Annotated in this window: 223 protein-coding genes, 1 tRNA gene and 10 pseudogenes (2 of these 234 cut by a window edge); 147 read left to right on the plus strand and 87 right to left on the minus strand. The window is 62.3% G+C overall.

What is annotated here, in order from left to right; all coding sequences use genetic code 11:
* The 3 genes from ABD884_RS01425 to ABD884_RS01435 all read left to right on the plus strand — a co-directional run.
* Nucleotides 1-606 carry the 3' portion of an aspartate/glutamate racemase family protein gene (locus ABD884_RS01425; protein WP_345034584.1) on the plus strand. The gene continues 153 nt to the left of window position 1, outside the view, so the window shows 606 of its 759 coding nt (coding positions 154-759); the start codon falls outside the window, past its left edge; the stop codon is at nt 604-606.
* A 21-nt stretch (nt 607-627) separates the two neighbouring features.
* Nucleotides 628-1,392, plus strand: coding sequence for an SDR family oxidoreductase (locus ABD884_RS01430; protein ID WP_345034593.1), 765 nt, complete (start codon nt 628-630; stop codon nt 1,390-1,392).
* A gap of 362 nt (nt 1,393-1,754) precedes the next feature.
* Nucleotides 1,755-3,248: a cation:dicarboxylate symporter family transporter gene (locus tag ABD884_RS01435; RefSeq protein WP_345034600.1), complete on the plus strand. Its 1,494-nt coding sequence runs from the start codon at nt 1,755-1,757 to the stop codon at nt 3,246-3,248.
* Nucleotides 3,249-3,309: 61 nt separating this feature from the next.
* Here ABD884_RS01435 and ABD884_RS01440 read toward each other — a convergent pair whose 3' ends face one another.
* The 3 genes from ABD884_RS01440 to ABD884_RS01450 are packed head-to-tail and all read right to left on the minus strand — an operon-like array spanning nt 3,310 to nt 6,342.
* Nucleotides 3,310-3,696 carry a sterol carrier family protein gene (locus tag ABD884_RS01440; RefSeq protein WP_345034606.1) on the minus strand — a complete coding sequence of 129 codons (387 nt, stop codon included), beginning with the start codon at nt 3,694-3,696 and terminating at the stop codon, nt 3,310-3,312.
* Nucleotides 3,697-3,711: 15 nt separating this feature from the next.
* On the minus strand, nt 3,712-4,728 hold the full coding sequence (locus ABD884_RS01445) for an asparaginase (RefSeq protein ID WP_345034610.1): 1,017 nt from the start codon (nt 4,726-4,728) through the stop codon (nt 3,712-3,714).
* 36 nt (nt 4,729-4,764) lie between these two features.
* On the minus strand, nt 4,765-6,342 hold the full coding sequence (locus tag ABD884_RS01450; protein ID WP_345054361.1) for a molybdopterin-dependent oxidoreductase: 1,578 nt from the start codon (nt 6,340-6,342) through the stop codon (nt 4,765-4,767).
* 435 nt (nt 6,343-6,777) lie between these two features.
* Between ABD884_RS01450 and purD the strand changes: the two genes are divergently transcribed.
* Nucleotides 6,778-8,088, plus strand: a complete 1,311-nt coding sequence (gene purD / locus ABD884_RS01455) for a phosphoribosylamine--glycine ligase (RefSeq protein ID WP_345054366.1) — start codon at nt 6,778-6,780, stop codon at nt 8,086-8,088.
* 3 nt (nt 8,089-8,091) lie between these two features.
* The gene (locus ABD884_RS01460) at nt 8,092-9,027 is read left to right on the plus strand and encodes a phosphoribosylaminoimidazolesuccinocarboxamide synthase (RefSeq protein ID WP_345034616.1); all 936 of its coding nucleotides are present in this window, start codon (nt 8,092-8,094) and stop codon (nt 9,025-9,027) included.
* An 86-nt stretch (nt 9,028-9,113) separates the two neighbouring features.
* Here the strand turns inward: ABD884_RS01460 and ABD884_RS01465 are convergent, their stop codons facing one another.
* Nucleotides 9,114-10,400 carry a helix-turn-helix domain-containing protein gene (locus tag ABD884_RS01465; protein WP_345034621.1) on the minus strand — a complete coding sequence of 429 codons (1,287 nt, stop codon included), beginning with the start codon at nt 10,398-10,400 and terminating at the stop codon, nt 9,114-9,116.
* Nucleotides 10,401-10,538: 138 nt separating this feature from the next.
* Here ABD884_RS01465 and ABD884_RS01470 point away from each other — a divergent pair, with 138 nt between their 5' ends.
* The gene (locus ABD884_RS01470) at nt 10,539-10,799 is read left to right on the plus strand and encodes a hypothetical protein (protein WP_345034623.1); all 261 of its coding nucleotides are present in this window, start codon (nt 10,539-10,541) and stop codon (nt 10,797-10,799) included.
* 292 nt (nt 10,800-11,091) lie between these two features.
* Here ABD884_RS01470 and ABD884_RS01475 read toward each other — a convergent pair.
* From ABD884_RS01475 to ABD884_RS01495, 5 genes are all read right to left on the minus strand, one after another.
* Nucleotides 11,092-11,168 (minus strand) — tRNA-Pro (locus ABD884_RS01475).
* 85 nt (nt 11,169-11,253) lie between these two features.
* Nucleotides 11,254-13,071, minus strand: a complete 1,818-nt coding sequence (locus ABD884_RS01480; RefSeq protein ID WP_345034627.1) for an ABC transporter ATP-binding protein — start codon at nt 13,069-13,071, stop codon at nt 11,254-11,256.
* Entirely contained in the window at nt 13,068-14,897 is a 1,830-nt protein-coding gene (locus ABD884_RS01485; RefSeq protein ID WP_345034633.1) for an ABC transporter ATP-binding protein, read from the minus strand. Before ABD884_RS01485 ends, ABD884_RS01480 begins: the two co-directional genes overlap by 4 nt.
* A gap of 379 nt (nt 14,898-15,276) precedes the next feature.
* Nucleotides 15,277-16,239 carry a metallophosphoesterase gene (locus tag ABD884_RS01490; protein WP_345034637.1) on the minus strand — a complete coding sequence of 321 codons (963 nt, stop codon included), beginning with the start codon at nt 16,237-16,239 and terminating at the stop codon, nt 15,277-15,279.
* Nucleotides 16,232-18,571: a transglycosylase domain-containing protein gene (locus ABD884_RS01495; RefSeq protein WP_345034646.1), complete on the minus strand. Its 2,340-nt coding sequence runs from the start codon at nt 18,569-18,571 to the stop codon at nt 16,232-16,234. The genes ABD884_RS01490 and ABD884_RS01495 overlap by 8 nt, the downstream gene beginning before the upstream one ends.
* On the opposite strand from ABD884_RS01495, the gene sp36 reads away from it, so the two are divergent.
* The 3 genes from sp36 to ABD884_RS01510 are packed head-to-tail and all read left to right on the plus strand — an operon-like array spanning nt 18,570 to nt 20,193.
* Complete coding sequence (gene sp36, locus ABD884_RS01500) at nt 18,570-18,725, plus strand: Sp36 family protein (RefSeq protein WP_009359196.1); 156 nt, start codon at nt 18,570-18,572, stop codon at nt 18,723-18,725. The genes ABD884_RS01495 and sp36 overlap by 2 nt on opposite strands.
* Nucleotides 18,726-18,727: 2 nt before the next feature.
* Entirely contained in the window at nt 18,728-19,264 is a 537-nt protein-coding gene (locus ABD884_RS01505; RefSeq protein ID WP_345034654.1) for a RidA family protein, read from the plus strand.
* Nucleotides 19,265-19,281: 17 nt separating this feature from the next.
* Nucleotides 19,282-20,193 carry an NUDIX hydrolase gene (locus tag ABD884_RS01510; RefSeq protein WP_345034656.1) on the plus strand — a complete coding sequence of 304 codons (912 nt, stop codon included), beginning with the start codon at nt 19,282-19,284 and terminating at the stop codon, nt 20,191-20,193.
* A gap of 86 nt (nt 20,194-20,279) precedes the next feature.
* On the opposite strand, the gene ABD884_RS01515 is transcribed toward ABD884_RS01510, so the two are convergent.
* Nucleotides 20,280-20,957 (minus strand): Crp/Fnr family transcriptional regulator, encoded by a 678-nt coding sequence (locus tag ABD884_RS01515; protein ID WP_011775987.1) that lies wholly within the window; start codon nt 20,955-20,957, stop codon nt 20,280-20,282.
* A 247-nt stretch (nt 20,958-21,204) separates the two neighbouring features.
* Here ABD884_RS01515 and ABD884_RS01520 point away from each other — a divergent pair, with 247 nt between their 5' ends.
* Nucleotides 21,205-22,389, plus strand: coding sequence for a MarP family serine protease (locus tag ABD884_RS01520; protein ID WP_345034668.1), 1,185 nt, complete (start codon nt 21,205-21,207; stop codon nt 22,387-22,389).
* 119 nt (nt 22,390-22,508) lie between these two features.
* On the opposite strand, the gene aroQ is transcribed toward ABD884_RS01520, so the two are convergent.
* The 3 genes from aroQ to ABD884_RS01535 all read right to left on the minus strand — a co-directional run bounded on the left by aroQ (nt 22,509) and on the right by ABD884_RS01535 (nt 26,046).
* Nucleotides 22,509-22,973 carry a type II 3-dehydroquinate dehydratase gene (gene aroQ, locus ABD884_RS01525; RefSeq protein ID WP_345034674.1) on the minus strand — a complete coding sequence of 155 codons (465 nt, stop codon included), beginning with the start codon at nt 22,971-22,973 and terminating at the stop codon, nt 22,509-22,511.
* A 151-nt stretch (nt 22,974-23,124) separates the two neighbouring features.
* Nucleotides 23,125-23,904: a DeoR/GlpR family DNA-binding transcription regulator gene (locus tag ABD884_RS01530; protein ID WP_345034679.1), complete on the minus strand. Its 780-nt coding sequence runs from the start codon at nt 23,902-23,904 to the stop codon at nt 23,125-23,127.
* 30 nt (nt 23,905-23,934) lie between these two features.
* Nucleotides 23,935-26,046: a beta-galactosidase gene (locus tag ABD884_RS01535; RefSeq protein ID WP_345034684.1), complete on the minus strand. Its 2,112-nt coding sequence runs from the start codon at nt 26,044-26,046 to the stop codon at nt 23,935-23,937.
* 171 nt (nt 26,047-26,217) lie between these two features.
* On the opposite strand from ABD884_RS01535, the gene ABD884_RS01540 reads away from it, so the two are divergent.
* The 10 genes and pseudogenes from ABD884_RS01540 to mpaP all read left to right on the plus strand — a co-directional run bounded on the left by ABD884_RS01540 (nt 26,218) and on the right by mpaP (nt 34,663).
* Nucleotides 26,218-26,550, plus strand: coding sequence for a hypothetical protein (locus ABD884_RS01540; RefSeq protein WP_345034688.1), 333 nt, complete (start codon nt 26,218-26,220; stop codon nt 26,548-26,550).
* A 452-nt stretch (nt 26,551-27,002) separates the two neighbouring features.
* Nucleotides 27,003-28,238: an integrase catalytic domain-containing protein gene (locus tag ABD884_RS01545; RefSeq protein ID WP_345034695.1), complete on the plus strand. Its 1,236-nt coding sequence runs from the start codon at nt 27,003-27,005 to the stop codon at nt 28,236-28,238.
* A 21-nt stretch (nt 28,239-28,259) separates the two neighbouring features.
* A pseudogene (gene mpaB, locus ABD884_RS01550) lies at nt 28,260-29,000 on the plus strand (daptide biosynthesis RiPP recognition protein); the annotation flags it as partial.
* Nucleotides 29,000-29,821 (plus strand): daptide-type RiPP biosynthesis methyltransferase, encoded by an 822-nt coding sequence (gene mpaM / locus ABD884_RS01555; protein ID WP_345034703.1) that lies wholly within the window; start codon nt 29,000-29,002, stop codon nt 29,819-29,821. The pseudogene mpaB and the gene mpaM, both read left to right, overlap by 1 nt.
* Complete coding sequence (gene mpaD, locus ABD884_RS01560; RefSeq protein ID WP_345034708.1) at nt 29,775-31,076, plus strand: daptide-type RiPP biosynthesis aminotransferase; 1,302 nt, start codon at nt 29,775-29,777, stop codon at nt 31,074-31,076. The genes mpaM and mpaD overlap by 47 nt, the downstream gene beginning before the upstream one ends.
* Nucleotides 31,069-32,271: a daptide-type RiPP biosynthesis dehydogenase gene (mpaC, locus tag ABD884_RS01565; protein ID WP_345034713.1), complete on the plus strand. Its 1,203-nt coding sequence runs from the start codon at nt 31,069-31,071 to the stop codon at nt 32,269-32,271. The genes mpaD and mpaC overlap by 8 nt, the downstream gene beginning before the upstream one ends.
* A 55-nt stretch (nt 32,272-32,326) precedes the next feature.
* The gene (locus ABD884_RS01570; RefSeq protein ID WP_345034717.1) at nt 32,327-32,467 is read left to right on the plus strand and encodes a hypothetical protein; all 141 of its coding nucleotides are present in this window, start codon (nt 32,327-32,329) and stop codon (nt 32,465-32,467) included.
* Between the two features lie 7 nt (nt 32,468-32,474).
* Nucleotides 32,475-32,690: a hypothetical protein gene (locus ABD884_RS01575; RefSeq protein ID WP_345034719.1), complete on the plus strand. Its 216-nt coding sequence runs from the start codon at nt 32,475-32,477 to the stop codon at nt 32,688-32,690.
* Nucleotides 32,691-32,806: 116 nt separating this feature from the next.
* Nucleotides 32,807-32,974 (plus strand): hypothetical protein, encoded by a 168-nt coding sequence (locus ABD884_RS01580; RefSeq protein WP_345034723.1) that lies wholly within the window; start codon nt 32,807-32,809, stop codon nt 32,972-32,974.
* A gap of 24 nt (nt 32,975-32,998) precedes the next feature.
* Nucleotides 32,999-34,663 carry a daptide biosynthesis intramembrane metalloprotease gene (gene mpaP, locus ABD884_RS01585; RefSeq protein ID WP_345034730.1) on the plus strand — a complete coding sequence of 555 codons (1,665 nt, stop codon included), beginning with the start codon at nt 32,999-33,001 and terminating at the stop codon, nt 34,661-34,663.
* A 204-nt stretch (nt 34,664-34,867) separates the two neighbouring features.
* Here the strand turns inward: mpaP and acs are convergent, their stop codons facing one another.
* Nucleotides 34,868-36,913, minus strand: a complete 2,046-nt coding sequence (gene acs / locus ABD884_RS01590) for an acetate--CoA ligase (RefSeq protein ID WP_345054369.1) — start codon at nt 36,911-36,913, stop codon at nt 34,868-34,870.
* Between the two features lie 423 nt (nt 36,914-37,336).
* Between acs and ABD884_RS01595 the strand changes: the two genes are divergently transcribed.
* The 3 genes from ABD884_RS01595 to ABD884_RS01605 are packed head-to-tail and all read left to right on the plus strand — an operon-like array spanning nt 37,337 to nt 39,971.
* The gene (locus ABD884_RS01595) at nt 37,337-38,491 is read left to right on the plus strand and encodes a hypothetical protein (protein WP_345034733.1); all 1,155 of its coding nucleotides are present in this window, start codon (nt 37,337-37,339) and stop codon (nt 38,489-38,491) included.
* An 11-nt stretch (nt 38,492-38,502) separates the two neighbouring features.
* Nucleotides 38,503-39,294: an endonuclease III gene (nth, locus tag ABD884_RS01600; RefSeq protein ID WP_345034739.1), complete on the plus strand. Its 792-nt coding sequence runs from the start codon at nt 38,503-38,505 to the stop codon at nt 39,292-39,294.
* A complete protein-coding gene (locus ABD884_RS01605) occupies nt 39,291-39,971 on the plus strand; it encodes an NUDIX hydrolase (protein WP_345034748.1) in 681 nt (226 codons plus the stop codon). Before nth ends, ABD884_RS01605 begins: the two co-directional genes overlap by 4 nt.
* Nucleotides 39,972-39,988: 17 nt before the next feature.
* On the opposite strand, the gene ABD884_RS01610 is transcribed toward ABD884_RS01605, so the two are convergent.
* The 3 genes from ABD884_RS01610 to ABD884_RS01620 all read right to left on the minus strand — a co-directional run bounded on the left by ABD884_RS01610 (nt 39,989) and on the right by ABD884_RS01620 (nt 42,998).
* Nucleotides 39,989-40,189 (minus strand): YegP family protein, encoded by a 201-nt coding sequence (locus tag ABD884_RS01610; RefSeq protein ID WP_345034751.1) that lies wholly within the window; start codon nt 40,187-40,189, stop codon nt 39,989-39,991.
* Between the two features lie 209 nt (nt 40,190-40,398).
* The gene (locus tag ABD884_RS01615) at nt 40,399-41,262 is read right to left on the minus strand and encodes a CHAD domain-containing protein (RefSeq protein ID WP_345034757.1); all 864 of its coding nucleotides are present in this window, start codon (nt 41,260-41,262) and stop codon (nt 40,399-40,401) included.
* Nucleotides 41,263-41,306: 44 nt separating this feature from the next.
* Nucleotides 41,307-42,998, minus strand: coding sequence for a bifunctional 3'-5' exonuclease/DNA polymerase (locus tag ABD884_RS01620; protein ID WP_345054373.1), 1,692 nt, complete (start codon nt 42,996-42,998; stop codon nt 41,307-41,309).
* A 172-nt stretch (nt 42,999-43,170) separates the two neighbouring features.
* Here ABD884_RS01620 and ssd point away from each other — a divergent pair, with 172 nt between their 5' ends.
* From ssd to ABD884_RS01655, 7 genes are all read left to right on the plus strand, one after another.
* Nucleotides 43,171-44,484 (plus strand): septum site-determining protein Ssd, encoded by a 1,314-nt coding sequence (gene ssd / locus ABD884_RS01625; RefSeq protein ID WP_345034762.1) that lies wholly within the window; start codon nt 43,171-43,173, stop codon nt 44,482-44,484.
* Entirely contained in the window at nt 44,481-45,752 is a 1,272-nt protein-coding gene (locus ABD884_RS01630) for a TadA family conjugal transfer-associated ATPase (protein WP_345034770.1), read from the plus strand. Before ssd ends, ABD884_RS01630 begins: the two co-directional genes overlap by 4 nt.
* Nucleotides 45,749-46,531: a type II secretion system F family protein gene (locus ABD884_RS01635; RefSeq protein ID WP_345034774.1), complete on the plus strand. Its 783-nt coding sequence runs from the start codon at nt 45,749-45,751 to the stop codon at nt 46,529-46,531. The genes ABD884_RS01630 and ABD884_RS01635 overlap by 4 nt, the downstream gene beginning before the upstream one ends.
* Nucleotides 46,531-47,163 (plus strand): type II secretion system F family protein, encoded by a 633-nt coding sequence (locus ABD884_RS01640; RefSeq protein ID WP_345034783.1) that lies wholly within the window; start codon nt 46,531-46,533, stop codon nt 47,161-47,163. The genes ABD884_RS01635 and ABD884_RS01640 overlap by 1 nt, the downstream gene beginning before the upstream one ends.
* A 169-nt stretch (nt 47,164-47,332) precedes the next feature.
* A complete protein-coding gene (locus ABD884_RS01645; RefSeq protein WP_345034786.1) occupies nt 47,333-47,677 on the plus strand; it encodes a DUF4244 domain-containing protein in 345 nt (114 codons plus the stop codon).
* Nucleotides 47,674-48,264, plus strand: coding sequence for a TadE family type IV pilus minor pilin (locus ABD884_RS01650; protein WP_345034793.1), 591 nt, complete (start codon nt 47,674-47,676; stop codon nt 48,262-48,264). Before ABD884_RS01645 ends, ABD884_RS01650 begins: the two co-directional genes overlap by 4 nt.
* Nucleotides 48,261-48,638, plus strand: a complete 378-nt coding sequence (locus ABD884_RS01655) for an Rv3654c family TadE-like protein (RefSeq protein ID WP_345034799.1) — start codon at nt 48,261-48,263, stop codon at nt 48,636-48,638. The genes ABD884_RS01650 and ABD884_RS01655 overlap by 4 nt, the downstream gene beginning before the upstream one ends.
* Nucleotides 48,639-48,684: 46 nt before the next feature.
* Here the strand turns inward: ABD884_RS01655 and ABD884_RS01660 are convergent, their stop codons facing one another.
* Together ABD884_RS01660 and ABD884_RS01665 are read right to left on the minus strand one after the other, a co-directional pair.
* Nucleotides 48,685-51,009, minus strand: a complete 2,325-nt coding sequence (locus ABD884_RS01660; RefSeq protein WP_376954674.1) for a DEAD/DEAH box helicase — start codon at nt 51,007-51,009, stop codon at nt 48,685-48,687.
* 111 nt (nt 51,010-51,120) lie between these two features.
* Entirely contained in the window at nt 51,121-51,816 is a 696-nt protein-coding gene (locus tag ABD884_RS01665) for a GNAT family N-acetyltransferase (protein WP_345034809.1), read from the minus strand.
* Between the two features lie 126 nt (nt 51,817-51,942).
* On the opposite strand from ABD884_RS01665, the gene trhO reads away from it, so the two are divergent.
* Nucleotides 51,943-52,836: an oxygen-dependent tRNA uridine(34) hydroxylase TrhO gene (gene trhO, locus ABD884_RS01670; protein ID WP_345034812.1), complete on the plus strand. Its 894-nt coding sequence runs from the start codon at nt 51,943-51,945 to the stop codon at nt 52,834-52,836.
* An 82-nt stretch (nt 52,837-52,918) separates the two neighbouring features.
* Here trhO and ABD884_RS01675 read toward each other — a convergent pair whose 3' ends face one another.
* Entirely contained in the window at nt 52,919-53,356 is a 438-nt protein-coding gene (locus ABD884_RS01675; RefSeq protein ID WP_345034815.1) for a hypothetical protein, read from the minus strand.
* Between the two features lie 66 nt (nt 53,357-53,422).
* On the opposite strand from ABD884_RS01675, the gene ABD884_RS01680 reads away from it, so the two are divergent.
* The 6 genes from ABD884_RS01680 to ABD884_RS01705 all read left to right on the plus strand — a co-directional run bounded on the left by ABD884_RS01680 (nt 53,423) and on the right by ABD884_RS01705 (nt 61,323).
* Nucleotides 53,423-55,114, plus strand: coding sequence for a DUF7059 domain-containing protein (locus ABD884_RS01680; RefSeq protein ID WP_345034819.1), 1,692 nt, complete (start codon nt 53,423-53,425; stop codon nt 55,112-55,114).
* Between the two features lie 49 nt (nt 55,115-55,163).
* On the plus strand, nt 55,164-55,805 hold the full coding sequence (locus ABD884_RS01685) for an ArsR/SmtB family transcription factor (protein ID WP_345034824.1): 642 nt from the start codon (nt 55,164-55,166) through the stop codon (nt 55,803-55,805).
* A 231-nt stretch (nt 55,806-56,036) separates the two neighbouring features.
* Complete coding sequence (topA, locus tag ABD884_RS01690; RefSeq protein ID WP_345034829.1) at nt 56,037-58,748, plus strand: type I DNA topoisomerase; 2,712 nt, start codon at nt 56,037-56,039, stop codon at nt 58,746-58,748.
* 152 nt (nt 58,749-58,900) lie between these two features.
* Nucleotides 58,901-59,353, plus strand: a complete 453-nt coding sequence (locus tag ABD884_RS01695) for an SseB family protein (protein ID WP_345034834.1) — start codon at nt 58,901-58,903, stop codon at nt 59,351-59,353.
* A gap of 67 nt (nt 59,354-59,420) precedes the next feature.
* Nucleotides 59,421-60,485: a Ppx/GppA phosphatase family protein gene (locus ABD884_RS01700; protein WP_028265365.1), complete on the plus strand. Its 1,065-nt coding sequence runs from the start codon at nt 59,421-59,423 to the stop codon at nt 60,483-60,485.
* A 1-nt stretch (nt 60,486) separates the two neighbouring features.
* Nucleotides 60,487-61,323 carry a sugar phosphate isomerase/epimerase family protein gene (locus ABD884_RS01705; RefSeq protein WP_345034843.1) on the plus strand — a complete coding sequence of 279 codons (837 nt, stop codon included), beginning with the start codon at nt 60,487-60,489 and terminating at the stop codon, nt 61,321-61,323.
* Between the two features lie 449 nt (nt 61,324-61,772).
* On the opposite strand, the gene ABD884_RS01710 is transcribed toward ABD884_RS01705, so the two are convergent.
* A complete protein-coding gene (locus ABD884_RS01710; RefSeq protein WP_345034847.1) occupies nt 61,773-61,901 on the minus strand; it encodes a hypothetical protein in 129 nt (42 codons plus the stop codon).
* Here ABD884_RS01710 and proC point away from each other — a divergent pair.
* Together proC and ABD884_RS01720 are read left to right on the plus strand one after the other, a co-directional pair.
* A complete protein-coding gene (gene proC / locus ABD884_RS01715; protein WP_345034855.1) occupies nt 61,900-62,730 on the plus strand; it encodes a pyrroline-5-carboxylate reductase in 831 nt (276 codons plus the stop codon). The two genes, ABD884_RS01710 and proC, sit on opposite strands and share 2 nt — an antisense overlap.
* Before the next feature lie 139 nt (nt 62,731-62,869).
* Nucleotides 62,870-63,448 (plus strand): hypothetical protein, encoded by a 579-nt coding sequence (locus ABD884_RS01720; protein ID WP_345034858.1) that lies wholly within the window; start codon nt 62,870-62,872, stop codon nt 63,446-63,448.
* 50 nt (nt 63,449-63,498) lie between these two features.
* Here ABD884_RS01720 and ABD884_RS01725 read toward each other — a convergent pair whose 3' ends face one another.
* A complete protein-coding gene (locus ABD884_RS01725) occupies nt 63,499-64,137 on the minus strand; it encodes a potassium channel family protein (protein ID WP_028265361.1) in 639 nt (212 codons plus the stop codon).
* Nucleotides 64,138-64,177: 40 nt separating this feature from the next.
* Nucleotides 64,178-65,611, minus strand: coding sequence for a TrkH family potassium uptake protein (locus ABD884_RS01730; protein ID WP_345034873.1), 1,434 nt, complete (start codon nt 65,609-65,611; stop codon nt 64,178-64,180).
* Between the two features lie 112 nt (nt 65,612-65,723).
* Between ABD884_RS01730 and ABD884_RS01735 the strand changes: the two genes are divergently transcribed.
* Nucleotides 65,724-66,935 carry an acetoin utilization protein AcuC gene (locus ABD884_RS01735; RefSeq protein WP_345034876.1) on the plus strand — a complete coding sequence of 404 codons (1,212 nt, stop codon included), beginning with the start codon at nt 65,724-65,726 and terminating at the stop codon, nt 66,933-66,935.
* A gap of 96 nt (nt 66,936-67,031) precedes the next feature.
* Nucleotides 67,032-67,622 carry an ArsR/SmtB family transcription factor gene (locus ABD884_RS01740; protein ID WP_345034883.1) on the plus strand — a complete coding sequence of 197 codons (591 nt, stop codon included), beginning with the start codon at nt 67,032-67,034 and terminating at the stop codon, nt 67,620-67,622.
* Between the two features lie 84 nt (nt 67,623-67,706).
* On the opposite strand, the gene ABD884_RS01745 is transcribed toward ABD884_RS01740, so the two are convergent.
* Nucleotides 67,707-69,005: an alpha-hydroxy acid oxidase gene (locus ABD884_RS01745; protein WP_345034889.1), complete on the minus strand. Its 1,299-nt coding sequence runs from the start codon at nt 69,003-69,005 to the stop codon at nt 67,707-67,709.
* A gap of 80 nt (nt 69,006-69,085) precedes the next feature.
* Between ABD884_RS01745 and ABD884_RS01750 the strand changes: the two genes are divergently transcribed.
* The gene (locus ABD884_RS01750; protein ID WP_345034893.1) at nt 69,086-69,790 is read left to right on the plus strand and encodes a FadR/GntR family transcriptional regulator; all 705 of its coding nucleotides are present in this window, start codon (nt 69,086-69,088) and stop codon (nt 69,788-69,790) included.
* On the opposite strand, the gene ABD884_RS01755 is transcribed toward ABD884_RS01750, so the two are convergent.
* Nucleotides 69,780-70,793 carry a LacI family DNA-binding transcriptional regulator gene (locus tag ABD884_RS01755; protein ID WP_345034902.1) on the minus strand — a complete coding sequence of 338 codons (1,014 nt, stop codon included), beginning with the start codon at nt 70,791-70,793 and terminating at the stop codon, nt 69,780-69,782. The genes ABD884_RS01750 and ABD884_RS01755 overlap by 11 nt on opposite strands.
* Before the next feature lie 318 nt (nt 70,794-71,111).
* Here ABD884_RS01755 and ABD884_RS01760 point away from each other — a divergent pair, with 318 nt between their 5' ends.
* The 3 genes from ABD884_RS01760 (at nt 71,112) to ABD884_RS01770 (ending at nt 72,911) form a co-directional block, all read left to right on the plus strand.
* On the plus strand, nt 71,112-72,269 hold the full coding sequence (locus ABD884_RS01760) for a 3-deoxy-7-phosphoheptulonate synthase (RefSeq protein ID WP_345034906.1): 1,158 nt from the start codon (nt 71,112-71,114) through the stop codon (nt 72,267-72,269).
* Between the two features lie 158 nt (nt 72,270-72,427).
* Nucleotides 72,428-72,640 carry a helix-turn-helix domain-containing protein gene (locus ABD884_RS01765; RefSeq protein ID WP_028265353.1) on the plus strand — a complete coding sequence of 71 codons (213 nt, stop codon included), beginning with the start codon at nt 72,428-72,430 and terminating at the stop codon, nt 72,638-72,640.
* Nucleotides 72,641-72,812: 172 nt separating this feature from the next.
* Complete coding sequence (locus ABD884_RS01770) at nt 72,813-72,911, plus strand: 30S ribosomal protein bS22 (RefSeq protein ID WP_003792170.1); 99 nt, start codon at nt 72,813-72,815, stop codon at nt 72,909-72,911.
* A 239-nt stretch (nt 72,912-73,150) separates the two neighbouring features.
* On the opposite strand, the gene ABD884_RS01775 is transcribed toward ABD884_RS01770, so the two are convergent.
* A complete protein-coding gene (locus tag ABD884_RS01775; protein WP_345034916.1) occupies nt 73,151-73,969 on the minus strand; it encodes an HAD family hydrolase in 819 nt (272 codons plus the stop codon).
* Between the two features lie 105 nt (nt 73,970-74,074).
* Between ABD884_RS01775 and ABD884_RS01780 the strand changes: the two genes are divergently transcribed.
* Together ABD884_RS01780 and ABD884_RS01785 are read left to right on the plus strand one after the other, a co-directional pair.
* On the plus strand, nt 74,075-74,329 hold the full coding sequence (locus ABD884_RS01780; RefSeq protein ID WP_028265351.1) for a glutaredoxin family protein: 255 nt from the start codon (nt 74,075-74,077) through the stop codon (nt 74,327-74,329).
* A 51-nt stretch (nt 74,330-74,380) separates the two neighbouring features.
* Nucleotides 74,381-75,103, plus strand: coding sequence for a redox-sensing transcriptional repressor Rex (locus tag ABD884_RS01785; RefSeq protein ID WP_035741354.1), 723 nt, complete (start codon nt 74,381-74,383; stop codon nt 75,101-75,103).
* A 74-nt stretch (nt 75,104-75,177) separates the two neighbouring features.
* Here ABD884_RS01785 and ABD884_RS01790 read toward each other — a convergent pair whose 3' ends face one another.
* The 3 genes from ABD884_RS01790 to ABD884_RS01800 all read right to left on the minus strand — a co-directional run bounded on the left by ABD884_RS01790 (nt 75,178) and on the right by ABD884_RS01800 (nt 77,551).
* Nucleotides 75,178-75,900 carry a hypothetical protein gene (locus tag ABD884_RS01790; protein ID WP_345034926.1) on the minus strand — a complete coding sequence of 241 codons (723 nt, stop codon included), beginning with the start codon at nt 75,898-75,900 and terminating at the stop codon, nt 75,178-75,180.
* Nucleotides 75,901-76,132: 232 nt separating this feature from the next.
* The gene (locus ABD884_RS01795) at nt 76,133-76,819 is read right to left on the minus strand and encodes a hypothetical protein (protein WP_345034928.1); all 687 of its coding nucleotides are present in this window, start codon (nt 76,817-76,819) and stop codon (nt 76,133-76,135) included.
* 183 nt (nt 76,820-77,002) lie between these two features.
* The gene (locus ABD884_RS01800) at nt 77,003-77,551 is read right to left on the minus strand and encodes a YceI family protein (RefSeq protein WP_345034935.1); all 549 of its coding nucleotides are present in this window, start codon (nt 77,549-77,551) and stop codon (nt 77,003-77,005) included.
* A gap of 202 nt (nt 77,552-77,753) precedes the next feature.
* On the opposite strand from ABD884_RS01800, the gene ABD884_RS01805 reads away from it, so the two are divergent.
* Genes ABD884_RS01805 through ccsB form a run of 5 tightly spaced genes read left to right on the plus strand, consistent with a single transcriptional unit; the run spans nt 77,754 to nt 82,561 of the window.
* Nucleotides 77,754-78,419 (plus strand): histidine phosphatase family protein, encoded by a 666-nt coding sequence (locus tag ABD884_RS01805; protein ID WP_345034940.1) that lies wholly within the window; start codon nt 77,754-77,756, stop codon nt 78,417-78,419.
* 2 nt (nt 78,420-78,421) lie between these two features.
* Entirely contained in the window at nt 78,422-79,042 is a 621-nt protein-coding gene (locus tag ABD884_RS01810; RefSeq protein ID WP_345054378.1) for a TlpA family protein disulfide reductase, read from the plus strand.
* A gap of 14 nt (nt 79,043-79,056) precedes the next feature.
* Entirely contained in the window at nt 79,057-79,812 is a 756-nt protein-coding gene (locus tag ABD884_RS01815; RefSeq protein WP_345034943.1) for a cytochrome c biogenesis CcdA family protein, read from the plus strand.
* Nucleotides 79,812-81,497 (plus strand): cytochrome c biogenesis protein ResB, encoded by a 1,686-nt coding sequence (gene resB, locus ABD884_RS01820; protein ID WP_028265343.1) that lies wholly within the window; start codon nt 79,812-79,814, stop codon nt 81,495-81,497. The genes ABD884_RS01815 and resB overlap by 1 nt, the downstream gene beginning before the upstream one ends.
* Nucleotides 81,497-82,561, plus strand: coding sequence for a c-type cytochrome biogenesis protein CcsB (ccsB, locus tag ABD884_RS01825; RefSeq protein WP_028265342.1), 1,065 nt, complete (start codon nt 81,497-81,499; stop codon nt 82,559-82,561). The genes resB and ccsB overlap by 1 nt, the downstream gene beginning before the upstream one ends.
* Nucleotides 82,562-82,678: 117 nt before the next feature.
* Here the strand turns inward: ccsB and ABD884_RS01830 are convergent, their stop codons facing one another.
* Entirely contained in the window at nt 82,679-83,056 is a 378-nt protein-coding gene (locus ABD884_RS01830) for a PLD nuclease N-terminal domain-containing protein (RefSeq protein WP_028265341.1), read from the minus strand.
* An 81-nt stretch (nt 83,057-83,137) separates the two neighbouring features.
* Between ABD884_RS01830 and ABD884_RS01835 the strand changes: the two genes are divergently transcribed.
* The gene (locus ABD884_RS01835) at nt 83,138-83,446 is read left to right on the plus strand and encodes a DUF4229 domain-containing protein (RefSeq protein ID WP_345034956.1); all 309 of its coding nucleotides are present in this window, start codon (nt 83,138-83,140) and stop codon (nt 83,444-83,446) included.
* A 91-nt stretch (nt 83,447-83,537) separates the two neighbouring features.
* On the opposite strand, the gene ABD884_RS01840 is transcribed toward ABD884_RS01835, so the two are convergent.
* The 5 genes and pseudogenes from ABD884_RS01840 to ABD884_RS01860 all read right to left on the minus strand — a co-directional run bounded on the left by ABD884_RS01840 (nt 83,538) and on the right by ABD884_RS01860 (nt 87,817).
* A complete protein-coding gene (locus tag ABD884_RS01840; RefSeq protein ID WP_345034962.1) occupies nt 83,538-84,419 on the minus strand; it encodes a 1,4-dihydroxy-2-naphthoate polyprenyltransferase in 882 nt (293 codons plus the stop codon).
* Between the two features lie 61 nt (nt 84,420-84,480).
* On the minus strand, nt 84,481-85,614 hold the full coding sequence (locus ABD884_RS01845; protein ID WP_345034968.1) for an AMP-binding protein: 1,134 nt from the start codon (nt 85,612-85,614) through the stop codon (nt 84,481-84,483).
* 9 nt (nt 85,615-85,623) lie between these two features.
* Nucleotides 85,624-86,577, minus strand: coding sequence for a 1,4-dihydroxy-2-naphthoyl-CoA synthase (locus ABD884_RS01850; protein WP_345034972.1), 954 nt, complete (start codon nt 86,575-86,577; stop codon nt 85,624-85,626).
* A 21-nt stretch (nt 86,578-86,598) separates the two neighbouring features.
* A pseudogene (locus tag ABD884_RS01855) lies at nt 86,599-87,025 on the minus strand (VOC family protein).
* A gap of 63 nt (nt 87,026-87,088) precedes the next feature.
* A complete protein-coding gene (locus ABD884_RS01860) occupies nt 87,089-87,817 on the minus strand; it encodes a CPBP family intramembrane glutamic endopeptidase (protein WP_345054381.1) in 729 nt (242 codons plus the stop codon).
* 202 nt (nt 87,818-88,019) lie between these two features.
* On the opposite strand from ABD884_RS01860, the gene ABD884_RS01865 reads away from it, so the two are divergent.
* Nucleotides 88,020-89,498 carry an amino acid permease gene (locus ABD884_RS01865; RefSeq protein ID WP_345034978.1) on the plus strand — a complete coding sequence of 493 codons (1,479 nt, stop codon included), beginning with the start codon at nt 88,020-88,022 and terminating at the stop codon, nt 89,496-89,498.
* Here the strand turns inward: ABD884_RS01865 and ABD884_RS01870 are convergent.
* Nucleotides 89,491-90,222, minus strand: a complete 732-nt coding sequence (locus ABD884_RS01870; protein WP_345034980.1) for a dienelactone hydrolase family protein — start codon at nt 90,220-90,222, stop codon at nt 89,491-89,493. The two genes, ABD884_RS01865 and ABD884_RS01870, sit on opposite strands and share 8 nt — an antisense overlap.
* A 185-nt stretch (nt 90,223-90,407) precedes the next feature.
* On the opposite strand from ABD884_RS01870, the gene ABD884_RS01875 reads away from it, so the two are divergent.
* From ABD884_RS01875 to ABD884_RS01890, 4 genes are all read left to right on the plus strand, one after another.
* A complete protein-coding gene (locus ABD884_RS01875) occupies nt 90,408-91,064 on the plus strand; it encodes a pentapeptide repeat-containing protein (protein ID WP_345034984.1) in 657 nt (218 codons plus the stop codon).
* Between the two features lie 148 nt (nt 91,065-91,212).
* Complete coding sequence (locus tag ABD884_RS01880) at nt 91,213-92,442, plus strand: thiolase family protein (RefSeq protein WP_345034990.1); 1,230 nt, start codon at nt 91,213-91,215, stop codon at nt 92,440-92,442.
* Nucleotides 92,442-93,233, plus strand: coding sequence for an enoyl-CoA hydratase/isomerase family protein (locus ABD884_RS01885; protein WP_345034994.1), 792 nt, complete (start codon nt 92,442-92,444; stop codon nt 93,231-93,233). The genes ABD884_RS01880 and ABD884_RS01885 overlap by 1 nt, the downstream gene beginning before the upstream one ends.
* On the plus strand, nt 93,230-94,093 hold the full coding sequence (locus ABD884_RS01890; protein ID WP_345034998.1) for a 3-hydroxyacyl-CoA dehydrogenase family protein: 864 nt from the start codon (nt 93,230-93,232) through the stop codon (nt 94,091-94,093). The genes ABD884_RS01885 and ABD884_RS01890 overlap by 4 nt, the downstream gene beginning before the upstream one ends.
* Nucleotides 94,094-94,175: 82 nt before the next feature.
* Here the strand turns inward: ABD884_RS01890 and ABD884_RS01895 are convergent, their stop codons facing one another.
* On the minus strand, nt 94,176-95,129 hold the full coding sequence (locus ABD884_RS01895) for an endonuclease domain-containing protein (RefSeq protein WP_345035001.1): 954 nt from the start codon (nt 95,127-95,129) through the stop codon (nt 94,176-94,178).
* Nucleotides 95,130-95,275: 146 nt separating this feature from the next.
* Between ABD884_RS01895 and ABD884_RS01900 the strand changes: the two genes are divergently transcribed.
* From ABD884_RS01900 to paaZ, 4 genes are all read left to right on the plus strand, one after another.
* Nucleotides 95,276-95,875, plus strand: a complete 600-nt coding sequence (locus ABD884_RS01900; protein ID WP_345035007.1) for a GNAT family N-acetyltransferase — start codon at nt 95,276-95,278, stop codon at nt 95,873-95,875.
* Nucleotides 95,876-96,036: 161 nt separating this feature from the next.
* Nucleotides 96,037-96,672, plus strand: coding sequence for a LysE family translocator (locus ABD884_RS01905; protein WP_345035010.1), 636 nt, complete (start codon nt 96,037-96,039; stop codon nt 96,670-96,672).
* Nucleotides 96,673-96,742: 70 nt separating this feature from the next.
* On the plus strand, nt 96,743-97,468 hold the full coding sequence (locus ABD884_RS01910) for a tyrosine-protein phosphatase (RefSeq protein WP_345035015.1): 726 nt from the start codon (nt 96,743-96,745) through the stop codon (nt 97,466-97,468).
* Between the two features lie 194 nt (nt 97,469-97,662).
* Nucleotides 97,663-99,765: a phenylacetic acid degradation bifunctional protein PaaZ gene (gene paaZ / locus ABD884_RS01915; protein WP_345035020.1), complete on the plus strand. Its 2,103-nt coding sequence runs from the start codon at nt 97,663-97,665 to the stop codon at nt 99,763-99,765.
* An 89-nt stretch (nt 99,766-99,854) separates the two neighbouring features.
* Here the strand turns inward: paaZ and ABD884_RS01920 are convergent, their stop codons facing one another.
* The gene (locus tag ABD884_RS01920) at nt 99,855-100,175 is read right to left on the minus strand and encodes a GYD domain-containing protein (protein ID WP_028265323.1); all 321 of its coding nucleotides are present in this window, start codon (nt 100,173-100,175) and stop codon (nt 99,855-99,857) included.
* A gap of 207 nt (nt 100,176-100,382) precedes the next feature.
* Between ABD884_RS01920 and ABD884_RS01925 the strand changes: the two genes are divergently transcribed.
* A complete protein-coding gene (locus tag ABD884_RS01925) occupies nt 100,383-100,790 on the plus strand; it encodes a VOC family protein (protein WP_345035027.1) in 408 nt (135 codons plus the stop codon).
* 119 nt (nt 100,791-100,909) lie between these two features.
* Here ABD884_RS01925 and ABD884_RS01930 read toward each other — a convergent pair whose 3' ends face one another.
* From ABD884_RS01930 to ABD884_RS01940, 3 genes are read right to left on the minus strand one after another with little or no spacing between them, the layout of a single operon-like run.
* On the minus strand, nt 100,910-101,512 hold the full coding sequence (locus tag ABD884_RS01930) for a TetR/AcrR family transcriptional regulator (RefSeq protein WP_028265321.1): 603 nt from the start codon (nt 101,510-101,512) through the stop codon (nt 100,910-100,912).
* A 53-nt stretch (nt 101,513-101,565) separates the two neighbouring features.
* Nucleotides 101,566-102,918, minus strand: coding sequence for a phenylacetate--CoA ligase PaaK (gene paaK, locus ABD884_RS01935; protein ID WP_345035038.1), 1,353 nt, complete (start codon nt 102,916-102,918; stop codon nt 101,566-101,568).
* 7 nt (nt 102,919-102,925) lie between these two features.
* A complete protein-coding gene (locus ABD884_RS01940; RefSeq protein ID WP_345035045.1) occupies nt 102,926-103,444 on the minus strand; it encodes a hotdog fold thioesterase in 519 nt (172 codons plus the stop codon).
* A gap of 139 nt (nt 103,445-103,583) precedes the next feature.
* Here ABD884_RS01940 and ABD884_RS01945 point away from each other — a divergent pair, with 139 nt between their 5' ends.
* From ABD884_RS01945 to ABD884_RS01955, 3 genes are all read left to right on the plus strand, one after another.
* The gene (locus ABD884_RS01945; protein ID WP_345035048.1) at nt 103,584-104,159 is read left to right on the plus strand and encodes a GNAT family N-acetyltransferase; all 576 of its coding nucleotides are present in this window, start codon (nt 103,584-103,586) and stop codon (nt 104,157-104,159) included.
* Between the two features lie 79 nt (nt 104,160-104,238).
* A complete protein-coding gene (locus ABD884_RS01950; protein WP_345035052.1) occupies nt 104,239-105,090 on the plus strand; it encodes a response regulator transcription factor in 852 nt (283 codons plus the stop codon).
* Nucleotides 105,091-105,173: 83 nt separating this feature from the next.
* A complete protein-coding gene (locus ABD884_RS01955) occupies nt 105,174-105,359 on the plus strand; it encodes a hypothetical protein (protein WP_345035056.1) in 186 nt (61 codons plus the stop codon).
* Between the two features lie 114 nt (nt 105,360-105,473).
* Here the strand turns inward: ABD884_RS01955 and ABD884_RS01960 are convergent, their stop codons facing one another.
* From ABD884_RS01960 to ABD884_RS01975, 4 genes are all read right to left on the minus strand, one after another.
* A complete protein-coding gene (locus ABD884_RS01960; RefSeq protein WP_345035060.1) occupies nt 105,474-107,111 on the minus strand; it encodes an ATP-binding protein in 1,638 nt (545 codons plus the stop codon).
* A gap of 53 nt (nt 107,112-107,164) precedes the next feature.
* Nucleotides 107,165-109,399 carry a S9 family peptidase gene (locus ABD884_RS01965; RefSeq protein WP_345035064.1) on the minus strand — a complete coding sequence of 745 codons (2,235 nt, stop codon included), beginning with the start codon at nt 109,397-109,399 and terminating at the stop codon, nt 107,165-107,167.
* Between the two features lie 70 nt (nt 109,400-109,469).
* On the minus strand, nt 109,470-110,498 hold the full coding sequence (locus ABD884_RS01970; protein WP_345035070.1) for an LCP family protein: 1,029 nt from the start codon (nt 110,496-110,498) through the stop codon (nt 109,470-109,472).
* 220 nt (nt 110,499-110,718) lie between these two features.
* Entirely contained in the window at nt 110,719-111,825 is a 1,107-nt protein-coding gene (locus ABD884_RS01975; RefSeq protein ID WP_345035075.1) for an IS110 family RNA-guided transposase, read from the minus strand.
* Between ABD884_RS01975 and ABD884_RS01980 the strand changes: the two genes are divergently transcribed.
* Genes ABD884_RS01980 through katG form a run of 4 tightly spaced genes read left to right on the plus strand, consistent with a single transcriptional unit; the run spans nt 111,816 to nt 115,311 of the window.
* Complete coding sequence (locus ABD884_RS01980) at nt 111,816-112,052, plus strand: hypothetical protein (protein WP_345035077.1); 237 nt, start codon at nt 111,816-111,818, stop codon at nt 112,050-112,052. The two genes, ABD884_RS01975 and ABD884_RS01980, sit on opposite strands and share 10 nt — an antisense overlap.
* Nucleotides 112,040-112,570, plus strand: coding sequence for a hypothetical protein (locus ABD884_RS01985; RefSeq protein WP_345035079.1), 531 nt, complete (start codon nt 112,040-112,042; stop codon nt 112,568-112,570). The genes ABD884_RS01980 and ABD884_RS01985 overlap by 13 nt, the downstream gene beginning before the upstream one ends.
* Before the next feature lie 56 nt (nt 112,571-112,626).
* On the plus strand, nt 112,627-113,118 hold the full coding sequence (locus tag ABD884_RS01990; protein ID WP_345035085.1) for a Fur family transcriptional regulator: 492 nt from the start codon (nt 112,627-112,629) through the stop codon (nt 113,116-113,118).
* A gap of 15 nt (nt 113,119-113,133) precedes the next feature.
* Nucleotides 113,134-115,311, plus strand: a complete 2,178-nt coding sequence (gene katG, locus ABD884_RS01995) for a catalase/peroxidase HPI (protein WP_345035092.1) — start codon at nt 113,134-113,136, stop codon at nt 115,309-115,311.
* Nucleotides 115,312-115,759: 448 nt separating this feature from the next.
* Here the strand turns inward: katG and ABD884_RS02000 are convergent, their stop codons facing one another.
* The gene (locus tag ABD884_RS02000) at nt 115,760-116,428 is read right to left on the minus strand and encodes a DUF5996 family protein (protein ID WP_345035095.1); all 669 of its coding nucleotides are present in this window, start codon (nt 116,426-116,428) and stop codon (nt 115,760-115,762) included.
* Nucleotides 116,425-116,676: a DUF5996 family protein gene (locus tag ABD884_RS02005; RefSeq protein WP_345035103.1), complete on the minus strand. Its 252-nt coding sequence runs from the start codon at nt 116,674-116,676 to the stop codon at nt 116,425-116,427. The genes ABD884_RS02000 and ABD884_RS02005 overlap by 4 nt, the downstream gene beginning before the upstream one ends.
* A gap of 159 nt (nt 116,677-116,835) precedes the next feature.
* Between ABD884_RS02005 and ABD884_RS02010 the strand changes: the two genes are divergently transcribed.
* From ABD884_RS02010 to ABD884_RS02030, 5 genes are all read left to right on the plus strand, one after another.
* Complete coding sequence (locus ABD884_RS02010) at nt 116,836-117,183, plus strand: UBP-type zinc finger domain-containing protein (protein ID WP_345035106.1); 348 nt, start codon at nt 116,836-116,838, stop codon at nt 117,181-117,183.
* A 132-nt stretch (nt 117,184-117,315) separates the two neighbouring features.
* Nucleotides 117,316-118,674 carry a dihydroorotase gene (locus ABD884_RS02015; RefSeq protein WP_345035117.1) on the plus strand — a complete coding sequence of 453 codons (1,359 nt, stop codon included), beginning with the start codon at nt 117,316-117,318 and terminating at the stop codon, nt 118,672-118,674.
* Between the two features lie 33 nt (nt 118,675-118,707).
* Nucleotides 118,708-119,475, plus strand: coding sequence for an IclR family transcriptional regulator (locus ABD884_RS02020; protein ID WP_345035124.1), 768 nt, complete (start codon nt 118,708-118,710; stop codon nt 119,473-119,475).
* A 54-nt stretch (nt 119,476-119,529) separates the two neighbouring features.
* Nucleotides 119,530-120,786, plus strand: a complete 1,257-nt coding sequence (locus tag ABD884_RS02025; RefSeq protein WP_345035129.1) for an N-carbamyl-l-glutamate amidohydrolase ErtE — start codon at nt 119,530-119,532, stop codon at nt 120,784-120,786.
* Nucleotides 120,787-120,864: 78 nt separating this feature from the next.
* Nucleotides 120,865-122,211 (plus strand): MFS transporter, encoded by a 1,347-nt coding sequence (locus tag ABD884_RS02030; protein ID WP_345035134.1) that lies wholly within the window; start codon nt 120,865-120,867, stop codon nt 122,209-122,211.
* Nucleotides 122,212-122,641: 430 nt separating this feature from the next.
* Here the strand turns inward: ABD884_RS02030 and ABD884_RS02035 are convergent, their stop codons facing one another.
* Nucleotides 122,642-122,827: a hypothetical protein gene (locus ABD884_RS02035; protein ID WP_345035136.1), complete on the minus strand. Its 186-nt coding sequence runs from the start codon at nt 122,825-122,827 to the stop codon at nt 122,642-122,644.
* A 12-nt stretch (nt 122,828-122,839) separates the two neighbouring features.
* Here ABD884_RS02035 and ABD884_RS02040 point away from each other — a divergent pair, with 12 nt between their 5' ends.
* The 6 genes from ABD884_RS02040 to ABD884_RS02065 all read left to right on the plus strand — a co-directional run bounded on the left by ABD884_RS02040 (nt 122,840) and on the right by ABD884_RS02065 (nt 128,599).
* Nucleotides 122,840-123,052: a hypothetical protein gene (locus tag ABD884_RS02040; RefSeq protein WP_345035139.1), complete on the plus strand. Its 213-nt coding sequence runs from the start codon at nt 122,840-122,842 to the stop codon at nt 123,050-123,052.
* A gap of 220 nt (nt 123,053-123,272) precedes the next feature.
* Nucleotides 123,273-123,893, plus strand: coding sequence for a signal peptidase I (locus tag ABD884_RS02045; RefSeq protein ID WP_345035143.1), 621 nt, complete (start codon nt 123,273-123,275; stop codon nt 123,891-123,893).
* A 37-nt stretch (nt 123,894-123,930) separates the two neighbouring features.
* Nucleotides 123,931-124,605: a TasA family protein gene (locus ABD884_RS02050; protein WP_345035151.1), complete on the plus strand. Its 675-nt coding sequence runs from the start codon at nt 123,931-123,933 to the stop codon at nt 124,603-124,605.
* Nucleotides 124,606-124,617: 12 nt separating this feature from the next.
* Complete coding sequence (locus tag ABD884_RS02055; protein ID WP_345035155.1) at nt 124,618-125,220, plus strand: hypothetical protein; 603 nt, start codon at nt 124,618-124,620, stop codon at nt 125,218-125,220.
* 58 nt (nt 125,221-125,278) lie between these two features.
* On the plus strand, nt 125,279-125,683 hold the full coding sequence (locus ABD884_RS02060) for an Hpt domain-containing protein (RefSeq protein ID WP_345035161.1): 405 nt from the start codon (nt 125,279-125,281) through the stop codon (nt 125,681-125,683).
* Nucleotides 125,684-125,887: 204 nt separating this feature from the next.
* Entirely contained in the window at nt 125,888-128,599 is a 2,712-nt protein-coding gene (locus tag ABD884_RS02065) for a PEP/pyruvate-binding domain-containing protein (protein WP_345035166.1), read from the plus strand.
* A 152-nt stretch (nt 128,600-128,751) separates the two neighbouring features.
* Here the strand turns inward: ABD884_RS02065 and ABD884_RS02070 are convergent, their stop codons facing one another.
* Nucleotides 128,752-128,967 (minus strand): hypothetical protein, encoded by a 216-nt coding sequence (locus tag ABD884_RS02070; RefSeq protein ID WP_345035169.1) that lies wholly within the window; start codon nt 128,965-128,967, stop codon nt 128,752-128,754.
* 619 nt (nt 128,968-129,586) lie between these two features.
* On the opposite strand from ABD884_RS02070, the gene ABD884_RS02075 reads away from it, so the two are divergent.
* From ABD884_RS02075 to ABD884_RS02115, 9 genes are all read left to right on the plus strand, one after another.
* Complete coding sequence (locus tag ABD884_RS02075; protein WP_345035171.1) at nt 129,587-129,814, plus strand: Flp family type IVb pilin; 228 nt, start codon at nt 129,587-129,589, stop codon at nt 129,812-129,814.
* Between the two features lie 121 nt (nt 129,815-129,935).
* A complete protein-coding gene (locus tag ABD884_RS02080) occupies nt 129,936-130,310 on the plus strand; it encodes a TadE/TadG family type IV pilus assembly protein (RefSeq protein ID WP_345035174.1) in 375 nt (124 codons plus the stop codon).
* The gene (locus ABD884_RS02085; protein ID WP_345035177.1) at nt 130,298-131,326 is read left to right on the plus strand and encodes a pilus assembly protein TadG-related protein; all 1,029 of its coding nucleotides are present in this window, start codon (nt 130,298-130,300) and stop codon (nt 131,324-131,326) included. The genes ABD884_RS02080 and ABD884_RS02085 overlap by 13 nt, the downstream gene beginning before the upstream one ends.
* Before the next feature lie 18 nt (nt 131,327-131,344).
* Nucleotides 131,345-132,115: a Flp pilus assembly protein CpaB gene (gene cpaB / locus ABD884_RS02090; protein ID WP_345035183.1), complete on the plus strand. Its 771-nt coding sequence runs from the start codon at nt 131,345-131,347 to the stop codon at nt 132,113-132,115.
* Nucleotides 132,115-133,308, plus strand: a complete 1,194-nt coding sequence (locus ABD884_RS02095; RefSeq protein ID WP_345035188.1) for a CpaE/TadZ family protein — start codon at nt 132,115-132,117, stop codon at nt 133,306-133,308. The genes cpaB and ABD884_RS02095 overlap by 1 nt, the downstream gene beginning before the upstream one ends.
* Complete coding sequence (locus tag ABD884_RS02100) at nt 133,309-134,844, plus strand: TadA family conjugal transfer-associated ATPase (protein WP_345035192.1); 1,536 nt, start codon at nt 133,309-133,311, stop codon at nt 134,842-134,844.
* A gap of 7 nt (nt 134,845-134,851) precedes the next feature.
* Nucleotides 134,852-135,784 carry a type II secretion system F family protein gene (locus ABD884_RS02105; protein WP_028265300.1) on the plus strand — a complete coding sequence of 311 codons (933 nt, stop codon included), beginning with the start codon at nt 134,852-134,854 and terminating at the stop codon, nt 135,782-135,784.
* A gap of 6 nt (nt 135,785-135,790) precedes the next feature.
* Entirely contained in the window at nt 135,791-136,675 is an 885-nt protein-coding gene (locus ABD884_RS02110; RefSeq protein ID WP_345035200.1) for a type II secretion system F family protein, read from the plus strand.
* A gap of 126 nt (nt 136,676-136,801) precedes the next feature.
* Entirely contained in the window at nt 136,802-137,257 is a 456-nt protein-coding gene (locus tag ABD884_RS02115; protein ID WP_345035209.1) for an Hpt domain-containing protein, read from the plus strand.
* 23 nt (nt 137,258-137,280) lie between these two features.
* On the opposite strand, the gene ABD884_RS02120 is transcribed toward ABD884_RS02115, so the two are convergent.
* The gene (locus ABD884_RS02120) at nt 137,281-138,099 is read right to left on the minus strand and encodes a response regulator transcription factor (protein WP_345054386.1); all 819 of its coding nucleotides are present in this window, start codon (nt 138,097-138,099) and stop codon (nt 137,281-137,283) included.
* A gap of 218 nt (nt 138,100-138,317) precedes the next feature.
* On the opposite strand from ABD884_RS02120, the gene ABD884_RS02125 reads away from it, so the two are divergent.
* The 8 genes from ABD884_RS02125 (at nt 138,318) to ABD884_RS02160 (ending at nt 145,977) form a co-directional block, all read left to right on the plus strand.
* Nucleotides 138,318-140,003: a sensor histidine kinase gene (locus ABD884_RS02125; protein WP_345035213.1), complete on the plus strand. Its 1,686-nt coding sequence runs from the start codon at nt 138,318-138,320 to the stop codon at nt 140,001-140,003.
* Between the two features lie 242 nt (nt 140,004-140,245).
* Nucleotides 140,246-140,644 carry a hypothetical protein gene (locus ABD884_RS02130; protein WP_345035217.1) on the plus strand — a complete coding sequence of 133 codons (399 nt, stop codon included), beginning with the start codon at nt 140,246-140,248 and terminating at the stop codon, nt 140,642-140,644.
* Between the two features lie 464 nt (nt 140,645-141,108).
* Nucleotides 141,109-142,113 (plus strand): 1,2-phenylacetyl-CoA epoxidase subunit PaaA, encoded by a 1,005-nt coding sequence (paaA, locus tag ABD884_RS02135; protein WP_028265292.1) that lies wholly within the window; start codon nt 141,109-141,111, stop codon nt 142,111-142,113.
* On the plus strand, nt 142,110-142,415 hold the full coding sequence (gene paaB, locus ABD884_RS02140) for a 1,2-phenylacetyl-CoA epoxidase subunit PaaB (RefSeq protein WP_028265291.1): 306 nt from the start codon (nt 142,110-142,112) through the stop codon (nt 142,413-142,415). Before paaA ends, paaB begins: the two co-directional genes overlap by 4 nt.
* A 74-nt stretch (nt 142,416-142,489) precedes the next feature.
* Entirely contained in the window at nt 142,490-143,386 is an 897-nt protein-coding gene (paaC, locus tag ABD884_RS02145) for a 1,2-phenylacetyl-CoA epoxidase subunit PaaC (protein WP_345054399.1), read from the plus strand.
* An 11-nt stretch (nt 143,387-143,397) separates the two neighbouring features.
* Entirely contained in the window at nt 143,398-143,940 is a 543-nt protein-coding gene (gene paaD / locus ABD884_RS02150) for a 1,2-phenylacetyl-CoA epoxidase subunit PaaD (protein ID WP_345035233.1), read from the plus strand.
* Nucleotides 143,941-143,950: 10 nt separating this feature from the next.
* Nucleotides 143,951-145,186: a 1,2-phenylacetyl-CoA epoxidase subunit PaaE gene (gene paaE / locus ABD884_RS02155; RefSeq protein ID WP_345035239.1), complete on the plus strand. Its 1,236-nt coding sequence runs from the start codon at nt 143,951-143,953 to the stop codon at nt 145,184-145,186.
* Between the two features lie 11 nt (nt 145,187-145,197).
* Nucleotides 145,198-145,977, plus strand: a complete 780-nt coding sequence (locus ABD884_RS02160) for an enoyl-CoA hydratase/isomerase family protein (RefSeq protein WP_345035242.1) — start codon at nt 145,198-145,200, stop codon at nt 145,975-145,977.
* 81 nt (nt 145,978-146,058) lie between these two features.
* Here the strand turns inward: ABD884_RS02160 and gcvH are convergent.
* Both gcvH and ABD884_RS02170 read right to left on the minus strand, forming a co-directional pair.
* Nucleotides 146,059-146,367: pseudogene (gene gcvH / locus ABD884_RS02165) on the minus strand (glycine cleavage system protein GcvH); the annotation flags it as partial.
* 159 nt (nt 146,368-146,526) lie between these two features.
* Nucleotides 146,527-146,791, minus strand: a pseudogene (locus tag ABD884_RS02170) (glycine cleavage T C-terminal barrel domain-containing protein); the annotation flags it as partial.
* Nucleotides 146,792-147,657: 866 nt separating this feature from the next.
* On the opposite strand from ABD884_RS02170, the gene ABD884_RS02175 reads away from it, so the two are divergent.
* The 3 genes and pseudogenes from ABD884_RS02175 to ABD884_RS02185 all read left to right on the plus strand — a co-directional run bounded on the left by ABD884_RS02175 (nt 147,658) and on the right by ABD884_RS02185 (nt 150,871).
* Entirely contained in the window at nt 147,658-149,034 is a 1,377-nt protein-coding gene (locus ABD884_RS02175) for an ABC transporter substrate-binding protein (RefSeq protein WP_345035250.1), read from the plus strand.
* Between the two features lie 17 nt (nt 149,035-149,051).
* Nucleotides 149,052-149,995, plus strand: a pseudogene (locus ABD884_RS02180) (ABC transporter permease).
* A gap of 3 nt (nt 149,996-149,998) precedes the next feature.
* The gene (locus ABD884_RS02185) at nt 149,999-150,871 is read left to right on the plus strand and encodes an ABC transporter permease (RefSeq protein ID WP_345035259.1); all 873 of its coding nucleotides are present in this window, start codon (nt 149,999-150,001) and stop codon (nt 150,869-150,871) included.
* 31 nt (nt 150,872-150,902) lie between these two features.
* On the opposite strand, the gene ABD884_RS02190 is transcribed toward ABD884_RS02185, so the two are convergent.
* Entirely contained in the window at nt 150,903-151,031 is a 129-nt protein-coding gene (locus tag ABD884_RS02190) for a hypothetical protein (RefSeq protein ID WP_345055324.1), read from the minus strand.
* Here ABD884_RS02190 and ABD884_RS02195 point away from each other — a divergent pair.
* From ABD884_RS02195 to ABD884_RS02215, 6 genes and pseudogenes are all read left to right on the plus strand, one after another.
* Nucleotides 150,985-151,872, plus strand: coding sequence for an ABC transporter ATP-binding protein (locus tag ABD884_RS02195; RefSeq protein ID WP_345054404.1), 888 nt, complete (start codon nt 150,985-150,987; stop codon nt 151,870-151,872). The two genes, ABD884_RS02190 and ABD884_RS02195, sit on opposite strands and share 47 nt — an antisense overlap.
* Nucleotides 151,873-151,894: 22 nt before the next feature.
* Nucleotides 151,895-152,361 (plus strand): annotated as a pseudogene (locus ABD884_RS26130) (ATP-binding cassette domain-containing protein); the annotation flags it as partial.
* Complete coding sequence (locus ABD884_RS26135) at nt 152,362-152,703, plus strand: ABC transporter ATP-binding protein (RefSeq protein ID WP_425548310.1); 342 nt, start codon at nt 152,362-152,364, stop codon at nt 152,701-152,703.
* 101 nt (nt 152,704-152,804) lie between these two features.
* Nucleotides 152,805-153,236, plus strand: a complete 432-nt coding sequence (locus tag ABD884_RS02205; RefSeq protein WP_345035264.1) for a VOC family protein — start codon at nt 152,805-152,807, stop codon at nt 153,234-153,236.
* A complete protein-coding gene (locus ABD884_RS02210; protein ID WP_345035266.1) occupies nt 153,175-154,188 on the plus strand; it encodes a 2-oxo-4-hydroxy-4-carboxy-5-ureidoimidazoline decarboxylase in 1,014 nt (337 codons plus the stop codon). Before ABD884_RS02205 ends, ABD884_RS02210 begins: the two co-directional genes overlap by 62 nt.
* A gap of 146 nt (nt 154,189-154,334) precedes the next feature.
* Nucleotides 154,335-154,457: a hypothetical protein gene (locus tag ABD884_RS02215; protein ID WP_345035269.1), complete on the plus strand. Its 123-nt coding sequence runs from the start codon at nt 154,335-154,337 to the stop codon at nt 154,455-154,457.
* 6 nt (nt 154,458-154,463) lie between these two features.
* Here ABD884_RS02215 and ABD884_RS02220 read toward each other — a convergent pair whose 3' ends face one another.
* Nucleotides 154,464-155,498 (minus strand): sugar-binding transcriptional regulator, encoded by a 1,035-nt coding sequence (locus tag ABD884_RS02220; RefSeq protein ID WP_345035272.1) that lies wholly within the window; start codon nt 155,496-155,498, stop codon nt 154,464-154,466.
* A gap of 332 nt (nt 155,499-155,830) precedes the next feature.
* Between ABD884_RS02220 and ABD884_RS02225 the strand changes: the two genes are divergently transcribed.
* The 10 genes from ABD884_RS02225 (at nt 155,831) to ABD884_RS02270 (ending at nt 163,876) form a co-directional block, all read left to right on the plus strand.
* Nucleotides 155,831-156,793 carry an L-ribulose-5-phosphate 3-epimerase gene (locus ABD884_RS02225; RefSeq protein ID WP_345035279.1) on the plus strand — a complete coding sequence of 321 codons (963 nt, stop codon included), beginning with the start codon at nt 155,831-155,833 and terminating at the stop codon, nt 156,791-156,793.
* 71 nt (nt 156,794-156,864) lie between these two features.
* Nucleotides 156,865-157,800 (plus strand): phosphotriesterase family protein, encoded by a 936-nt coding sequence (locus ABD884_RS02230; RefSeq protein ID WP_345035282.1) that lies wholly within the window; start codon nt 156,865-156,867, stop codon nt 157,798-157,800.
* Nucleotides 157,800-158,465: an orotidine 5'-phosphate decarboxylase / HUMPS family protein gene (locus ABD884_RS02235; protein WP_345054411.1), complete on the plus strand. Its 666-nt coding sequence runs from the start codon at nt 157,800-157,802 to the stop codon at nt 158,463-158,465. The genes ABD884_RS02230 and ABD884_RS02235 overlap by 1 nt, the downstream gene beginning before the upstream one ends.
* Nucleotides 158,462-159,421: a sugar kinase gene (locus ABD884_RS02240; protein ID WP_345035285.1), complete on the plus strand. Its 960-nt coding sequence runs from the start codon at nt 158,462-158,464 to the stop codon at nt 159,419-159,421. Before ABD884_RS02235 ends, ABD884_RS02240 begins: the two co-directional genes overlap by 4 nt.
* 42 nt (nt 159,422-159,463) lie before the next feature.
* Entirely contained in the window at nt 159,464-160,408 is a 945-nt protein-coding gene (locus ABD884_RS02245; RefSeq protein WP_345035288.1) for a transketolase, read from the plus strand.
* The gene (locus tag ABD884_RS02250; RefSeq protein ID WP_345035293.1) at nt 160,405-161,400 is read left to right on the plus strand and encodes a transketolase family protein; all 996 of its coding nucleotides are present in this window, start codon (nt 160,405-160,407) and stop codon (nt 161,398-161,400) included. The genes ABD884_RS02245 and ABD884_RS02250 overlap by 4 nt, the downstream gene beginning before the upstream one ends.
* Before the next feature lie 9 nt (nt 161,401-161,409).
* Nucleotides 161,410-162,072, plus strand: coding sequence for an L-ribulose-5-phosphate 4-epimerase (locus ABD884_RS02255; RefSeq protein WP_345035297.1), 663 nt, complete (start codon nt 161,410-161,412; stop codon nt 162,070-162,072).
* Entirely contained in the window at nt 162,069-162,950 is an 882-nt protein-coding gene (locus ABD884_RS02260) for an L-ribulose-5-phosphate 3-epimerase (RefSeq protein ID WP_345035307.1), read from the plus strand. Before ABD884_RS02255 ends, ABD884_RS02260 begins: the two co-directional genes overlap by 4 nt.
* A gap of 221 nt (nt 162,951-163,171) precedes the next feature.
* Nucleotides 163,172-163,402, plus strand: a complete 231-nt coding sequence (locus ABD884_RS02265; protein ID WP_345035311.1) for a hypothetical protein — start codon at nt 163,172-163,174, stop codon at nt 163,400-163,402.
* Nucleotides 163,403-163,501: 99 nt separating this feature from the next.
* The gene (locus ABD884_RS02270; protein ID WP_345035314.1) at nt 163,502-163,876 is read left to right on the plus strand and encodes a hypothetical protein; all 375 of its coding nucleotides are present in this window, start codon (nt 163,502-163,504) and stop codon (nt 163,874-163,876) included.
* Between the two features lie 212 nt (nt 163,877-164,088).
* Here the strand turns inward: ABD884_RS02270 and ABD884_RS02275 are convergent, their stop codons facing one another.
* The 4 genes from ABD884_RS02275 to ABD884_RS02290 all read right to left on the minus strand — a co-directional run bounded on the left by ABD884_RS02275 (nt 164,089) and on the right by ABD884_RS02290 (nt 166,717).
* Nucleotides 164,089-164,427, minus strand: a complete 339-nt coding sequence (locus tag ABD884_RS02275) for a YciI family protein (protein WP_345035319.1) — start codon at nt 164,425-164,427, stop codon at nt 164,089-164,091.
* Nucleotides 164,393-165,718 (minus strand): RNA polymerase sigma factor, encoded by a 1,326-nt coding sequence (locus ABD884_RS02280; protein ID WP_345035325.1) that lies wholly within the window; start codon nt 165,716-165,718, stop codon nt 164,393-164,395. Before ABD884_RS02280 ends, ABD884_RS02275 begins: the two co-directional genes overlap by 35 nt.
* 42 nt (nt 165,719-165,760) lie before the next feature.
* Nucleotides 165,761-166,096, minus strand: coding sequence for a YciI family protein (locus ABD884_RS02285; RefSeq protein WP_345035330.1), 336 nt, complete (start codon nt 166,094-166,096; stop codon nt 165,761-165,763).
* Between the two features lie 105 nt (nt 166,097-166,201).
* Entirely contained in the window at nt 166,202-166,717 is a 516-nt protein-coding gene (locus tag ABD884_RS02290; protein ID WP_345035334.1) for a DUF2127 domain-containing protein, read from the minus strand.
* 131 nt (nt 166,718-166,848) lie between these two features.
* Here ABD884_RS02290 and ABD884_RS02295 point away from each other — a divergent pair, with 131 nt between their 5' ends.
* From ABD884_RS02295 to galU, 3 genes are all read left to right on the plus strand, one after another.
* Entirely contained in the window at nt 166,849-167,505 is a 657-nt protein-coding gene (locus tag ABD884_RS02295; protein WP_345035337.1) for a hypothetical protein, read from the plus strand.
* A 25-nt stretch (nt 167,506-167,530) separates the two neighbouring features.
* Complete coding sequence (locus tag ABD884_RS02300; protein WP_345035339.1) at nt 167,531-168,007, plus strand: carboxymuconolactone decarboxylase family protein; 477 nt, start codon at nt 167,531-167,533, stop codon at nt 168,005-168,007.
* A gap of 77 nt (nt 168,008-168,084) precedes the next feature.
* A complete protein-coding gene (galU, locus tag ABD884_RS02305) occupies nt 168,085-168,975 on the plus strand; it encodes a UTP--glucose-1-phosphate uridylyltransferase GalU (RefSeq protein WP_345035344.1) in 891 nt (296 codons plus the stop codon).
* Nucleotides 168,976-168,996: 21 nt separating this feature from the next.
* On the opposite strand, the gene ABD884_RS02310 is transcribed toward galU, so the two are convergent.
* The 10 genes from ABD884_RS02310 to ABD884_RS02355 all read right to left on the minus strand — a co-directional run bounded on the left by ABD884_RS02310 (nt 168,997) and on the right by ABD884_RS02355 (nt 179,562).
* Nucleotides 168,997-169,599 (minus strand): arsenate reductase/protein-tyrosine-phosphatase family protein, encoded by a 603-nt coding sequence (locus ABD884_RS02310; protein WP_345054414.1) that lies wholly within the window; start codon nt 169,597-169,599, stop codon nt 168,997-168,999.
* A 69-nt stretch (nt 169,600-169,668) separates the two neighbouring features.
* Nucleotides 169,669-169,992: a VanZ family protein gene (locus ABD884_RS02315; RefSeq protein WP_345035348.1), complete on the minus strand. Its 324-nt coding sequence runs from the start codon at nt 169,990-169,992 to the stop codon at nt 169,669-169,671.
* Nucleotides 169,993-170,341: 349 nt separating this feature from the next.
* Nucleotides 170,342-170,953, minus strand: a complete 612-nt coding sequence (locus ABD884_RS02320; protein WP_345035360.1) for an LPXTG cell wall anchor domain-containing protein — start codon at nt 170,951-170,953, stop codon at nt 170,342-170,344.
* A 184-nt stretch (nt 170,954-171,137) separates the two neighbouring features.
* Complete coding sequence (locus ABD884_RS02325) at nt 171,138-173,024, minus strand: DUF4012 domain-containing protein (RefSeq protein ID WP_345035363.1); 1,887 nt, start codon at nt 173,022-173,024, stop codon at nt 171,138-171,140.
* 2 nt (nt 173,025-173,026) lie between these two features.
* On the minus strand, nt 173,027-174,340 hold the full coding sequence (locus ABD884_RS02330; RefSeq protein WP_345035366.1) for a UDP-glucose dehydrogenase family protein: 1,314 nt from the start codon (nt 174,338-174,340) through the stop codon (nt 173,027-173,029).
* Nucleotides 174,341-174,384: 44 nt separating this feature from the next.
* Nucleotides 174,385-175,773 (minus strand): sugar transferase, encoded by a 1,389-nt coding sequence (locus tag ABD884_RS02335; RefSeq protein ID WP_345035370.1) that lies wholly within the window; start codon nt 175,771-175,773, stop codon nt 174,385-174,387.
* 86 nt (nt 175,774-175,859) lie between these two features.
* Nucleotides 175,860-176,834 (minus strand): GDP-L-fucose synthase family protein, encoded by a 975-nt coding sequence (locus tag ABD884_RS02340; protein WP_345035374.1) that lies wholly within the window; start codon nt 176,832-176,834, stop codon nt 175,860-175,862.
* The gene (gene gmd / locus ABD884_RS02345; RefSeq protein WP_028265274.1) at nt 176,834-177,862 is read right to left on the minus strand and encodes a GDP-mannose 4,6-dehydratase; all 1,029 of its coding nucleotides are present in this window, start codon (nt 177,860-177,862) and stop codon (nt 176,834-176,836) included. Before gmd ends, ABD884_RS02340 begins: the two co-directional genes overlap by 1 nt.
* Nucleotides 177,863-177,900: 38 nt before the next feature.
* The gene (locus tag ABD884_RS02350) at nt 177,901-179,172 is read right to left on the minus strand and encodes a glycosyltransferase (RefSeq protein WP_345035378.1); all 1,272 of its coding nucleotides are present in this window, start codon (nt 179,170-179,172) and stop codon (nt 177,901-177,903) included.
* A gap of 129 nt (nt 179,173-179,301) precedes the next feature.
* A complete protein-coding gene (locus ABD884_RS02355) occupies nt 179,302-179,562 on the minus strand; it encodes a hypothetical protein (RefSeq protein ID WP_345035382.1) in 261 nt (86 codons plus the stop codon).
* Between the two features lie 709 nt (nt 179,563-180,271).
* Between ABD884_RS02355 and ABD884_RS02360 the strand changes: the two genes are divergently transcribed.
* The 11 genes and pseudogenes from ABD884_RS02360 (at nt 180,272) to ABD884_RS02405 (ending at nt 189,405) form a co-directional block, all read left to right on the plus strand.
* Nucleotides 180,272-181,150, plus strand: coding sequence for a hypothetical protein (locus ABD884_RS02360; protein ID WP_345035385.1), 879 nt, complete (start codon nt 180,272-180,274; stop codon nt 181,148-181,150).
* A gap of 113 nt (nt 181,151-181,263) precedes the next feature.
* Entirely contained in the window at nt 181,264-182,448 is a 1,185-nt protein-coding gene (locus ABD884_RS02365; RefSeq protein ID WP_345035389.1) for a hypothetical protein, read from the plus strand.
* A gap of 228 nt (nt 182,449-182,676) precedes the next feature.
* Nucleotides 182,677-183,621, plus strand: a complete 945-nt coding sequence (locus tag ABD884_RS02370; RefSeq protein ID WP_376954590.1) for a glycosyltransferase family 4 protein — start codon at nt 182,677-182,679, stop codon at nt 183,619-183,621.
* A 62-nt stretch (nt 183,622-183,683) separates the two neighbouring features.
* Nucleotides 183,684-184,847, plus strand: coding sequence for a glycosyltransferase (locus tag ABD884_RS02375; protein ID WP_345035399.1), 1,164 nt, complete (start codon nt 183,684-183,686; stop codon nt 184,845-184,847).
* A gap of 300 nt (nt 184,848-185,147) precedes the next feature.
* Nucleotides 185,148-185,378, plus strand: a pseudogene (locus tag ABD884_RS26140) (glycosyltransferase); the annotation flags it as partial.
* Entirely contained in the window at nt 185,370-185,981 is a 612-nt protein-coding gene (locus ABD884_RS02380) for a glycosyltransferase family 4 protein (protein WP_425548307.1), read from the plus strand. The pseudogene ABD884_RS26140 and the gene ABD884_RS02380, both read left to right, overlap by 9 nt.
* Nucleotides 185,982-186,112: 131 nt before the next feature.
* A complete protein-coding gene (locus ABD884_RS02385; protein ID WP_345035407.1) occupies nt 186,113-187,117 on the plus strand; it encodes a glycosyltransferase family 4 protein in 1,005 nt (334 codons plus the stop codon).
* A gap of 293 nt (nt 187,118-187,410) precedes the next feature.
* The gene (locus tag ABD884_RS02390; protein WP_345035412.1) at nt 187,411-187,539 is read left to right on the plus strand and encodes a hypothetical protein; all 129 of its coding nucleotides are present in this window, start codon (nt 187,411-187,413) and stop codon (nt 187,537-187,539) included.
* A complete protein-coding gene (locus tag ABD884_RS02395; RefSeq protein ID WP_345035416.1) occupies nt 187,536-187,658 on the plus strand; it encodes a hypothetical protein in 123 nt (40 codons plus the stop codon). The genes ABD884_RS02390 and ABD884_RS02395 overlap by 4 nt, the downstream gene beginning before the upstream one ends.
* On the plus strand, nt 187,642-189,000 hold the full coding sequence (locus ABD884_RS02400) for an IS110 family RNA-guided transposase (protein ID WP_345035422.1): 1,359 nt from the start codon (nt 187,642-187,644) through the stop codon (nt 188,998-189,000). The genes ABD884_RS02395 and ABD884_RS02400 overlap by 17 nt, the downstream gene beginning before the upstream one ends.
* 264 nt (nt 189,001-189,264) lie before the next feature.
* Complete coding sequence (locus tag ABD884_RS02405) at nt 189,265-189,405, plus strand: hypothetical protein (protein ID WP_345035427.1); 141 nt, start codon at nt 189,265-189,267, stop codon at nt 189,403-189,405.
* On the opposite strand, the gene ABD884_RS02410 is transcribed toward ABD884_RS02405, so the two are convergent.
* Both ABD884_RS02410 and ABD884_RS02415 read right to left on the minus strand, forming a co-directional pair.
* Nucleotides 189,406-190,395, minus strand: coding sequence for a tyrosine-type recombinase/integrase (locus ABD884_RS02410; protein ID WP_345035434.1), 990 nt, complete (start codon nt 190,393-190,395; stop codon nt 189,406-189,408).
* A gap of 6 nt (nt 190,396-190,401) precedes the next feature.
* Entirely contained in the window at nt 190,402-190,905 is a 504-nt protein-coding gene (locus ABD884_RS02415) for a tyrosine-type recombinase/integrase (protein ID WP_345035438.1), read from the minus strand.
* A 58-nt stretch (nt 190,906-190,963) separates the two neighbouring features.
* Between ABD884_RS02415 and istA the strand changes: the two are divergent.
* Nucleotides 190,964-191,722 (plus strand): annotated as a pseudogene (istA, locus tag ABD884_RS02420) (IS21 family transposase); the annotation flags it as partial.
* Nucleotides 191,723-191,803: 81 nt separating this feature from the next.
* On the opposite strand, the gene ABD884_RS02425 reads toward istA, so the two are convergent.
* The 3 genes from ABD884_RS02425 to ABD884_RS02435 are packed head-to-tail and all read right to left on the minus strand — an operon-like array spanning nt 191,804 to nt 194,944.
* Nucleotides 191,804-192,823 (minus strand): tyrosine-type recombinase/integrase, encoded by a 1,020-nt coding sequence (locus ABD884_RS02425; protein WP_345035442.1) that lies wholly within the window; start codon nt 192,821-192,823, stop codon nt 191,804-191,806.
* Nucleotides 192,810-193,784, minus strand: coding sequence for a tyrosine-type recombinase/integrase (locus ABD884_RS02430; RefSeq protein WP_345035449.1), 975 nt, complete (start codon nt 193,782-193,784; stop codon nt 192,810-192,812). The genes ABD884_RS02425 and ABD884_RS02430 overlap by 14 nt, the downstream gene beginning before the upstream one ends.
* Nucleotides 193,781-194,944, minus strand: coding sequence for a tyrosine-type recombinase/integrase (locus tag ABD884_RS02435; protein WP_345035454.1), 1,164 nt, complete (start codon nt 194,942-194,944; stop codon nt 193,781-193,783). The genes ABD884_RS02430 and ABD884_RS02435 overlap by 4 nt, the downstream gene beginning before the upstream one ends.
* Before the next feature lie 182 nt (nt 194,945-195,126).
* Here ABD884_RS02435 and ABD884_RS02440 point away from each other — a divergent pair, with 182 nt between their 5' ends.
* A complete protein-coding gene (locus tag ABD884_RS02440; RefSeq protein WP_345035458.1) occupies nt 195,127-195,960 on the plus strand; it encodes a Mu transposase domain-containing protein in 834 nt (277 codons plus the stop codon).
* Nucleotides 195,920-196,666 carry an ATP-binding protein gene (locus tag ABD884_RS02445; RefSeq protein WP_345035464.1) on the plus strand — a complete coding sequence of 249 codons (747 nt, stop codon included), beginning with the start codon at nt 195,920-195,922 and terminating at the stop codon, nt 196,664-196,666. The genes ABD884_RS02440 and ABD884_RS02445 overlap by 41 nt, the downstream gene beginning before the upstream one ends.
* Before the next feature lie 110 nt (nt 196,667-196,776).
* Here the strand turns inward: ABD884_RS02445 and ABD884_RS02450 are convergent, their stop codons facing one another.
* From ABD884_RS02450 to ABD884_RS02475, 6 genes and pseudogenes are all read right to left on the minus strand, one after another.
* A complete protein-coding gene (locus ABD884_RS02450; RefSeq protein ID WP_345035470.1) occupies nt 196,777-197,337 on the minus strand; it encodes a tyrosine-type recombinase/integrase in 561 nt (186 codons plus the stop codon).
* Complete coding sequence (locus tag ABD884_RS02455) at nt 197,334-198,656, minus strand: tyrosine-type recombinase/integrase (protein WP_345035476.1); 1,323 nt, start codon at nt 198,654-198,656, stop codon at nt 197,334-197,336. Before ABD884_RS02455 ends, ABD884_RS02450 begins: the two co-directional genes overlap by 4 nt.
* A gap of 155 nt (nt 198,657-198,811) precedes the next feature.
* A pseudogene (locus ABD884_RS02460) lies at nt 198,812-199,451 on the minus strand (ISL3 family transposase); the annotation flags it as partial.
* A gap of 50 nt (nt 199,452-199,501) precedes the next feature.
* A complete protein-coding gene (locus tag ABD884_RS02465) occupies nt 199,502-200,605 on the minus strand; it encodes a tyrosine-protein kinase domain-containing protein (RefSeq protein WP_345054435.1) in 1,104 nt (367 codons plus the stop codon).
* Between the two features lie 99 nt (nt 200,606-200,704).
* Nucleotides 200,705-200,956: pseudogene (locus ABD884_RS02470) on the minus strand (YveK family protein); the annotation flags it as partial.
* Between the two features lie 422 nt (nt 200,957-201,378).
* On the minus strand, nt 201,379-201,843 hold the full coding sequence (locus tag ABD884_RS02475; RefSeq protein WP_028265262.1) for an Lrp/AsnC family transcriptional regulator: 465 nt from the start codon (nt 201,841-201,843) through the stop codon (nt 201,379-201,381).
* A gap of 171 nt (nt 201,844-202,014) precedes the next feature.
* Between ABD884_RS02475 and ABD884_RS02480 the strand changes: the two genes are divergently transcribed.
* From ABD884_RS02480 to ABD884_RS02490, 3 genes are read left to right on the plus strand one after another with little or no spacing between them, the layout of a single operon-like run.
* Entirely contained in the window at nt 202,015-203,247 is a 1,233-nt protein-coding gene (locus tag ABD884_RS02480; RefSeq protein WP_345035485.1) for a thiamine pyrophosphate-dependent dehydrogenase E1 component subunit alpha, read from the plus strand.
* Nucleotides 203,244-204,383: an alpha-ketoacid dehydrogenase subunit beta gene (locus tag ABD884_RS02485; RefSeq protein WP_345035490.1), complete on the plus strand. Its 1,140-nt coding sequence runs from the start codon at nt 203,244-203,246 to the stop codon at nt 204,381-204,383. Before ABD884_RS02480 ends, ABD884_RS02485 begins: the two co-directional genes overlap by 4 nt.
* A gap of 2 nt (nt 204,384-204,385) precedes the next feature.
* Nucleotides 204,386-205,849, plus strand: coding sequence for a dihydrolipoamide acetyltransferase family protein (locus ABD884_RS02490; protein ID WP_345035496.1), 1,464 nt, complete (start codon nt 204,386-204,388; stop codon nt 205,847-205,849).
* Nucleotides 205,850-205,883: 34 nt separating this feature from the next.
* Here ABD884_RS02490 and ABD884_RS02495 read toward each other — a convergent pair whose 3' ends face one another.
* From ABD884_RS02495 to ABD884_RS02510, 4 genes are all read right to left on the minus strand, one after another.
* Nucleotides 205,884-207,671, minus strand: a complete 1,788-nt coding sequence (locus ABD884_RS02495; protein WP_345035499.1) for a sensor histidine kinase — start codon at nt 207,669-207,671, stop codon at nt 205,884-205,886.
* On the minus strand, nt 207,668-208,327 hold the full coding sequence (locus tag ABD884_RS02500; protein ID WP_345035504.1) for a response regulator: 660 nt from the start codon (nt 208,325-208,327) through the stop codon (nt 207,668-207,670). Before ABD884_RS02500 ends, ABD884_RS02495 begins: the two co-directional genes overlap by 4 nt.
* Before the next feature lie 125 nt (nt 208,328-208,452).
* A complete protein-coding gene (locus ABD884_RS02505) occupies nt 208,453-208,596 on the minus strand; it encodes a hypothetical protein (protein ID WP_345035508.1) in 144 nt (47 codons plus the stop codon).
* Nucleotides 208,597-208,703: 107 nt separating this feature from the next.
* Nucleotides 208,704-209,309 (minus strand): YdcF family protein, encoded by a 606-nt coding sequence (locus ABD884_RS02510; RefSeq protein ID WP_345035513.1) that lies wholly within the window; start codon nt 209,307-209,309, stop codon nt 208,704-208,706.
* Nucleotides 209,310-209,856: 547 nt separating this feature from the next.
* Between ABD884_RS02510 and ABD884_RS02515 the strand changes: the two genes are divergently transcribed.
* Nucleotides 209,857-210,882, plus strand: coding sequence for a YdcF family protein (locus tag ABD884_RS02515; protein ID WP_345035518.1), 1,026 nt, complete (start codon nt 209,857-209,859; stop codon nt 210,880-210,882).
* A gap of 16 nt (nt 210,883-210,898) precedes the next feature.
* On the opposite strand, the gene ABD884_RS02520 is transcribed toward ABD884_RS02515, so the two are convergent.
* Together ABD884_RS02520 and ABD884_RS02525 are read right to left on the minus strand one after the other, a co-directional pair.
* Nucleotides 210,899-212,407: an FAD-dependent oxidoreductase gene (locus ABD884_RS02520; RefSeq protein ID WP_345035521.1), complete on the minus strand. Its 1,509-nt coding sequence runs from the start codon at nt 212,405-212,407 to the stop codon at nt 210,899-210,901.
* A 146-nt stretch (nt 212,408-212,553) separates the two neighbouring features.
* Complete coding sequence (locus ABD884_RS02525) at nt 212,554-213,561, minus strand: EAL domain-containing protein (RefSeq protein ID WP_345035529.1); 1,008 nt, start codon at nt 213,559-213,561, stop codon at nt 212,554-212,556.
* Nucleotides 213,562-213,786: 225 nt separating this feature from the next.
* Here ABD884_RS02525 and ABD884_RS02530 point away from each other — a divergent pair, with 225 nt between their 5' ends.
* The gene (locus ABD884_RS02530) at nt 213,787-214,602 is read left to right on the plus strand and encodes an MBL fold metallo-hydrolase (RefSeq protein ID WP_345054442.1); all 816 of its coding nucleotides are present in this window, start codon (nt 213,787-213,789) and stop codon (nt 214,600-214,602) included.
* On the opposite strand, the gene ABD884_RS02535 is transcribed toward ABD884_RS02530, so the two are convergent.
* Nucleotides 214,599-215,219, minus strand: coding sequence for a cation efflux transmembrane domain-containing protein (locus tag ABD884_RS02535; RefSeq protein WP_345035537.1), 621 nt, complete (start codon nt 215,217-215,219; stop codon nt 214,599-214,601). The two genes, ABD884_RS02530 and ABD884_RS02535, sit on opposite strands and share 4 nt — an antisense overlap.
* A gap of 93 nt (nt 215,220-215,312) precedes the next feature.
* Here ABD884_RS02535 and ABD884_RS02540 point away from each other — a divergent pair, with 93 nt between their 5' ends.
* Nucleotides 215,313-215,459 carry a hypothetical protein gene (locus tag ABD884_RS02540; protein ID WP_345035540.1) on the plus strand — a complete coding sequence of 49 codons (147 nt, stop codon included), beginning with the start codon at nt 215,313-215,315 and terminating at the stop codon, nt 215,457-215,459.
* A 77-nt stretch (nt 215,460-215,536) separates the two neighbouring features.
* On the opposite strand, the gene ABD884_RS02545 is transcribed toward ABD884_RS02540, so the two are convergent.
* Entirely contained in the window at nt 215,537-217,099 is a 1,563-nt protein-coding gene (locus ABD884_RS02545) for a chitinase (RefSeq protein WP_345035551.1), read from the minus strand.
* A gap of 218 nt (nt 217,100-217,317) precedes the next feature.
* Between ABD884_RS02545 and ABD884_RS02550 the strand changes: the two genes are divergently transcribed.
* The 7 genes from ABD884_RS02550 to ABD884_RS02580 all read left to right on the plus strand — a co-directional run.
* Nucleotides 217,318-219,726 (plus strand): glycosyltransferase family 2 protein, encoded by a 2,409-nt coding sequence (locus ABD884_RS02550; protein WP_376954568.1) that lies wholly within the window; start codon nt 217,318-217,320, stop codon nt 219,724-219,726.
* A 333-nt stretch (nt 219,727-220,059) separates the two neighbouring features.
* The gene (locus ABD884_RS02555) at nt 220,060-221,568 is read left to right on the plus strand and encodes an SDR family oxidoreductase (protein ID WP_345035555.1); all 1,509 of its coding nucleotides are present in this window, start codon (nt 220,060-220,062) and stop codon (nt 221,566-221,568) included.
* Nucleotides 221,569-221,823: 255 nt separating this feature from the next.
* Nucleotides 221,824-223,047: a MinD/ParA family ATP-binding protein gene (locus ABD884_RS02560; RefSeq protein WP_345035563.1), complete on the plus strand. Its 1,224-nt coding sequence runs from the start codon at nt 221,824-221,826 to the stop codon at nt 223,045-223,047.
* A 296-nt stretch (nt 223,048-223,343) separates the two neighbouring features.
* Nucleotides 223,344-224,195 carry a glycoside hydrolase family 25 domain-containing protein gene (locus tag ABD884_RS02565; protein ID WP_345035567.1) on the plus strand — a complete coding sequence of 284 codons (852 nt, stop codon included), beginning with the start codon at nt 223,344-223,346 and terminating at the stop codon, nt 224,193-224,195.
* Nucleotides 224,196-224,300: 105 nt separating this feature from the next.
* Entirely contained in the window at nt 224,301-225,308 is a 1,008-nt protein-coding gene (locus tag ABD884_RS02570) for a hypothetical protein (protein WP_345035570.1), read from the plus strand.
* Between the two features lie 106 nt (nt 225,309-225,414).
* Entirely contained in the window at nt 225,415-226,635 is a 1,221-nt protein-coding gene (locus tag ABD884_RS02575) for an MFS transporter (RefSeq protein WP_345035574.1), read from the plus strand.
* A gap of 130 nt (nt 226,636-226,765) precedes the next feature.
* Nucleotides 226,766-227,081, plus strand: partial view of an acyltransferase family protein gene (locus ABD884_RS02580; RefSeq protein WP_345035577.1) — the beginning only. Its footprint extends 956 nt past the window's final position; 316 of the gene's 1,272 nt are visible here — the first part of the coding sequence; its start codon is at nt 226,766-226,768; the stop codon falls past the right edge of the window.

Below are 227,081 nucleotides of genomic sequence, written 5' to 3' on the forward strand. Positions count from 1 at the left end.
CTCGCTGCCATCGCCGTGATGGACCGCGTGGTCAACTACCCCGAACCGTTCGACGCCGTCATCCAGGCCGGCTACGGAGAGCACGGCCGCGAAGGACTCCAGGAGCTCCTCGACGTTCCAGTGGTCGACATCACCGAGGCGGCGGCCAGCACCGCGATGTTCCTCGGCCACAAATACTCCGTCGTCACCACGCTGGACCGGGCGGTTCCGCTCATCGAGGACCGTCTCAAGCTCGCCGGGCTGGATGCCCGCTGCGCATCCGTCCGTGCGAGCGGCATGGCCGTCCTGGAACTCGAGGAATACCCGGACCGCGCAGTCGAAGCCATTGTGGAACAGGCCGAACGCGCCGTGCGTGACGACAAGGCAGAGGTCATCGTCCTCGGCTGCGGCGGCATGGCGGGCCTTGACGAGCAGATCCGCCAACGCTGCGGAGTGCCGGTGGTGGATGGAGTGGCCGCCTCGGTGACTATCGCCGAGTCGCTCGTCCGTCTGGGGCTGTCCACGTCCAAGGTCCGAACGTATGCCACGCCGCGCCCCAAGACCGTCATAGGCTGGCCACTGACCGTCACAACCACGACGACGGCGGATGCTCCCGCCGCGCACTAGCTCAACAAACAGGAGAACCGCGTGAGCGAAACCATCCCCACCCGGCCCCGCGTCGCCGTCGTCACCGGAGCCGGCTCCGGGATCGGGCGGGCAGTCGCCCGGCTTTTATTGGCCGAAGGCTACAGGGTTGCCCTCGCCGGACGGCGGGAAGCGCAGCTTCTCGAGACGGCCGAAGGCCACACCGAGGCGCTCGTGGTGCCATGCGACGTAACAGTGCCCGACGACGTCGCGCGCCTTTTCGCCGCCACCCGCCAACGCTGGGGGAGGGTCGACGTCCTGTTCAACAACGCGGGCATCTTCGGCCCTTCCGGGGCAGTGGACGAGATCAGCGTGGACGAATGGAATACCACGTTGGCCGTGAATGTCACCGGCTCCATGCTGTGCGCGGCCGAGGCAGTCCGGATCATGAAGTCGCAGGAACCGCAAGGTGGCCGCATCATCAACAACGGCTCCATCGCGGCACATTCTCCGCGGCCATTGTCCGTGGCGTATACCGTGAGCAAACACGCCATGAGCGGCCTGACCAAGAGCATTGAGCTGGACGGGCGTCCATATGGCATCAGCTGCGGGCAGATCGATATCGGCAACACCCGCACCGAAATCATGGACACCATCGGCGTGGGTTCGGGGGCGCTCCAGGCCGACGGCAGCAGGCGCGTGGAGCCGATGTTCCCTGTGGAGGACGCGGCCCGCGCGGTGCTGATGATGGCAAACATGCCGGCGTCGGCCAACGTTGGATCCGTAGTGGTGACCGCCGCCGGGATGCCGTTCGTGGGCCGCGGTTAGCTCGCTGGGGCTTGAAGCGCGGCGTCATGAAGCCCGGCGTCATGAAGCCCGGCGTCTTGAAGCCCAGCGTCACGCGAGGCAGGTTTTTAGCGCCTTCGGGATGGCTGTGGGCTGGAAATACGCGGGCGCGGCCGCGTCCGCCTGCCAATAACCTGCTCGGTGTGACGCATCTCTTCGCGTTTCCCCCCGGATACCCCCTCAGTCCTAACTGTGGGGGTATTTCGCGTCTCCAGGGAGGAGCGTCAGACCGATTAATTCCATAATATGAAAATTAGATTCCCTCTTGTGGAACGGTGTGAGCGGGATTACATTGAATTCATCCCCGAAATCGGGGGGTTTTCCAAACTGATTGGTTCAGATCAATGAAGTTTCCAGACTCTGCGGCGCTGAAGGCGAGTTCGGCTCCGCGGAAGAAGAAGCCACTGTACAAGTCGCTCTTCTTCCAAATTCTGATCGCCGTCGTCGCAGGTGTGCTCATCGGCCATTTCTGGCCGAACATCGGGTCCACCCTCCGGCCACTGGGCGATGGTTTCATTCAACTCATCAAGATGATCATCGCTCCGCTGATCTTTCTCGTGATCGTCACTGGAATCTCGGCAGTGGGCGACGTCAAGGCGGTCGGAAGGGTCGGAGTCAAAGCCCTCCTGTACTTCACCGGCGCCACGCTTTTTGCCCTGGTCTTCGGTCTGATCGTGGGAAACCTCGTTCAGCCCGGTGCCGGACTGCACATTGATCCGAGTACCCTGTCGCAGGATGCGCTGAAGGCCCAGACCGGCAATGCGGCGCCGCCCAAGGATGCCGCGTCCTTCATCCTGGACGTGATCCCCACCAGCGTCATTGGGGCTTTCGCGAACAATAGCCTGCTCCAGGTCCTCTTTTTCTCGGTCTTCTTCGGCGCGGCAATCGTCGTTATCGGACGCGAGCGCTGCCTCCCCGTCATCAGCCTCATGGAAACCGTCCTGGAACTGATCTTCAAGATCATGTCCTGGATCATGAAGGTGGCCCCCCTCGGCGCTTTCGGTGCCATGGCGTACATCATCGGCCAGTACGGACTCGACACGCTTGGCACGTACGCGCTGCTGATCGCCTCCTGTTATGGAGCGGCCATCGTGTTCATCGCCTTGCTGTTCCTCGTCGCCTGGAGCTTCGCGAGGGTGCCGCTGTGGCAATTCTTGAAATACACCCGGGAAGAGTTCCTCCTGGCACTCGGCACGGCGTCCACGGAGTCCGTGCTCCCGCGCATCATGACCAAGCTGACCAACGCAGGCTGCTCGCGGGCCACCACCGGCTTGGTGGTCCCCACGGGCTACTCGTTCAACCTCGACGGCGCCGCGATCTACCTTTCGATCTCCCTGCTGTTTCTGGCCCAAGCCTTCGGCCACCACCTCGATCTCGGCCAGCAGCTGGCAGCCCTGGGTGTCCTGCTGCTGACGTCCAAGGGCATGGCAGGCGTACCGGGATCGTCGTTCCTGGCGCTTTCCGCCACGGCAGCGGCCCTCGGCATCTTCCCGGTTGCCGGCGTCGCCCTGCTCCTGGGCGCCGACCGCCTCATGGACTCCATGCGCGTCGTCGTGAACCTCATGGGTAACTGCGTAGCCACATTTGTGGTGGCGAAATGGGAGGGGCAGTTCGACCGCGACGTCATGGTCCGCGCCTTCCGCGGCGAAATCACCAACGAGGATTCCGCCATCATGCTCGGAGCCGAGGCCGTTTTTGAGGAACAGGAAATCGAGCGCCTCAGCGAAGGACGCGAGCCTTCGCCGAAGTTCCGGGGCGGCCCCAGCTCGGATGAGATCCCGCAATTCGAAATGATCAAACCGGGCCAGCACCAGAGCCCTACCGTCAGTCCAGACTAGGCCCCAGGCTCCAGTTGAGCGCCCCACGAGACCGTCGCAGGGCGCTCAACCGCGAAAAGGCTCACGGAAGCGGGAGCAGCTCCGACAAATCCGCGCGCAGACCCGAAGCGGCTACCCGGCCGGCGTCGACGGCGGCGGACCACGCCAAGCGTCCGGTCACCAATTCGAGCCAGGTGGCGGCGTCGCATTCAATGACATTAGGTGGGGTACCGCGCGTATGCCGGGGGCCCTCCACGCACTGGGTGACTCCGAACGGGGGCACCCGGACCTCAACCGAGTTCCCGGGGGCACGGGCGGTGAGTTCCTCCAGCGAGTAGCGGACCGCAGTCGCCAGCACCGTGCGCGACGGCGGTGTCCCGGGTGCTGTTTCTTGCCCGACGGCGGCCTGCCATGCCGCCAGTGCCGCTCGACCCTCCGCAAGGTCGATCCGGCGTCGTGCGATTGCCATCTTCCGGGCCTCCAATCAGTCCAGCAGCGCCGAGACCGCGTGGCCCAGACGGATCCGGCCGACCGAGTGGCCACCGCCGAGGACGGGCTCCACGACCTTTTCGAGCACGCTCGAGACACCGGGAATATCCACGGCGCCAGCAACAGCGAGAAGCGTCAGCCCAACAAGGGTGGCTGCGCGGGGGTTCCCATCGAGGATTTTCACTGCAACGGAGGCACCAGTGGGCGTCGACATCACCAGGACTCCTTCCGCCCCGCCTTTGGCAAGCACGTCGAGTTCGTCCATGACGATCGTGTTCGCCTCGCCTCGGCCCTGTACTGCCCACGGGTAGTCCAACATGGACGTGGCGATGGTTGCTGCACGGGCATTGGAGCTCTGATCCTGTGGGGCCTGTGCGAGGCGCGAATACGCCCGAGCCAAGCCGGTGAGGGAAAGTGCGGCCACCGGCGCCCCGCAGCCATCGATGCCCAAGTGTGCAATCTTCTCGCCGCTGTATTCCTCGATCACGGACCGCACACGCTGCTGCAAGGGGTGGTTGGGTTCGAGGTAACTGTGTGTGTCCCAGCCGTTCTCGGTGCAGGCCCAGAGGAACGCTGCGTGCTTGCCTGAACAATTGAAGGCCAGCTTGGACTTACCGTGCTCGGAACGGATCAGCCAATTGCGGGCGACTTCGTCCTGCGGCCACGCCGAAGGGCATTGCAGCTGTTCTTCCCGGACACCGGCGGCTTTGAGCATGCCTTCCACCACGTCCATGTGGTCCAGCGAGCCCACATGGCTGGCGCAGGCCAAAGCCACCTGGGCGCCGCGCAGTGGCACGCCCGCCTGCATCGACGCGAGGGCCTGGAAAGGCTTGAGCGCGGAGCGGGCGTAGATGGGGGTGGTGATGTCGCCGAGCTGTGTCACTACGGAGCCGTCACCCGAAAGGACGACGGCGGAACCGATGTGGCGTGATTCGATGAAGCCGCTGCGTTCAATCACTGCCAGTTCGACGGCGGAATCAACACTGAAGGTTTCATGCGAGCTCAAGGGCATGAGGCAAGTCTAGGGTGCAGGAACTGTCTTCCCGAGTTACTCCACGGTCACCATAACGGACTGCCACCCGGAGGCGCCGTCCGGTACAGGGTCCGCACGCGTTTCGGTCTGCAGTTCGCCCGTTCCGTCGGTGGCCCGGACCTTGATGTAGTGAGGCCCAGGTGTGGCGTCCCAAGTGTAGGACCACTGCCGCCACGTGACCACGGATGCCTCGGCCGCAAGGGTGGCTTCGGTCCATACGCCGTTGTCTATCTGGACTTCGACCTTGGTGATGCCGCGCGTCTGGGCCCAGGCGGTGCCACCCAATGCGACCTTGCCAGCGGGCACCTTGGCGAAGGACTTTGGCACTTCGAGGCGGGCCATGGTCTTGATGGGACCGCGCTCTGACCATCCGCGGTTGGTCCAATAGCCTTTGTTGTCTGCGAATCGGGTGACTTCCAGGTCCACCACCCACTTGGTCGCGGAGACGAAGCCATAGAGCCCGGGAACCACCATGCGAACGGGGTAGCCGTGTTCCAGCGGCAACGGCTCGCCGTTCATGCCGATTGCGAGGATGGCGTCCCTGCCGTCCTGGAGCACTTCCAGCGGAGTGGAAGCGCTGAAGCCATCGACCGAGGTGGAGAGGACCATGTCCGCTCCGGCTTGGGGGCGGGCCCGTTTGAGTAGCTCGCGGATGGGCATGCCCAGCCATTTGGCGTTCCCGGCCAGGTTCCCGCCCACGGGATTGGACACACAGGCGAGCGACACGTATGTCTCGATCAATTCGGCGTCGAGCAGGTCCTGGAACGTCAACCGGACCTCCTGCTCCACCAGCCCGTGGACCCGCAGCTCCCAGTCCTGGGCGCTGATCTCAGGAACGCTGAGCGCAGTGTCGATCCGGTAGAAGTCCTTCGATGGGGTGAGCCACGGGGTGACTCCCGGCGTCGGGGACTGGACATCCGCCGGGACGGGAGCCGCCGCCCGGGCCGGAGTCGGGAGCTTCAGCGAATCCCGGGCCTGGGCCACATTGCTGCGGGCGGCGCTCAGGAACCGCCCTCCGCCAGCTGCGATGGCCGCGGCCACAGCCGTGATGCCAGTAGCGGCGAAGAAAGTTCGGCGCGTGGTAGTGGGGCGTTCGATGCCTTTGGCCGCGGTGTCGGCGGGGGCGTCGGGGAAGGCATGCAGCCGCCACAATCGGGTCACCAGGAGACGGAGGACAAAGAGTCCGGCCAGCGTGCCGATCACGCTCGGTATGGCATCCACCGGTTTCACACTGGCTCGGGTCACCACGGCTGCCACGATCACCGCTCCCATAGCCAGAACGCCCACCACACCCAACCCCCAATTGCGGAAGGCCACGACGCCTAGAACGCAGGCCAACACGAAAATAGTCAGGCCCATGCCGACAAACAGGGCGGCCTTGTCATTGGTGCCGAACGTGGTCACGGCGAAGTCCTTCATCCACGGCGGTGTGAAGTCGATGAACGTGGACCCCAGCGCAATCACGGGAGTAGCCCGGGCCGTGAAGAAGGCGCCGATCAGTTCCGCAACGGCAAGTACGACGCCGGCAGCGACCACCCCGGCCAAGGCAGCCAACGCGGTGGGTCCCCTGAGCGAGTTCCTGAGCTTCTTCATGCAGGTTGTTCGTAGCGGGAGCATTCCGGGATGGGTGTTGACATGCGCTGCTTTGGTGCTGGTTTGTGGACATGCGCTGTGCTGGTGCTGGGATTTGGACATGCGCTGCGTTGGTGGTCAGGAATGGGCATGTTGCTGGAATGTCCATTGCTTGTGGCCAAGGGTGGGCATGTCCCTTCGTGGAGCGCGGGGCAGGGGTGGACATGTGCTGCGTTGGTGGTCAGGAATGGGCATGTTGCTGGAATGTCCATTGCTTGTGGCCAAGGGTGGGCATGTCCCTTCGTGGAGCGCGGGGCAGGGGTGGACATGTGCTGCGTTGGTGGTCAGGAATGGGCATGTTGCTGGAATGTCCATCGCTTGTGGCCAAGGGTGAGCATGTCCAGCGGGGGAAACAGCTTAGGAGTCCGGCGCCCGCACAAAGTACCCTTGAGGACTGTGAAGGTACTCGTCATTGGCCCCGGGGGCCGCGAACACGCCATTGTCCGCTCATTGCTCAAAGATCCCAATGTTTCCGAGGTCCACGCGGCCCCGGGAAATGCGGGTATCGCCAAGCTGGTCCCCACGTACGCGATCGACGGCAACGATCCCGCCGCCGTCGCCGCGCTTGCGACGAAACTTGCCGTTGACCTGGTTGTCGTTGGCCCCGAAGCCCCGCTCGCGGCAGGCGTTTCAGACGCTGTCCGCGACGCAGGCATTCCGGTCTTTGGCCCCAGCAAGGCCGCTGCCCAGCTCGAAGCCTCCAAAGCGTTCGCCAAGGAAGTCATGGCAGAGGCAGGTGTTCCTACCGCTATGGCCCGCGTGGCAACAAACGCCGCAGAGGCCGCCGACGCGCTGGACACCTTCGGCGCTCCGCATGTGGTCAAGGATGACGGTTTGGCAGCTGGCAAGGGCGTCGTGGTCACCAATGACCGCGAGGAAGCGCTCGCCCACGCCCAGAGCTGTTTCGACGCTGGTGGAACCGTGGTGATCGAGGAGTTCCTGGACGGACCTGAGGTCTCCCTGTTCGTGCTGTGCGACGGCCGGACCACGGTGCCGTTGTCCCCGGCACAGGACTTCAAACGAATTTTCGACAATGATGAGGGGCCCAACACCGGCGGCATGGGTGCCTATACTCCTCTCGACTGGGCGCCTGCAGGCCTTGTCCAGGAAGTCATCGACCGCGTGGCACAGCCCACCGTAGACGAGATGGCAAGCCGAGGCACGCCGTTTGTCGGGGTCCTCTACTGCGGCCTTGCGCTGACATCGCGCGGCACCCGCGTCATCGAGTTCAACGTCCGTTTCGGCGATCCCGAAACCCAGGCGGTCCTTGCCCGGCTCAAGACTCCGCTCGGCGCCCTGCTGCTGGCAGCCGCCAAGGGCGAACTGGACCGGGCCGAAGAGCTGCGCTGGTCCAGGGAGTCGGCAGTCGCCGTCGTCGTTGCCGCCGAAAACTATCCGGACACGCCCCGCACGGGGGATCGTATTCGCGGTCTTAATAAAGTGGACGCGCTCGAAGGCGTCCATGTCATCCACGCAGGCACCAAACGGGACGAAGAGGGCTGGGTTGTTTCCGCCGGCGGGCGGGTGCTGGCCGTTGTGGCGCTGGGCACTGACCTAGTGGAGGCCCGGGAGCGGGCTTACGACGGCGTGGAGCTGGTCCAGCTCGACGGCGGACAGTTCCGTACCGATATCGCCGGCAAGGCGGCTCGCGGCGAAATCCACGTGGTCTCTCCTGCCACCGGCTCCATTCCGAATGTAAAGGCCTGAACCATGCCGGACAACAACGCCAACGGACTACAGACTGAGACCCCCGACCTCCCGGGGTGGAAGCACGTCTACTCCGGCAAAGTCCGGGACCTCTACGTTCCGGCAGATGATCTCGGCGGGGCCGAATCAGGCCAGGACCGCATCTTGGTGGTGGCCAGCGACCGTATCAGTGCCTACGACCACGTCTTGACCAGCGAGATCCCGGACAAGGGCCGTGTCCTCACGCAGCTGAGCTTGTGGTGGTTCGAGCAGCTTGGCGTGGAGCACCACGTTCTGGCGTCCACGGCGGCCGAGGGAGTGCCCGCGGAAGTCGAGGGACGCGCGATGATCTGCAAGCGACTGGAGATGTTCCCCGTGGAGTGCATCGCACGCGGATACCTGACGGGTTCGGGCCTGGTGGAGTACCGCCACTCGGGGACCGTCTGCGACATCCCCCTACCGGAGGGCCTGGTTGACGGCTCGCGCCTTAAGCACGCCATCTTCACCCCTTCTGCCAAGGCTGAAGTCGGCGAACACGACGAGAACATCACTTATGACGACGTCGTAGCGATGGTCGGCGACGATATCGCCGCACGCTTGAGCGAGCTCACGTTAAAGATCTATACCCGCGCTGAAGAGATCGCCCGCGGTCGTGGCATCATCCTGGCCGACACCAAGGTGGAGTTCGGCATCGACGTCACCACTGGTGTCATCACCTTGGGCGATGAGGTCCTGACGCCGGACTCCTCCCGGTTCTGGGACGCTTCCACCTACGAGCCGGGCAAGGCACAGCCGTCGTACGACAAGCAGTTCGTGCGTGACTGGCTGACCTCGGCGGAGTCTGGCTGGGACCGCGCGAGTGACGTCCCACCGCCCGCGCTGCCGGCCGACGTCGTCGAGAAGACGCGCGCCCGCTACGTGGAAGCGTACGAAAAGCTGACCGGCAGGACCTTCGCCTAACTCGCAGTTGTTGTCGTTTAGTCGATGCTAAACGACAACAACTGCGAGTCAGTTGGGTTCGCTCAGGCAGCTCTAAGCCGCGTTGCTCAACTTGCGCGGGACGAATGAGCGCTTCCACCATGGCTTGCGGCCGCCCGACGTTCCGCCAGCCGGATTTCCAGCACCGAGTCCAAGGCCTGCTGAACCCGGTCTGCCGCGCCTGCAGCAGTGAAATCACGCTGCGCTTCTTCGAGATGGACCAAGGCTTCCGTGTTTTCACCGGCCGCCTTGAGTGCCTTGCCGAGAAGGAAAGTGACTTCGCCCGCGGTATGCCGGGCCAGGACATCGCGGTCTGCGTGGATTTCGCGCAACTTGGTGATCGCGGCAGGGATGTCGCCGGTCAGGTAGAGCCAGCGGGCTCGGATGAACGCGACTTCCAACTGGTCCGTCTTGTTTCCGCCCACAATAGATAGGGCGAGTTCAGCCCGTTCGATGGCGGAGAGTGTTTCTGGTTCCACAATGCCGGAGGAGAGCCGAACAGCCGCCGATGCTTTGTTGAAGCGCGCCCATAGGTCTATGTCATTGGCGGGGGAGAGCAGCTTGGCGGCTCGCTCGTGGTGCTTGATGCCTTCCACATAGTCGTGCCGCATGAAAGCTACGTTTCCGACCACCCAGGCAACCTCGCCCGCGAGCTGCGACATCGAGTGGTCGTCCATCTGGCTATTCATGGCCTGGCAATACCCCCAGGCTTCGTCCAACCTGCCGCTCTCGGCCAGGGCTCCGATCAACGCACGGTGCGCGCCGATGATCAACGTTGAGCCCTTCGGCAGTTGCGCGGAAAGCCTCACGGCTTCCATGGCGTGCTCGACGGCGGTGGCCAGCTGACCTTGTCCGTGGCAGACAGCGGCAAGCATCTGCCGGGCGCGGACCCCCAGACCTGCAGACTCCGTGGCCATGGGATGTTCCAGTAGATGCTGGATGATCTGTTGGCATTCCTTCAGCTGCCCCTGTTTCATGAGGCACTCGGCTTGCATGTAGGTCATGTTCCACCAGGCGCTGGTGTTTCTTGCCTCAAGCGCGATTTGCGCGGCAGCCGCTGCGTGGCTTGCGGCAAGCGGGTAGTCCCTCAGGTCCCAGGCTTGCCGTGCATATAGCCCGGCAAGCACGTACTCGGCGTCACTGACGGATACCGGCTGGCTCCAGGCTTCCAGGGCTTTCGGCGCGAGCTCCAGGCGCCGCGCGAGTTCTTCAATGACCTCGGCTGTAGGCTCCCGGCGTCCGGTTTCAAGAAGCGAAATGTAGCTGGGTGAGTAAAGATCCCTACCTAATTCAGCCTGGGTCAGCCCGCGTTCGAGCCGTTCGGCACGGAGCTTTTCTCCGAATCCGTTCCCCACAGGTTCCTCCTAGAGGCTTGTCTTTGCACTGTCTTTTCGCCTAAGCCTTGACAGTCGCTGTGGAAAACATTTTACAATGAATGTCAACAGGGACCGCGTAATTTCCGTAACGAATCCGACTCGCATTGAGGAAAAATTATGTTGAAGAAGATTGCTGCAGCAGTGGCCTTGGCCGGCGCTCTTGCATTCTCCGCCGCGGCGCCAGCCGTGGTTTCCGCAGCCCCTGTGGCAGACACCGTCAACACGGTGCTCAGCATTGGTAACTGGCCCGATCCGATGAGGCTCACGCAGGCGATCGGCAACTGGCCGGATCCCATGCTTGTTTCGCAGGCAATTGGCAACTGGCCTGACCCCATGAGCGTCGCGCAGGCGATCGGCAATTGGCCAGACCCAGTGTAAGTGAGACCCGAGAGTGGCGTCCGGGGACCCGGGTAGCCACCTAATTATTCAAATGAAGTGAAGAATCCCCGAGGCGTCCGAAATCGACACTCCGGGGATTTCTTTTGCGCTCTGATCCACCGGCCCGTGGTATAGCCCGAACCATTGCAGGGGGTTGTTAACAACACTTGTCTCTAAACCTCGGGCGGGTGGGAAAACCGGTCGCGGGAATGTTCTTTGAGATTTCTGGGCTGGCCAAAAAACTCGTTAAATAAAGTTAGAAGGCCTTCCGAGTGGAAGCCCTTCTAACAATTGGTCGGGATGACAGGATTTGAACCTGCGACCTCTTCGTCCCGAACGAAGCGCGCTACCAAGCTGCGCTACATCCCGATCCGCTGCGAAAGCAACTGTTCAAGAATAGCCGATCCCTCCCCGGATGCGAAATCGAACGGAACCCCCCAACGGAACACCACGCTCAGACCAGCGAGTCCTTCCAGGCACCGTGCAAACGGGCGAAGCGCCCTCCGCCGCCGATGAGCTCGGCAGGCGAGCCGTCTTCCACGATGCGTCCCTCGTGTACCACGAGCACCCGGTCAGCTGTCTCTACCGTCGAGAGCCGGTGGGCGATAATGATGGCCGTGCGCTCGGAATCCGTGCCAGACAACAGCTTGCTGAGCCCAGCCTGAACCAGCCGCTCGGAAGGAATGTCAAGGGATGATGTGGCTTCGTCCAGGATGAGCACTGCCGGGGCGGCAATGAATGCCCGGGCGAAGCCGATCAACTGCCGTTGTCCGGCGGAGACGCGCCCGCCCCGCTTGTTAACGTCCGTGTCGTAGCCGTCAGGCAACCCGGAGATGAAGTCATGTGCCCCTACCGCCCGGGCAGCTTCTTCAATCTCCGCGCGGGTAGCTTCGGGCCGTCCCAGGGCGATGTTGTCCGCCACCGAGCCGCTAAAGAGGAAGGCTTCCTGGGTGACCATGACGACGGCGCGGCGCAGGTCCGCCGTCGAGAGCTCCCGGAGGTCGACCCCGTCGAGGGTCAAAGACCCTGCGGTGACGTCGTAGAAGCGGGCGATCAGCTTGGCGAAGGTCGATTTGCCAGCGCCGGTCTGTCCGACGAGCGCTATGGTCTGCCCGGCGGGAATGTGCAGATTCAGCTCGGGGACCACTACCTTGCCGTTGCCGTAGCCGAACTCCACGCCGCGGAAGTCGATTTCGCCGCGGGCATGAGGCAGGGGGACCGGGTTCTTGGGAGGCCGGACGGTGGGAACTTCTTCGAGCAGGCCGGACACCTTCTCCAGCGCGGCTTGGGCGCTCTGGAAGGAGTTGTAGAACATGGCCATCTGGTCCACAGGCTGGAAGAAGCGTTTGGTGGAAAGGATCAGCGCCAAGAGCACGCCTACTGCCAGGTCTCCGGAGAGCACCCGGAAGCCGCCGAACAGCAGGACCACGGCCACGCACACATTGCCGACCAGGACCAGGCCCGGTTGGAAGATGCCGTTCAAGTTGATGGAGCGAACCGTGACTTTGCGGTAGTCCTCGGACAGTTCGGCGTAGCGTCTGGCGTTCTCCGGTTCCTTCCGGAATGCCTTGATGGCCCGGATACCGGTCATGGTCTCCACGAAGTGCACAATCAGTCGGGCGGAAACCACACGGGACTCGCGGAAAGCGATCTGTGAATGCTTCTGGTACCAGCGGGCCAGAAAGTATGCGGGTACGCCCGTGGCGAGCATGATGAGTCCGCTGCGCCAGTCGAGGGCAAAGACGGTACATGCCGTGAAGAGCATGAACAGGATCCCCGAGGCCAAGGAACTGACGCCGGAATCGAGGAGTTCGCGCAACGCTTCGAGGTCCGAGGTCTGGCGGGCGATGATCCGGCCTGAAGTGTACTTCTCGTGGAACTCCAGGCTGAGCCGCTGGGTGTGTCGGAAGACCCTTAGCCGCAGGTCAAGCAGCATCGATTGGCTCAGCCTCGCCGTCGAGGTGACGTAGAGGGCCGTCAACACCGCCGTTGCGATGGCTGCCGCCAGATACAGGGCGCCGGCCAGGACCAGCGGCACGTTGTTTCCTGCGAGCAGCGATGGCAGGGCGTGGTCGATGCCGAAAGCAATGATCGCCGGCCCGGCCACCCGAGTGGCCTGCGAGAGCACCACCATCCCCAGCGTGAGCCAGAACCGCAACCGTACCGGGCGGATGAGCGATCCCAGCAAGGCAACCGACCGCCGTCGTACTGCTTTGCTGTCGCTACGGCTCAGGTGGGCGTTGTCTTCATTGGCGGTTCCGAACGTGCTCATCGGCGGCCTTCCCCGGCTTGGTTCATGTGCTGTTCCGCATCGAGCTCGTGCTCGAGTTCGTCGAGTTCGAGGTCGAGATCCTTCGGACCCGCATCGAGGCTCGCGATCACGTAGCGGTAGTGCGCGTTGTTGGCCAAGAGCTCCGTATGGGTCCCGACGGCGGTGATGCTTCCTTTTTCGAGCAGCGCCACCCTGTCGGCCAGGGCAACAGTCGAGGGCCGGTGCGCCACGATCAGCGTGGTGGTGTCCCGGAGGACCTCGCGGAGACGGGCCTCGACGAGTTCTTCTGTGTTCACGTCCAGGGCCGAGAGCGGATCATCCAGCACGAGGACCTTGGGCTTGGCTGCGATGGCGCGGGCGAGGGCGATCCGCTGCCGCTGGCCTCCGGAAAGGCTGAGACCTTCTTCTCCGATAAGGGTCTCGACGCCGTCGGGCAGCGAATACGCGAAGTGCGCCTGCGCGACGTCGAGCGCTTCTTCGAGTGCCTCCTCGGAAGTATCGGGCGCGCCAAGCAGCACGTTGTCCCGGACCGAGCTCGAGAACAGAGTGGTGTCCTCGAAGGCGACGGCGACCACCGTCCGCAGCTGCTCTACGCTGAAATCCCGAATATCAACGCCGTCGATGCTCACGGATCCTTCGCTCACGTCATAGAGCCGGGGGACCAGCTGGAGGAGGGCGCTCTTTCCGCTGCCGGTAATGCCCACGAGGGCCATGGTTTCGCCCGGCCGGATGTCCAAGGTGATGTCGTGCAGGAGCCGGGCGCCGTCGTCGAAACCGAAAGCGGCGCCTTTGAAGCTCAAGGCCCCACGCAGTTTCTTGGGTGTTCTGGGGTTCGCCGGGCTGGTGATCGTGTTGGGCGTGTCCATGACCTCGAAGTGGCGGTCGAGGGCCGTCTTGGCGGTCAAAGCCATGGCAAGGAGCGTCCCCGAGAATTCCACCGGTGCGGCCACCACCGCCGCGGTGCCAAAGAACGCAACCAGGGAACCAATGCTGAGTTCGCCTGCGGAGACAAGCAGGACGCCCGCTACGAGCCCGACGCCGAGTGCCAGCTCGGGCAGGAGGGTCACCACGAGCGTGAAGGTGGCTTGGTGCTTGGCCTTGGCGATCTCGGTCTGCCTCAGCTCTTCGGCCTGCTCGTTGAAGTTCTCCAGTGCCTCGCGACTGCGACCGAACGCCTTCAGCACGCGGATGCCGTGAACGGACTCCTCAACAGTGGTGGCGAGGTCGCCGGCCTGGTCCTGGCTGAGGCGGGTGACCAAGCTGAAGCGGCGGCGGAAGCGGAACGAATAGACCATGATGGGCACAGCGGCGGCCAGGAAGATCAAAGCCAGTTGCCAGCTCATCGCGAACATCACGACGACGCCAATCACCACGGTCAGCGTGGTCACCACCAGCATGATCGCGCCGAACGCCATCCAACGCCGCAGGAAGTTCAAGTCGGTCATCGCGCGCGACAGCAATTGCCCTGAGCCCCAACGGTCGTGGAAGGAAACTGTGAGGTCCTGCAGGTGGCCGTAGAGGGACACCCGCATCCTGGATTCCACGGTGGTTGCGGGATTGATGACGAACTGGCGCCGCAGAGCCACTAGCCCGGCTTCTGCGATACCGAGTGCCAGAACCACCGCGGCGGCAATCCAGACAGCGTTGCTGGGGCCGCCCGGGTGGAGGGAGCCGTTGATCAGGACCCGCAGCACTTGCGGGATGGCAAGCGCCATGATGCTGGCCAGCAATGCGCTGAGCAGCCCCATGAAAAGCCGGGGGAGGATCGGTTTCACATGCGGATAGAGACGTTTGATGGAGGTGAAAAATGAAGTCTGTTTGGCCATGCCCGCTTCTCAACAGCTGTGCTCCGGTGCTCTGCGCCTTCCCGGCACGACACTCGGAGGTAGTTTCCTGTAGCAACTACCCTATGCCATCGCGTCACGGGATTGACAGCACCATTGCGCTACGTGATGCGAGGTATTGGCGCTGGGGGAAGGGGAGTCGTGGGTGAGGTACCAGAAGTGATGGGGACCTCGTTTCCTGCTGGACGTGGTTCGCCGCGGCCCTCTTCCCCTGATGGACATGCTCAACCCTGGCAGCTAAGGATGGACATATTGCTGTTATGTCCATCCTTGGTGTTGGACGAGGGGCATGCTCAGCGGGGTGGGTTTGTTATGTCCATCCTTGGTTTGACAGGATGGGCATGCTCAGTGGTGGTGCGGGCTACTGACGCGCCGTCAGCGTCAGCAGAACCGCTTCAGGCTTACACGCGATCCGGACTGGGGCGAAGCGTGAGGTGCCGATGCCGCCGGAGACGTTGACCGGCGTCGTGCGTCCGTTGTTTTCCCAATCGTGCAGTCCCTTGGCGCGCCAGGTGGGCAGGTCGCAATTGGCCACCAGAGCGCCGTAGCCGGGGATGCAGATCTGGCCGCCGTGGGTATGTCCGGCCAGGATCAGGTCCGCGGAGTCGTTCGTGAAATGGTCCAAGACCCGTTGGTAGGGGGCATGGATCACCGCTACGCGTAGATGAGGACGGGAGTCCTGTCCGGCGGTGCCGCGGGGCCAGCCAACGTAACGCTCCCGATTCAGATGCGGGTCATCCACCCCGGAGAAGTCGAAGCGGATCCCGTTGATGGGCAGGGACTGGTGCCTGTTGGTGAGGTCAATCCAGCCGGACATCCCGAAACCTGAACGGAGGCGCGGCCAATCGAGCTCATGGGGATTGTTCTTGACCCGCGATGGGCCGCGGAGATAGGCGGCGGGGTTCTTGAACCGCGGGGCGTAGTAGTCATTGGAGCCCGGGACGAAGACGCCCGGGAACTTCAACAGAGGCCGCAGCGCATCAAGCAGAGGAACCACAGCATGGGGGTGGCTGAGATTGTCACCCGTGTTCACCACAAGGTCGGGTTGGAGCGCCGCAAGCGAACGCAGCCACTCCGCTTTCTTTCGTTGGCTAGGGACGAAATGGATGTCGCTCAAGTGCAGCACCCGGAGGGGAGCCGAGCCTTCGGGCAGGATGGGGACGGTTTCTTCGCGGAGCACGAACTGGTTCTTTTCCCAGAGGCCGTACGCGAAGCCCGCGACGCCGGCGGTTGCGCCCGCACCCGCAGCGACGGCAAAGCCGCGTCCGATGCTTCGGACGCGGCCTGCGAGCGATTCAATGGTGGGCTTGGAGCCGTTAGCCATTTTTGTTTCCGTTGCCATTTCCATTGCCGTTCCCGTTACCGTTGCTGCTGGGCTGGGTGTTCGGCTGCGTGTTCTGGGAATTGTTGTTGTTCGGAGTTGACGTCCGATAGCCCGGCAGATCGAGCAGGTTCGACGGCGGGGCCGGGAACGGGTTCGTGCCGTAAGCAGGGGCAATCTGGGACATGTAGTTGGAGAACTGCGGCCCGGCGATCATGTAGCCGTCGATGCCCGGATAGAACTTGCCGTTGACGGTGATATTACGACCAAAACGGGTTTGGCCGCCCAAGGGATCGCCGAACCAGCTTGCAGTTGCAAGGCCCGAAGTGTAGCCAACAACCCACGTGGAGCCGTTGCTGTCATTGGTTCCGGTCTTTGCGGCGATGGGGAAAGTGGTCTTCGTGGAGATCCGAGGACGGATGAGGGAACCGGAACCCTGGTTGAGAACCTCTTGCATCGCGTAGACGACACCGTGGGCAACTTCCGGCGTCACGGCGTCACGGCAATTGGGGGACTGGGCAGGCAGCTTGGCACCCGTCTGGTCCGTCACGGAAGTAATGGCGATCGGCTCGCAGTACTTGCCGTTGTTGGAGAATGTGGCCATGGCACTCGCCATGGTCAAAGGGGCGGTCTGGGTCGAACCGAGCAGGTTACCCAGTGTCGTCATGGAAACCTTCGGATTGGGATCCGTGATCGCCCCGGACTGGTCGCGGGCGGGGGTTCCGCCGTGAATGCCGACGGCGTCGACGATCTTCTGAATGCCGCAGAGGTCGAGTTGAGCTGCCGAGGCAAATGTTGCCGTGTTGATGGAGTTCATCAGGCCATACAGGACCGTCATGGGGTGGTAGTAGCCCGCTTCCGAGTTCTGGAGGTCAAAGCTCCCGGGCACCGAACCGTCATAGAAGCCGTTAGTGGGGGTAGGACACGTGTTCCGCCAAGGGAAGCCTGGTCTGTAGGTCCGGACGGCGGCGTTGATGGTGGTGTTCATCGACTTGCCTTCATTGAGCCATTCGGCAAACGTGAAGGGCTTCATGGTGGAGCCGGGCTGGAACCCACCCAAACCGTTAAGGTCGTTGCCCTGTGCGTCGACCACATCCACGTTGAAGTTCTGTGTTTGATCGAACTTCCCCGCCGCGGGTAGCCACACCGTGTTCTGGGCCATGGAAACGATCTTTCCATTGCCCGGTTGAACCGAGACGATAGTGGACCCCCACTTGTCCGGGTTGTCGCCGGTGGTGGCATCGACCTGGGCTTGGGCAACGCTTTGGGCCTTCGCATCAAGCGTGGTCTGAATGGTGAGGCCGCCGCGGGAGATGCGGTTGACGCGCTCGTCCTGGGTGGCGCCATAGGCAGGGTTGTTGTAGAGCAAATGCAAAACGTAGTCACAGAAATACGGTGCCGTAGCCGCGTACGCACAACCTTGGCGGGGCTTCGTGACCTTGGTGGTGACCGGCGTCGCGATGGCGGCGTCGTAATCCGCCTTCTTGATCTTGCCCTGGTCCAGCATGAGGCCGAGCACCAGGTCGCGGCGCTGCTTGGCGTGGTCCGGGTTCGCAATGGGGTCGTAGTACGAGGGGCTGTTGACGACGCCCGCCAGCAAGGCGGCCTGCGGCAAGGTGAGATCCTTGGCGCTGACGCTGAAGAAGAGCTTCGAGGCGGCCTCGATGCCGTAGGCATCCTTGTTGAAGAAGACGATGTTGAGGTAGCCCTCAAGGATCTGCTGCTTGGAGAACTTTTTCTCCAAGGCGATGGCCAGCTTCATTTCCCGGAGCTTGTCTCCGACGCCCTTGTTGACGCCGTTGAGCTTCACGTCAGCGGCTTTGTCCTGGGACACGAGAGACTCATTGATGACGTTGTTGACGTACTGCTGGGTGATGGTGGAAGCACCCTGTTTCTGGCCGCGCGCGGTGCTGACGATGGCACGCATGATGCCCGTGGCGTCGATGCCGCCGTGCTCATAAAAGCGGCTATCCTCGACTGCGACCACCGCGTCCTTGATGAACGGGCTCATCTGGTCGAGCGTGACCCGCGTGCGGTTCTCGGAGTAGATGGAGGCTATCTGGCTGCCGTCCGCGGCCAGGATAGTAGTCGCCTGGCTGGGCGGGTTCACCTGAAGCTCCGCCGGAAGCGTGTCGAAGAACTGGATGGATCCACTCGCCGCACTGCCCGAAACGGCGGCCGCCGGGACGAGCAAGCCCGCCACCAGGACGCCACAAATAGCGCTCACACCGAGGAATCCGAGGATCTTTCCAAGAGTGGTGGCAGTGTCGAATAGAGGGTTCCTACGAGTCACCATGTTCTCCACTTTACCGGCAAGGGCTAGTCTTTCTTTCATGACCAAATGGGAGTACGCGACGATTCCGCTCATCATTCACGCCACAAAGCAGATTCTGGACCAGTGGGGAGAGGACGGCTGGGAGCTTGTCCAAGTTGTCCCCGGACCCGATGGAAACGGACTTGTTGCATACTTGAAGAGGGAGAAGCAGTAACCATGACAACCCCCGCAGAAGCCACTGTTGGCGCGGATTCCGCAGCTCCGGCATCCGCCGTCGAGCAGCGCCTTGCCGAACTCGGTTTGACCCTGCCGGCCGTTGCCGCTCCGGTGGCCGCGTACGTTCCGGCCGTCGTCTCAGGCAACCACGTATACACCTCGGGCCAGCTGCCCTTTATTAACGGCAAACTAGAAGCTACGGGCAAGGTTTCCAGCGGCGAAGAGGGCCTGTCCGACGAGCCGACAGTATCTCCGGAAGACGCCCAGATGTATGCGGCCGTCTGCGCTGTCAACGCGTTGGCAGCCGTCAAGAGCGTCATTGGCGACCTCGACCGCATCACACGCATCGTCAAGGTCGTGGGCTTCGTGGCCTCGGATACCTCCTTCACCGGCCAGCCCGGCGTGATCAATGGCGCGTCCGAGCTTCTTGGGCGTGTCTTCGGCGACAAAGGGCAGCACGCGCGTTCCGCCGTCGGAGTTGCAGTCCTTCCGCTCGACTCTCCCGTTGAGGTCGAGCTGATCGCTGAATTCAGCTAAGGAACCGGTTCATTCAATTGCCACAGCTAGCCCGACGCCTGTTTGCTTTACCCCCCGAACTCGAAGGGGCGGCACGGAACTGGCTTGAGCTCGGCGAACGGACTCCCCGCGCCGCGCGTCTTGCATCATCTGTTGTTTTGCTCCGCGATTCGCCTACCGGCCTGGAAACGTGGATGGGTTACCGTCCCGGTTCCTCGCCGTTGGGGGTCGTTGCGTTTCCCGGCGGATCGCTGCAACCCACCGACGACGACGCCCTCGGCTGGCTTGGCCCCTCGCCTCAGCATTGGGCTGAGGCGCTAGGGACCGCCGACGTCGGACTTGCCCGCCGCCATGTGGTGGGCGCGATCCGCGAACTGTTCGAGGAAACCGGTGTGTTGCTGGCCGGCCCTGACCTGTCCTCTACAGTGGAGGCAACGTCCACCCCGGAGTGGATGAAAGCCCGCGAGGCCGTAGCCGCCCAGGACAAGTCGTTCACCGATGTCCTGGCCAAGCGTGGCTTATCGCTGCGGACGGACCTGCTCAAGCCGCTCGTCAACTGGCTCAGCCCGGACTTTGCACACCGGCGCTTCAACACCCGCTACTTCGCGGCTACCCTTCCGGTTAACCAGCAGCCCTCCCTGCTGGCGAGCAAGGGTGTCTGGGGCCGTTGGGTGTGCGTTTCCAAGCTCATGGCCGAGCGCGGGACAACCGCTCTCGGCGACGAGATCGGCCAAGAAAACACAGTTGGACTGTCGCTAGGCCAATTGCTGGTGCCGGGCTCGGAGATCATTCTCGAGAAGATGGCCGCTGCCCAAGGCTGTATTGCTTACCTCAGCTACAAACGAAAGCCGCACATGTACAAGCCGCGGCTCGTCGACGAGGACGGCACGCTCATGCTCGAAGTTGAAGCCGCCCGGACGGTTTCAGGAGAGCCGCAGCGGGAACGCTAACTACACTCAAATCCACTGATGATAGAAAAAATGCCTGGCGACACCTGAATTCCGGTGTCGCCAGGCATTTTGCGTCTCGCGGGAAACTAGCGGGAGCGCTGGCGGAGGCGCTGCATGTCCAGGATGACAACTGCGCGGGCCTCCAAGCGGAGCCAGCCACGCTGGACGAACTCGGCGAGGGCCTTGTTGACCGTCTCGCGGGAGGCGCCGACCAGCTGGGCCAGTTCTTCCTGAGTGAGTTCGTGGGCCACCAGGACGCCATCGGTCGCAGGCCGGCCGAAGCGGTCCGCCAAGTCCAGCAGCGCCTTGGCGACACGACCCGGGACGTCCGAGAAAACGAGGTCGGACAAGGAATCGTTGGTACGGCGCAAGCGGCGGGCAAGTGCCTGCAGCAACTGCGCAGATACCTCCGGACGGGTACGCAGCAAGGCGTTGAGGCTTTCGTTCTTCAAGCCTGCCAAACGGGTCTCCGAAACGGCTGTGGCGGTTGCGGTACGCGGGCTGGGGTCGAACAGGGCCATTTCGCCGAAGAGCTCGCCCGGGCCGAGGATGGCCAACAGGGATTCGCGGCCATCCGGAGAAGTGCGGCCGAGCTTAACCTTGCCAGACACGATGAAGTAGAGCTGGTCACCCTGATCGCCTTCGCGGAAAACAGACGCTCCGCGTGAAAGGTCCACCTCTGTGAGTTCGTCCGTCAGCAGACGGAAAGCGTCGTCGTCAAGGGTCGCGAAGAGGGGCGCGCGGCGCAGTACCTCGATGTCCATGAAATCTCCTGAGTAAAAGTTCGGCTGTGGCGCTTCAGCCATTGTTTCAGAATTTTCTCGGCTCTGTGACGTACTTGGCAGCCGAAACGCCCGAAATCACGCGGAAGAGGCCCGAAACTGCGGCCTAACCGGCCGGGAATGCTCCGCTGGGCGGCGGCTTCGGGATGCGGTTGGCATCTTGCTTCTGAGGGGAGGCTGTCAGTCTGTGCATCTACAATTGGGGCTTACCCGGCGGTGAGGAGTTTTGGTGTTCGGTTTGACCATATTGGATTTGGCGTTGATTCTGATGCTTCTTTCCTACCTGATCTACGGACTGCGCAACGGCTTCCTCGTGACGCTGGGTGGAATCACAGGCTTCGCTGCAGGGGCCGTAGCTGCCTTCATCGCGGTCCCGCTCGTCGGCGACTGGGTGAAGGACAGCGGTTGGAGATTGACGGCCATCATAGGCTCCGCCGTGCTTCTCATCGTCTTGGGACACGGACTCGGCACCTGGATTGGCCAAAAGGTCCGCAGGGCCGTGCGGATCCAGCCATTGAACGCCTTGGACCGCTTGTTGGGCGGTTTCGTCAGCTTCGTTGTGGCGGCACTCGTCATGTCCATGTTGGCTTTCAGTATCAGTTCCTTGGGCGTGCCGTTCGTCTCACAGCAACTGGCCGATTCCAAGGTAATCCGCTTCATCGACACCATGACACCCACACCGGTCAAAGCAAGCGTGGCGCAATTGCGTTCCACCGTCATGGGCAACGGCATTCCGCACCTCATCGAAGGGATCGGCCCCGTGGCTCCGGTGCAGATCCCGAACACCAGCACAGACACCCCGGCGCTCAACAATGCCGCCCATTCCGTGCTGAAGATCGCCGGCACGGCCTACCAATGCGGCCAGAACCAGACGGGTTCCGGCTTCGTGGTCTCTCCTGGCCGCGTGGTGACAAACGCTCACGTGGTGGCCGGCGTGTCCCAGCCTGTTGTCGAAATTCCCGACGGCGGCGCATTGCCGGGCCGAGTTGTCTACTTTGACAGCCAACGTGACCTCGCCGTCGTCGCTGTCGACGATCTCCCGACGGCGCCGCTGCCGTTGAGCGCCGATCTTCCAGATGGTTCGCCCGCGGCCTTCGCCGGCTACCCGCACGGTGGCCCTTTCCAGTCCAAACCGGCTGCGGTGGAGGGCATCTCGACCCTGTTGGTTCCGGACATCTACGGCAACAACCCGTCCCCGGAACAGGTCTACAAGCTTGCCGGCGACGTTCAACCGGGTAACTCGGGCGGCCCGCTCCTGACCACCCAGGGCCAGGTTGCTGGCGTTGTCTTCGCTAAGACCACATCGGATGTGGCAGTCGGCTATGCCCTGACCATGGAGGAGCTATCACCCGTTGCGGCGCAGGCGTCATCCCTGAACATGGCAGTGTCCTCGGGCCAGTGCACCAAGAAGTAACCCCGCCCACCTAGGGACATGCTCAGCGCTTGATCTGAGCACTGGACATATTGCGTTTATGTCCAGTGCAGGGTGTGAAGGCTGGGCATGTCCCCCCCGGGAAGAGAGGGACGAGGCTTCTAGACTGCGGTGGCGAGGTAGTCGATGGCCAGCTTGTAGCCCTGCACTCCTGCTCCGACGATCACTGCGGAGCACACCGGGGAAAGATAGGAGTGGTGCCGGAATTCCTCGCGCTGGTGCACATTGGTGATGTGGACCTCGACGGCGGGAAGCTGGACCGCTGCGAGGGCGTCCCGGAGTGCCAAGGACGTGTGAGTATATGCGCCCGCGTTGATGACGATCCCGGCGGCGGTTCCGCGCGCGCCGTGGATCGCGTCAATGAGATCGCCCTCGTGGTTGGACTGGACGCAGTCCACGGTGAAGCCGTTGGCCTCGGCGGCTGCCATGGCGAGCTGTTCGACGTCGGCCAGTGTGGAAGTGCCGTACTTTTCCGGCTCGCGGGTTCCGAGCAGGTTCAGGTTGGGGCCGTTAAGGACGAGGATGGTGCCGCGACCGGCTTCGGTGGCGGTGGGAGCTTCAGTCATACTTCCCAATCTATAGCTGGGAAGTGCCTGTTCGGCCTTTCTTACGCCGTTGCCGCAGCCCAACTAGCTGGCAGTTGTTGTCGTTTTCAGGGCTTATACCGACAACTACTGCGAGCTAGTTGGGAGGGCGGCAGGGAACTTGGGCGGCGCCCTAGCGCGCGGCGATCCGGAGCTTCCCGACGCCCTCGGCGAGGATACGGCGCGCATCCTCGCCGAGTTGCGAGTCCGTCACTAGCACGTCGGCTTCCTCCAGCTGGGCAATCGAGGCGATGCCTACCGTTCCCCACTTGCTGTGGTCCGCCAAGATCACCACGTTGCGGGCCGCACTGATGAAGGCCCGGTTGGTCTCGGCTTCCTGCAGGTTCGGCGTGGTGAATCCGGCGTCCGCATCCATGCCGTGGACGCCAAGGAACAGGGTGTCGAGGTGCAGCTGCTTCAGCGCGGCCGTAGCGATGGGACCCACTAAGGCGTCCGACGGCGTGCGCTCGCCTCCCGTGACGATCACCGGGAAGCCGTGGCGCGAACCGGAGGCATTGTGGAAGAGATCCGCGATCCTGATGGAGTTCGTCACCACCGTGATCCGCGGACCCTTCAAGAGTTCCTTGGCAAGCTCGTAAGTGGTAGTTCCAGCACTCAGGCCCACGGCCATGCCTTCGTGAACCAGTGCGGCGGCTTCGACGGCGATTGCGTGCTTTTCCGCGATCAGCTGGGTCGATTTCAATTCGAAGCCAGGCTCGTGGGTCCGCGCATCGCCGGGGATCTTGGCGCCGCCGTGGATACGCTCCACGAGGCCTGATTCCTCAAGCGATTCAATATCCCGCCGGACGGTCATGGCGGAGACGCCCAGCAGTTGCGCGAGGTCCGAGACGCGGACAACCCGTTCGCGCCGGACGGCGTCGACTATGGCGGTGTGGCGCGCTGCCTGGAGCATCGGGGCCTTTCGGGACGGACGGCAGGGTGGCTAAGCGGGAGTGGCGACGACGGCGACCCCTCCGGCAGTAAGGTTCAGCGTACCTCCGGTGGGCGTTCCGCTCAGGAGCTCGACGCCGTCGAGCGGCACCTCGACGCCGTGCGCACTGTGGTTGATCACGAAGGTCCAGTCCTTGGTGCCGTTGCTCCGGCGGACGATTTCCACGTCATCCGGCGGCTGAATGCCCAAGACCGGCTCCACCCCGGCGTCGGAGCAGAGGAGCTGGAGCAGTTCGGACAGCCCCGCACGGCCCAAACTGGTGGCCACGTAGTAGGCGGCACCCCGGCCGTTCGATGCTCCCCGGCGGGTCACGGCCGGCGAGCCGCCGACGCCGGATCGCCCGACGCCGGAACCACCACTTCGCGTCCGGCCGTCGAACGTGGCAAGAACCTCCGCCCCGGTTGCCTTCCCCAGCTCGCTCCAGACCGTCCCGGGGCCGAAGCGGCTCAAGTCCACGGAATCTCCGGAACGCAAGGGGAAGAATTCTTCCATGCTGATGCCCAACAGTTCGGAGAAGGCCCCCGGGTAGCCGCCCCCGTTGACGGGGTCCATCCTGATGTGGTCGTTCTCGTCAACGATCCCGGAGAAATAGGTGATCACCAGGGTGCCGCCGGCTTCCACATACCGGTGGAGCTTCGCGGCGCCCTCGTCCGTGACCAAGTACAGCATCGGCGCGACTACCAATTTGTAGCTGGCAAGGTCATCGGTGCTTTGCCGGATGTCCGTGGTGATTCCCGCCCGGAAGAGCGCGTCGTGCCAGCGGCGCGTTTCGGGGATGTTCCGGGCGTCCTCGCTGGGGTGCGAGTCCAGTTCGGTGCCCCAACGTGCATCGGTGTCGTGGATGATGCAGGCTTCGGCCCGGACCGTGGAGCCTGCCACCTCCGAAATGCTCTCGAGTACACGGCCCAGCTCCACCACTTCGCGCCAGACTTTGCTGTCGCGGCCAGCGTGGGGGACCAGTCCGGAGTGGTATTTTTCGGCCCCGGCGCGGGAGGCACGCCATTGGAAGAACAGCACGCCGTCAGTTCCGCGGGCCACGTGCTGCAGGGAGTTTCGCAGCATTTCGCCCGGTGCTTTGGCAAAGTTGCGGGGCTGCCAGTTGACTGCAGAGGTGGAGTGTTCCATCAGCAGCCAGGGTTTGCCCTGAGCCCAGCCGCGGGTGAGGTCCGCCGTCATAGCCAGGTCTTGGAAGTTCCGCTCGTCGGCGGCAATCAAGTAGTGGTCATTGGACACGACGTCCATCTGTCTGGACCAGCGCCAATAATCCACGGGAGCGTTCAAGCCCATGTTGAAGCCCATGAAATTGGTGGTCACCGGGTGCTTCGAATGTGCCCTAATGATGTCTGCCTCTGCGTTGAAGCACTCAAGAAGGGCATCGGAGGAGAACCTCGCGAAGTCCAGTTGCTGCGTGGGGTTCACCCACGTTCCCGACCGGCGCGGCGGCAGGATCTCGGCCCAGTCGTAGTAATGCTGGGACCAGAAAGCCGTGCCCCAGGCCTCGTTAAGCGCGTCCAGGTTCCCGTATCTGTCCTGGAGCCATTCCTGGAAGCCGCGCTCCGCATGCGGGCCGAAATCCGGTTGGTTGTGGCAGCCGTACTCGTTGTGGACATGCCACATCACGACGGCGGGATGCCCCGCGTAGCGCTGCACGATCGCCGTCGTCAGTGCTGCTGCAGCCCGGCGATAGTCCGGCGAGCACGCCGCGAAGGCCTGGCGCGAGCCGTAACTTTGCCGGACGCCGTCGGCATTCACCGGTAGTGAATCGGGGTACTTGCGGCTGAACCACGGCGGGGGAGAAGCACTCGCATTCGCGAGATCCACGCTGATGCCGTTGCTGTGGAGCAGCTTGAGGATTCTGTCCAGCCAGCCGAACTCGTACCGGCCTTCTTCGGGCTCCAGGAGCGCCCAACTGAAGATGCCGACACTCACCAGGTTCACCCGTGCTTCCTTCATGAGGGCCACGTCGTGTTTCCAGACCTCTTCGGGCCATTGTTCGGGGTTGTAGTCGCCGCCGAACGCGATCCGTCCGCCCAGCTTGTCGACGATGTAGTCCATGGTCATACGTTGTTCTCCTCTATTGGAACTGACGGTGAGGCCGGCCATGAGCGGAGTGAATCTTCTACATCTGTTATATCGGCCAAGCTGCGATTGGCGGCCCGGGCTTGACCGGTCCGACTGATCGCGTAACACCCAGGCAAAGCAGCGGACTGTGGCCTTGGGGTAACCCCGGCTTCAGCCTTCAATCTCCACCTGACTTTCCGATGGATTCCGCACATGTCCCTATTCTGCGGCCAGAAGAGCAGCCTGGGCGTCGAAGCAGTAGAGCTCCAAAATGCCCTTCACGGGCGGGAGAACACCGCTTTCGGGGTGGTGGCCGAGGCCGTCCTTTGCTCAGAGCGCGACATATGGCCGGCGACTGCAGGAATGGGCGTATGCCCCTCCCAAATTATCCGATTCGACGGCTCGGAGAGGACCCCGCTAACGTCCCCGACGGTCGGTTGGCAATCCGCTAGCGACAAGCATAAAGACGTTCGAGAGCCTCGCACAGCAGACCTTCTCGACAAACGTCGACTTATCGTTGACGCTCAGAAGACATCGGATGTTTAGCTGCGCCCGGGCAGTTAGCTCTGGCTTTGCCCTCGAAAGCTTGCTAGCTTCGGGTCTGTGAATGGGGACACACGGTCAATAGCCGTCAAAATAATGTCATGGGCCCGGGGTGCGGATGCGTCAAAAGCATCTGAACTCGTCATGGTCTCGGAAGATTCAGCGCTGATCGGCAAGCTGGCCGACCACGATTTAAAGGCGCAGGATGTGGTGCTTTTCGCACCGCAAGGGAATAAGCCTCCTCCGACTGTACCTCGATGGCAGCAATTCCATTACTTCGGTGACTTCAAAGACCCGGACGCTGACATTCTAATCGGTGAGGACTTTTACGTCCAGCAGCCGACGAGACTCACCTATAGTGCTCGCGAAACGGGGTGCATGCCTCATTTGGGAAACGCTCGCGAAATCACGGGCCGCTACGGGCACGGCGGTGACGATGAGGGATGGACCTGTCGATGGCAACGCGTAGGGAAATCACGAAGAAGTACGCAGCCGATTATGCGAAGGCGTCCAAGAAAGCCAAAGGCGTGGTTCTCGACGAGCTCGTGGCTGTTACGGGATGGTCCCGGGCAAACGCCCGCCGCGCATTGGCCACGGCCCGTGCGCGAAAAGGCCGGGCGAAACCGGTAACGCGCAGGCCTCGGGGACGTACGTATGGCTATGACACCCTCAAGGTCCTGATCTGTGTGTGGCGGCTGGCCGGGATGCCATCGGGCAAATACCTGGCCGCGACCATGGACCTCTGGCTGCCCAAGCTTCAGGCCTTCGGGGAACTGGACGCCAAGCGACTGACACCGGCAGTGGCGGCGCAGCTGATGCAGGTCTCCGGGGCGACGATCGACCGGCTGCTTAAGCCCACGAAGGACGCGGACAGGCCCAAAGGGTTGTCCGCGACGAAGGCCGGGCCGTTGCTGCGGAACTCCATCACGGTCCGCAAGGCAGGGGACGAACACGAACAGGCGCCGGGGTTCATCGAAGCGGACATGGTCGTCCACTGCGGGCCCACCCTGGCCGGTGAATTCGCCAGGACCCTGACCGCCACGGACGTCTTCACCGGCTGGACCGAGAACGTCGCGGTCCGCAACGGGGCGCATAAATGGGTGCTCCCGGCCCTGGACGAAGTCGTGGCCCGGCTGCCCTTCCCCCTGGTCGGTCTGGATACCGATAACGGCGGGGAATTCATCAACTACGCCCTGATCGCCTGGGCTGGTGACAAAGACATCTACTTCACCCGCTCCCGGCCGTACAAGTCCAACGACAACGCCCACGTCGAGCAGAAAAACGGTGATGTGGTCCGCCGCCATGCCTTCCACTACCGCTACGACACCACCGCCGAGCTCAAACTCCTCAACGCCCTCTACGACCTCGTCCGGGTCCGGCTGAACCTGTTCACCGCCACCATCAAAGCAACCGGCTGGCGCTCAAACAAACACGGCAAGAAAACCCGCATTTACGACAAGCCACGGACCCCGTACCAGCGCGTCGTCGATTCCGGGATCCTCACCACAGCCAAAGCCGCCGAACTCGCTCAACTAATGGAGATCACGAACCCGGCCGACCTCACCCGGGGCATCACCAAAATCCAGACCCAGCTGATCGCCCTCGCCGCAGCGAAAACACAGGCCCTGGAGGACTCATCCACGCGAGCACAAATAGATGAGGCACGCACAACACTTTCGCGAGCATCTTGACATGAGTCGTTACGGCAGCAGTCCTACGCTGTTTCCGAGTTTGTTCCCATTGGTGGTCCGACGATTCTGCGTGCGGACAATGATGTCGATAGATCAGCGTTCATCCGTGATGCAGACACAGCACACTCATCCGGGAAGTTCCCGCTCGCATTGTGCCACCCCAAATCCCTTTTGGGTGACATGCCAGCTCTGGGTTTTGTTCCAGATACCGCGGAGGTCAGTAATGCCTTTATCGCCAGCTCTGGGGAAGTGTTCACCTCGCCTGCGGGCCTCCCGTTAGGGAATCTGGAAGAGCCCAATCCGAACTGGTCCGAACGCTGGGCGGCTAGGATGACTGAAGTTCGGCAACGGCCGGAGGTCTCCGGCCGGCCTTGGATCAGCCGCTACCTGTCGGCGGCAGATGCTCTCCGACATGCCCAGGTCCGGGGCTTTCAGGGGATGCGGGTATCCGGTTTCGGTGGACATCTTGTCGAAGAGCTGGACGGGCTTGGTGACAAACGTCAGACCTCACGGTTGCTGCTCCTCTTCAACGGGGGCGTGGCTCATTTGCACGACACCGCCTCATCGAGGACGTACAGTCTGGGTTCTGATGCCGCCAAGCTCGCCGACATAATGCTTACAGTGGGCTCGGATGTATCCGAAACGGCGGCACGAATCCTCGGCTGTTCGGAATCGTTGGCGGCGGCTTCCATACAGCAGATCGAGGAATCGTTCAGCGACAAAGGCATCCGGGATGGCTTCGTCGAACCTGTGGGGCTCTAATGGAAGCGCTCCCTGAGGCCATCAACGGCCGTGCCCGCGTTGCCTTGAAGAACGTTCCCGACGTTATTGTTCACGACATCTATTCTCCCCTCGGGGCAAAGCTTTATGATGCGATCGCACTTCAGGACGCCCATGAGCTTCGGGAGATGATCGCAATCGCCCGCGAAACTACCGGGCCGATCCTCGAATTGGCCTGCGGGGCCGGACGTTTTACGCTGGCTCTCCTCGCCTTGGGGAGGCAGGTGACCGCCGTCGACCTCTCTCCGTCGATGCTAGGCATTTTGTCGGACCGGCTGGATTCAAGCCATGCTCATCTGCGGGTCAATCTCACAATGATCGAAGGTGACATTTGCGACTTCGATGCCGGACGCCGGTTCAACACTGTCATCTTCGGTTGCGTTACCGTGTCGCTCCTTGATTCGACTGCAAGAGGCAGGCTATTCCGCCACATGGGATCGGTGTTGTCTGCCGACGGTCGCTTCTTCCTCTCGACCACCGTGGCGGAAGGGGACACCGATCTTGCCACCCCAGGGGCTCCCATCGAGAATCTGCAACAGGTCCTCGATTCGGCTGGAACAGCCTACCGCCTCCATGAATACATAGCGGCCGATCGAAGCATCCGTGCGATCACCCTGATCCCGGAAGTAATCACTCCGGGTGCCCCCGTGGACGTCTTTACCACCGCCGTCCGGGTCCTGCCGCCGGATCAGTTGATGACAGAGCTCCAGGCAAATGAACTGGAAGTCATCAGAACCCACCCGGTGAAGACACCAGGTGCAGCCCACGAGATCGTCATCCTGGAAGTCGGACACCCTGCCTAGCGCGGTCTGGACTTCGCTTCAGCCGCTGACGGAAACTAACCTCCCTTCCTCGGGAGTAGTGTCTGCTTTCGGGCACAGGATCCGTTTCGGTAACGGTGACGACGTGCTCTGCGCAACAAGCGGCCTATGGAACGTAAATCTGGGCTACGGCAACCCTGCGATTGCTGAAGCAGTTCACGGGGCGCTCCTGGAGTGTTCGTACTCGACGTTGTTCAGGCAATGGAACGCGCACGCCGAAGAGGCGGCGGCTGCGCTGTTGGATGCTGCAGGCGAGGACCTCTTCTCCCGTGTTATCTACTCAACTTCCGGGAGCGCGGCCAATGACTTGGTCATGAAACTGGTCAGGCAGACACAGATCCTCCGACAGTTTCCCGAAAAGCAATTGATTGTGGCTTTACGGGGCAGCTATCACGGCCTGACTTACGGCAGTTTCTCGCTGACAGGCGAAGATCTTGGGCAACGCGTTTATGGCGTCGACCAAAGACTGATTCGCCACGTCGGATGCGAATCCGGAGATGAACTCTCGGAACTGATGGCCTTGCAAGGCAACCGTATCGCGGCGGTCGTTGTCGAGCCTGTCCTGGGGACCGGGGCGTATCCGGTGCCGCCCGATTTCCTCGATGAGCTGTTCCGTTTCCGGGAAAAGTATGGGTTCATCATCGTTGCGGACGAGGTTGCCACGGGGTTCGGACGAACCGGTCCGATGTTCGCCTCCACAAGATGGTCCCAGGGACCCGACGTCCTGATCACGTCAAAAGGACTCACAAACGGCTCGTGCGCTGCGGCCGCGGTACTGACGTCTGCGGACATCGCCCAGCTGTTTGTGGCTTCTGGAAGCGTATTCACCCATGGCGAGACCCAAGCAGGAACACCAGCAACGGCAGCGGCGATCCTCGCGACCTTGTCCGAATTCATGCGTCTGGACGCTCTCGACAACGGTGTGAAAGTCGCCAGGCAACTCGATTCCGCGCTCAATGCTCTGACTTCCTCAACCAGGTCCGTCACCGCGTATCGGGGCCAAGGGTGTTTCCGGGCTCTGGACGTGATCGGTGCAGAGGGTGCACCGATCACTGGGAAGGAAACTTCTTCCCTGCTCCAAAGCATCCGGCGGGCCGGGGCCAGCGTCTACCCCGGGCCGGGGGGCATCCAGCTGATCCCGTCTCTGACCTATTCAGAGGTTGAGGTCAGACAGCTCTTCGAATCAATTGCTGGCGGCCTATCCGAATTCGCTACGGTAGGCGTAAGTCATGATTAGCCCCGTGCGCACCGTGCGATCAGGGCCGTCGGTGTTCACAGCCCCCGCGGACTTCGTCAATTGGCTGGGCGACGCGACCCGAGCCCGCCCGCGTCGTCCGGTGCTGGCTGTTGTTGACGCCGCCGTCACCCGGTCCCCCGACGGACTACGGTTTCTAGACTTGCTGCGGGGGACAGCCGATTTGCTGTGCGTTGACCCTGCGGCGGATGAAGCCGCTCTGCTTTCGACAGCTGAGAGGTCCGGTCCGGTGGATGTTGTGCTGGGCATAGGTGGCGGGGCTGCAATGGACACCGCCAAGCTGTTGCCGCCGCTCTGGGACCCAGGCCACCGCCTCACCATCATGTCCCGGACACGTGCCGGTCACCTGATGCTCCGCGACGAACCTGTTCCCAAGTGCGCCCTCGGGTTGGTGCCCACAACGCTGGGCACCGGTTCAGAGTCGGGAATGAACGCCTGCATCTCCGACGGATCACGGAAGCGACTGGTTTCCGGCGGGCAGCTCCGGGCGGATGCCGTCCTTCTGAACTCCGGACTGACTGCTTCGCTTCCCATGCATTTGGTGCTGTCCGGCACATTGGAGGCCATCTTCCGGCTTGCCACCCCGTTTGTTCTGACCGGCACGCCGAGGCGATCCTCAGACACACTTGCCTTAGCCACCATACGGGCACTGGCACAGGCCGCAGACGAGGTTCAACATCTACGATTGCAGGGCAGCCCCGGCATCCGCGCGGCCGAGGTGCGTCAGGAGATAGCCGAGCTGAGTTCCTTTTCGCAGACCGGGTGGACCAGCCTTGGCCGCAATTCCTATGGCACGCTCCCCTGGATCATTGCGACGGAGCTCTCCACGGTGGTAGGGCTGTCGAAGATGGAAGCGGTTGCGGCGATATTGCCGGCATACTGGCGCCGAGTGGAGTCCGGAGACAAACGGTTCGGATTCGCCGCCCGCTTATCGGACGTCGGTCATGCACTCCCACATACCAATGTGCCCCCGGCTGCAGGTCCAACCGCAACCCTAGAAAATGCTCTGTCGCGATGGGACCTCACCAGGTCCTTGTTCATTGGCACTCAAGACATTCATCGCATTTCCCAACAGATTTCGCGCGCCTGGGGAGGCGGCCTTCCGACGATGCAGGGCTTGACTTCAGCGGACACCGAGGCCTTCCTCACGGAAGCCGTCGGTGCCGTGCGCGAATAAGGCGGGGGACGCGCAACCGGCGCGACCCACGAGACCCATCGAAAGGAGGAAAAACATGGACATAACTAACCTAGATCTGAATATCGCAGAGTTGGAGACGATGGAAGCTCCCGACATCTGGGCCGGATTCACCGCCGGCCTCGCTTCGACTATTTCAGCGATCGGCGTCGCGGCAGCCATTGTTGCCCTGACCTAATCAACGAATGACTGCACTGACCTCATCAACGGAAGAACAAATACAGAAACGGATGTCAAACATGATTGAACTGATGGATGCTCCGACCGTGTCCCCGGACCTGGCGATCATCGAGCTGGAACAGCTCGACGCTCCCGAATTCTGGAACACCGCGGCCGGATTTGTTTCGGGAGTAGGGGCTGCAATAAGCCTCGTTGGAGCGGGCGTGCTTGTCCTAACCTGATCTGAATCCTAGCACGGGCGAGGTGGGGCAGCTTCAATTGTCCTGCCCTACCTCGTCCGCGCCATCCGGCCAGTCAGGGATGAACCGACCAAACCGAAAAGAAAGACTCTCTCATCGTGGTCTACATGATGCAATTCGACAACTTTTCCCAAAGCCTTCGCAGCAGCGACATAGTAAAGGACCTCAGCATCTCAGTCGAGCAGGGCCGCATCGCGGGCCTCCTTGAGATACCGCCCGCCTTGTCGTTTGGCTTCTCGCCCTCTGCCCAGGCGGGCACTTCGTGACAATGAAGAAAGGCCTCACATAGATTGGCAGACACTCAGCCCACTGCGGCTTCTGGAACCCTCGCTCCGCGCTTGCGAAAGGGCCTGGAAATAGAAGCGTCAGGACAGGAATGGACCGTCACCGATCCCAGTGGGCGAATCTTCCGGATTTCAGCCGATATCGCCGCGTTGCTGAACGCTATTGACGGTCTTCGGACGCGGCAGGAGCTTCCAGCGCAGCTGACGCAGGAGACCGGGCGCCGATGGACCTCCGAATCCGTCCACCAGGCACTGGAATCCTTCGCTGCCAAAGGACTTATCGAGGACGGAACGCAAAGACGAAAGAAGCCACCGCGGATTCGTTTCGTTCCGCCACTGACGTTGCAGATCGGGTTCTTCAGCCCGGCACCCTTCCTGCACCGCATCAGACGCTCCCTGGAATGGCTCGTCTCGACCCGAATGGTTGTTGTTTACGGCTTCATCATCCTTTTAGGAGCGACGATCCTTGCCGTCTCCGCCGGGGACGTCTGCGCGGCTTTGACAACACCGCTGCCACTCTCCACGTACTTGGCGGTTGTGTCGGCGATGATGCTCTCCACAATGCTCCACGAGATGGGGCACGGTGCAACCCTGGCTGCCTTCGGCGGGAAACCCCGCCAGATCGGGTTCATGCTTTTTTACCTCACCCCCGCATTCTTCTGCGACGTTTCTGACGGCTGGCGGCTGGACTCGAAATGGAAAAGGGTGTCCATCGCCCTGGCCGGGGTCGTCACCCAGGGCGTCCTCGCAGGAACTGCCAGCCTCTTTTCCCTTGTCGCGAGCATCCCCGAAGTCAAAGCCGGTCTGCTCTTTTACGCCGTCTTGGGGTACACCTCAGCGGTCATCAATCTGATCCCCTTCGTCAAGCTTGACGGTTACATCGCACTGATGTCCTACCTTGACATCAGCCACTTACGCGACAAAGCACTGCGGGACGCCCGCCGACTTATCTCCAGAGTGCTCTTTGGCCATTCATCCAAAGATGAACTACCTCAGCTTCGAAGGTTTAAGATTTATGGTCTGCTTTGCATGCTGTTCCCGGCGTACCTGGTTGTCACTGCCTTGTCTCTCTGGCTTGACGGGATTGCCAGATTCGGCGTCTGGGGAGCCGGAATAGCACTGCTCGTCGTCGCCCTCCTCGCCGCACGCGTAGCTGCCGGATACCTCAGCATCGTTAGGGAAGGCTGGGACCGGCCGGGGTCAAGAAAACGAATCCTGGCGGTGTCCGTTTTGCTGCTAACCGGCGTTGCCGTGTCCGGGGCCTACATACAGATACCTGCCACTATTGAGGCAGGTTTCGTCAACGATGCGGGAGGCGCAGGCGTCGTCTTCGAGGCAAATTCATCAGTCCCTCATCTCGATGCCGGGCAGGTAGTTGACGTTTACGGATCCGGTCTCATAAACACGCGGAAGATCGGATCGCTGAAGGTGAAGGAAATGAAAGTCTCCACGAGAACGGTACCCCTGAACGCAATAGCGCCATTCACGCTCCCGGGCGCCCAACTGGTCGCAGAAGTAATCCCCTTGGAAAGCGAGGATTCCAACTCGCTCCCTTCGTCCGGGACTGCACTCATTCGACTGCAGAACCGGAACACCTACGAGTGGCTGAATGAGAAGTATCTTCAGCCCGTCATTGCAGGGCTGTCCACGGGCCGGTCGCCCACTAAATAGGGGAACGGCGCGTTGGCGGTTCGCGGGACACCGTAGGCCTTTGTGTGGTGCTTTAGCTGGCGGGGGCAGCACCGATCGGGCCCTTGATCCCGTCATAGCTGAAGGAATCCAGGGACAGCGTTTTACCGTTAAGGACCAACAAAGGCGCGGGTGGCGGTCCTCTGGGAAGAGAACCGCCACCTTTGTGCTTGCCGGGCCTGGAGCCTACTTCTTCAGTGACTCCGCGATCTGGGCCATGATCGTGGGGTCGGAGAGGGTGGTAGCGTCGCCTGCTTCGCGGCCTTCCGCGACGTCTTTGAGGAGGCGGCGCATGATTTTCCCGGACCGGGTTTTGGGCAGTTCGGGGACCACGAGGATGTGCTTGGGTTTGGCGATGGGCCCGATTTCCTTGCCGACGTGGTTCCGCAGGGTGGTGACGACGTCGTCGCCGCTGTCCTGTCCCGACGGGGCGGATTCACGCAGGATCACGAACGCGACGACGGCCTGGCCGGTGGTTTCGTCGGAGGCTCCGACGACGGCGGCTTCGGCCACCCAGGGATGGGACACGAGCGCGGACTCGATTTCGGTGGTGGAGAGCCGGTGCCCGGAGATGTTCATGACGTCATCGACCCGGCCCAGGAGCCAGATGTCGCCGTCTTCGTCTTTCTTGGCACCGTCGCCGGCGAAGTACATGCCTTCGAAACGGGACCAGTAGGTTTCCTTGAACCTTTCCGGGTCCCCCCAGATGCCGCGCAGCATCGCGGGCCAGGGTTCGCGGACCACGAGGTAGCCGCCGTGCCCGTCCGGGACCGACTCGCCGGCTTCGTCCACGACGTCGATCGCGATGCCCGGCAGCGGAACCTGCGCCGAGCCGGGTTTGGTGGCCGTGACCCCGGGCAGGGGTGCGATCATGTGGGCGCCGGTTTCGGTCTGCCACCAGGTGTCCACGATCGGGGCCGGGTGGGCCTTCTTTTCCCCGTTCTTGCCGGCATTGGAACCGATGACCTCCCGGTACCACATCCACGCTTCGGGGTTGATGGGTTCGCCCACGGAGCCCAGGACCCGGATGGAGGACAGATCGTACTTGGCCGGGATGTCCTTGCCCCATTTCATGAAGGTCCGGATCGCGGTGGGGGCCGTGTAGAGGATGGAGACCTTGTACTTTTCCACGATTTCCCACCAGCGGCCCTGGTGCGGGGAGTCCGGGGTGCCTTCGTACATGACCTGGGTGGCGCCGTTGACCAGCGGCGCGTAGGCGACGTAGGAGTGGCCGGTGACCCATCCGACGTCGGCTGTGCACCAGAACACGTCCGTTTCCGGGTGCAAGTCGAACACGGCCTTGTGGGTGTACGCGGTCTGGGTGAGGTACCCGCCGGTGGTGTGCAGGATGCCCTTGGGCTTGCCCGTGGTCCCGGAGGTGTACAGGATGAAGAGCGGGTGCTCGGAATCGTGCCCGACGGCGGTGTGCTCACCGGAGGCGGCCCCGACCGTGTCCTCCCACCGCTGGTCCCGGCCCTCGTGCCAGTCCACGTCCTGGCCGTTGCGTTTGACGACCACGACGTTCTCCACGGTGTGGCCGGGGGCGGTCAGGGCCTGGTCAACGGCGGCTTTGAGCGGGCTGGGCTTGCCGCGCCGGTAGGTGCCGTCGGCCGTGACGACGAGCTTGGCCTCGGCGTCATCGATCCTGGAGCGCAGCGCGTCGGCGGAGAAGCCGCCGAACACCACCGAGTGCACGGCACCGATCCGGGCACACGCCAGCAGGGTGATCACGGCTTCGGGGATCATGGGCAGGTACACGGCGACCCGGTCGCCTTTGGCCACGCCCAGGGACTCGAACGCGTTCGCGCACCTTTTGACCTCGTCGGTCAGCTGCGCGTAGGTGTAGGAGCGGGTGTCACCGGGTTCGCCCTCGAAGTGGATCGCCACCCGGTCCCCGAGCCCGTTTTCCACGTGCCGGTCCAGGGCGTTGTACGCGGCATTGACTTCCCCGCCGACGAACCACTTCGCGAACGGCGGCTCGGACCAATCCAGCGCCTGCGTGAAGTCCTGGGACCAGGTCAGCAGTTCCCGGGCCTGCTTCGCCCAGAACGCGGGACGGTCCGCTGCGGCCTCTTTGTATTCCGCCGCGCCGACCACCGCGTTCGCAGTGAACTCCGGCGTGGGCGCGAACTTCCGGTGTTCTTGCAGGAGGTTTGCAAGGGCATCGCCGTTGCGTGTCCCGTCGGATGCGAGTGCAGCGGCGGTCGTTGATCCATTGGCGTCCTGGGACATGTGAACCTCATCATTCATCGATCTCTGCTGCTCGGGGGTCCGGTGGCGGGACCGCCCTGCCCAATGCGCGAATAATGCACGACATTGGGCTGCGGCGCCTCATGGGTTCCGCAATGAGCTTTACCGGAACCCACCTTAGCGTTTTGCGTTGAGAACCAGTGCCTGCGGTCACATTTTGGACCGTGAGGGCCGGTTGATTCGCGCCGAACGGCGCCGGTGGCTCTTGGGTTCGCCGTCACATGGAGAAATTGAGACTCTGCGTCCCGGCCGCCGCGCAGCTGCCAACTAGTGGACTGTCAGACGGGTGACATAGGCTGAAGAGGTCTCGAGACGCGAAAACCAGCCCCCAGCCGGGCACGGAAAACACCGGTGCAGCCTTGGGCGGCAGCGTCCGGAGCACCGCCGCACTAAGGAGATTTGCACATGAACCAGACGAGCCTAGGTCCGAAAGACGGCGCGCAGTCGCCCGGATCGGCCCCCGAAGCAACAGCTGGCTCCGGGGCGCCAGAGCCCGGCAGCAAGACCTCCCCGAAGTACCAAGCCGTACTGGGCCCGTTCACTGTCCGGGACCTGACCGTTTTCGGTTCCACCTTGCTGATGTTTGTCGGGTCCCTTTTGCCGATGTTTGGCGGGCTCTACAACCTGTGGAACTTGAATAACCTGTTCTTCCTGGCACTAGGCATCATCCTTCCCTTGGTTGTCAGCTCCTTGTTCGTGGCACGGCGCCTGCAACCGGGGACTGTCGTGAGAATCGGTTCGCTCTCGATTGACCAGTTCGCATCCGTCGTGGCGTCTTTCGCCGTCGCTCTCTTCTTCCTGTCCACAGCTGGCGCGTTTACCGTGCTCGCGCTGGCGGGCCTGATCGGCTCAGCGGGCCTGCTGGTTGCGACGGTCCTGGCCCCGCACTTGCCGATCCTCCGCGAGGATTTCAAGGACCGGGCCGAACGTCCTGCACATCTTGTGGCCAGGGAATCGGCTATCCCGACCCGTAAGCCTGCCGTGCCGAAGGCTGCCAAGCCTGAACCGCACGCCCCGAAGGCAGAGGTCACTGTCCGCCCTGCCGCTACCATCGCTGCTCCGGAACCTGCTTCGCCCGCCGGGGACCACGACGTCGTAGCCGCTGAGCCCGCCGTCGAACCCTCCGTACCCGATGGGCACACCGCGGCTGCGGCTTATGCCGAGCATGACGCGCAGGCCCCCACCCCCGAGGAGCCACGGCACATGCCAGCTGCCACCATGGCCACGCCGATCGTCCGAGGATCCGACACTGGAGCCGGTCCCGCCACCCAGCACATCGGCACGGTTGACCAGGCCCGGGTGTATCAGCCGATCGGCGCCACCGTTGATCCGGCCACCCGGAGGGACGAATCCGAACACGGCGCCGACTACGAGGCATTCTGGTTCGCTGTGGCGCATTCCCGCGTCGCGGTCGACGAGCACAGCGGTGCGCCCGTCTTCACCATAGAACCGGGCGGGTGGGTCCTTGCCCTCGAGGACCGGGGCGAAGAATTCCTCGTGCAGGATGCTGACGGCAAAGTGGGCGTTCTGCGCGACCTCAGCCAGATCGAACGCGGCTAGCCAGGCAGGCTGTGGTCACCGTCGTCGAAACCCCGCTGGCTTTGAAGCGGCGGGCGCGCAGAATCAACAAGGCCCTTGCCGAGCTCTATCCCTACGCCCACGCTGAGCTTGATTTCAGGAACCCGTTCGAACTGCTTGTAGCCACAGTCCTGTCCGCGCAGACCACGGATGTGCTGGTCAACCAGGTCACCAAGATCTTGTTCGCCCGCTATCCGGACGCCCGGAGCATGGCCGAGGCCGACCCCGCCGAGCTGGAGGCGATCCTGCAGCCGACTGGCTTCTTCCGCGCCAAGGCGAAAAACGTCCTGGCGCTCAGTACGCGCTTAGTCGACGAGTTCGACGGCGAGGTCCCCGGTCGCTTGGAAGATCTGGTGAGGCTCCCCGGCGTCGGGCGCAAAACGGCAAACGTCGTGCTGGGAAACGCCTTCGGTGTTCCAGGAATCACGGTGGATACGCATTTTGGCAGGTTGGCGCGCAGGTTTGCTTGGACGACGTCCGAGGATCCGGTGAAGATCGAGTTTGACGTCGCGGAATTGTTCGAGCCCAAGGATTGGACCATGCTGTCCCACCGAGTGGTTTTCCACGGACGCAGGGTCTGTCATGCGCGCAGGCCAGCGTGCGGCGCATGTCCAGTGGCCGATTGGTGCCCCAGCTACGGCGACGGCGAGACCGATCCCGTCAAAGCTGCCAAGTTGCTCAAATACGAATTGGCGCCGGGCAAGGAAGCGCTGCGGGCACAGCTTCTCGCCGAGACCCACCGCGCGGCCGAGATTCGGATGGAATCACAAAGGAGGCCGGGATGACCGCACTTGAGGATCTCGTCAGTCTCATCACCAGGATTGATTCCGGGCTGCATCCCGGCCCTGATCCGCGAATTGCCGCAGCAATGGTGGATCCGGACAAGACGAGAAAAGCTGCCGTGCTCATGCTCTTTGGGGTCTTGGAGGACGTCCCCGCCCGATCCGGCAGGCCGGTTGCCCCGGCGGACTTGGACGTGTTGCTTCTGGAACGCGCGCACACACTGGACGACCATCCTGGACAGGTGGCATTCCCTGGCGGAAGCATCGACCCCGGGGATGAGTCAGCCGTAGCGGCAGCTCTCAGGGAGGCGGTCGAGGAGACAGGCCTGGAAAGTGGAGGCGTGCAGGTGCTGGGTGTCATGCCCGAACTCGGCCTGATACGCAGCAACTTCGTGGTCACCCCGGTGTTGGCTTGGTGGGCTTCGCCCTCGCCCGTGAGGGTGGTGGACTACGGGGAATCCGCGCAAGTTTTCCGGGTTCCGGTGCGGGATCTCCTGGACCCAGACAACCGATACACGGGGACGCTCACGCGACTGGGCCGGACCTTCTCGAGCCCCGTTTTCATGGTCAACGGACTAGTGGTCTGGGGCTTCACCGGGATGGTGCTCAGTGGCCTTTTCGATGCCTTGGGGTGGACAGTTCCCTGGGACACGGAGAGATTGCTCGAGATCGAGATGTAGCCTCACGCGCCGCAGCCCTACGCGGCACGTCTGGCTGTTTTCGAGTGGTCCACGACGAGTCCCGTGGCGGCATTTTCCCGAACGGCGTTGATGCCGGCGACTACTGCCTTGAGGTGCTTGAACCGGGGCGATTCCGCCACGAGTGTTCCGTCGGCTGCCGTCAGCCGGAAACGGTAACCGTCTTCGCCGTCTTTGAGAATTTCGAATCGTCCAGCCATCGTTGATGTTCCCCCTTGAATACTGCATCGCTCAATAAGCGCGTCGTTGCATTGTGGCGCTCCTCACGTTGAACGCCATGGTTGAGAGTAACCAGAAGGAAGGGGAACGCAGAAGTTACTTGAGGGTAAGTTACCTGCCAGGGTCATAGCAGCGTCCTTTCCGCAATATGACTAGCTTTCGGCCCCGCGCGAAGCTATGGTTCCGGACTTCAAAAGATCAGCGCGCGCCTCGGAGCCGGTACCGGGTACTCCGCCATGGCCACCTTGAAATCTTCCTCCGCGTTGAGCCGCCGCCGGACTTCCATTGACTCCAGCCTCTGGGAATCTTCCGCGTCGATCCCGGGGGTTTTTGCCAGTTCCCTGATCCAGGCGCCAGCTACGACGGCGTCGTGCTGCTCGCCCAACAACCGTTGCAGGCCAGTGGCCGGCTGGATCACTCCGGAAGCATGGTGGCTGAACGTGTCCGCAATTGCCTCTACCGAATATCGGAGACACTTGACGTCCTTGCGCGCCTGGTGGAGCGCAGCATTGCGCACGTCCGGGTCGCCGCTTGCCGCCTCCTCCGCGAGGCTGTGCTGCAACTGCTCCCACCGCGCCTGGAGGCGCTCCGCGAGATCCGCCGTCGGGTGCTTGTATTCCTTTGCAGTGGGGACTTCCAGTAGCGCTGCCCTTGCAGCCCGCAGCGTCCGCTTGCTGCGCTTGCCTCCACCAAGGGCAGCCGCCAGCCGGGCGCTGGACGATTCCAGTTCCTCAAGGGCCTGGCGCACCGCCTCAGGAGCTTTCCAGGAATCCTTCGTTTCAAGGGAAAGGCGTATCCTCTGCGCCAGGACAAAGGCATCCCGGGACTCGCCGAGTGAAGTCGCCAGCCATCTGACTTCCTGGCGGACCGGTTTGGGCAGTCCCGGGATCATGCCGCGATAGCAGCTAAGCACAGAACGGAGGCGGCGAAGGGCAAGCCTGGCGTTGTGCACTGCTTCCGGGTCAGCCGTTGCGATCAGGGGTAACTGGCCTTCTACCTCCGTTAGCTGGAAGGCGATGTACACAGCCAACGGCGCCCGATCTTTGCTTCCCACGGAGCAATCGTCCTCCGCTGCGGTTCCGGGGACAATAGCTGTGCTTACTTCGCCTTGTCGTAAGAATCGACGACGGCGATGCTCACCGGAAATTCCACTGGAACCCGCCCGAACAACAGCTCCTTCGCGGCAGCCGCGGCCTCCTCGATGGCACGGATGCAGGCGTCCACCGACTCGGTCGGCGCGTGCACCATGACTTCGTCGTGCAGGAAGAACACGAGTTCCCCGGCTGGCGTTGCGCCCCCATCCATGGCCCGCAGCCGCCGTCGAAGCTCGGCCAGCCAGCACGACGCCCAGTCCGCCGCTGAACCCTGCACCACAAAGTTCCGCGTGAAACGTCCCCGCGATCGGGCGATGCTGTCCGCGCGCCGCTGTTCTTCCGCCGTCGTGGATTGCTGGCTGCGGATCCAACGTTCCGAGGGCGGCGGGCTGCTGCGGCCCAACCTCGAGGTCACGGTGCGGCCGGCTTCGCCGTCGCGGGCAGCCTCTTCAACGAAGCCGACAGCTCGCGGATAAGTACGGGTCAGCTGAGGCATGAGCCGCCCGGATTCGCCTGTTGTGGCGCCGTAAATTGCACCTAGCAGGGCGATCTTGGCCTTCGAGCGGTCGCCGCCGAATCCCTGCGCGGCGATGCCGGAGTACAAGTCCTTGTCCCGGGCCGCCTCGGCCATCTTGGAGTCTTGGGCCAGTGCCACCAGAACCCTCGGTTCAAGCTGGGAGGCGTCGGCAACGATCAATTTGTGCCCGGGGTCGGCGTGCACTGCGCCCCGGATCTGGCGCGGGATCTGGAGCGCCCCGCCACCCCTGGAAGCCCAACGGCCGGACACCACGCCGCCAACCACATACTCGGGACGAAACCGGCCTTCGCTGACCCAAGCGTCCAGCCAGGACCAGCCGTTGGCGCTGAACAAGCGGGAGAGTTTCTTGTATTCCAGCAGGGGCCCGATGGCCGGATGTGTTGATTCCTTGAGTTCCCATTGGCGGGTTGTCTTCACCTCGATGCCGTTCCGATGCAGGGCACGCATGAGGTCCTGGGGCGAGTCCGGGTTCAGCCTGGGAGCGTGGAGGATCTCCCGAAGCTCGTTGCATAGCGCCTCGAGCCTGGCTGGCCGGTGCCCTGCTGGAGGACGGGGACCCAGGTGGCTTTCCAGTATTTCTTCGTGGAGGATCGCTTGCCACGGCACGCCCGTGAACTGCATTTCAGCTGCGATCATGGCGCCCGCGGATTCCGCGGCCAGCAGCAGTTTCAAGCGGTGCTGCCGGCCTCCCTCCCTTGTTGCCTGGCCGAGCGCGTGTTGCTGTGCCGCGAATTCGGCGCGGATCTCGTCCAGTCCGGGCTTCGTGCTGCGCCTGCCAAGATCGTCAAAGAGCGCGCCTTGCTCGGCAGAGACAGGGGCGGGGGGAGGCTGGAGGATCCGTGCAATGTCATCGTCCTGGGTGAGCTTTTCCGCGCTGCGGGCGTAGTCCGTGTGCGCCGTGAACTCCGAATGCACCAGGATGGCGCGGCAGAGCGTGAGGTCGTGGCAACGTGCCAGCTCCACTCCTGCCTGGAGCATTGCCGGGTACCAATCCTGGGTCCGGTTCCAGACCCAGCGCGGCCGGCTCTTTTCCAGCCCGCTGACGACGCCGGCAAGATCGCCTCGTCTTATAACGCGCGGCTCGGCCACGGCTACTCCAGCCGGGGTGCTTTCCTGAATGGCTGCGCCGTCTGGGTGGGTGGCGAGCAGCAGGTACATGCTGATAATTCTGCCCTGTGAATGCGGGAAATCCGGTACTTTGCGGACAGCCTCCGTCCGCAAAGCTTCCTTGCGGCGCACACTTGTCCTCCACAGTAGCTATTCCGGCTGCTTGTCCACATACGCCACTACCGTTCTTCAATCCTCGCCGCGAACCGGAAACAGTGGTTTCATGAGCGGGCAACATATCGAACCGAGTGGCGGCAGTGGTGGCGACAACGGCGGCCTTCGGGAGGGGGCCGGTGCTCGCGCCGGGTTGAAGGCCAGTGTTGGTTCCCGCGCACGCGCAGGGCGGCGGGGCATGCATGACGCGTCGGGACTCCAACGCGGACGCCACCGGCCCGGCATTGCCTCTGCACGCGGTCCGGATCCAGGCCGGGATCGGGATACACGTGCGGATCCGGATCCGGATCCCAGCACAGCGGCAGCCGAGCCGTGGCTACCCGTCGATTCCGCCGAAGTGCTGCTGGTGACGGACAACGTGCGGTTGCATGCCGACATAGAAAGGATCGCTGCCGCCGTCGGCGCCAGCCTCCGGACTTCGGCCGATTCGGCCGGTGCCCTCTCCATGTGGGACACCGCCGGGATGGTGCTTCTTGGCAGTGATATCCGCGAACTCCCGCCCCGTCGTCGTCCGCCGTCGGTCTTGCTGGGCCTCAATGGGGAAGGGGACTCTTTGTGGCAATTAGGAGCGGCACTGGGGGCCGAACGCGTGGCGGTCTTGCCCGAAGCTGCAGCTTGGCTGGCGGAACACCTCAGCAGATCCCATGCCCCCGAACCCGGAGGGCTGGTGCTTGGCGTGACGGGAGGATGCGGCGGTGCAGGCGCCTCCACGGCTGCCGTCTGGCTGGCCCAGGAAGCGGCCGTCCACGGGGTACGGACCCTGTTGGTTGATGGCGATCCCAGGGGAGGCGGCCTGGAGCTTTGTTTGGCTGCCGAGGATGCACCTGGCCTTCGCTGGCCCGATCTTGCAGGCGCCAGCGGTAGCATCGGTTCCGGGCAGCTAAGCGACTCACTCCCCGCAGCGGGAGGATTCTCGTTCTTGTCCTGGCCGGGTAGCCGCGAGCGGTCACTGGACGTAGAACCCGGCGCCGTTGCGGCTGTCCTGGATGCTTCAAGACGGGGCTTCGAGCTGGTCATCGTCGACATTGGCCGCGGATCGGAATCACTCGCGAGCTTCGCCTGGGACTGCGACAGAATTCTTCTCGTGGCACCGGCCCAGCTCCGCGCCGCAGTCGCTGCGGCCAGGCTTCTGCAGGAGTTGCCACCCGTGGACACTGCCCTGGTGATCCGCGGAAATGCGGGTTCGGCCCTGGACGGACCCCTCATCGCCGAATCACTTGGGCTGCCACTCGGCGGCGTTCTCCCTGAGATCCGCGGAACCGCAGCCGCAGCCGAGCTCGGACGCCTGCTCGAATTCGGGAAGCGGAAGGCCGTCCGCCGCTTTGCCAGAGCCGTGCTGCAACTTCTCGACGGAGCAGCATGATTGCCTCCGACTTCCGCAGCGAGGGCCACCGGCGCAGGGGCCAGCGCCTGGATGCCGCACTCCTTGAAACTGTTCGGGAAACGGTCATGGCCGATGCCGGACCGGTCACTCCGTCGCGGGTGGCCGCCGCCGTGCATGCCACGGGCCGGCTTCTCGGAACCGCCGGTGCGCTCGCCGCCGTCGAATCGATCAGCGCCGAGCTGAGCGGGTTGGGACCGCTCCAACAACTTGCACGGGATCCTTCCGTGACGGACATCTTCGTGAATGGCCCGGACTCTGTGTGGTTCGACCGCGGCAAAGGATTGGAACGGGCACAGCTGCACTTCGACGGCGAACCTCAAGTCCGGGCACTGGCCTCCCGGCTTGTGGCAGCCGGCGGGCGCCGTTTGGACGATGGTTCGCCGTGCGTTGATGTCCGTCTCGACGGTGGATACCGGGTCCACGCGGTGTTGCCTCCGATTTCCACCGCCGGAACCTTGTTGTCCGTGCGGATCCGGCGTGAGGAAGTTTTCTCCATGGACGAGCTGTGCGCGGGAGGCATGTTTGCGCCACACGTGCAGCACGTGCTTCAGGCCATAGTGGACCGGAGGCTGAGCTTCCTGATCAGCGGTGCCACTGGTTCCGGGAAGACTACGCTCCTGTCCACGATGCTCGGATTGAGTGATCCCACGGAACGCCTGGTCCTGATTGAAGATGCCTCGGAACTGAATCCTGTGCACCCCCACGTTGTGTCTCTGGAGTCCAGACACGGAAACCTTGAGGGCGGGGGTGCGCTCGACCTCGGCGAACTCGTGCGGCAAGCGCTCCGCATGCGTCCGGATCGGCTCATCGTGGGAGAATGCCGCGGTGCCGAAGTCCGCGAGCTGTTGACGGCACTCAATACCGGTCATACAGGCGGTGGCGGCACGATCCATGCAAATACGGCCTCCGCTGTCCCGGCCAGGCTCGTTGCCTTAGGCGCGCTCGCAGGCTTGAGCAGGGAAGCGGTCCAACTGCAGCTTTCAACGGCATTGGACGTAGTGATCCACGTCGAGCGGACCGCCGCAGGCAGAAGAGTGTCGTGCATTGGGCTGTTGGTGGACGACGCATCGGGCCAATCCGTCCTTCCTGCCATAGAGCTGCGGCGAGGCGGCGCCGTTGCCGCCAGGGCTTGGAAAGATCTCGCAGCGCGCCTTGGGCTGGACCCCGGGCTCTTGCCCGGGCTGACGGAACGGCCCGAATCGCAGGGGCGGATTGACCGTTCGAATTACTCGGGGACCGTCCGGTGACCGCGGTTTTGATGCTTGTCCTGGCCGCCGCGGCCTGGGTGATATTCCAACCGCCCAGGCGACTTGGCAACCGGGTAGTACACGCCCTGACACCTACACCTCCGGCTGCGCCTGCAAGGGTGATGCCGTGGAGACGCGTTCGCGTGGATGCCCTGCCACTCACCGTGCTCGTGCAGCAGTTGGCAGCACTTCTCCGGGGCGGACGTTCGCCGTCCAGGCTTTGGGAAGAGTTGTGGCTGGTTCACGGAGACAGGGATAAGGATTCGGACTCCGGGGGTCCCAACGCACGAGGAAAGAGTTCGGCCAGGCCCAGAGTGTCCGCTGAGTCCGTGCAGCTTCTCGCGGCGGCGCGGGCGGCCTCCACGATCGGAGAGTCAGTCGCGGAAGCAATCAGAACAGCGTCTGCGAAGGACCTCATCGGCGGGAATCCCTCGGAACGGCGAATTTGGGGAGAACTTGCCGCATGCTTGGACATTGCGGAGGCGAGTGGTTGCCCATTAGCGGACGTTCTGACGCGATTCGTCGCCCAACTTGAGGCCGAGGACGACGCCGATGGTGCCCGGCAGACCGCTTTGGCCGGCCCGAAAGCCACGGTGCGCCTCCTGACGTGGTTGCCCGTGTTCGGCTTGGGGCTGGGCATGATGCTTGGAGTGGATCCATGGGGCATCCTCTTGGTCAATGGCGTCGGATTGGCGGCGCTCGTCGGCGGGATCGTCCTGACGGTCGCCGGCAGAGTCTGGTCGTCGCGACTAGTGCACGCGGCGGTTGGGGTTCAGTGATGGATGCGCCTCTCGCTGCCGTCGCAGTGTCCTCAATGTTGATTTCCGCCGCCGTTTTAGGATTGCTCCGTGCGGGACAGGCCCGGCGGCGAACAGCTCTACGGGTGCTTCGCGGCTCTTCCGGGGGCAAAGCCCCGCCGAATCGCGTTGACAGCGGCCGAGCCCCCAAGACGGCCGGGAATCCTCACGTGTACGAAGGGTTGCGCGATGTGCCCATGATGCTTGAACTGGTGGCCGCCATGCTCGATTCGGGGGCGGGAATCGGACGATCACTTGAACTGATTTCCAGTTGTGCGGCCCCCCAGCTCAGCCGCTCGCTGGGAGCAGTGGTAGCGGCCTTGGATATCGGAACGGACTGGGAGACGGCGTGGCGGAGCGCAGGCCAGCAGTGCTCTGAAGCGCGCAGGCTCAAAGACGCCCTCGCCTTTGCCGCCCTGACCGGCGCTCCTTCCTCGGCCATCCTTTACGCCCAGGCAGCGCGTATGCGGCGTGAACAGTTCCGGACAGCGGAAAAGCGCGCCGCGGCACTGGGTGTGAAACTCGTCATTCCACTGGGGCTGTGTTCCCTTCCCGCTTTCATTTGCCTAGGTGTCGTCCCGGTGCTGTTGGCAATGCTTCCGTCTGCGGGATAGCCGGCCGCAGTACGGCTCAGGGTGCGGCTTTGCCGCACACAAGTCCTCCACACAAGCAGTCAGGGGTGAGTTTTCCACTTAGAAGATTTGGGTTCTTTCGAGGCCCAGACCCCAACGGAAGAGTAAGAGTACAGCCGGTGACCTAGCCGGTCCATAGAAAGGAACTGAAATGAATGCCGCCACCCACCCCCTGGTTCAGGCCGCCCCTTCTCGACATGAGGCTGAGGTTCTAGAGCTTTTCCCGAGCTCTACGGCAGATATGCCCTTTCGGCAGCCTCACGCTAGGCATTCCAGCGCTGGAACAATCCATGAGCAGTCCAGCGACGATCCCGTGGAAGCAAGACGGTCTAAGAGGCGGCTCATGGCGTCCGAGCTAGGCATGGCAACGGCCGAGTATGCCATCGCGACTCTTGCCGCGGTGGGCTTCGCAGGACTCCTGGTGGTTATCCTCCGGAGCGAGGAAGTACGCGGCTTCCTCCTCAACCTTATTCGCACCGCACTCGCCCTGCCATGACACACCGGCAGCCCTTCGAGTACTGCAAGCTGCGGCTCGGTAGGTCTCCATGGCCGTGGCCTTCCTCGACAAGACAGCCTCCTCCGGCAGAGAAATTTCGCGGCCCGGGGAAGGATCGTGAGAGTGATTTCCTACCCGGGAGGGACCACGGTGCCGTCACTGCGGAGTTCGCTGTGGCGTTGCCTGCTGTCCTGCTTCTTTTGGCCCTGCTTCTGGCTGGATCCGCCGCGGGAATTACCCAGTTGCGCTTGGAAGAAGCAGCCAGGGCGGGAGCAAGAGCCCTTGCCCGCGGCGACGGCCACGCGGTCGTGGACGGAATCGTTCGGAGATTGGCCGGGGATGCCGCATCAGCCGTGGTAGCGGAGCACGGCGAATGGATCCAGGTCACAGTCTCCGCCCGGGTCGCTGGACCGTTAGGCTCCGTCATTCCTTGGAGCCTTTCAGCCACGGCGTCGGCTAGGGGGGAGACTCCGCGGGCCTCCGAAGCCCCCTTGCCGTCCCTTGGTGTCGACGGCGGCGTTGTTGACTTCAATGGTGCTGTGCCGGAGGCACGGTTCGTGGCCGCTGTGGAAGAAGTCGTGGCGTGAGGGCTCGCATCGACAACCCTGACCTTGGCTGCCCGGATCTGGAACGCGGTTCGGGAACCCTCCTAGCTGTTTCCCTGGGTCTTGTCGTCATGATCTGCATGGTGGCAACGCTCATGCTGGCGCAGGCAACAGCGATGGCACAGCGCGCAGCGGCTGCATCCGACCTTGCCGCGCTTGCAGCTGCGGACGCGGCCCGTGGGCTGACAGATGGAGACCCTTGCGCAGTCGCCCGCGAAACGGCCGCACGGAATGGAGCGTCGGTGTCGGCCTGCACAGTGAGCGGAGGCGAGATCGTGGACATCCGCGCTGAACTTGTGCGAGGCACTGTTTTTGGAGCCGCTACTGGCCGGTCACGGGCCGGGCCACCCCCCTAGGCCGCGCCCCAAACCGGGCGAACTGCCCGCGCCCAAACGGCGTCGGTCACACGGCGTCCAGCAGGAGCACGTCGATTAGAGTGACCGCGGCGTCCTTGTCCAGCGGATTGTTCTTGTTGCCACACTTGGGGGACTGGACACAGGAAGGGCAGCCAGTCTCACACTCACATGCTTTGATGGCATCCCTGGTGGCGGTCAACCACACTTTGGCTTTCTCGAAGCCACGCTCGGCAAATCCGGCACCGCCTGGATGGCCGTCGTAGACGAAGATCGTGGGAACACCGGTGTCGGCGTGAAGCGCTGTAGAGACACCCCCGATGTCCCAACGGTCACTTGAGGCCACCAGCGGGAGAAGACCGATGGCGGCATGCTCGGCAGCGTGAAGGGCACCCGGGAATTGTGCCTCGACAAGACCTGCGCTTGTCAGTGAACGGTTGTGGACCACAAACCACACTGCTTTGGTGAAAAGATCCCTGGCCCCAAGTTCCAGCGGCTCTTCCCCTAATACCTCATTGGAGATCAGTGCCTTACGTTGGAAGGAGACCACCTGCGTTGTTACTTTCACTTCGCCGAAATGGACCGCAATATCGCCCCATTCCATGCTCCGCAGAGTCTGCAGGACCTCGATTTGCGTTACGTCCCGCGCGGTCGTGTAATAGTCGGGGTTCGCTCGACGAACCATCACGCAATGGTCCTCTTCGTTTAGTTCCTCCACCAGGTAACTATCTCCTTGGTGTACATAAATGGCACCGGTGTGCGCCTGGTAATGCGTCTGGGGCGAATCCATGGTGCCCAACAGGGAGCCGGTCTCTGAGTCCACGATGCTTACAGGTCCGCCGCCATCCGCGCGAAGGTTCACCATGGCCGCGGCGCTCTCAGGATGGGTCCAGAACCAGCCTGCGGGCCGTTTCCTCAGGTAGCCCTGTTCTACCAGCTGATTCAGCAAAGGCTCGGACGTGGGCCCAAAGAGTTCAAGTTCGGCCGCCCCTATGGGGAGCTCGGCCGCCGCGGCACACAGGTGGGGGCCCAGCACGTAGGGGTTTCCTGGGTCGAAGACGGTGGCTTCGACGGACACATCGAAGATCGCCTCCGGATGATTGACAAGGTATGTGTCCAAGGGGTCGTCGCTGGCCACGAATGCGGCAATGGCGTTTTGGCCCGCGCGGCCCGCCCGTCCGATCTGTTGGAACAGGGAAGCCCTGGTTCCAGGCCAGCCAGCTACCAGCACGGCGTCTAGTCCGGAAATGTCGATGCCCAGTTCCAACGCAGACGTGCTGGAGACTCCTAGCAGCTCGCCGGAGCGCAACGCCCTCTCCAGTGCCCGTCTCTCCTCGGGGAGATACCCCGAACGGTACGCGGCAACGCGCTGGGGCAGGCTGGGATCGACCTCGTTTAGGAGTCGCTTGGTAATGGACGAAATGGTCTCTGCGCCGCGCCTCGATTTAATGAAAGCGATCGTGCGCACACGGGAGCACACCAGATTTGCCAGGATGTCCGCGGTCTCGGCCACGGCGGTTCTCCGAGACTTGGCCCCGTTTTCGCCCTTCACATCGGTCAGGGCAGGTTCCCAGAAAGCGACAGTCGTTGAGCCGTGCGGTGAGCAGTCCTCTGAAACTTCCCGGACGGGAGTGCCGATGAGCCGCGCAAAAGAAGTGCCAGGGTCCGAGGCCGTCGCCGACGCCGCGATGAATACCGGCTCGGGGAAGGAGTTACCGGCACCGTAATACGCGCAGATCCGGCGTAGCCTTCGCATCAGATTGGCGACATGCGAACCGAACACCCCACGGTAGCTGTGTGACTCATCCACGATGACGTAACGCAGCCTGCGGAAGAAACGGGCCCACCACGTGTGGTTCGGCAGGATCCCGAAGTGCAGCATGTCGGGGTTGGCGAGAATGAAGTTGGCGTGATCGCGGATCCAGCGGCGCTGGGACTGCTCGGTATCGCCGTCGTACGTTTCGGCCCGAACCGTCGGGAGCTTGAGCGCCCGGATTGCTGCCAGTTGGTCGGCTGCAAGGGCTTTGGTGGGGGAGAGATACAGCGTGACGGCACCGTCGTCGTGGATCTTTCCCGGTTCGGACAGCACGCGCAACTCTGAACGATGGATCGCGTCCAGGGCCGGCAACTGATAGGCCAGCGACTTCCCGGAAGCGGTGCCAGTGGCAATGACTACGTGTTGACCCGAGTGGGCGAGCCCGGCTGCTTCGATTTGATGCCGGTACGGTTCATGGATTCCCAAGGTTCCGTAGGCGGCAACGATATCGGGATGGGCCCAGTCCGGCCATGGCTCATGAATTGCCTGGCGTGCTGGAATGGTGCGGACATGTCGCAACTGCTCCGGGTCCGGGCTCCTGCCCAGGAGGGAGATCATCGATTCAGTTGCGTTCACTTGAACATTCTGTCACCGCGCCGAGAGCCAGCGTCTATTGAAGCCGCTGTGGACGCTGTTGCAGACGCGGAAGGAGGCGAAGCGGAAAGGGAACTACGCCACGGACAGGTCGGTTTCGTCGACGGGTTTGGTGGACATCATGAGCACCTGGCACACGTGCTTCCAGCCAAGGTGTGAATAGAGATGTTGTCCGTCCAAGGAAGCCAGAAGGAGGCCGCTATCAACGTCGTGTTGAAATGCCTGCGCGGCGAGGGCCTTCATGATGAAACTGCCCAGTCCCCGGCGCTGGTAGTTGGCTTCGGTAACGATCTTGTCGAACACCGCAGTCTGCCCGACCACGAATACCTGGCCGCTGGCCGCCACCTTGTCGCCAGCATGGACCACCGCGTAGTGGACGCCATTGCTTTCGGAAATCGTGAGCTTGAGATCGTCATCCGACAACCATGGGTCTTCCGCATCTTGGGTCCCCATGTCCACGATCATCATGGTCTGGGAATCGGAGGTGATGTTCAGCCCGTTCTCACGTGCCAACTGGGTGTATCGCCCGGCATCGTTAGTAAGGATCGTCAAGATGCGTGTGTCCGCCTCCGCGGTCTTGGCAGCCAGTTCGGCAAACTCGGTATCCAACGGGTCATACGCAAAGTACTCCCAATCACCGGTCTTGTCCGCACGCAGCGCCGCCGGGAACCGGCCTTCCTTGCGCGTGTCGTAATTCCGGGAACCAGCCCAGCCAGCCACCCAGACTTCCAGCAGTTCAGCGATGTCTTCAACCAAGGCGTCGTGACTCATGTAGAGAGACTATGCCAGCATTCTGGGAATCAACAGGGGGCTGTCAGTAACAGCTCCATTAACACTTTGGAGCCCCGGATTACAGCTCGAAACAGCGGGTTTGGGGCCACCAAGTACCCTTAACTGGTGGCTTTAAACAGAATTGTTCTCTTCTATGGTTTTACCCCGATAGCGGACCCCGACGCCGTCCGGCTCTGGCAACGTGCCCTGTGCGAGAAGCTCGGCCTGACCGGGCGCATCCTCATTTCGCGGGACGGCATCAACGCCACAGTTGGTGGGGAGCTGAACCAGGTCAAGCAGTATGTGAAGACCACGAAGGAGTACAAGGGTTTCCACGGGATCGACGTCAAATGGTCTGAAGGCGGCGCCTCGGACTTCCCCCGCCTCAGCGTGAAAGTCCGCGATGAGATCGTGTCCTTCGGCGCCCCCGGCGAACTGAAGGTCGATGAGAAGGGCGTTGTCGGCGGCGGCACCCACCTTCAGCCCGAAGAACTCCACGCACTCCTGGAGCAAAAGAAGGCGGCCGGTCAGAACGTGAAGTTCTTCGACGGCCGCAACGCTTTCGAAGCCCAGATCGGCAAGTTCAAGGACGCAATTGTTCCCGACGTCGCCACTACCCACGACTTCATCAAGGAACTCGACTCCGGCAAGTACGACGACCTCAAGGACCAGCCCGTGGTCACGTACTGCACGGGCGGGATCCGTTGCGAAGTCCTCTCCAGCCTGATGGTGAACCGCGGTTTCAAAGAGGTCTACCAACTCGACGGCGGAATTGTCCGCTACGGCGAAACCTACAAGGACCAAGGCCTATGGGAAGGATCCCTGTACGTTTTCGACAAGCGCATGCACCTGGAATTCAGCAAAGAGGCCAAGACCATCGGCCAATGCGTCCGCTGCCAGGCGCCCACCAACAAGTTTGAAAACTGCTCCAACCTGAGCTGTCGCAACCTCACGCTCTATTGCGCCGAATGTGCCTCCAGCCCCGAAACGCTGCGTTGCCCGGAAGGCTGCGCGGCCTAGAGCCGCTTTACCGGCACGCGAATTTCCCCGAGGCATTCCACACCGGCGGCATTCCACAACGGCCCCCGTCACGAGGCCGCAGTCAGGAAGCGGACACCAGTTGGTAGGCGTAGATTACAGGCGCATCCACGCTGCTTGCACTGATGCTCAGGGGACCGGACGACGGAACTTTGATGCGGGAGGTTTCGGGGCTGCCATTGCATGCCGCCCCGGCTTCGGTGATCTGGTTGCCGCCCGAGGAAACGTCGAAGAATGCCTTGCCGCCGCCTCCGCAGGCCACGGTCAAAGTATAGTTTCCCGCTGCGATGCCGGTGAAGTTCTTGACCAAGGGGTCGCGGTTCGGAATCTTGCCGGAGTCCTCCAGAACGATCCCCGTCGCGGAAGGCATGGTGGTCGCCTTCCACGCTGGGACGTTGGCGTCCGAAACAGACCCGCCGGGGGAGCACGCCGCTATCGCCAAGGTACCTGCGCCAATGACCAGGACGGCGGCGCGGCGCCACGTGGAGGGGTGAAATGCCATGATTCAACGCTACCTGCTCAGGCGCCTCTCCGCGGACGGGGTCACCAGCGCCAATAGACTTGCACAGTGACTGATCCCGCAACGCCCACCATCCCGGGGACCACCCCCACCACTCCCGACGCTCCGCGCAGTGACCTCCACGAGCTACTCACGGCGCTCGCCGGAGATTTGCGAAACGTTGGATACACGGTGGATGGAGTGGCGGCTCTTCTGGGGGAGTCGGCCCACACGGCGCTCGCCCGGGACCAGCTCATCCCCGCACTGATCGTCACCGATCCGGCTGCCCTCAACGGCGACTCGACGACGGACCGCGCGAAAGCCGCGCTCGCCGTCGTCGTCCGCTTGTGGCTCCTGGCCGTCCCGCAAACGGAAGACGACGTTGACGCCGCGCTGCCGGGGATCCGCACCTCGGGCCTAGCGGTACTTGGCCTGGTGGAGAAGAACGACGCCGGTGCTGTCGCCGCCAAAGTGGATGTGCGGCCGTACGGCTGGGAAGGTGACTCCGGAGCAGACAGCAGCGGAAGCGGCGGCGCCGAGCTGTGGGTTGCCAGCGATCTCGCGGCCCATCAGCGGCCGGGCGTTCTCCGGCATGACCACGTGCTGGGCATCGGGCAGGCGTCCACTACGCTTCTCCAGACCACCATCCGGCGGCACTCGAAACGCGCCCTGGACCTCGGGACGGGCTGCGGAATCCAGACTTTCCACCTCCTGCACCACAGCGATCACGTCACCGCCACAGACATCTCCGCGCGGGCCCTCGCGTTCACCCGTTTCAACCTGATGCTCAATGCCGAGGCCTTGCACCTGGACCCGGCCGACCTGGAATCGCGCGTGAGCTTGCGGCTGGGGTCCCTGCTGGAGCCTGTGGCGGGAGAGACTTTTGATCTGGTGGTGTCCAATCCGCCGTTCGTCATTACCCCTCGAAGTGCCGGCGAGCACGCTTCGGAGCAGTTCACCTACCGCGACGGCGGGCTCCCCGGTGACGATATCGTCGCCACCCTCGTCCGCACCCTGTCCGATGTCCTCGCGCCCGGAGGCACGGCGCAGATGCTCGGCAACTGGGAAATCACCGCGGGCACGGGATGGAGCGAGCGGCCCGCCTCGTGGCTGACAGGTTCCGGCACGGAAGCATGGTTCATCCAGCGGGAACAAGTGAGCCCGGAGCTTTACGCAGAAACATGGCTCCAGGACGCTTCCGAGGGCCGGGACCGCAAGCTCTACCGCGATGCCTACGTCGCCTACCTGGAAGATTTCGCGTCCCGCAACGTTGAGTCCATCGGCTTCGGAATGATCTGGCTGCGGCGCCCGGCAGATGGTGCCGTGGACGCCGGAACCGTGCGGAAAGAGGCACGACGCCGCTTCGAAGAAATCACGTACCCCATCGAGCAACCGATCGGTCCGCACCTCGCCGCCGCCGTCGAACGCGCCGATTGGCTGGACACCCACGAGCTCGCCGACGCCTATCTGGTCGTGGCGGAGGACGTGACCGAGGAACGCCACCAGCGTCCGGGCGCCGAGCACCCCGGGGTCATCTTGTTGCGCCAGGGCGCGGGGCTGCGCCGGACGAACCTGCTGAGTACGGAGCTGGCCGGCTTTGCCTCGGCGTGCGACGGCGAGCTGTCCGTCCGCCAGCTGGTCGGGGCCCTGGCCGCCATCCTGGGTGGAGGGGCCGACTTCGACGACGAGGCTTTCCGCGCCGGATTGCTCGATGACGTCGCGAACCTGGTACGCGATGGCTTCCTGCACGCCGCGGGCTAGGACAACGGAGTAGCACAATTGCGGCGCTCCCGGCGGATAAACTGTTCCGGTGAATGAAGACAACGGGGTAATCACCGGGCTGGCATCCCCGAAACGCCGGAAACGGCCCGGGAAGACGGTGGAGATCACCGACCCCAAAGCCATCCGTGCGCTCGCCCATGCAGCCCGGCTTGAGGTCATCTCGGAACTGTATTCCACGCAGCTGAGCCGCACTGCCACTGAGCTTGCCGTGCAGACCGGCCTCACGCCCAGCGCCATGAGCTACCACTTGAGGGCCCTCCAGAAATGGGGGATCGTGACTCCTGCCGGCAACAAAGGTGATGCACGCGAACGCCGGTGGAAGGCCGCCGGTTCGGACTTCACCATCAAATCCGGCGGAAATGCTCCGAGTCCGGAGATCGCCGTCGTCGAACTCGAACTGGACGCTTTCCGGCGTCGGGCCACCGCCTTCACCCGCGCCCGTGGCGAGCGGCGGCAGCGTGGTGAGTCCGCGAACGAGGCAGCCGCGATGGTGCTGTCCAGCGATCTGCTTTACTTGACTCCGGAGCAGCGGACGGATCTCAAGGCCAAATTCCAGGAACTCATCAGGTCATATGAGCTCGAAGATCCTACGCGGATTCCGGAAGGTGCGGTCCGGATCGCTACGATGTGGTCGATGATTCCGGACGACCGAACGCCATCTGCCAGCTAGTCCCCACCGCCACCCTAGCCTCGCAAGTCCCCACCGGCTCCCAGCCTTCGCAAGCTCAGGCAGGGACCCTCGCCGGTGGGGCCCCACGGCCAGGGAACCCTGGCGGCGTGGGCCCAACGCACCATTTTTTCACAGTAGTTGTTCACATGGAAACGCACGATTCTGCAAAATATGGTGAACTAGGCCAATATGGGCACGAGCCCAAGCAATTCATTTTTCTGTAGGAGAACCGTGCCCAGCAAGGCAAAAACCGGCAAGAAACTCGTGATCGTGGAGTCTCCGGCCAAGAGCAAGACCATCGCCAAGTACCTGGGCGAAGGCTTCGTTGTCGAGGCCTCGATCGGCCACATCCGCGACCTCCCGCAGCCGTCGGAACTCCCTGCAGAACTGAAGAAGACCTCGGTGGGCAAGTTCGCCGTCGACATCGAAAACGACTTCAAACCGTATTACGTGGTGTCTCCGGACAAGAAGAAAAAGGTTGCCGAACTCAAGGCCCAGCTGAAAGACGCTGACGCGCTCTATCTCGCAACCGATGGGGACCGCGAGGGCGAGGCCATCGCGTGGCACCTCCTGGAGGTCCTGAAACCCAAAGTTCCCGTCTACCGCATGACCTTCGGTGAAATTACCAAGGAAGCCATCCACCGCGCCATGGACAACCTGCGCGACGTCGACAACGCCCTGGTGGACGCCCAGGAAACCCGACGCATCCTGGATCGCCTGTACGGCTACGAAATCTCCCCGGTGCTGTGGCGCAAGGTAGCCCGCGGCTTGTCGGCCGGCCGTGTGCAGTCGGTCGTGACCCGCATGGTGGTTGACCGCGAACGCGAACGCATGGCATTCAAGGCGGCGTCGTACTGGGACCTGACCGGCCAGTTCGGCACCGGTTCCGCGACGTTCAAAGCGAAGCTCGCTGCCGTGGACGGCGCGAAGGTGGCCAGCGGCCGTGACTTCAACGACGACGGCGTCCTCACCTCGGCGAACGCGGTGCACCTCAACGAGGAACTCGCCACGTCGTTGGCGGCCGGGCTGGAGAACGCGGACTTCCGCGTCCGCTCGGTGGACACCAAGCCGTACACCCGCCGGCCCGCCGCTCCGTTCACGACGTCGACCCTTCAGCAGGAGGCCGGACGTAAGCTGCGCTTCTCCTCCAAGAGCACCATGCAGATCGCCCAGCGCCTGTATGAAAACGGCTACATCACGTATATGCGTACCGATTCCTCGGCGTTGAGTGACGAAGCCCTCACGGCCGCCCGCCGCCAGGCAGCTGAGCTGTACGGTCCCGAGTACGTGCCGCAGTCTCCGCGTGTCTACGCCAACAAGGCCGCGAACGCGCAGGAAGCCCACGAGGCCATCCGCCCCGCGGGTGACTCCTTCCGCACCCCGGCTCAGGTGGCCAGCCAGCTGAGCGGCGACGCTTTCCGTCTCTACGAACTCATCTGGAAGCGCACCATTGCTTCCCAGATGGGCGACGCCAAGGGCTCCACCGCCACCATCCGCCTCGGCGCAGTGGCTACCGACGGCCGCGACGCCGAATTCTCGGCCTCAGGCACGGTCATCACCTTCCCCGGCTTCCTTGCAGCCTACGAGGAGGGCAAGGACGAGAGCCGCGGGGACGACGACTCGGATGACGCCCGCCGCTTGCCCAACGTGGCCAAAGACGATTCCCTCACGGCTTCCGAGATTGTTGCCGTGGGCCACGAGACCTCCCCGCCGCCGCGGTACACCGAAGCATCATTGACGGCAGAACTGGAAAAACGTGGCATCGGCCGCCCGTCCACGTATGCCTCCACCATCTCCACCATCCAGGACCGAGGCTATGTCCGGAAGCAAGGCTCAGCGCTGGTTCCCAGTTGGATCGCCTTCTCGGTCATCCGCTTGCTGGAGCAGCACTTCAGCGACTATGTGGATTACGAATTCACGGCGGATATGGAAGGCGACCTGGACAAGATCGCCAATGGCCAAGCGGTTGGCGCAGCGTGGCTCAAGCACTTCTACTACGGTGAGGACGCCGATCCGGGCCTGTTGAGCATCGTCAACAACCTCGGTGAAATCGATGCCCGCGAGATCAACTCCGTGCCGATTGCCGAGGGAATCACGCTGCGCGTCGGCAAGTTCGGTCCGTATCTGGAAAGCTCGATCCCCACTATCGATCCCAAGACCGGCGAAGTCGTGGAGTCGGCGCGGGCCAACGTCCCCGAGGATCTTGCACCGGACGAGCTCACTGCGGCCAAGGCCGTGGAACTGATGGAAACGGCGGCCCCCGAGGAACGCGTCCTGGGCGCGGACCCGCACACCGGCCACACCGTGGTTGCCAAGAACGGCCGCTATGGCGCCTATGTCACGGAGGTCATCCCGGAGATGACCGAAGAGCAGTTGGCAAACCAGCCGGTGGAGTACTACAAGAACGGCAAACCCAAGCCGCCGAAGAAGCCCGTCAAGGCCAAGCCGCGTACAGGTTCCCTGTTCAAGTCTATGTCCGTGGACACGATCACCCTTGACGAAGCCATGCAGCTCATGAGCCTTCCCCGCGTCCTGGGCGAGGATGCCGAAGGCAACCCCATCACGGTGCAGAACGGCCGCTTTGGGCCCTATTTGAAGAAGGGCACGGACTCGCGGTCCATCGGATCCGAGGAAGAGATCTTCACCATTACGCTGGAACAGGCACTGGAGATCTACTCCCAGCCGAAGCAACGCGGTGCCCGGGCAGCCGTCCCACCGTTGGCTGAGTTTGGCCCGGACCCGGTTTCGGAGAAGAACATCGTGGTGAAGGAAGGACGTTTCGGTCCGTACATCACCGACGGCGTCACCAACATCACCGTTCCTCGGGATACGTCCATGGAGGAGCTTACTCGCGAGCAGGCTATCGAGCTGCTCGCCGAGAAGCGCGCCAAGGGCCCGGTCAAGCGGACTACCACGGCCCGTAAGGCACCGGCGAAGAAGTAGCGCTTGGGTTGCGCAAACGCGCCAGGGACACGCATGTTCGCTGGGGACACCCGGATTCGGGCGTCGTCAGGTAATACGCGTGTCCCTGGGAATTGTGTCGGGAGCTGGGGCGAGAATTGCGTCCCGGATGGCACTCGTGATCGAGTAGAACCATGACTGATCAGCCCGCAGCCCCGGAGTCCCTGCCCTTGAACGACCTCGAATCCAAGCTCGCGAAGGCTGGACAAGCCGACGCGAACCCCGTGGACGTCATCCTGGCCTTCCTGAACAACGAGGTCTATATCTTGAGCAGTGACTCGCTGGATAAGCCTGATGCGGCGGTTGAGCCACTTGTCCTCGCCAACTCCGAGGGACAACCTGTTCTGGCTGTGTTCAGCCACCCGAGCCGTGTGGAATCACAATTCCTGGAGGCAGCGCCCAACATTTTGGGAACCCACGGCGCCGCGATTCTGGACAGCATCGGTGACGAGCTCGGCTTGGTGATCAACCCCGGCAGCGAGCACGGCTTCGAGATGGGCCCGGAAGGCATCGCCAACGTCCGCCGCGACTTCACCCGCGACGACACTGCCGACACAGCTGACGCAGACGCGCCCAGGAATAATTGACAGGCTCGCGGCATGAAACGGCAGTCCTAGTTGCTTCACACACTTCGAATCGGGGAATAATGGCAGAATGCGTCTTGGCGTCCTAGACATCGGTTCCAACACCGTCCATTTGCTTCTCGTGGACGCGCACCCAGGCGCACGCCCGGTGGCGTTTGCCTCCCATAAGCGACCGCTTTCGCTGGTTCAGTTCCTGGACGGCGACGGCAACATCAACGATGCCGGACAACACGAGTTGATTGAGTTCGTCCTTGAGGCGTGGGAGTTCGCGGCCCGACACAAGGCCGAGGACCTCTTGGCTTTTTGTACCTCGGCCATTCGTGAAGCCACCAACGGCGTCGAGGTCCTCGCCCGCGTGAAGCACGAGACCACCGTGACGCTGCAGGAACTGACCGGCAGCGAAGAGGCCTCCATGACCTTCTTCGCGGTTCGACGCTGGTACGGCTGGGGAGCTGGCCCGATCCTGGACTTGGACATCGGCGGCGGCTCCTTCGAAATGGCGTTTGGCCAGGACGAATTGCCTGAGCTTGCGCTGTCGGTCCCACTCGGAGCCAGCCGTTTGACCAGGGACTGGCTCCACAACGATCCGCCCACGGCCAAGAGTGTCAAAGAGCTGCGAAAATACATCCGCCAAACTCTGAAGCCCGTGGTCCGCGAGTTCAAGCAGCTGGGCCGGGCCAATTTGGTGGCGGGAACCTCCAAGACCTTCCGTTCGCTCGCACGCATCGCAGGCGCGGCTCCCAGTGGCGCCGGTCCGTACGTCAAGCGCGAACTCCACGCCACGGACTTGGGGCTCTGGACACAGCGGATCTCGGCCATGACGGTCGAGGACCGCTTGTATCTTCCGGGAGTCTCGGACGCGCGGGCCAGGCAGATCCTCGCTGGAGCACTCGTGGCCGAGGCCGCCTTGGAAATGTTCGAGTTTCCCAGCATGGAGATTTGTCCTTGGGCCTTGCGCGAGGGGCTGATCCTGCGTCGCCTCGACCAGCTGATCTTCGACGGCCCACTGGAGCCGGCACCGCATGTCGGGCTCGGGGGCGCGGTACCGGTGCCCCGCCCGGGCGCCAACACCGGAAGACCCGTCCCCGCGGCGGCATCCATCCCTATCGCGACCGCTGGGAGGCAGGCCAACTGACATGAGCACCGACGTCGAGCACTCTGAAGAAGACAGGCCGAGGATTCCGGTGGCGCTTTCCAGCGCTTCTGTCTATCCGCTCAGCGTCCATGACGCTTTTTCCGTGGCCCAGGACCTGGGGTACGACGGTGTCGAAGTGATGGTGACCAACAACGCCACCAGCCAAAACCCGGATGCCCTCATCCAGCTTAGCCACCGCTATGACCAGCAGATCGTCTCCATCCACGCCCCCACCCTGTTGCTGACCCAGCAGGTTTGGGGTCCGGCGTGGAACAAGATCGAGATGTCCTGCCAGATGGCGCGCGAAGTCGGCTGCAACACCGTGGTAGTCCACCCGCCGTTCCGTTGGCAGTCGAACTATGCGGAGAACTTCGCTGCCGGAGTGCGCGAGATCGCGGCGATGTACCAAGTGCACATCGCGGTAGAGAACATGTACCCCTGGCGTGTGCGCGGCCGGGAGGCACTCGCTTACCTTCCGCACTGGGATCCGATGGGACAGGACTACGACGACGTCACCTGGGACTTCTCGCACGCCGCCACAGCGGGCGCCAACAGCCTTGAGGCGATCCGGGCGCTCGGGAGCAAACTGCGCCACGTCCACCTCACGGACGGTTCGGGCTCTGGCAAGGACGAACACTTGATCCCCGGCTACGGAACTCAACATTGCGCCGAGGCCCTGCAGTATCTCGCATCCAATGGATTCGAAGGCACGGTGGTTGCCGAGATCTCCACGCGCAAGGCCAAGGCTGCCGGTGAACGCGAGGAATGGCTCGCCGAAACGCTGCGCTTCGCGCGCCAGCACTTGGGGGCGCCACTCGTGGGAGCCTTCGAGATCTAAGCACGCCTGCGGGCAAGCAGAGGTTCCGCATCGAGCCTTGAAGAACACCCGATGAAGGCAGGGGCGGCGGGCACTTCCCCGGAACCGTGGGTCTACTGCTAAAGAGTTCGATTCCGCTGGATCATTCCACCCGTCAGTGGCGCCCGCCGCGTGATTCCGGGGCGCCGGGACTTGCCAAAGCGGATGATCCAGCAGAATCCGACATTCCCCGATGCATCCGCTTTCACACAGGATCCCGACGTTTTGCTGGGTCATCGCGCCCGGGATTTACACACCTTTTGTCCTATAACCCGACCTCAAACATGACCGCGCCACTTAAACGCGCCACTTAAACGAGAAAGCACCGGCGGTCGATACGGGAAAATGGGGGGAAACCCGTTCGACCACCGGTGCTTGTGGCGGACATCCCCATGCCCGCCTCATCACTCGCACCCTCAATGAGGCAACTACTAAGTTACGGAGCAATATTGGGTGCAGCCTGCAATAACCTTGAGAACCAGCTGGGAATCCCGGTAGCCGTCATGCCGCACCGAGCTGGTTCTGCAGCGGCGAAGCCGAACTGGCATCATGGAAGCCATGAGCAACCGAATCGCATTCCTTGGCTGTGGGTCCATGAACGAGGCCATTCTAGGTGGCCTGCTTGCCGCCGGAACGGATCCGTCGGACGTCGTCGCCACTGTGCGTCGCGCAGAACGCGCCGCCGAACTGGCTGAGCGCCACCATGTCATGACCATCGCCGGAGCCGAGGAACCAGACAACAACAAGTTAGCCACCAAGGGCGCTTCGGTTGTCATCCTGGGCGTCAAGCCCGTGGGCATTGCCGATCTAGCCCGCGAAATCTCCTCCTCCCTGGCCAGGACCACCATTGTGATCAGCGTTGCCGCCGCCGTGTCCATCGCCCAGCTGGAAGCAGCCTTGCCCGAGGGCCAGCCGGTCATTCGCACCATGCCCAACACCCCCGCCAAGTTGGGCCGTGGAGTGGTCTCCGTGTCGGCCGGAACCAATTGCACTCCCGAGCAGCTCCAGCAGGCCAAGGACATCCTCGCCGCAGCAGGCACCGTGGTGGAAATCCCGGAGGAACAGGTGGATGCACTGTCAGCCATCAGCGGCTCGGGCCCTGCCTATGTGTTCTACCTTGCTGAGGCCATGGCTGCTGCCGGCGTCGAACTCGGCTTGGATCCCGAACTCTCCCTCATGATTTCCCGCGAGACCGTTGCCGGTGCCGGTTTCATGCTTGCCGAGCCGGGAGCGGACCCCGCCGCACTACGCATCGCCGTGACCAGTCCCAACGGCACCACGGAGCGGGCCATCGCAGCCTTCAACGACGGCGGGATTCCCGCTATCATCGCCGACGGAGCGCGCGCAGCCGCGGCCCGGGCCGCGGAAATCACGCAGCAGCTCGGCTAACTCCCTGGAGGGCCGGTGCCATCAGCCGGTGCCGGGTCTTCCGGCCCCGGCAGCCAGGAGTTAACGTTGTCTAAGGCATGGAACGGTTGGAAGGCAGTCCGTTCCCATCTTCAGGTGTCCGGGCTGCAAAGAGGTAGCCATGAGTTATATCGCAGTGAGCAGGCGAACAGCGAGACGGCGCGAATCCGAACTCGCCACGCGACGGCTGGTTGTCATCCTGAGTGCTTCGGCCGCCGCGGCATGGCTGATATCGGTACTGTTGGCAGGATCCACGCGAGTAGGCGGCTTCATCCACATTTACGCCCTCATCGCCCATGTTCTGGCCATGGTGGTGTCCTTCGGAGCCATCCTTCTGGTGGACTGGCATGGTTTTCTGTGGCTCATCGGAAGACGCGGCTTGGCCGAGACGATCCGGCTCGACGGGGCTGCAACCCCTTTGATCTGGGGCGGATTGGCTGGCATGCTGGCCAGCGGAGTCTTCCTCAACGCTAATTTGAGCAGCACCATGACAGACGTGAAGCTGCTTGCGGTGCTGATCCTCACCCTCAACGGCATCATGCTCATACCCCTGATGAGGCGGCTGGCACACTTGGCGCCTACCGCATCCTTTCGGGATCTGACACTGGGGCAACGCTTCCACATGCTTGCGTGCCTGGCCATCTCGCAGCTGTGCTGGTGGACAGCCATCGTCATTGGATTCATCAACGCTGCATCTTGAGCGCCGCGCGTTGGCCGCCCAGCGACGGCCGCCCAGCGACGGCCCCGTCGCTATGGCCGTGCCGCGAACCGTTCCAGCAGGTCAACGTGCCCGGATACGATCAGCATGTCGCGGCCGGAGACCTTGGTCTCTGGCCGGGCGTAGGTGAAGTCTTCGCCGGGTGATTTAACCCCGACAATGGTCACGCCGTATTTGGAACGGACCTTGGACTCATCCAAAGTGAAGCCCACGGTTTCCTTGGGCGGGTACATTTTCACGATGGCGAAATCGTCGTCGAACTCGATGAAGTCCAGCATGCGCCCGGAAACGAGGTGGGCGGCGCGGACCCCGGCGTCGGCTTCAGGGTAGATGACGTGGTTGGCACCGATGCGGGTGAGGATCTTGCCGTGCGAGGCAGTGATGGCTTTCACCCAGAGGTGTTCAATGCCCAGGTCCACGAGGTTCACCGTAATGAGCACCGAGGACTCGATCGATGTTCCCACGCCCACCACTGCAGAACTGAATTCCTGTGCACCGAGCTGGCGGAGTGCATCGATGTTGGTCGCATCCGCTTCCACCACATGGGTCAGGACGGAAGCCCAGTTCTGCACGAGCGTGCGGTCCCGCTCGATGGCCAGGACTTCGCGTCCCTGCTTGACGAGCTGCTCGGCGGTGGCCGCACCGAAGCGGCCCAGGCCTATTACCAGCACGGGCGCGTTGTGCGCCGGTCGGTTGGGGGCGCCTGTTGAATTAGCCAATGATCGGCCTCTCTTCGGGGTAATGGAATAGCTGCCTGCGTTGGCGGAGGGCCAGTGCGGAGGCAAGGGTGATGGTGCCGATACGGCCGGCGAACATGACCGCGGCCAGGATGTAGACCCCCGCGGGCGGCAGCTCGGCACTAAGGTTCGTGCTGAGGCCTACCGTTGCGAAGGCCGAAATGGTTTCGAAGAGTACCCGGTCCAGGCTGGCGCCGCTGATGGACAGCAGCAGGAATGCTGCCACGCACACCAACGTGGCACCGGCCACGATGACCGAGATGGCAACGCGCATGGTGCCCTCCGGAATGGTGCGGCCGTAGGCCTTGACGTCGGCGTCGCCTCGCGCCTCGGCGACAATGGCAAGGAACATGACCGCGATGGTGGTGACCTTGATGCCGCCCGCTGTCGACGCCGAACCGCCGCCGGCAAACATCAGTGCGTCGGACAAGAGCCGAGTGGTGGCATCCATATGGTTCTGGTCAACGAGGTTGAAGCCTCCGGAGCGCGTCATGACGGAGGCGAAAATGGAATGCGTGATCTTGTCGCCGACGCTCATGTTGGCAATAGTGCGGGTGTTGTCCCACTCCATCAAAGCCCAGAGGACGGAGCCCGCAACCAGCAGGATCAGGGACACCTGAATGGTCAGCTTGGTGTGGAGGCTCCATTTCTTCCACCTGAGGCCGTGCCTCCGGAGCACCAGCATGACGGGGAAACCGAGGCTGCCGAGGAAAACGCCCAGCATGAGCGGCACCAGGATCCACAAGTCCATCTGGTACGGCACGATGCCGTCGGAGTGGGGCGTGAACCCGGCGTTGTTGAACGAGGAAATCGAGTAGAAGACCCCGTGCCATAACGCCTCCCAGAAGCCTTCTCCCAGTGTCAGGAAGCGCGGAACCAATGCGATGGCCAAGATGGCCTCGATGGTCACGGACGTCGAGATGACGGTCCGCAACAGAGTACCCACTTCGCCTAAACGACCGGCGTTGTTCATGGCCTCCTGGGCGATGAGCTTGCCCCGTACGCCCAGCCGTTTGCTGACCATGAGGGCCAGGAGGGAAGCGAGGGTCAAGGTTCCCAAACCGCCCACGAAGATGCCCACAAGGATGACCAGCTGGCCGAAGAAGGTCCAGTGGACCGCCGTTGAGACAACCGTCAAACCGGTCACACACACGGCGGATACGGCTGTGAACAACGCCTGGTAGAGGGGAGTGACACCGCCGTCGGCCGACGCGGCTGGCAGTGAAAGCAGGCCGGTGAACAAGAAAATTGCAAGGCAGTAGGCCGTCAGGGCCAATCGCGCCGGCGAGGTGTTGGCGATGTTGTCGACGAAGTCCCGGATCCCCGTGAAAATCCACAGGCTTCCGCGCTCCGTCTGGACGGATTGCCAGGTGGCCGGGTCTCGGGTCCTCGACTGGCTCTGAGTCATGGCAGTGCTGTTCGCTTCTGGTCGATTGATTCTGCTTTCTTGAGTAGTAAACCACTAATCGTCCGCTGTAACGGGGCGGTTGCCTTCCCGCCGCTCGGGTAGCCTGTGATTGATGACTTCCTGGGCTGGCCTCCGTCCGTCCGCGCTGCCAACGACGGTCGCGTGGGATCCTGCCATGACCGCATACAATTTCGGTCCGTCCCACCCCATGGCTCCGGAGCGGCTTGAACTGACGGCCAGGCTCGCCGAGGCGCTCGGACTGTTCAACCTGGAGCATGTGTCGGTTCAAGCGCCCGAGGTCGCGTCCGACGTCGAACTCCTGGCAGTCCACAGTGCCGAATATGTCGCCGCCGTGCGGCGTGCAAGCGAAGACCCGACGACGCCGGACCCGGAACGCGGGCTCGGTACCGAAGATGACCCGGCCTTCGCAGGAATGCACGAAGCAAGCGCCCGGCTGGCCGGCGGTTCCTTGCTCGCTGCTGAGGCGATCCTGTCCGGAACGGCCATCCGGGCCGTGAACTTCGGCGGCGGAATGCATCACGCCTCGCGGGAGCGGGCCAGTGGCTTCTGTATCTACAACGACGCCGCACTCGCGGTCCAGAGGCTGCTCGACGGCGGCGTCGGGAAGGTCGCGTACATCGACGTCGATGCCCACCACGGGGATGGGACCCAGAGCATCTTCTGGAACGACCCGAGGGTCCTCACGATCTCTCTGCACGAAAGCGGCCTTTCGTTGTTCCCGGGAACCGGATTCGCCAATGAGATCGGTGGCCCGGATGCGCTGGGGACCGCCGTCAATGTGGCCTTGCCTGCGTGGACGGGCGACGCCGGGTGGTTGCGGGCCTTCCATGCCGTGGTACCGCAACTCGTGCAGGCCTTTGAACCGGAGGTCATCGTGAGCCAGCACGGCTGCGACTCCCACAAACTCGATCCCCTCACGCACCTCAACCTCAGCGTGGACGGCCAACGCGAGGCGGCCACCGCCGTCGCGGGCCTTGCTGCCAGGTTCTGCGAAAACCGTTGGATTGCCACCGGGGGAGGGGGCTACGAAGTTACAGGGGTGGTACCGCGCACGTGGAGCCACTTGATAGGCATCGTGGCGCAACATCCGGTGCAGTTGACGGCCCCGGTCCCGGAAATCTTCCGAAGCTACGTCAAGGAGAAGTACGGGGAATCGGTTCCGGAACTCATGGGCGACGGCGTGGATACCTGGTGGCGCTCGTGGGAGGTCGGATACGATCCCTCCGACGCCGTGGACCGGACGGTCATTGCCACGCGCAAGGAGATCTTCCCGCTCTACGGGCTGGACCCATGGTTCGACTAGATTTCCCTGTACCATCCAACCGTTGGGATGACCGCAAAGCCCGCCAGCGTGAAATAGTTGATGCCTTTCGGCGTATATGTCGCTAGGGTGGGAGGCATGGTGACTGACGACGTATTTGCCGTCATTGCTGAGGCAACCCGGCGTGACATTCTGGTTTCCCTCCGCTCTGGGGATAAGGCTGTGGGGGAACTGGTGGAGGAGCTCGCGGCGAGCCAGCCCACTATTTCGAAACATTTGAAGGTACTCCGCGAGGCGGATCTTGTCAGCATGCGCGCCCAGGGGCAGAAACGCTACTATGCGTTGAACCCGAAGCCGCTCGCGGGGGTTGCCAGCTGGCTGGAGACATTCGACGTCGCTCGAGTCCAGCCCGCGGCCGAAGCCGCCACCCCGGCCCGCAACGCGCGCCCCCGTGCGGTTGCGCAGCAGGGTGCGGTTGGCCAGCAGGGTGCCGCCCAGCTCAAGCAGCCCGACGGCGAGTCGATCGGCACATCTCAGGCGAGCGCCGACGTCGGGCGCTCGCTGGAACCGGCGCCGGTCTCCGGTGCTGTTGCCGCAGTCGCCGGAATCGACGACACGATGCCGCAGCAGATCGGACGCACTGTTGGACGTGCAGCCACGAAGGCAGCAGACCTCTTGGCGAACCTGCCCAATCTGCCCAATCTGCCGAAGTTCGGCCGCAAGAAGTGACACCCAACTAACTCGCAGTTGTTGTCGTTTTGAGGCGTCATAACGACAACAACTGCGAGTCAGTTGGGCCAGTCCAGCGGGAGCCTAGTGCTGCAGCAACCGCACGTGGTCCGGGTTGAGTTCCGAAACCTTGGTGACTCCAAGCAAGGCCATCGTACGGGCCATGTCCTTCTCCAGGATCTGGATGGTGCGGTCGACGCCGGCCCGGCCACCGGCCATCAGCCCGTAGAGGTAGGCCCGGCCGATCAGCGTGAAGTCGGCACCGAGGGCCAAGGCTGCCACGATGTCCGCGCCACTCATGATGCCCGTGTCCAGGATGACGGCGGCATTGCTGCCTTTCAGCGCGGCGGCAACCTCCGGAACGAGGTGCAGCGGAATCGGGGCCCGGTCGAGTTGGCGGCCGCCGTGGTTGGAGATGACTACGCCGTCCGCACCGTGGTCAACCACTTTGCGGGCATCTTCGACCGTCTGGATGCCCTTGACCACCAGCTTGCCCTTCCAGGTCTCCCGCAGCCAGTCGAGGTCATCGAAGGTCAGCGTGGGATCGAACATGGAGTTGATGAGGTCCGCCACGGTGCCTGTGTAGAGGGAGAGCGAGGCGAAGGTCAGCGGTTCGTGGGTGAGGAAGTTGAACCACCAGGCGGGCCGGTAGGAGGCGTCCAGCACGGTCTTCACCGTAAGCGCCGGCGGAATGGTCATGCCGTTGCGGACATCCCGCAGCCGGGCGCCCGCGACGGCGGTGTCCACCGTGACCATGAGGGTGTCGTTTCCGGCTCGGGCGGCGCGCTCGATCAGTTCCAGGGAGCGGTCGCGGTCGGTCCACAGGTATAGCTGGAACCAATTCCGTCCGTTCGGCGCTGCCGCTGCAACGTCCTCGATGGAGGCCGTGCCCATCGTGGACAGAGTGTAGGGAATGCCTGCGGCTTCGGCAGCCTGCGATCCCGCGTACTCACCCTCTGACTGCATCATGCGCGTGAAGCCGGTGGGTGCGATGCCGAAGGGAAGCCGGGACTGCTTGCCCAGGATGGCCATGCTGAGGTCGACGCCGGAGATGTCCCGCAGGATCCCGGGCCGGAATTCGATGTCCTGGAACGCCTGGCGGGCCCGGCGAAGGGTGATCTCCGCCTCCGCTGCACCGTCTGTGTAATCGAACGGTGCCTGGGGAGTGCGTCGCTTGGCCATGTCCCGCAGTTCCCAGATGGTGGATGCGCGGAGCAGCTTTGCCGAGTTGCTGAACTCGGGCTTCTTGAATTTCATCAGGGGCGCAAGGTCCGAATACTTGGGAACCCGGCGCTTGAGCGCGGCAGGGCGCCCGACGGCGGTGGGGACGTTCGTCGGCACCTCACCGGAAGGGGCGCTGCTCGGCTGGGCGGTCTGCGTCATGGTGCTGTCTCCAGAGTCGACTATGTGGTTGGACCACACTCTAGGCTATGTGGTCCGACCACATCAACTACTATTTATCAATGCGCACGCACGAGCTCGTCCTGGGGTGGATCGAAAAGCAATTGTCCGAGGGGCACTTGCTGCTGGGCGGCCGGCTTCCCGCTGAGCGGGCGCTGGCCGAACAGCTGGAAGTCTCAAGGACATCGGTCCGCGAAGCCATCCGGATCCTCGAGGCAATGGGCGTCGTACGGGCGGGCGTGGGCTCAGGCAAGGACGCTGGAACGGTGGTCATCGCGGAACCGGCGGCGGCACTCGGCTCGGCGCTCCGCCTCCATGTGGCCACGCAGCATTTGCCTGTCGCCGACATCGTGGAAACGCGGGTCCTGCTCGAATCATGGGCGGTGTCCCGCGCGAAAGCCGACGCCCCCGAACTCAAGAAAGCAGCGAGGCTCCTGGACGAAATGGACGTGAGTCCTGCCGTCGACGACTTCCTTGCGCTGGACGTGGCTTTCCACTTGGCGCTTGCGGAAGCCGCGGGAAATGCCGTGGTGAGCACCATCATGGGCTCGCTGCGTGAAGCGATTGAGGGGTACGCCGAGGCGCTCACGGCAAATCTGCCGAATTGGAAGAGCACCGCCCAGCGCCTGCGGTCCGAGCACCGCGCCATTTTGGCGGCAGTGACCGATGGCGACGGCGGCCGGGCGGCGACGCTCGTGGCCTCCCACATCGAGGGGTACTACCGTGAGGCCGGGCTAGGGCAGGCCCCTGCGGAACCTAGGCCTTGACGGGTCCGGTGCTGCCCCTTAGCTCAATCCGCGGCGGGAAGTAGTTCGTGGGGGACGCGGCGTCGTTGGTCTGGATCTGCTCACGCATGCGCCGCCACGCAAGATCGCCGAGGTCGGAAATGGGCACGGCGGCGGTGGTCAGGGGAGGCATGGTATAGCGGGCAAACGGCATGTCGTCGAAGCCCGTGAGCGACAAGTCTTCCGGCACGCGGATCCCACGCTGGCTCAGTCCGCTCAAGAGGCCCATCGCCGCGACGTCGTTGAAGACGAGGATGCCGGTGGCGCCGCATGAGGCGACGGCGTCGCTCGACTCGAATCCGGCGTCGAACGTGTTGCCGCCGGGAAGGAATTGCAGTTGGACGTCCGGGAACTCTGCCTTGAACTTCTCGAGCCCGCGGAGCCGCTGCACGTTGGACGCGCTGCGGTCCGGTCCCGTCAGATAGGCAAGTTTGCGATGGCCATGCCCAACGAGATGGGCGGCAAGTTCCTGGATGCCTTGGCCATAGTCCACCACGAGGCTCGGCGTCGGAACCGACTCGGTGGTCCGGTTGATGAGGACGAGCGGGTAGAGCGTGGGGGCGAGTTCTTCGAGTTCGGCGTCGCTCATGCGAGGGGCGCAGAGGACGACGCCGTCGCAACGCCTCCGTGCTTCCCCCGCGAGGATTGCCTCTTCACTGGAGACCTCGGAAGAGTCGGCGATCAGCACGCGGTAGCCGTCGCGGGCCGCGGCAATGCTCAGCCCGCGAAGAATGGCCTGGAATGTGGGGTTGGACAGGTCTGGAACCACGATTCCAATCGTGTCTGTTTTGCCGAGGGCCAGGCTTCGTCCGACCGGGTTCGGCTTGTATTTCAGCTCGGAGGCGGCTGCGCGAACGCGCGCAGCAATGTCCGCGTCGACGGTTGTATTACCGTTCATGACACGGGAAACGGTGGCATGCGAAACGCCGGCCATGGATGCCACATCTGCGATGCCCACCCGCCGGCTATTTCTTCTGCCTGGCATGGTTTCCTTCCTGGGCTGCCTGCTTGCTCATGGGCGGGCAACGTTGTTCTAAGGTGAAGTTTATAGTGCGCGGGGAAACGGTTTCCCTTGATGTCGTTGCATTTCGATTTGCGGACGTTGCCAAGCCGAAGCTATGGTTTGGCTATGACTAACCGTTGGTATGCGTATTTTTCGTTGGCTCTGGAGGGGCCCGCGTCTAACTGACACGCATCCAACTTTCCTTCAGAGCCAACAGGGCAGAGATCATTCTCTGCCCTTCGCCATTTCCAGGCGGGCTCTGACCAGGGTCCGCTCCTCTTTCGGAACAGGACCCCTTTCATGACCAGCATCGCCGCAGAGCTCGCTACACATCACTCCGACGCCGAGAACGCCGGCGTCGAGGCCATCGCCGCGCAGCCGACGTCGAACCTGCGCGTCAGTCGATTCGAACCGCTCCCCACACCGCAGGAAATTAGCGCTGAACTGCCGCTGGACGCGAGGGCCTCCGCCGTCGTCGAGCGTGGACGCGATGGAGTCCGCGCCATCATGGACGGCGTGGACGACCGCCTTCTGGTGATCGTGGGCCCGTGTTCCATCCACGATCCGAAAGCGGGCCTGGAATACGCGCGCCGGCTGGTCAGCCAGGCGGAGAAACACAAGGAAGACCTCCTGATCGTCATGCGGGCCTACTTCGAGAAGCCGCGCACCACGGTGGGTTGGAAAGGCCTCATCAATGATCCCCGCCTCGACGGCAGCCATGACATCGCCGCCGGGCTCCGGGCGGCGCGGGGATTCCTGCAGCAAGTCACGGCCCTGGGCCTGCCGACGGCTACCGAGTTTCTGGAACCGATCAGTCCGCAGTACATGGCCGACCTTGTTGCGTGGGGAGCCATCGGTGCCCGTACCACCGAGAGCCAGATCCACCGTCAGCTGGCCTCCGGGCTGTCCATGCCGATCGGCTTCAAGAACGGGACCGACGGCGACCTCCAAGTAGCGATCGATGCCTGCGGTGCGTCCGCCGCCCCTCAGGCATTCTTGGGGATCGACGGCGATGGCCGCGCCGCCCTCGTTGCGACCTCGGGGAACCCGGATACCCACGTGATTCTGCGCGGTGGACGCAAGGGGCCGAATTACTCTCCGGACGATGTCGCTGCGGCCTCGGAGAAGCTCTCGGCAAAGGGGCTGAATCCCCGGCTGATCGTGGACGCGAGCCACGCCAACAGCGGCAAGAACCACCATCGCCAGGCCGAGGTTGCACTGGAGATCGGTGCCCAGCTGGAGGATGGTGCAGCGTCGCCGATCGCCGGGATCATGCTGGAAAGCTTCCTGGTGGGAGGGGCCCAGAACCTGGATGTGGAGCTGCAGCTGACTGGCGAACAGGAGCTGGTGTACGGCCAGAGCGTTACCGACGCCTGCATGGAGTGGGACGTCACAGTGTCCGTTTTGGACCAACTGGCTGCCTCGTCCCGCAAGCGTCGGGTGGCGGCTGAGGACTAGCCGAAACCAAGCTCTGAGTTGGCCGAAATACTTTCACTTTGGTACCTCTAGCCTCTAGAGTGTCTAGCACATGGTTGTTTGATGGCTCAGCATCGGCACGCCAGGTAATGAATGCTGGGGGTCGCCGCTAACAGCTGAGAGCAAAGGAATATGGAGAAATGTCCGCAGAGGCTAACTTCTCGAACGCGCGTTTCATGACTGTGGCTGAAGTCGCCGAAGTCCTCCGGGTTTCCAAAATGACCGTGTACCGCCTGGTCCACTCAGGAGAAATGCCAGCCGTCCGATTTGGGCGATCATTCCGTGTCCCCGAGGAAGCAGTGGGCAACTACCTCAAAGGCGCGGTTGTCGATGGACACTCGGAGACCGCTTGAGTCTTGCTGGGTTCCTTTCGGACCGGCGGTCATTGGGTACCCCCGATAGGCGGTACCCTGTTAAGGAACGTTTTACGTCATTGTAAGAATCTGTCAGTTGTAAAGTCTATTGCTCAGTTCAAGGACCTCACCCAGCAGACAGAATCTCAATCTAGTTTGGTAAGGAACTTACGTGGGTTCAGTTATTAAGAAGCGCCGCAAGCGTATGGCCAAGAAGAAGCACCGCAAATTGCTTCGCAAGACTCGCCACCAGCGCCGCAACAAGAAGTAGAGATACTTCCTACAGCGTGAATGCCCGTCGCCTCTCGAGGCTGCGGGCATTTTTGCGTGCATCCCCGGCCGACGCCCGCTCACGCATGCGGCCATTTTCGACGACGCCCGCTCACCTATCGCGGCAAAACGGCAAACCCTCCTTCACGTGATGATGTGCAGGAGGGTTCCGTCATTTGGCTTCATAGGTGAGCGAGCGTCGCTGGTTAGGTGGTCATAGCTGAGCGAGGGACGTGGAAGCTAGGCTTTCGGGCCGCGGAACTTGGAGAAACCCCGCCACAAGCCGTAGACGGCGCCGCCGACCGTTGCGGCTTTGAGGCCCAGCGTGGCTGCCCTCCGGCCTGATCGGAAGTCATAGACGGGCCAATTGTTCTCGCGCGCATGGCGGCGTAGCTTGGCGTCGGGATTGATGCACACCGGGTGGCCCACCAGAGTGAGCAGCGGGATGTCGTTATGTGAATCGCTGTATGCCCAGCAGCGGTTCAGATCAAGGCCCTGTTCGTCCGCTACGCGCTGTACGGCCACGGCTTTGGCCGGACCGTGCAGGATCTCTCCGACCAATCGGCCTGTATACGCGCCGTCTTCAACCTCGCCCACGGTACCCAGGGCGCCCGTCAGACCGAGACGCGTGGAAATGACGGTGGCGACCTCGATGGGGGTGGCCGTCACAAGCCACACCTTCCGGCCAACACGCAGGTGCTGTTCGGCCAGGGCCTTGGTACCCGGCCAGATCCGGGACTCGATCATCTCGTCGTAGACCTCTTCGCCCAGCTCCCTGATCTCGGACACCTTGATGCCCGCAGCAAGGACCAGCGCGGAATCCCGGACGGAATGGACGTCCTCCATCTTCTCGCCCCGGAGGACAAACTTGAACTGCTTCCAGGCGAATCCCGCAGCTTGGGAGAGGGTGAACGCCTTGCGTTCGTACATCTTCCGTGCAACATGGAAAAGGCTGGCACCCTTCATCAGGGTGTTGTCGACGTCGAAGAATGCAGCTTCGCCGTGCTGCTGCGTTGCGGCCGGCGCGGTGGCCGCAGCGGCGTTCTTCTCGACGGGCATGCCATGAGTCTAGTCAATCGCCCGGCCCCGTGCCGTTCGCGGAGCTGCCGAAGCCTTCCGCGTCGAGTCTTCGGGCCGCGGGCGTCGAGTTGATACCTTTGAAACATGCCAAACCCCGACGTCGTGCTCCTCACCAAAGCTGACTGCCACCTGTGCGCCGCGGCGCGTGACGCCGTCGAACGCGTGACCTCAAGCCTTGGGCTCGGGTGGACAGAACAGTCGATCGACGCCGACCCGACCCTGCGCGAGCGCTATGCCGAGGAGATTCCGGTGGTGTTCGTGGACGGAGTCCAGCGGGATTTCTGGAAGATTGATGAGGCGCGGTTGGTGCGCGTCTTGAAGAAGGCCTTGGCTGCCTGAACATGCATGCAGTGCTTTGTTGGCAATAGAGTGGGAAAACAAAGCGATGCAATGGAGAAGAACGTGACTGCGCTGGAACCGTCCGCCGAAGCAGTACCCGGGGATGCTGTGCCTACGGACAGGGACCCTGCCGCCAAGCAAATACCACCCGCGGCCGTGGCCCGGATGACGCTCTACCTGCGCGCGCTGAATTCCCTGCTGGGCGAAGGAGTGGAACGGGTTTCCTCCGAGGCGTTGGCCGAGGCATCAGGAGTCAGCTCCTCCACTCTCCGCAAGGATCTGTCCTACGTTGGTTCGTATGGAACGCGTGGCGTGGGCTACGAGGTCCAGTATCTGAGCCGGCACATCGCGGCTGCGCTCGGCCTGACCCACGATTGGAAAGTCGCCATTGTGGGCGCCGGTAACCTTGGCAAGGCCTTGGCGCGGTACGGCGGATTCGAGTCGCGCGGTTTTGACGTGGTGGCAATCCTCGACGCAGATCCCATGATCATCGGGAACGAAGTGGGCTGGCTGCGGGTCAGCAATGCCGCGAATCTTGAAGTGGTCCTCAAACGGACCGGCGCAAACATGGTGGTGTTGGCTCTGCCCGCCGCGGTTGCCCAGGACGTCTGCGACCGAGTCATCAATGCGGGAATCCGCAGCATCCTCAGCTTTGCTCCCGTGCTGCTGCAGGTTCCACCCCATGTGAATCTGCGCAAGGTGGACATGGCCACCGAGCTGCAGATCCTTGCGTATCACGCACAACGGGCGCAGACCCCGGGCCAGGCCGTTTAGGCCGGGCCGGGGTCTGCGCCCATTGCTGGTTTCGGGTTCGTGTTGTTCCAGACAGCGAGGCCGGGAACAGAAGCCTAGCGGCCGTATGGCGCCTGGCTGTAAGGATTCGAGAAGGGCTGGGCCTTCCGGAAATACGGTGCTGAGCCCGGCAAGTACAACATCACGATTGCGGCGATGCCCAAGAGGATGGTGATAGTCCCGAGGCCGATCTGGGTCAGGCCGAGGAGGGAAACTGCCGCAAAGACGGTTCCCAGGATGCGGGCCCAGTTCTTGCCCTTACGGACATTGAAGGCAACCAGCGCATAGAGCCCGGCAAAGATGACCGAGAAGACCACCAGGATGGTCACCATGATGTTGATGAAGCTGCTGGTGTCTATGCCTGAAGCGTTGGCTCCCTGCGCCGTCAAAGCCTGGTCGATCATGTTCTTGCCCGCCGGGGAATTCAGCGAAGCGACGACGAACGGGATGCCGATCAGAGTCAGCACACCGGCGGCAATGATGAGCCAGAATGAAATATTGACTAGCTGGGGGATACCGGAGGTCGCCGCGGGCTGCTGGCTTGGCCACGTGACCGGGGCTTGCTGGCCGTACTGTGGGACGGAAGGCTGCCCGTACTGGGGTTGACCCGGTTGCGGGGCTTGCTGGCCGTACTGTGGGACGGAAGGCTGGCCGTACTGCGGGACGGAAGGCTGGCCGTACTGGGGTTGACCCGGTTGCGGGGCTTGCTGGCCGTACTGTGGCTGCTCAGGGGTGGGGTTTTCGCCGGGAGTGGATGGCGGATACGGAGGGGTGCTCATGGCATTCCTTTGCGATTCGACTGCTGATACGGCTGCCGGGTGCAACGTGCCCTGCCCCCAGCTCGGCTTGATTCCACCGTACCCCGGCGGCACTACGCCGTGGCTGATTCACGGGAAGAATTCTCCCGGAATGATGTGGACGGAGCTCCATCGTCATGGTGCGGGGGCAAGGGAAAGCCGCGGGGCCCTTGTGGGACCTGCCGCGGCCTTCGGTGCTAGGCGCTGGGAGCTGCTACGCGAAGTGCCTCTTGGACTCCGGAAGCCACATCAGGACCGCTGCCGCGACGGCTACCGCCGATCCGATGAAGTTGAGATTCAGGGTGATCACTTGGAATAGAAGGGAAAACACCGCTAGCGCGCCCAGGATGGTCAGGACAAGCCGTGCCCAGCGCGAGCCCTCTTTGAGCCGGATGGCAATGAAAATGTAAAGCGCCGCGAAAATCAGGCTGAAAATCAGGCCCACAATTCCTGGGCCCACCATCATTTCTCCGAACAATCCGCGGACCGTGAAGATATTGATGAAACTGGCGACAACACCCAAAGCTGCAGCCGCAACCCACAACCAGTAGGAAACGGTCAGCTGCTGCGGCACGCCTGTAGTGTCCTGAAAGCGCTGTGCGACGTTGTTGAAGTGGAGTCCAAAGGTATTCCGCGCGGGGGCAGGATAGCCAAGTCCGGCGGGCGGGGCAGTGCTCGCGCCGGCCTGGGGCATGCCATAAGCGGGTTGCCCTGGCTGGGGGTAGCCAAGTCCAGGCGCCTGGTAGCCCGGGGCTGGCTGTTGGTAGGAGGGTGGTGCTTGGTATGAAGGGGGTTCCGGGATTCCCTGCGGAGGCTGGTAACCCGCAGGAGGGACATTGCCTGGCTGCGGTGGCTGGGCACCGGGCTGCTGAGGCTGAGGAGCTTCATTTGGGTTACTCATGGCATCACTTTAGACCTGAGGTTTAAGGATTCCTAGGAAATTCTTGGCTAATTCGCCGCTAAGTATCGGGATTTGGCCGAACAATGGGCGGGTGATTCCGCAACAAAAAAATGGCGCCTTCGGGGCTGCACGATGAATTGCGTGCAGCGCCGAAAGCGCCATTCGGGCGAGGAGCCGCGGGTATTAAGCCGCCGGTGCGATAAAGGCCAGTTCGAGGTTGATGACGACCTTGTCGCTGACCAGGACGCCACCGGCTTCGAGCACTGCGTTCCAGGTCAGGCCGAAGTCCTTGCGGCTGATGGTGGTCTCACCGGAGACGCCTGCGCGGGTGTTGCCGAACGGGTCCACCGCTACGCCGTTGAATTCGGTTTCGATGGTCACCTCTTTGCTGACGCCCTTGATGGTCAGATCCCCCACGAGGTCGAAGCCGTCGCCGTTGGCGGTGACGTGGCGGGAAACGAAAGTGATTACCGGGAACTTCTCCACGTCGAAGAAGTCCTCGCCCTTGACGTGGCCGTCGCGGTTGGCGTCGCCCGAGCCGAAGCTGGCGGTCTGGATGGTGGCGGTGATCTTGGAATCGCTCAGGCTGCTACCGAGTTCCAGGGTGGCGTCGGCTTCGGTGAACTGGCCGCGTACCTTGCTGATGCCCGCGTGCCGGACGCTGAAGCCGATCTCGCTGTGGGAGTTATCGAGGGTCCAGACGCCGGCGGTGACGTTTGCGGGAAGAGTCATGGGGTTCTCCTTGGGAAGGTGTGGTCGTAGGTCATCGGGCGTTCGATCAAGCTTAGTTGAAGTGTCAACCGAACCTTGTGCCCAGTATAAACATGCAAATACATCTTTTATTCCACCTAGAGGGAACATTCTGAAGAAACTTTCAGTTCTACGAAACGTAGAAGATTTCAGATCGCCCGCCATCTTTGAGAAACTGGTAAACATGCCCCAAGCAACTGTCCATCTGCTCCGCCATGGCGAGGTCTACAATCCCGACGGCATTCTGTACGGCAGGTTGCCGGAATTCCACCTCTCCGAACGCGGCCGCGAGATGGCCAAGATGCTCGCGGAGCATTTCGCTGCCCGCGCCGCGCAGGGGGCGAACATCGTCCACCTTGTCTCCTCGCCGTTGACCCGCGCGCAGGAAACCGCCCTTCCCACTTCCCAGGCGTTGGACCTCCGGATCCACACGGAACCGCGGATCATCGAGGCCGGGAACCACTTCGAAGGACTCAAAGCCAATATCTCCGAATTCATCAAGCCCAAGCACTGGATCGAGTACCGCAATCCGCTGCGTCCGTCCTGGGGCGAGTCCTACCAGGATCAGGTCACCCGCATGCGTGCCGCCGTCGAAGACGCCCGCCTGAAGGCCATAGAGCTCGGTGGCGACGGCGCGGAAGCCATCCTCGTCAGCCACCAGCTTCCCATCTACGCCACGCGCCTCAGCGCGGAAGGCCGCCGCCTGTGGCACGATCCCCGCAAGCGCGAATGCACCCTGACCTCCCTGACGTCACTGGTGTTCGGCGACGAAGGCAAGATCGTGCGGGTGGAGTACAGCGAACCCGCCGCCGTGCTACTGCCCGGTGCCGCGAGGACCCCCGGAGCATGACAATGGACCGAACAAGCAACAGCAAGGCCACCTCCCGCCGGAGCTTCCTCGCCGTCGGTGGAGTGGCCCTCTCTGCCTTGACCATGGGTTTGTCCGCCTGCGCCCAGGAAGACGCGCTTGCCCAGCAAGCCAAAGCCGGAGACAACAAGAATTACGTCGCCGGGGACGGTTCGGTGACCGAATTCGCCAAAGCAGACCGTAAGTCCGCCGTCGAGCTCAAAGGCACTTTGTTTGACGGAACCGCCGTAGCCCCGAAGGACCTGATCGGCAAGGTCACGGTCCTCAACTTCTGGTTCGCGGCGTGCGCCCCATGCCGGGTCGAGGCTCCGCTCCTTGAAGAACTGCACCAGGAATTCAAGAGCAAAGGCGTCCAGTTCTACGGCGTGAACCTCCGGGACGAGAAGGCGACCGCCGATGCGTTCGACCAGACGTTCAACCTCACGTACCCCAGCTTCAATGACAAGGACGGCGCGGTGCTGCTGTCTGTCTCCGGCATCGTGCCTCCCGGTGCGGTGCCCACCACGCTGGTCCTGGACAAAGAGGGCAAAGTTGCTGCCCGCGTCCTCGGCGAGATCGAGAAGAGCACCCTCAAAGCACTCATCACCACCGCGGTTGCCGAGTAGGTGGCCCGGACAGCGTGAACAGCCCTTTCGCCGAGACCATCCTGAGCGGTTCCTTGCTGCTGGCCATCCCCGTGGCCTTGCTGGCCGGACTCGTGTCCTTCCTGTCGCCGTGCGTCCTGCCTTTGGTACCCGGCTACCTCGGCTACGTGACCGGGCTGACCGGCGTCGACCTCCAGAGGCAGAAGCGCGGGCGCATGCTCGCAGGGATCGGTCTGTTCGTTCTTGGCTTCTCCCTGATTTTCGTGCTGCTTGGTGGTGCCTTCGGCCAACTGGGGACCCTCATCACGGGCCCGCAGAACGCCTGGATCACCCAATTGCTGGGCGTACTGGTGATTATCATGGGCGTCGTCTTCCTGGGCGGCTTCGGCTGGTTGCAGCGTGACGCCAAAATCCATGCCAAGCCCCCTGCCGGACTGTGGGGTGCGCCGTTGTTGGGCATCACCTTCGGGCTGGGCTGGGCACCCTGTATTGGTCCCACCTATTCCGCAGTCCAGTTGCTCAGCCTTTCCGGGGGATCGTCCGCGGCGAAGGGGGCACTTCTGGCGTTTGTCTATAGTCTTGGGCTGGGTATTCCCTTCCTGCTGATCGCCCTCGCAGTCCGCCGGGGGATGGGCGTCATGTCCTTCTTCCGCAAGCACCGCCTGGCTATCCAGCGGATGGGCGGGGGCATTCTGATCCTCCTCGGAGTCCTGATGGCCACAGGAGTGTGGGGCACCTGGGTGACCGGGTTGCAGTACTGGTTCCAAACCGATGTGAAGTTGCCGATCTGATGAGCGAGCCCGTGCAAGGTATAAAGAAGTCCAAGAAGTCAGCCGATAAAGCAATTGACACGGCTAAAGCCGAGGCAGCCCTGCCGGTCCTCGGGATCCTGGGCATGCTCCGCTGGGCCTGGACCCAGCTGACCAGCATGCGTACTGCCCTGTTCCTGCTCCTGCTCCTGGCAGTCGCGGCGGTGCCCGGTTCGCTGTTCCCGCAGCGTCCCGCGAACCCTTCGATCGTGACGCAGTACATCAGCGACCATCCGGACTATGGCAAGCTCCTCGACTCTGTGCAGCTGTACGACGTGTACTCCTCTGCCTGGTTCTCGGCCATCTACATTCTTCTGTTCATTTCCCTGATCGGGTGTGTCACGCCCCGGGCCATCGCCCACTACAAGGCCATGCGCTCGCAGCCGCCGCGGACCCCCAAGCGTCTTTCCCGCCTCCCGGAGTACGGCACGCTGGTGCTGCCCGCCGACGCCGGGATCCCGGCGTCGAAGGCTATTTCGGATGCCGCCGCAGTGCTGAAGAAGCGCGGCTACCGCGTGGAAGTGCGCGACGTCGACGGCGCCATGCCCTCGCTGGGTGCCGAGCGCGGCTTCCTCAAGGAAGTGGGCAACCTCGTCTTCCATGCATCGCTGATCGGGGTGCTGGTTTCGGTGGCCGTCGGCGGACTGTTCGGGTACAGCGGCCAGCGGATCCTGGTGGAAGGCGACACCTTCGTGAACACCTTGGTGGGTTATGACCAATTCAGCCCCGGGACCAACTTCCAGAGCAGCTGGCTCCAGCCGTACTCCATCCAGCTGGACAAGTTCGACGTCCAGTTCGATCGCGAGTCGCCGGCGCACTTCGGCCAGCCCATCGACTTCACGGCGGACGTCACCACCAAGGACACCCCGGATGCGCCCGCCAAGAAGCAGGTCCTCAAGGTGAACGACCCCGTGATGCTGGGCGACACCAGCATCTACCTGACGGGTAATGGCTACGCTCCCGTGGTGACTGTCCGGGACGGCGCCGGCAAGGTCGCCATGCAGGGACCAGTGGTGGCCAAGCTGCAAGGGGACAACTACTACTCTTCGGTAGTCATCAAAGTTCCCGATGCCAAGCCCGATCAGCTCGGTTTCGCAGGATTCTTCCTGCCTACCGCGATGGTGACCGACACGGGTGTCGCCTACAGCGGCGATCCCGAGCTCATCAACCCTCAGTTGAACCTCAACTCGTACTACGGCGATCTCGGCCTGAACAAGGGCACCCCGCAGAACGTGTTCGAGCTCGACGTAGCAAAGCTGACCCCGCTCAATGGCCGCGGCATGGCTGATAAGGCCATCGCACTGGCCCCGGGCGGCACCTACACGCTCCCGAACGGCAAAGGCACTATCACTTTTGACGGCGTCAAGAAGTACGTTGGCGTTGATATCCACCACAACCCGGGCCAAGCCACTGCGCTCGTCTTTGCGCTTTTGGCGGTTGCCGGATTGATTCTCTCGCTCTACCTGAACCGTCGCCGCGTATGGGTCCGCACGGGAACCCACGACGATGGGCGCACAATGGTGGAGTATGGTCTCCTTGCCCGCGGCGAGGACCACAGGCTTGCCGGCGAAGCCGCCGCCATCCGCGAATTGCTGCACCGTGAATGGCTGCTCCCCACGGAACAGTCCACCGACACCGTTTCTTCCTCAACCTCGAAGGACCAGTAATGCTCCCCATCAACGAAACCATGGGCCAGTACAGCGAGCTCTTCATGCTGCTCGCGGCCGGCACCTACGCGGTGGCGTTCATCGCTTTCGCGTGGGACCTCGCCAAGAGCAGCAAAGTGCTGAGGGCAGTGGACCTCAAGGCGGCCTCTTCGGTGGCAGCCGAGGCCAAGGTTCCGGTCGCCGCCGGCCGTGCGGGTGGGAACGACGTCGGGGGACCTGCCGGCCGTACTGAGCGTCCGACGTCGGCGATCACCTCCGTCAGCCAGACCGCCGGCGGTGACATGAAGTATGCCGCCGAGCGCCGCATTCCCGCCCGCGTGGCCGTGGCTGTCGCGATAATCGGCGTGGCGATCCACGGTGCCGGGGTCATCACCCGCGCGATCGGCGCAGGCCGTGTGCCGTGGGGCAACATGTACGAGTTCCTGACCACTGGTGCTTTCCTGGTGGTCGCAGTCTTCCTGCTCTCGCTCATCCGCCGAGACCTGCGTTTCCTGGGCACCTTCGTCCTGGGTCTGGCCGTGATCATGATGACGGCGGCGTCGGTGACTTACTGGACCCCGGTAGGCCACTTGGTTCCGGCGCTGCAAAGCTACTGGCTGGTCATCCACGTCTCCATCGCCGTGATGTCCGCGTCCCTGTTCACCCTGACGTTCGCCATGTCAGCCCTGCAGTTGCTGCAATCGCACCGGCAGAAAACCTTGGCGGCCGGCGGCGTGGACAAGCTGGGCTTCATGCGGCTCGTCCCGAACGCGCTGAGCTTGGAGAACCTGTCCTACCGCATCAACACCGTGGGATTCGTGGGCTGGACCTTCACCCTCATGTTCGGCGCCATCTGGGCCGAGAAAGCCTGGGGCCGTTTCTGGGGTTGGGACACCAAGGAAGTCTGGACCTTCGTGATCTGGGTGGTTTACGCCGGCTACCTGCACGCGCGCGCCACCCGCGGCTGGACGGGAACCCGCGCGGCTTGGCTGTCCATTGCGGGCTACCTGTGCGTGATCTTCAACTTCACCGTGGTCAACGTGTTCTTCAACGGCTTGCACTCATACTCGGGGCTCCCGCAGTAGCTCGGGGCGGGGTCCGCACCATTCCTGACCCTTATTGAATTAACGACGACGGCGACACTCCGCACAGGCGGGCGTGTCGCCGTCGTTCGCGTTTCAAAAGAGGTCAGGAACGGTGTGTCAGGTGTTGACGTCACCGCTGTCTTCGGCGTTGGAACCACCCTTGAGTTTGCGTGCCTTGGCTTCGAGTTCGGCCTTGAGCTTCTTTAGCCGTTCGGCTTCGGCCTGGTTCCGGCGGCGGATTTCCAGGTTGCGGAGGAAATCGGGGTCGTCGTCGGGAGCGATGGGGTGGCTCGCCGGCTGCGGGGTGGGGCGGATGGTGTAGGGGCGGCCAATCAGGAACCAGAGAAGCGCGCCAAGCACGGGCAGCAGGATCATCACGATTATCCAAGCGGTTTTGGAGATCCCCCGTGTGGTGCGCCGATCCGTGCGGATGACGTCCACCAGCCCATAGACGAAGACGAGCAAGACGGCGACAACTACAACAACGCGGAGCATACCGTCAAGTCTAGTCGCCGTAGAGTTCCGCGATAGCTGTCCGTTCAGAGTGCAATCAGGCTGGGACGCTAAACTTGATTCGTGGCTTTCCTCAAATACTCCCTGATCCGACTTGCGCTCTTCGTCCCGCTCTTCATCATCTTCGCTTTGCTGCAGACGGGTTTGTTGCTTGCGGCACTTTTCGCGGGCCTCATCGCGTTCGCTATCAGCTACCTGTTTTTCAAGAAGCAGCGCGACGCCGCCACGGCATCCATGCGTGAGCGTTTCTCCGGCCGCGCCAAGCCCATCCGCTCCGCATTGGAAATTGAAGATGCCGAGGTCGAGGACCGTCTGGTGGATGAAAACCCCGCGGTTGCTGTCGAGAACGATCGGCGCCCCAAGGAAGCCTAGAGGCTTAAAGCTGCAGGAGCGTCGGGCCGAAACGCGACATATGTGAGCGAGCGTCGGGGGAGGACGCTCGCTCACCTCATATGAACGAGCGTTAGAAGCCGTGGCTCAGTATCAGGCCCAGCGAGAACAAGACGCTATAGCCAAGATTGATCAAGCCGGTCTGCTTCAGCACCGGGATAAGGCTCTTGCGCTTCCGTCCGTTGACCATGAGCCATGCCGGCATGAGGCAGGCCGGGATCAGCAGCAATACGATCAGCATCCACGGTCTGGTCGGTGCAAGCACCACAACCAGCAGGATGGCGACTGCCAACATCAGGACGTAGCTCTCACGGGCATGCCGGTCGCCAAGCCGCACCGCCAGGGTCCGCTTGCCGGCCACCATGTCGGTCGGGATATCCCGTACGTTGTTGGCCATCAGCAGGGCGCAGGCGATCAATCCTGTTCCAATGGCGCCGATAACCGCCGGAAGACTCACTTGTCCGGCCTGCGTGTAGGTGGTACCCAAGGTTGCCACCAGTCCAAAGAAGACAAAGACAAACAAGTCACCCAGGCCCATGTAGCCATACGGATTCTTGCCGCCGGTGTAACCCCACGCGGCGAGTACGCAGCCGATGCCCACCAGGAGCAGCCACCAGGTCTGCGTCATGATTACCAGGACCAAGCCGAACATCATGGCGAGGCCGAACGCGCCGAATGCCGCCCACTTGACATGGTTTGGGCGTGCCGCGCCGGAACCTACCAGTCGGAGCGGACCCACCCGGTCCTGATCGGTGCCACGGATGCCGTCTGAGTAATCGTTGGCGTAGTTGACCCCGATCTGCAGCAGCAGCGCCACAAGGGCAGCGAGGATGGCATTCAAGATCCGGAAAGACTGCAGCTCGTAGGCGGCCGCTGTGCCGATCAGCACTGGCGCGATGGCCGCCGGCAGGGTGCGCAAGCGGGCGCCTTGAATCCATTGTGCAGCTGTTGCCACGTTCAGTACCTCGTGTTGTTTCGCATTGGGGGGAAGGCAAATGATGATCAGGGGGCTATGTCTATTCTCCCTGATGCACCTCGGTGAGCAGCTCGATCATCGCCAGCCTGTCCGGCTTTCCATTGGGGAGCATGATGAGCCCGTCCGTGGTCAGCACCGTTTTGGGAGCGAGGGCCCCCAGGGATTCCTGGCAGCGGGCCTTGTAGTCCTCAATGCTTTCCGCGGAGCTGTCCTCGACGGCAACATATGCTGCCACCGCCTGGCCCCACTCCCGGGAGGGGACCCCGGCCACGAAAGCCGCCGTCACGCCGTCGAACTTTTCGAGCTCAGCTTGGATGAATGCGGCGGAGGCTTTGACACCGCCCGTGATGATGACGTCGTCGGCCCGTCCCAGCACGGTGAGTGTACCGTCGCCTGCGAGCTCCCCGAGATCGTTGGTGCGGTACCAACGGGTGCCGTCCTCGTCGAAGAACGCCTCGGCAGTCGCCTCCGGCGCGTCCAGATAACCGGAAGCCACGGTGTCGCCGCCCAGGAGGACCCGGCCGTCGTCGTCGAGCCGGACGCTGACACCGTCCAGCGGCCTTCCGTCGTATACGCAACCGCCGCACGTCTCGGCCGAGCCATAGGTGGTCACCACCTTCACCCCGGCCTCCCTGGCGGCGTCCAGCAGCGCGGCGGGTGCCGGCGCCCCGCCCAGGAGGATGGCGTTGAAGCGGCGGAGGGCCGCGAGGGTTTCCGCGGAGGGCGAGTCCAGGAGGCGCTGCAACTGGGTGGGCACCAAGGACGTGAAGCGGACGGTGTCCGTCAGCTCCCCGGCGGCGGCAGTGAAGGCCTCCGGAGTGAAGCCGTTCGAGAGGTCCATGGCCCATGGACGCGTTCCGGCGAAAAGGGAACGGACCAACACCTGGACCCCGGCAACGAATTGCAACGGCAAGGCAAGGAGCCATTGTCCCTCGCCCCGGAGCGCCATCGCCGTGGCCATGGAGGAAGCCGCGAGCTGATCGACCGTGAGCACTGTGGCCTTGGGCGTTCCGGTGGAGCCCGAGGTGCGGACCACCACTGCGGCGTCCTCGAAACCGGGCGTTTCGACCGCGACGGCACGCGGGGTGCCGTCCTCCGCAGCGACGATTCCGACGGCGGGACCCTCCCCGTGGAGGGCGGCGGCCAAGGCCTTGAGAACGGGATCGATGTTCACGGGCGAGTCCTAGAAGTAGTAAGGGAAGGCGGACCAGTCCGGATCGCGCTTCTCAAGGAAGGCTTCCTTGCCCTCCACGGCCTCGTCCGTCATGTAGGCCAGGCGGGTGGCTTCACCCGCGAAGACTTGCTGGCCGGCCAGGCCGTCGTCGGCCAAGTTGAAGGCGAACTTGAGCATGCGGATGGCCTGCGGGGATTGGCGGGCTATATCCGCGGCATACTCCAGGGCAACTTCCTCCAGGCGCTCATGGTCCACGGCCTCATTCACGGCACCCATTCTGACCATGTCCTCCGCGGAATACTCGCGGGCCAGGAAGAAGATCTCGCGGGCGGCTTTCTGCCCGATCTGGCGGGCCAGAAGCGCAGAGCCGTATCCGGCGTCGAAACTTCCCACGGTAGCGTCGGTCTGCTTGAACTTGCCGTGCTGGCGCGAGGCAATGGTGAGGTCCGAGACGACGTGCAGCGAGTGCCCGCCGCCAGCTGCCCAGCCGTTCACGACGGCGATGACCACCTTGGGCATGGTCCGCATGAGCCGCTGGACTTCCAGGATGTGCAGGCGGCCGGCCCGGGCGGGGTCGACGCTCTCCTGGGTCTCGCCGTCAGCATAGCGATACCCGTCCCTGCCGCGGATCCGCTGGTCGCCGCCGGAACAGAAGGAATGGCCGCCATCCTTGGGGGACGGACCATTGCCGGTGAGGAGCACCGTGGCGACATCCGGGGTCATGCGGGCGTGGTCCATGGCGCGGTAGAGCTCGTCAACTGTGCCGGGCCGGAAGGCGTTACGGACTTCCGGGCGGTTGAAGGCAATCCGGACTGTGGGGAGGTCCTTCGTGACTTTCCCGTCTGCGTCCCGCTCCACCTGCCTGTGGTACGTCATGTCCTGGAAATCGTCGAAACCGGACACAGTGCGCCAGCGCGATGGGTCAAAGACGTCGGATACCTTGGCTGGGAAGTCGTTGCTCACCCTCCGAGTGTAGTAATCCGCTCAGCTTATGCAGAACTCGTTGCCTTCGGGAGCGGCCATGGTGTGCCATTCGTGGGGGCCTTGCTTGGCGGTCCAGAGGTATTTCGCGCCCCGGGCTTCCAACGCGGCGCGGACCCAGTCCTTGTCCTGGCCGTTGAGGCGTACGTCCCAGTGGACGCGGTTCTTGACGGTCTTGTCTTCCTTGGCGGCCTGGAACAGGAAGCGCCTGCGGGTGTTCCTTGTCCTGGTCCTCCGACGGGCCAATAGCGGCGCCGTCCTTCCACACGAGTTTGCCCTGGTGGGTCATGGTTTCAGCCTCCGCGGCGAAGCCTTGATCGATCATGGAACGGATGAACGCTTCGTCCTGGGGTTCCACTATCCAGTCGAGCGTTTCGGCCCACCAATCGGCGAGGACAGTTCCGGTCCGGGGCGCCCAACTAGCTCGCATTTGTTGTCGCTATGGGCCCTCATAATGACAACAAATGCGAGCTAGTTGGGGCGGGGCGGGTGGTTATCCGCCCAGCAGTTGCGGCGGGATGGCATAGATCAGCAGGACGGCCAAGAGATTCTTGGCTGCATGGACGAAATAGGAGAACATTACGTTCTTTCCCGTCCAGACGTAGACAGCCACCAGGACGACGCCCATTCCGAGGTACGGAACCAGCGCGGGAAGGACCAGGCCTTCACGCCCCACCACGTGGATGGCGGCGAAGCACAGCACGGACAAGACGCAGCAGAGCCAAACATTAACGTGCCGGGACAGCTTGCCGATGAGCAAGTGCCGGAAAAGGTATTCCTCCACAAAAGGACCGAGCACCACCAGCAACGGCACCACGAACCATACCGGCAGCTGCTGGACCAGCGACTGGAGGCCCAGTTGGTTCTGCGATTCCTTGACGGAGCCGGTAACTGTCACGAGAACTGCAGTGAGCACCAGCATCGCAACGATCGATAAGGGAATCATGGCTAGCGTGAACCACGGACGCGTGGCCAAAATCAGGAGGTCGCGGCGAATGACGCGCCTCGCAGCCGTAACCGCGACCAGGCCGACCGACGCGTAGAAAGCGAGGTTGATCGCGAAGACGGCCGTAGCGGGGTCGGGGAAGATCTGCTCCGCCATGGCTGTCACAGGGGCCGTCGCGAGGCTCAGAACAGCCGCCAGCGCCACATATAGTCCGAAAGCCGCAGCGTCCAGGCCCGTGAAACGGTACAGCCTGCCGGCCGGCGGAATAGTGCCCATGTGTCCAGCGTAGCGTCCCTCTTTGTTGCCCGCGTCACCCTCCGTCGAATTCACCGGGTAAGATGGATTTGCCGGATTTACCTTCGACGCTTCCATGATCTCGCCACTGATTCGACTTGCCAACAGGCCAAAATCTCGAATTGTCTGTGCCGATGCACGTGAAGCCATGGCCGGCGTCTCCTTCAACCCACAAGGAAAAACTGTGCCTCAAAACACGACAACCGACCTTCAGCGCGCCCCAGGAAACTTGGCCGCGCCCAGTATCGCTGCCGCTTCCGACAACCTCAGCGCCGAGGGCTACCAGAAGACCTTGAGCCGCCGCCACGTCACGATGATCGCGATGGGCGGCGCGATCGGCGTCGGCCTCTTCATGGGTGCGGGTGGACGCCTGGCCTCCACCGGGCCCGCCCTGATTTTCTCCTACGCCATTGCCGGCGTCATCGCTTACCTGCTGATGCGGGCGCTCGGCGAACTGATCATGTACCGCCAGACCTCCGGCTCCTTTGTCAGCTACGCCGGCGAAATGTTCGGCAAGAAGGGCGCCTTCCTTTCCGGCTGGATGTACTTCATCAACTGGGCCATGACGGGCATCGCCGAACTCATCGCCATCGGCCTGTACTTCCAGTTCTTCTTCCCGAACGTCCCCGTTGAACTGTCCGCCATCGCTGCGCTGGTGCTGCTGGTTGCCGTCAACCTGTTCAGCGTCAAGGCCTTCGGCGAGTTCGAATTCTGGGCTTCCTGCCTCAAGGTCGCCGCGATCCTGACCTTCCTGGCCGTGGGCACCTTCATGGTGGTCACCAACGCACAGGTCGGCACTGGCCACGCTTCCGTGGGCAACCTCTTCGCTGCCGACGGCGGCATGTTCCCCAAGGGCGGACTGGTGATGATCCTGGTCCTGAACGCCGTGATCTTCGCCTACAACGCCATCGAACTGGTCGGCATTACGGCCGGCGAGATGCAGAACCCGGAACGCGAAGTGCCCAAGGCGATTCGCGCCGTCGTGATCCGCATTGTGGTGTTCTACGTCGGTTCCGTCACGCTCCTGGCGATGCTCCTGCCCTCGGACCAGTACCACGCAGGCACCTCCCCGTTCGTCACGGTGTTTGGCCAGATGGGCCTGCCGTGGATGGGCGACGTCATGAACATGATCGTCATCACCGCTGCGCTGTCCTCATGCAACTCGGGCCTTTACTCGATCGGCCGCATCTTCCGCACCATGGCCAACAATGGACATGCCCCCAAGTGGCTCACCAAGATGTCCACCCGCCACGTGCCCTACGCCGCCATCCTGGCCATCGGCGCCGTGTACCTCACGGGCATCGTGCTCAACATGTGGTTGGGCGGCTCCCATGCTTTCGACCTCGCGCTGAACACCGCCTCGATCGGTGTCATCTTCACCTGGGGTTCCATCTTCGCCAGCCAGATTGCGCTGCGCAAGAAGAAGGGCAACGTCTCCAGCCTGCCCATGCCGGGTTCCCCATGGACCAGCTGGGTTGGTCTGGTGGCACTCCTGGCCATCACCGTGCTGATTGGTATGGACACTATGACGGACAAGGCCACGGGTGAGGTGTTCCCCCTGGGTATCTGGACCCTCGCGACCATCCCGTTCTTCGCCTTGGTGCTGTGGCTCGGCTGGCAGAAGATCAAGAACAACGAGCCCAAGAGCCACCTCTTCAGCTAGTCCCCTTCAGGTGCTTCGCGAAGTGCTCCTCGATCCGCTGCCATGCCTCAGGCGCGGCGGCCGGATCGGGTTTGATGCCCATGACCCGCATCAGGGGCCGTAGCGGCCGGGGTCCCACAGGAACGTCGTTCATGAAGGCGTGGCCCGCCGTCGGGAATTCCTTGATGTCGTGCTCGATCCCAAGGTTAGTGAGCGCGGCTTCCAGCTTCGCGGCCGCTCCCCGCAGGGTCCGGTCCTTCGCACCGTAGTTGGCCACCACCGGACATGCGCCTTCCAGGGCCTGCTCCAGGTCGCGCGGCAATTGCCCGTAGTTCACGGAAGCGGCGTCGAAGTCGTCGGGGGCCGCGAGCAGGGCGAATGCGCCTCCCATGCAGAACCCGATGACCCCCACTTTTCCGGTGCACCTGGGGTCGCTGCGGAGCCGGGAGCGTGCCGTGGACAAGTCGGTGAATGCCCGGCCGGCGCCGGACATGAGGGATCGCATGGTCGCTACGAGGCAGCGCCTTGCTCCGCCGTCGCTGTAGAGGTCGACGGCGAGGGTCAAGTAGCCGGCTTCGGCGAGCCGGTCCGCGTGGCGACGCATCACGTCGTCGAGCCCGAAGGCCTCATGAACGAGCACGACGCCGGGAAACGGCCCCTCGCCGGCGGGCTCCGCAAGGTACCCCCGCAGGGTACGCGAGCCCCCGGCTGCCACACTCTCCGTGCTCAAATCGACGTGCGCCATGGGTGGAAGCCTTTCATTGGCAGATCGGATCGCGGGCGTAGGCCTAGTGTTTGCCATCCCGGCAGTCCGCGCAAGTGTCATTGTCTGCGGTTTGTCGGCTGGCGCCGTTAGGCTCGATGCATGGACCACAGCACCACTCTCAGCCAGCACATTATCGCCATCCAGATGCTCACGGAGGCGATCTGATGGCGGCATCCAAGGTGGTGGCGCCCCGGATTTCCCCCATTAGGCTCGACGAACTCCGGGACGAGCCTGCCCCGGATTTCCAGCGCGGCGAACGGTACGACGGCGTCCGGCTCACCCGCGCGGTGGCGGACGGGGCGGAGCTGAGCGGATCGGACTTCATCGAGTGCGAATTCAACGGGGTCTCCTTCAACGAGGCCCAGCTGCGGGGTGCGACCTTCCGTGACTGCATCCTGAACGAGCCCTACGCGCCCGTATTCAACGCTGCGCGCACCTCGTGGCGCGAGGTGGCGATCAGCAATCCGCGTTGGGGATCCGCGGAGATGTATGAGGGCACCTGGCATTCGGTAAAGATCGACGGCGGCAAGCTGGACTTCCTGAACCTGCGTGGATCCAAACTGACGGATGTCGTGATCACGGGGTGCATCATCAACGAGCTCGACCTCGGGGCCTGCACTGCGACGCGGATGGTGCTCAAGGACTGCACCATTGGCACCCTGGATGTCACAGGGGCGAAGTTCAAGGATGTGGACCTGCGTGGCTCGGATTTCCGGATGGTCAATGGACTGGGCGGTTTGTCCGGCGTGGTCATCGATGATTACCAGCTCAGCCTGATGGCCCCGCTTTTGGCCGGTCATCTGGGTATTCGGGTGATCTGAGTGAGGCGACGGTACCGCCACGTGGCAGTCCACCGTGTGCCAGTTGGCGGCTGGGTGGTTGACCCCATGGCGGCGCCGTGTAATCTTTATAGAACGAACGGTCGGTAAATTATTCACCGGCCCCGCTCCCTTCGCGAAGGATGTTCTCATGGTCGAGGCTTTTCTTGTTGGCGGTGCCCGCACCCCTGTAGGCCGGTACGGCGGCGCACTCTCCGCTGTCCGGCCCGATGACCTGGCAGCCCTCGTGATCCGCGAGGCCGTGGCCCGCGCCGGCGTCGATCCCGACGCCATCGACGAAGTCATCCTGGGCAACGCCAACGGCGCTGGCGAGGAAAACCGCAACGTCGCCCGCATGGCCACCCTTCTCGCGGGACTGCCCCTCCACATCCCCGGCATCACGGTCAACCGCCTCTGCGCCTCAGGAATGAGCGCCATCACCATGGCCAGCCATATGATCAAGGCGGGCGCTGCGGACATCGTGGTGGCGGGCGGCGTCGAATCGATGAGCCGGGCCCCATGGGTGCAGGAGAAGCCCTCCGCAGCCTTCGCCAAGCCGGGCCAAATCTTCGACACCTCCATCGGCTGGCGCTTCGCGAACCCGCTTTTCACCAAGGGCGAGCTCTCCCGGGGCGGAAAGATGACCTACTCCATGCCGGAAACGGCTGAGGAAGTCGCCCGCGTGGATGGCATCTCCCGCGAAGAGGCCGACGCGTTCGCGGTCCGCTCGCACCAACGCGCGCTGGCGGCCATCGCCGGTGGCCGCTTCAAGGACGAAATCGTTCCGGTCACAGTGAAGACCCGCAAGGGCGAAACTGTCGTGGACACCGATGAGGGCCCCCGCGAAGGGACTACTGCGGAAGTCCTCGCCGGCCTCCGTCCCGTGGTTGCCGGGGGCTCCGTTGTCACGGCCGGCAACTCCTCCTCGCTCAACGACGGCGCCTCCGCCATCATCGTCGCTTCGGAGGCCGCCATCGAGAAGTTCGGACTCACCCCGAGGGCACGCATCATCGACGGCGGTTCGGCCGGTTGCGAGCCGGAAATCATGGGCATCGGCCCGGTTCCGGCCACCCAGAAAATCCTGGGCCGTTCGGGGCTCACCGTCGGTGACCTCGGCACCGTCGAACTCAACGAAGCTTTCGCGACGCAATCGCTCGCGAGCATGCGGCGTTTGGGCTTGGATCCGGACATTGTGAACAACGACGGCGGCGCGATCTCCCTGGGGCACCCGCTGGGTTCCAGCGGCTCGCGTATCGTCATTACCTTGCTGGGGCGCATGGAACGCGAGCTCGCCGGTAGCGCGCAGGCTCGGAAGATAGGCCTCGCAACGATGTGCATCGGCGTCGGACAAGGTGCTGCCATCCTCTTGGAAGGCATGTAATGGCACTGAACTCCGAAGGATTCGGAACCCTGCTCATCGAGGAACGCGAAGACCGGGTCACGGTGCTCCTTAACCGGCCCGAGGTCCGCAATGCGATCGACCAACAGATGGTGGACGAGCTCCATCTGGTGTGTGATTACCTTGAACGCGAGCCGAAGATCCTGATTATCGCCGGCGTCGATGGTGTCTTTGCCTCCGGCGCGGACATCGGCCAGCTGAGGGAACGCCGCCGTGACGATGCCCTGCGCGGGATCAATTCGACCATCTTCGTCCGAATCGCGAAGCTGCCGATGCCCGTCATCGCGGCCTTGGACGGTTATTGCCTCGGAGGCGGTGCCGAACTCGCCTACGCCGCGGACTTTCGCATTGGCACCCCTAGCGTGCGGATCGGCAACCCGGAAACCGGGCTGGGCATCATGGCCGCGGCCGGAGCCACTTGGCGACTCAAGGAACTCGTGGGAGAACCGATCGCCAAGGAAATCCTCTTGGCCGGGGCTGTCCTCCGGGCTGAGGAAGCCCTCCGCATCAACCTCATCACCCAGATCCACGAAGCTCCACTGTTGATGGAAGCTGCCCACAGCCTTGCGGATAGGATCGGACGGCAGGATCCCCTTGCCGTGAGGATCACCAAGTCGGTGTTTCACGCACCGGCCGGGGCACATCCCGTGATCGACACCTTGGCACAGGGCATGCTCTTCGAATCGCAAGCCAAGTTCGACCGCATGCAGGCGTTCCTGGACAAGAAAAACGACAAGCAGAGCAGCGACAACCCAGACAGGACCCGGAAATGACAGCAGCTCCCTCCATCCCACATGTCGTTGGTGTCCTCGGCGGTGGCCGCATGGGTGCCGGGATCGCCCACGCGTTCCTGATCAAGGGCGCCACGGTAGTGGTCGTCGAGCGAGACCACGAATCCGCCGCCGGTGCGCAAGATCGGGTCGCTGACGCCGTGGCCAAGTCCGCTGCCCGCGGTGCGCTAAGCGAACCGGCAGAGGAAGTGCTGTCCCGGTTCAGCACGTCCACCGACTACGGTTCCTTCGTCCATTGCGGGCTGGTGGTGGAAGCCGTACCTGAGGACTACAAGCTCAAGGTTGCAGCCCTCAAAGCCGTGGAGGAGCATCTCTCCGCCGATGCCTTCCTGGCTTCCAACACCTCGTCCCTTTCCGTGACAGGCTTGGCTTCGCAGCTCAGGAGGCCTGCCAACTTCGTGGGCCTGCACTTCTTCAACCCGGTTCCGGCTTCCACGCTCATCGAGGTTGTCCTCGCCAAGGAGACCTCGGCCGAGCTCGCTGCCACGGCGAAAAGGTGGACCGAGGCACTCGGCAAGACCGCCGTCGTCGTCCATGACGCCCCTGGCTTTGCGTCCTCGCGGCTGGGCGTCGCGATCGCTCTGGAGGCGATGCGTATGGTCGAAGAGGGGGTTGCTTCGGCTGAGGACATCGACGCCGCCATGGTGCTCGGTTACAAGCACCCCACCGGACCGCTCAAGACCACGGACATCGTGGGCTTGGACGTGCGGCTCGGCATTGCCGAATACTTGCAGTCGACGCTGGGGGAGCGCTTTGCACCTCCGCAGATTCTCCGCGACAAGGTTGCCCGCGGCGAACTGGGACGCAAGACCGGCAAGGGATTCTTCGACTGGACTGAGTGAGTTCTTACGCCCCCCGGGCCCCGGGCCCAACTAGCTCGCATTTGTTGTCGTTCTCAGGCCTCATAACGACATTAAATGCCAGCTACTTGGGGTTCCAACCGCGGTCCAGGAGCGCCGCGCGGACTTTTGCGACGGCGGATCGTGCGTCGTTCGCCATATGGCGTTTGGAGATTCTCACCAGTTGCCAGCCCGCGCGACTGAAATCCTCTTCGCGGGCGATATCCCGGACGATCTGGGCGGGCTCGGAATGCGTTGCGCCGTCGTATTCGACTGCCACACGGTGTTCGGGATAGCCCAGATCCGGTTGACGCACGACGCCGGCGCTTAGTTCGGTGACCGCGTTTAGTTGGGGTTCGGGCAAGCCGCCCCGTTCAAGCGCCAGCCGGAGCCGCGTTTCGGGGGCGGAGTCTGAGCCGATCCGTGCCTGTTCGAGAGCCAGGCGCGCTTTCCGGATGCCTGGCGTACCCTTGTGCCGATCCAGCATCTCGGCCAGTTGTTCACGTGTCCCGTGTGATTCTGTGCGCCCTTCGAGCTCGGGCCGTGGGAACCGCAGCAAATGGTCCGCCACAACAGTCAGCTCATCGATACTCATTTTCCTGGAAACATCCAGCCAGGTCCGGGCGCGGGTGGTGATCAGAAGCCCGTCAACGCTCGTGATTTCGTCGTCGAAGAACTGTCCCACATGTCCCACCACTCCGGTTCGGCGAGGAATGGCCATGGTGTCCGGGCGTGACAGGTGGATGCGTGGATCGTCGCCACCCGGAAGGAACCCAGGGAACCGCCATAGCGAGAAGGCCGTGGCGTGGGATGCTGCGGAAAATTCGGTCACCACGGTGAAGGGCCGGATGACCAGCGGCAAACTGACGTCCTTTGCCTGCCCTTCGACCAGGGCGGCCTCCGGAATCCTGATGCCGCGGCTTGGCGAGTGCAGCGATGGGTGCCTCAACCGCCGGTGGCTTACACCGGCGTCGGCCGCTTCTTGACAGGTGAACGGGGCAACCGCCAGCGGCGCTGGCAGGGATTGCGGGGTCCTCATCGCCCCATCGTTGCAAATCGAGTCAGGCCATTTTGAGTTATCCACAGGCATACCCCCCGGACCCCCAACTAACTCGCATTTGTTGTCGTTTTGACGCCTCAAAGCGACAACAAATGCGAGTTAGTTGGGTCAGCTAGGCTAACCGGGTGACTCTCATTGCCCCCGTGACCCTGGACGGTCGCTTCGTAACCCTGGAGCCATTGAGCCCTGAACACCACGACGGCTTGGTGGATGCCGCCAAAGACGGCGAGCTGTGGAAGCTCTGGTATACCTCGGTCCCGACGCCCGAAGGCATGGCCGCTGAGATCAAACGACGCCTCGCGCTGCAGGTCCAGGGATCCATGGTCCCGTTCGCCACCCGGTTGAAGGCGAACGGCAAGCTCATCGGTATGACCACGTACATGAACATCGACCCCGCTACCCCGCGCGTCGAGATCGGCTCCACTTGGAATGCCGCCTCCGCACACGGCAGCGGCAGCAATGCCGATTCCAAGCTGCTGCTCCTCCGCCATGCTTTCGAAACCCTCGGCTGCCCCGCCGTCGAATTCCGTACGCACTGGCTCAACCACCAGTCGCGCCATGCCATCGCCCGGCTGGGCGCCAAGCAAGACGGTGTGCTCCGGAACCACTCCCGGACTGCGGACGGAGTGCTGCGCGACACCGTGGTGTTCTCCATCCTCGAACACGAATGGCCCGCAGTACGTACCGGCCTCGAGTTCCGGCTGGCGTCCCGCCTCCCCAACTAGCTGGCAGTTGTTGTCGTTATGAGGGCCCAGAACGACAACAACTGCTAGTCAGTTGGGTTGGCCGGAGGGAAGTGGAGGCGTCCCCTCGTGCGGCTACACTTTTGAAGGCGGCCGGTGAAAGTCGGCCTGAGCCACATCCATTCTTCGGAAGCAGCCCCCTTATGGTCGAACAACTGATGGCTTTTGTGCTGACCTGCGTCGTCGTGGTCCTCGTCCCGGGTCCTGATTTTGCCCTTGTACTGAAGAACGCACCCCGCGGGCCCGGAGCAGCGGCGAGGACTGCACTCGGAATCATGGTCGGCAACACGATCCTTGCCCTTCTCGCCGTGCTGGGCGTCACGGCTCTCTTGGGAGCGTCGGAAGTAATCGGAAACGTCATCAGGATCTCCGGCGCTGCGTATTTGCTCTATCTGGGGACCCGCGCATTGCTGGAGGCGTTCGGCCGTTCCCACAGTAAACCCACGGCTTCGGCGCCCAGGTTTGGATTCCAAGGGCACTCACCATTTCTGCAAGGAATGGTGAGCAACCTGCTCAACCCCAAGGTCGCGGTGTTCTATCTGTCCCTTTTCCCTCAGTTCAATCTTGCACCGCTTCCCCCACTAGGGCAGCACGCGTTGATGGCGGGCATCTTCCTCCTCACCGCGTTGGCTTGGTACTTCGTGCTGGTCCATGCGCTCAGGAAGATCTCCACGGCACTGGCCCGTCCCCGCGTGAATCGGATCATCACCGGTGGATCCGGGACAGTCCTGATCGGTGTCGGCGGGACCATCCTGAGCAAATCCCTGGCCTCCGCCTAACGGTCGGGTAGGCGGGAGCACGGCTTACTTCGCCTTCACTCACACCTGCTCGTGTGGTTAGCTGTCCGGTATGGATGGGACCTCGACCGACCCCCAGCAGCTGGGCATCCATTGGGACGGCGCAGTGAACGCCTGGCACATCGCTGGGTGCCTGTACCGGATGGGCCGGCGGGAATGGCTCACCGATGCAGGATGGCAGCAAATGTACGACGCCGGCATCCGCACTGTGATCGACTTGCGCACCGTGAGTGAGGGGCAGCCAAGGGAAGCCGATCCCGTGGTTTCCGCGGAGGTAACCTCGCGTATCCAGATCGTCCATTGCCCCACCGAGGACCCGTCGAACGAAGAGTTCACTGCCCTCTTCGGCCCTTACCTGAGAGATCCTGCGCACTACGCCGACTATGTCCGGCTCTTCGCGGTTAAGCTCGCGACGGTCTTCAGAGCCATCGCCGCGGCACCCGGCGGAGTGGTGGTCCATTGCGCGGCGGGACGGGATCGGAGTGGAATCATCGCAGTCATCCTGCAGAATCTCGCCGGCGCCAGTGACGAGGAGATCATACGCGGCTACCAGCAGGGGATGCGGGGAATCAACGAGCGCCACCGCCACCATCGGGCGCCGCATGCCCACGATGCCTACTTGGAAGAAGATGCGCTGGAAGCCGTGTTGGCCTCGCGCAGCGCAAGCCTGCTGGAATTCGCGCACTCGCTGGATGCCGGCGCCTTCCTGACCGCGCATGGCGTCACCGAGGCCGAAGTCGCCGCCATTTGTACCAAACTCGGAAGCCGAACGGACTAGCGTGCGGCACGGTGAGTCGCGGAATTCCGGCGCGAAAGTGCGGCAAACAGGGTCAGGAAGGGCGCGGTCCGAGGAGGCGTCTAGTGTGCAGATCCGAGCTCTCATGTATTCTGGGGATATTACCGAACGGCCGGTCAGTAAATTGTGGCCGTTCAGTCCATTTCGTGCCCGTGCCTTGGAAGGACCCGTCGACGATGACCAGTACCGCAGTCGCTCCGGAAGCCACAACTGTTGAAACCGTGCCCAGTTTCGTCCAGGGCCAGTGGTGGACCCCCAGCGCCGACGCCTCAGCCGGGGTGCCGGTCCGTGACGCCAGCACAGGAGAAGTCCTGGCCAACGTGAGCACCGACGGACTGGACCTTGCCGCCGTCGTCGATTACGGCCGCACGGTGGGCCAGCGAGAACTGGGGAAGCTCACCTTCCACCAGCGCGCCCTCAAGCTCAAGGAGCTTGCGCAGTACCTCAACGGCCGGCGGGAAGAGCTGTATGCGTCCTCCTCGCAGACCGGCGCCACCAAGATCGACAACATGATCGACATCGATGGCGGCATCGGCGTGCTCTTCACCTTCGGATCCAAGGGCCGCCGTGAACTGCCCAACTCGCAGGTTGTAGTGGACGGTCCCATGGAGGTTCTTTCCAAGGATGGTTCGTTCGCCGGCGAACACATTTATACCCGCATTCCCGGCGTCGCCGTCCAGATCAACGCCTTCAACTTCCCGGTATGGGGCATGCTCGAGAAGTTCGCGCCCGCCTTCCTGGCCGGCGTGCCCACCATCGCCAAACCGGCGACTCCAACGGGTTACGTTGCTGCGGCCGCGGTCAAGGCCATCGTGGAGTCCGGGATCCTGCCGGACGGCTCGTTGCAGCTCATTTCGGGGTCCGCGCGCACCTTGTTGGACCACCTCGACTACCGCGACATTCTCGCCTTCACCGGTTCCGCTTCCACCGCCAACTCGCTGAAGTCCCACGTCAACGTGGTCCAGGGCGGCGTCCGATTCACCTCGGAAACCGACTCCCTCAACGCCGCCATCCTGGGGCCCGACGCCGTGCCCGGAACCCCCGAGTTCGACGCCTTCATCAAGTCGGTCGTCACCGAAATGACGGTCAAGGCCGGGCAGAAGTGCACCTCGATTCGCCGCACCATCGTGCCGCAGGACTTGGTGTCCGACGTCGTCTCCGCCATCGGCGCGCGGGTTGACGAGCGCGTCGTGCTGGGTGACCCCCGCGCGGAGGGCGTCACGATGGGTGCCCTCGCGTCCCTTGAACAGCTGGCCGACGTTCGCGCCGCGGTGCAATCCATGCTCGACGCCGGTGGCGAACTTGCGTACGGGACGCTCGATTCGCCGTCGGTCACCTCGCTGGACGGAACCGTGGGGGTCGTGGAGGGTGGAGCGTTCATGTCGCCGGTCGTGCTGAGCTGGGCTGACGTGGACTCGGACGCTGTCCACTCGCTGGAGGCCTTTGGTCCGGTATCGTCCGTGATCGGGTACTCGGACCTCGACGACGCCGTCCGCCTCGCCGCCCGCGGTGGCGGATCCCTGGTGGCTTCCGTATGCACTAATGACCCCGCTGTTGCACGCGAATTGGTGACCGGAATCGCGGCGCACCACGGACGCGTCCTCATGCTCAACCGCGAGGACGCCCGATCGTCAACCGGGCATGGTTCGCCCGTGCCGCATCTGGTTCACGGCGGTCCAGGCCGCGCCGGTGGTGGCGAGGAACTCGGTGGTATCCGCTCCGTCATGCACCACATGCAGCGCACCGCCATCCAGGGTTCGCCGAACATGCTCACTGCGGTGACCGGCGTCTGGCACACCGGCGCGGACCGCAACTTCACCGTGGAGACGGAAGGAACGCACCCGTTCCGCAAGTCGCTTGCTACTTTGCGTATCGGTGACGCAGTGCGGTCCGAACTCCGACAGGTCACGCTGGACGACATCACTGCCTTCGCCAACTCCACCGGGGACACCTTCTACGCCCACACCAACCAAGAAGCGGCCGAAGCCAACCCGTTCTTCCCCGGAATCGTCGCGCACGGGTACCTCCTGCTGAGCTGGGCGGCCGGACTCTTCGTGGAACCCGCTCCGGGCCCCGTCCTGGCCAACTACGGCCTGGAAAACCTGCGCTTCATCACTCCGGTGGCCGCAGGGGATTCGATCCGCGTCACGCTCACGGCCAAGAAGATCACCCCGCGCGAAACCGACGAATACGGCGAAGTAGCCTGGGATGCCGTCCTCACTAACCAGAACGACGAGATCGTAGCCACCTACGACGTCCTGACCCTCGTGGAGAAGTAACGCTCGTTCACGTTTGTGGTGTCCTGACCGGACGCTCCCTCACTTTTGAACTGGTTCATTTGTGAGGGAGCGTCCCGTGCTGGGAGGTTCTATTGCCCCGGGGCGCGGTATGCCGGGGTCTTCTTGGCAGCTTCGTCGAGATCCTCAACCGTCATGAGCGGCTTCAAATGCAGGCGCACTGCGCCCGTCGCATTGATCATGAGTGAGAGGGCGGCGGCGCTAGCCGCGTCCGGGATTTCGAAGACCCCGACGACGTCGGTCTCCCCGAAAGCGTAGTAGAAACATTCGAGCGATCCGTCTACGGATTTGAGTGCATCGACCACAGCATCGCGACGCTTGGTGCCGCCCTCGCGCAACAGCCCCGTGATTCCGTCGCCTACGTAGTTTGCTTCGAATAGATATTTGGTCATTGTCTTCCCGTCCCGTGATGTCCAGGACTCGGGCCTCCTAAGGTGCTCCCATCACCCATTGAGGGAAGGTCCCGGAGTTGTTCCCCTGCGAGGGGGCTGTGCACATAGTAGGCCGAGGTCCTCGCCCTGACAACGGTCTAGGCTAGGGATCTGTAAGTTCCTTCAGGCCCCTCCCGGCGTAAGATTCTTAGCGTAGGAGGTGGCGAAGTGAACATAGCACTCAGAACAGCCACAACCGTCTTGCCAGTCGATGACGTCGCTCGAGCTCGCAGCTTTTACGCTGAGAAACTCGGTCTCCCGCACCGCGGCATGACTTGGGATGGAAATGATTTGTTCGGCATCGACGGCGGTCCCATGCTGCAGTTGATGCCCATCAAGGACGGGATGCACTCGTCGCACACTGCCCTTTCCTTTGAAGTAAGTGACATCGAGCGGACAGTCGAGGAAATGGAGGCGAGCGGCGTCGAATTCCGGGACTACGACCTTCCGGACCTCAAGACCGAACACCACATTTGTACAACCGACGCGGAAAAGTGCGCTTGGTTCATGGACACGGAGAACAATGTTCTGTGCGTCCATGAAAACCTGGGCACCCAGGCCGAATATCAGCTCTGATCGGCTGAAAGAACACGCACCAACCACGCAGACCCCCCTTCACTTTTAGTGAGGGAGGGTTCTGTCATCTGGCCATAAAGGTGAGCGAGCGTCGGGACAGGAGGGCAGGCTGGAGAGGGCTACGCCGAGGCGTGCAGGCCGTCGAACGCCATGGTGATGACGTCGTCGGCGAGGCGCTCCGGGGAGAGCGAGCCGCCCGGTTTGTACCATTCCACGATCGAGTTGATCGTACCGAACAGGAGCCGGGTCACGGTGCGGGGATCGATGTCCTGGCGGAGGGAGCCTTCTTCGCGGGCAGCCGAAATCAGCGCAGCCACCTTGTGGTCGAAGGTGCGACGCCGTTCCAAGGCATCCCGCTCGATGTCCGTGTTGCCGCGGAGTCGCAGGAGCAGCGTGACGAACGGGAGCCGCTCCACCAACACGGCGATGGTCTGCCGCAGCACGAATTCCAGGCGTGCGTCGGCTGCCCCGGTAACAGCCTCGGGCTGCTCCAGGATGCCCTCGAGCCCACCCAAGGCGTGCTCGAGGGCGAGCTTCAGGAGATCGCCCTTGGACGGCACGTGGTGGTAGATGGCCGACTTCGAGATCCCGAGGTTTTCGGCCAGGATGCCCATGGAAGTGGCGTCGTAACCGTGGCGGTTGAAAACGTCGACGGCGATGAGCAGCACAGATTGCTGGTCGTATCCGGGGCGTCCCCGCTTGGTTGCTGTTTCACTAGGCATGCTGGCCATTTTCCCATGAACGGTCGGTTGAACAGTGCACCCGCCTTGGCAGGTTACCTCTTGGGTCGCATGTCGTAGACCCGGCGCAGCTTGCCGTTGGAGCGCTCGAGCGATCCGGGGTTGACGACCTCCACCACGCACGAAGAACCCACGTGGATCTTGATCTGCTCGCGCAAGGCGTGTGCCGCCGTCGTGCCAGCCTCCGATGAGACGTTCTCGCGGCGCTCGATCTTGACGGTCAGGGAATCCATGCGCTTGCCCTCGGGCCGGGTGAGTTCGAGCTGGAAGTGTGGGCTGAGCTCGGGGATGCGCAGAGCGATTTCCTCGATTTGCGAGGGGAAGAGGTTCACGCCGCGCAGGATGATCATGTCGTCACTGCGGCCGGTGATGCGACCCATGCGTCGGTGCGCCGGGCGGGCGGTGCCGGGCAGGAGGCGCGTGAGGTCCTTGGTGCGGTACCTGATGATCGGCAAGGCTTCCTTCGTCAGCGAGGTGAAGACGAGTTCGCCAGGCTCGCCGTCGGGCAGCACGGCACTTACCCCGCGGGAGGGATCGAAGGGGTCGATGATCTCCGGCCGGAAGTGGTCCTCCCAGATGTGGCAGCCGTCCTGTGTCTCCACGGCCTCGCCTGCGACGCCCGGGCCCATGACCTCTGACAGCCCGTAAATGTCGCAGGCCTTGATGTTCATGGTGGTTTCGAGCTCGTGCCGCATTTCCTCGGTCCACGGTTCGGCGCCGAGCACAGCGTATTTGAGCGACGTCGACGCCGGGTCGACACCCATCTGGGCCATCGCATCGGCGATGGTCAGCAGGTAGGTGGGGGTTGCGAGGATGGCGTCCGGCTTGAAGTCCTGTATCAGCTGGATCTGGCGTTCGGTCTGGCCGCCGGACATCGGAATGACGGTGCAGCCGAGGGCTTCGGCTCCAGCATGGGCACCCAGGCCGCCGGTGAACAGGCCGTATCCGTAGGCGTTGTGGACTTTCATGCCCGGGCGGACTCCCGAGGCGCGGAGCGAGCGGGCCACGAGGGAAGCCCAGTTGGCGAGGTCGTTCTTGGTGTACCCGACGACGGTTGGCCGGCCGGTGGTGCCGGAGCTGGCGTGGATGCGGGCCACTTCGTTCTGCGGCACCGCGAACATGCCGAAGGGGTATTCCTCGCGGAGGTCGTCCTTGGTGGTGTACGGGAACTTGCCGAGGTCGGAAAGTTCCTGGAGGTCGGACGGGTGGACGCCGGCGTCGTCGAACTTGCGCTTGTAGAGCGGCACGCGCTCGTAGGCGTAGGCCACGGTGTGCTGGAGTCGGCTGAGCTGCAGGGCCTCGAGCTCGTCGCGGGAGATGGTTTCTTCGCGATCTAGCTGTGCGGTGTTAAGCGGTGCGTCGGGAGCGGCGACGGTGTTCTGTGTCATGGTCTTCCTACTTCTTGGAGATGGTGCGGCTGCGGCCACGGAACTCGGCGATGAGCTCGCCATAGCGGCCCGGATCCTTGGGCACGTGGGTGCCCGCACCGGCGTCGGGGGCGGCACCCGAGCCGGTGCTGGCAAGATCGCCCGGGTCCGCAGCGAAGATCTGGATGTCGTACAGGCCGCTGCGTCCGTTGTTGGCGCGGCGGTTTGCGACGGCGGTGATCACTTGACCTTGATAGGCCGGCTTGAGGAAGTTGATGTCGACGCCGGCGGCGACGGTGATGGAGTCGGCTTCCGACGGCGAGGGGTTGGCCGGGTTGCAGGCGAGGGCGAATGCCGAATCCGCGAAGGCGAAGATCATTCCGCCGTGGGCCATTCCGAAGCCGTTGAGCATCTCTTGGCGGAGGGTCATGCGGACTGTGGCGTGGCCGTCGTCGATCTTGAGGACCTCGAGGCCCATCCACTCGGAGGCGGGGTCGTTCTTGAGGATCTGGTGCTGCGTTGCGCCAGAAAGGGTGGTCTCAACCATGCGTCAATGCCTCCAGCTTTATTTACCGAATGTTCATTAGGTAATCCCAGTTTCCTTGAACTGTCAAGGGGCGGCCGCTCGGCGGAACCGATTTGTTGCTCCCGCCGGCCTCCAATCCGCGACGTAGTAGCCTCAAGGCATGCCCCGTATTGAACTTCCCCTCCGGACGCCGAGACTCGTGCTTCGCCGGTTCGAGGCCACTGACCTGGAGCGATTCCATGCCTACCAGTCACTTCCGGAAACGGCGCGATTTCTCCTCCGGCATGAATTGACCCTCACGCAGTCCATGGAAGCGCTGGGACGCTACGCCAATTTCACCTTCGAGCAGGAGGGCGACTGGGCGTGCCTGGCCATAGAGCGCGCGGACTCAGCGGGGCTGCTGGGCGAAGTGGTGCTCAAATGGCTGCCGGGCACGGGGCAGGCCGAGATCGGTTGGATCCTCGCACCGGAAAGCCGGGGCCATGGCTACGCGGCAGAGGCAGCCGAGGCAGTCCTCCGGCTGGGTTTTGAGACCCTCATGTTCCACAGGATCGACGCCAAGCTCGATGCCCTGAACACCTCGTCGTCGAGCTTGTGCGAGCGGCTTGGCATGCGTCGGGAGGCGGTCCTTGTGGACAACTGGCACTACAAAGGCCAGTGGTCCACCCAGGTGATCTTTGCCATACTCGACTCCGAATGGCGCGCACGGAAGCGGCGAAAGAGCATCGATGCGTGACTTACCCTGAAATGCGCAAGAATAGCAGGCGCCGACGGCGGTAAAGTGGGCTGAGCAGGGGAGATCGGGGGGTCGGCAAGTGAGCGCATCTGGCGTAGCCGTAGTAATCGAGGATGACGATGACATTCGTGAGGTGGTTCATGCTGTCCTGGAAGCCTCGGGCTTGGAGGTCTATGCGGCCGGGAACGGTGTGGATGGCGTGGCTGCGGTCCGCCTCCATAATCCGGACGTCATAACCCTGGACCTGGGCCTGCCGGACATTGACGGGATCGAGGTGACCCGCCGCGTCCGTGAGTTCAGCGACGCCTACATCGTCATGCTGACCGCCCGTGCGCGCGAGGTGGACACGCTGCAAGGTCTGGCCGTTGGCGCGGACGACTTTATCACCAAGCCCTTCCGGGCCCGCGAACTCCTGGCCCGGGTCGAGACGCTCCTGCGCCGGCCGCGCGGCAGCAAGCTATTGAGCGGAGTTTCCGGGGGGAGCGCGACGTCGGAGCTGCCGCGAGCGGAGGGGGCCATGGCGCTGAGCGCTCCGGTCCCTTCCCCGCCCCCAACAAGTGGGCAACCGGCAAACGGGCAACCGGCCGAGGAACACACGGGCCTGGAACACAACGGCCTCTACCTGGACGTGGCCACGCGGACTACGCGGGTGGGTGCCGAAGAGGTGCAATTGACCCGTACCGAGTTCGATCTCCTCCAAGCGCTCATGGAGGCCGGGCGTGTTGTCCGGAGCACCACGGGTTTGGCCCGCTGGCTCCATGCGAGGGAGTACGAAACCGGTGGCTATGTCAGTGAGTCCGAAGAACGCGCTATCCAGGTTCACATCGCTAATCTGAGGCGGAAGCTCGGCGATTCGGCGCAGTCGCCCCGTTGGGTGGAGACTGTTCGTGGCGTGGGGTACCGTCTGGCCGCAAAGACTTCGGAAAACTGAGCAGATCTTAAGGGAACCTTTAACATGGCTCCGTAGCCTGTGAGCGTAACCCTCCGGATTTTAACAGCTCAAAGGAGCACTGTATGAAGAAATTCGCCGCCACCCTTCTCATGACCGGTCTGCTGGCTATTGGCGGATTTGTCACTCCTGCCAACGCTGCGCCGAAGACCCCCAACGTCACTACAACCACCACAACCACGACGGTTACCACCGTTCCTGTTGTGACTGACCCGGTGCACTACGCGTCGATCGGCTGGTGGCCCAACTAACTAGCACTTGATGTCGTTTAGACGCCTCATAACGACAATAACTGCTAGCTACTTGGGTGGACGCACAATTCCTACATCGCCCCGGGCCACCGCCCGGGGCGATGTTTTTTGCCCCTAGTTCCTGGTATTGAGGGGGAGCCGGACCGAGACGGTGGTTCCCACTCCGAGCCCGGACTCGATATCCAGCGCGCCGGAATGGCGCTCCACAATGTCGTGGACTATCGCGAGGCCAAGGCCGCTCCCGGGGATAGCCGCCGTAGAGGCGTTCGAAGCGCGGAAGAACCGCGTAAACACTTGGTCGATTTCCTTTTCGGGAATTCCGACGCCGGTGTCCTCCACACGCACCACCACGCTGGGAACCGGGTCCGGGGTGATCTCGCTGCTGACGGCGACATGGCCGCCGTCAGGGGTGAATTTGATGGCGTTGCTGATGATGTTGGAAAAGACCTGCTCCAGCTTGGCCTCATCGGCCTGTACCGTCACGGTTCCTGGCGCGTGCGCCACGGTGAGCGACAGCGAACGGGACTCGGCGAGGGGCTGCAAGGCCGAGACAACGAGCCGGAGCATGGTGCCCACATTCACGGGGCTCAAGTGGAGTTCACCGGAGCTGTTCTGGTGCGAGACGGTGAGCATGTCCTCGATGAGCCGGCGGAGGCGCTCGGCGTTTCGTGAAATGACGTCGACCATCCGCTCCACGCCCGCGGGAATCGCTCCACCGGCGCCGCTGCGGATCATGTCCAGATAAGCCGTGATTGAGGTCAGAGGCGTTCGGAGTTCGTGGTTCACCGTGGTCAGGAAGTCGGTCTTTGCCTGGTCCAGTTCCTGGAGTTTGTACATGACCTCCTGTTGTGCGCCTATCAGGTGGCTTTGCATCAGGCCATAAGCCAGGTTCCCCGATACGTGCTGGATCAGGCCAATTTCGGCCCGCGTCCATTCCTGTGCCGTGTCCGGGCGGGCGATCCAGATGACCCCCAGAACAAGATCTCCCTCGCCTACCGGCACAACAACAGAGGCCGACGGCGCATGGGCGCCACCCGGCGCACGCGCACCATCGGGCTGCCCCGGCAGAGCCCGCCGAGGCAGCGGCTGAACCTCCGCTTCGGCCCACAGGTGCTCCGCCACTTCGAACCTGGTCACCTCGTCGGTGAGCTCGACAGGCAGGACTCCGTGGGCCAGGCCAGGAGCGTTCCATTCGGCACTGACCTGCGGTACGCGGGCGTCCGGGAACGTGGTGAACCAGACGTGTTCCGCGCCCAGGGCGTCGCCGATTCCATCCACCAGATGCCGGGCGATCTGCGCTGGATCGATGGTTGACCGGATCGCCGAGGACACCTTCCGCAGGCTTTCCCTCAGTGATTCGGTTTCCGCGCGGCGGCGCATCCTTTCGCTGGCCCGGGCAATCAGTACCAGTGCCCTGCTTGCCCGAACGGCCGGGGGCTGGCCACTGTACACAAAATCCGCGATGGTCCATGCTTCCAGCGCGGAAACATCAAGCTCGTCGTCCGGGTCCAGCATGAGCAGAACAGGGGCAACATTCCGGGGAAGCAGATCCCGGAGCCCGTTGTCCACCACCAGCACGTCACTCGGCTCGCTCTCCAGCGCGGCTGCAAGCGAGCCGGCGTCGGACGCTGAACGAACCACGAACCCCGCGGAGGTGAGCGCCGCGTTGGTCTCCGCGCGACGGATCGGATCGGGGTCGGCCACCAAGGCACTCTTCGGCACCGAGGCGTCGATAGTCAAGCGACTCTCCACTACGCTCCTACTGTTCGATTCGGCTCCCATGGGAGAGCTTACTATCGAGAACGCTACTTGAGCCCCGCACCGGGCAGCAGTTCGACGGCGCCGAGTGCATCCGCGACGAAGGCGTAGTCCCAAGCACGCTCGCGCCACTGAACGTAGCGCCCCGAAGCTCCGCCGTGTCCACCGTCCATTTCGATCTTCATCACGATCGGCGCTGTCCCTGTGGTCTCCGAACGGAGCACCTGGACCCACTTGGCGGGCTCCACGTAGAGCACGCGTGTGTCGTTGAAGGACGTGACAGCGGCGATCCGGGGGTAGGCGGCGGCGCGGATGTTCTCGTAAGGGGTGTAGGACTTCATGTAGTGGTACACCTCGGGATCGGTGATGGGGTTTCCCCATTCCTCCCATTCAAGAGCCGAGAGCGGCAGATCCGGGTCCAGGATGGTGTTCAGCGCGTCGACGAACGGCACGGCGGCCACGATCGCCGCGTATTTCTCCGGTGCGAGGTTCGCCACGGCACCCATCAGCAGGCCGCCTGCGGAGCCGCCCATAGCGGCAATCCGATCCGGCGCCGCCCAGCCGGAGGACGCCAGCCAGTCCGTTGCCGCGATGAAGTCCGTGAAGGTGTTTTTCTTGTTGAGCTTCTTCCCGTCGTCATACCAGCGCCGGCCGAGCTCGCCGCCGCCGCGGATGTGGGCGATCACCATGACGATTCCGCGGTCCAAGAGGGACAGGCGCGCCACGCCGAAACCCGGATCCATGCTGACCTCGTAGGAGCCATAGCCATACACCAGGCCCGCAGCGCTTGAATCCTGCTTCACGTAAACGTGCCGGAGCACGGACAAGGGCACCCGGGTGCCGTCGGCCGCCGTCGCCCATTCCCGGGTGGCCACGTAGTCCGAGGCGGTGTACCCGCCCAGTACCGGGCTTTCTTTCCGCAGCAGCAGTTCGCCTTGCGGCAGTGCGGCGGTGGGCAGCACAAAGTCGTACACCCGCGACGGCGTGAAGAAGGACGTGTAGCCGATCCGGATCACCGGGGCCTCATAGTCGGAACCCGCCACCCCTGCCGTGTACAGCTCCTCGTCGAAGGCAGGCTCAACAGCCGGGCCCTGCGCCGCGGTTCCCAATCCAGCGAGCGGCAGCACCTGCACGCGCTCGATCGTGTCCTGCCGTACCGCCACCACCAGATGCGTCGAGGTAACGCCGGCACCGTTGACGCGAACGGCGTCGGAATGCTCGACGACGGTGCGCCAGCGCTGCTCGGCCAGCGGCTTGGCGAATTCGGCCGGGTCCGCGATGGAAACCATCGAGTTGATGGCGTCCTTGTTGTGCGTCAGGAGGATGGTCTCGGTCTTTTGTCCATCGGCGCCGTCCATGAGGAACGGCTCGGCCTCGTAGAGAATGTGTTCGTCGCGGGAAATCACGGTGGACAGACCGGCATCGACCTCGTCGAAGCGCAGCAGGCGCGTCTCGCTGAACTCCGAGCAGCCGATGCTTAGCACGAGGTACCGCCGGTCGGAGGAGAGCTCGAACCCGAGCCACATGGCGACGTCGTCCTCCTGGTAGATCACCTGGTCCTCGCTGACGGGCGTTCCCAGGACGTGCGACTTCACCTGGTAAGGCCGCCAGGCGTCGTCCACCACGGTGTAGAAGATCCGGGTGCCGTCGGGGGAGAAGGCCACGCCGTAGAAGATGTTCTCGATGACGTCGGGCAGCAGTTCGCCTGTCCGCAGGTCCTTGATGCGGAGGGTGAAGCGTTCCTCGCCGGAGTTGTCCACAGCGTAGGCATAGAGGTTGCCGTCGACCGTCACGGCAGTGCCGCCAATGGAGAAGAACGGCTTGCCTTCCGCCTCGGTATTGCCGTCCAGCAGGACTTCTTCGCCGGGGAGTTCGACGCCGGCTTCCACCACGGGCGGGGTCCAGTCCGCCACCGCATCGCCCGAGTTTGCAGCCCGGACACGGCAATGGATCCCGTACTCCTTGCCCTCGACGGTGCGGGTGTAGTACCACCAGTGGTCCTTGCGGCTGGGGACCGAGAGGTCCGTCTCCTGGGTACGGCCCTTGATTTCCTGGAAGATGGCCTCGCGCAGCGGTTCCTGGTGCGCGGTAACGGCCTCTTGGTAGGCGTTTTCGGCCTTCAAATGCTTGATGACCTCGGAGGACTCCTTGTCCCGTAGCCATTCGTAATTGTCCACGAAAACATCGCCGTGGTGCTCACGGGTGCTGGGCACCTTTTTGGCGACGGGGGCAGTGGGGCCCTTCGCGTGGGACGGCTGGGCGGAACCGGGAGTATGGGTCATGTTCTCAATATATAGAGCCTGCCCGACGCCGGTGCCCGCGTTCGCTGCGGGGGTAGCCGTGCGCCTTTGTTTAGTATCCGTGCGCTGCCGCATATTGCGGCAGGGTGCCGTCCCGCAGCGCTGCGGCCACTTGCCCGATGCCGGCGTAATCCGGCACCACGATCGATTGCCCGTCCGGGGAAGTGCCGGTCCCTGCGGTCGGGAGGGTGAAGAAGACGGAGGCGCCGGGATCCACGGTGCGGAGTGCGTAGGCCAGCATGGCGACGCTGGCCGGATCGAATCCTTGGTCCACAATGAGGTCATTGACCGCGAAGTTGACCAGGCTGAGGACACCAGCGGGAGTCTGGAGGGCGCCAGAGAGCTTGACCAGCAGGGCGCGGAGGAACGTTTGCTGGTTGCGGACGCGTTGGAAGTCGCCATCCACGAACGAGTAGCGCTCGCGGACGAACTCGAGGGCCGCTTGGCCGTCCAAATGGTTCACTCCGGCGACGAAGACGTGATGGGTTTCAAAGCTGGCAGTGAAGGGCAGTGTGACATTGACGTCGATTCCGCCGAGGCCATCCGTGAGGGTCTTGAAGCCGTTGAAGTCGAGCATGACCGTATGGTCCACGTGCGTGCCGAGCAGCGATTCAACGGTTTTGACCACCAAGGGAATGCCGCCCAGGCCGAGGGCAGCGTTGACTTTTGATGCGCCGAAGCCGGGGATGTTGACCCAATTGTCGCGCATGATGGAGATGCCGTAGATCTTTTTCCTGTCTGCGGGAACGTGGATCAGCATCAGGCAATCAGAGCGTTGGTCCTTCGGCTGTCCGCTTGTCACGGTCTGGTTGTTCTGTTCCTTCGCGTTTCCGCGGCTGTCGCTGCCGATCACCAGGATGTTCATGTCGCTTGCGGGAAGCTCCGGGATGGTGGGCGGGGCCGGCGCCGCCGCAGGTGGCGGGGTGTGGGTCGGGGTGGAGGACTTGCTGCCCGCGGAGGCGCTCGCGGGGTTGCTGGAGGGCGAGGGCCCGGACCCGGCGACGATCGCAGCAAGGACTACAACGACCGCAAGCAGAACTGCGAGCCCTGCCGCTAGCCACAGCCGCCGTCGTCGGTCCATGATCGGAAGTTACCACTCAGCTGGGTTAAATACCCCTTCCTGGTCGGCCTCATTTTGGCCACAAAAGTCGGTAATACTGGAAAGGGTCTTGAGCCGGCGCGACCCGCTTGAAAACTGACGTCGCTGCCGGTGCTGTCTTCCCTGTGATCTGTCCGCCGGCTCGAGGTCCGTCAAAGGGGTGTTGAGCCAGGCGGACATGACTTCATAGCGCCTCTGTGTGTCAAGCAGCCGGCTTTTGGGCTTGGTGGTGGTCGTGCAGGATCCGCCGGTAGAGGACATTGGAGAGGCGTCGCTTGAGTGCCCTACGTGCTTCGCGGGGTGTCTTTCCTTCGGCGGTTTTCTTCAGGTAGTACTCCCGGCCTGGTCCCGGGTCACGGCTTTGGCACACGGCCATGGTGTGCAGCACGGAGTTGAGCTGCCGGTTGCCTCCGGTGTTGAGTCTGTGACGGTTTTGTTGACCGCTGGAGGCGTCCAAGGGTGCTGTTCCGGTGTAGCTGGCGAAGTGTGAGGCGCTGGGGAATCTGGTGATGTCGCCGCCGTGGCCGAGTAGTTTTGCCGCCAGGACGACACCGACTCCTGGGATCTCCTGCAGGGTGGTGGCCGACGCGACCAGAGCGTCGCGAGTTTGTGCCTCGTTGTTCTTGATACCGGCATCGATACGCCGTAGATCGGCCAGCAGTTCCCGGGCGAGCTCGCGTCTGAGTGCATCGGTGGCTGTTGCGGGCCGGATGGTACGCAACGCGGCGGCGGCCTTGTCGGCACTGAGGCCGGGCTCAACACATCCAGGGATAAGCTCGCGCAGAAGCCGGTGCAGCCGGTTGAGCAGCCGGGCCCGTTCGTGGCCCAGGTCTTCGCGGCGTTCGGCCAGCAGGCGCAGAATCGTACTCTGGTCTTCTGCATTTACCGCGGGCAGATTCTCCTGTCGGAGTGCAGTGACGGCAACGGCGAACGCATCGGCCGGGTCACCCTTGCGGCCACCGCCGGTGGAAAGGACTCGGACCTTCATGGCCAGTGTCGAGGGAACATCCACAACGGACTCTCCGCCGGCCACAAGGATCTGGGCAATTTGTCGACCGAGGCCGTTGGCACCCTCGATAGCGAATCTGCGTTCGGGCCATTGCGCCGCCCAGCCCAGCAGTTGCTTGGCAGTGCCTGCGTTGACCACGAAACGCCGCACCGCGAGCTGACAGCCCGAGGAGTCGATGGCTGAGGCGGTGATGGAGGATTTATGCGGGTCGATGCCGATAACGATCACTTCCGGGGTTCCTTTCGCCGATGTCGGTGATGAATCCCCCGTGGCGGGCACCCTGACTTGAAGTGTTTGCATGCCTCTGTCGAGCCACGCCCCGGGCGGGTGTCAGCGGCGCGGCACGCTATTACGGCAAACCCCTCGCGGACAAAGAGTTCCTGGCGGTGGGCTCCGGATACCGGAAGATCCTGGAGTTCATCACCAGCCACGGGACGGTGACCGCCTTAGGGGTCGAAGGAACAGGATCCTACGGGCCGAAATCGCCAGAACCCTGCGCGGTGAGGGTCTTTGTGTGCTGGAGGTGAACCGCCCAAACCGGGCCGCGCGCCGGCTGAAGGACAAATCCGATCCGCTGGATGCCTACCAAGCCGCCCAATCGGTACTTGACGGCCGGACCAAATCGATCCCCAAGGCCAAAGACGGGCCAGTTGAATGCCTGCAAATCATGCGGGCCGGGCGGACCTCTGCAGTTAAAGCCCGCACCGCAGCCATCAATCAGATCAAGGGACTTCTCGTTTCATCCCCGGACAACCTCCGGGCAAAATACCGAGGGCTGGGAACCTCGGCGATGATCACGGCCCTCCGGCGCACCCGACCTTCGGGCCAGCAACGACGGACGCAGGGCTCTTCCTCCCGATGCTCAAGCCAAAACGAGGTGGCCCTATACGCTGATCTACGTTCTCGGATACGCCTTCATGGCCATCTACATCGCAACCATCAACGGAACCGTCCCCTTGGAACCAACTCTTCCCTAGCTAGCCACCGGCGGGCGCCGTCAGTGCGCACCGCGCATCCAGGACGCCCGCAATTGCACGTACGGTGACCGAAGTTAGCATCGCCTTATTGCGATCTGCTCATAATAAGCGGTTCACTGAATGCATGACAGATCACACGGCAGAGCAGGAAGCGTGGGCCGCGGCCCTGCATTCCCATGGCCGCCGCGTGACCAAGCAGCGGCTGGCAGTCCTCGCCGCCGTCGAACATCACCCGCATTCCCCGGCGGAAGGCATCCTTGCCGCCGCCCGCGTGGAACTCCCTGAACTGACGGCGCAGTCTGTTTATGTGGTGCTCAGCGACCTGACGGACCTGCAGATGCTGCGCCGCTTCGAACCCCCACACTCCCCCGCCCTGTACGAAACCCGCGTGGGCGACAACCACCACCACGCCGTGTGCATCAGCTGCGGCCGGGTCGAAGATGTGGACTGCGCCGTGGGCCACGCCCCCTGCCTCACCCCGCATTGGGACGAACATTCCAAGCCCATGACAATCCAGATCGCAGACGTCCTGTACCAGGGCATCTGCCAGGACTGCCAGGCCAAAGAACTTCAGCCGGAGCAACTGCCCGCGGCTGGATTCCCTGTAAACCCATAACCCGGAAGGAAAACTGTGTCTGAGAGCACCATTGCCACGTGCCCCGTAGCGCACGGCGGCCGCGCACACCCCACCAAGGGCGCCCCGAACAACGAGTGGTGGCCCAACAAGCTAAACCTGAAGATCCTGGCGAAGAACCCGGCGGTAGCGAACCCGCTCGGCTCCGGCTTCGACTACACCCAGGCCTTCAACGAGCTGGACCTGGACGCCGTGAAGGCGGACCTGGCCGAGACCATGACCAAGTCATACGACTGGTGGCCAGCCGACTTTGGCCACTACGGTCCGTTCCTCGTGCGCATGGCCTGGCATTCCGCCGGCACCTACCGCTCCCACGACGGCCGCGGCGGCGCCGGCGCCGGTCAGCAGCGCTTCGCACCACTGAACTCCTGGCCGGATAACGTCAGCCTGGACAAGGCCCGCCGCCTGCTGTGGCCGATCAAGAAGAAGTACGGCCAGTCCATCTCCTGGGCCGACCTGATGATCCTGGCAGGAAACGTTGCCATGGAGACCATGGGCTTCAAGACCTTCGGCTTCGCCGGCGGCCGCCCGGACGTCTGGGAAGCAGACGACGACGTCTACTGGGGCCCGGAGAAGGTCTGGCTCGACGACGAGCGCTACACCGGCGACCGCGAGCTCCAGGCGCCGCTGGCCGCAGTCCAGATGGGCCTGATCTACGTCAACCCGGAAGGCCCCAACGGCAACCCGGACCCGCTGGCCTCCGCCCGCGACATCCGCGAAACGTTTATGCGCATGGGCATGAACGACGAAGAGACCGTGGCGCTGATCGCCGGCGGCCACACCTTCGGCAAGACCCACGGCGCCCACTCGGATGACAAGATCGGTCCGGATCCCGAGGCCGCTCCCCTGGAGTTGCAGGGTCTGGGCTGGAAGAACGGCTACGGCACCGGCCACGGCGCTGACACCGTCAGCTCGGGCCTGGAGGTCACCTGGACCTACCACCCGACCCGCTGGGACAACGAATTCTTCCACATCCTCTTTGCCTACGAGTGGGAACTCATGGAGTCCCCTGCCGGCGCCAAGCAGTGGCGTCCGAAGGACAATGGCGGCGCGGGCCTGGTTCAGGAAGCACACGCCGGCTCCGGCACCCGCGAACCCCGCATGCTCACCAGCGACCTGGCCCTGCGGGCCGACCCGGCCTACGAGGCTATCTCCCGCCGCTTCAAGGACGACCTTGGCGCCCTGGAAGACGCCTTCGGCCGCGCCTGGTTCAAGCTGACCCACCGTGACATGGGCCCGAAGGCTCGCTACCTCGGCAAGGAGGTTCCGGTCGAGGACCTGGTCTGGCAGGATCCACTGCCCGCGGCACCTGTGCAGACCATCGGTGAGGCCGGGATCGCCGTCCTCAAGGAGAAGATCGCCGCTTCCGGCCTGTCCGTCGAGGACCTGGTCTCCACAGCCTGGAAGGCAGCTGCTTCATTCCGCGGATCCGACAAGCGCGGCGGCGCCAACGGTGGCCGGATCCGCCTGGAACCCCAGGTGAACTGGTCCGTGAACCAGCCGGAGAAACTGAAGCCGGTCATCGCCAGGCTCGAGGACATCGCCGCCGATTTCAACGCTTCCTCCGAGATCAAAGTCTCGTTCGCCGACGTCGTCGTCCTCGCCGGTGGCGTGGGTGTGGAGCAGGCAGCCCTGGCTGCCGGCCACGACATCACGGTTCCGTTCACCCCCGGCCGGGTTGACGCCACCCAGGAGCAGACCAGCCCGGAGCAGTTCGCCTGGCTGGAGCCCGTTGCCGACGGTTTCCGCAACTACGACAGCGGCTTCCTGAAGCTTCCCAGCGAGTACCTGCTGATCGACCGCGCGAACCTGCTGAACGTTTCCGCCCCGGAAATGACCGTCCTCATCGGCGGACTGCGCGTCCTGGGCAACAACTGGGACGGCTCCAACCAGGGCGTCTTCACCGAACGCCCGGGCACGCTGAGCAACGACTTCTTCGTCAACCTCCTGGAGCTTGGCCTCGAGTGGACCCCGGACGCAGAAGAGAAGACCTACACCACCACCGACGGCCGCTGGATCGGCAGCCGCGCGGACCTGGTGTTCGGCTCCAACTCCGAGCTCCGCGCCCTCGCCGAGGTCTACGCCTCGGACGACGCGCAGGAGACGTTCGCCGCGGACTTCGCCAAAGCGTGGGCCAAGGTCATGGACAACGACCGCTTCGACCTGAAGAAGTAGTCCGGCGCCGGGGAACCCCGGACGCTGAACCGGCGCCCCGCCACGGTTTGAACCGTGGCGGGGCGCCTTCTTTGTCCACATAGCGTGCCAAGCCCTGTTCCTGCCCCAGCCGTGGCCCTTACGATCCATCCATGGACATATTTCAGGGGATTCCTAGGGCGGACCAGCTCCACACCCCGATTGATCCACGTCGCAGGTAGCAACCCAACAAGACGGCGAGAAAGAACCTTCGGCTCCGGTCAGCCACATAGCGGGGCCGTTTACAGCCGTCCAGCCGGGCCAGAAATAGTTGACAGAATCACCCAACCCCGCTCGAAGTCCGGTTTGACGACTACAGGAGCATCGTCGTAGACAAAAACCGTCGTAGACAAAGTCACAGACAAACAGGGCCAGGGCAGGCAGAGCTCTGCGACGGCGCCCACCGGACCCGCAGCATTCGCGTTCGATGTCAGTTCAGGCGTTCAAGGGCTCGGCGGTTCCAGTGTGCGCAGCTTGCGGCGGCCTCGTAGGTGCTCTGCAGGAACTCCAGGAGCACCGAGTCGGGATCCGCTGCGGTCCGCACCAGCGGGTAAGGCAGCACGAATTCGCCCAGTTCCGCGCTGAAATAGGCGCCGGCGGGCCTGATCGGAAACTCCCGGTATCCTTCCGGCTCGGGGTAGACGTACGAGTAAAAGATGCCCTCGGGATCGCCTCCGGGCCAGTAGCCGGCGCTGCACACCTCATGGGAGTACGCCTCGAGCATCACGCGGGGTCCGCAGTTCGGCGCACCACCGGGGTGCGGCGGAGCGGGGCGGCCGGAGAAGCGGCTCACCGCCAGATCCAGCGCTCCCCAGAACAGGTGGACCGGGCTGGCCTTGCCCAGGAAACGTCCTCGGAACATCGTGAAAACACGGTCGGCCTCGATCAGGGTGAGCCAGAAACGGCGGACCTCCCCGGCGTTATAGCTGGCATGCGTCCGGTCTTCGGCGAAGGGAACCGCACCGGCGATCTCCACTGGAACGGGCCAGAATTCCGTGGCCAGTCCCAGTTCGTCCAAGCAGCGCAGCAGGCTGGTATAGAAATCCGCAACGGAGAGAGCGATCAGCCCGAATGACCGCACTGTGCCGGACGTGGTCACAATCTCAAGGCGGTGCGCTTGAAAGTCGAAGTCGATCTGGAACCTTTGACCCCCGGGTGCGGCATCAGCGTGGTGGAGAGTCCACGGGCTGTCACACGGAGTGCACAGTTCCACCAATGGTTGACCAGCGGTGCGTTGGTCAGGCTCACTTTTCCGACAATCTGGGTGAATAATTGTAGGGTGTCGCGCGTGTCCTGCCACTGGGCGATGGGCAGATACGGCCATGCCCCTGAACCTGCCGTGTTCATGTCTCCTCCGCCGGGTCGCTGGGAACCCCGACGGTCAGTTTCCCATCGGGGCCGGGGATCTTCAAGACGTCCGCGGGGCCTCAACTTGGATCACCTGTTCATCTATCATGCGAAGGGCGCGTCCTCACCGGGGGACGTTCGCGAAGAGGAGGCACTCAGATGAGTTATCCGTCAGGGATCGATCTTTCCGTGGTGCCGAGCGGCACGGGCTGCACCGACTGTGAGGAGCAGGGCGGGTGGTGGTTCCACCTGCGCCGTTGCGCCCAGTGCGGACACATCGGCTGCTGTGACTCCTCGCCCTCCCAACATGCCAGCGCGCACGCTTCCGCCACCGGCCACCCGTTTGTCCAGTCCTTCGAACCGGGCGAAGAGTGGTTTTGGAACTATGCCACCGAAGAATACTACGAAGGCCCGATGCTGGCCCCGCCCAACCACCACCCGCTCAGCCAGCCCGTCCCTGGGCCGGCCGGGCGGGTGCCGGCCGGCTGGGAGCGCCGTCTGCACTGACTGGCGCTCGTCTGCGGCCGTGGCCCAACGGCCATTCGCGGTCGCGCTCCTTCCGGCGACGCGGCCAAGGGCCGATTCTCAATCTACGGGAATACAATTCTCACTATTCTTCTTTTTGTTCATTCTGAATTCATGAATGAATCACGTATCGACTTGGTCCTCACTGGGCGGGTGCAGGAGGGGCAGGGCTGGGTCCGGAAAGACGTCCATGTCCTCAATGGACGTATCCACGCCATCGTTGACACCGGAACTCAGGTGGAGGCGTCCCGGTGGATCGACGCCAAGGAAGGCTATGTCCTCCCCGGCATGGTGGATGCCCACGTCCATTCGCTGTCACACCCGGGCGAGGGAATCGCTGCCTCCACCCGCTCGGCCGCAGCCGGTGGAGTCACGACGATCGTTGAAATGCCTTTCGACCTCAAAGGTCCAATCAACTCCACGGACCGCCTCAACGCAAAGCGTGAGTTGGCCGAGAGCGAAGCATTCGTGGACGTCGCCCTCATGGGGACGCTGGCACCTGACGGCGGCTGGCGTTCCGCTGAAGCCTTGGCCGAAGCAGGGGCGGTCGGCTTCAAGGTCTCGCTCTTTGACACCGACAAAGACCGCTTTCCGCGCATCTCGGATGCCGAATTGCGTAACGTCATGGCCGCAACCGCTGGGGCAGAGCGTACCGTTGCCGTGCACGCCGAGAACAACGAAATTGTCCAGGCGATGCTGGCCGCGGAGCGGGAGCTGAACCCCTTCGATCCGAAGGCCCACGTTCGGAGCCGGCCCCCGGTCAGTGAAACCCTTGGCGTCCTCACGGCACTCGAGGTGGCTCATGAACAGAACGCGCGCCTGCACCTGTGCCACCTGAGTTTGCCCCGCTCTGTGGACTTGGTCGAGTGGTACAAGAACCAGGGGCTGGATGTCACCCTCGAGACGTGTCCCCATTACTTGACCTTCACTGAAAACGACCATGATGCACAGCGTGGCCGTCTTAAGATCAACCCCCCGCTGCGCAAGGAATCGGACCGCAACGGCATGTGGGAGCGCATCGCGTCAGGATCGATCGACGTCGTCTCCTCGGACCATGCACCGTGGCCCGCGAAGTACAAGGACCATGAGGGAATATTCGCCAATCACTCGGGCGCACCGGGTGTTCAGACCTCAATGGCTGTCACTCTCTCCGGTGCCCTGGGCCGCGGCCAGGACGACTTCAACGCGGCCGTCCGCAGCCTTACCGAGGCACCCGCTCTACGCTTCGGCGTCGGCGCGAGCAAGGGACGCGTCGCCGTCGGCTATGACGCTGACTTTGCCGTCTTCGATCCCGCATCCGGATGGGACATCGATGCAGCTGACATGTACTCGAACGCGGGCTGGACCCCGTACCAGGGCATGAAGACCAGCGGGAGGGTGACGATGACCATCTCTCGAGGTACCGTCGTTTGGGATGGCAATGAACTGCTCGGAGAGGCAGGACGGGGCCAGGTTGTCGGCACTCCGTCCTGACTGGTCCGGCAGCAGTGACCGGAAGGTGAGTCAATGAGTCTCAGCTCCCTGCAGCGTGGCTTGGAAATACTCTCCGAAGTGACCCGGTCGGGCCCCATGCGTGTGGACGACATCGCTTCCGCTTTGGACATACCTGTGTCGACGGCCTACCGCTACGTGAAGCTGCTCAAGGAATCCGATTTTCTCTACGATATTGACGGCGTTTACTCTGCCGGCCTGAGGATTTCCAGCCGGGATGAACAAACCCAAAAGCAGCACATCGTGGAGATGGCAGCATCGACCATGACGAGATTGCGGCAGCTTACGAACGAGACAGTCATCCTCACCGTCCGGGTGCAGGCGGCCGCCCTGTGTCTGGAACGGCTGCCAGCAGGCCGAACCAGCATGCTGTCCTTCTACCGGGGATCGGTCCGTCCGCTGTATGCAGGGGCAAGTGCCACCGCACTGCTTGCGTATGCCCCTCCGGACGTCATTGCATCCGTGCGTACGGGCTCCATGCGCAGATTCACCGCCCTGACGCCTTCGTCGGAGCGTCTGGGGCAGATCCTGCCGACTATCCGGTCCAACGGCTATGCGGTCAGCGAAGGGGAAGTTGATCCCTTCATGGTGGGGGTGGCTGCTCCGGTGTTTCGCCACGGACACTGCATTTGCGCCCTGTCAGTGGCCGGTCGCCAGAGCTCCATCCAGGGACAAAGGCTCGATGACGTCGTGGAGCAGGTGCGCTCAGCCGCGGCCGAGTTGGGCCCAAGGCTGGAATCCGATGCCGGCAGCGGTGCCTGGATGACCGAAGAAGGCTGGTAACCCGGTCGATCGCCCAACCGGCCCTGCAACTTACTGAACAGAATTGGAAGAGAAATGACACAACCCAAGATCGACGTTTTGGTGCCGGACAGTGACCGGATGTGGGCCGATATCATGGAGCTCTCCTCCATCGTCGATGACCGAAGCCCGGGCTGGTCCCGAGAGGTTTTTTCCGAGCCTTACAAGGCCTCCCGTGACTGGACGCTGCAGCGGATGCGCGACGCCGGGCTGGAGGCCTCCATCGATGCCGCAGGCAACATAGTCGGCCGCCTCGCAGGGAAGAACCCGAATGCCCCGGCGATCATGACCGGTTCACACACCGACACCGTCCATTCCGGTGGCCGCTTCGACGGCATTGTCGGAGTCATGGGCGCCATTGAGGCTGCCCGCATGCTTCAAGAGTCGGGTACCCGGCTCACCAGCGACCTTATCGTCGTGGACTTCCTGGGCGAGGAAGCCAATCCCTTTGGTGTCAGCTGCATCGGATCCAGGGCGATCGCGGGTGTGTTGGACCCGACGCATCTCGAACGGCAAGATGCCGACGGTGTTTCCATGGCGGCGGCAATGGCCAAATTCGGGCTCGACCCGGCTGCCGCCGTCGCCATGGCCTGGAAACCGAGCGACGTGAAGTCCTACATAGAACTCCACGTCGAACAGGGGCCCATGCTTGAGAACGCCGGGACCGAGATCGGCGTCGTTACGTCGATCGCCGGCATCGAGCGGCTCATGGCCGTGTTTACCGGCCGGGCAGACCACGCGGGTACCACTCCCATGGACCAGCGCGCAGACGCCCTCATCGCCGCTGCCGAAGCGATCCTCACGGTCGAACGTGTCGGCTGCGGAGCGCCGATCCACGGCGTCACCACCACGGGCAAAATTGCCACGGGCCAAGGCGCCTTCAACGTCGTTCCCGATTCGTCCACGATCTGGGCTGAAATCCGGAGCATCGATCCAAGCTGGCTGAGCGGCGCACGACGCCGGATCGCCGACCAAATTGCCGAAGACGCGGCCAAACGCGGCGTGGAAGTGGCCATAGACCTGCTCAACGACCAAGACCCTGTCCCCGCATCCCAGTCGATGCAGGACACCGTTGCCCGGGCCGCCGATTCACTGGGGCTCAGCTGGGCGGCGGTGCCCAGCGGCGCCGGCCACGACGCTGCCCACATGGCTCATCTTGGCTCCATGGGCATGATCTTCATCCCCTCCAGGGGCGGCCGAAGCCACTGCCCGGACGAATGGACAGACAAGGAGCACCTTGGCTCAGGCGTACAGGTTCTCACCTCGACTTTGATCAATCTCGACCAGGCGTAGCCAAGACCGGCGCACTTGCGGGCGCCATTGGCGAGTCTCCCACATCCCGCCAGCGGCCTATCCAAGAAAGTAACCCCCATGACAACAATTCCATCTGCGACGATGAAGTCGAAGGATCAAGAACAAGCTAGCAAGCGCCGCGGCGCACTCCGCGGAGGCATTTTCGGCTACTACGTCGACCAGTTCGATATCTTCCTGCCGATCATTACGCTGGCACCCGCGATGAGCTACTTCAATGGAGCCGGCACATCTGCGGAGAACGTTGCGCTTTTCAGCTCGCTGATCTTCATCTCGACCCTCGTTGCCCGCCCCCTGGGCGCTGCAATTTTCGGGCACTTCGCCGATAAGACGGGCCGTCGGCTGACCACGCTGATCGCCATTGGCGGATTCGGTGTGGCCACCCTGCTGATGGCGCTGCTCCCTGGCTTCCAGACGATGGGCCACTTTGGTTTGTGGGCACTGATCGTCCTTCGCTTCATCGGAGGCTTCTTCCTGGGCGGTGAGTATTCCGTAGCGATACCGCTGGCTATGGAATGGGCCGCGAAGGAGCGTCGCGGCCCCCTCAGCGGCATGATCACGTCCATGGCATCAATCGCCAACGTGACCCTCGCGCTGCTCACCTTCGGCCTCCTGTCGTTCATCCCGGCAGCTGGTCCCGATTCCCCGTACGCGGTGTGGGGCTGGCGCATCCCGTTCATCGGCGGAGCAATCCTTGCCTTCGCCTTGTTCCTGTACTACCGGAACAACGTCCACGACACCCCCGGCTTCGAAACCGCGGAAAAGGCCGAGAACCCCTTCAAGGTGCTCTTCAAGGGTGTTCACCGCCGAAGCCTCATCCAGATCTTCATCCTGATGACAGGGATGTGGATCCTAAGCAATTTGAGCAACGCGGTGCTGACAGGCAGACTCAAATCCGACGCGCATATTCCTGACCAGACCGTCAGCCTCATCATGTCCATCGCACCACTGATCACGGCCGGCTGTTTCATCGCTTCCGGTTTCATCTCGCAGAAGATCGGCCGACGCACGTTCTACCGCTGGTACGCCCTGTTGATCACCCTCGTTGCCCCGGCGATGTATGTCCTTGCCATGACAGTGGGCAACAGCAACATCATGCTGACCGCAGTGCTGGCGGTCCTGGTGCAGGTGACCAGTCTGTGTGTCTTCGCCCCGGTGGGTGCCTACCTGAGCGAACGGTTCCCATCCAGCATCCGGGCTAGCGGCTACGGTGTCGGCTACAGCCTGGCAGTCATCCTGCCGGCGTTCTACGAGTTCTACATCAAAGGCCTGGGGAACATCATGCCGGACAGGTTCGCCGTGGCCTCCCTGATCTGCCTCGCGGGCGTGCTCGTATGGATCGGTGCCACGATGGGGCCGGAAACCAAGGACGTCAACCTGGCAGATGACGCAAGCTTCACTGTCTGACTTCACCACTCCATTGCCGCTGAGGACGGGCTGCGGGTTTCCGCAGCCCGTCCTCAGCCGTCGCTTCTGCATGACATCGTGGACCGCCGCCTGACCTGGGGAGGGACTACGAGGAGCGTCGCCTGTGGCCGGATTCGATGTCTCGACAAAAGAACGTTGTGGGAGCACGCTGGGACATAGATCACTCGCCTTCACATGGAGCGGCTTTGCCGTGTCCTTTCGGTTCCGTTATGGGGGGCGCTTTGCCCGCGGAACCGGACGCTATCCCTGCGAGCAAGGGAGATTCTGCATGGCCCCAATGTCGCGGCGCCGCACCATATGCGGGGGATGGGCAGCAGCTGCGAGCTGAGGTTCATAGGGAAGTTCAAGGAAACCGAGTCATCGTCAAACGACGCCATGGTCTCCGGCGCCTCAAAATTTCCAGGCTGGATTACAGCCGGTCAGCACAGATTTCCCAAGGAATGAGTCGGTTCCGAGTCGTCGGACCAGGCCAGCCAGGGAATGTCCTTCCTGCCGAAGAACCCGGGACCAGTCCGATGACCACACTGTCATTGCCGGGACCGATGACGGCGTAGCCATGGTCATGCGCTTCATCGAGCCGAAAGTCGTTATCCACGTGGGCGAAAGCGTGAGCTTCGTAAACAATGGCATGGCCGCTCCGCAGACAGTGACCTTCGGCGACGAACCCGCCAACTTCTTCCCGCCGCTCGGTGATCCACAGAACTACACGGGCGGGCAGCTCAATTCCGGCTTCATGACCCCGAACACCACCTTCACCGTGACATTTACGAAGGCAGGGTCTACGACTACATCTGCGCCCTGCACGATTACATGGGAATGATCGGCAAGGTCGTCGTAAAGGACTAAAGCCCTGTTTTGGCGGCCAACCAACGCGTGCCAGCTTTAGCTTTGGATTTCCCAAAGTTTTGCTCAAGATTCGGCTAAATCCGGAAGAAAATTCCTCGGCAAACATTAGTTGTATCTTTAAGTTTTCTTAATGCCGGGCCAGCAAAGTAGATCTTGTTCCGCTACACGGTCTCAAACGAAACGGAAACGTCCCCATGGACAGCTCTCTTAGCTCTGGCACGGGTCCCCGCCTGGGGGCGAGGACCCGCCAACGTATCTCCGCACGCCGGGTGCTCCGCATGATCGCGACGACGGCCGCGACGCTCGCGGCAATGGCCTTCCTTGCGGTCGGTGTCGTAGCCCCGCTGCTGCACATCGGATTCTCCCCGGTCCTGACTGGCAGCATGCGCCCGGCCTACGCTCCCGGGGACCTGCTCATTACGGCACCGGCCGACGTGAGCAGCCTCCGTCCGGGCCAGATCGCCGTCTTTACGCCTCCGGGTGAAAGCGTCCCGTTCGCCCACCGCATCACCGCTATTGCCGGCACCTCGTCTAAACCGATCCTCACCACCAAGGGCGATGCCAACCCGGCCCCTGACCACTGGCAGGCTGTCCTGGACCAGACTCAGGTGCCGGTGGTCGTCGCCGTCGTTCCCTCGGTAGGAAGCGCCCTGCTGTGGATCGAAAGTCCGCTCCAACGGGCCCTCCTAACGGCCTTGTTCGGCCTGACGGTCACCGGATCCGCTGTCTGGTGGATCCTCCGAAGCAGCCCTGCCTCATCGGAACGCCACACATCGGGCCACTCCGGCCGCCGTCGTGCCGTCCACGCTCTTTAAAAACCCATCCCGCACCACCTCTCATAAAGGATCTGCCATGTCTGAAATCAAAGCCCACCGCGCCGCCCGCTCCACCCGCCGCCCCACCCCGGCCGTGTTCGCCGCCTGCGCCGTGGCAGCTGCCGGCCTGGCAATCACCGGCGGCGGCGTGTTCGCAGCCCTGAACGCCACCGCCTCCAACACCACCGCCCAGAACGCTACTTCCGGCACCCTGAGCCTGACCATGGCAAACAACGGAGCCGGGTTCGGCCAGTCGGTCTCCAACCTGGCTCCCGGCGACATCGTGAACCGCTACGTCAACCTCACGCAGGGCGACACCATGGACGCCAAGGCCCTGACCCTGGCGGTCGCAGACGGCACCCCGAGCAAGCTCACCACCGACGCCACCAAGGGACTCCACGTCACCGTCACCCAGTGCTCCGGCACCTGGACCACCACCGGTGCCGGCGCCTGCACCGGAACCGGTGCCACCACCACCGTGCTGGCGACGGGCGTGCCCCTCAGCTCCCTCACAGCGACGCCCTCCACGCTGATCGCCGGCACGGTCGCAGCAAGTTCCACCCTGAACCTCCAGATCTCCCTGGCCCTGCCGGACCAGAACGAAACCACGGTCAACGGAGTCCTTCCCGCCAGCCCCATCCAGGGCCTGGCCTCGGCGCTGACCTGGACCTTCGGCGAAACCCAGCGCACCTCCACGGTCGTCGGAAGCTAAGAACGAGTGAACGTGCACCACTACACCAGCAGGGCTGCTGCCGCCATCGCGGCCGCGGTCCTGCTGGCGTGCACGTCTACACCAGCCCAGGGCGCCACCATAGCCACCACCTCCACCGGGTCGCAGCAGGCCGTGGGCAGCGGTAAGTGGGGAGCCGTCGTAACGCCGGACTCTGCCGCTACCTACGCCCCCAGCCCCGTCCCACTGAAACTTACATTCCGGAACTACGGCCACCCCTCGAGCCCTTCGTTCACACCCCAGTTCTTCACGGTCGGGAACACGGGAAACCTGCCCATCACGGCGGCAAGCTACGTCACCAGTACGGTGGCCCAGGCCAGCGTGAGATTCATTGTTGAATCCTGCAGCATCGGATGGGACGAACCCAGCGGAACGTGCCCGGGAGGAACAGTGGAGCAGGTCCTGGCAACAAAATTCGGCCCCGACTCCGAAACCACCCCCGGCCCCGCCCCGGCAACCCCCGGAACAGGCCTCAGACTTCGAGCCAGGGTCGAAACCAACGGAAATGTGACCCCCAACAACTACGATCCGGCCCTCACCATCAGCACCAACGTCGACCGCACCCAGGTCCGGACCGCGACAAACAACGGGAGCTGACGCTTACAAGCACCCACCACCACGTCAACTGGACACGAACTTCGAACTGGAACAGACCATGGCAGCCACACCACGGCGGGAAGACTTCCAGCCCGACGCCCTGCTCGACCTCGCAGACCAGCTGCAATGCACCACCATTCCCAGGCGATACGCACTGACCTTCCTGGACATGCTCCAGATGCGGGTAGAACGCATCCTCTCCGCCACCGTCAGCAATGACACCGAGGACGCCATGGACGCCGTCCTCAGCCTCAAAGTCAACGCCCACATGGTCGGTGCACGCTCGATAGCGGAAACCTGCAACGGCCTTGAACAAAACATCCTTGACGGCGACATGCCAGTGGCAGCACGTAATGCGCGGACCCTTCGCGGCAACATCGGCACCCTCAAAACCGCCATGCACGATTTTCTCTCGTATGCGCTGAAGGAATCCGCGAGCAAGGTTAGTGCACCAGGCTGCTGAGGAGTCCGAATTCTTTACGTGTGCGCTGCGCCGGGAAACCGATGGACGAGTTCATCCGCATCCTCCAAGCCTGCGAACAGGCCGCCGTCGAACGCACGCTGGATGCGAAGTAGGCAGCCATCGCCTCCCGAGGAGAGGCGTGACAGTATGTTGTGAAACGGCCTCGATGAAGGCACCGCATCTCCACAGCGAGGAGCGTCGGTCATGAGCTACGTCTACAACTTCGGCGACGTGCAACCGGGCGACATCGCCGTAGCCGGCGGCAAAGGCGCTGGACTGGGCAACCTTGTCCGGGCCGGGCTGCCTGTGCCACCGGGATTTGTACTGACCACTGCCGCCTATGGGGCTTTCGTGGATGCCAACGGGATCCAGCCGCGGATCCAGGAGCTGGCGACCCTCTCGCCGCAGGCGGCACCGCAGGACTACGAGGACGCCTCGAACGCAATCCGGGCACTGTTCACCGCCGGCACCATGCCGCCAGACGTCGCGGCCGAGCTCGGCGCCGCCTACGGTCGCCTAGGCGACACCGCCGTCGCGGTCCGTTCCTCCGCGACGGCCGAGGACCTCGCCTCGGCCAGCTTCGCCGGGCAACAGGAGAGCTACCTTAATGTCCGCGGGGCGGAAGCGCTGGCTGCGGCCGTCATCGATTGCTGGTCTTCCTTGTGGACGGGGCGCGCCTTGGCCTACCGGGCGCGTGAAGGCATCGCGCCGGATTCGGTGCGTCTCGCCGTCGTGATCCAACAGATGGTCGAGGCCGAAGCCGCCGGGGTCATGTTCACCGCCAATCCGGCCAACGGGCGCCGCGACCAGACGGTGATCAGTGCGGCATGGGGCCTCGGGGAGTCGGTGGTCAGCGGAACCGTCACCACGGATGATCTGGTTGTCGAAGCAGGAACCGGCCGTGTGCTCTCGCGTCGCACCGCGGACAAGGCGGTCATGACCGTCTACGCGAGCCAGGGGACTGCGAGCCAAAGGACCGCGATCGAGGGTACCGCGCTCGGGGGAACCGTGGAGCAGCCGGTGCCCGCGGCCCTTCGTCACCAGCCGGTGCTGGACGATGCTGCTGCCGCCGAACTTGCCAGTTACGGAACACGTATTTCGCAGTACTTCAAGGCGCCGCAGGACATCGAGTGGGCGCGGTCCGGCCGCGAATTTTTCATGCTCCAATCCCGGCCCATCACCGCACTGCCCGAACCCTCGGCTGACCCACCGGAGACGTGGCCGGTGCCTTACCCGAAGGGAATGTACTTCCGCGCGAGCATCGTGGAACAGTTGCCGGACCCGCTCTCCCCGCTGTTCGCCGATCTCATTGACGGCTCGGTGACGAGGTCGCTGAAGGCCCTGATGGCAGAAGCCGTCGGCAGCAAAGTCATCCGGGAGAGCGACGTCGGACTTCCCACCATCAACGGCTATGCCTACTACTATTACCGAACCTCGGGAATGTGGCGGGTGATGGGCAAATTGCCAACTGCCCTTAACGCGCTGGCCCGAGGCAAGGCGCACATGGGCCTGAGTGGTTGGCGGGAATTCTCCCACCCCCGCTATGCGCGGATTGTCCAGGGCTGGTCGGCGAGGTCCGTTTCGCGGCTCTCCGGCCAGGAATTGTTGGAGGGCGTCCGGACGTTGTTGGACGCCGGCACCGTGTACTACACGGCGGTGCAGTCGGTCATTCCGATCGCGGCCACCAGCGAAATCTCTTTCCGTGCCTATTACGACAAACTCATCCGACGCGCGGGCGATCCTCCGGCCGAAACGTTCCTCCTCGGCTTCGACAGCGAACCCATCCGGGCGGAAAAGTCCTTGTACGACCTCGCAGCCTGGGTCCGCGCATTACCGGAGTTAGCTGCTGCGATCCTCAATGAGCCGACGCCGGCGCTCGCCGAGTCCCAGCGCAACGGGTCCACGCCTGGCTTCGTGGACCCGGCGCTTTGGCAGCAATGGCATTCCCGGTTCCAGGACCACCTCGACCGTTTCGGCCACGCGGTCTATAACCTGGATTTCGTCTGCCCTGTGCCGGCCGACGATCCATCGGCGCAGCTGGAACAGGTGAAGTTCTACCTGCGAGGACAGGGCAATGATCCGTACGAGCGACAGCGGCTCGCGGCCGCTCGGCGGAAGGAGCAAACAGATCGAGTGGCCACCCGTCTCGGGCGGAGGCGCAAGGCGGTGTTCCTCCGGCTGCTCCGGTGGGCGCAGAACGCGGCGCCTGTTCGCGAAGACGCCCTGTCCGACGTCGGACTGGCCTGGCCGCTGATACGGCGGATGCTGCTGGAACTCGGGCAGCGGCTGGTGCACTCGGGGGTGATCGCCGCGCCCGCCGACGTATTCTGGTTGCGCCATCAGGAGCTGCAGAGCGCCGTCGAGTTCGGTCTCGCCGAGCCAGACGCTCCCGAAGCGCCGGGCGCCCCTGCGCCGGTGGCAATCACCGGGACCGAGCGTCCTGTCCGCGCCGACGTCGTCAACGAGCGCAAGATGCTGTGGCGAGGCCAGGCCAAAGCCGCGGCTCCTCAAATGTTGCCCGAAAGCCGGTGGATGAAGCGAACCTTCGAATCGATGATGCCAGCGGGTTCCCCGGACCAGCAGGGCGACGTCATCAAGGGAGTCGGCGCCAGCGCGGGCCGCGCCAGCGCTCCTGCCCGTGTCCTGAGCGGGCCGCAGGACTTCGCGCAGATGGCGCCCGGAGAGGTGCTGGTGGCCCGGATCACCACTCCGGCGTGGACTTCGCTGTTCGCGATGGCGTCCGCCGTGGTCACCGACGTCGGCGGTCCGTTGAGCCACAGCTCCATCGTGGCCCGCGAATACGGAATTCCCGCCGTGCTCGGCACCGGGGTTGCCACCCAGCGGCTCAAGAGCGGCCAACTGATCACGGTCGACGGCGACGCCGGCACGGTGACCCCCGACCACTCGGCCGGCTAACCTCCCGCCCCCGACGCTCGCTCACCTTTGGGGCGTTTCCCGAGGACGCTCGATCACTTGAGGTGAGCGAGGGGTGAAATGTCAATCTCATTTGAGCCCGCCTTCAAGCGAGTCGACGGATGGATCGCGGCTTGATTTGAGTCGTCTGTCCTCTAGTTCTTATGCCGATTTCTCCGGCCGGGGAACCAGGGTTTCGGTGGCAGGAAGAACCAGAACACTGAAATCACCGCGAGCATCACTAGCCCGAAGAGTGAAGGCTTTGGCGTTGCATCGTTAGTGGCCCAGAACAGGAGCCATTGAGCGGACCACAAGCCACCCGTGAACGCGAGGTAAAGGTAGGCCCTGCCTGCAGATGTGCTTGGTGTCATGAGACGTGATTTCTGTGGCGTTAGTTTCCTCCTTGTGCTGGTAGGTTACCGGCAAGCGTTTTCAGAGCGACGGACGGGGGAAATCGGGGCTGGCCCCCAGAAGTGAGGTCTCGACTCTTTGGGCCTGCGAAAACGCCAGGATGTCACCTTTGAATCGCGTTCGGCGTGGCCCCCAGACGCTCGCTCACTAGAGGTGAGCGAGCGTTCCGTGTGTAGCCGCGAAAGCTGAGGGAGCGTCGCGTTCCGTTTGGAGCAGGGGTGGGGGGTTAGTTAGTGCCCGACGGCGGGAGGCTCGTTGCGCTGGAGTGTCCCCTCTGAATGAAGCTCGCCGCCGCCGACGCTCGCTCACCTTTGGGGCGTTTCCCGCGGACGCTCGATCACTTGAGGTGAGTGAACGTTCCGTGTTTTGCCGTCATAGGTGAGCGAGCGTCGTTTTCGGTCGGGGGCAGGCGGGCTGGAACCGCAGGATTTCCCAAGCTTTGGCCTAAGAAATGCGCAGGATCGCGAGTCTTCCCACAGGATGTCCCAAGGATTGCGCCGTGGGGAGTTGGGCGTTGCTAGCTTGCTTGTGAGCTGGTGCTGGACCAGCCCACATCCTCAACTCGCTCAGGAGTTTCACATGTTTGCTTTCTTCTCCAACGCCGCATCGCGAATCCGTCGTGACGAAAAGGGCGCCACCGCCGTCGAATACGGCATCATGGTTGCCCTCATCGCCGTCGTCATCATCGTCGCCGTCACTGCCCTCGGTGGGACCGTCAAGGACACGTTCACCCAGGTCCAGTGTTCGGTGTCCGGCAAAACCACCTACGCCGCAGGAGCGACTGCCGGCACTGGCGCCTGCCCCTAGCAGTCGCGCCCCACGGTGCCCCCAGGAAGGGGCACATCAAGCAAATTCGGAGTGGCGGCGGCAATTAGGCGGCCGCCACTCCGCTTGTTTCGGACTATCCGTTCCTTGGAAAGGCAACTGTATGCCGAGGGTATCTGAACGGGGCGCCGTGGCGGTCGAGTTCGCCATCCTGGCGCCGCTCCTGGTGATGCTGCTCCTGGGCATCATGGAGTTCGGCAGGGCTTACAACGTTCAGGTGTCGCTCTCGAACGCAGCACGCGAAGGGGTCCGGGTGATGGCAATTTCGAATAACCAAACGGCGGCCAAAACAGCGGCAAAGAATGCCGCGGTTTCACTGAACCCAGGACTGGCCGACTCGAACTTCACTTTCAGCCCCGCCACATGTACCTCGGGGGCACAGATGACCGTCACTATCAAGTACACCCTCAGCACCCTCACGGGAATGGCCGGTCCATTCCCCATGCAAGGAGTCGGGGTGATGGTATGCAGCGGATGATGGCCCGGGAGGACGGCGAACGCGGGGCCATCGCTGTCCTGGTTGCGCTCTCGCTGGTCCTGTTGCTCGGCTTCGCCGCGCTCGCCGTGGACGTCGGAATGCTGTACTCGGAAAAAGCTCAAGTGCAGAACGGGTCCGACGCCGCGGCCCTCGCTGTGGCGCAGAAGTGTGCCGCGAACACGAGTGACCCGAATTGCTCCACCACGTCCCAGATCGCCACCGACCTGGCCAACAAAAACTCGAACGACGGCGTGGGCAACATCAAGTCGATCAGCCTGGACCTTTCCAACCGGAAAGTGACCGTCACTGCCGGATCCCGGCAGGCGGGTGGCGCCCCCAACGCAGTTTCGCTCTTCTTCGCTCGCGTGCTGGGTGTTAGTACGGGAAACGCTGTGACCACATCGAGTGTCCAGTGGGGGAGCCCAACAGCCGGTACCGCTCCTTTCCCCCTGGCGTTCTCCATCTGCCAGGTGCGGGGGTACATTGGCGGCGCCGCGCAGCTCCTTCAGAATCACGGCTCCGGCGCCAACCCCAGCTGCAATTACGGCCCCTCAGGTGCGGCCGTAGACGGAGGATTCGGCTGGATCACACAGGATGCCGGCGCCTGCGGTGGCACGATCAATCTCGCCGTCAGCGAAGGGGGGAGCACCCCAGGCAACAGCTCGCCGGGTAACTGCGCAACCACCCTTCAGAAGTGGGCCGACACCATAACCGCTGGGCGCGACGTCGTCGTCCTGCTTCCGGTCTTCGACGCCGTCACCGGCACGGGAAGCGGCGCTATTTACCACCTGGTGTCCTTCGCTGCATTCAAAGTGACGGGGTGGAAGTTCAGCGGCAACAACAGTCTTCCGGATAGCTTCCATAACACCAATTCCGATGTCTCCAAGGCTCTTGTCTGTACGGGAAACTGCCGCGGAATCATCGGGAGTTTCATCAAATACGTCTCGCTGGCGTCCGGCTACTCGCTGGGGCCGGTAGACGCCAATGGGACCACCATTGTTCGCTTCACCAACTAGATTCATCGGGAGCACTAAGTGAAGTCACGCTTGTTGGCCGGATCGTTAGCAGCAGTGCTGGCGATCGTCGGGGTGATTCTCGTCTTCTCCTATGCCCAAGGCGCGGATCAACGGGCGGTTCAAAACCTGGCTCCGGTTGACGTTTTGGTCGTTAAAACGGCGATTCCTGCCGGTACTCCGGTGGAAGCCATGAAGGATTCCGTGGTCTCGCAGCAGCTGCCGGGAACGGCTGTCCCAAAAACCGCGCTGCACACGTTGGCGGACTCGCCAGGCAAGGTGGCCGCCGTCGACCTTGTCCCGGGCGAGACGCTGGTGGCCGAACGCTTAGTAGCCCCCGACGCCCTAAAGACTTCGGGCGACGTCAAGGTGCCCGCAGGGCTTCAGGAGGTCTCGTTTCAACTGGAACCGCAGCGGGTGGTCGGGGGACGGCTGGTTCCTGGTGACCACATTGGAATATTCATCTCGATGGGCACCGGTGGAATCGAGGCGAAACCGGACAAGCAAACTACCGAGTTGGCGATCCACAAGGTGCTTGTGACCGCGGTCCAGCGTGCGCCCCAAGCCGGTGCGAGCGCGCAGCCGACGCCGAATCCCAGTTCCGGTGCGGCGGCTGATCCCAACGCCAGTGCACTTCCCACTGGATCCCTCCTGCTGACCGTTGCCGTCAACGATGTGGACGCCTCCAAGATCGTTTTCGCGTCGGAGTACGAGAAGATCTGGCTCAGCAAAGAACCGTTGGATGCCAAAGACAGTGGCCCCACCGTCATGCAGCAGAGTGGGGTATACTGATGAGCCGCTTTGTCTTGATCACCCCCAGTACCGACTTTGACTTACGGTTGCGTCAAGCCGTTGCCGGGGGCCTGCCCGGAAGCGTGCAGACCTTTTTCACGAGCATCTTGCCGGCTGATCCGGCCGAGCTGTTTGGCGCCCTTGACCAGGAACAACTCGAGGTCCTGATCCTGGGACCCGACGTGCCCGTTGATGACGCCCTGCGCCTCGCCAGGGTTTTCGATGTGCAGTTGCCGGAGCTGAGCGTCCTCCTTGTGAGTGAGCTGGACCCCGAATTCGTCCTCCAAGCCATGCGTTCCGGAATTCGAGACATCATGAGCCCGGCCGCGGACCTGGCCCAGATCCGGGTCATGCTTGAGCGCGCATGCCAGTCTTTCGCTAGCCGTCAGCGCACCATGGAATCTCAGCAACCAGACTCCCGGAAGGGCTTGGTGATCGGTGTCTTCTCTCCCAAAGGTGGGGTGGGCAAGACGACAATTGCCACGAACATTGCCGTGGGGCTGGGCAAGATCGCGCCGATGGGCGTCGTGATCGTCGATCTGGACTTACAGTTCGGCGACGTCGCGTCCGGGCTCTACCTCAATCCGGAACACACTGTTACTGACGCCGTCACGCCGTCGGCCAGCCAGGATTCCCTGGTGCTCAAGGCCTTTCTCACGGTTCACCCGGCAAGTATCTACGCTTTGTGCGCGCCGAATGACCCCGTAGAAGCTGACGAGATCTCGCCGGAACAGGTGCGCCGCTTGCTCGAACAGCTTGCCGAACAGTTCCAGTATGTGGTGGTGGACACCGCCCCCGGACTACCTGAAATCGGGCTCGCAGCCCTCGAACAATGCTCGGACGCTGTTTGGGTGACGGGCATGGACGTTCCCAGCGTCCGGGGCCTGCGCTCTGGACTGGACATCCTCCGCCGGCTGAACCTGTTGCCGGAAACCCGGCATGTGGTGCTCAACATGGCTGATTCAAAGTCCGGTTTGTCGGTCCAGGATGTCGAGTCGACTGTCGGCGCACCCGTGGATGTGAGCATCCCCCGGTCTAAGGCCGTTGCGTTCTCCACCAACAGGGGAATTCCCGTGCTTCAGGAGGCTGTGAAGGATCCGGCTGTCAAGGGACTCAAGCAACTGGTGGAACGCTTCAACCCTGCGTGGCGTGCTACGGCCCAGCGCAAACTTCACAGGAGGGTGGTGGTGTAGATGAAGCTGTCTGAACGCTTGCGCGCTGCCGAGGGTAAGATCCACGCATCCACCGGCACAAATGTCCATGCTTCGGTACAAAGCGAGCCGGAACCGGGCATGCCCCACGCATCGAAACCGACATTTGCCGAGTCCACGAAAGTGCCTGGGCCGAATCCCGCCGGGAAAGTCGCCGGGGCCGTACCCCATATCTCAGTCAAGCTGTCCGACCATCCGGACTCTCCCAAGGCGAAGGCGCCGCAACCGGTGGACGCCTTCGCTGCGCTCAAGGGTCGCGCCGCAACCGCATTGTTTGAACGCCTGGGAACCAGGTTCAACGACTCGAGCGTGAGCGAACACGAGTTGGGGACAACAGCGCGGGAGGAACTCACTCGGATCATCGACGCTGAGCAGGTCCCCCTATCCGCCGATGAGCGCAGCCGGCTCGTAGCGGACGTGGCAGACGACGTCCTTGGTTATGGTCCGCTCCAACGCCTGCTGGACGATCCGGACGTCACGGAAATCATGGTCAACAGGATGGACCAGATCTACGTCGAAAGGAAAGGCAAGCTGATCCTCACGGATTCCGGATTCAGTTCGGAGGACCATCTCCGGAGGGTCATTGAACGCATCGTTTCGAAGGTGGGACGCCGGATCGACGAATCGTCCCCGCTCGTTGACGCACGCCTTGAAGACGGTTCGCGAGTCAACGCCGTGATCCCGCCTCTTGCGGTTGGGGGATCATCGCTGACCATCCGAAAATTCAGCAAAGTGCCATTGACCATTAGGAACCTGATCGATTTCGGCACGCTCACGCCCGAGATGGCCGAACTCCTCAATGCTTGCGTCAAGGCGAAACTGAACATCATTGTTTCCGGAGGTACCGGAACCGGCAAGACCACCCTGCTGAATGTTCTTTCGTCGTTCATCCCGGAGGACAACCGCATCGTCACCATCGAGGACGCGGTCGAACTTCAGATCCAGCAACAACATGTGGTCAGGCTGGAGAGCAGGCCCCCGAACACAGAGGGGAAGGGCCAAGTGACCATCAGGGAGTTGCTCCGGAACTCCCTCCGTATGCGTCCGGACAGGATCGTCGTCGGCGAGGTCCGTGGCGGAGAGTCTCTCGACATGCTGCAGGCCATGAACACAGGCCACGACGGCTCCCTCTCAACGGTCCACTCAAATTCCCCTCGTGACGCCGTCGCCCGCTTGGAAACCCTGGTGCTCATGGCGGGCATGGACTTGCCGTTGCGCGCTATCCGGGAGCAAATTGCGTCCGCAGTGAATCTGATCATCCAAATTTCCCGTTTGCGGGACGGGACGCGCCGCATCACGCATGTGACTGAGGTCCAAGGCATGGAAGGCGATATTGTCACCCTCCAAGACGCCTTCGTTTTCGACTACTCGGCCGGCGTTGATAGTCATGGGAAGTTTCTTGGCAGGCCAGTGCCAACGGGTATCCGTCCGCGGTTCATCGACCGCTTCGACGATCTGGGCATTCGAGTCTCTCCCGAGGTCTTCGCCGCACCCCTGGCAATGACAGCAAAGGCGTGAGCGAACCATGATGCTGTTGACTGGAATGGGTTTGATGCTTTCAGCCATCCTGCTCCTTGGGATGGCCGTGATCTTGCCGAAAACCCCCGAGGTTCCGCTGGATCGCCGGCGGCCCTACCAGGTGAATTCGGGGTCCCAGCTGACCCGCTTTGCAGGTTCGGCCGCCGACGTCCTCCACAGGTTTCTGACGAGGCGCAACGTTCAGTTTTTCAACCGTGAAGAACTGGAAAACGCCGGTCTGCGCATGAGCCAAGCGGACTTCTTTATCCTCATGATCGCCGGCGCATTCGTGGGTGCGTTGATCGGACTCGTCGTCGGCGGGCCCGTCGTCGCCATCTTGTTCTTCATTCCGGCGCCCATCGTCGCGCGGCTGATCACCCGGTTCCTGTCCGGGAAACGACGGGCGAAGTTTGACGATCAGCTCGGTGACACCCTCCAACTATTGTCCGGCGGCCTGCGTGCTGGCCACAGCATCCTTCGTGCCATCGACGCCGCAGCCACCGAGTCACCCAGCCCGACGTCCGAGGAAATGCGCAGGATCATCACAGAGACAAGCCTGGGCCGTGACCTGCAGGACTCGCTTAACGACGCCGCGGAACGGATGCGGAGCGAGGATTTTGTCTGGATAGCCCAAGCTATCCAAATCAACCGTGAGGTGGGCGGAAACCTTGCAGAGGTGCTGGACCAAGTGAACGAAACCATACGCGAACGCAGCGAGATCAAGGGACACATCAAGTCCCTTGCAGCCGAGGGAAAGTTCTCGGGATACATCCTGATGGCGCTTCCCTTCGGCATCGTGACCATGCTGATGCTTGTCAATCCGGGGTACATGAACGTGATGTTTACCCATCCCCTTGGTTGGGGAATGATCGTGGCGTCCGTCATCCTCATGACTATTGGCGGTCTCTGGATGCGCAAGATCATCGACTTGAAGTTCTGAGGCGACATGAATCCCCTTTTCCTCCTTGCCCTGCTGCTGGTTCCTTTGCCTATCGCCTATCTCGCATGGTCCATTCTGTCGGTTGACCGCAAGGGGCAAAGCGTCGTGAGGGAGCTCTTGGCGCGAGGTGAAAGCGTTGCCGGGGAAGGGCCAAAGAAGCGGGGTGGCGCACTCGATGTCATCGGCTATCGACTCACCCCTGGAAGCTACGTGCAGAAGCTGGACAGGCTGATCTCCCTGGCGGGCCGTCCGCCGTCGCTCCCTTTGGGGCGCGTCCTCGCAGCCAAGCCGGCCCTGGGATTGTGCGGTGCGCTTTTTGGCTTTTTAATTAGTGCCAACAGTTCAAGCGGGATCATCAAACTCGTCGGGATATTTGTTGTATTACTTGGCTATTTTATTCCGGATCTGCTGCTTTACAGCAAAGGGCAGGAGCGTCAAAAAGCCATGCAATTGGAACTCGCAAACACCATGGACCAAATGCTGATATCTGTAGAAGCAGGGCTTGGTTTTGAAGGGGCAATGGCACGCGCCGGAGAAAACGGGAAAGGCCCTCTCGCCGAGGAGTTGGTGCGGACGCTGCAGGACATGCAGGTAGGACGTAGCCGGCGCGATTCCTACCTTGCACTGGCCGAACGCACCAACGTTCCTGAGCTCCGGAGCTTCGTCCAGGCTGTGATCCAAGCCGACGCGTACGGTATTGCCATCAGCCGGGTCCTCAGGGTCCAAGCGAAGGTGATGCGGGTGAAGCGCCGCCAACGTGCCGAAGAGAAGGCTATGAAGCTTCCGGTGATGGTTCTCTTCCCGCTTCTGCTCTTCATCTTCCCAGTGCTGTTCATCGCCATTCTGGGTCCGGCCGTCATCAACACCATAGCCAGCTTCAGCGGAGGCTGAGCGCAACATAGCATTCCTCAATTTAAGCGATCTGGGACAAAAGAAGATAAATCAAGAAATGCCTAAGATTTCCTTAAGATAAGCATAAGTTCGGTCTTTCCGGAATTCAGAAAGTAGCATTGGGCTATGTTCAGTTCAGGATCCAGCGAAGTCAACGAGGACGCAGGCCCCCATCATAGGGGTTCGGCCAGCGCCCCCGACGGGCTGTGTGCGGCCCGGCTTGCTGAGCAACCGATACTAGACCTCGCGGAATTCCAGCTTCTGGAAGATCAAGTGGACAATCCACAAATTGCACGAAGCTTTGCGGGCGATTTCGCAAAGCTATGGGGGACGCGGTACGAAATTCTGGCAGCCGCCGTCGGACGCGGTGATGTCTCCGGGGCATTGGATGCGATCCTCAGCCTGAGGACATCCTCTGCCATGGTGGGCGGTGTCCGCCTTGCGCTCCTCGCGGGTCAGCTGGAGGAACACATACGGAATGGTGGATTGCGCGAAGCCCAGCCCCTCCTCAGTGACGTGGCTGACTGCGGCTACGCCACGGTCCAAGAACTAAAGGACAGTTACGTACTCCGGAACGATTGACGCTCCAGGCCGGGCTCGAACACCTAAGCCAGTCTTTTCGGAGCCAGCCGGTAACCGACCCCTCGGACCGTCTGCAGGAAGCGCGGCGATTGTGGATCTTCACGGAGCTTTCGGCGAAGGTTGCCGATATGAGTCTCAACAGCCCGCTCGTCGGCTTCGCTGATGTACGCATTGTCGTCGTAGTAGTCGCCTCGGGCAGCCCGGACAAGGTCTGCCTTGCTCCGTACCTCCCCTTGAGAGCGGAGTATATCGAACAGCAAATCGAATTCGCTTCGGGTCAACGTCAGGGGCAAACCTTGAAGCGTGGCCATGCGTGATTTGTAGTTCAGGGCCAAGCCATTGTGCTTCATCACGGCTTGCTCGGATTCGTGCGGGCGGGCGGAATCGCCCCGGCCAGAGCCAACGCCAAGCGAACCAACACCAACCGAACCAATCCCGAGACCCTCGGGGTGCGAAGCAAAGCCGTCGGTCGTGCGCGGCCTTCGCATCATCGCGGTGACCCGCGCCCTCAATTTACGCGGTAAGAACGGCTTTTTAATGTAGTCGTCCGCCCCGGTGAGGAAGGCCGTCAAAGTGTCCGGCTCATCGCGCCTGGCAGTCAGCATCACCACATAGGCGTCGCTGAATTGCCGAATTCGACGCAGGACCTCGTGGCCATCCATATCTGGAAGACCAACGTCCAGCGTTACCACTGCGGCGCGTTTATCCCGTACCACTTCCACGCCTTCACGTCCGGTTGCGGCGGAGTGCACCACAAATCCGGCTTCCTTGAGGATGGCGTCAACCAAATTTCGTACGTCTTCGTCATCCTCAATGACTACAGCTACCCCAGGCTCGCCCATTGTCATCCTTGAGTCGGTACCCACCGCCGCACAGCCCAGCGCAATGCGGTAAATGTCACCGAAAGCTACGATACAAGCATTGAAGGCATCTGGCATCTAATATGTGGATTATGCGTCGCTCCGCACGTTCGTGTCGATCTGCGGAGTCGGCGTATTCGGTGATCTTGGGGGTATCGCTGCAATAATTTGTCCGCGAATCTCCAACGAAGGGTCTCGACTTGAGTGAGCAGCCTTTATTTCGCAAGGCCGCCCGATTTTTCAGGAAACTTCAGCCGCGAGTCCGGTTGGCCATTTGTGAATTGCCGGTGACGCTCATCGTCGCGGTCGTGGTGATCGCAGCCCCTGCTTTTTGGCCAGGGTTAATCCAGAATTGGTTGTTTTTAACTGGAGTCTTCCTTCACGGAATCCTTTTCCTGGCTTGCCTGCTGATTCCGTGGGAGCGCCTGCCTCCGAGCCTCAGCCTGACGATCCCCATTCTGGATCTGGTTGCATTGTGCTTCACGCGAAACGGCGCTTTCAACGTCATGCCGGGCCTGAACACCTTGGCCATCTTTCCCGTGATCTGGCTGTCGGCCTCGGGCATGCTCTCCAGGACAAGTCTGATCCTGAGTTTTGCGGGCCCTTTCTTTATCGCGCTTCCACCCGTTCTTGCGCGTTTGCCGTATCCGCCCGCTTCGGATCTTTCCTCGCTGGTGCTTTTGCCAATGATGATGTTTGCGGTAGGGGTCTCAATCCGCATGGCAGGATCCAATGCCCAACTGCTGCAAGAGCGGGTAAAGCGCCGGGATTACGCATTGCGCCAATTGCTTGCCGCCAGCCGACAGAGGGAAACGCTGCTCAAGACCATCCTGGACACGATCGACGTCGGAATTGTCGCCGTCGATTCGAAGGGTGAAACCCTTCTGGTCAACAACCAACAAAGAGCATTCCTGCGCTTGGCCACGCCGTCGGAAGGCTCTCCGGATCCAGCACACCATGAGCAGCTTGTTTTCGGACTGGACCGCCAGACGCCGCTTCCCCCGGAAAAGAGCCCTGTTCGAAGGGCGACTCGAGGGGAGACGTTCTCCGACTACCTCGTGTGGTTCGGTTCAGGCGCCGAGCAGCGGGCTATTTCTACTGCCGCCCGAGGGATGAAGAACAACATCGACGACCGGTTTGGCGGCGCGGTGATCGTTTTCAGGGACGTAACTGACGTGGTTGAGGCGTTAGCGGCCAAGGATGAACTGGTGGCGAACGTTTCGCATGAGTTCGGGTCTCCGCTGACGTCGATCTTGGGCAATCTGGACCTCGTGCTTCGAAATGCCGAGGAGCTATCCCCGGGACCGAGGCGTTTCGTGGAAATCGCTCAACGCAATGCCGGGCGGCTCCGCGCCCTGGTGGAAGACCTGCTGTTGTCCGCCGCCGCCGTCGAGGTTGTACATCTGCGGCGCACGGACTTGGCGGGATTGATCGAGAATAGCTTGGTGTCCGCCCAGGCGCAGGCCAACGCCGCCAATGTTGGCTTGGTGGCGGAGGTGGCGGCGCCGCTGTGGGCGGATGCTGATCCTTTGAGGCTGGGGCAGGCCCTGGACAATCTGGTGTCCAACGCCATTAAGTATTCGCCCGGTGGTGGCCTCGTGAGCGTTCGGGCGGCGCGCAATGACAGCTGGGTCCGGCTTGAAGTGCAGGATACGGGCATGGGCATGACCGCGGACGAGGCGGCCAGGATCTTCACCCGCTTCTTCCGTACGGATGCTGCCCGGCAGGCCGCAATTCCAGGCGTCGGCCTCGGCCTGTCCATCACTAAGTCCATTGTGGAGCGCCATGGGGGGAGCATCACCTGTTTCAGCCGGCCAGGCGGCGGAAGCACCTTTGTGGTGGCGCTGCCCGCCGGGGCGCCCCCGGAGTACGCCACCGCAGGTTGAGCGGCTTTCTCCTGGGGACGGCACCTGAAGGGGCCGGTTAGCTGAGCACCGTCCAAGTAGCAAGTAGTCGGCCGCGGAAAATTCGAGTACCGACTACTCGTGACCCGTTCCGGAGGCAGCGGATTGAATGGGACTCAGCCGGTCTCACGGCGTCGTTTCTGGTCTCTGGGGGTTGTTCGTATGCGCGGTTTCTGCAATATCCTTACGCCCGTTCCGTCTCTTGCCTTGACGGAGGTTGTCCGTTGAGCGCGGGAATGGAGTCAGCTGCCTTTTTCGCAAGCTCGTTGCCCGGGCTGATCCTGATGGATCTGGGTCAGACAGTGGTGGTGGTATGCGTGTGTTTCGACATGGTCCGTGCGCTGTCCGTGCCGCGATCCCATCGGCGCTACGTGGCTAACAGCATCTTCAGGACCCTGGCGGTGCCGTCGATTCTCGTCATGGGCGTCAGCGTGCTGGCTAAAGCGATCCTCTGGTCTTGGGCGGACGTGGCCATGGGTGTTTTCGTGATGGTGATGATCATCTTCCGCTGGCATCAGGACAACGACGAGGACAGCTGGTGGAAGGGCAAGGGCAAGAAGCTGGCCCGCTGGGCGCGGAAGCAGCTTGCGCCCCGACCCGCCTTGGCGCCAGTGCTCGGCTAAGCGAGCTGCCGCACGCTGTCCCACGACGCTCGCTCACCTTTGGGGTGTTTCCCGCGGACGCTCGCTCACTTGAGGTGAGCGAGCGTTTCGTCTTTTGCCGCGATAGGTGAGCGAGCGTTTCGTCTTTTGCCGCGATAGGTGAGCGAGCGTCGCCATTGCGGGGCGGCCGTTCGGTAGTGCCCGACGGCGGGACGGCCGGTTGCGCTGTCGTCCCCCCGGACGCGGGCCGCCACCGGACGCGCGCCGCCCACGACGCTCGCTCACCTATGGGGTGTTTCCCACGGACGCTCGCTCACTTGAGGTGAGCGAGCGTCTCGTCTTTTGTCCCCATAGGTGAGCGAGCGTCCCGTATTTTGCCCCGATAGGTGAGCGAGCGTCGCGTCGCGCGGACGCCTGAACGCTTGACGCATCTCGGGCCTTGCCCATATCCTGAACGAACGGTCGGTAAATATTTAGGAGCAACCATGGCATCGCAGAATCTGCAGTCTGTGCCCGCTGAGCTGTCCCCGGAAGAGCAAGAGCGGGAGACTGCCGGTAAGGCGTACTTTGACCGCGTCATCTCCGAGGACTCGCGCATCGAACCCCGCGACTGGATGCCGGAGGCCTACCGCAAGACACTCCTGCGCCAGATCTCGCAGCACGCGCACTCGGAAATCATCGGCATGCAGCCGGAAGCCAACTGGATCACCAGGGCTCCGAGCCTCAAGCGCAAGGCTATCCTCATGGCTAAGGTACAGGACGAGGCAGGCCACGGCCTGTACCTGTACTCGGCAGCTGAGACCCTCGGCCAGCCGCGTGACCAGATGATGCAGGACCTCATGGACGGCAAAGCCAAGTACTCCTCGATCTTCAACTACCCGGCCCGGACCTGGGCGGACATGGGCGCCATCGGCTGGATGGTGGACGGAGCCGCGATCGCAAACCAGGTACCGCTGTGCCGTGCCTCCTTTGGCCCCTACGGCCGTGCCATGGTTCGCGTGTGCAAGGAAGAGTCCTTCCACCAGCGCCAGGGTTTCGAGATCCTGCTGGAACTGTCCAACGGCACGCCTGAGCAGAAGCAGATGGCACAGGAAGCCGTGAACCGTTGGTACGCCCCGGCGCTGATGATGTTCGGGCCGCCGGATGATGATTCGCCCAACTCCAAGCAGTCGATGGCCTGGAACATCAAGCGGTTCAGCAACGACGAGCTCCGCAACCGCTTCGTCGGAATGATGATGGAGCAGGTCAAGGTCCTGGGGCTGACGCTGCCGGACAAGGACATTCGCTTCAACGAGGAAACGAAGAAGTGGGAGCACGGCCCGCTGGACTGGGACGAGTTCCACGAAGTGCTTGCCGGCCGTGGCCCGTGCAACGCCCAGCGCCTGGAACGGCGCCGCGAAGCACATCAGAACGGCGCCTGGGTGCGCGAAGCCGCCGCCGCCTACGCGGAAAAGCAGGCAACGAAGCAAGCAGAAAAGGTATCCGCATGACCACCCCCGAACCCCACGCAGGCAACGTCTGGCCCATCTGGGAAGTTTTCGTCCGTTCCAGCCGCGGATTGTCGCACGTCCACGCAGGCTCGTTGCACGCTCCTGACGCTGCGATGGCGTTGCGTAATGCCCGCGACCTCTACACCCGCCGCAACGAGGGCGTGTCCATCTGGGTTGTCCCGGCGGACGCGATCGCCTCGAGCGATCCGGACTCGAAGGGCTCGTTCTTTGAGTCCCCCCAGGGCAAGGATTACCGCCACGCGACGTACTACACCAAGAGTGAGGGTGTGAAGCACCTGTGAGCAGCCCCGAAACAGCCGCCCCCATCGACGCCGCCCCCACGGACGCGGCCCCCACTGAAACCCCGGCAAACGACGTGAACGACGGCGGCCACGGGGACATCTCCGTCGGCGTGTCCGGTGCTGGTGCCAGCGGCGACGGTGCCGCCAGTGCCACCCGCATTACCCCGGGCAACGCGTTGCGCCCGGAGGACATTGCCCTCTCGGTCAGCCATGGCACGGCCAAGCCGAGCGAGGACGTTGCCGAGTTCGCCCTGCGTTTGGGCGATGACGCCCTGATCCTCGCGCAGCGGCTCGGCCACTGGATTTCCCGCGCGCCGGAGCTTGAAGAGGACATCGCGTTGGGCAACATCGCGCTGGACCAGTTGGGCCACGCGCGGTCCTTCCTCAGCTACGCCGGCGGTCTTGACGGCAGGAGCGAGGATGATCTGGCCTACTTCCGCCGCGAGCCTGATTTCCGTTCGGTCCAGATCTTCGAGCAGCCCAACGGCGACTTCGCGCACACGATCGCCCGGCAGTTCGTGGTGAGCTTTTACCAGTTCGAGCTGTACCGGCGGCTGGCCCAGTCCACGGATGCCACGATGGCAGGGATTGCGGCGAAGGCCGTCAAGGAAGTGGACTACCACCGCGATCACAGCACCCAGTGGGTCTTGCGCCTTGCCCTCGGCACGGACGAGTCCCGCAGGCGGATGATCCACGCGTTCAAGACCATCTGGCCGTACGTGGACGAGCTCTTCCGCGACGACGAGCTCACGGGTCGCCTCAGCGCGTCCGGTGCCGGCGTGCAACCTTCCAGCTTGCGGGCGGACTTTGACCGCCTGACCGGCGAGGTCCTGGCCGAAGCGGACCTTCAGGTCCCGCAGGTGCAGCCGGCCCCCGGTGGCGGCCGCCAGGGCAAGCATTCCGAGCACTTGGGCTACATCCTGGCCGAGATGCAAGTGCTGGCCCGCGAACATCCCGGGGCAAGCTGGTGACGGTGGTGGACATGTTCATTCAAGACACAACAGCCAAGAGTAATGCGACAACGGCTGAGGAGAAGGCCTGGGCCATTGCGGCCACGGTCTGCGATCCGGAGATTCCCGTTCTCACCATTGAGGATCTGGGGATCCTCCGCAACGTGGCACTGTTCGACGACGGCGGGTTGGTCCCCGCTGTCCAGGTCACCATCACGCCGACGTACTCGGGCTGCCCTGCGATGGATGCCATCCGCGACGACCTCAAGACCGTCTTCCACAAAGAGGGCTACCCGAGTGTCTATGTGGAACTGGTCTTGTCTCCGGCCTGGACCACGGATTGGATGACCGAGCACGGAAAGGCCAAGCTGCAGGAGTACGGTATCGCGCCCCCCAGCGGCCACTCAAAGGCCGGCGGCCACGCGGGCAAAGTCCGCCTGAGCCTCGCCGTGAAATGCCCCCAGTGTTCTTCGCTGAACACCAAGGAACTCACCCGCTTTGGTTCCACGTCCTGCAAGGCGCTCTTTGTCTGCCAGGACTGCAAGGAACCGTTCGACTACTTCAAAGTCCTGTAAGGAATCTGACATGCCCGTTGTCCGCCAGACTGCCGCCGAACAAGCGCAGGCCACCGGCCGCCGTCGTGCGTCCTTCCGTTCCCTCAGCGTTTCGGAAGTCCGCCGCCTGACTGAAGACGCCATTGAGGTCACGTTCGATGTTCCGGCGGAGCTCGCCGGCCAGTATGACTACCTTCCCGGCCAGTACGTGGCGCTGCGGACCACGCTTCCGGATGAGGGCGGGGAGCCGCACGAGGTCCGCCGCAGCTACTCCATCTGTGCCGAGCCGCGCAGCTTCGCGGACGGCAGCAGCGAGATCCGCGTTGCCATCAAGAAGGATTTGGGCGGTATCTTCTCCACGTGGGCCAACGCGGAGCTCAAGGTCGGCGACACTCTGGACGTCATGAGCCCCATGGGCGCGTTCATTTCCAAGCACGGCAAGGACGGCAAGACCGTCCAGCAGAACGTCATGAACTCCATGAACAATCCGCAGGACATGGCAGGGGAGCTCGGCGACGCCGGCTCCTTCGTGGCCATCGCCGCCGGTTCGGGCATCACCCCGGTGATCGCGATCGCCCGCACGCTGCTGGCCGCCAACCCGGAGACGCGCTTCGACCTGATCTACGCCAACAAGGCCGCCATGGACGTGATGTTCCTGGAGGAATTGGCGGACCTGAAGGATAAGTATCCGGCGCGCTTGGCGTTGCACCATGTGTTGTCTCGCGAGCAGCGCATTGCGCCGCTCATGACGGGACGGATCGACGCCGAGAAGCTGCAGCAGCTGCTGGGGACCGCGATCCATGCGCAGGACGTGGACGAATGGTTCCTCTGCGGGCCGTTCGAGTTGGTCCAGCTGTGCCGGGACACCCTGGCTGCCCGCGGCGTGGATCCTGAGCACGTGCGTTTCGAGCTGTTCACCACCGGCCGCCCGGACCGCCCCGAGGGCAATGCCGGCCGGCCCGTCGTGGTGGACGAGTCGCAGGAGACGTTCAAGATCACCTTCAAGCTCGACGGTCTCCAGGGTGAGGTGGCCAGCCCCACGCACGCCCGGGAATCGATTCTCAACGCTGCTTTGCGTGTCCGCCCGGATGTGCCGTTCGCGTGCGCCGGTGGCGTGTGTGGCACGTGCCGCGCGAAACTCGTCAGCGGGACGGTCAGCATGGACGAGAACTACGCCTTGGAGCAGGATGAGTTGGACAAGGGCTACGTTCTTACTTGCCAGTCCCACCCCACGAGTGAATCCGTCACGGTCGATTTCGACGTCTAAGGAATAAACGAATGATCGAGCTCTCCATCGCCAACGGCATTGCCGAAGTTGTCCTCAACGCCCCGGAGAAACTGAATTCGCTGGACGAGGCCGCGCTGGCGGACCTGGGTAAGGCGTACGACGACGCCGCTGCCGCCGCCTCTCGCGGCATGGTGCGGGCGCTGCTCTTGCGCGGAGAGGGCCGCGCCTTTTGCGCGGGACGCGACATTGCGGGCGTGACGCCGGAGAGCGACGACGCGAAGGCTTACCTCAGCGGGCTGGTGGAGCCGCTGTTGAAGAAGATGGCTGCCTTCCCGGCTCCGACGTTCGCGGCGGCGCATGGTGCGTGCCTTGGCGTCGGGCTGGGGCTGTTGCTTGCCACGGACGTGGTGTACGTGGCGGAGAACGCCAGGTTCGGTTCGCCGTTCGCCAAGCTGGGGGCAACCTTGGATTCGGGCGGGCACTGGTACTTCACGGAGCGCTTGGGCATGCACCGGACGCTGGACCTCATTTACACGGCCGACCTGATCAGCGGCGCCGAGGCCGTGGCGCAGGGAATGTTCAGCCGGGTCATGCCTGATGATGCCTTGTTGGAGGCTACGCGGATCATCGTGGACCGGGTAGCGGCGGGTGCCACGAGCGCGTTCAATGCCAGCAAGGGGCTCGTAGCGGACATCCGTGACCGGCGCCTTGGCTTGTGGGACGCGATGACTGAAGAGAACAACGAACAGGCACGGCTCTGCAAGACCGAGGATTACGCCGAGGGGTTCCGGGCGTTCCAGGAGAAGCGGGCGCCGGTCTTCAAGGGCTAGGGACCAGCCGCCGAGGTGCCGCCAGCCGTCAGTTCATGCATTCTTGCCTGCATTTGAGGACCGCAAACCTCAGGTTCCTTGGAGCGAACCCGCACCGTACGGATCGTTGTTGATCAGGGCAGGATCGTCGACAACGGCGGAGTTCACTTCCGTGATCTCGCCCGTCACCGGGGAGTACAGGTCCGAAACGGACTTCGTGGACTCAACCTCGCCGCAGGTCTCACCAGAGGTCACAGCCGAGCCGACCTCGGGCAAGTCAACGTAGACGATGTCGCCGAGGGCATCGGTGGCCACGGCGGAGATACCGACAGACGCAATGTTCGAGCCGGCGTCGCGGGCAGCCCACTCGTGCTCATCGGAGTATTGCAGTTCAGCAACTACATTGCGCATTTCCAATTCCTAACTTTTCGTCTGTCTGAAAACTGTTGTTTCGTACATCGTGGCCCGGCTGAGTAGCGGGGACCCGAAGGACTCCGCGCGCTCGGCGCCAGGACGTCCACTGAGCGAACGTGCGGCCTGCTGGCCCCTTGCGCGCACCGGGCCGATGGGTTATTTCTGGCGCTTGTAGAACGGCCGTGCTTCAACCTCGAACGGTTCGGCTTTCCAGCGCAGTTCGACGTCAACAATTGCGCTTGGTTCGGCGTGCTCGACGTCCACATACGCCAGGGCAACCGGGTAGCCGATTGTCGGGCTCGGCTGGCCTGATGTGACTTCGCCGATCAGCGTCCCGTTCTTGAGCACGGAAATAGTGGGCTCGGGCGGCGCGGCGCCCCAGTCGTTTGAGGCCCACGAGGTTTTGGCCGAGGGGTGCGCCGGCAAGCCTTCCCTTACCGGGAAGCATGCCATCGGAGTCCTCAAGCGTGGCTGGCTAGGTGACGAAAACGGCACAACGCAGCTGGTTACACGAACTTCAGGACTCGTTAGAGGCCACCTCGGCGAGGATGGAACGCCATATGCCACCGGGCGGTGCGCTTACTTGTCGAAGATGCCGGCACCGGAGCTCCACGAAGCGGCTTCGCCTGCACAAAAACGGCCATTTGTGCCGATCATGAGTGAAGCTATCGGTTCAGCGGAGGGCCAGTTGACTCTCCTCCGCCGCTGGAGGGGGCTTCCTCATTCGGACGAATGTGCACAATTTTCGAAGAACCGGAGTCCTATTTCCCAAAATATTGCTTGATTTAGATACGTTTACGGTCGACGGCACGCACATCTGTTCAGAGTTCAGCGCAGATGTCATCGTTGGCATCCTATCGTTGGACAATGCAGCGCTGGCAAGGGTTTTCGACGAGCTGCCGACAAAGGAGTCAACAACCTGGCTGCCGAGTGAGTTTGCACGATGACCCAGCTCGGACGAAGGTTCACAGAATGAGGAGAAACATGAGTCCCAGATCTGCAGGAGATTTCCCTATGAGAATCCATCGCTCTAGCCCCGCGTTCGCACGCATATTCTTGGGCGTCACGCTATCCGCAAGTCTGGGTCTCATGGTCTCAGGTTGCACAACACAGGGCGTCGTAGGGGATCAAGGCGTCTCCTCTTCACCGGCAGCCCCACCGAAGGCGAAGGGCTCTCTCGAGAAGGTCGTATGGGATCTGCCGGCGGGAGAACCCACATCATTGGATTGGGGTCGTGCGTTCGACTATTCATCGCATGCAGTATTGTCCAACTTGTGCGAGGGACTGGTGCGGCAGAATCCGGACAACTCGATCAAACCCCTCCTGGCGGAGTCGGTGGACCATCCGAACAGCCTGACATATGTATTCAATATTCGAAAAGGTGTGCACTTTTGGGACGGCAAGGAACTGACCGCGAAAGATGTCTCCTACAGTCTTGGACGTGAATTAGACCCTAAATCCGGAGCTTTTTGGGGCGTCTATTTTGTTAATGTCAAAGACATCCGCGAAACGGGTCTGTCACAAGTCACGATCGACATGAAGAGCCCTGACGAAGTCTTTCCCAGCCTGCTGGCCACGTATGGCGGAACCATCGGCGAGGCATCGTATGTCGAGTCCCATGGAACCAGTTATGGGACTGCGTCGGGGGGTGTGATGTGCACGGGGCCCTACAAACTGCAGAGCTGGCAGCCCGGGCAACAGATAGCGATGGTTCGAAACGATGACTATTGGGACTCGGCGGTTAAGCCGAAAGTGGGTGAGGTCGACTTTAAATTCCTGACGGACCCCTCTACGCTGGCAAACGCGCTGCAGAGCAACCAGATCGACGGAGCATACGAGGTTCCGGTCGGAGCTGTCACTCAACTTCAGTCCTCCACCACTGGCAAGCTTTACACTGGTCCTAGTACACAGTGGACGGGCATGCTTTACACGGGCAGCCCTGGGGCCTTTGCCAACAGCAGCGTCAGGGAAGCCTTGTGGCTGTCGATTGACAAGTCCGCACTGGCGAAATCCGTCTATCAGGGAACGGCGACACCCATTAGGTCCGCGAATTTTCCAGCAGTCTGGGGGTTTGGCACAAAGATCTTCCAAGCTGGATACGACGGGCGACCGTCGCCGGATGTCAACCTCGCCGAAGCTCAAAAGCTTGTTCAACAGGCTGGCGCAACCAACGGAACTGTCACGCTTGCGGCCCAGTCCGATGACGCCACCGCCGTGCAGACAGCCGAAATTGTCCAGTCTGCAGGTAAGCAAATAGGGCTGGATGTCCAGCTGAAGCTGATGGCAGGACCGCAGATTTCAGCGCTTCAAGTCGATCCGGCCGCGCGTAAGGGAATAGACATTTTCCTTTCTGCTCGGTTTATCGATATCGCGGATCCGATGCAGCTGCTTAATGAATTTTTGCCGGACGGTCAATACAACTACGCAAACTACAACAGTCCCGAGTTTGCTCAAAATGTTAATGACGCATATGCGACCGGGGACAGCGATCAGCGCGCGGCGTCTGAAGCGAAGGCAACAACTCTTCTCGACAATTCATGGTCAATCCTTCCACTCCTTAATACATCCGAACGCCTCTACCTGAATTCTCGCGTCGCGGGGGCTCCTTCATCGTTCGGATATCTCTACTATCCCTGGGCCCAAGATCTCGGCTCCTCGAAGTAGAAACGGCGAATCACAGGATGCTGAAAATTGCAGCCCAGCGGATCGTGGGGATGATTGGTTCGTCCCTGGTAGCCAGTTTTGCGGTTTTCGGGGCCGTATACCTGGCTCCCGGTGATCCGATCACATTCCTTACCGGCGGGCACCCGGTCGCTCCTGAAACGCTGGCGTCCATACGCGATCAGTATCACTTGAACGATCCTTTTCTGGTCAGATACTGGGATTGGCTGGTTGGAATCATGCATGGGAATCTGGGAATTTCAATCTCATCCCAGGAGAACGTTTCAACGCTGCTGGCAAGTCGGATTCCGAATTCCCTGTTTTTGATTGGATATGCATCCATCCTGATCCTGGTTTTCGGAATCTGTAGTGGTGTCGTGGCCGGTATCTCCAGACGCTCGGTTGACAACCTGATCACATATGCAGGCACGATTGGATTGGCGATCCCGGGGTTTGTTGCCGCAATAGTATTGATCATGATATTCGCGGTTCAGCTACATTGGTTCCCTGTGTTTGGCGCGGGCACCGGAATAGGCGACCAACTTTGGCACATGACTCTTCCCGCGACGGCGCTTGCGCTCTCGTCGAGCGCCTATCTTTCACGGGTTACCCGTGTGGCAACCCGGGAGCAGCTCGGGCTTGAGCACGTCGAAACCGCGCGGTCCCGGGCCTCAGCCCATGGAACGTTGTCAGCCGCCATGTTGTGCGGAATGCACTCATTCCCATAACCACGGCCGCTGGACTGGTCGTCGCCGGGTTGATAGCAGTTAGTGCCGTAATTGAGAAAGTGTTCGGCATTGACGGGGTTGGCGGGCTGCTGGTTTCATCCGCGGAGAATAAGGACTTTCCGGTCGTTCAGGCGGCCACGCTCTTGTTGGTCGCCTTCTTCCTCCTCGTGAACATGATCGTTGACATCCTCTACACCCTGGTGGACCCACGGCTTCGACTGACAAAGGTGGTCTGAGACATGACTTTGCTTACATCACCCCAGACGGTCGGTTCGCCAGATCCTCGTTGGCACGCGAAACTCCTGCCCAAGAGTCCACTTGCCGTGGTACTGAGCGCGATAGTGATCGTGATTGTTGGCGTGGCGATTTTCGGCCCGGCCATAGCTCCGCAGGATCCTGTTGCCATTGACTTAGGGTCTGCACACCAAGGGCCGTCATTAGCTCACTGGCTGGGGACGGACGGGAACGGCAGGGACCTTTTGTCCCGCCTGATTGTCGGCTCGCGGACGAGCATCCTGGCTCCCCTGCTGGTCATCTTGATTGCGTCTTTGTTTGGGTGCACGGTTGGGATAGTTGCCGCGTGGTACGGGGGCGCCGTCGATGCCGTCATCTCCCGCTTCCTTGACGCAGTGTTCGCTATCCCGGGATTGTTGCTTGCGATCTTGGCGGCGGCAGTTTTTGGAAATGGCCTACTTGCCCCGATCACTGCCCTTGCGGTTGCTTACATGCCATACTTCGCTCGCCTGATCCGAGGTGCAGGCATCCGGGAAGTCAGTATGCCTTACATAGCGGCCTTCAAAATATCAGGCATGTCCAGCTGGAGGATCTGCGTGAAGCATTTACTTCCCAACTTAAGTGGCTACGTAATATCCCAGGCGACCGTGTCATTCGGTTACGCCATGGTGGACCTGGCTATGGTTTCATTTCTCGGACTAGGAGTGCAGCCCCCCTCGCCTGATTGGGGATTGATGGTCAGTAGCGGGGAGGCCTCAATGCTCCGCGGTTATCCCGACGAGGCAATATTTTCCGGATTGCTCATCATTATCACTGTGGTAGTTTTCAACGTTCTCGGTGAAAAGGTAGACGAGATGACGAAAGCCAAAAGATCATGACGGACCTAATTCGCCTAGAGCATTTAGGCATTCACTTGAAGAGCCGCCAGGGGTCGAAGACTCTTGTGCATGATGTCACATTCTCGATTAAAGCAGGGGAATCCTTGGGGCTCGTGGGGGAGTCCGGTTCCGGGAAGTCTCTCACCGCGCGCGCAATCATGGGCCTGCACCCGGCATCGGCGCAATTGACGGGGATATGCCAATTCAGAAATAAAGACATTTCCAGCATGTCGAGCCGCGAACTGCGTGAGTATCGTACTCGTGGCGTTGCGATGATCTTTCAAGATCCTCACGCACATATCAACCCCGTGCGAAAGATCGGTGATTTTCTGACTGAGGCGCTCGTGTCCAATTTGAAGATGCCCAAGGCTGAAGCGGTCTCCAGGGTTAGCCGCACCTTGGAAGAGGTCGGGCTCTCTGACCCCCACAGGAGACTGAACCAGTATCCCCACGAACTGTCGGGGGGCATGCTTCAGCGGGTGATGATAGCCGCCGCTCTGGCCGCCGATCCTGCAGTTCTCGTCGCGGACGAACCAACGACGGCGCTCGATGTCACGACCCAGGCCGAGGTGATGGCGCTTCTGGATAAGTTGCGCCGTGAACGCAATATGGCGATGCTCTTCATTACACATGACCTGGATCTTGCTGCAGCGGTCTGTGACCGGACGGCTGTTATGTATGCGGGAAAAATCGTCGAGATGCAGGCGTCGGACATGCTTCATTGGCATCCGCACCATCCATACACCGCTGCGTTGGCTAAATCCCGGCCTGCAATCGATGCCAGACTTGCCAGACTCTTGGTAATACCGGGTAGTCCCCCCTCCGGAGGTGCCGCGACCGGCGGGTGCCCATTCGCACCACGATGCGCCTACGCCACAACTCTGTGTCAGGAACAGGAACCGGCTCTTCGGCACCTTGGGGGTGGCCTGGGAGCTTGTCACCACTCAGAACGTATCGAGAGCCAGCTTCGTGTTGAAGGTGAGGGGAGTGTCCGTGTCTGATCTCACCGATCTCGTTCTGAAAGTGGACCATCTGACCAAGACGTTCCATGCCAAAACCAAATTGTCCAAGAAGGGAGAAATTACGGCCGTCAACAACGTCAGTTTTACGTTGTCTCGCGGCCAGTCGATTGGAATCGTAGGGGAATCGGGCTCCGGGAAGTCCACGACCGCCCGAATTATTGTCGGGCTTGAGCAACCCACCGCGGGAAGTGTCAGCGTCTGCGGTCGGGAGAGAACCTGGTCCAGCGTTTCCTCGGCAGAACGCCGGCGCCGGGGACGAGAAGTACAGATGGTGTTTCAAGACCCATATTCGTCTCTCGATCCACGCCAGTCTGCCGAAGATGCCGTTGCTGAGATGGTAATGCTCCATTTCGACCTGACTCGTGATGAGTGTCGCACACGTACAAATCAGCTGCTCGAGCAAGTCGGACTGAGCGAGATCCAAGGACGTCTGCTTCCCCGGCCTTGTCCGGTGGGCAAAGACAGCGGGTGGCAATCGCGCGGGCGTTGGCCGCACGACCCAAAGTGTTGGTGCTCGATGAAGCACTCGCGGCACTCGACGTTTCGGTCCAGGCACAGGTCCTCAATCTTCTGAATGACATCCGCGAAAACTCAGATATTGCCTACGTCCTGATCACCCATAATCTTGCGGTTGCGCGGCAGGTTGCCGACGACCTGTTGGTCATGTATCACGGAGAAATCATTGAAAGCGGCCCGACACCCCGCATTCTGGATCATCCTGAGCATCCATACACGCAGCGCCTTCGAGCAGCGGTGCCCGGAACAGGTTGGGACCCGGGCAAGCTGGGACTGGCCCCATCGGAGTCCTGACCTCCAGCACGATGAGAACGAGCGGACCCCGTTTTTCTCTGCTCGGCCTCAAATCCTTTTCAACACCCAATGTAATTCCAATATAACAATGGAGAAATATCATGCCCGAGAAGACGACCACGGTTCGACCGCCCCTGACTGGATTGCACAATGCCCGCATCCCGGTCTCCGATCTGGATCGCAGCCTGGCCTGGTATCAGGATGTGTTCGGCTTTGAAGTTGAGTCGGAATTCATTGAACACGGAGTACGCACCGGATTTAGCATCATGCATCCATCCGGGGCGCGCATCATTTTGCGCACCGATCCGGCAATGGCGGCCGCGACCAAGGGATTCGACCCGGTGGCTCTGGCTGTGAAGGACAGGGCAGCGTTGGCCTTGTGGGCCAAGCATTTGACAAACTTGAACATTGAGCATCCCGAGGTCTATCAGGGCCATTTGGGCTGGGTAATTCCGCACATCAAGGACCCCGATGGAATCGAGATCAGGCTGTACACGGAAGAGCGTCCGGACACCCTTCCCGATTACCGCTGAGACCGCTTCGATGCTGACGGAGGACATGGCGGGGGAGACGGAGCTAACCAGAGAACCATCGTCGCTCAACACGACGGAAGCATCGCTCGCCGCCTCGGAATCCGGCGGAAACTGGCGACTGGTCGAACTTGAACGCCCAGGATGGGTGCTGAGGGTTTCAGCGGCCGGAGCCGCAGGCCTGAACGGGGTCCAAATTGAGGGATATTGCGGGGACGGACCACCGACGCTCTCAGGCGATGGTTGGGCGTGGCCCAGGATTGGTGTGTTCAACGAGTCCGGTACCTGGGCCGCAGGGGAGGACGGGACTGCTCAGGCCAGGTGGGCTACCCACCTTAGGTGGCGGGCACCGACCGGATCAGTTCCGGGTCCCATACCCCCAAGAGTTCTTGGGGTGGCATTTCCCGACCCGCGAAGCGCGGACTGGGAAAAGACCAATCAGATCGAGGCCGGGGAACGGGCCCGTATGTGCCTGAAGTGGCTCAACAATGTCCCCGCCGAAATCGCCGAGAAAGCACTCCTGTCATGTTGCTCCAGCACCAAGTGGGCCCGTACGGTTCTTAGACACGGGCCTTACGACAGTTTGGATTCCGTCCTCAGGGCCGCCTCGGATGCAGCCGGCGGACTCGGCGACGATGATTGGCTTGAAGCGTTCGCAAGTCACGCAAGACTCGGCCGGCAGGAAGGTCTGTCGCGCTGGGATCAGCAGGAACAGCGGGCGATCGCAGCAGGGCTCGATGAAACTCTGACAGCACTGGAGGAAGAAAGCCGAAGGTACGAAAAGACCTTTGGCCGCCTCTTTGTGGTATGCGCAACGGGCCGACCGGCTTCAGCGATCTTGGACGAGTTACGAACCCGCCAGGGCAACGATACCGAGAAAGAGTTGCAAGCCACGGTGGCGGAAGAACGGAAGATTATGGCCCTTCGACTTACCAAATTGCTCGGCAGCCGATAGCCGCTGTCAGTAATCAAAGGAACGAGCATGGGAGATTAGAACAAAGAAGCTCTCCGGACGAGGCAGGAACCTGATTCTAGCGGCCTGGTCCTCGTCCGGAGGTCTTCTCGTCTACAAAACAATGTGTCCGGCCACACCCTGGGCCGATGGGACCACAACTGACGGCCTTCGCTGAGCGAAATGGCGGCTACGCGAGTTTCTTGGCCCCGGCCATCGACGGAAATTGGACCAGCCACCATGCCAATATTGATGCCGGTCAGAATGTTTGATTCGCCTCAGCGATGGCTTTTTCCCGATCTTACCGGGAGATAAGCCAACTCTTGGGCAGCTTCAGAGTCCAAGATCAGGCTGTTGACCAGGTTCCCCCCCAGCGCGGCTGCGATGGCAGCGGCCTTTTCGGCACCCGAGCAAATCGCTATCACATGTGGAATGTGCCGAAGTCGTTCCATCGACAGACCAACCACAAGATCTTTGTGTGGGCTATCGACGACGTGACCATCCGCGTTGATGAATTGGCCCAGGATGTGCCCGACTGCCCCGTGATTCTGCAGAGCCCGGATATGATCCGGAGTCAGAGAGCCATTGAATACCCCGGAGGGGCGGCGGAAACTTGCGCCGATACCCACGACTGCGAGGTCCGCCGCTGCTGCGAGATCCAGGGTTGCCGAAATCGTTGGCTCGGACAGCAGAGCCGCGGCGATCCTAGCGTTCGGCGCAAACAGCGGAGCGTTGAGGACCCGGTAAGAAGAACTATATGCGTTTGCGAAGCGGCGACACAGCTCCGGGCCATCCAGCAATTGGTTATTGCCACCCAGGGAACCCACCATTTGTACGACCGTCAGGTCCATCGGCTTGCATGATTGCGACGATTCGACCATCGCCATATGGGTACGTCCATTCGACAAACCGATGGTCATGCCGGGCCTCAATATACGGGACAGCAATTCAGCGGCTGCGCGCCCGACGTCATTGACTCCCGATTGGGGAGCCGAATTGGCGGTTACTCGAACATGCTGCACGCCGTAGCGAGACTCGATCAGGTGTTCGAGGTGAGTCAGGCGCTCCAGCGGATGGCTGATCTGTATCTGCACGACGCCGGTTCGCCGCGCTTCCTCGAGCATCCGGGAGACGGTTGGGCGGGAGTATCCGATTCGCCGAGCAATCTGCTCCTGGCTCATGCCCTCCTCGTAGTACTGGCGAGCGATTTCCACCAGATGGACGGCGCGTCGCCTCTTCGGATCCTCGTCCCAATCCGTCGGAACGGACTTTGGGCCACCGTCGGCGGTTGGCAACCTACGGTTGCTTTCCATGTCCCGATTCTCCCGTCCTCGGATCAACCAGAGCCAAACGTCCCCGCCGGAGAGTTTCGCAACCAGGTTGAACGTGTGTAGCATCCCTGGCAAATATTGCCCGCCAAAGCCTGCATGATCAAATGTTCAATTGTTAGAGCATTTTGGATCAAATCATCGCTTACGCCAGAAGAAAATACTAGACCCTGCTTGAGCTTGGATGAACATACGTTCACTGGGCAATTGAGTCAGGCAATCAGCTTCACTAAACTCCGAGGAACGGCGGAGCCCGGAATACGGCCAGATCTGGTTCATAAGGCTCGGTGTTCGATCATTAGACAAGGAGCATGGCAGTGGCCCACCCGATCGGCATCCATGAGAAGGCGCTGCCTGGCGGACTGAGCTGGAAAAGTACTTTTGAGCTCGTTCGTGAGTCAGGCTACGACTATTACGAACTTTCGATCGACGCATCGGATCAGTGCATTGCGCGCCTGCAGTGGAGTGCTGCCGAGCGCCGCCGTGTGCTCCAGGCCGCGTCATCGCGGTCAGTGCAGATCATGACGGTCGCCTTAAGTGCCCATCGCAGGTTCCCTTGGGGAAGTTCGGACCCAGAGACTCGATCACGAGCAGATTGGCTTGCAAAGGACGCCATCGAGCTGGCCTATGACCTGGAAGCAAGCTGCGTCCAGATCGCCGGCTACTTCACCCGCTCCGAACCGGCGCACAAAAATGCTCGAAATTACTTTCTGGACGGCCTTGCACGCAGTTTGCCGCTGGCCGAGAAACGAGGCGTCGTTCTCGCGCTGGAGAACGTTGACGACTCCGACATCACGACCGTTGACGAGGGGCTGGAAGTCTTGGGAGCTGTCGAATCGGAGTCGCTCAAACTCTATGTCGACGTTGGAAACCTGGCGGGCAGTGAGCATGACGTCACCGCCCAATTAAAGAGTGCACTTCCGGTGGCGTTTGGAGTTCAATTGAAAGACGCCCGCCCCGGTGAATTTAGGCGGGTTCCCTATGGAGAGGGAACCGTGCCATTTTCAGATGTCTTTCGGGAGATATCGAAACAAAGTCCCGACATGCCACTATCCATTGAAATGTGGAATGACGCGGGGGATTCATCGATGGCTTCGGACGCATATCAGTGGTTATTAAGCCAATGGAGCAAATCCGTCCACGCTGAGTTGGAGCAACCCGAGCGCCGAGAGCCACGATTTGAAGCAGCACAGTTCATTGCCGGTAGAGAGGGGCCCGCTTTTGCTCGGCGCGATCATCTACCTGTTCGCCGTCGAAACCAAGGGCCGCAGTCCCCATGACATCGAAACGGCAAGCATCAAGAAAGTCACCATCACCTACCATCCCCGGACCCAATCAAAGGAGATTAACCATGGCACCCTTCAGCCGTACAGTGCTCGGAGACATCGAGTCAACGGAAATGGGCTATACGATGCCCCACGAGCACATCCTCACCCACCCCCAGGGGCACGGAAGCAAGAACGAAGACGACCATCTCTTGAACGACTACGGCAAGGCCGTGCAGATGCTCACCGAATACAAGGAGATCGGTGGAGGCACGATCATCGAGGCCACCCCGAAGACCTGGGGGCGCAACGCCGCCGGCATGCTGAAGGCAGCACAGGAGACCGGCGTGCACGTCATCGCCTGCACCGGTTACATCTGCCAGGAACACGGCATGGAGCCGAATATCACCGACCGAGGGGTCGACGACATCGCTCAGGAGATGATCAATGACATCGAGGTCGGCATGGACGGCACCGAGGCGCGGGCCGGCTGGATCAAGGTCGGCACCGCCTACATGTATGTGACGCCGGGTGAAGACATGGTCATCCGCGCCGCCGTGCTGGCCGCCAACAAGACCGGCGCCCCGATCAGCACCCATACCACGGGCGGCACTATGGGCATTGAACAGCTCGAGATCGCCGCATCCGAGGGCTTCGATCTCACACGCATGACTGTCGCGCACGTCGACCGCAACCCTGACCTTTGGTACCACCGCAAGATGCTCGAGACCGGCGCTAACCTGATCTACGACGGCCCGGGCAAGGCCAAATATTACCCGGACAGCGTCCGCATCGATCTGCTGCGCCAGCTCGTCGCCGACGGATTTGAGGACCAGGTGATGCTTTGCAACGACATGGGTCGCCGCTCCCACCACACGGTCTACGGATTCGGCCCCGGTTGGCAGTGGATCAAGCAGCGTTTTATCCCGCGCCTGCTTGAGGAGGGCCTCACCGAGGAACAGATTCACAAGTTCATGTACACCAACCCCGCCCGGGCGTTTAGCTTCGCTCCCGCCTCGTGATGGGCCACGTCGCCATCCAGCTCGCGTTGGATACCAAAGACACAGGGACCGCTCTTGCCATGGCCCACGCCTGCCGGAACGTCGTTGACGTGATCGAGGTCGGGACCGTCCTGTGCCTCAACGACGGACTCCGAGCGGTCACGGCATTGCGCGCCGTATTTCCCGACAAGCCGGTGGTAGCGGACATCCGCATAGCCCGCGCCGGCGAGAAGTTCGCCGCGATGGCTTTCGCGGCCGGAGCGGACCGCGTCACCGTGATAGGCGAATCAGGGCCTGCGGTCATCGAGGGAGCCGTTAGGGCGGCAAGATCCGCCGGCGGCGATGTCGAGGTGGAGCTGGGCGCGTCCTGGAGCGAGAACGAAGTACTGCGGTGGGTCGACGCGGGTGTGGGCCACATCATTGCACACCGCTCCAAGCTCGGCCCCCTTCGCGACGACGACGAGATCGCCGCGATCCTGGCCCGGCTCGGGGCGATGGATCTTGGTGCCGCGCACGTCACCCTCGCCGGTGGCATCAAGGCCGGTGAACTCGTGGACTCAGGGGGCCTCGCCTTCGACACCGTTGCGATCGGCTCGGCTATCGTCGGCGCAGCCGACCCGGCCGCGGCGGCTGCCGGGCTCCGCGCGGAACTCGATACACGCGCCCGGGGGGTGAACCTGGCGTGAGCAGGTTCGACGTCACCGCGATCGGCGAGGGCGGCCTGCGCTTCAGCGTGCCATCCGGAGTCCGGCTCGAGCGCACCGCATCCCTGGATGTCAACGTCGCCGGGGCCGAGGCGAACGTCCTCAGCGGCCTCGCCTCCCTCGGTTGGAAAGCCGGCTGGGTGAGTGCACTCCCAGAAACTCCGCTGGCCCGCCGCGTCGAGTGCCAGCTGCGGTCCTACGGCGTCGACCTAGCCGGCGTGCACCATGCCACGGTAGGGCGCCTCGGGACATACTACGTTGAATACGGGCCAGCACCACGACCCACCCAGGTGTACTTCGACCGCGCGGATACCGCGTTCACGCGGATGACCGTCGCGGACGTGGACTGGGACCTCCTGCTCGACACTCGCATTATCCATTTGACCGGCATCACCGCTGCCCTGTCGCCGACGGTGATGGAGATCCTGACCGAGACCCTCGACCGGGCGGAGGCGGCCGGAGTGCCGGTGTCGTTTGACGTGAACTACCGGGCGAACCTCTGGAACCCTCGGGAAGCCACCCGCGCACTGCAGCCCTTCATTGAACGTGCCGAGATTCTCTTCGTGCGCCACGAGGACCTGCAGACCTTGTACGGCTACGACCCGGATCCCGCCAAGGCCTTGGACGCAGCGCTGGCGCTCACCAAGGCACGCTACATCATCATGAGCTGCGGCGAGCTGGGCGTGTTCGCATTCCTTGACGGTCGACGCGTCACCGTGCCTGCACTGCCGGTGGACATCATCGACCGACTCGGTGCCGGCGACGGCCTCGCCGCTGGCTTCTTACACGGCTGGCTGGATGGCCATGTGGAGGTCGCCGTCGAGCAAGGGGCGGCGATGGCAGCCCTCGCCCTTGCGCAGACGGGCGAACAGGTCGTCACGACTCGTGGAGAACTCGACGCGGTCATGCTCGGCTCTGCCTCACGGCTGCGCCGATAACGGCATCAATCGCCCCAACCAACTACGAGCAAGGAACCTTCGATGACAACACACCCCGGCGCAATCGACGTTCGCGGCGACTGGACGGACACGGCGAACGACGTTGCCCGTCGTATTCGAGCCCGCGTCTTGGAGCTGACCATCCTCAAGGACGGCTGCTACCTAAGCCAAGCACTCTCTTCGGCCGACGTCCTGGCCACCCTGTACACGCGCATCCTTCGGCTCGCCCCGCTCGATGGACCACTACCTTCCGAGCCCTTCACCGGCGTTCCGGGCACCCCGAACCGTTCACCTTCCGGTGGCCGCTTCCACGGCGCGCACTTCCCTGACGGGGATCGGTTCCTTATCTCTCCGGCCCACTATGCTGTCGCGATCTATGCGGCGCTTGAGGCGGTGGGCCGCCTCGAGCCGGGTGCATTGGAGAGCTTCAACACCGATGGCAGCACCTTGGAGATGATCGGGGCCGAGCATTCCCCCGGCTTCGAGCTGACCACGGGTTCCTTCGGGCAGGCGCTCAGCCAGTCCGCCGGGATTGCATTCGCCCGCCGCCTGCGGGGGGAGACCGGCCGGACGGCCGTATTTCTCTCCGACGGCGAGCTGGAAGAGGGCCAGACGTGGGAAGGGGTGCAGGCGGCGGCGTTCTATCGCTTGGATTCCCTTATGCTGTTTGTCGATGTGAACGGGCAGCAGGTCGACGGTTTCACCAAGGACGTGATGAACGTCGAGCCCATCGATTTCCGCTTCGCCGCGTTCGGCTGGGATGTCCGCGTGGTGGACGGGCACGACGTGGTGGCGATCGCTGAGGCAGTCGAGGCCAAGGTCGCTGACGGCCGTCCCCTAGTCGTTTTGGCCTACACCGATTCCGCACGCGGAATGCCGTACCTCAACGCAAACAAACCCCACTTGCACTATGTGCGAGCCAAGACCGACGCGGACCGCGAAGCGTTCGAGCAGGCCCTCGCCGAACTGAAAGGCATCCTCGCATGATCGAGACACAAGTCCACTCCCGCAACATCGTTGCATGGGCCGCCGACAAGCCCGAAGTCGTCGTCCTTTCAGGAGATCTGACCGGATCCACCGAGATTGCTGCGTTCAAGGCGGCCTACCCCGACAGGTTCTTCAGTCTCGGCATGGCCGAGCAGAACATGCTCAGCTGGGCCGGCGGCATGGCACGCGAAGGATTCGTCCCCTATCTGCACACCTTTTCAGTGTTCCTCGTCCGCCGCCCCTACGACCAGGTCGCCATGTCCGTCGCGTACCCCAACCTCCCGGTAAAACTGGTCGGGTTCCTGCCCGGCATCATGACCCCCGGCGGTGTCTCGCACCAGGCCATCGAAGACATCTCGCTCATGCGCGGACTGCCGAACATGACCGTACTGGAGGTCGGGGACGCGGCCGATGTCGAGTCCGTGCTCGACGTGGCACACGGGGTGAACGGTCCCGTCTACATCCGGATGCTGAGGGGTGCCCTCCCGCGGCTTTTCGATAGCCCAATGGAACTGGACCGCATTCGCCATCTTGCCGACGGGGAGGAGGTCACCCTCTTCTCCAGCGGCATCTGCACCGAAGAAGCCATCCGGGCCCGGCAGGCCCTCGAGGCCGCCGGGGTCACGGTGACCCACCGTCACGTGAGTACCCACAAGCCGTTCACCGACCCCGCAATCGCGGACGCCATCCGCGCCGCGAAGACACTCGTGGTCACGGTCGAGAACCACAACATCATCGGCGGACTAGGGACCGAGGTCGCCGAGCGCATGGCCGAGATCGGCGCTGGGGTCCCCCTCCTGCGGATCGGGATACCCGATACCTTCGCCCATGGTGCCTCGGCCGCATATCTGATGGACAAGTACGACCTCACCGCACGACGGATTGTGGAACGCATCGCGGCCACCCTCGGCCTGGAGGTCCCGATCCCGAGCGACATCGGGAACACCGACGTGACAATCGACGTCGGCGCCGAGCAACTCGAAGCACTTTAGGGAGAAGCCATGCTCGAAGAACTCAAAGAAGAAGTGTGCCAGGCCAACCTGGACCTTCTCGCCCACGGCCTCGTGGTCGGCACCTCCGGCAATGTCAGCGGCAGAGATGACGAAAGCGGTCTGGTCGTCATCAAGCCCTCCGGGGTCGCGTTCGACGTCCTGCGTCCCGAGCACATGAGCGTTGTCGACCTGCACGGCACTCCCGTCGAGGGCCCATACAGGCCGTCGGTCGACACCGTTTCGCACGTGTATGTCTACCGGGAGAGGGCAGACATCAACGGTGTCGTGCACACCCACTCTCCGTACGCGACCTCCTTTGCCCTTCGGGGAGAACCGATCCCCGTATTCACCACCACACACGCGGCGCTGTTTGGCGGTCCGATCCCGATTTCTGGCTACGCCGTCATCGGAGAAGAGGAGATCGGCCGCGAAATTGTCGCCCATGTGGGCGTCGGCACCGCTGTGCTGATGCGTTCACACGGTGTATTCACCATTGGCGCCGACCCGCAACGAGCCCTGCGCTCCGCTCTCTACACGGAGGAATGCGCCGAAGCCGCCCACCTCGCGATCCTGCGCGGATATGTTGAACCGTTGCCGCCGCAGGTAGTTCAGGCCTCCCGGGACTGGTACCTGACCGGGTACGGGCAGCGGCCGATCGGCGCCGGATCATGATCGAACGGCATGGCGTCCGCAACCGGTGGGGCATCTACGAGAAGGCGCTGCCACCTGGTACTCCGAGCGTGGTCGCCGCCCACGCTGCCCGCGCTGGGTACGACTTCATCGAACTTGCCATTGACGAATCTTTCGAACGGCTCGCCCGGCTCGACTGGACCGCCGATGAACGTGCCGAGGTGCGCCGAGCAGTTAAGGAAGCGGGTGCATCGATTGACACACTCACGCTCAGCGCCCATCGGCGCTACCCCTGGGGAAGCGCGGACCCTGCGGTCCGATCGCGGGCCGCAGCCCTTGCCCGGGACACCATCGATCTCACGGCCGATCTCGGCGCTGGATGCGTCCAAATCGCCGGCTACTTCACGTTCTACGAACCCACCACCCGGCCCGCCCGGGGGTGGTTCCTCGACGGCCTCGCAGCAGCAGCCGACTACGCCGCCGCACGTAACGTGATCCTCGCATTGGAAAACATGGACGGAACCGACGTTCTGAGTGTCGACGACGCACTCTCGGTCATCGCCGAAGTGCCCGCTGTGCGGCTCTACGTCGACGTTGGAAACCTCGCCGGTAACCAGCTACCCGTGCTCGAACAGCTCGCCACAGCACTTCCCTACGCGCACGCGATTCAGCTCAAAGATGCACGTCCCGGCGAATTCCGGCGCGTACCTTTCGGTAAAGGCTCCGTTCCCTTCGTCGACATCCTCACCTTCCTCCAGAACGTCGGCTACACGGGTCCGCTATCCGTGGAGATGTGGAATGACGACGGGAGCCCGACCCTTGCCACGGACGCAGCACACTGGTTCCGCCGTATTATCGATAGCGAAACCCGGCCAGCCGAACCCGATACAGGATGCACGTGCGGTCCTGCGCATCTGTAGTTTCCCGCCGCGGCACGACGACGCAATTAGTCCCTAGGGGCGATGTTCGCCAAGGGCCACCTGACTGCAAGGCCTGGTTCCCCTTGCTCCGCATAGGGGCAAGCACTCTGGATAACGAACGAACCGGGGCGGACCATGCAGGAGGGTACCCACGCCGTCCGCGTCAGGGGCATCCGCGGTATCCGAATACCGTCCGCACTGTGCCATGGGAGTAAGGAATCATGATCAAGCAAGAAGCGCCCGATCATCTCGTCGTAGCCGTTCAGACTCGAAAGGAACTAGACGCGGCCCTTGATAGGGTGGTGGGCCTCTTGAAACCCGCAGCTTTGACCAAAGGGGTTGGCATTTCGATAACGAGGCTCGCCCCTGGCCGCTACGAAGCCTGTCTTAACAGCAGTGTTCCACCAGGTACGACTACGGAGAGCTGGGGCGCCCGTAATGAACCACGGTAGCGGCGGCCCACCCGGTGACTGCTGACTGTCGGATTCCTTGCCATCAGCGCGGGGTCCTTCCTCGCCTCGCACAACCAGGTAACGAACCGCGACACGGGCATGTTCGTCCTCTCCTCGCTGCTGCGCGATTTCGGGTTCGCCCTCGGACCCGTGATCGTCGGCGCGATCGCACTGAGCAGCGCGGGAAGCCAGCTCATTCCGGTCCTGCAGTCCTCAGGACTTCCGGTGGACCAACTCGACCCCGCTCTTGGCATCGCCAAAGCCGGCGGACCGATTGCCCTCAACAGCCTGCCCGAAGGGGTTCGCGGTTCGGCAGCCCACGACTTCGCCATGCAGGCGCTCGGCAGCGGATTCCAACTGGCCTACGTTGTGGTTGCCATGGCAGCCTTGGCAGCCGCACTGATCAGCATCTTTGGCCTGCATGCGGTCCGAGACGCCGAGGATCCTGAGGTTGCGGTCCCCGAAATGGCCTAAAAATTAACACGGTCGAAGCTCTGGTGAGTCCTGCCAGCTGCCGGTTTCACCGACGGAACAGACAACACTCAGCCGGAGAAACTCAAGATCGAGCTTCCCCGGGCGCCCCGCAGCTTCACCGCCGGCGACGAAGCGGTACGCCTGCTCTTTGATCCCTCGGGGCTGGCCGAGGTGGATCGAATCGAAGCGATCATGGCAAAGGGAACTTCTGCTTAGGGGTCGATCCGGCGCACTTCGATGGGCCACAGCCGGGCTTCTCCGAGCTTGCCCGCAATTTCCACGGCGCGGTCGGTGTCCACGCAATCCACGATGTAGTAGCCGGCCACGATTTCCTTGGTCTCGAGGAACGGGCCGTCGGTCACGGTGTGCCCGTTGCCGTTGTTGGTGACGAATTTGGCTTCTTCGCCCAGTTCGTGGGCTTCCACGAATTCTCCGGAGGCCCTGAGTTCCTTTTGCAACGAGGCGTGAGCTTGCATAATCTGGTCGATTTCGGATGCGGGGAGCGCGTTCCAGGTGTCAACGTTGTTGGGGATCATCAGTAGGTGTTTCATTTTTCTCCTTCGTTTCTGCGAGCGTCTCTGCGAGTCGTCTGCCGAGGTAGCGGCGTTCCACCTCGGATGGTGCGAGTTCCCGGGCCCGCCGGTATTCGTGGCTGGCTTCGGTTTTCCTGCCGAGCCGCCGCAAGAGGTCGGCTTTTGCGGCCGGTAGGAGGTAGTACCCCTCGAGTGCCCGTGATTGGTCCAGTTGCTCGATGAGGGAAAGCCCTGCCTCCGGTCCTTGGGACATCGCGACGGCGACCGCTCGGTTGAGCTCGATGACCGGCGACGGCGATATCCGGGCCAGGGTGTCATACAGTGCTGCCACCCGGGCGAAGTCTGTGGTGTCAGAGGTGCGGGCAGTCATGTGGCAGGCCGCGATGGCGGCCTGGACACGGTAGCTGCCGGGCTGGATACGGCGTGAGGTGCCGCATCGCTCGGCAGTTGCGAGGAGCGTGGTGGCTTCCGTGATCGCCGCGCTGTCCCATAGTTCGCGGTTCTGGTCTTCGAGAGTCACCAAGTCTCCTGCCGCGTCTGTTCGGGTGTTTCGCCGGGCGTGGTGGAACAGCATGAGCGCCAAGAGACCCAGTGCCTCTGGTTCCTGCGGGGAACCGGAGAGCAGGGCGAGCAATAAGCGGGTGAGGCGGATGGCTTCCCGGACCAGCGGCTCGCGGATCAGGGAGTCGCCTCCGGTGGCCGAGTAGCCTTCGTTGAACATGAGGTAGAGCACGGCCAGGATTCCGCCGGTGCGTTCGGAGATCAGCTCCGGGGGCGGCACGCGATAGGGGATGCCGGCGTCGCGTATTTTGGCGCGGGCCCGGACGAGCCTTTTCGACATGGTGGCTTCCGAGACGAGGAATGCGCGGGCGATCTCGCTCACCGTCAGCCCCGCAACGGTGCGTAAGGTCAGCGCTACCCGGGCTTCCAAGGGGAGGGCCGGGTGACAGCAGGTGTGAATGAGCCGCAACCGGTCGTCGTCGGCCGCTGGATTGCTGATCCCCTCTTCTGCGAGCCCTTCGAGCTCAGTGAGAATCGCGAGTTCGCGGACGGCCCGCTTTTCGCTGGCGGCGCTCCGCAAGCGGTCGATCGCCTTGTTCTTGGCCACGGTGGTCAGCCACGCCCCGGGGTTCCGCGGAATGCCGCGCTCGGGCCAGTCCGCCAGGGCGCGGGCGAACGCATCTTGGACGCAATCCTCGGCCAGGTTCCAATCGCCGGTGACCCGGATGAGGGTCGCGGTGATTCTGGCGGTTTCATCTGTGGACGCGGCCGCGACGGCGGTCTGCACGTCAGTCAGCTCTGGCGCCATGCCACCCTCCTCGGTCAGCAGTGCCCGCGACGCCTCGGATCGTTACTCGCCGAGGGGCCAGACGGGGCGGATCTCGATTTTGCCGAATCGTGCCATGGGGTGTTTGGATGCCACTTCGATAGCTTCGTCGAGATCGGCGCACTTGATGATGTCGTAGCCGGCGATCCATTCCTTTGTCTCGGCGAACGGTCCGTCCGAGACAAGCACTTCGCCCCCGCGCACCGTGACAGTGGTTGCGTCCGAGACGGGGCGCAGCCGGTCACCGTGAAGGGCGACGCCGCGGGATTCCATCTCGGCCCCCCATTCGGCGATGTTGTCCTCTGCGGCCACGTATTTCGGGGCTGTTGGGTCGGTGCAGATGAAAAGCATGTACTCCATGGTTGGCTCCTTCTTGTGGGTTGTTACATCACTACGACGGTCGGGATAGCGCGGAAAGGACACGTGGGAGGAATTTTCTTGAGGGCCCGACGGCGGAGGGTTGCCTTAGGCGGTCGACTGAGGGGTGGGGGAGGGCTGCTGATTCCGTGCCCGGTGGATGCGGTATTCGCGCCCGGTGATCCACACGATGAAAATGTCGAAGGCCGTCAGGAGGATGAGACCCCAGGAGAAGACCACGAGGATCCGGTAGGCCTGGTAAATGATGAAGACGAGCAGGAAGGCGATCATCCACGGGTAGGCCCAGAGCTTGTCCTTCAGGACGGCCCATACCAGCACGATTTTGACCAGGCCGTGGAGCAGTAGGTAGATGGCTCCGAACAGTGTGGCTGAGCCGGAGAGGTTCGAGGTCACGTGAAGCAGGCTGTTCGCCACGAAGTCGTGCGGGTCTTGGGCGAGTTCGTGCTGCGTGAGGAAGCGGGCCAGGTCTCCGATTTGTTGGGGAGTGACCAACAGAAGGAGAATGCCGCCGATCAACTCCAGAACGCCGTCCAGGCCCTTGAGGATGAGGCTGACGCGAAAGGTCTTGTCGAGCAGGCTAGTTCGCGATGGTTTGGTTCCCATGTCACTTCCCTTCAGTAACCAAACTTACAAGCCCATTAAGGGAGTGCTAAATCTACGCCCGCCGGTATATGGAACGCATTAAGACTCCTCGTGGCCACTCCCTTGGGTGATCTGATGAAAAAGAAGAACACATGGCCATCCGGGCCGTGGACCGGTCCTCCACAGGAGATGAACTCACCATGAAGTGTATTGCCTTCGCAAAGGGAACAGCATGTGATGCCAGTGTCTTGATTGCGCGTCCCGAGGACTACGTAGTGGTCGATGACATCGGTGATTTCACCTACTACCCGTCAGAGTCAGCGATGCTCGAGGACGTGGAATACGTTGACGAAGCCGCCTGCGTCCTTGACCGGGCTGGCAACGACTGCCGCTTGACTCTGGATGAGGACCGCAAGCTGTGCCTGGGCCCCTTGTTTGGGCCGGTGGAATTCAGTTGGCTCCGCCAGGCATGGATGAACAACCGGCACCGGAACGCGCCAGCCCATCGCTTGCAGCGCCTCTTGCCGGCAAACCGGGATGCGCTTGTGGCCGAACTGTTTGAAACGCTTTTCCTCGAACACGCCGGCAGGGCCACAGGGACCCCTTGGGCGGTGGATGTAGTGGGCGAAAAATCACAGCCGGCAACACTCCGGGAGGTCGACAGTTTCCTCGCGGAGTTGGATCATCTGGAACGCGCCACCGTGCGCGATCCCTTCGGTCATCTGTACCGCCCAGTCCGCCACGCCACCCACCGGTTCCTCGCCCCGGCCGCGGGCACCATCTATTACGTCGAAATCCCGGCTGGCTGAGAGGCTCCTCGGTTATGCTCGGCGGATGAGCGAAAATACGCCGCGGCTCGCGGGTTACCTGGACAAGCAACTGCCCGGACTCTACCAAGCCCTTTCTGGTTACGCGGAGCAAGTCACTGCGGAAGCGGACCGGGCTGGTGTCCCGCGCCGCACGCTGGAGTTGGTGAACTACCGGGCTTCGCAGATCAACGGCTGTGCCTTTTGCCTGGACCTGCACCATCGCCGCGCCATCAGCTATGGCGAGACCGAGCAGCGGCTTGCGTTGGTGCCGGTGTATGGCGAGGTGACGCTCTTCAGTGAGGCCGAAAAGGTGGCGCTTGAGTTGGCCGAACAGATTACGCGCATGAGTAGTGCGCGTCCCACGGCCGCGCTGTTTTCCCGCGCTCGTCAGGTCTATACGGAGGAGCAGATCAGCGTGCTGTGCATGGCATGCATCGGCATCAATGCCTTCAATCGCCTCTCGATCCTCAGCGAGCACCCGGTGCGGAAAGCACGGAGCTAACGACTTCTTGGCAGGTTGCGTCGAAATTTTGCCTCAAGGATTCGTCGATTAGTAAATCCGTTCGTAAAATCTGCCGTATGACTATGGGGAAATCAGTTCGCAAAGCAGTTATTCCGGCTGCCGGGTTGGGCACGCGTTTCTTGCCTGCCACCAAGGCGATGCCGAAGGAAATGTTGCCGGTGGTTGATGTGCCGGCCATCCAGTATGTGGTTGAGGAGGCCGTGAATGCGGGCCTCAGCGACTTGCTGATGATCACCGGGCGCAACAAGCGTTCCTTGGAAGACCACTTTGACCGGGCACCTGCGCTGGAGCGCACCTTGGAGCTGAAGGGCGACGTCGCACGCTTGGCCGCCGTGCAGCATGCTTCCGGTCTCGGGCCCATCCACTTCGTGCGCCAGGGTGAGCCGAAGGGCTTGGGCCATGCGGTGCTGTGCGCTAGGCAGCACGTGGGCGACGAACCTTTTGCCGTGCTGTTGGGCGACGATCTCATTGATGCGCGGGACCAGCTCCTGACCACCATGATCGACGTGCAGGCGAAGACCGGCGGCTCGGTGATTGCCCTCATTGAGGTGGAGCCGTCGCAGATCAGTGCGTATGGCTGCGCGGACATCACGGTCATCGAGGGGGAGGACTATGTCCGGGTCAACAGCTTGGTGGAGAAGCCTTCGGTTGAGGAAGCGCCATCAAATTTGGCTGTCATCGGACGCTATGTCCTGCATCCGGCTGTGTTCGATGTCCTTGAAGAGACCGGCCCAGGTCGCGGTGGGGAGATTCAGCTGACCGACGCACTCCAGACCCTTGCGAAGGGTGATGGCGAAGGAGCCGGCGTGTACGGGGTCGTCTTCCGTGGAGGTCGCTACGATACCGGGGACAAGCTGAGCTATTTGAAGGCTGTCGTCACGCTGGCGTCCGAGCGGCCCGAGTTCGGTGAGGACCTGAAGTCCTGGATGAAGGAATTCCTCGGTTAGTTTCGCCTGACCGTGGGCGAGCTAGGACTCTTGCATGGTTAGCCGTGCGTAGCGGAGAATCCTGAGGAGCGCCGGAGCCAGCTCGTCTTCCATCCGCAGATATGCCTCGGCGCCTTGATTGTAGGGGTCCGCGATGTCGTTGTCCGCCGGCGTGGCTGCCAGGACCAGGTGGCGCACGGATGATGCGCGTGCGGGTAGTTCCCGCCACTGCTGGATGTAGCCGGAGCCCGACGGCGCTGCGTCGCCTCGTTCTTCCAGCGCATTCAGCATCCGCGCGAACTCTCGGATGGTGAATGTCCGTTTCAACAGGGACGCGTCCATCTGCAGAACTTCCCCGCGGTGGTTTGATGCCATGGTGAGGACCAGGTCGGCCTCCCTGAGGATATTCTGGGTGAGCTGCCGGGCGGCAAAGTCATCGGGTGTGCCGCCGTAGGTGCGGATGATGTCCGCGGACAGTGGTTGGATGGGGCTGCCCACCATAGCCCTGGTGCCGGCGCTGCGGACTTCGAAGCCGCCGAGGAGAACTTGATTTAGACCTGCCTGAAGCAAGCGCTCGGCGACGGGGGAGCGGCAGATGTTGCCGGTGCAGACGGTGAGGATCCGAACGGCTTGGGGCGATTCCAAAGGCATAGCTCTTTCACTAGCTGGCAGGCGGTCGTGACACCTGTGTTTTACAAGTTAACACGGCAAGAGTCATGGCTCGTGCAATGCTGGGTGGCGCAGGGGCTGCCGTTTCAACGGGGTCGAATGCATCAGCCCGATGCCGAATCCCACTGTGTTCATCAGGATGTCCTGCATGCTTGAAGACCGATGTGGCAGAAACAGCAGCTGGCTTAGCTCTAGGACGCCTGATGCAGCTGCCCCGAGCGCCAAGAGCTGCCACCAGCGCTTGCCTGGAAAGGTAAACGCAATAAGGAAGCGTGCTGGCGCAAAGAGGAATACGTTGGCAGAGGTCTCGACGAATCCGTAGTTGAACCACTCCGGGATACCGTTTTGGTGGAGAAATCCAGAAGACAAGCCAGGCTGCCTGCTGCTGGCTTGTCCACAGGAGTTGGCCAAAAAGCGATGAATGCAAGGGCAACAAAGTAGAGCAAGAGCATCCAGCGGAGGAGTCCAGAGGAACACAATTTCACGTGTTTCGCATCAAGGCGAAAGTCGCCATGCCGATTGAAGTCAAGGCCAGAAGAATCAGGAAGATCATCGGCCGTGCCTGCCTCGGGATTTCCGGAATCGCGGGCCATTCCATTCTGAGGCTCAGCCTCTTACGTCGTCGCCAATGTCTCCCCATGGTCATAAAGTACTGTACACATAAGAAGGAGGGGTTGTTACCGGATTACCGTTAACAACCCCTCCTTTTGTATGACCTTTAGGCTGCAGCTACGGTTTCATTCTTTGCGCGGCGGCGAACCACCAGGACGGAAGTGGTGCCAGCAACGAGTGCGCCAGCGCCGACCAGGCCCCACAGAATGAGGCTGGAATCGACGCCGGTGTTGGCCAGACCGGTGCCACCGGTGTTTGCCAGGGTTGCACCGCCGGTGTTAGCGAGGCCCGCCGCGGTTGGGACCGCATCTACTATCTCAGTGACGGTGTGGCCGGAAGTAGCACCGACCGCGGTCAGCTGGTAGGTGCCGACCTCGGTCAGTGAGACGTCGGTGGAGAAAGCACCGGAGCCGTTGGCAACAGCGGTGATTGTGGTAGGTGCCAGGTGAAGGGCGCCGGGTACGGCCATGGCGATGCCGTTGCTCGTGCCGGGTGCCGCAGCGCCCTGGGGAGCAGCAGTAAAGGTAATGGTGATGATGATCGTTTCGCCGGGCGTGAAGCCAGTTCCGGAGAATACGATGGTGCCGCCTACAATTATCGTTGCCCTGGAAATAGTGCCCGGCGGAGGGGGTGCCGGGTAGTCAACGGCCATTGCTGGACCAGACGCGGCAAGTGCGATGGTGCCCGCGAGCGCGAGCGCAGAAAGAGTTTTCTTCAATTTGTCCCCCTGAGACCTTGGTACGTACTTGAGACCTGCTACGTAGTTCTTTGTGATGAAAGAGATTCCATCCACCACGAACACGTGAACTGAAATCCGAGTCCTACCCCAGACCGAAGCTACCATCCTGTGGGTGCATACTGCAAAGTAAATCCAAACCCGTTACAAAGGATTAATCCCCCGTCTATCTGTCCGGCCCGCAGCTTTCCGATTGAGTCGGGAGTATTACGCGGTCCACGGATTGGATGGTCGGGGTCACCACTACCTCGGGCTGGCTGTTCTGGACGATCTTTCCAAAAGTGAATTCCACGGTACTGCTTTGTCCAGGCGCCAGCCGGACAGAGAGGGTGCCGACGGGTCGCTCGTCGTGGCGCTGCGCGCCAAACGGGACGTTTTTCCCATCCTGAGTGGCTGTTTCGACGTAGGCTTGGGAAGGACCGTAGGCAATCACGTTGCTTTGCGCGGTACCTGCCGGCACTCCATAGGATCCCCCACCGGTAACGTACGCCGGCAATGAGGTTGCCGCATCTGTGGGAGCGGTGTTCGTGCTGGTGATCCGAACCTTGACGATCCCATAACCGCCGGGAGCAGTGCACTGCTGGATGAGCTGAACAGTGCGGTTCACGTAGTAGTCCATTTTGGCGCCCGTGCCGTCATTGAAGTAGGCGCCAAACTGGGCTGCAGGCACGCTGGGGCCGGAAATTGAGCCGCTGAGCGTGTATTTCGCGAGAGTTGTCTGTTCTGCCGTATCCGATGACCAGAGCAGAACCCGGTGTTCTTCCACGCCCTTTCCGACGCCGGCAAGCAGGCTTTTCGCATTGCCCTTGCCCGAGGTGAAAGCGCCAAAGATCTCCCTCGCCACAGCAGCGAAATAGACGTCCTGCTGTTTTGGATCCTTGATTTGGGCGTAGACATCCGAAAGCAGCGTTTTCACCACGTTCTTTCCGGAGAGTTGAGTCGGCAGTTTCCCGGAGTTCAGCGCCTGTACCTGTGGATCTTGAAGCGTGACTGGTCCCGTGGCGTCCAGTATGTAGCCGAGGGCCACCGGGTCGATCGAGACCACACCGTCGAGCTTTTCGCCCTTCTTCTGTTCCCACATCGTTAGCGCCGTGACTGCGGAAGTGGGGAAATCCGGGGTGAAGTTGACATCCTGCATGAAAGTGCCCATGCGGGAGCTGTAGATGCGCTCCTGTTCGGCGTCTACGGATACCGCTGGATTGAAGGCTCCGAGTTCGGTAGCGCTGCTTTCAGTAGAAAGGCTGAGCTTGCCTTTGTCCGCGGTAAGGACCACCAGGGCGCCCGGGATCCCTCCGGTGGCTCGGGCCTCGGCGTTGTTCTGTACGAGCAGCAGGTAGTGCCGCGGCTTGTCCGAGCCCAACATGGCCGGGGCGAGGCCCGCAGCGTCAGACGCCGTGTCGAGCTCGTCTACCACGGAACTAAGTTGTTGCCGCGCCTGTGTCAAGGGTCCCGCAATCTGGGGGAGCAAGCTGCCAGCATCGATCGCGTTGAGGCGTTCGGCTGAAGAGCGCACAACGTTTGCGGCGGAGGCCACTGCAGGTGCGGCTTTCTGGATTGGATTCAAGTCAGTGCCGTTGCCGCTGGGCACTAACTTGTCCCAGTTGAGGGAGTCGTACACCTTTACCAAGGGGGCCACGCTAAGCGTGGCTACGTCGTCCGCTGAGCGGGCTATTTCGGTGGTGGCGGAGAAATTCGCGCCCAGCCATGGCATGGCCGAAGCTAAGGACCAGAGTGGATCCGAGGCCGCTTCGCGGGCAGATGCGGTGTGGTCCCTCAGCTCGTCGGCAACCGCAGTGGCATCTGCGGGCCGGTTCTGGAGGATGCTCTCTTTGAGTTTGGGCACCAGCTGTGTGGATGACCAAAGCTCTGTCTTGATCGTGGAGGCCTTGGCACTGAGCCAAAGGACGGCGGCTCCGCCGAGCACCAGAACGGCTACGAGGCATATTCCGGCGGTCAAGAACCGACGACGGCGCTTTCTGGCGACCGATTGTGGGCCATCCTGGAGCGACCCGGGTTCATCCGCGATGCTCTCCTCACGTTCGGTGTCAGTCACGTCTATGGCCTTCCAAGTCCGCGGAACTGCCATCCGGCGGCGCGCCATTTGGCGGCATCCAGGACGTTTCGCCCGTCCAGGATTCGGAGGCTGGCAACGCTGCTGCCGACCTCGTAGGGGTCGAGCTCCTTGTATTGCTGCCATTCCGTGAGCAGGAGTAAGGCATCGGCCCCTGCGATCGCGGTATCTATAGCCTGCTCGTACTGCAACTCAGGGAATCGCTTGGCAGCGTTCTCCAAGGCTTTCGGATCCGTGACCGTCACGACGGCGCCCTGGAGCTGGAGCTGTGCGGCGATGCTAAGTGCCGGCGAGTCCCGGACGTCGTCGCTTTCGGGCTTGAAAGCGGCACCGAGTACCGTGATGCGTTGACCCAGTAGGCTCCCACCGCAAAGTTCTCTTGTGAGCTCCACAACCCTGGTCCTTCGGCGCATGTTGATGGAGTCCACTTCCCTCAAGAAGGTGAGGGCTTGGTCGGCTCCGAGTTCGCCGGCCCTGGCCATGAAGGCCCGGATGTCCTTAGGGAGACATCCTCCGCCAAAGCCGATGCCTGCGTTGAGGAACTTGCGGCCAATCCTGTCGTCCATTCCGATGGCGTCTGCAAGCCGGGTGACGTCCGCCCCTGCTGCTTCACAGACCTCAGCCATGGCGTTGATGAACGAGATCTTAGTGGCCAGGAACGAATTGGCGGCCGCCTTGACCAGCTCGGCTGTCGGGTGGTCGGTGACTAAACGTGGAGTGCCGTCGGCGAGTGGGGAGGCATAGACCTCATCCAACACCGAAACGGCTGCGTGATCTTCCGAGCCATCTGCAACGCCATAGACTAAGCGGTCAGGTGAAAGAGTGTCGGTGACGGCATGGCCTTCGCGGAGGAATTCGGGGTTCCACACAAGGTGAGCCTCTGGCTGATGCTCGGACAAGATGTCAGCCAAGCGGGCGGCAGTCCCCACTGGAACAGTCGACTTGCCCACCACAACGTCGCCAGGCCGTACATGGGGGAGCAACGTCTCCATTGCCGCGTCCACGTACCGTAGGTCAGCGCCGTTTTCGCCTTTCTTCTGGGGTGTTCCCACGCAGATGAAGTGGACGCTGCTTCCGGCGGCCGCGGACATGTCAGAGGTGAAGGACAGACGCCCCGTCTCTTGGACGTTCTTGAGCAGTTCCTCCAAACCTGGCTCGAAGAACGGGGCCTGAGCGGCGGAGAGCGAACTGATCTTCCGCTCATCCACATCGATGCCAACCACCTCGTGGCCAAGCTTGGCCATACAGGCGGCATGTACGGCACCGAGGTAGCCGCAGCCGATGACTGAAATGCGCATTGTATTGCCTTCCCCCAGAGGGTTATATTCTGCGTCAGAGCTGATCAATAAGCGCCGTGGCCGCCGAGGACGGCCCTAGCGGTACGAAGCAAGATGATGAGGTCCCCAGCTAGAGACCAGTTTTCCACGTAATAGAGATCCAACCGGACCGAGTCCTGCCAGGAAAGATTAGATCGTCCGCTGACCTGCCAAAGCCCGGTCACCCCTGGTTTGACCAGAAGTCGCCGTCGCACATCCTGTTCGTACGCCTCGACTTCTTTGGGCAACGGAGGACGTGGGCCGACCAAACTCATGGAACCAAGAAAAACATTGAATAGCTGAGGAAGCTCATCCATGCTGTACTTACGGAGAACGCCGCCCACACGAGTGATGCGAGGATCGTTCCTCACCTTGAAAAGCAGCCCGCTTCCCTCATTTCTGTGAGCGAGCTCGGTGAGTCTCGCCTCTGCATCCACTACCATGGAGCGGAACTTGAGCATCCTGAAGTGAGCGCCTTCAAACCCCACGCGTTCTTGTCTGAAGAGGACGGGACCAGGACTGTCGAGTTTCACCATTAGGGCCAGGATCATCAACAGCGGGGAAAACAAGACGATGAGGCCAGCCGAGGCGGCGACGTCGAAGAGTCGTTTGGCGACACGCTGACCCGCTTCAAGAGTTGGAGTCGTGACGTGAATGAGAGGAAGCCCGGCAACTTGCTGCGTGTGGATGCGCGGTCCTGCGACGTCGGTGAGGGCCGGGGCCAGAATGAGCCCAACGTTACGGTCGGCCAATTCCCAGCCGAGCTGACGGAGCGTTCTCGGACTTAGGTGAACGCCTGCAGTGATGGCCACTGCGTCAGCATCGCATCTATCGATCGCGTCAAGGATTGTCTGTGTTTGTGGCGTGTGGCCAAGCAGAGGAAGCCCTGAGCCTGCCAGTTCGTTCGAGGAAGATGGGTCACCCGGCGTATATGCGGCAACAGGCATGTAGCCGGCGTGCTTCTCGCGCACCAGGTTTTCCGCCAGGTGGACGATTCCGCTAGGACCTCCCAGAAGCATGAGACGGGACATACGCCGGCCCTTTTGCCGGTGAACACTCAAATGCTGTCGTAAGAGCCAGCGACCCAGCAGGAGTCCGCTGAGGCCAGCGGGCAGGGCGATCCCGACGTATCCGCGGGCAGTGTCCAGGCGGAATACGTAGGAGAAAATCGCAACAAACCCGAACAGCCAAAGAGAGGCGGCGGCTACGCGTTTGTACTCGTCAGGTCCGGACCCGAGAATTCGACTTTGCCTCGTGTTCCATGCTTCCAGCATCAGCCACCATGTGATGGCCAAGATTATAGATAACCAAACATAGCTCGAGTCTTGCCCAGAAACGGTAAAGCTCGAGTCCAAGCCGAACCGGATGCTGTAGGCACCCGCCAGCGCCCAAACGATGACAAAGGCGTCAACCATTCGAAGGGTACGTGAAGTACGTGATCTCCAATTTGCCTCTTGACTCAAAGAGTCCCCCATTTCAATGTGACCGCCGCTTGGACTTCTTAGTTACGGATCTCAGGCATATTCGCCCGGTACCAGTCAACCGTGGCCTTGATTCCTTCTTTCAAGTCAATGGAAGCAGACCACCCGGCTCTTGAAAGCTTGGAAACATCCAGCAGTTTTCGTGGCGTGCCATCCGGCTTGGAAGTGTCCCATTCGATAGTGCCTGAGAAACCGACAGCGTCTGCTACTATCTCGGCCAGTTCCTTGATGGTTACATCTGCCCCGGTGCCGACATTTACTTGTTCAGGACCGTCGTAGTTCTCCAGTAGATGGAAGCAGGCCGCAGCCATGTCGTCTACGTGAAGGAATTCCCGCCGCGGTGAGCCGGTGCCCCAGTTGGTGACTACAGGAGTCCCGGATTTAGCCGCTTCGTCGTAGCGACGAATCAGGGCGGGCAATACGTGCGAACCTTCGGGCGAAAAGTTGTCGCCGGGTCCATAGAGGTTGGTGGGCATGGCCGATATCCACGGGAGCCCGTATTGCCGGCGGACTGCCTGTACCTGCATGATGCCTGCGATTTTCGCGATTGCGTAGGCATCATTGGTGGGTTCAAGGTGGCCTGTGAGCAGCGAATCCTCACGGATTGGTTGCTCTGCGAACTTTGGATAGATGCAGGACGACCCCAAGAAGAGGAGGCGTTCGACACCGTGCTCGCGAGCCGCGTCGAGAACATTCACCTGGATCCGCAGATTGTCGCTGAGGAAGTCCACGGGATACGTGTTATTTGCAAGAATCCCGCCTACCTTCGCGGCAGCCAGCACCACGTAACGGGGCTTGCTCTTGGCAAAGAACTCGAAGACCGCATTCCGGTCCTTAAGATCCAGTTCGGTGGAAGACTTGCCCACAAGCTGGGCGAAGCCTTCGTTTTCCAAGTTGCGCCAAATTGCGGAGCCCACCAAGCCACGGTGTCCGGCTACATAAAACCTTGAGTTGCGGTCGAGTCTGCCAGGCGTGTATGAGACGGACTCAGACATCAGTTTTTCCAACTATCGAGATCTACGCCATCGATCCAGTGGTTGCCGGCGTGCTTTAGGGCCTCTATGTCAGCATCCACCATGATTCGGGCAAGCTCCGGCGTGTGAACGGTTGCTTTCCAGCCGAGTTTTTCCTGCGCCTTCGAGGCATCGCCTACAAGTGCGTCAACTTCCGTAGGACGCAGATAGCGCTCGTCAAACCGCACGTGGTCTTCCCAGTTCAGTCCTGCATGCTCGAACGAGATCTCCAGGAAGTCCCGAACGGTGTAGTTACCACCAGTTGCGAGGACGAAGTCCTCCGGTTCATCGGCCTGAAGCATGCGCCACATACCTTCAACGTATTCGGCCGCGTATCCCCAATCCCGCACGGCGTCTAGATTGCCCATATAGAGCAGATCTTGTTTGCCGGCCTTGATGGCGGCAACTGCGCGCGTAATCTTGCGGGTCACGAATGTCTCGCCACGACGTGGGGATTCATGGTTGAACAAGATTCCGTTCACCGCGAACATGCCGTAGGCCTCGCGGTAGTTCTTCGTGACCCAGTAGCTGTACACCTTGGCGGCCCCGTAAGGGGAGCGTGGGTAGAACGGCGTGTCTTCGTTTTGCGGGGGAGGAGTAGCACCGAACATTTCGGACGAAGAAGCCTGATAATACTTTGTCGCGATGCCCGACATGCGAACTGCCTCGAGGAGCCGGATGGAACCAACTCCGGTCGTGTCGCCGGTGTGCTCGGGCTCGTCGAACGAGACCCGAACATGCGACTGGGCCCCGAGGTTGTAAACCTCGTCCGGCTGGATTTCCGCTAGCAACGTGACGAGTCTCGCGCCATCGCTCAAGTCGCCGTAGTGGAGCAAGAGCTTTGCGTTGGGTTCGTGGGGATCGACGTAGAGGTGGTCGATCCTTGAAGTATTGAACGTCGATGCCCGGCGGATAAGTCCATGAACCTCATAGCCCTTACTCAGTAAGAGTTCTGCTAGGTAAGAGCCGTCCTGCCCGGTGATGCCGGTGATGAACGCGCGCTTGGTCATTCTTGCCCCCATGAATTGCAATAAAAGGAAAGTGTGGCTCAAAGACTGCGCTGCGATGCCAGCCTTGCCAAGAACTCATCATACTGGGCGATCGCGGCGCTTGCGGATAATGTGACTTGCCGGAAGTGCAAACCGTTGCGACCCATTTGACGGCATTTGTCGGGATCCGCCGTGAGCGCCTCTATGGCCGAGAGTAGTTTGTCCGGAGCTCCGGCCGGAACCGTGATGCCGCTCCCTGACGCCTGGATTTCGGAAGCCGTGACGCTGCCTTCATCGGTCGCCGCCACAACTGCTACTCCAGAGTTGAAGTACGAAGTCAATTTGCTTGGGACGGCCATATCCTTGACGCCGGGAAGCTCGTTAACGAGGAGGACGTCGGCCGCTGCCAGTGCGCGCTGAAATTGATCGTCGGGGAGAGTATCGACGAATTCGAGCCTGGCGTCCTGCTTTGCGAGTGCTTCAAGTTTGGGCCGCTGGTTGCCGTTCCCCATAAGAACAAATCGCACACGACTCTCTCTCGTTGCGGCCAAAGCTGCGGCGTCCACGACGTTCTCGAGCCCTTGCTTCTTGCCCATGTTGCCAGCGTGCAGTACAACGACATCCTCGGGAGACCACCCCATCCTTGTACGAAACGCGTGAAGACCTGAAGTGGGTGATGCCGGCAGGTGAGTCCAATTACGAATGACGCGGATCCTCTTCTCGGGAACTCCAAGATACTCCACCATGTACTGCTGGAATCGATCGTGGATGGCGACTACAGCATCGGCCGAGCGGAGGATCAAAGACTCGGTCTTCGACATGAGCACTCCGAGCCGCCGCCCCCCGGCCCCTGTTTCAACGACGCCGCGGCTGTATATGTCTTGGACCCATATGACAACCCGCGGCCGTCGTGGGGACAATCTGGCTCGGAGGATAGCCATGGCAGATGAAAATAGGCCCGGACTGACGACTAGAACGACATCGGGACATTCCCACGACGCGAGGATTGCCCGAAGCCCGAAACTCAGTTCCATATGCATGCGCTGCAAAACTCTTGGCTTTTTTGGGATGAAGTGCCTTAGGCGTTTCACGTTGACGCCACCTAGGACTTCAAGTCGCTTCCATCCGGTGTAGCCCTGCTTGAGCTTCCATTCGGGATAGTGCGGGTAGCCAGTGATGACAGAAATCGAGTGGCCTGCGGCGGCCAGACCGTCCGCTAAACTTGTCGTGTAAGGGGCGTTGCCAGTCGGCTCGGGAGCATAGTTGAGCCCGATGATGGTAATTCTGAGATGCTCATTCACAAGTGTAACAATAGGCGTATCGCGTCGCATCAGCTCATTTTGGGGGGAGTCATGTCCGAATCATCTGGTCGTTCAAGAACCATGCGGGTGATCGATCTGTCCCATGCTCCCGGTGAGCGCGCCGCGTGGGACCGGCCACGGATAATCATCTACCTTTGGTCAATCGCTGAACTGCTCCTTGTCACGAATCCGTGGCAGATCAGTTCTGCCCTGAGGGTACGCGTTCTCCGTTTGTTTGGAGCAAAAATTGGATCCGGCGTTGTCTACCGCCCCCGAACGCGCGTTCGATTTCCTTGGAAACTTGAAATAGGAGATCGAACTTGGATTGGCGAGGGGGTGTGGATTCACAACCAAGACTACGTTCAGGTGGGCTCGGACGTAGTACTGTCTCAGGACGCCTTCATTACAACTGGAAGTCATTCCCATCGAACAGACATGGCGCTCCTGACCAGTCCAACGACAATAGGCAGCGGTACGTGGATAGCAGCTAGAGCCATAGTTCTCGGCGGTACGACCCTAGGCGTTTCGTGCTTGGTTTCGCCCAATTCCGTTGTTGGTCCTCGGACCACATACCGGAATGGTGAGGTTTTAAAAGGAAATCCAGCGAGGGTTGTCGGACAAAGATTTCCGGAGCTACCCGGACTAAACCACGATGTATGAAGTCCGTCCTCGGACGGACAGGCCGAGGTTATTTTCAAATTCCAAAATGGGCCGGCAGAATAAAAATCGGGCCACCCGCGAGCGTATTCGGCGAGCTGCCCGCTTCATATCCTTGGATCTAGCGCTTCAAGCTATCGCGTTCCTTGTGGGGGTAGCAGTAATTCGGGGGCTACCCAAGGAAAATTACGGCCAATATGCGGTGTACGTCGGGATTCTCTTTGCTTCAATCCTTATTTCTGAGTCGGGTCTATCAAATGTGATGCTAGGTTACGCCAGCCAGCACCCAGGCGATTCCACGCGCACGAGTGACTTGAGGAAGTCCGGTCTATATGTTCGGAGGAAAATCGGGCTCGTTTCCACCTCTACAGGTGGCGTGGTTCTAGTTTGGCTGCTGACACTTAATAGACTCGGCGTACCGGAGACACTAGCCGCGCTCTTGGCATATCTTCTGTCGATGCAGGCAGTGTTCGTGCGTTCCAATTCGCAAGTCTTCCTTCGTTTAGAAGGGCGTGCCAACTCCTCTCAGAAAAACCTCCTTATTGCAGCAGGTTTCCGTTTAATTTTGATCGCACTCGTCATGCTGACGATGCCGATTCAAATGAGATTCACGGCAATAGTACTACTAACGGCTGCAACTTACTGGATCGAAGCCTGGCTCATGACGCGAAGTCTGAGGTCGCAGAACGTCGTCGTCGGTTTGCGAAGCAAGCTGCATGTCCGACGGCTAAGTCGGGCGGCGAGACGCCTGGCCCCAATGAATTTCGCCATTGTCGGACGGGAGCAAGCATTCCTGATGGTCATGTCCTTGGCAGGATCTACTGTCGTCCTTGGCGAGATCTCGGCTATGACCCGATTTGCCGTTGCGTTCACCGTCGTAAATTCTTTCGTGCTAAATCTCATTTTACCTAGATTGGCGAGAATGAACGCATCAAGAGCAATCAGGGCCATTCCCATCTATTCGGCAGTATATTTGGCGTTAGCCGTCATGAGCGTAGTTTGCGTCAGTCTATTCTCGCCGATTCTGCTGTGGGTGCTGGGGGATTCATATAAAGGACTCAATCTGGAGTTGACTGTAGTAATGGGTGGATCTGCCGTTTTAAGCTTTTGCAGCGGACTGGGCATGATGGGTCAAAGCCGGCGATGGCTTTCTGGTTCCTGGTTTTTAGTAGCCAGTTCCGCCATTTGGGTCGTCAGCGGTCCCTTGCTCTTTGATTTAAGGACGACAATGGGTGGAGCCCTTTATTTGGCCACCCAATGCCTTCCTGCCTTGATGGCTGAAGTTCTTAGGTTTGCAGCTGGAGCTCGAGAAGTCCGCAGAAGCACTCGGATGGAGCATGAACGCTCATGACTCCATACGAACTATCAAAGTCAGTATCCCCGACCCGTGTAAGAATATTTGGACAGCTTACGACGTCCTCGTTTCTCAGAGTCGTTACCCTCCTGTATGTCCATCTTTGGATCTTGGAAGGACTGTTGAGAAAACTTGTTCCTGCGGCGAATTATTTTTTGTATTTTAGCAGGGACGCTCTCGCCTTAGTGGCCATTGTAGCTTTTGTTCTCCGAAATGGCACGGATAGAAAGCACGGCCCCAAAATACTGTTTGTGCTGGCCCTGGTTCTTTGGACTTGCGTGGCGGCACTGCCCGGTACGGATTCCTTATCCGTTTGGGTGGTTGGAATACGAAGCTATGTCGCCCCTGTTCTGTTCATAGGGCTTTGTTCCCTATTGCCGGAGGCTCGTCAGCTGCGACGAATTCGATCTACCATCGCGATGTATCTTCCAGTCCAAGCCGTCGTGGTTATTGCACAAGTCACATCGCCCGCGGATAGTGTTTGGAATCGTCAAATTTCGGGTGAAGAAGCTCATTTTCTAAATGAAGGCATCGCTCGGGCTTCTGGAACTTTTAGTGCACCAGCCGGTTTGTTTGGTTTCTTCTTAGTTGCGGTCGCCCTTTGTTTGGGATTGCTGCTCGGTGGCGAAAGTAGGGATCGATGGACTTCTTTGCTTGGGATATTCTCCGCAGTGGTGATCGTCACACTCGCCGGGTCGCGGGGAATATTGACGCTCCTTCTAATCCTTGTCTTAAGCATTTTCTTTTGGCTGTTGACAAACGCGACTTTTTCGCGTTTCATTTTAGTAATTTTAATAATGGTCGGGTCGGTATTATTGTTCATATCGATCGTATTGGCACTTCCGCAGGTTGTCGATGCGTTTAACGGCAGACTCCAGGATGCATCACAGAATGAGGACACTCTTGGACGTCTCATTTTTACCGCTTTTGGATTCTTAGGTGGGCTTGGATCCTTTTTTGGCGCTGGCGCTGGACATAATAGTCAAGCCGGTATCGCGGTTGGTGCCGCTGGTCCTTGGATTGAGAATGAAACCATTGGTTGGGTGACGGAGTTGGGTGTCTTTGGCCTACTTTTAGCTTTCCTCCGACTCATTGTTGCTGCACGGATGCTCCTGGTCTCCTTCCTCCAGTCTTCCAAAACGTCGGCAGTCAGGTTTATGTTCGGTATCGCTATTGTTCTTATCCTTGTTCAGGGAACAATTACCCAGAATCCTTCTTCTCAGGGTGCGTTTTCGATTTTAGTGGCATTATACATTTTTGGACGTGACAGCGACGATCGATCATTTGAACGCTAAGTCTGTGGGTGCCGCTATTATCAAGGTGTTTTTGGTTAGATTAGGAGCGAAATGTCGATACTACGTGTGGTAAATATTGGCAGTCGAAGCGGTGCCTATGGTGGCCCATTTGACACCGCCGTTCGCCAGGTGCGACTCGCACTAGACTGTGGCCTCTCAATTCGGCTTTGGTATGGTTGTTTGCCGAACGATGCGCCGTCGATTGATGAGCTGCCGGAAGGAACTACTATGAATGCCCAGGTGCGGCGGTGGGTTCCGCGACTTGGGTTTACTTCGGCGTTCTCTTTCGACGCAATGAAATCTCTTGTTCGTGCGATAAGAAATGTAGATACCGTCCACGTCAGTTATTCGCGTGAGATCCTGCCCATTTTGGCTGCTGTGTCGGCGCTGATGTTACGCAAAAGATTGATTGTTCAACCCCATGGAATGCTCACAAGCCGATCTTCTTTGCTCCACAGAATTGCGGACATCGTTGTGAAGCGCCTGTTTCGGGCATCCGATGTCGTCCTGGCGCTAACCGACATTGAGCGGCAAGATCTTGAGGGCTGGCTAGGGAAAGCCTCGCCTATATCGTGGGTTGTGTTGGGAAACCCAGTGGGCCGACTGCGAGGAGTACAAGCCGTCGTCCGACCGGCTCCCCGCAAGGACGAAGCTCTCTGGGTCGCCCGTCTGCATCCGCGCAAACGCGTCGGTGACTTTGTTTCTGCGGCCGCCATCAGCATCGGGAAGGGGGCAGAGACGCAGTATGCGATAGTTGGACCGGACGGTGGTCAGCGTGATGATGTTATTCAGGCGTGTAGGGCCCATCCGAATCTTGTTTACGAAGGTGCAATATCGCCGGATGACGTGGTTAGGCGTATAGACGCAAGTGGAGTATTTGTTTTAACGTCTCACAAGGAACCATGGGGGAATGTGTTGGCGACTGCACTTAGCTTGGGAGTTCCTGTCGTTGTAACGGAATCCTGCGCTCTTTCAGCAACGATCTCGAAGTATGGTGCCGGCCTCGTAGTTCCTGACGGGGCACCCGCTAGCATGGAATCGTCGATAGCGCATCTACTCGGCGACGATATCGCCTATAGCGCTTGTTCCGAGGCTGGCCTTAGGATGTCGAAGGAATTGTTGTCAGAAGAAGCGCAGAAGGAGAGCTTGGCTTTACTCTATCGAGAACTCTAGGCGTTCTGGACTGTTTCGATGGTTGAACTGTATTCTTGACCAACTTGGGGGGGTAAACGTCGTTGAAGGCGGCCTATGCAACAAATGTTGGGCACTACGATCACGTGCTCTACGCTATGAATAGCATTTTTGATGAAGTCACGCTGGTTCGAAGGCCAGAACCGACGCCTCGCCAAGTTAAGTTCTTGGAAAGTGTTCATGCGCCGAAACGCGTCCTAACGATGCTGAATCGACGAGCGCGAGAACCGATCAAAGTTCCCCACAGTGTAAAACTACTGGGCCTCGGGGACCTAGCTCTAACGGCTGCTGTGCAATCGGGCCGCCGACTCTCACCGGACATGTTTCGGCGTGCTACCGAGTACTCAGCCAAGCGGGTAGCGAAATTTACGGCGGGTGACAACGTGCTGCATTTTCTAGAGGGTCTTGGCCATCAAGCATTGCGCCGCGGCCACTACTTCGCCTCGATTTGCGAACGTCGGGCAATGCACCATGCGGTCTTTGAAGGTGATTTTCCATCCATTGGATCATTTCCGCACATTGCTAGGACTGATCCGATCGGGGAACTGCTGGATTTTGAGTACGAAGCGTCCACTAAGATCCTCGTCTATTCACAGGCAGCTAAGCGATCATTTCTTGAACGAGGTTTCGATGAGGATAAGCTTCTAGTCGCGCCAATTGGAGTTCCCCGCCAACTGCCGGTGACCGCGCTTCCGAGAGATAGCTACAAGATCGCTTTTGTTGGTCGCGGCGACGTCTATAAGGGATTAGATCTAGCAGTCGCTGCGATAGGGAAGCTCGGCAGTCCGTATAAACTGCACGTCGCAGGGCCCATGCGGAACGAGGTTTTAAATTGGTTGAAATTCCAACCGCATGTAGTTTATGAAGGCCTGCTGAACAAAATTCAGCTTAGAGAGTTATATTCGACCTCAGCTATTATGGTCCTACCATCAATTGAAGCCTTTGGGTTGGCTGTGGCCGAGGCGTATCATCATGGTCTGCACGTCCTTTGCATGCCTGAGACGGGAATTTCCGAATATCTACCACAGGACGCATGCACTCTGGTGTCGGGGCGAGATCCTGACTACTGGGCATTTCGAATTCGGGAACTGACTCAAATGGAAGGCGACTTGATGAGCCCAGTTCCAGATGAATCAGTTCGAACTGCTGCGATCTCTTGGGCGGAAGCTACGAAACGCCTGGCGGACGCATACTCACTGTTAATGTGATTTTTCACAGCTGATCCTAGTTGGAGGCCCGATGCCCGTAGCCGGAATCTGGAAGAGTTCATGGTTGCCCTATACCGAGACGTTCATTCGCGACCAGATTCGGGCGATTCCGGATTGGGAGATCGTGAAGGTGGGTTTCTCGAATGTCGAGGGCGGTATCGACCATGCGGACTTCGCCCCATACTCGACTCGAGTGACTGACTTGGTTGTTCGGAGTGTGCTTGGAGTTCATCCGTATTTGAACGCGTACAAAAAGGTACTACAAGACGCTGGGGCAATGCTGCTACACGCACATTTTGGCCCGGGGGTATTGAGGCCTTGCCCTTAAGTCGGGCGGCCGGGCTTCCGCTATTGACAACGTTTCATGGGGCGGATGCCGCACTGAGCAGGTCCCGATCTCCTTGGGCGCGTTCTAGATATCCGCGCAATCTTTCGGAGCTCTTTAGACATTCCGCTAAACTCATTGCCGTTTCTTCTCACATTGCTGACGCACTCCTCAAGAACGGTGCCCCGGCGAAGAAGATAGAAGTCCTCCACACCGGCACAAAGATCATCCCACTTCGGGATTCTGACGATCGGCAAGGCATTGTATTTGTCGGTCGCCTGATTGACATAAAAGGTCCAATGGAACTGTTACGTGCCATGAGTTTGACCGACAAGGAAATTCGTCATTCGACTCCGATTACCATCGTGGGAGATGGACCCCTGCGAGGTGCGCTTGAAACCTTTGCGCGTGATAGGCATCTAACCGTCAAATTTACTGGCAAGGTTGACTCTGGATTAATTCCCGCTTTGCTCAGGTCTCATTCCGTATTCTGCGGACCATCTCTTCCGGCTAAGGATGGGACGCGGGAAGGGTTTGGAATGGTTTTTATTGAAGCAGCTCTCCAGGAATTGGCGTGTGTCGGATATGCCTCAGGCGGAGTGATGGAGGCCGTTGAGCACGGGACGACCGGCCTCTTGGCGCCGGAGGGTGATATTCAAACGCTCAGCGAGTACCTGGTTCGGCTAACTAGGGACGAGGAATTTTCGGCGAATCTTGGACGAAACGGTCGAGTTCGAGCAAAAGCAATGTTTAACTTAGATGTGCAGGCAGAGAATTTGGCTGCCATCTACCAAGAGGTTGCTAACTAGCTTACGGAGTCAAGTTGAAGTGCGTTGCATGAGTAAGTGATTTTCTTTAATTTTGTAAAATGTTGACAAGTTTCTAAGAGTAACTCAATGGCTCGGTTGAGAAGGATGTATTGGTGAGTAGAGTTTTGTTGGTGTCGAACCGGTTTTCCCCCGATTATGGCGGAATTGAGACTATTTCACTCGCCCTTGCAGAGGGCTTCGTGGCCGCGGGCATGCAAGTTGAAGTTATGACCCATTCGGACGGCGGTCCTAACCCCTTTAGCAAGTACCAGGTAACCCGTCGTCCAGGGTTGTTGCGCACCTGGCGGTCATATGTCGAGGCCGACGTGGTATTTCATAATAATATCTGCCTTAGATTCCTCTGGCCCGCACTATTTGTGCGCAGGCCGCTAGTCTTCGCCGTGCATAATTGGTTAGTCGACGGAAGCGGCCGCATTGGTATTCGGGAAAGAATCAAGCGTCGAATCATAGGTTTCTGCAGGTCGATAACAGTCAGTCGTGCGGTTCGAGATTCTTTACCATTCGAAAGTACATTGGTTTACAACTCCTATAATTCGGAGGCATTTCATTCCAATGGCGCTGAAGAGCGTTCTCGTAATTCTATTGCCTTTGTAGGGAGGCTGGTGTCCGGAAAGGGATGCGCGGTGTTGATCGATGCCCTCGCGCAGCTTAGAAACAGAGGTCACGAATTCCAATGTTCAATTGTCGGAGATGGTCAGGAAAGAGTCGCCTTGGCGGAGGCGGTGGAATCCTATGGCCTTCAAGGCAGTGTGTTGTTCACCGGGGCGTTAACTGCTGAGGCGATCGGAGCCAAGCTTCGCGAAACGGAAGTCCTGGCGGTGCCTTCTCACTGCCGTGAGTCTTTCGGTATCGTTGCACTAGAGGGAATCGCCAGTGGATGTTTTGTAATTGCGAGTGACGATGGGGGCCTGCCTGAGGCCGTAGGAGAGTGCGGAAAGGTTGTCCCGCAGCGCGCCGCCGACCAGTTGGCTGATGCGATCGCAGCTGCGTGGCACTCCAAGTCTTGGGCCACCGATCGTTTTCGTTCTGCGCGAGCAGTTCATCTCAGAGGGTTCTCTGAGCGTTCCATGATCGATGGATATCTGGAAGTCATCTCCACTGCTTTGAAGGGTTAGATGTCTCCCCACGGTTTCCGGGCCTGACTTGGCTCATTTTACCGACTCTCCGCATTAGGCATGGTTGGTTTGTTCGAGGCTCTTCACGGTTTGTGGGCTTGTATCCCTTAAGTGGCTTGTATCCCTTAAGTACCCCCTGTTGAGGTGTGGTGGTCGTCGTTTACGGTGGCCTTGGGAGGGGCCGGGGTGGTGCCGGTTTTCGGCTGGGTGTCATGGCCCGTGAAAGAGATCGTTGCCCCCGGCCTGTCTTCCAAGCAGACCCGATTGAGGGAATTGGTGAAGGAGGGGAGGCGGTGCGCAGCACCGGCGTTCCTCCGTCAGCACCGGATAACTCACAAGCGCGGGAGGCCGTATCCGAGGGCATCCTCAACAGTTGCGGGCGTGTGCGGGAGATCGCCCCAGGCGCTGGAATGGGCGCATGACGGTTCTCCCGAGGTGGGATGCCCGCCTGGTGGCCTTGGCTGGTGGACCGGCAACGACGGGTTGTCTCATCGCACGTATTCGATGCGAGAAGGAGAACCATCATGCAGGATCAGGATAAACCCGCCGTCCTTGTGCGGGCAGTGGCCGGTATCGACGCCGCGATCACGGCACGGCACCACATCGCATTACGCGAATTTTTCGATGACGGAACCGAGCATCTGAGCCGTTTCACGGTCGACCCGACCCTGGCAGGTCTGGAGCGCCTTTCGCAGCGGCTGGCCGCTGTTCCGGCACCGGTGACCGCGATCGTGGAACCGACGTCCATGACCTGGCTGGCGTTGACCCTCGCGGTCGAACGTGCCGGCGGTCAGATGGAAATGATCGGGGCCCGCCATTCCTCGCGGCTGCGCGGAGCCATCATGGGCAAGAACAAATCCGACGTCATTGACTCCGAGGTGCTGACCCATGCCGGGGAAATTTTCGACCCGCCCCGCCTGGTTCTGGCAGCCCCAGGACAGCTGGCACTGCGCCGGGCCGTGGTCCGCCGGGCGGGAGCTGTCATTGACGGCAACCGGTACTGGCGGCGGCTGCTGTCCCTGGCCCGGTGGGCCTTTCCGGACGTCTGGGCCGCGTTCGCGGGATCCGAGTCAACAGCCTTGGCCGTGCTGGGGCGCTGGCCCGACCTGCGCTCCCTGGCGTCGGCGCGCGCGGCCACCCTGACGGCCGTGGTCGCCGAACACACCCGTGACGTCGCCGACACCCCCGCCCGCGCCACCGCCATCAAAACCGCAGCCCGGCAATGGGCGGATTTCTGGGAAGGACACCTGGACCTGGACGCACTGGCGGTGGATGTCACCGAGCACCTGACGGACCTGCACGAGTCCCGGGTCCGGGTGGAGCGGTTCACCTCCCACGCCCGCCAGTGGTGGGAACGGCTTTACGGTGATGACCCGCTGATCCTGTCCCTTCCAGGTATCGGCCCGGCCACGGGTGCCTGCATCCGCGCCTATTTCGGCGACGGCTCCGCCTTCGACAGCGCCAAGAAAGCGGCCAACTACGTCGGCATCACTCCTTCGAACTGGTCATCGGGGACCATGCACCAGGCCCGCCGGGCCATCGACAAGGAAGGCCCCGCACCGCTGCGTCTTGCGTTCTATCAGGCCGCCAGCGTCGCCCGGACCATGGATCCCCAGCTGGCGGCGTTCTATTACCGCCTCATGACCGAACACGGACACTGCCACACCCAGGCCACCATCGCGGTGGCCAGAAAACTGGCCGAAAGGACCTGGAAGACCCTCACCACGGGGCAGATGTATGAGCTCCGCGACCTCGAGGGGCGGCCCCTGACCAAACGGGCGGCGAAGGAACTCATCGCTTCCCGGTACACCGTGACGCCCAAGCAACGCACCCAGTCACGGTCCCACACCCTCACGGCCAAACGAGAACGCCTGACCCGATAACAACGTCCCTGCACCGTCGCTGACCAGGCGCGCCCCGCACGCTTGCCCCTTCACCAGCCGCGTCACGGCCGCATCGACAGGCGACGTCCAGACAAACCGCACCGCGAAACAACGGTGACGGGGCACTCACCATGCCCGTCGTCCACGGCTAAAAAACGCTTGACAAGCGTTAGGGAATCTCTTCGCATTTAGGCATGGTTGGTCTGTTTGATCCGGTAGGGGCGGTGGCCGCCGGCGGCGAGTAGGCATCTGAGTCTGTAGTTGGTGAAGTTGCGGAAGCCGCGGGCTATTCTGGGGGTGGTTTCGATGACGCCGTTGATCGCTTATGCCGAGGTCTGGGTTATGCTGACTACGCGGATGCCCGCCTTGCCTCGTGCCGGTTGCTTCGTGGTCTTGTCGGCATAATCAGAGGGCTTCAAGCCATGTGAGGATCCCCGGGTCTGGTGTGTAGGTGCCGGGAAGGACTTCGGGTGGCCTGGTCTTTTCCAGCGCGGCCTTCTTCGTTGCCATGTCGGCATGGAGATAGACGTCGGTTGTGGAGGTTTGCTCGTGGCCGAGCCATAGGGCGATGACGGTGATGTCGACGCCGGCGTGTAGGAGGTTCATGGCGGTGGTGTGCCTGAGGGTGTGCATCGTGACGTGCTTGGCGCCGATTGACGGACAGGACTCGGCGGCAGTGCGGACATGGATTGCGAGCCAGCGTTCGATGGCGTCACGTGAGAGCTCGTTGCCGTGCGGGCCTGGGAACAACGCACTACCGGGCCGGCAGTTGCGTTCGGTGAGGTAGACGCGCATCTGGTCTCGGGTCTTGGCGCTGATTGGGGTGGCCCGGTGCTTGCGTCCCTTCCCCTGGCATTCAACATATGGGCTGGTGCCAGTGTGGATGCTGGTGTTGGCCAGACCGATGAGTTCGCTGATGCGCAGTCCTGTGTTGATGACGAGAGCGAGCATCATCTGGTCGCGCCTGCCGGTCCAGGTCCCGGTATCTGGGGCTGCGAGCAATGCCTCGGTTTCGTCCTCGTTCAAGTAACTGATCAGGGGTTTTGCGGTCTTGGCCGGTGGGATCGTGAGGATGCGGCGAATAGTCTCGGCGTGTTCTGGATGGTCGGGCAGAATATGTGCGACGAGGACCCGGAACGCGATGAGTCGGGCATTGCGGGTCGCCGCCGAGTTGGCCCGCTCGTTGACGAGGTGGTCCAGGAAAGCCGTCACCTCATCGCGGTCGATGTCTTCGAGTCGGATCCGGTCTGCGCTGGTTGCCGTGGTGGCGCAGACGTGCTTGATCAGCAGCCGCCACGTATCCCGGTAGGAGGCGATCGTGTTGTCGGAGAGGTTGCGCTGGGCGTGGACATAATCGGTGAAGAACGACTGCAGTGCGGTAGCGAGATAGGCCATGATGATTCACTCCATCGTGATGTTGGTGCTCAGGCGGTTGGCAGCGAGTGCAAGGAGTTCCGGGACGGCTTGGATGTACCAGTAGGTGTGGGACGGGTCAGAGTGGCCGAGCCACGTTGCCAGCAGGCTTAGCCTGGCTGCGGGGTTGCCGTCATCGGTGGTGTAAGCCTGGATCATCTGCCGGGTAGCGAAAGTGTGGCGTAGGTCGTGCAGGCACGGTGTCGCGCCCTCCCACGTGAAGTTTGCCGCCGCGCGGATTCGCTGGAAATGATCCTCCACGGTTTCCCGCTGGTAGACGGTGCCTCTGGTATTGATGAAGAGGGGCCCATCAGGGGGCGGGCTCACGGTCTGGCGATAAGGACCGGATTCGTATTTGGCCAGCGCATCCACCGTGGTGGGGTGAAGTGAATATTCGCGCTGTTGGGGTCCATCTTTCGTGTGTTTGGGGGCCAGTGGGCAGAGCTCGCAGTAGCGGCCTTGGGTGCCGGTAGTGGCGTGCTTGGGGGCCACCAAGTTTAGGCTCCTTCCGTCGTGTGTATAGGGCGCACGGCGGAAGGAGTAATCATCAATGGTACGGAAGATCAGAGCGAAGCTCGTGTTGCAGTTGCGCGCCGAAGGCCTGTCAGGCCGGGCGATCGCGGCATCGCAGGGAATGTCGCGGAAGAGCATCACGGCGGTGCTGGAGGCTGCCGATGCGGCCGGTATGGTTTGGGACGACATCGCCGACAGCTCGGATCGCGAGGTGTATGTCCGGTTGTTCCCGGGGCGCGGTGAGCATCAAAGCGTGTTCGCGCAGCCGGACTGGGACCAGGTCCACCGGGAGATGGCCCGGGTCGGGGTGACGCTGAAGCTGCTGCATGGCGAGTACGCCGATTCATGTGCCGCTGCCGGTGAGCCGATGATGGGCTATGACCGGTTCTGCAGGACCTACCAGCGGCATGTGTTGGTAACGGGGGCGGCATCCCGGGTCGGGCACAAGGCCGGGCAGACGGTGGAGGTCGACTGGTCGGGGCCGACGATGCAGGTGGCCGATCCGGTCACGGGCAAGGCCAGGACCGTGTATCTGTTCGTGGCATGCCTGCCTTTCAGCCGGTATGCGTTCGTCGAACCCGCCCTGGACATGAAGCAGGACACTTGGTTGCGGGCTCACGTGGCGATGTTCGAGGCGTTCACCGGTTCGGTGCCGCGGATCGTGCCGGACAATCTGAAGACCGGGGTCATCAAGCATCCCCGCGAGGGCGAGGTCGTGCTCAACGACGCTTACCGCGAGATGGCGGCGCACTATTCAGCGGCGGTGCTGCCCGGACGTGTCAGAGCACCGAAGGACTATCCCGAGGATTCCGTTATCCCGAGTTGTTGTCGCGGCGTGCCTGTGGAAGCGGCCTTGGGGCGGCATTCCTCGGGATAACTATTTGAGTCCGGCGAGTCGGAGGATGAGATCGTCGTTTCCTTTCCAGATGGGGGCGAGGTCGGGTGTGGTGCTGGCTGCTTTCTGGATTGCCTCGCGGACCATCTGGTTATCTGCCGATGCGTAGATGCTGGTGGTGGCAATGTTGGCGTGACCGAGGAATTCTTTGATGTGGGGCAGGGGCACGCCAGCGCGCAGCATCTGCATGGCACGGGCGTGCCGAAGCTGGTGGGCGTGGATCCGCTCGGGAATCTCCGGACAATGCTCTCGTGCGGCCGTGGCGTGCTTGTTCAGCAGGTAGGTGATGTTGTCCTGGCTCATCGGATGGTGTTGGCCCGCCCGGTTTGTGTAGAAGAAGGGTGCGTGCGGTTCGGGCGTGCCGGGGTGGAACACGTTCAGGTATTGGTTGAGGTGGCGCCCGGTCTTGTCCATGATGGGGATCGTTCTGGTCTTCTGGCCTTTGCCCGTGAGCGTCACGCGCCCGCGGCCGGGGGTGGTGTCGATGGCTGCCGGCGTCAGGTCGAGGATTTCCTGGATTCGGGCGGCGGCATCGAAGACGAGCAGGATGATGGTGGTGTCCCTGAGTCCATGGCTGGTGTGTTGTCCTGGTGCTCGGATCAGCGCCTCGACGGCGGGCATGGTCAGCGCGTCGGGTGCATGGGCCGGTGCACGGGCTGGCCGGGCTTGTTTGACGTCCAGCCAGATCGCGACGAGCGACGGGTCCTCTGCGGCGCAGTAGGAGAGGAAGGACTTGATCGCGGCCAGCCGCTGGTTGGCTGATGAGGGCGCCAGGTTCTTGGTTTCGAGCAGCCAGGTGGTGAACCCTGTGATGGTGGCGTGGTTGATGGCGCCGAAGGTGATCTCGGCCAGATCCAGGTGCCGTGTTTCGCGAAGATAAGCGAGCAGCGTGTTCAGCGCGGTCTTGTAGGAGCGGATGGTGTGCTGGCTGAGCCTGCGTGCTCGGGGAAGGTGGATGGTCAGCCAGGTGCGGACGAGGCGGAAGAAGTCATCGGATTTCATGAGATGCCTCCGGGAGAATAGCTTCGAGGCCGGTGTTGGCGAGCCTCCGCAGGTCGGGATGGAAATCGGCTGCAAGGTGAAAGTAGTACCAGGTGTCCTCAGGGTTGCTGTGCCCAAGATGCAGACTCAGATAGGCCACCAGCGCTTCCGGGTCACGGCCGGCGCGCACCCACCTGTTGATGCTCTCGATCACGTGGGCGTGGCGAAGGTCGTAAGGGCGCGGCGGTGAGCCGGGGCTGGCCACGACTGCCGGGCCGGCGGTGGTCAAGAGCTCGTGAAACCAGTAGTCGATGCTTGATGCGTTATAGAAGCTGCCCGATCGGTTGGGGAAGAACGGCATCCGGTCTGGGTGGTATGCGCTGATTGCAACGTCATAACTGCGGCAGTAATCATGCAGGTCGGGCGACATGAACACGAGCCGGTCTTTGTGCCCTTTGGACTCACGAATGCTGACCGCACCCCGTGCCAGATCAACATCATTTCGATACAGCCGCCTGGCCTCGCCCGGCCGCAGGCCCAGGCAGTAGATCATCCGGAAGATCACCGGGATGATCAGATGCCGCTGCCCGCCGTACCCCGCGGCCCGAGTGGAATCGGCCGCGTCAAAGATCGCCCGCAGCTGCTCGTGCGAGAAGATGTGTGGGCGGTAACGGACCTGTTTTCCTGGAATCCCCGAGGGGATGACATACGCGGTGACACCGAGACCGCTCATGTGCTTGGCGAGCTGCCTAACCGGGGTGATCCGTCGCATTTGTCCGTTGACGTGCTCACTGGGGCGGCCGACGGTCCATGCCGTCGCCATGTCGCGGGTCAGTGTGGACTGCCCGGGAAATTCTTGGGCCCACATCGCGTCGAAATGGCGCAGGTGCCGCTCGGACTCCTCGTAGGGCAGTCCGAGCGCGTGCTTGAGCTCCAGCAGAGCCTGGATATGCGGGGCCAGGCTGCTGGCGAAACCGTTCATGGCCGTGCCGTCCTCGGCTCAATGCCGGTGAAATCGAGGCAGCATTCCCGCATGTGCTTTTCATCGGCGGCAAGATAGTGCTTTGCCGAGTCGATTCCGCGGTGGCCGAGGGCGCCGGAGATTACCGGCAGCGGCGTGCTGCGGGCAAACGCCTGCGAGGCCACGTGGTGCAAGCTGTGCGACGGTGACAGGGCAACGTACGGGGCGTGGGCTCGAAGGAACACGTGATCGTCGGCAGCACCGGCGGGCCTGCCGTGGAGAAGATAGTCAGCGATCGCCTCCCCGACATCGGCCAGCAGCGGCAACGTCAGCACAGTCCCCGTCTTGTGCTGGGTGAGTGCGATCTGTCCCTGTTTCCAGTCGATGTCGCTCAAACGCAAGCCCACCATGTCAACAGGGCGCAGGCCTGTTCTGGCCGCCAGCAGCAGCAATGCCCGGTTCCGGCGGCCCGCAGGTTTGGACACGTCCGGCGAGTTCGTGAGTCCCTCAATACGGTCGGGCGGGAGCACGACCGCGGAATTGACACGCCTCGAGAACCGCGTCGGGACCGCCCGTGATAGCCCTGCGCCATAGCCGGAGTCCTCGAGAAAGCGGCACAACACCCGCACCGCCGTCACTGCAGTCCTCATGCTCCCGGGTTGGTAATGTCCGCCGAGAAAGGCCACTGCCGCCGACACATCCGCACGAGACAGTGCCCGAACGTCACTCACACCTCGTTCAGGCAGCCACGCCAGCACCGTGCGGGAGACCGTGGCATACAAATTCTTGGTAGCCAACGCCAGCCCTTCATTGCCAAGCCAGGCCTCGAATTGCTCTTGAACCGGCCTGAACGCCGCACTGAGTGCATCATTCGGATGAATCCGGCGCGACAGTCCCCACTGGTACGTACCTGTCCTCGCCACCTCAGACAACACCAGGACCGATTTACGCAGCAACTTGCGCTTCCACTCCTTGATCCCGCCCTCCCGGTGCTCTGCAGCCACGGCCTGCAGATACAAGGCAACGACGTCATCCATGAACTCGTCAACGCCCTCCCGGGAACAGAACTTCTCGAACTGGGACCACGCCCACCGATACTGCATGTCCGTCGATGGCGCATGCCCGAGCCCACTGATTGCAGCATCCGCCTGCACGATCAGCCCAGCGATAGAAACATTCATTTCTTGCTCACCTCCAAGTGAAAATCAACAGAGATGAGCCAACGAAAACACGCGATGGTTATCCCGAGGAATACCGCCCCAAGGCCGCTTCCACAGGCACGCCGCGACAACAACTCGGGATAACAGAATCCTCGGGATATTCCTTCTAATCCCGAATTCGGGATTACAAGGATAAGGCCAGCGTGGAAAACACGGTCGCCCACGTGGCTACCTGGATCATCGCCGGGCTGCGTCAGCGGCAATTTACCTCGTTGCCGGAGCTCCGGGCCGCCATCATCGAGCGGGTGGCGGCCTACAATGCGGAGCCGTTCCAGAAGCGGCCCGGGTCCAGGGCCAGCGTGTTCGCAGCCGAGGAGCAGCCGTTGCTGACGGGGTTGCCGGCGGCGGCCTACGAGATCAGCACGTGGGTCTACGGGCGCCGGGTAGCCCGGAACGGGCACGTGGTCTGGGAGAGGAACTACTATTCGGCGCCCTTTGCCAATACCGGCACCAAGGTGGACCTGCGGATCACCGATCGGGTGATTCAGGCCTACCGGGGCACCGAACGGCTGACCAGCCACCTGCTGCTGCCCGAGGGCGCGGCCAACGAGTACCGCACCAACGACGCCGACCTGCCCGCCGGCGAGAAGTACCGGCAATGGGACCCGCCCCGGGTGCGGGAGTGGGCCGGACGGATCGGCCCGGCAGCGGTGACCGTGGTCAACCGGATCTTCGAGTCCGTCCCGGTCGACGAGCAGGGTCTGGACGCGGCACTGGCCGTGGTGCGCGGCTCTCCCGGCGCTACTCGGCCGAACGCCTCGAGGAAGCCTGCCGGCTTGCGTTGGCAGGGCGTGTGCGGTCCCCGCGGTATGCGCATCTGCAGCCGATCCTGGCCACAGAGCAGGACAAAGCCGCCGGACTCAGGCCACCACGGGATGAACCGGCCGAACACGGCGGATACGTCCGCGACGCCGAATACTACGCAGGTGGTGCCAAGTGAGCGGGATCGATATCGAAACCAAACGCAAGCTCCGTGAGATGGGTGCCGCCCCGATGCTGGAGGCGCTCGAGGCCCAGGACGAGACGCTCGTGCTCGGCATGGCCTTCGAGGAACGGCTCCGGTTGGTCGTCGACGAGGCCCACTCCGGGTTCAACCACGCCAAGGTTGAGGGACTGATCCGGCGGGCCGGGCTACGCTACCCCGGCGCGGATCTGCGCCGGCTCGACCTCGTGGACGAGCGGGGTCTGGACCGGAACGTGATCGCCCAGCTCGGCACCTGTTCGTTCATCGAACGGCAGCAGAACGTCGTGTTTCAAGGATTCACCGGATCCGGGAAGTCCTACCTGGGGTGCGCCCTGGCGAAGCAGGCCTGCCAGCACCGGATCCGGGCCCACTACGTCCGCATGCCCGACCTCGAGGAAGCCTGGGCGCTGGCGAAGGACAAGCCACAGGGACAAACCAAATTCCTGAACAAGTACGCGGCCTTCACCCTGCTCGTGATCGACGAATGGCTTCTCGACCACCCCGACGAGGGCATGCGCAGCATGCTGCTGGAACTGCTGGAGCGCCGGTACGACACAGCATCAACCGTGTTCTGCACCCAATACGCCAAGAAAGACTGGCACCAGCGGCTCGGCTCCGGGGTCCACGCAGATGCGATCATGGACCGCAGCGTGCACAACACCATCTGGGTCGATACCGGCAACCACAACATGCGCCAACACGCCACCATGAAGCAGTAAGAAAACGTCGGTGGGGACCCGTGGCCCCCACAACCTCGGCCACTGGCCCCCACCGGCAATATCAATGGCCCCGAAAGGCAATATCGAGTGGCATCCAAACCTTCAAATACTCAGTGAAGCGGAATGAGCCGGTCGGGGCCGTGCTTGTTCGCCCGGACCAGCACGGTGAATTCGGATGCATGGATGTCCTGAGGTTTCAATCGCAAGACCTCCCCGACCCTCATGCCACTGACGGCCAGCAAGGCGACGATGTTTGCCATCGTGGCCTGTACGAGCACGGCCGTGAACACCTCTTGGCAGGCGGCGATCAACGCGTCGACCTCATTTTGGGTGTAAATATGGGGCGTTCGTCGATACTTGCCGGTGTTCAGAGCGCCGGCCGTAGGCACTTGAACGTCCATTCCCAAGGCGCGACAGTAGCGGGAGAAGCCTTTCACCGCGCTGAGGCGCTGGCCCTGGTAGGAGTTCTTGAAGGTACCAGCTCCCCGAGCCCAAATGGTGGCCTCCGCGGCGGTGAAAGCAGCCCGCGTGTTCCCCCGAGCCCACAGCCATTCGAGAAATCCCCGGGCGTTGCGTTCTTCCTCGATGAGTTGGAACCCCAGCGCGTGCCGCCGGCTAAGGTACTCCTCCAGAGCAGCCAAGAGGTCAGCATTGAGCGGCTGGACGTTCACGGTAACTTCCCCCACGACGGTGCCAGTGGGCGCAGCGGCACCATGTCGACTCGCGCGTACGTCATCGACGAGGCCAGGCTCGCATGTCCGAGGAGTTCCTGGACCTGCCTGAAGTTCCCTCCTCCAGCCAGGATCTGAGTGGCAGCCGTGTGGCGAAGCCGGTGTGCGTATACGCCTTCAAGGCCGGCAAGGCGGGCATGCTTGAAAATGATCTCGGTAACGCCCACACGATTCAGTGCTTTGAAAGGGGGCAAGGAGCGAATAAAAACGCCGCGTTCCCCGGGCTCCGCACGGCGGACTCGTATGTATTCCACCAGTGCTTCACCAACATCAACGGGCATCGGCAAGATGAGCACGCGTCCGCCCTTGCCGACCACCCGCAAAGACGGCTCCCGCCAGTTGATGTCATCGAGAGTCAAACCAGCGACTTCCCCTACGCGCACTCCGAGACGGGCCAGCATGACGATGATCGCCATGTCGCGCCTGCCCGTGGGGCCTCCCGGATTTACTGCGCCTTTCAATGCCGCGACCTCGCTGGCAGTGAGTCCCTTGGGCAGGTCCGAACGAATTCTCCGGGGCGAGAGAACACCGAAGGCTACCCCGTCCTCCACCCAGCCGTTGGCGGCTGCCCACGTGAGCAAACCGCGAAGCAGCACGGCCGTGCATTGAGCCGTGGACGAGGAGTATCCGGCCACAGCACGAAGCAGGAAGTCATTGGCCATCGCGACATCAACGCGTTCCCAGCGGAGTTCCCCGGCCGACTCTTCGATCAGCTCCAAAAAGGGTGCCCCGACTCTGCGGGCCTTGTAGATCCAGCTAACACCCCGACCTTGTTCCACCTCGAGAAATCGTAACCACGCCCCCAGGCATGCCTCTGCGGGGCTAGCCTGTGTGGGCACTACACACGCGGATCTGAGACGACCCGTTTCGCGCAGGAACCGAAGGACCGCGGGAACGTTCTCGTTGGCCGAAGAATGCTCGGGGAAGCGTTCGTTGTCCTCCCGGACCATGCGAAGTCCACGCTCCGCATCCAGGTCCCCGAGCTTGAGATCCTCAGCGACCATCCATGAACCAAGCCGCGCTGCGGCACGGACCTGGTTGCGTTGGGTGGTCGGGGCGTAACCCTGCGCGACCAGCCACTCGATCAGCTCCATCATCACCGCGGCAAGAGGACCGGCCTGACGACGAGGCCAGATCCTCTCGTGCCAACTACCCGCTGAAGGGGCTGCGCTTCCGGCAACCACCGAGGCCCCAACATCCGCTAGCCCGCCGTCGGCACCAACAACCAGGGCACACCCGACATGATTCGGATCATCCATGACCCATCTCCTTCTCCCGTTAGGAGAAGGAGACTCTCACACCCCCACTATGCCGACAACGCCCCGCAGTAACCGGCACGAGGCAAGGCGGGCATCCGCGAAGTCGGCATAACCCGGACCTCGGCATAAGCACTCCAATGCCGACGTCGGCATTGGATCGCTTCGGTGGGTCCGTCGGACGCGCCGTGGGTGTCGAAGTAGGCCAGGATCGCGGCCTTCCATTGTTTGAGTGTCCGGCCGAGGCGGGAGACTTCCGGGATCGGGCAGGACGGGAACGAGGAGATTACCTCGTTGACGAGTTCCCTGCCCCGCTCCGGTCTGGCGTGGTAGATGTTTCGGAGCTTCTGGTAGCACTGCCAGGCCAGGGTGACTTCGTGGTCCGGGTCCCCGGCAGCGAGTTTCGCGTCGAGCCGGGCGGATTGTTTGTCGGTGAGGTGTTCGGCGCCGATCTGCAGGGTCCGGCGGATCCCGTAGAGCGGGTCGCCTTTGCGGCCGCGGAGCCCGAGAGTTTCCTGCTGCACGCGGCCGCGGACCTCGTCGACCATGGCTGATCCCAGTTTCACGACGTGGAAGGCGTCCAGCACCGTGATGGCTTCGGGCAGTTCGTCTCGTATCGCGTTCGCGTAGCCGCGGAACGGATCCAGCGCCGCGGTTTGGATGCCGGCGGTGAATTCCTCGCCGCCGTCTTTGAGCCAGTCGCCGTAGGCCTTCGCGGACCGCCCCGGGACGAGGTCCAGCAACCGGGCATGGACTCGTGACCATCCCGGATCCGGGCGCCCCGGTATGGTACCAGACACGCGGAAACAGCTCTCGGCATTCCCCAAGTTAGTACCTGCTGTGTATCCTCATGACTTCGATGAAGATGGCATTCTCTTGGAGTTTGATCCTCGGTTCAGAGCTCTGCCCCTAGCGCGTCGGCCCGGCGATTCATCGCGGTTGGCAGATTCGGCCGATTCGTGACTGTAGTAGCGATACCCATAGGCATCGGGGCCGTTGACTGGCAATTTGTTGAGCACGATCCCGAGGACATCCGCTCCCACCATTTTCAGCGTGGTCAACGCCCGGAGAAGGTCCTGTTCCTTTACTGCTTGTGAAGCCACAACCATTAACACTCCGCCTGTGTGTTGGGCGAGCACGGCTGCGTCGGTGACTGGGAGAAGCGGCGGTGCGTCAATCACAATGTAGTCAAATATGGCTTCAAGTCGTTGGATAAGGCCCTCCATATTTCGAGACCCAAGTAGTTCGCTGGGGTTCGGCGGAATTTGACCCGAGGTCAGCACTGCGAGCCCGGAATCCCCCCATGGCTGCAGCAGGTCTTGCACATCGGCCTGTCCGACTAGCGCAGTTGTCAAGCCAGCGTTGCGGTCCAGTCCCAGGTATGCGTCAAGCATCGGCCGGCGCAGATCAGCGTCAACCAAACATACCTTGTGCCCCGTTTCAGCCAGCGCTATAGCCAGGTTTGCCGCAGTTGTGCTCTTGCCTTCGCCGGGAAGGGACGACGTAACCGTCAGTGTCTTGGCTCCGCTTGAGACGTTTGCGAACTGAAGATTCGTTCGGAGTTGCCTGAACGATTCGGCGCGCGGGCTTTGATGGTGTACCTGGGTAAGCAGCGGGTTTTTCCCTGCATCGGGTTCGTGAGCGATACCGCCGAGAATCGCCACATCCGTTATCCGGCGAAGTTCTGTCTCGCCGCGAACCTTGTTGTCGAGCGTAGACCTAACAACTGCAATTCCGATACCGAGAATCAGTCCGATGACGAGTCCCATGAGCATAGTCGTTCGTGTATTGGGCGCGGATGGTACTGACGGCGCCGTCGCAGGCCTGATAATTGAGAGGCTCACCACTGACGGTGCGGTCGATGTCGGACGTTCCAGCTTTGCCACTGCCGTTATGAGGCTCGCGGCGACAGCTTGAGCAATGGCTGCAGCCTGCGACGGGGAATCGTCCACCACGGAAATATTGATTAAGACCGTGTTTGGATCAGCTGTGGCTCTGACCTGTGATTGCAGTCGCTCCGGCGTCGTATTCAAGCCCAGACTATCGATGGCTGGTTGGAGGACTACTGGGGTGGAAACTGTCTTGACATAGGACTGGATGCGGGCTTGGCTAAACGTGTTGCCTTGCTGGAGCTCTTGAATGGACCCGGAACCTTGAATCGCCACAAAAAGCTGAGTATCGGCAGTGTAGGTGGGCTTGGTCAATATTGCGACGCTTGCCCCAACGAGCAATCCGGCCAGTGTCGCTGCCACGATCGTGATCCAATTTCGGCGCAAAATGACTAAATAGTCGCGTAGATCCAAGCGTGGGCCCCCTATGTGGTTCCGGTCATGGCTTCTGCGGATTTAGCTGCCACAGGCCGATGGTCAATACAATGGTAACCGCCGCGTAGCGGTGAGCAGGCACGCGGATTGCTCGAAGACCCTCGCGAACCCCAACTCGAGCGACCGCTAGGAGCCCGCGCGGGAATCCCATGGGGTGACGCAATTACCTGCCCTGCCGGGCTGCCGATAGACACTTCTTGGGCGAGTACATGGATTATTGAGTTGGAGGACGCTTTGCACTGCTAGGTGGACATCAACCCATACAGAAATACCACTCGGAAACGGTTCAAGTTTGTTGGGTTGATCGTGTTGTTGTTGGTCACGGCGGCCGTGGTCTGTCTGTCGCTGTCTCGGTAGTGCTCGGTGCAGCTTGATAACTACGTCGAGCCAAAGCCCCTGCCCTACCGCGTATCCAGATCCTCGAACACCAGGAACGTCTGCGTGTCCTGCACCCCTGGCATCGATTGCAGCCGGTCGAAGATGACCCTGCGCAGGTGAATATTGTCTGTGGCGCGTACCAGTAGGATGACGTCGAAATCGCCGCCCACCAAGGCGATGTGCTGCACCTCCGGAATGAGCCGAAGTTCCTCCCGTAGCTCGCGCCAGGAATGCTGCTGCACCTTGAGCGTCACATAGGCCGATGACTTCAAGCCGGCCTTGATGGGATCCACCAAAGCCGTGAACTTGGTGAGCACGCCTTCGCCCGTCAGCCGGGAGATTCTGGAGTAGGCGTGCGCCCGGCTGATGTGGACGTTTTCCGCCACCTGGGTGACCGACATCCTGCCGTCCCGCGTCAGCTCGGCAATGATGTCCCTGTCCACCTGGTCCAAGGGAACCTCCACTTGATCCGCCTCGACCTCGGCCATCGCATCTCCAATTCGTCCACAGTGCGAGCCAGTTACCCAACTCACATTTGCAATTCGTCTTCCAGAATAGAACTTTCCTGCAAGCTTTTCCACGATTCTGCCCAGAGCTGGATACGAAACTTCTCCAAGGAACATACTGAAGACAAATAGTGGATACAGAAGGACGGACCAATGACGATCTCCGCAGACCATAAGGCGCAAGGTCTGGCTGACGCTCGGCCGGACGAGACCGCAACGAATGACCAGGCTTCCGAAGTACGGCGCAAGTTCGGCATCAGCGTGGAAGACTACATGCTGCCCGCCCGCCATCAGATCCAGATGGTCGATCCCACAGGCACGCTCAAGCCCGAAACAGAGCAAGGCACCGAACCCGGCCACGAATATCCCATCCCCGGCGACGCCGAACTCATGGCAGCGTACGAACAGCTCGTGGTCGGACGCCGCGTCAACGACCAGAATTCCGCCCTCGTACGGCAGGGCCGCATGGCCGTCTACCCGTCCAGCCACGGCCAAGAGGCTTGCCAAGTAGCAGCCGCCCTGTGCCTGAGCGAAGGCGACTGGCTGTTCCCCACCTACCGTGACGCCGTCGCAATCATGTCCCGCGGCGTAGACCCGGTAGAGACCATGACGATCTTCCGCGGCGACTGGCACGGCGGCTACGACCCCACCAAACACAAAGTGGGCATCCAGTGCACTCCGCTGACCACCCAGCTGCTGCACGCCGTCGGAGTTGCCCATGCCGCCAAACTGCGCGGCGAAGACACCGTGGTGTTGGCAATGTGCGGAGACGGTGCCACCAGCGAAGGAGACTTCCACGAAGCACTGAACTTTGCAGCCGTCTTCCACTTGCCCGTGATCTTCTTCGTCCAGAACAACAAGTACGCCATCTCGGTGCCTTTGAGCCACCAGTCCGTGGCGCCGTCGCTGGCCCACAAGGCCGTAGGCTACGGCATGGCCGGTGAGCGCGTGGACGGCAACGACCTGGTCGCTTTGCTCGCCGTACTTGACCGGGCAGTGAAACTCGCCCGCGAAGGTTCCGGCCCGCTCCTCATCGAAGCCCACACCTACCGCATGCAGGCCCACACCAACGCCGACGACGCCACCCGCTACCGCGAAGACAGCGAAGTGGCCGAATGGACCGCCAAAGACCCCATCAGCCGCATGACGTCATACCTCACCGGCCGTGGACTGCTCGACGACGAAGGTTCCTCCCGGATAGCAGCAAAGGCCGAATCCGTTGCTTCGCAGCTTCGCGCCGGCCTGGGGGAGGACGTCCCGGTAGACCCGCAGAACCTCTTCCGCTACGTCTTCTCCACCCCCACCCCGCAACTGAAGGAGCAGTCCGCCCTGCTCGCCGATGAACTCGCCCGTGAGGCATCCAGCCAAAAGGAGGCAGGCAAATGAGCCCCGCCGTCACCACATCCTCTGAGGCCACCCAGCGCGCGGCCACAGGCGATGTCAGCTCCGCCACCGCCAGCGCCGCAGCCAGCGCGGCGGCATCCGCTCCAGCAACTGCCGAAGCCTCCGGTCCCCAAACCATCACCATGGCCAAAGCACTCAACACCGCGATGGCCGACGCCATGGAAGCCGACTCCTCCGTCCTGGTGTTCGGCGAAGACGTTGGCCGTTTGGGCGGCGTCTTCCGGATCACCGACGGCCTCATGGCAACCTTCGGAGAACAGCGCTGCTTCGACACGCCCCTCGCTGAATCCGGAATCGTCGGCATGGCCGTGGGCATGGCCATGAACGGCATGCGCCCGGTGATCGAGATGCAATTCGACGCCTTCGCCTACCCTGCCTTCGAACAGATCGTCAGCCACGTCGCCAAGATGCACAACCGCACCAAGGGCACCGTCAAGCTACCCATGGTCATCCGGATCCCCTACGCGGGCGGGATCGGCGGCGTAGAACACCACTGCGATTCCTCCGAGTCCTACTACGCCCACACGGCCGGGCTGAAGGTCTACACCCCGGCCACCGTGGCAGACGGCTACCGCATGCTCCGCGAAGCCATCGATTCCGATGACCCGGTCATGTTCATGGAACCCAAGAAGCTCTACTGGTCCAAAGACCAGGTGGACCTCGGTGCCCTACGCGCCGAACACTCCGCGAACGCTGCGACGGGATCCAGCAGCGAAGGCCGTGCCGCCGTCGCGCGCCCCGGCACCGACGCGACCCTCATCGCCTACGGGCCGTCAGTCCCCACCGCGCTCGCCGCGGCTGCTGCTGCCGCTGAAGAGGGCCGCTCCCTTGAAGTGATCGACGTCCGCTCGATCGTGCCCTTCGACGACGAAACCGTCTGCGCGTCCGTGCGCAAAACCGGCCGCGCCGTGGTCATCGCCGAAGCCCACGGATTCGCCTCGGTCTCGTCCGAAATCGTGGCCCGCGTCCAGGAACGCTGCTTCCACTACCTCGCCGCGCCCATCCGCCGCGTGACCGGCTTCGACGTCCCCTACCCGGCTCCTAAGCTGGAGCACTACTACTTGCCAAGCGTCGACCGCATCCTCGACGCCGTTGACGACCTTCAATGGGAGAACTGACCATGAGCGCAGATATGCAGGTGTTCCTGCTTCCGGACCTGGGGGAGGGCCTCACCGAGGCCGAACTCGTCAACTGGCTTGTGGCCGTGGGCGACGAAATCCGCGTGGACCAGCCGATCGCCGAGGTGGAAACCGCCAAGTCCATGGTGGAGGTGCCTTCTCCCTACGCCGGCATTGTCGCCGAGCTGCACGGCGAAGCCGGCCAAACGCTCGACGTCGGGAAGCCACTGATCTCGGTGGCTCCCGTTGGTGCTTCGGTGCCGGCTGAGCCCAAGGCCGCCGCCCTCGAAGAAGAGGTCACCGAGGCGCCTGCCGCGTCGATTGCCGCTGAGACCTACCGGACCGAGGAGAAAGCCGGATCCGGGAACGTGCTCATTGGCTACGGCACCTCCGGAGGTGGCGAGGCTCGGCGCACCCGGCCGCGGAAGGTTCCTGCTTCCGCTGTTGCTGTACCGTCTGCTGTTGCCGTGCCGCCTGACTTTGCCGAACTCTCCTTGTCCCGCACCCGGATTCCCGGGAAGCTTTCAGCCGTGATTTCGCCGCTGGTGCGGAAGATGGCCCGGGACCACGGGGTCTCGCTGGATGCATTGCCGGGTTCGGGGGAGAGCGGACTCATCCTCCGCCGGGACGTTGAAGCTGCCATCGGTGGTGCGGTGCGCGAGAACTTGCCTGCGAAGGTGCCTGCCCCCGCTGCTGCAGCCGCCTACGTCGAGTCTTCGGCAGGGGTCCGGGACGCCCGGACTGGTTTGCCTGTTGCCTCGAGGACACCAGTCCGTGGAGTCCGCAAGGCAGTTGCTGCGAACATGACCCGCAGCCGGTCCGAGATCCCTGAGGCAACCGTCTGGGTGGACGTTGACGCAACTGCCCTTCTCGAGATGCGTGCAGAACTCAAGAAGAAGGACGCCCACGGTACCCCCGGGCTGCTCGCCTTCATCGCCCGTTTTGTCACGGCTGGGCTAAAAAAATTCCCGGAGTTGAATACCCGAATTGTCACTTCTGAGGACACTGCGGGTGGCGAGATGCAAGAGATCGTCGCGTTCGACGGCATCAATCTCGGTTTCGCCGCTCAGACAGACCGCGGACTGGTGGTTCCCTCGGTCCGAAACGCCCACTTGATGAGCGCCCGCGAACTCGACGCGGAGATCCGCCGGCTCACCGCCGTCGCGCGTGACGGCAAGGCAAGCCCGACTGAATTGGCCAGCGGAACGTTCACGCTGAACAACTACGGAGTGTTCGGCGTGGACGGCTCAGCAGCCATCATCAACTACCCCGAAGTAGCCATGCTTGGGGTGGGCCGCATCATCGACAAGCCCTGGGTAGTGGACGGCCAGCTCGCAGTCCGCAAGGTCACGGAGCTGACCCTCGCGTTCGATCACAGGGTGTGCGACGGCGAGACGGCTGCCGGGTTCCTGCGGTATGTCGCCGACGCGATCGAGAACCCCGGGACGGTGCTGGCGGACTTGTGAGCCCAACTTCCGCGGAGCATCAACCCGCCGGTGCTTATGGAAGGGACACCCGCAGGACCACATCGTCGCCATGCTCGCCGAGTGATACTTCCGTGGATAGGGCCTGAAGCGTCGTCATCCCGAGGCTGGGTCGGTTCTGGCGTCGGAGCCGGCCAGGGGAGCTGATGGAAAGGTGAATGGCTCCGGTGCCCGTAGCCGCTGGTGCCTGGTGCGACTCTTGAGCAGACATTGTGACGCGGACATGGTGCCGTTCACCGTGGCGGATGGCATTGGTGAAGCCTTCCGAGAGTACCTCGATGACTGCCTCGGCCCTGGCGGGGTCCTCGTCGCATAAGGCCCACACTCCAGGGCCGATGTCGCATTCAAGCTCCAGCACGCGCCCCCAGGTATTCAGCAGGTCCCGGATACTGGATGCTGCGTGCCTCTCCTGCCCGGACGATTCCTCCAAGATTTCACTCTGCGCAGTAGCCATGGCACGCGTCAGGATGTCACTCACGCGCTGCGGGGCAAGATCCTCTGCTGGGTGGTTCCCTCCAGGGACAGCCAAAGCGAGGGCGGTGGAGACCAGGTTCCCCTGGACGTTGGTGTGCAGAATCCGAGCGACCCTCCGGCGCGTGTGAAGCAGCTTTCGGTGCGCGCGGTCCGCAAGCTTGAGTTGCTCATTCAGCGAGTGTGCCAGCTTGACCTCATGCCGCCGTCGTTGGCTCTCAGCAGCTCGAATAACCGCCACAGTGAGCGCAGTCAGCGGATAGGTCCAGATGGCGGACCAGTAGAAGAACGGGGCAAAGCCGAACGCGCCCTGCAGTAGGCAGGTCACCGAGGCGCCAACTGCGGCCGTACCCGCATAGCAGAGGGTCATGGCGGAAATTCGCCACAAGGGACTGGTGATCCTCCATACCGTCCGGGCAGCCACGGCGTTTCCGACGAGCAGGATGCCTCCACCCACAACCCATTGAACCAGCAGAAAGAGGACCCCGTATTCCGTCAACAGACGCACTGCAATGAGTGATGCGAAGAGCAGGACAGGCAATGCGATCGGCGCAGCTTGGATCAAATGCGCCAGTCCCGGCGCGCGCTCTGCACGGGAAGGCGGCCGCGGAGGGGCCGCCTCAAGCGGCCAAGGTGTGTGGTCATGGAAGAGTTCGTGGCTCATCGGGCGGACCACCTCATCGGAGATCGTCCGCAGCAGAAGTGAGGCCGCGGATCTGTCGAGGGTTGTCATCATCCGGGGAACCAGGGCCGCGTCAAGGCGCTTGGAGAGTTCGGCGACATAGTCGGAACGGATCGAGCGCAGCCGGTTTTCATCGAATCCTAGCTGCGCTTCGATCGCAGCCTGGGCGGCGCGGAGCCGGCGTTCAAGCACGGCGTGGCCGCGGATGGAGTCTGCCAGAATCGCGATCGCCGAGAGGAAGACCAAGGCCATCACGGTGTTGATGAGGATGCGGGCCCAGAGATCTTCGCTGAGGTCTGCGATATTCAGGGCCTCCGCGGACCAAACCACCAAGGGAGCGCGGGAAGCGCCCAATAATGCGAAGATGCCAAACGCCGTCGCCATTCGGCCTTTGAGGCTCGGCCGTGATGTGATCAAAGGGCGGAGGAGTATCCCCAAAAGACCAAGCATGACGTGCACAAAAAGCACGATCGCCATGCCGGAGCCTTCGCCAACCAGCGTGATCGGTCCGGTCTGAGCCAGCGCGTTTGATCCGTCGAACATGTTCATGACCGTCAGCGCCAAGGGCACGGTCAGAAGCCACGACCAGAGGCTCAGGGCATTCTTGCCGCCGATACCCCGGGCCCAGTGTGCAGGGGAGCGGCCGCTCATGTATCGCTATCGGCAGGAACCGGCCACCCAAACGTGCGCGCGTACAGCGTTGCCGCGGCAACCCGCGCATTGACGCTCGGACTTCGGCTCAGGCCCAACGCCTCGAACGTGCGCGAAACAGCCTTCTCCACGGAACGAATGCTGCTTCCCCGTTGTTTGGCGATTTCAGCGTTCGACCAGCCCTCCGCGATCATGCGCAGGGTATCCAGCTGTACGCGGGTCAGAGCGCCGATCTTTGCCGCGTCCGACGCCAAAGGGGGAGCCACCGTGACGGCAAGCTCTACCAGGGTCGAGTTCACTGCCCTGATGAGGCCGTCCACGGAGTCAAGGGACCCCTTGTTGACGAAGGTTGATCCCGCCGGTAACTCGGAAAAGGGAGCTTCCGACGGATAGTTGGTAAGGAAGACGATGGCGCACCCCGGCGAGAGAGCCTTCGCGACGTGCGCCAGCTCGACCCCGTTGGGCCGGGAACCCAAATCGATGTCAGTCACCAGAACATCAGGATCGACGGCAGCGAACATGGATACGGCCTCTGACGAGGACGCGCAGGCACGCACTTCGAATTCCGCGCCCCTTAAGGCCTCGGCGACAAGCCCACGCATGAATGGTTGATCTTCAACTACCAGCACCCGCCGAACCCACCCCATGTCCCCCATAGTTGAAGGCTATCCGAGCAGACCTTTGATTCATCAGCCGGCGCCGCTTGGTTACGACTCCGGATGGATACGACGGCGGCACGCTCGCGCTATACTGCGCGGCAAGGACGCCGGGGGCGTCTGCTTCAGTGGCGGAGAGCAACCGCGACAACGAAAATAGTGGCGGCAGCCAACACCCCTAATCCAACGTAGGACAGCTTCCGCCGAAACCTTATTTGACGCTCGCGTCGTTCATCCCAGGCTCGATATCCCGTGCTGTAGTTCCTCATGTCGGGAGGATAGCGTCGCTGAATTTCCGGGTGCCTCCTGGGGTTCGGTTATTGCGACCGGCTGCGCTCGCCGTAGCAGTGTCTGCCATCTCGCTCACGCATTGACTTCAGCACTCCGGGTGGATCGCCACTTTGACGAAGGCCGCGGTCTGATAGAGGTACTGGTACGCCCAGGAGCCAGTACGGCTGGTCAAGGAGATCAGCGGCAAACTCCTGCGCTCGGCAACCATGTGCAGCTCCCCTCCGTAGCAGCGGCCCATAATCACTCTTGCCCGGGTGACGTGGAACTGGACGGTGAGGACGTCAGCGCTCTTCCATCCATATTGCTGGGAAAGGTTCTTCAGCGCCCGGGCTTCGCCTTGCGTGGTGAATGGATCAGGGTTGAAGCAGATAATCCGGTACGGGCGCTGAGCGTCGCAGATGTCTGCTGTGAATCTGCCGTCTTTTCCTACCGGGCTTGAGACCGCAAGCGTGTGTGCATACCCCTGCTGCATCAGCTGTTCGGCGTAGACCATGCGTTGATCCGGCGGCCCCAGGACGAACACCACATCGGCGTGTCGGGGCTCGTCAGCAGGGGGCGCAACATAAAGAAAGATGCCGGCAATGGCCCAGACAGTCACGAAGGCGATGATCACAGTCAATGCTTGACGAAGCCGGCGCCTCCAACGCTTGGGCTGCGTGGGCTTTGTTTCGTTATCGCGGAGAAGAGTCATACCGTCCTCTGGCCAAAGCGGGATGTGGGCGGCAGCGCTGCACTGGATCCAAGACTACTAGCTGCTGACACTGAGACGTATCAGTGCAGGGACCGTCTACTGCAAGCAACTGATCGTCCGTGGCACACCGAGGCCTTTCCCGGAACCCGCACGTGGGACTAGGCTGCGGGAATGAAAGTTACGTTGCTCTGCGGGGAGGGCGATCGCCGGCCCGACTGCCCACATCAATTCGTTGGTCGCTGCAGTGATTGTGATGATGCTGAGCGAAATTCGAATGGAGAATCGGGTAGCGCTGAGCCCGTACGCCCCGGCGACTAATCGCCCGGGGCGAATTCACTCCTTGCAACAATGATGTGCAAGCTGCCCAAGCCTTCCACGCCGGATTCCGGCGGGTTCCGCCAGCGACGTCACCATCCCGCACCTTGGCACTACTACAAGCGGCAGTCGATGGGCCGGACAGGAAATGCGCGGTCCCTTCTTCGATGATGGTCCCGTAGGGCACGTGCCAGACAGCCAGCATGTGCCCTGCATCCTTGGAAGGTTAAAAATGCTGAGCTTGGTCCTTGGTCTCCTCTTCGCTGTGCTCTTCCTTGCCTCATACCGCTCAGACAAGCGGCGGCTGCGAAACGGCGTGCTGCTCGTCGCCGCGGTGTGGTTCCTACTGCTGGCCTGTCTGGGTTTCCTCTCTGGTTTCCTCGCGTCCTTCGGCCTGGCGTCCACCTTGTTGTACGTCGGTGCGCTGCTTTGCCCACCGCTGTGTGCGTTGGTGTTCGCCGGGTTCCTGATCGCGAACGGAGTCACGATGATCCGGAAGGAAGGCCCCGGGATCAGCAGCCTGTTGCCCTTCGCCGTCGGACTGGCCGTGATACTCACGCCTGTGGCGGCGTTCCTTCTGCTCAAGGACGAGCGACACCCTGCGCTCTACGGGTTCGCGGTACTGGGGTTCTTCCTGGCCGCATATGTGGGGTGCGCATTCGTGGCTTTCCTCGGTTACGCGCTGTTGTATTCCAAGGCGCGCTTTGACCCGAACCCGGCCGCCATCATCATCCTGGGCTCCGGTCTCATCGGCGGGAAGGTACCCCCGCTGCTCGCCGCCCGGCTGAACAAGGCCTTGGAGATATACAACGCCGGCACTCACGCCAAGCCTCTGTTGGTTCCTTCCGGGGGACAGGGCTTCGATGAACCGAGGCCAGAGTCCGCAGCAATGAAGGAGTACCTCCTGACTCAAGACGCCGCGGGCGTGCACGTGCTGGAGGAGAACCGGGCTACGAATACTCGCGAAAACCTCGAGTATTCCGTGGCCTTGCTTAAGGAAAGGGGTGTCCACGGACCACTGCTTGTGTGCACTAACAACTATCACGCTCCGCGGGCCGCCCTGCTGTGCCGTCGGCATGGCATCGATGCTGCGGTAGTAGGCGCTCCAACCGCCAGATACTTCGTACCCAGCGCCTTTCTGCGAGAATTCGTTGCCGTCATGAGGGACAACAAACGGACCAACATCATCCTGTGCCTGCCGATGCTCGGGATTGCGGTACTCATCACCTGGCTGTTGATGACCTCGTCGACGGTATGAGTTGCGTCGCCGGCCCCTACTGCAACTTGAACAAATTATGCGTCGCCGGCCCCTCCAGGAGCTTGCCCGCAGCAGAGAACCGCGAGCCATGCAGCGGGCAGTCCCAGGACTTCTCGGCGTCGTTCCAGCGCAGGATGCCACCCAAGTGCGCGCATTCCGCGGACACCCGGCACACCACTCCGTCCACCGTGCAGACTGCCGCAGGCTTCCCGTGGAAAAGCCCGGTGACACCCGTGCCCTCGGCAGGGCTGGTTTCCTCCGTGATGGGAGGCAATTTCTTCAGGGCCGCCTTGTCCCGGAAATTCTGCTGTTGCGTCTCCACATTGACCGAAATCGTGGACGCAGCGCCGCGAGGGGACGTGATCCGGTGGTGGATCGTGTGAGCCCACTCCAGTTTTTCGCCGCGGATCGTGGCCGTGATGTCCAGCGCTGCCGCCACACCGTTGGTCATGCCCCACTTGTTGTAGCCGGTCCCGAACAGGATCTTGCCATGGCCCCGCGGAAGCTTGCCGAAGAACGGCATGAGATTGGTGGCCTGGTAGTCCTGGGCAGACCAGGTGTGCGTCACCTCCGCACCCGGATAATACTGCCGGGCCCACGCAAGCATTTCGTCCACATGGGCCTGGGGCGACGGCTCCCGGCCACCCGCATGCCCGAAGCCGCCCACCAGAAGCAACGCCCCGCCGTCGGGCACTGGATAGTCCCGCAGCGAGCGGGTGGGAGGCTCGGCGGAAAGGTACATTCCCGGCGGCGGGCTCATGCCGTCCGGCAGCCGCAACGCCGCCGCATAGGAGCGGTTGGTGCGCAGCTTGGCGAAATAGAGCCCGCGATTCAGGATTGGCGTCCCGGTACCCAGCACCACGTGGTGGGCCCGGACCTCGCCGCGTCTGGTGACCACGGTCAAGGGATTCCCGTTGTGGACATTCATGACCCGCACGCCCTCCACAATGCTCCCGCCGGCAGCCCGAACATCCGCGGCCAGCGCGTCCAACACATCCATGGGGTTGAACTGGGCCTGTTTCGCCAGCCGCAAGGCGCCGTCGACGGCGAACGGCAGCCCGGTCTCCTGCGTTGACTTCACGTTGAGCCCGGCAGCCCGGGCCACCGTTGCTTCCGCACGGAGCCGTTCCGCGCCCGCCGGCGTCGTGGCGAAAGTGTAGGCATCCCGATACTGGAACGGCACGCCCCGCCCCTCGAGGTAGTCCAGCAACCACTTCTGCGCCGCCCGGTTCGCATCAACATAGGCACGGACCACACTCACCGAGTACTGGCTACGGAGCGCGGACAGGGTGGTGCCCTGCAACAAGCTCAACTTGGCCGTGGTGTTGCCGGTGTTGACTGCGCCCACATGCCGGGCCTCCAGGACCATGACGGTACTCCCGGTCCGGGCCAGCATGAGAGCTGTCACCAAGCCCGTGATTCCGGCCCCCACCACCACGGCGTCGTAACTGTTCCCGGGGGTGAATTCATCCGGGCTCGGGCCGCCCCCGGAAGCCTCGCGCGCGTCCAGCCACAGAGAAGTCATAGTGGTCTCACGTCCCTTCAACCGGGCACGGTCCGCACCGGAAGTAGCACGTCGGCGGCCCGGTAGTGCCAGAGAAGCAGAAGGCAGCAAGAGAAGCAAGAGGTCAGCGCCGACGTCGCGCGTTGCCCCGTGCCGAACTCAGCCTGCTAAGCCAGCATGCCGCTCGGCCCCGGGAAGGTCAGATGCCCGGTGCGTCCGGCCCACATGGCCCAGTCACCGGGCTGGACTGAGGGCCGCCCCAGGTGAAAGCCCTGTCCCACGGTAATTCCCAACCTGGCAATAGCGGCGAGCTCCGCCCCCGTTTCGATGCGTTGGGCGCTCAAGACCGCTCCGGCGTCGCGCGCGAACCCGACCTCCGCCTCGACGAGTTCCTGCCGAAGAGGATCCTGATCCAGACCCGCAGTCAGGCTCCGGTCCAGTTTGATCATCTCCGGCTTGAGCCGAAGGATATGGCGGACCGCAGCAAAGTGCGAACCCGTGTTTTCGATGGACAACCGCACACCGGAACTGCGCAGAGGCGCTACCGCGGCGTCGAGCTCGGCAGTCTGGTCCGGCGGAAACTGTCCGGAAATTTCAAGGACCACGCGTGCGGGCGGCACCGGAGTTTCATCGAAAAGTGCAGGAAGGCGCGGATCCAAGCAGACCGAATGGGAGAGCTTCAAGGCAACGAAAAGGTGGGGCGGCAGATCCACCGCTGCCTTGAGCCCCGACTCCAACGCCGCGAATTCAAGATCCGTGCGGAGCCCCGTGTCCTCGGCTTCTGCGAACCAATAATCGGCTGGGTCTCCGCCGTCGCTGACGAAACGGGTCAGAGCCTCTGCCCCCACCGCCGCAGACGTGGTGAGGTCGAAAACCGGCTGGAAAGCGGTCATTAGCATCCGGTCCCTGAGCACCGCCTCCAGCCGCGCGTTGCCAGGCTGCTCGGATGGCTGTGCCACGAGGGCAAATGGGTTCTCCACAGCCGTGTCCTGATGTTTCTGCCTCAGCGAAGTCAAATGTTCCAGCAGAGCCTCTTCCGGATGCCCCGGATGGGCTGCAATGTGCCAGCGAAGTTGTTCGCGCACTGCCTCAGTCGCCTGGGAAGAGTCCGCCAAGACTTCATCGATGATTTCCAGCACCTGGAGTGCCAGAACAGACGGATTCTGCGTCGACATGAATTATTCCTTCAGCTTTCAGCTTTCAGCTTCCGCTGAGCCCGGGACCTGCAAACAAGGGGAATGCTACAGGCGAACCAACCCCTCACCCTGCATTGAGACCAAACAGCCACGGCCAACTTGTCCGTCCTTGTAGACGCGCGCCAAGTTCCCGTTCCTGTCAGCCGTACGTGGGTAGAATCGAGGCCTGAACACCGCCGGAACGCAACTGAAGACGGAGAAACAATGTCAGCATGGCTCGAAGTCGGCCCAGACAACTACGTGTTGGAGACCGAAGGGTGCCTGCTCAACACCGGCCTTGTAGTAGGTACGGAACGGGCCATGGTGATCGACACCGGCTGCGGCCCCCGCCAAGGCCGGCAGATCCTCGCCGCGGTCCGCGAAAAGACCCAGCTGCCGTTGGTCGTCGTGAACACCCACGCCCACTACGATCACTACTTCGGCAATGCGGTCTTTGCGGACGACGGCGTGACGGAGTTCTGGGGGCACGTCAACTGTGCGGCAACAATCGACGACGACGGCGACCACCAGCGCCGCTTCGTCTCCGCCACCGAACCGGAGATGGCAGCGGGCGAGGGCGACGCCGTCGAGCTCGTCATCCCCAACGCGATCGTCAAGGACCAGCCCGTCCTGGTGGACCTTGGCGGAGTGACCGCCACCTTGTTCTACCTGGGCCGCGGCCATACCGACGGCGACCTCCTGGTGGGCACGCCAAGCACCCTGTTCGCGGGAGACCTCGTGGAACACGGCGCGCACCCGTCGTTCGAGGACTCCTACCCGGAGGATTGGGCAGACGTGCTGCGGCACATCTCGGCCCTGCGCCACCGCTACGAATTCCTCGTCCCCGGCCACGGTCAACCCTGCAGCGACCAATTCGTAAAAACCATGGCGGACACCATGTCCACCGCGGTACGGCAAGCGATGCAGTCGATCCGGGACACGCCGTCGGACGCCACCAAAGCGATCCCGGTCCTGCCCTACGGACCCGAACAATCACGCTGGTTCATCAAGCGGCTCCAGGAAACGCAGGCGCACCACTAAAGCGTGGCGTGTTTGAAGGCGTGGCGGGCCTCGCTGGCGGCGTAGTAGATGATCACGACCCCCGCCAACGGATCGGCCCACCACCAGCCAAACAAGGCGTTAAGGACCAGGCCGGCCAACACCGCGCCCGCCAAGTAGGCATCCACCAGGGTCACTTTTCCCTCCGCGCTGAGCACCGGATTCCCCAAGTGGCGGCCCGTGCGGATCTTGCCCCACGCCAAGGCGAGCATGACCACGAACGTCAGGGCCGTCCATGCGATGCCCGGCCCCGAGGTGGCGGGGCGGATCCCCGTGGCAAACACAACGGCCAACTGGATCAGCAGGTAGGCCACCAGGAACCCGAAGGCCACCCCGATCAACCGCATCGCCCGGGCTTCCCGCTCCTGGTGAACGCCCTTGAGCTGCCACACCACCACGACGGACGCGAAAATCTCAATCAGCGAATCCAAGCCGAAGCCGGCCAACGCCGGGGAACCCGCGCTGATCGCGGCAGCCGCCAGGACACCGAGGCCCACCACGTTCCAGCCCAGGGTGGCGTACTCCAGGCGCAGACCACGGCGCAGCAACAACCCGTGCTTGGTGGTCTTCGCTGGGGTGGTGCGATCAGTACTGGCCATGGGGTCTTCGTTTCCTTGCCGGTTTAGCCGATCCCGCTCCATGACGTTTCCTTCGTGGCCTGCGCTAAACAATCGTGGCGTAGTGTTCCCTGCATGGGGAACAAAGTCATATTAGGGTTGTCGGCCAGGGAATCGAAGCGGGAAATTCGGAAACAGCGCCTTCACGTGCTTGCCTACGTGGGACTGGGGGTCCTCGCACTGGCGACTGTCGCCGTCGTCGTCATGGCTCTTCGACGCTAGGACCCTAGCGTCGAACTGGCAGCAGATGCCCTCTGTCGACAATTTTGAGGTCATTAGCTGCCAGTTCGCGCTCAATTTCAGGGGGCTGGCGTTGATATCGTGGGTCCTGGGCTCTGGATTTGGGCCGTGGTCAGTTTCGCCCACGGGGAGTCCGGAGCGCTTTGGAGTGCGGCTTCCGGGCTGGCTCCCTGGGTCCACCATTTGGCTTCGAACGCCGATCCTTCGAAGAGGACACGATCCCCCTGGTGGTAAACGGTTTCAGGCACCCACGCCGGGAAAGTACCCGAAGGCACCGTAACCTTGGGGCTGGGCTTGTCTCCCGGCAACACCGGGCCCACGAGCCTCCAGGGGGTAGCACCGCCCTGCAACACCGGGTTGTCCGGAACATCCGAGCGAGTCCACCATTTTGCCTCGTAGACGCTGCCATGCCACACCACCCTGTCCGCGGCAGCATACGCCGCATAGGTGTTCCACACCGGGTAGGGGCTCGTTGACGGATCGTCGGTGGGAACCGAGGCGGCGGTGGCCGTAGCCGAAGGAACAACTGTTTGCGCAGGAAGCGCTACGTCATTGGCGAGGGTCGCGGAAAACAGCTGAGACCCTTGGTTGATCCCGCTGCAGCCATCCGAGACCTTGCCCAAGTCAGGGTAATTGGGGCTACACGTCCGGTCGCGGTTCATGGACCACATCGACAACCTGCCGAGGCCTTTGGCTTTGGCGAAGCTGTTCATAGCCGTCGCGTCGCTGAGCGTGAAGATCTCGCCGGCGGTATCGTTCTGGCCGATCATGACGGTCAGGCCGAGCTTTCGCCAGAGGGTTTCACTGCCCAGATCGGTTCCGGCGCCGCGGTAGAGGGCGCCGAGCTGATCGTGGGCGGCTTCCGCTGCCGATACCGACGCCTGGGACATGCTCGACGCAGCAGGCTTACTGGCGCCGAAATCCATCGTCATGATGTTCACGCCATCCAGCTCCACTCCGCCGGCCAGGGTGTGGGACACGACCTCTTTGCCTTGAGGAGTGAGGCCATTCGGGTCAGCCGCGAGGGTCAGCCAAACGGCAAGGGGCTTGCCTGCGGCCTTACGCTCCTTCTGAAGAGCGGAAATGGCCTGTGCGCGTCGGTCGGCCGCGGCCGTGTCGCTGAGTGCGCCGCTTTCGATATCGAGATCGATCGTGGTGACGTCGTAGCGATTCACAACCTGCCGGTAAGCGTCCACCAAAGCTTTCGGATCCTTGCAAGACACCGCAAGCTCTGTATTGCTCAGGCCACCGAAGGAAACAGCGGCAGTACCGCCGAGCTGGCGGAGCCGGGCGATCCGCCGGTCAAGGTCAAGATCGGAACCTGCCTGGTCAGGGCTGTATGCCGCACCCCAGGAGGGGGCACAGCCCTGCTTGGGATCGGCTACGACGAAGGACAGCACCACGGCCTTTGCGCTGGGCTCAACCGGATCTTCGAACGCGAACTTCGGCGTCGCAGTCACATCCACGTAGCCGGAAAACACCGAAGGCATGGATGCTGCCGCACTGACATCCTGGACATTGCGAAGGCCGAGATAGCCCGCCGTGACCGCTGCGACCACGATGACGCACAAGATGGCAAGGCGCAGCACGGACAGCCGGCGGCCGGGAAAGCGTTTCGACACAGAGATACCCCTAGAGCTTCTAAAAGGACTTCGCGGATGTCCGGGGAAGTGCCCCGCCCCGTTGAAGCCCGCAAAGCTTGCGTAGCATTTCGACGAGTCCTGTCGGAAACCCACATCGTTCGCCTATCATAAGGGCGCACTGAAGTGCAGGCCGTCACATTACGCCCTGCATTGTGCCGCGTGCCCGCTGGGGGCCCACGGACAGCGGACGGGGATTCATGGCTGAACAGATGGTGTTACTTCACGCGGACGCAATGGAGACGGCGGACGGGCAGGCCACAAAGGCCCGCAAACGGCAATGGGGTTCGGAAAAACGCTCCGAACCGCTCTCGATCGTCCACCCGGCACCATCACGGCGGAAGATAGTCCTCGGCCGTATCGGCATCCTGACTACCGTCCTTGCCTGGATCGGCTACGTCATCACCACCGTGCTCAAACAATTGGTGGACAACCCTGGTGCGGGCTTCAGATTCGGCGTCGAATCCGTCTCCTATCTGGTGGTGGTGTCCTTCCTGACCTTCTCCGCCCTGATGTATTTGACCGCCCGGCAGGGTGCCCTGACCCGCTTCCGCGACCACCGCCGGGTTCCACGCGGGGAACTGGACCGGCACTTCTTCGACTACTCCGAAGGCGTCACAGTGTTGATTCCTTCCTATGCGGAGGAACCCGGAGTGGTCCGTGGCACCATGTGGTCCGCGGTTCTGCAGGAATTCCCGGACCTCAGCGTCGTACTGCTTCTGGACGACCCACCCTTCCCGAAGGATCCGGACGTACTCCGGCGCCTCGAGGCAACCCGCGCGCTCGCCGGGCAGATCACCGAGACGCTCTCCGAACCAGCGGCCAGGGTCAACGCCGCGTACGAGAGTTACCGCCGTCGTCGTACGCTTTCCCCGGAGGCGGGCACCTTGGCCGCGGGCACCTCGGCCGCGGGCACCTTGGCCGCGGGCGCGGAAGTGGAACGGTTGATCGCGGAATACGAGTACGCGGCCGGGTGGCTCGAAGCGATGGCCGAGACGGAGAGAGTGGAAGACCACGTCGATGAGTTCTTCGTCGATCTGGTCCTCATGGGCCTGGCCCGGGAACTGCGCCTCGTGATTCTTGCACTGACTGCCGCTCACGCACAGCAGACCTCGCCCAGCCCGGAACGTATCGCTCAGCTGTACGCTCGGCTTACCTGGATCTTCAACGCCCGCGTATCCACGTTCGAGCGGAAGCGGTTCGCGAGCCTTTCCCACGAAGCCAACAAAGCCATGAACCTGAACGCCTACCTCTCGCTCATGGGAGGGCGCTGGCACCGGGAACAAACAGCGGACGGCACCGTTTTGCGGCCCGCCGGCATGGTTGGGTCGGCGGCTGATTCCGCGATGGCGCGCACGTCTGACAGCACCGAGCTCATCATCCCTGACAGCACCTACGTCCTGACCCTGGATGCCGACTCGCTCTTGCTTCGCGACTACTGCCTCCGGCTGGTCCATCTCCTCGAATCCCCTGGCAACGAACGCGTGGCCGTTACCCAGACCCCGTATTCCTCCTTCCGAGGCGCCCCGACCCGGATCGAACGCATCGCCGGCGCAACCACCGATATCCAGCACATCCAGCACCAAGGCATGACCCGCTACGGTGCCACGTTCTGGGTCGGAGCCAACGCCGTGATCCGCAAGCGCGCCCTCGAAGATATCGTCGAGATATCCACTGCCGGCGGCTTCGAAATCAGAACCTACATCCAAGACCGCACCGTCATCGAAGACACCGAATCCAGCGTGGACCTCGGCAAGCACGGCTGGACCCTGGTCAACTACCCGGAACGGCTCAGCTACAGTGCCACCCCGCCGGACTTCGGATCACTCGTGGTGCAAAGGCGGCGCTGGGCCAACGGCGGCCTGCTGATCCTGCCCAAGCTCTGGGAACAGATCCGTCACCGCCGCAGCCAGGACCGGCCGGTCCCCCTCCGCGAAATCCTGCTTCGGGTCAACTACATGGCCTCGATCACCTGGGCCAGCTTCGGGCTGCTGTTCCTGCTCGCCTACCCCTACGACAGCCGACTCCTCAGTCCATTGGTCTTCCTCGCTGCCTTGCCCTACTTCCTGGCCATGGGCAGCGATCTGTGGGACTGCGGCCACCGGTTCAGCGACATTTTCCGGATCTACGGCTTCAACCTGGTCCTCCTGCCGGTCAACCTGGCGGGCGTCTTGAAGTCCCTCCAGCAGGCCCTGACCGGAGACAAGATTCCCTTCGTCCGTACCCCGAAGGTCAAGGACCGTACAGCGGCCCCGGCCCTCTACGTCCTGGCTCCATACCTCGTGGTGGCCTTCTCCCTGTTGACCGTTTGGCGCAACTGGGAAGTGGGGAATTGGGGCAACGCCGCGTTCGCCGCCTTCAACGCCGTCATGGCCGCCGGAGCGATCCGAGCCTACATCGGCGTGGCAAACTCCGGGGTGGACATGTACCTCGGCGTCTTGAACTGGCTGTACGTCGGCCCCAAGGAACCCAAACCACAAGCACCGGTCATCATTCCGAAAACCGCGGAGCAGACCGACTGGGAATCCCTGCTCTACCACGGAGACCGCCGCCTGAACCGCGACCTCCGCGGCAAGGACGACCGCCGCAAACGAGCTGGATCCCTCTGACGATTTTCGAACATTCTGCTGGATCATCGCCCCGGTGGGGGAGGAGGACCCATGGTTTTCCTGAGTCGAGCCACGGGCCGGTCTGGATGATCCAGCAGAATGTGCCGCGGGCGAGTTGCGCGGGCGAGTTGCGCGGGCGAGTTGCGCGGGCGAGTTGCGCGGGCGAGCTGCTCGGGCGACTCGCAGCAGGCCGTAGGGCGACCCGCGCTCGCGACCCGCCGGACGTCGTCGTGCTCTCTGGAGGCACGATAGCTGGCAAGGTTCCTGCCGGTGGGAATGCTGGCTACGCTGGCTCTGGGTGGTGCCGCCTTTGCACCCCCGGAAAGGTCCGCCATGAAGCCACTAGCAGTGGTACTGGGATCCACCGGGTATATCGGAGGACGGCTGGTGCCGCGCTTGCTCGAAGCCGGCTACGATGTCCGCGTCCTGGTACGCCACGCGAATAAACTCACCGACGTCCCCTGGGCATCGCGGGTGGAGGTGGTGACCGGCGATCTTGAAGACGCGGACTCCCTTCGCTCGGCCTTCGTCGGCGCAGACGTCATCTACTACCTGGTCCACTCCATGGGTCCTTCGGGCCAACGGCGATCCTTTGCCGAGACCGAAAGGCTTTGCGCCGGCAATGTTGGGCGTGCAGCAGCAGACGCCGGCGCGGGACGGATCATTTACTTGGGCGGGCTGCACCCCGAAGGGGCTCAACTCAGCAAGCACCTGCGCTCCCGCAAGGAAGTGGGCGATATTTTCCTCAACTTGGCGGTGCCCGCGGTGGTGCTTCAGGCCGGCGTCGTGATCGGCTCCGGCTCGGCCTCCTTCGAAATGATCCGGCAACTCACCGAAGTCCTGCCCATCATGGTGGCTCCGCGATGGGTGCGGAACAAGGTGCAACCCATAGCCATCCGCGACGTCCTCTACTACCTCGTGGCGGCTGCCGGCCTCCCGGCTTCGCTCAACCGCGCCTTCGACATCGGCGGGCCGGACGTCCTCCGTTACGACGAGATGATGAACGGCTACGCCGCGGAAGCAGGCCTGCGATACCGGCCGGTCATCGCCCTGCCCGTCCTGACTCCCTGGCTGGCGTCCCAATGGGTCAACCTCGTCACCCCCATACCACGGTCGCTGGCCGTGCCGCTCATCGGTTCCCTGCAGCAGAACTGCGTGGTGGGGGAGCCGGACATCCACCACTTTATCGACCCGCCCGAAGCCGGACTGCTTGGATATCGGCAATCGCTTCGCCTCGCGTTGGCTCGGGAGGGCGCCGGTGAAGTGGAAACAAGTTGGCAGAACTCCTCGGTTCGCGGTGCACCGAGTGACCCGCTCCCCAGCGACCCGCAGTGGGCCGGGCACCTGGTGTATCAGGACAACCAGGAGCAGTTGACAACCGCCACCCGGCAACAACTCTGGCAAGTGATTGAAGGGATCGGCGGAGACAACGGATGGTATTCGTTTCCCCTTGCCTGGTCCGTGCGTGGCTGGCTGGACAAGATCGCGGGAGGCGTGGGGCTCCGCCGCGGACGGCTCAATCCGACGCGGCTGAATACCGGAGACGCACTGGACTTCTGGCGTGTGGAGCAGATCGATCGGGGTTCCCTCCTGCGCCTCCGGGCCGAAATGAAAGTCCCCGGACGCGCATGGCTGGAAATGCGGGCCGACGAAGCCGAAGGTGGGGCTCTTTACCGACAGAGGGCGGTCTTCTTCCCCAAGGGTTTGGGCGGACGGCTGTACTGGCTGGCGGTCCTGCCCTTCCACGGCGTCATCTTCAAAGGGATGGCCAACCGCATTACTGCTGCGGCGGCGTCGATGGCAGAGGGGTCTGGAACGGAGCTGAGCCCGTCCGAAGAATAGCTCGAACCCAGCGCTGGATCCGTTGCTCGCACATTCCGCCGGATCATCTCCGAGGCGCTTGAGGAAGTCCTAGGTCTTTCGGAGCAGGCGGAGCGGGCGGAGCGGGCCAGTCTGGACGATCCAGCAGAATGTACCTTCGTCGGGGCAAACCGGCCCGGTGTGTCAGGTTTGTGAGGCTCTCCACCTAGAATTGCTGGTTGAAGCAAACCAAACGAGAGCCGCGGCGCGCAACGCTGCGAATCCTAGGGGAAGACCATGCCGGATTCTGTGGACAATGAAGCTAGCGCCGCCGCATCTGACGGAGGGCAGCCCGAACATCGCCGACGCCGCGATCGCCGCCGGGCAGAGGGCGACGACGCCTGGACAGGAACTATGCCGATTATTACGCCGAACGATTCCGACGCACCCGCAGCCACCCCAGCACCTCTCCAAAGCAGATCCTGGGCCGAGGCAGCAGCAGCGGCAGACGCGTCCCTCGAGGGGGAGGCATCGGCTGCTGTTCCCCCAACTGCGGCACGGGCCGGCCGCGCTGCCGCCGCCAACGCACCGGTTTCCGACTTCATCTCGTCCCCGGGTTCCTTCGTGAAAGAGCAGAAACCGCGTCCGGTCGGTGGCTTCCGCGGCATGCTCTACAAGCTGACCGGCGGCGCGTGGAACCTCGGACCAAGCGCCAAGCAACGCGAGGAGGACGAGCTGGCACGGCGGATTTCGCGGCAACTCCAAGGCAGCTACAACACGGCCGTCCTGAGTCTCAAGGGCGGCATCGGCAAGACCTCCACCACGGTGGGCGTGGGCCTCACCCTTGCCGAGTTCCGGGGCGACCCGCCCTGCGCCATCGACGCCAACCCCGATTCCGGAGACCTCGTGGAGCGTGCTTTGGGCGAGGGCATCTACCAGAAGGCCACTCCGCGCACCATCACGGACCTGCTCAAGAACGTTGACAACGTCGATTCGCTCACGGCACTTGCCCGGTACATGCACCACGCCGGCAGGCTGCACCTGATCGCCGGCGAGCAGGACCCCGAAGTCTCGGATTCACTGACGGCCGAAGAATACCTGCGGATCCGCCAGCTGATCTCGGGCTACTACTCGGTGGCACTGACCGACTGCGGCACCGGCGTCACACACAACGCGATGAGTGGCATCCTGCAATCGGCCGACAACCTGATTATCGCGGCCGGCTATGCCGTGAGTGGCGCCAAACGTGCCCGCAGCACCCTCCAGTGGCTTGCGAGCCACGGCTATGAGGAGCTTGCCCGCAACGCGATCGTGGTGATCACGGACAAGGACGAAGTTTCGTCGCGCGTGGACAAGGCTGCCATCGAAGAACATCTCTCCGGGATCTGCCGCCAGTTGATCGCCGTCCCACACGACAGGGGAGTGGCCGACGGCGACCTCGTCACCCTGGACGTCTTGCGTCCCGACACGCGGCGCGCCTACAAGGAGATCGCGGCTGCGATCGTGGACGGGTACGTGTAGCGGCGTCCTTTTCGTGGCCGCCCCCAACTAGCTCGCAGTTGTTGTCGTTATGAGGGCTCAAAACGACAACAACTGCGAGTTAGTTGGGTGGGTGGATACTCGACTAGTACGTAGATTGCAAATTGTCGGTTCCGCCCGGAGTTCCCTAGAGTTGCCCGTGGACGTCTTCTGTTTTGCGGGACGTCTTCGCCATGACCGGGAACTGGGCCCGGGCATGGTGCATAAGTCGTCACTCATTTTTATGACATTCTGTTGCGCCCGTTTCTGAACTCGTGGCCGGCACCCAGGAGACTCATTTGATCCCGAAAAACCTTGCCTTCGTGCTCGCCGCACTACTCCTCTTCGGACTGCCCAGCGCCTCTGCCGGCGCCAAGACGGGCCCCGGCGCCAAGGCGGCCCCGTCCACCGACACAGCGCCCGACGCCGCCCCGGAACCGCTCGCGAACGCCGCGCCTGCCGCTGAGGTGACCCCGCCGGCGACGCCCGCCCCGGTATCCGCGCCCGCCGTCGTCGTGCCCCGAGCCGCCGTCGTACCGCAAGCTATTCAGGGCGGATCCGTGAAGGTGCTCGACACCACCGCGGCCATCACCGACCCCAACTGGTTCCGGCAGGCCTACGCTGAAGGCTTCCGGCTCTACGTCATGCACGCGACAGCCTGGGGCACGTGCACTCCGTGGCAGCAGACGCAGGCCCAGTTGAAGATGGCGCTCGACGCCGGACTCAAGATCGCGGTCTACACGCGTGACGCTTCGTGCTGGGAGGGCGGCATCAAAGCCGCAGGCCCGTACGTATCCCAGCTGCAGTTCTTCGCCCTGGATGTCGAGCCCGGCGGATCCGTCGTAACGCGGGCCATGGTGGACGGCGTGCGAAGCCTGGGCGTACGGCCAGTGATCTACAGCGGCAGTGGAATGTGGCCAGGATTGATGAACAACAGCAGCGCGTTCTCGGACGTGCCCTTGTGGGACACCGACACGAGCAACCTCGACTACACCACATGGACGGCGAATTACCTGGCGCCGACCCCCGCGCAGTATGGCGGTTGGAACACGGCCGGCACCATGCGCGTGGGGATCCAGCAGAAGTTCGAACACACCCTGAATGGCATCAACGTGGACCTGAACTCGTTCAACGCCAGCTTCCTCAAGTAGGCGCTGCGCTGAATTCCTGACGCAGAGGGAATTCCGGGGTCGCAGGGAGAACACTGGGTCGGCGAGTACAGGACGCGTCGGGATTATTTCCCTGGAGTTGTCCACATGGAGGAATTCGGTGCTGTCGTGGGCCGCAACCCACGTGGCAGGTTCTTAGGCATGACCCACTTGCCCCGCCTGATCCTCAGCAGAGATCACCTTTTTCACGGAACGACTCTCAAGGAACTCGCTCGGAGTGCCAAAACGGGCGCCCTGCACCGCGTGCGCCAAGGGGTGTACGTTGACGGCGCTGCATGGGCCGCAATGAAACCGTGGGAACAATACCGTGTCCGGGTCAGCGCTGCGGCCGAAACCTCTAGCGCGCGGACCATTTTCGCCAGACACTCGGCGGCGTCTGTATGGGGGATCCCCACCATCGGAGTGCGTCATCCGGTGCAGGCCCTGACTCTCCAGAACGACGGCGGCCGCTCTCGGGCCGGGATATCCCGGCACTATGCGGACCCCGTTAGCCTCAAGGTGTATCGCTGTGAGGGACTGCTCGTGACTGACAGGGTGCGCACCGTGCTGGACCTGGCCGCTTTCACCCCGTTCATTGAATCCATCGTTCCCCTGGATCACGTGCTCAAAGCCGACCGGAAACGGCGATTTCCCGCCATCACGAAAGAGACGCTTCTGGCAGGAGCGGATGGAATCTACACGGCGGCGGCTATCCGGAGAATCCAAGCGGCGGTCGATTTCGCAGATCCCCTGTCCGGATCTGCGGGGGAATCCTACAGCCGGGCTTTGATGCATGTCGCAGGATTCGAAGCCCCGGTTCTTCAATGTGAATTTCGCGACGAAGCAGGGCGCGTGGGCTATTCGGACTTCTATTGGAAGGGGGCGCGGGTGGCGGGGGAGTTCGACGGCATCGATAAGTACCTGAAGCCGGAGTTCCTCAAGGGACGGACTGCCGCTCAAGCCGTCATCGATGAGAAGCTGCGTGAGGACCGAATCCGTGCCACCGGGTCCGGCGTCGTCCGTTGGGTATGGGCAGAACTCATGGCTCCCGGCGTATTCGAACGGAAGCTGGCAGCGGCAGGTGTGCCCCGGCGTCGTCCGCGCGGAGCCCTATGACGCGCAAAGTATCCCGCGCGGCGCTGGATGCCTCGCGCAGCCGGAAGTCAGGGTGCGGTAGGTATTTGGCGCGTCGCAAAGAATGGGGCGTCCTAGGATGAAGGGGATGACAACAACCCGCACCGACCAGCCGTTCAGCCTCCGCAGCATTGCCTTACCCGCGTTCGGGCCCGCCTTGCTGTTCTGTATCGGCGAGGGCGCGGTGCTTCCCGTGGCGGCCTTGTCCGCCCGCGACCTCGGCGCTTCGGTCGCCGTTTCCGCGCTGGTGGTCACTTTGATCGGGCTGGGATCCTGGTTTTTCAACTTGCCCGCTTCGCTCATCACCATCAAGTTCGGCGAACGGTGGGCCATCGTGGCCGCAGGCGCCGCCGGAGCCCTGGCCTTGCTGGCAGCCGGATTCGCGCCGCTCCTTGCCCACAACGGCATCTGGCTGCTCGCCGCGGCGATGACAATGGTCGGGATGTCCACGAGTGTCTTCAACCTGGCCCGGCAGAAGTACCTCACGGAAGCGGTCCCGGTCATCTACCGTGCGCGCGCCTTGTCCACGCTGGGCGGCGTCACCCGGATCGGCGTGTTCATCGGACCGTTCGTCGGCGCGGGAGTGATGCAGTTTGCGGGCATCAGCGGCGCGTACTGGGTTGGCGTAGTGGGCATGGCGGCTGCCGCGGTGTTGTCCCTCACCATTCCGGATCTTGTGTTACCGGACGACGTCGACGGCGGACGGAAGGGTCCCGAGCCCACCCTCCGCGGGGTGGCGGTTTCGCACGGGGGCGTCTTCCTGACCATCGGGACCGGGATTCTGCTGCTCAGTGCCATCCGGGCCTCCCGCCAAGTGGTGATCCCTTTGTGGGCCGACCACCTGGGTCTGGACGCAACCCACGCCTCGCTCATCTACGGTTTGTCCGGAGCGATCGACATGCTGGTCTTCTATCCGGCCGGCAAGCTCATGGACCGCAAGGGGCGCATGTGGGTCGCCGTGCCGTCCACCCTCATCATGGGTATCGCGTTGTTCCTCATACCCATGTCGGCCGAGTTCGTGGGGCTGCTCCTGGCCTCGTTGTTGATCGGTTTCGGCAACGGCATCAGCTCGGGACTCATCATGACGCTCGGCGCCGACTTCTCGCCGGACAAGGGTCGTGGGCAATTCCTTGGCTTGTGGCGCTTCATCTCCGACGCCGGTGCCACCGGTGGGCCTGTGCTGCTATCGGCCCTCACCGCTGCAGTATCCCTCGCCGCAGGTGTCTGGGCCACAGGCGTCCTAGGCGTGGCTGCGGCGGCGGTGTTCGCCGTCGTACTCCCCAAGCTCAAGCACCGCCGGAACTACTAGGCGACGCCGGCTTAGGCCCAACTGACTGGCAGTAGGTGTCGTTTTGAGCGCTGAAAACGACGTTAACTGCGAGCTAGTTGGGTGTGCAGCTCCCAGACTCCAGTCAGGCGGCTCGAGTATGGTGGATTGGATGTTCTCAGTGATCTCGCCTCCGTATCGTGCCCCCAGCGGGAATCCGACCCCTGGGAAAGCGGGTCCGGCCGGTGCCGGACCCGGTGGTGCCCGAGCGGAAAGTCGCCTGCCGAACAGCGATACGCCAGAATCACATCCGTCCCGGCCCGATCTCGCGACGCTGACTTCGCTGCGTTTCGTTGCTGCGCTGTGGGTGGTGTTCTTCCATCTGCAGGCCATGCAGCAGACCTTCCTCGCTCCTGTCTTTGAGCTGTTCCGTCCGGTCATTGCCAACGGCGACCTTGGCGTGGACGTGTTCTTCGTGCTCAGCGGCT

The organism is Arthrobacter methylotrophus, from assembly GCF_039539965.1.
GTDB classification, from domain to species: domain Bacteria; phylum Actinomycetota; class Actinomycetes; order Actinomycetales; family Micrococcaceae; genus Arthrobacter; species Arthrobacter methylotrophus.

Coding starts and splice junctions, on each gene's coding strand:
- ABD884_RS01490 (WP_345034637.1), bottom strand. CDS start 16,239: ATGGCTAACGGCTCCAAGCCCACCATTGAATCGCTCGCAGGCCGCGTC.
- ABD884_RS01620 (WP_345054373.1), bottom strand. CDS start 42,998: ATGTACCTGCTGCTCGCCACCCACCCAGACGGCGCAGCCATTCAGGAA.
- ABD884_RS02105 (WP_028265300.1), top strand. CDS start 134,852: ATGATGCTGTTGACTGGAATGGGTTTGATGCTTTCAGCCATCCTGCTC.
- ABD884_RS01810 (WP_345054378.1), top strand. CDS start 78,422: ATGGACCGAACAAGCAACAGCAAGGCCACCTCCCGCCGGAGCTTCCTC.
- ABD884_RS02210 (WP_345035266.1), top strand. CDS start 153,175: ATGGAATCGAGATCAGGCTGTACACGGAAGAGCGTCCGGACACCCTTC.
- ABD884_RS02455 (WP_345035476.1), bottom strand. CDS start 198,656: ATGGATGATCCGAATCATGTCGGGTGTGCCCTGGTTGTTGGTGCCGAC.
- ABD884_RS01485 (WP_345034633.1), bottom strand. CDS start 14,897: ATGGCCAAACAGACTTCATTTTTCACCTCCATCAAACGTCTCTATCCG.
- ABD884_RS02220 (WP_345035272.1), bottom strand. CDS start 155,498: ATGGAAAGCAACCGTAGGTTGCCAACCGCCGACGGTGGCCCAAAGTCC.
- galU (WP_345035344.1), top strand. CDS start 168,085: ATGACTATGGGGAAATCAGTTCGCAAAGCAGTTATTCCGGCTGCCGGG.
- ABD884_RS02480 (WP_345035485.1), top strand. CDS start 202,015: ATGACGATCTCCGCAGACCATAAGGCGCAAGGTCTGGCTGACGCTCGG.
- ABD884_RS02430 (WP_345035449.1), bottom strand. CDS start 193,784: ATGAACGGTTTCGCCAGCAGCCTGGCCCCGCATATCCAGGCTCTGCTG.
- ABD884_RS01860 (WP_345054381.1), bottom strand. CDS start 87,817: ATGGGCACTATTCCGCCGGCCGGCAGGCTGTACCGTTTCACGGGCCTG.
- paaK (WP_345035038.1), bottom strand. CDS start 102,918: ATGACACAGAACACCGTCGCCGCTCCCGACGCACCGCTTAACACCGCA.
- ABD884_RS02065 (WP_345035166.1), top strand. CDS start 125,888: ATGAGCTACGTCTACAACTTCGGCGACGTGCAACCGGGCGACATCGCC.
- paaD (WP_345035233.1), top strand. CDS start 143,398: ATGTTCATTCAAGACACAACAGCCAAGAGTAATGCGACAACGGCTGAG.
- ABD884_RS02010 (WP_345035106.1), top strand. CDS start 116,836: ATGAGTTATCCGTCAGGGATCGATCTTTCCGTGGTGCCGAGCGGCACG.
- ABD884_RS02160 (WP_345035242.1), top strand. CDS start 145,198: ATGATCGAGCTCTCCATCGCCAACGGCATTGCCGAAGTTGTCCTCAAC.
- paaB (WP_028265291.1), top strand. CDS start 142,110: ATGACCACCCCCGAACCCCACGCAGGCAACGTCTGGCCCATCTGGGAA.
- ABD884_RS01515 (WP_011775987.1), bottom strand. CDS start 20,957: ATGGACATCGAGGTACTGCGCCGCGCGCCCCTCTTCGCGACCCTTGAC.
- ABD884_RS01760 (WP_345034906.1), top strand. CDS start 71,112: ATGACCAGCATCGCCGCAGAGCTCGCTACACATCACTCCGACGCCGAG.
- ABD884_RS01495 (WP_345034646.1), bottom strand. CDS start 18,571: ATGAAAGAAAGACTAGCCCTTGCCGGTAAAGTGGAGAACATGGTGACT.
- gmd (WP_028265274.1), bottom strand. CDS start 177,862: ATGACCAAGCGCGCGTTCATCACCGGCATCACCGGGCAGGACGGCTCT.
- ABD884_RS02485 (WP_345035490.1), top strand. CDS start 203,244: ATGAGCCCCGCCGTCACCACATCCTCTGAGGCCACCCAGCGCGCGGCC.
- ABD884_RS02370 (WP_376954590.1), top strand. CDS start 182,677: ATGAATGCCCAGGTGCGGCGGTGGGTTCCGCGACTTGGGTTTACTTCG.
- ABD884_RS02095 (WP_345035188.1), top strand. CDS start 132,115: ATGAGCCGCTTTGTCTTGATCACCCCCAGTACCGACTTTGACTTACGG.
- ABD884_RS02260 (WP_345035307.1), top strand. CDS start 162,069: ATGATCGAACGGCATGGCGTCCGCAACCGGTGGGGCATCTACGAGAAG.
- ABD884_RS01650 (WP_345034793.1), top strand. CDS start 47,674: ATGACACACCGGCAGCCCTTCGAGTACTGCAAGCTGCGGCTCGGTAGG.
- ccsB (WP_028265342.1), top strand. CDS start 81,497: ATGCTCCCCATCAACGAAACCATGGGCCAGTACAGCGAGCTCTTCATG.
- ABD884_RS02115 (WP_345035209.1), top strand. CDS start 136,802: ATGTTCAGTTCAGGATCCAGCGAAGTCAACGAGGACGCAGGCCCCCAT.
- ABD884_RS01890 (WP_345034998.1), top strand. CDS start 93,230: ATGACAGCAGCTCCCTCCATCCCACATGTCGTTGGTGTCCTCGGCGGT.
- ABD884_RS02185 (WP_345035259.1), top strand. CDS start 149,999: ATGACTTTGCTTACATCACCCCAGACGGTCGGTTCGCCAGATCCTCGT.
- ABD884_RS02475 (WP_028265262.1), bottom strand. CDS start 201,843: ATGGCCGAGGTCGAGGCGGATCAAGTGGAGGTTCCCTTGGACCAGGTG.
- proC (WP_345034855.1), top strand. CDS start 61,900: ATGAGCAACCGAATCGCATTCCTTGGCTGTGGGTCCATGAACGAGGCC.
- ABD884_RS02400 (WP_345035422.1), top strand. CDS start 187,642: ATGCAGGATCAGGATAAACCCGCCGTCCTTGTGCGGGCAGTGGCCGGT.
- ABD884_RS01800 (WP_345034935.1), bottom strand. CDS start 77,551: ATGACTCTTCCCGCAAACGTCACCGCCGGCGTCTGGACCCTCGATAAC.
- ABD884_RS02025 (WP_345035129.1), top strand. CDS start 119,530: ATGACACAACCCAAGATCGACGTTTTGGTGCCGGACAGTGACCGGATG.
- ABD884_RS01665 (WP_345034809.1), bottom strand. CDS start 51,816: ATGAGTCACGACGCCTTGGTTGAAGACATCGCTGAACTGCTGGAAGTC.
- ABD884_RS01885 (WP_345034994.1), top strand. CDS start 92,442: ATGGCACTGAACTCCGAAGGATTCGGAACCCTGCTCATCGAGGAACGC.
- ABD884_RS01660 (WP_376954674.1), bottom strand. CDS start 51,009: ATGATCTCCCTCCTGGGCAGGAGCCCGGACCCGGAGCAGTTGCGACAT.
- ABD884_RS01735 (WP_345034876.1), top strand. CDS start 65,724: ATGACTTCCTGGGCTGGCCTCCGTCCGTCCGCGCTGCCAACGACGGTC.
- ABD884_RS01570 (WP_345034717.1), top strand. CDS start 32,327: ATGGACATAACTAACCTAGATCTGAATATCGCAGAGTTGGAGACGATG.
- ABD884_RS01505 (WP_345034654.1), top strand. CDS start 18,728: ATGACAACCCCCGCAGAAGCCACTGTTGGCGCGGATTCCGCAGCTCCG.
- ABD884_RS02495 (WP_345035499.1), bottom strand. CDS start 207,671: ATGAGCGGCCGCTCCCCTGCACACTGGGCCCGGGGTATCGGCGGCAAG.
- mpaM (WP_345034703.1), top strand. CDS start 29,000: ATGGAAGCGCTCCCTGAGGCCATCAACGGCCGTGCCCGCGTTGCCTTG.
- ABD884_RS01605 (WP_345034748.1), top strand. CDS start 39,291: ATGACCGCACTTGAGGATCTCGTCAGTCTCATCACCAGGATTGATTCC.
- ABD884_RS01910 (WP_345035015.1), top strand. CDS start 96,743: ATGGATGGGACCTCGACCGACCCCCAGCAGCTGGGCATCCATTGGGAC.
- ABD884_RS01790 (WP_345034926.1), bottom strand. CDS start 75,900: ATGAGCACCCCTCCGTATCCGCCATCCACTCCCGGCGAAAACCCCACC.
- ABD884_RS02395 (WP_345035416.1), top strand. CDS start 187,536: ATGACGGTTCTCCCGAGGTGGGATGCCCGCCTGGTGGCCTTGGCTGGT.
- ABD884_RS02555 (WP_345035555.1), top strand. CDS start 220,060: ATGAAGCCACTAGCAGTGGTACTGGGATCCACCGGGTATATCGGAGGA.
- ABD884_RS02535 (WP_345035537.1), bottom strand. CDS start 215,219: ATGGCCAGTACTGATCGCACCACCCCAGCGAAGACCACCAAGCACGGG.
- ABD884_RS02100 (WP_345035192.1), top strand. CDS start 133,309: ATGAAGCTGTCTGAACGCTTGCGCGCTGCCGAGGGTAAGATCCACGCA.
- ABD884_RS01435 (WP_345034600.1), top strand. CDS start 1,755: ATGAAGTTTCCAGACTCTGCGGCGCTGAAGGCGAGTTCGGCTCCGCGG.
- ABD884_RS02525 (WP_345035529.1), bottom strand. CDS start 213,561: ATGTCGACGCAGAATCCGTCTGTTCTGGCACTCCAGGTGCTGGAAATC.
- ABD884_RS01445 (WP_345034610.1), bottom strand. CDS start 4,728: ATGCCCTTGAGCTCGCATGAAACCTTCAGTGTTGATTCCGCCGTCGAA.
- ABD884_RS01575 (WP_345034719.1), top strand. CDS start 32,475: ATGACTGCACTGACCTCATCAACGGAAGAACAAATACAGAAACGGATG.
- ABD884_RS01595 (WP_345034733.1), top strand. CDS start 37,337: ATGAACCAGACGAGCCTAGGTCCGAAAGACGGCGCGCAGTCGCCCGGA.
- ABD884_RS01795 (WP_345034928.1), bottom strand. CDS start 76,819: ATGAGTAACCCAAATGAAGCTCCTCAGCCTCAGCAGCCCGGTGCCCAG.
- sp36 (WP_009359196.1), top strand. CDS start 18,570: ATGACCAAATGGGAGTACGCGACGATTCCGCTCATCATTCACGCCACA.
- ABD884_RS01720 (WP_345034858.1), top strand. CDS start 62,870: ATGAGTTATATCGCAGTGAGCAGGCGAACAGCGAGACGGCGCGAATCC.
- ABD884_RS02070 (WP_345035169.1), bottom strand. CDS start 128,967: ATGACACCAAGCACATCTGCAGGCAGGGCCTACCTTTACCTCGCGTTC.
- ABD884_RS01830 (WP_028265341.1), bottom strand. CDS start 83,056: ATGCTCCGCGTTGTTGTAGTTGTCGCCGTCTTGCTCGTCTTCGTCTAT.
- ABD884_RS02295 (WP_345035337.1), top strand. CDS start 166,849: ATGGCCATCCGGGCCGTGGACCGGTCCTCCACAGGAGATGAACTCACC.
- ABD884_RS01765 (WP_028265353.1), top strand. CDS start 72,428: ATGTCCGCAGAGGCTAACTTCTCGAACGCGCGTTTCATGACTGTGGCT.
- ABD884_RS01480 (WP_345034627.1), bottom strand. CDS start 13,071: ATGAGCACGTTCGGAACCGCCAATGAAGACAACGCCCACCTGAGCCGT.
- ABD884_RS02335 (WP_345035370.1), bottom strand. CDS start 175,773: ATGGTTGACGCCTTTGTCATCGTTTGGGCGCTGGCGGGTGCCTACAGC.
- paaZ (WP_345035020.1), top strand. CDS start 97,663: ATGACCAGTACCGCAGTCGCTCCGGAAGCCACAACTGTTGAAACCGTG.
- ABD884_RS01880 (WP_345034990.1), top strand. CDS start 91,213: ATGGTCGAGGCTTTTCTTGTTGGCGGTGCCCGCACCCCTGTAGGCCGG.
- ABD884_RS01975 (WP_345035075.1), bottom strand. CDS start 111,825: ATGCAAACACTTCAAGTCAGGGTGCCCGCCACGGGGGATTCATCACCG.
- ABD884_RS02015 (WP_345035117.1), top strand. CDS start 117,316: ATGAATGAATCACGTATCGACTTGGTCCTCACTGGGCGGGTGCAGGAG.
- ABD884_RS02560 (WP_345035563.1), top strand. CDS start 221,824: ATGCCGGATTCTGTGGACAATGAAGCTAGCGCCGCCGCATCTGACGGA.
- ABD884_RS02300 (WP_345035339.1), top strand. CDS start 167,531: ATGAGCGAAAATACGCCGCGGCTCGCGGGTTACCTGGACAAGCAACTG.
- ABD884_RS02505 (WP_345035508.1), bottom strand. CDS start 208,596: ATGAGGAACTACAGCACGGGATATCGAGCCTGGGATGAACGACGCGAG.
- ABD884_RS02270 (WP_345035314.1), top strand. CDS start 163,502: ATGTTCGTCCTCTCCTCGCTGCTGCGCGATTTCGGGTTCGCCCTCGGA.
- ABD884_RS02290 (WP_345035334.1), bottom strand. CDS start 166,717: ATGGGAACCAAACCATCGCGAACTAGCCTGCTCGACAAGACCTTTCGC.
- ABD884_RS01535 (WP_345034684.1), bottom strand. CDS start 26,046: ATGGCCGGCCTCACCGTCAGTTCCAATAGAGGAGAACAACGTATGACC.
- ABD884_RS02570 (WP_345035570.1), top strand. CDS start 224,301: ATGGAGGAATTCGGTGCTGTCGTGGGCCGCAACCCACGTGGCAGGTTC.
- ABD884_RS01965 (WP_345035064.1), bottom strand. CDS start 109,399: ATGACCCATACTCCCGGTTCCGCCCAGCCGTCCCACGCGAAGGGCCCC.
- ABD884_RS02045 (WP_345035143.1), top strand. CDS start 123,273: ATGGACAGCTCTCTTAGCTCTGGCACGGGTCCCCGCCTGGGGGCGAGG.
- ABD884_RS01450 (WP_345054361.1), bottom strand. CDS start 6,342: ATGAAGAAGCTCAGGAACTCGCTCAGGGGACCCACCGCGTTGGCTGCC.
- ABD884_RS02530 (WP_345054442.1), top strand. CDS start 213,787: ATGTCAGCATGGCTCGAAGTCGGCCCAGACAACTACGTGTTGGAGACC.
- ABD884_RS01745 (WP_345034889.1), bottom strand. CDS start 69,005: ATGACGCAGACCGCCCAGCCGAGCAGCGCCCCTTCCGGTGAGGTGCCG.
- ABD884_RS02330 (WP_345035366.1), bottom strand. CDS start 174,340: ATGCGCATTTCAGTCATCGGCTGCGGCTACCTCGGTGCCGTACATGCC.
- ABD884_RS01990 (WP_345035085.1), top strand. CDS start 112,627: ATGACAGATCACACGGCAGAGCAGGAAGCGTGGGCCGCGGCCCTGCAT.
- ABD884_RS01675 (WP_345034815.1), bottom strand. CDS start 53,356: ATGGCATTTCACCCCTCCACGTGGCGCCGCGCCGCCGTCCTGGTCATT.
- ABD884_RS01895 (WP_345035001.1), bottom strand. CDS start 95,129: ATGAGGACCCCGCAATCCCTGCCAGCGCCGCTGGCGGTTGCCCCGTTC.
- ABD884_RS01440 (WP_345034606.1), bottom strand. CDS start 3,696: ATGGCAATCGCACGACGCCGGATCGACCTTGCGGAGGGTCGAGCGGCA.
- ABD884_RS02265 (WP_345035311.1), top strand. CDS start 163,172: ATGATCAAGCAAGAAGCGCCCGATCATCTCGTCGTAGCCGTTCAGACT.
- ABD884_RS01700 (WP_028265365.1), top strand. CDS start 59,421: ATGCGTCTTGGCGTCCTAGACATCGGTTCCAACACCGTCCATTTGCTT.
- ABD884_RS02410 (WP_345035434.1), bottom strand. CDS start 190,395: ATGGCCTATCTCGCTACCGCACTGCAGTCGTTCTTCACCGATTATGTC.
- paaE (WP_345035239.1), top strand. CDS start 143,951: ATGCCCGTTGTCCGCCAGACTGCCGCCGAACAAGCGCAGGCCACCGGC.
- ABD884_RS02245 (WP_345035288.1), top strand. CDS start 159,464: ATGACAACACACCCCGGCGCAATCGACGTTCGCGGCGACTGGACGGAC.
- ABD884_RS02050 (WP_345035151.1), top strand. CDS start 123,931: ATGTCTGAAATCAAAGCCCACCGCGCCGCCCGCTCCACCCGCCGCCCC.
- ABD884_RS01775 (WP_345034916.1), bottom strand. CDS start 73,969: ATGCCCGTCGAGAAGAACGCCGCTGCGGCCACCGCGCCGGCCGCAACG.
- ABD884_RS01755 (WP_345034902.1), bottom strand. CDS start 70,793: ATGCCAGGCAGAAGAAATAGCCGGCGGGTGGGCATCGCAGATGTGGCA.
- ABD884_RS02275 (WP_345035319.1), bottom strand. CDS start 164,427: ATGAAACACCTACTGATGATCCCCAACAACGTTGACACCTGGAACGCG.
- ABD884_RS01610 (WP_345034751.1), bottom strand. CDS start 40,189: ATGGCTGGACGATTCGAAATTCTCAAAGACGGCGAAGACGGTTACCGT.
- ABD884_RS01640 (WP_345034783.1), top strand. CDS start 46,531: ATGGATGCGCCTCTCGCTGCCGTCGCAGTGTCCTCAATGTTGATTTCC.
- ABD884_RS02110 (WP_345035200.1), top strand. CDS start 135,791: ATGAATCCCCTTTTCCTCCTTGCCCTGCTGCTGGTTCCTTTGCCTATC.
- ABD884_RS02550 (WP_376954568.1), top strand. CDS start 217,318: ATGGCTGAACAGATGGTGTTACTTCACGCGGACGCAATGGAGACGGCG.
- ABD884_RS02280 (WP_345035325.1), bottom strand. CDS start 165,718: ATGGCGCCAGAGCTGACTGACGTGCAGACCGCCGTCGCGGCCGCGTCC.
- ABD884_RS02190 (WP_345055324.1), bottom strand. CDS start 151,031: ATGATTGCGCGCGCGGTGAGAGACTTCCCGGAACCGGACTCCCCCACG.
- ABD884_RS01730 (WP_345034873.1), bottom strand. CDS start 65,611: ATGACTCAGAGCCAGTCGAGGACCCGAGACCCGGCCACCTGGCAATCC.
- ABD884_RS01875 (WP_345034984.1), top strand. CDS start 90,408: ATGGCGGCATCCAAGGTGGTGGCGCCCCGGATTTCCCCCATTAGGCTC.
- ABD884_RS01710 (WP_345034847.1), bottom strand. CDS start 61,901: ATGGCTTCCATGATGCCAGTTCGGCTTCGCCGCTGCAGAACCAGCTCG.
- ABD884_RS02060 (WP_345035161.1), top strand. CDS start 125,279: ATGGCAGCCACACCACGGCGGGAAGACTTCCAGCCCGACGCCCTGCTC.
- ABD884_RS01530 (WP_345034679.1), bottom strand. CDS start 23,904: ATGCTCCAGGCAGCGCGCCACACCGCCATAGTCGACGCCGTCCGGCGC.
- ABD884_RS02005 (WP_345035103.1), bottom strand. CDS start 116,676: ATGAACACGGCAGGTTCAGGGGCATGGCCGTATCTGCCCATCGCCCAG.
- ABD884_RS02350 (WP_345035378.1), bottom strand. CDS start 179,172: ATGCGACGCGATACGCCTATTGTTACACTTGTGAATGAGCATCTCAGA.
- ABD884_RS01705 (WP_345034843.1), top strand. CDS start 60,487: ATGAGCACCGACGTCGAGCACTCTGAAGAAGACAGGCCGAGGATTCCG.
- ABD884_RS01545 (WP_345034695.1), top strand. CDS start 27,003: ATGGCAACGCGTAGGGAAATCACGAAGAAGTACGCAGCCGATTATGCG.
- ABD884_RS01930 (WP_028265321.1), bottom strand. CDS start 101,512: ATGCCTAGTGAAACAGCAACCAAGCGGGGACGCCCCGGATACGACCAG.
- ssd (WP_345034762.1), top strand. CDS start 43,171: ATGAGCGGGCAACATATCGAACCGAGTGGCGGCAGTGGTGGCGACAAC.
- ABD884_RS01645 (WP_345034786.1), top strand. CDS start 47,333: ATGAATGCCGCCACCCACCCCCTGGTTCAGGCCGCCCCTTCTCGACAT.
- ABD884_RS02215 (WP_345035269.1), top strand. CDS start 154,335: ATGGGACCACAACTGACGGCCTTCGCTGAGCGAAATGGCGGCTACGCG.
- ABD884_RS02255 (WP_345035297.1), top strand. CDS start 161,410: ATGCTCGAAGAACTCAAAGAAGAAGTGTGCCAGGCCAACCTGGACCTT.
- ABD884_RS02250 (WP_345035293.1), top strand. CDS start 160,405: ATGATCGAGACACAAGTCCACTCCCGCAACATCGTTGCATGGGCCGCC.
- ABD884_RS01780 (WP_028265351.1), top strand. CDS start 74,075: ATGCCAAACCCCGACGTCGTGCTCCTCACCAAAGCTGACTGCCACCTG.
- ABD884_RS02020 (WP_345035124.1), top strand. CDS start 118,708: ATGAGTCTCAGCTCCCTGCAGCGTGGCTTGGAAATACTCTCCGAAGTG.
- ABD884_RS01940 (WP_345035045.1), bottom strand. CDS start 103,444: ATGGTTGAGACCACCCTTTCTGGCGCAACGCAGCACCAGATCCTCAAG.
- ABD884_RS02510 (WP_345035513.1), bottom strand. CDS start 209,309: ATGACTCTTCTCCGCGATAACGAAACAAAGCCCACGCAGCCCAAGCGT.
- ABD884_RS01785 (WP_035741354.1), top strand. CDS start 74,381: ATGGAGAAGAACGTGACTGCGCTGGAACCGTCCGCCGAAGCAGTACCC.
- ABD884_RS02435 (WP_345035454.1), bottom strand. CDS start 194,944: ATGAATGTTTCTATCGCTGGGCTGATCGTGCAGGCGGATGCTGCAATC.
- ABD884_RS02285 (WP_345035330.1), bottom strand. CDS start 166,096: ATGGAGTACATGCTTTTCATCTGCACCGACCCAACAGCCCCGAAATAC.
- ABD884_RS02075 (WP_345035171.1), top strand. CDS start 129,587: ATGTTTGCTTTCTTCTCCAACGCCGCATCGCGAATCCGTCGTGACGAA.
- ABD884_RS02540 (WP_345035540.1), top strand. CDS start 215,313: ATGGGGAACAAAGTCATATTAGGGTTGTCGGCCAGGGAATCGAAGCGG.
- ABD884_RS01970 (WP_345035070.1), bottom strand. CDS start 110,498: ATGGACCGACGACGGCGGCTGTGGCTAGCGGCAGGGCTCGCAGTTCTG.
- ABD884_RS01945 (WP_345035048.1), top strand. CDS start 103,584: ATGCCCCGTATTGAACTTCCCCTCCGGACGCCGAGACTCGTGCTTCGC.
- ABD884_RS02030 (WP_345035134.1), top strand. CDS start 120,865: ATGACAACAATTCCATCTGCGACGATGAAGTCGAAGGATCAAGAACAA.
- ABD884_RS01740 (WP_345034883.1), top strand. CDS start 67,032: ATGGTGACTGACGACGTATTTGCCGTCATTGCTGAGGCAACCCGGCGT.
- ABD884_RS02235 (WP_345054411.1), top strand. CDS start 157,800: ATGGGCCACGTCGCCATCCAGCTCGCGTTGGATACCAAAGACACAGGG.
- ABD884_RS02205 (WP_345035264.1), top strand. CDS start 152,805: ATGCCCGAGAAGACGACCACGGTTCGACCGCCCCTGACTGGATTGCAC.
- ABD884_RS01630 (WP_345034770.1), top strand. CDS start 44,481: ATGATTGCCTCCGACTTCCGCAGCGAGGGCCACCGGCGCAGGGGCCAG.
- ABD884_RS02120 (WP_345054386.1), bottom strand. CDS start 138,099: ATGGGCGAGCCTGGGGTAGCTGTAGTCATTGAGGATGACGAAGACGTA.
- ABD884_RS02355 (WP_345035382.1), bottom strand. CDS start 179,562: ATGACTTCCAGTTGTAATGAAGGCGTCCTGAGACAGTACTACGTCCGA.
- paaA (WP_028265292.1), top strand. CDS start 141,109: ATGGCATCGCAGAATCTGCAGTCTGTGCCCGCTGAGCTGTCCCCGGAA.
- ABD884_RS01695 (WP_345034834.1), top strand. CDS start 58,901: ATGACTGATCAGCCCGCAGCCCCGGAGTCCCTGCCCTTGAACGACCTC.
- ABD884_RS01870 (WP_345034980.1), bottom strand. CDS start 90,222: ATGGCGCACGTCGATTTGAGCACGGAGAGTGTGGCAGCCGGGGGCTCG.
- ABD884_RS01460 (WP_345034616.1), top strand. CDS start 8,092: ATGCCGGACAACAACGCCAACGGACTACAGACTGAGACCCCCGACCTC.
- ABD884_RS02425 (WP_345035442.1), bottom strand. CDS start 192,823: ATGAAATCCGATGACTTCTTCCGCCTCGTCCGCACCTGGCTGACCATC.
- ABD884_RS01905 (WP_345035010.1), top strand. CDS start 96,037: ATGGTCGAACAACTGATGGCTTTTGTGCTGACCTGCGTCGTCGTGGTC.
- ABD884_RS02490 (WP_345035496.1), top strand. CDS start 204,386: ATGAGCGCAGATATGCAGGTGTTCCTGCTTCCGGACCTGGGGGAGGGC.
- ABD884_RS01920 (WP_028265323.1), bottom strand. CDS start 100,175: ATGACCAAATATCTATTCGAAGCAAACTACGTAGGCGACGGAATCACG.
- mpaC (WP_345034713.1), top strand. CDS start 31,069: ATGATTAGCCCCGTGCGCACCGTGCGATCAGGGCCGTCGGTGTTCACA.
- ABD884_RS02340 (WP_345035374.1), bottom strand. CDS start 176,834: ATGTCTGAGTCCGTCTCATACACGCCTGGCAGACTCGACCGCAACTCA.
- acs (WP_345054369.1), bottom strand. CDS start 36,913: ATGTCCCAGGACGCCAATGGATCAACGACCGCCGCTGCACTCGCATCC.
- ABD884_RS02515 (WP_345035518.1), top strand. CDS start 209,857: ATGCTGAGCTTGGTCCTTGGTCTCCTCTTCGCTGTGCTCTTCCTTGCC.
- ABD884_RS02520 (WP_345035521.1), bottom strand. CDS start 212,407: ATGACTTCTCTGTGGCTGGACGCGCGCGAGGCTTCCGGGGGCGGCCCG.
- ABD884_RS01540 (WP_345034688.1), top strand. CDS start 26,218: ATGTCCCTATTCTGCGGCCAGAAGAGCAGCCTGGGCGTCGAAGCAGTA.
- ABD884_RS01470 (WP_345034623.1), top strand. CDS start 10,539: ATGTTGAAGAAGATTGCTGCAGCAGTGGCCTTGGCCGGCGCTCTTGCA.
- aroQ (WP_345034674.1), bottom strand. CDS start 22,973: ATGACTGAAGCTCCCACCGCCACCGAAGCCGGTCGCGGCACCATCCTC.
- ABD884_RS01955 (WP_345035056.1), top strand. CDS start 105,174: ATGAAGAAATTCGCCGCCACCCTTCTCATGACCGGTCTGCTGGCTATT.
- ABD884_RS01805 (WP_345034940.1), top strand. CDS start 77,754: ATGCCCCAAGCAACTGTCCATCTGCTCCGCCATGGCGAGGTCTACAAT.
- resB (WP_028265343.1), top strand. CDS start 79,812: ATGAGCGAGCCCGTGCAAGGTATAAAGAAGTCCAAGAAGTCAGCCGAT.
- ABD884_RS02575 (WP_345035574.1), top strand. CDS start 225,415: ATGACAACAACCCGCACCGACCAGCCGTTCAGCCTCCGCAGCATTGCC.
- ABD884_RS02085 (WP_345035177.1), top strand. CDS start 130,298: ATGCAGCGGATGATGGCCCGGGAGGACGGCGAACGCGGGGCCATCGCT.
- ABD884_RS02500 (WP_345035504.1), bottom strand. CDS start 208,327: ATGGGGGACATGGGGTGGGTTCGGCGGGTGCTGGTAGTTGAAGATCAA.
- ABD884_RS01750 (WP_345034893.1), top strand. CDS start 69,086: ATGCGCACGCACGAGCTCGTCCTGGGGTGGATCGAAAAGCAATTGTCC.
- ABD884_RS02230 (WP_345035282.1), top strand. CDS start 156,865: ATGGCACCCTTCAGCCGTACAGTGCTCGGAGACATCGAGTCAACGGAA.
- ABD884_RS02080 (WP_345035174.1), top strand. CDS start 129,936: ATGCCGAGGGTATCTGAACGGGGCGCCGTGGCGGTCGAGTTCGCCATC.